Annotated in this window: 208 protein-coding genes, 3 pseudogenes and 2 riboswitches (2 of these 213 cut by a window edge); of the genes and pseudogenes, 151 read left to right on the top strand and 60 right to left on the bottom strand. The window is 37.1% G+C overall.

Annotation, left to right across the window (positions count from 1 at the left end):
- From J5J03_RS19390 to J5J03_RS19410, 5 genes are all read left to right on the top strand, one after another.
- A protein-coding gene (locus J5J03_RS19390) for a LacI family DNA-binding transcriptional regulator (protein ID WP_208592017.1) crosses the window boundary here: on the top strand, positions 1-386 show its final stretch. The gene continues 619 nt to the left of window position 1, outside the view; the window shows 386 of its 1,005 coding nt (coding positions 620-1,005); its start codon lies off the left edge, out of view; the stop codon is at positions 384-386.
- Between the two features lie 90 nt (positions 387-476).
- Complete coding sequence (locus J5J03_RS19395; protein WP_208592018.1) at positions 477-1,712, top strand: ABC transporter substrate-binding protein; 1,236 nt, start codon at positions 477-479, stop codon at positions 1,710-1,712.
- 58 nt (positions 1,713-1,770) lie between these two features.
- The gene (locus tag J5J03_RS19400) at positions 1,771-2,631 is read left to right on the top strand and encodes a carbohydrate ABC transporter permease (RefSeq protein WP_208592019.1); all 861 of its coding nucleotides are present in this window, start codon (positions 1,771-1,773) and stop codon (positions 2,629-2,631) included.
- 1 nt (position 2,632) lies between these two features.
- Entirely contained in the window at positions 2,633-3,451 is an 819-nt protein-coding gene (locus J5J03_RS19405) for a carbohydrate ABC transporter permease (RefSeq protein ID WP_208592020.1), read from the top strand.
- An 85-nt stretch (positions 3,452-3,536) separates the two neighbouring features.
- Positions 3,537-5,219: a glycoside hydrolase family 13 protein gene (locus J5J03_RS19410; RefSeq protein ID WP_208592021.1), complete on the top strand. Its 1,683-nt coding sequence runs from the start codon at positions 3,537-3,539 to the stop codon at positions 5,217-5,219.
- 152 nt (positions 5,220-5,371) lie between these two features.
- Here J5J03_RS19410 and J5J03_RS19415 read toward each other — a convergent pair whose 3' ends face one another.
- Positions 5,372-6,811 carry a carbon starvation CstA family protein gene (locus J5J03_RS19415; RefSeq protein WP_208592022.1) on the bottom strand — a complete coding sequence of 480 codons (1,440 nt, stop codon included), beginning with the start codon at positions 6,809-6,811 and terminating at the stop codon, positions 5,372-5,374.
- 282 nt (positions 6,812-7,093) lie between these two features.
- Between J5J03_RS19415 and J5J03_RS19420 the strand changes: the two genes are divergently transcribed.
- The 5 genes from J5J03_RS19420 (at position 7,094) to J5J03_RS19440 (ending at position 13,107) form a co-directional block, all read left to right on the top strand.
- Positions 7,094-7,684 (top strand): DsbA family protein, encoded by a 591-nt coding sequence (locus J5J03_RS19420; protein ID WP_208592023.1) that lies wholly within the window; start codon positions 7,094-7,096, stop codon positions 7,682-7,684.
- A gap of 72 nt (positions 7,685-7,756) precedes the next feature.
- Positions 7,757-7,969 (top strand): plantaricin C family lantibiotic, encoded by a 213-nt coding sequence (locus J5J03_RS19425; protein WP_163581377.1) that lies wholly within the window; start codon positions 7,757-7,759, stop codon positions 7,967-7,969.
- Between the two features lie 72 nt (positions 7,970-8,041).
- Positions 8,042-11,275 carry a type 2 lanthipeptide synthetase LanM family protein gene (locus tag J5J03_RS19430; RefSeq protein WP_208592024.1) on the top strand — a complete coding sequence of 1,078 codons (3,234 nt, stop codon included), beginning with the start codon at positions 8,042-8,044 and terminating at the stop codon, positions 11,273-11,275.
- Between the two features lie 167 nt (positions 11,276-11,442).
- A complete protein-coding gene (locus tag J5J03_RS19435; RefSeq protein WP_163581375.1) occupies positions 11,443-12,357 on the top strand; it encodes an ATP-binding cassette domain-containing protein in 915 nt (304 codons plus the stop codon).
- A complete protein-coding gene (locus J5J03_RS19440; protein ID WP_208592025.1) occupies positions 12,358-13,107 on the top strand; it encodes an ABC transporter permease in 750 nt (249 codons plus the stop codon).
- A 19-nt stretch (positions 13,108-13,126) separates the two neighbouring features.
- Here J5J03_RS19440 and J5J03_RS19445 read toward each other — a convergent pair whose 3' ends face one another.
- Together J5J03_RS19445 and J5J03_RS19450 are read right to left on the bottom strand one after the other, a co-directional pair.
- On the bottom strand, positions 13,127-13,645 hold the full coding sequence (locus J5J03_RS19445) for a winged helix-turn-helix domain-containing protein (protein ID WP_208592026.1): 519 nt from the start codon (positions 13,643-13,645) through the stop codon (positions 13,127-13,129).
- A gap of 17 nt (positions 13,646-13,662) precedes the next feature.
- Entirely contained in the window at positions 13,663-15,837 is a 2,175-nt protein-coding gene (locus tag J5J03_RS19450) for a peptidase domain-containing ABC transporter (protein ID WP_208592027.1), read from the bottom strand.
- Positions 15,838-16,018: 181 nt separating this feature from the next.
- Between J5J03_RS19450 and J5J03_RS19455 the strand changes: the two genes are divergently transcribed.
- From J5J03_RS19455 to J5J03_RS19470, 4 genes are all read left to right on the top strand, one after another.
- Positions 16,019-16,711 (top strand): response regulator transcription factor, encoded by a 693-nt coding sequence (locus tag J5J03_RS19455; RefSeq protein WP_208592028.1) that lies wholly within the window; start codon positions 16,019-16,021, stop codon positions 16,709-16,711.
- Positions 16,699-17,640 carry a sensor histidine kinase gene (locus tag J5J03_RS19460; RefSeq protein WP_208592029.1) on the top strand — a complete coding sequence of 314 codons (942 nt, stop codon included), beginning with the start codon at positions 16,699-16,701 and terminating at the stop codon, positions 17,638-17,640. Before J5J03_RS19455 ends, J5J03_RS19460 begins: the two co-directional genes overlap by 13 nt.
- A 96-nt stretch (positions 17,641-17,736) precedes the next feature.
- The gene (locus tag J5J03_RS19465; protein ID WP_208592030.1) at positions 17,737-18,462 is read left to right on the top strand and encodes an ABC transporter permease; all 726 of its coding nucleotides are present in this window, start codon (positions 17,737-17,739) and stop codon (positions 18,460-18,462) included.
- A gap of 89 nt (positions 18,463-18,551) precedes the next feature.
- Entirely contained in the window at positions 18,552-18,959 is a 408-nt protein-coding gene (locus tag J5J03_RS19470) for a disulfide oxidoreductase (protein ID WP_208592031.1), read from the top strand.
- 190 nt (positions 18,960-19,149) lie between these two features.
- Here J5J03_RS19470 and J5J03_RS19475 read toward each other — a convergent pair whose 3' ends face one another.
- Positions 19,150-19,980: a methyl-accepting chemotaxis protein gene (locus J5J03_RS19475; RefSeq protein ID WP_208592032.1), complete on the bottom strand. Its 831-nt coding sequence runs from the start codon at positions 19,978-19,980 to the stop codon at positions 19,150-19,152.
- A gap of 116 nt (positions 19,981-20,096) precedes the next feature.
- Positions 20,097-20,846 carry an SDR family NAD(P)-dependent oxidoreductase gene (locus J5J03_RS19480; protein WP_208592033.1) on the bottom strand — a complete coding sequence of 250 codons (750 nt, stop codon included), beginning with the start codon at positions 20,844-20,846 and terminating at the stop codon, positions 20,097-20,099.
- A 331-nt stretch (positions 20,847-21,177) separates the two neighbouring features.
- Here J5J03_RS19480 and J5J03_RS19485 point away from each other — a divergent pair, with 331 nt between their 5' ends.
- Both J5J03_RS19485 and J5J03_RS19490 read left to right on the top strand, forming a co-directional pair.
- Positions 21,178-22,368 (top strand): MFS transporter, encoded by a 1,191-nt coding sequence (locus tag J5J03_RS19485; protein ID WP_208592034.1) that lies wholly within the window; start codon positions 21,178-21,180, stop codon positions 22,366-22,368.
- Between the two features lie 90 nt (positions 22,369-22,458).
- Positions 22,459-23,406 (top strand): NADP-dependent oxidoreductase, encoded by a 948-nt coding sequence (locus tag J5J03_RS19490; protein WP_208592035.1) that lies wholly within the window; start codon positions 22,459-22,461, stop codon positions 23,404-23,406.
- A 363-nt stretch (positions 23,407-23,769) separates the two neighbouring features.
- On the opposite strand, the gene J5J03_RS19495 is transcribed toward J5J03_RS19490, so the two are convergent.
- Positions 23,770-24,456 (bottom strand): DUF421 domain-containing protein, encoded by a 687-nt coding sequence (locus J5J03_RS19495; RefSeq protein ID WP_208592036.1) that lies wholly within the window; start codon positions 24,454-24,456, stop codon positions 23,770-23,772.
- A 312-nt stretch (positions 24,457-24,768) separates the two neighbouring features.
- On the opposite strand from J5J03_RS19495, the gene J5J03_RS19500 reads away from it, so the two are divergent.
- Complete coding sequence (locus J5J03_RS19500; protein WP_231710844.1) at positions 24,769-25,392, top strand: cell wall hydrolase; 624 nt, start codon at positions 24,769-24,771, stop codon at positions 25,390-25,392.
- Positions 25,393-25,491: 99 nt separating this feature from the next.
- Positions 25,492-26,283, top strand: coding sequence for a mechanosensitive ion channel family protein (locus J5J03_RS19505; protein ID WP_208592037.1), 792 nt, complete (start codon positions 25,492-25,494; stop codon positions 26,281-26,283).
- A gap of 45 nt (positions 26,284-26,328) precedes the next feature.
- Here the strand turns inward: J5J03_RS19505 and J5J03_RS19510 are convergent, their stop codons facing one another.
- Positions 26,329-26,685 (bottom strand): DoxX family protein, encoded by a 357-nt coding sequence (locus J5J03_RS19510; RefSeq protein ID WP_208592038.1) that lies wholly within the window; start codon positions 26,683-26,685, stop codon positions 26,329-26,331.
- Positions 26,686-26,934: 249 nt separating this feature from the next.
- Complete coding sequence (locus J5J03_RS19515) at positions 26,935-27,585, bottom strand: SDR family oxidoreductase (protein WP_208592039.1); 651 nt, start codon at positions 27,583-27,585, stop codon at positions 26,935-26,937.
- Between the two features lie 415 nt (positions 27,586-28,000).
- Here J5J03_RS19515 and J5J03_RS19520 point away from each other — a divergent pair, with 415 nt between their 5' ends.
- Positions 28,001-29,554 carry a malate:quinone oxidoreductase gene (locus tag J5J03_RS19520; RefSeq protein ID WP_269435858.1) on the top strand — a complete coding sequence of 518 codons (1,554 nt, stop codon included), beginning with the start codon at positions 28,001-28,003 and terminating at the stop codon, positions 29,552-29,554.
- 275 nt (positions 29,555-29,829) lie between these two features.
- Here J5J03_RS19520 and J5J03_RS19525 read toward each other — a convergent pair whose 3' ends face one another.
- The gene (locus J5J03_RS19525) at positions 29,830-33,972 is read right to left on the bottom strand and encodes an endo-1,4-beta-xylanase (protein WP_208592041.1); all 4,143 of its coding nucleotides are present in this window, start codon (positions 33,970-33,972) and stop codon (positions 29,830-29,832) included.
- Positions 33,973-34,345: 373 nt separating this feature from the next.
- Here J5J03_RS19525 and J5J03_RS19530 point away from each other — a divergent pair, with 373 nt between their 5' ends.
- A complete protein-coding gene (locus tag J5J03_RS19530; RefSeq protein WP_208592042.1) occupies positions 34,346-35,071 on the top strand; it encodes a response regulator transcription factor in 726 nt (241 codons plus the stop codon).
- Here J5J03_RS19530 and J5J03_RS19535 read toward each other — a convergent pair.
- Positions 35,068-35,211: a hypothetical protein gene (locus tag J5J03_RS19535; protein WP_208592043.1), complete on the bottom strand. Its 144-nt coding sequence runs from the start codon at positions 35,209-35,211 to the stop codon at positions 35,068-35,070. The genes J5J03_RS19530 and J5J03_RS19535 overlap by 4 nt on opposite strands.
- A 109-nt stretch (positions 35,212-35,320) precedes the next feature.
- Between J5J03_RS19535 and J5J03_RS19540 the strand changes: the two genes are divergently transcribed.
- The 9 genes from J5J03_RS19540 (at position 35,321) to J5J03_RS19580 (ending at position 48,737) form a co-directional block, all read left to right on the top strand.
- Entirely contained in the window at positions 35,321-40,528 is a 5,208-nt protein-coding gene (locus J5J03_RS19540) for an ATP-binding sensor histidine kinase (RefSeq protein ID WP_208592044.1), read from the top strand.
- A gap of 87 nt (positions 40,529-40,615) precedes the next feature.
- Positions 40,616-40,909 (top strand): hypothetical protein, encoded by a 294-nt coding sequence (locus J5J03_RS19545; protein WP_208592045.1) that lies wholly within the window; start codon positions 40,616-40,618, stop codon positions 40,907-40,909.
- Between the two features lie 387 nt (positions 40,910-41,296).
- The gene (locus J5J03_RS19550; RefSeq protein ID WP_208592046.1) at positions 41,297-42,460 is read left to right on the top strand and encodes a ParM/StbA family protein; all 1,164 of its coding nucleotides are present in this window, start codon (positions 41,297-41,299) and stop codon (positions 42,458-42,460) included.
- 9 nt (positions 42,461-42,469) lie between these two features.
- A complete protein-coding gene (locus J5J03_RS19555; protein WP_208592047.1) occupies positions 42,470-43,051 on the top strand; it encodes a hypothetical protein in 582 nt (193 codons plus the stop codon).
- A 431-nt stretch (positions 43,052-43,482) separates the two neighbouring features.
- Complete coding sequence (locus J5J03_RS19560) at positions 43,483-44,841, top strand: YjiH family protein (protein ID WP_208592048.1); 1,359 nt, start codon at positions 43,483-43,485, stop codon at positions 44,839-44,841.
- An 80-nt stretch (positions 44,842-44,921) separates the two neighbouring features.
- Entirely contained in the window at positions 44,922-46,106 is a 1,185-nt protein-coding gene (locus J5J03_RS19565; RefSeq protein WP_208592049.1) for an aminotransferase-like domain-containing protein, read from the top strand.
- Positions 46,107-46,158: 52 nt separating this feature from the next.
- The gene (locus J5J03_RS19570; RefSeq protein WP_208592050.1) at positions 46,159-46,671 is read left to right on the top strand and encodes an acyl-CoA thioesterase; all 513 of its coding nucleotides are present in this window, start codon (positions 46,159-46,161) and stop codon (positions 46,669-46,671) included.
- Positions 46,672-46,883: 212 nt separating this feature from the next.
- Positions 46,884-47,459 carry a Crp/Fnr family transcriptional regulator gene (locus tag J5J03_RS19575; protein WP_208592051.1) on the top strand — a complete coding sequence of 192 codons (576 nt, stop codon included), beginning with the start codon at positions 46,884-46,886 and terminating at the stop codon, positions 47,457-47,459.
- A 309-nt stretch (positions 47,460-47,768) separates the two neighbouring features.
- On the top strand, positions 47,769-48,737 hold the full coding sequence (locus J5J03_RS19580) for an NAD(P)-dependent alcohol dehydrogenase (RefSeq protein WP_208592052.1): 969 nt from the start codon (positions 47,769-47,771) through the stop codon (positions 48,735-48,737).
- Positions 48,738-48,859: 122 nt separating this feature from the next.
- Here the strand turns inward: J5J03_RS19580 and J5J03_RS19585 are convergent, their stop codons facing one another.
- Positions 48,860-50,494 (bottom strand): thioredoxin domain-containing protein, encoded by a 1,635-nt coding sequence (locus tag J5J03_RS19585; protein ID WP_208592053.1) that lies wholly within the window; start codon positions 50,492-50,494, stop codon positions 48,860-48,862.
- Between the two features lie 154 nt (positions 50,495-50,648).
- Between J5J03_RS19585 and J5J03_RS19590 the strand changes: the two genes are divergently transcribed.
- A complete protein-coding gene (locus tag J5J03_RS19590; RefSeq protein ID WP_208592054.1) occupies positions 50,649-51,254 on the top strand; it encodes a TetR/AcrR family transcriptional regulator in 606 nt (201 codons plus the stop codon).
- 51 nt (positions 51,255-51,305) lie between these two features.
- Here J5J03_RS19590 and J5J03_RS19595 read toward each other — a convergent pair whose 3' ends face one another.
- Positions 51,306-51,899 (bottom strand): TetR/AcrR family transcriptional regulator, encoded by a 594-nt coding sequence (locus J5J03_RS19595; protein WP_208592055.1) that lies wholly within the window; start codon positions 51,897-51,899, stop codon positions 51,306-51,308.
- A 217-nt stretch (positions 51,900-52,116) separates the two neighbouring features.
- Here J5J03_RS19595 and J5J03_RS19600 point away from each other — a divergent pair, with 217 nt between their 5' ends.
- From J5J03_RS19600 to J5J03_RS19655, 12 genes are all read left to right on the top strand, one after another.
- The gene (locus J5J03_RS19600; protein WP_208592056.1) at positions 52,117-53,739 is read left to right on the top strand and encodes an FAD-dependent monooxygenase; all 1,623 of its coding nucleotides are present in this window, start codon (positions 52,117-52,119) and stop codon (positions 53,737-53,739) included.
- Between the two features lie 311 nt (positions 53,740-54,050).
- Positions 54,051-54,218 carry a hypothetical protein gene (locus J5J03_RS19605; protein ID WP_208592057.1) on the top strand — a complete coding sequence of 56 codons (168 nt, stop codon included), beginning with the start codon at positions 54,051-54,053 and terminating at the stop codon, positions 54,216-54,218.
- 52 nt (positions 54,219-54,270) lie between these two features.
- Positions 54,271-55,665: an NAD-dependent malic enzyme gene (locus tag J5J03_RS19610; RefSeq protein ID WP_208592058.1), complete on the top strand. Its 1,395-nt coding sequence runs from the start codon at positions 54,271-54,273 to the stop codon at positions 55,663-55,665.
- A gap of 413 nt (positions 55,666-56,078) precedes the next feature.
- Positions 56,079-56,798: a GntR family transcriptional regulator gene (locus J5J03_RS19615; protein WP_208592059.1), complete on the top strand. Its 720-nt coding sequence runs from the start codon at positions 56,079-56,081 to the stop codon at positions 56,796-56,798.
- Positions 56,799-56,872: 74 nt separating this feature from the next.
- Entirely contained in the window at positions 56,873-57,295 is a 423-nt protein-coding gene (gene phnG, locus J5J03_RS19620; RefSeq protein ID WP_208592060.1) for a phosphonate C-P lyase system protein PhnG, read from the top strand.
- A 27-nt stretch (positions 57,296-57,322) separates the two neighbouring features.
- Positions 57,323-57,922, top strand: a complete 600-nt coding sequence (phnH, locus tag J5J03_RS19625) for a phosphonate C-P lyase system protein PhnH (RefSeq protein WP_231710845.1) — start codon at positions 57,323-57,325, stop codon at positions 57,920-57,922.
- Entirely contained in the window at positions 57,922-59,037 is a 1,116-nt protein-coding gene (locus tag J5J03_RS19630) for a carbon-phosphorus lyase complex subunit PhnI (protein WP_208592062.1), read from the top strand. Before phnH ends, J5J03_RS19630 begins: the two co-directional genes overlap by 1 nt.
- A complete protein-coding gene (locus tag J5J03_RS19635) occupies positions 59,027-59,893 on the top strand; it encodes an alpha-D-ribose 1-methylphosphonate 5-phosphate C-P-lyase PhnJ (protein ID WP_208592063.1) in 867 nt (288 codons plus the stop codon). Before J5J03_RS19630 ends, J5J03_RS19635 begins: the two co-directional genes overlap by 11 nt.
- Positions 59,886-60,725: an ATP-binding cassette domain-containing protein gene (locus tag J5J03_RS19640; RefSeq protein WP_208592064.1), complete on the top strand. Its 840-nt coding sequence runs from the start codon at positions 59,886-59,888 to the stop codon at positions 60,723-60,725. Before J5J03_RS19635 ends, J5J03_RS19640 begins: the two co-directional genes overlap by 8 nt.
- Positions 60,726-60,738: 13 nt before the next feature.
- Positions 60,739-61,929, top strand: a complete 1,191-nt coding sequence (gene phnM / locus J5J03_RS19645) for a phosphonate metabolism protein PhnM (RefSeq protein ID WP_208592065.1) — start codon at positions 60,739-60,741, stop codon at positions 61,927-61,929.
- A gap of 2 nt (positions 61,930-61,931) precedes the next feature.
- Positions 61,932-62,654 (top strand): phosphonate C-P lyase system protein PhnL, encoded by a 723-nt coding sequence (phnL, locus tag J5J03_RS19650; protein ID WP_208592066.1) that lies wholly within the window; start codon positions 61,932-61,934, stop codon positions 62,652-62,654.
- Positions 62,644-63,489: a PHP domain-containing protein gene (locus tag J5J03_RS19655; RefSeq protein WP_208592067.1), complete on the top strand. Its 846-nt coding sequence runs from the start codon at positions 62,644-62,646 to the stop codon at positions 63,487-63,489. Before phnL ends, J5J03_RS19655 begins: the two co-directional genes overlap by 11 nt.
- Before the next feature lie 232 nt (positions 63,490-63,721).
- Here J5J03_RS19655 and J5J03_RS19660 read toward each other — a convergent pair whose 3' ends face one another.
- Positions 63,722-64,888, bottom strand: a complete 1,167-nt coding sequence (locus tag J5J03_RS19660) for a DUF4317 domain-containing protein (protein ID WP_208592068.1) — start codon at positions 64,886-64,888, stop codon at positions 63,722-63,724.
- Between the two features lie 172 nt (positions 64,889-65,060).
- Here J5J03_RS19660 and J5J03_RS19665 point away from each other — a divergent pair, with 172 nt between their 5' ends.
- From J5J03_RS19665 to J5J03_RS19695, 7 genes and pseudogenes are all read left to right on the top strand, one after another.
- Positions 65,061-68,192, top strand: coding sequence for a glycosyl hydrolase 53 family protein (locus J5J03_RS19665; RefSeq protein ID WP_231710846.1), 3,132 nt, complete (start codon positions 65,061-65,063; stop codon positions 68,190-68,192).
- A 271-nt stretch (positions 68,193-68,463) separates the two neighbouring features.
- Complete coding sequence (locus J5J03_RS19670; protein ID WP_208592070.1) at positions 68,464-68,811, top strand: hypothetical protein; 348 nt, start codon at positions 68,464-68,466, stop codon at positions 68,809-68,811.
- A gap of 90 nt (positions 68,812-68,901) precedes the next feature.
- A complete protein-coding gene (locus J5J03_RS19675) occupies positions 68,902-69,414 on the top strand; it encodes an HAD-IIIA family hydrolase (RefSeq protein ID WP_208592071.1) in 513 nt (170 codons plus the stop codon).
- Positions 69,415-69,466: 52 nt separating this feature from the next.
- On the top strand, positions 69,467-70,387 hold the full coding sequence (locus J5J03_RS19680; protein ID WP_208592072.1) for a prenyltransferase/squalene oxidase repeat-containing protein: 921 nt from the start codon (positions 69,467-69,469) through the stop codon (positions 70,385-70,387).
- 160 nt (positions 70,388-70,547) lie between these two features.
- Positions 70,548-71,045 carry a GNAT family N-acetyltransferase gene (locus tag J5J03_RS19685; protein ID WP_208592073.1) on the top strand — a complete coding sequence of 166 codons (498 nt, stop codon included), beginning with the start codon at positions 70,548-70,550 and terminating at the stop codon, positions 71,043-71,045.
- Positions 71,046-71,083: 38 nt separating this feature from the next.
- Positions 71,084-71,548: a GNAT family N-acetyltransferase gene (locus tag J5J03_RS19690; RefSeq protein WP_208592074.1), complete on the top strand. Its 465-nt coding sequence runs from the start codon at positions 71,084-71,086 to the stop codon at positions 71,546-71,548.
- A gap of 292 nt (positions 71,549-71,840) precedes the next feature.
- Positions 71,841-72,197 (top strand): annotated as a pseudogene (locus J5J03_RS19695) (MerR family transcriptional regulator).
- 111 nt (positions 72,198-72,308) lie between these two features.
- Here J5J03_RS19695 and J5J03_RS19700 read toward each other — a convergent pair.
- The gene (locus J5J03_RS19700; protein ID WP_208592076.1) at positions 72,309-72,488 is read right to left on the bottom strand and encodes a DnaJ-like cysteine-rich domain-containing protein; all 180 of its coding nucleotides are present in this window, start codon (positions 72,486-72,488) and stop codon (positions 72,309-72,311) included.
- Positions 72,489-72,829: 341 nt separating this feature from the next.
- The gene (locus J5J03_RS19705; protein ID WP_208592077.1) at positions 72,830-73,009 is read right to left on the bottom strand and encodes a small, acid-soluble spore protein, H family; all 180 of its coding nucleotides are present in this window, start codon (positions 73,007-73,009) and stop codon (positions 72,830-72,832) included.
- A 290-nt stretch (positions 73,010-73,299) separates the two neighbouring features.
- Between J5J03_RS19705 and J5J03_RS19710 the strand changes: the two genes are divergently transcribed.
- On the top strand, positions 73,300-74,421 hold the full coding sequence (locus J5J03_RS19710; protein ID WP_208592078.1) for a GGDEF domain-containing protein: 1,122 nt from the start codon (positions 73,300-73,302) through the stop codon (positions 74,419-74,421).
- Between the two features lie 118 nt (positions 74,422-74,539).
- On the opposite strand, the gene J5J03_RS19715 is transcribed toward J5J03_RS19710, so the two are convergent.
- Positions 74,540-75,253: a DUF421 domain-containing protein gene (locus J5J03_RS19715; RefSeq protein ID WP_208592079.1), complete on the bottom strand. Its 714-nt coding sequence runs from the start codon at positions 75,251-75,253 to the stop codon at positions 74,540-74,542.
- A 139-nt stretch (positions 75,254-75,392) separates the two neighbouring features.
- Positions 75,393-76,121 (bottom strand): MerR family transcriptional regulator, encoded by a 729-nt coding sequence (locus J5J03_RS19720; RefSeq protein ID WP_208592080.1) that lies wholly within the window; start codon positions 76,119-76,121, stop codon positions 75,393-75,395.
- Between the two features lie 121 nt (positions 76,122-76,242).
- On the opposite strand from J5J03_RS19720, the gene J5J03_RS19725 reads away from it, so the two are divergent.
- Positions 76,243-76,959 carry an EcsC family protein gene (locus tag J5J03_RS19725; protein ID WP_208592081.1) on the top strand — a complete coding sequence of 239 codons (717 nt, stop codon included), beginning with the start codon at positions 76,243-76,245 and terminating at the stop codon, positions 76,957-76,959.
- A gap of 115 nt (positions 76,960-77,074) precedes the next feature.
- On the top strand, positions 77,075-77,797 hold the full coding sequence (locus tag J5J03_RS19730; RefSeq protein ID WP_208592082.1) for a hypothetical protein: 723 nt from the start codon (positions 77,075-77,077) through the stop codon (positions 77,795-77,797).
- 6 nt (positions 77,798-77,803) lie between these two features.
- Here the strand turns inward: J5J03_RS19730 and J5J03_RS19735 are convergent, their stop codons facing one another.
- The 3 genes from J5J03_RS19735 to J5J03_RS19745 all read right to left on the bottom strand — a co-directional run bounded on the left by J5J03_RS19735 (position 77,804) and on the right by J5J03_RS19745 (position 80,530).
- On the bottom strand, positions 77,804-78,217 hold the full coding sequence (locus tag J5J03_RS19735) for a DUF4395 domain-containing protein (protein WP_208592083.1): 414 nt from the start codon (positions 78,215-78,217) through the stop codon (positions 77,804-77,806).
- 281 nt (positions 78,218-78,498) lie between these two features.
- The gene (locus J5J03_RS19740) at positions 78,499-79,665 is read right to left on the bottom strand and encodes an MFS transporter (RefSeq protein WP_208592084.1); all 1,167 of its coding nucleotides are present in this window, start codon (positions 79,663-79,665) and stop codon (positions 78,499-78,501) included.
- A gap of 157 nt (positions 79,666-79,822) precedes the next feature.
- Complete coding sequence (locus tag J5J03_RS19745) at positions 79,823-80,530, bottom strand: HAD family hydrolase (RefSeq protein WP_208592085.1); 708 nt, start codon at positions 80,528-80,530, stop codon at positions 79,823-79,825.
- 178 nt (positions 80,531-80,708) lie between these two features.
- Positions 80,709-80,790, top strand: a riboswitch (ZMP/ZTP riboswitch).
- Between the two features lie 54 nt (positions 80,791-80,844).
- Here J5J03_RS19745 and serC point away from each other — a divergent pair.
- The 4 genes from serC to J5J03_RS19765 all read left to right on the top strand — a co-directional run bounded on the left by serC (position 80,845) and on the right by J5J03_RS19765 (position 84,325).
- Positions 80,845-81,924 (top strand): 3-phosphoserine/phosphohydroxythreonine transaminase, encoded by a 1,080-nt coding sequence (gene serC, locus J5J03_RS19750; RefSeq protein WP_208592086.1) that lies wholly within the window; start codon positions 80,845-80,847, stop codon positions 81,922-81,924.
- Positions 81,925-82,023: 99 nt separating this feature from the next.
- Entirely contained in the window at positions 82,024-82,866 is an 843-nt protein-coding gene (locus J5J03_RS19755) for a helix-turn-helix domain-containing protein (RefSeq protein WP_208592087.1), read from the top strand.
- A 42-nt stretch (positions 82,867-82,908) separates the two neighbouring features.
- Positions 82,909-83,472, top strand: a complete 564-nt coding sequence (locus J5J03_RS19760; RefSeq protein WP_208592088.1) for a hypothetical protein — start codon at positions 82,909-82,911, stop codon at positions 83,470-83,472.
- Positions 83,465-84,325 carry an SDR family oxidoreductase gene (locus J5J03_RS19765; protein WP_208592089.1) on the top strand — a complete coding sequence of 287 codons (861 nt, stop codon included), beginning with the start codon at positions 83,465-83,467 and terminating at the stop codon, positions 84,323-84,325. Before J5J03_RS19760 ends, J5J03_RS19765 begins: the two co-directional genes overlap by 8 nt.
- Before the next feature lie 198 nt (positions 84,326-84,523).
- Here J5J03_RS19765 and J5J03_RS19770 read toward each other — a convergent pair whose 3' ends face one another.
- Complete coding sequence (locus J5J03_RS19770) at positions 84,524-85,732, bottom strand: DUF418 domain-containing protein (protein WP_208592090.1); 1,209 nt, start codon at positions 85,730-85,732, stop codon at positions 84,524-84,526.
- Between the two features lie 200 nt (positions 85,733-85,932).
- Positions 85,933-86,106 (bottom strand): ABC transporter permease subunit, encoded by a 174-nt coding sequence (locus J5J03_RS22390; RefSeq protein WP_208592091.1) that lies wholly within the window; start codon positions 86,104-86,106, stop codon positions 85,933-85,935.
- A 213-nt stretch (positions 86,107-86,319) separates the two neighbouring features.
- Between J5J03_RS22390 and queF the strand changes: the two genes are divergently transcribed.
- The gene (gene queF / locus J5J03_RS19780; protein ID WP_208592092.1) at positions 86,320-86,727 is read left to right on the top strand and encodes a preQ(1) synthase; all 408 of its coding nucleotides are present in this window, start codon (positions 86,320-86,322) and stop codon (positions 86,725-86,727) included.
- A gap of 43 nt (positions 86,728-86,770) precedes the next feature.
- Here queF and J5J03_RS19785 read toward each other — a convergent pair whose 3' ends face one another.
- The 3 genes from J5J03_RS19785 to J5J03_RS19795 form a co-directional block, all read right to left on the bottom strand.
- Positions 86,771-87,244: a DinB family protein gene (locus J5J03_RS19785; protein WP_208592093.1), complete on the bottom strand. Its 474-nt coding sequence runs from the start codon at positions 87,242-87,244 to the stop codon at positions 86,771-86,773.
- A gap of 77 nt (positions 87,245-87,321) precedes the next feature.
- The gene (locus J5J03_RS19790; RefSeq protein ID WP_208592094.1) at positions 87,322-88,317 is read right to left on the bottom strand and encodes a FecCD family ABC transporter permease; all 996 of its coding nucleotides are present in this window, start codon (positions 88,315-88,317) and stop codon (positions 87,322-87,324) included.
- Positions 88,317-89,342: a FecCD family ABC transporter permease gene (locus J5J03_RS19795; protein WP_208592095.1), complete on the bottom strand. Its 1,026-nt coding sequence runs from the start codon at positions 89,340-89,342 to the stop codon at positions 88,317-88,319. The genes J5J03_RS19790 and J5J03_RS19795 overlap by 1 nt, the downstream gene beginning before the upstream one ends.
- 179 nt (positions 89,343-89,521) lie before the next feature.
- Between J5J03_RS19795 and J5J03_RS19800 the strand changes: the two genes are divergently transcribed.
- The 9 genes from J5J03_RS19800 to J5J03_RS19840 all read left to right on the top strand — a co-directional run bounded on the left by J5J03_RS19800 (position 89,522) and on the right by J5J03_RS19840 (position 99,278).
- Entirely contained in the window at positions 89,522-90,514 is a 993-nt protein-coding gene (locus tag J5J03_RS19800; protein ID WP_208592096.1) for an ABC transporter substrate-binding protein, read from the top strand.
- A 224-nt stretch (positions 90,515-90,738) separates the two neighbouring features.
- On the top strand, positions 90,739-91,176 hold the full coding sequence (locus J5J03_RS19805) for a transcriptional regulator (RefSeq protein ID WP_208592097.1): 438 nt from the start codon (positions 90,739-90,741) through the stop codon (positions 91,174-91,176).
- Positions 91,177-91,442: 266 nt separating this feature from the next.
- On the top strand, positions 91,443-92,756 hold the full coding sequence (locus tag J5J03_RS19810; RefSeq protein ID WP_208592098.1) for an NtaA/DmoA family FMN-dependent monooxygenase: 1,314 nt from the start codon (positions 91,443-91,445) through the stop codon (positions 92,754-92,756).
- A gap of 465 nt (positions 92,757-93,221) precedes the next feature.
- Complete coding sequence (locus tag J5J03_RS19815; RefSeq protein ID WP_208592099.1) at positions 93,222-94,796, top strand: AraC family transcriptional regulator; 1,575 nt, start codon at positions 93,222-93,224, stop codon at positions 94,794-94,796.
- A gap of 77 nt (positions 94,797-94,873) precedes the next feature.
- Positions 94,874-95,884 (top strand): ABC transporter substrate-binding protein, encoded by a 1,011-nt coding sequence (locus tag J5J03_RS19820; RefSeq protein ID WP_208592100.1) that lies wholly within the window; start codon positions 94,874-94,876, stop codon positions 95,882-95,884.
- A gap of 18 nt (positions 95,885-95,902) precedes the next feature.
- On the top strand, positions 95,903-96,922 hold the full coding sequence (locus J5J03_RS19825) for a FecCD family ABC transporter permease (RefSeq protein ID WP_208592101.1): 1,020 nt from the start codon (positions 95,903-95,905) through the stop codon (positions 96,920-96,922).
- Complete coding sequence (locus tag J5J03_RS19830; protein ID WP_208592102.1) at positions 96,906-97,934, top strand: FecCD family ABC transporter permease; 1,029 nt, start codon at positions 96,906-96,908, stop codon at positions 97,932-97,934. Before J5J03_RS19825 ends, J5J03_RS19830 begins: the two co-directional genes overlap by 17 nt.
- A 15-nt stretch (positions 97,935-97,949) precedes the next feature.
- Entirely contained in the window at positions 97,950-98,744 is a 795-nt protein-coding gene (locus J5J03_RS19835) for an alpha/beta hydrolase (protein ID WP_208592103.1), read from the top strand.
- A 114-nt stretch (positions 98,745-98,858) separates the two neighbouring features.
- On the top strand, positions 98,859-99,278 hold the full coding sequence (locus J5J03_RS19840) for a hypothetical protein (RefSeq protein WP_208592104.1): 420 nt from the start codon (positions 98,859-98,861) through the stop codon (positions 99,276-99,278).
- Between the two features lie 1,617 nt (positions 99,279-100,895).
- On the opposite strand, the gene J5J03_RS19845 is transcribed toward J5J03_RS19840, so the two are convergent.
- Both J5J03_RS19845 and J5J03_RS19850 read right to left on the bottom strand, forming a co-directional pair.
- On the bottom strand, positions 100,896-101,975 hold the full coding sequence (locus tag J5J03_RS19845; RefSeq protein WP_208592105.1) for a saccharopine dehydrogenase NADP-binding domain-containing protein: 1,080 nt from the start codon (positions 101,973-101,975) through the stop codon (positions 100,896-100,898).
- Positions 101,972-102,670, bottom strand: a complete 699-nt coding sequence (locus J5J03_RS19850; protein WP_208592106.1) for a class I SAM-dependent methyltransferase — start codon at positions 102,668-102,670, stop codon at positions 101,972-101,974. The genes J5J03_RS19845 and J5J03_RS19850 overlap by 4 nt, the downstream gene beginning before the upstream one ends.
- Before the next feature lie 108 nt (positions 102,671-102,778).
- Between J5J03_RS19850 and J5J03_RS19855 the strand changes: the two genes are divergently transcribed.
- Positions 102,779-103,735 carry a helix-turn-helix transcriptional regulator gene (locus J5J03_RS19855; protein ID WP_208592107.1) on the top strand — a complete coding sequence of 319 codons (957 nt, stop codon included), beginning with the start codon at positions 102,779-102,781 and terminating at the stop codon, positions 103,733-103,735.
- Positions 103,736-103,845: 110 nt separating this feature from the next.
- Here the strand turns inward: J5J03_RS19855 and J5J03_RS19860 are convergent, their stop codons facing one another.
- Complete coding sequence (locus J5J03_RS19860) at positions 103,846-104,301, bottom strand: hypothetical protein (RefSeq protein ID WP_208592108.1); 456 nt, start codon at positions 104,299-104,301, stop codon at positions 103,846-103,848.
- A 67-nt stretch (positions 104,302-104,368) separates the two neighbouring features.
- Positions 104,369-105,721 carry a hypothetical protein gene (locus tag J5J03_RS19865; RefSeq protein ID WP_208592109.1) on the bottom strand — a complete coding sequence of 451 codons (1,353 nt, stop codon included), beginning with the start codon at positions 105,719-105,721 and terminating at the stop codon, positions 104,369-104,371.
- A gap of 161 nt (positions 105,722-105,882) precedes the next feature.
- Between J5J03_RS19865 and J5J03_RS19870 the strand changes: the two genes are divergently transcribed.
- Genes J5J03_RS19870 through J5J03_RS19880 form a run of 3 tightly spaced genes read left to right on the top strand, consistent with a single transcriptional unit; the run spans position 105,883 to position 109,456 of the window.
- A complete protein-coding gene (locus J5J03_RS19870; protein ID WP_208592110.1) occupies positions 105,883-106,638 on the top strand; it encodes a DeoR/GlpR family DNA-binding transcription regulator in 756 nt (251 codons plus the stop codon).
- Positions 106,635-107,552, top strand: a complete 918-nt coding sequence (gene pfkB, locus J5J03_RS19875; RefSeq protein WP_208592111.1) for a 1-phosphofructokinase — start codon at positions 106,635-106,637, stop codon at positions 107,550-107,552. Before J5J03_RS19870 ends, pfkB begins: the two co-directional genes overlap by 4 nt.
- Before the next feature lie 26 nt (positions 107,553-107,578).
- A complete protein-coding gene (locus tag J5J03_RS19880) occupies positions 107,579-109,456 on the top strand; it encodes a PTS fructose transporter subunit IIABC (RefSeq protein WP_208592112.1) in 1,878 nt (625 codons plus the stop codon).
- 309 nt (positions 109,457-109,765) lie between these two features.
- Here J5J03_RS19880 and J5J03_RS19885 read toward each other — a convergent pair whose 3' ends face one another.
- The 5 genes from J5J03_RS19885 to J5J03_RS19905 all read right to left on the bottom strand — a co-directional run bounded on the left by J5J03_RS19885 (position 109,766) and on the right by J5J03_RS19905 (position 115,821).
- Entirely contained in the window at positions 109,766-110,791 is a 1,026-nt protein-coding gene (locus tag J5J03_RS19885) for an ABC transporter substrate-binding protein (RefSeq protein ID WP_208592113.1), read from the bottom strand.
- A gap of 203 nt (positions 110,792-110,994) precedes the next feature.
- Positions 110,995-111,987 carry an ABC transporter permease gene (locus J5J03_RS19890; protein ID WP_208592114.1) on the bottom strand — a complete coding sequence of 331 codons (993 nt, stop codon included), beginning with the start codon at positions 111,985-111,987 and terminating at the stop codon, positions 110,995-110,997.
- Positions 111,988-112,011: 24 nt separating this feature from the next.
- On the bottom strand, positions 112,012-113,502 hold the full coding sequence (locus J5J03_RS19895; protein WP_208592115.1) for a sugar ABC transporter ATP-binding protein: 1,491 nt from the start codon (positions 113,500-113,502) through the stop codon (positions 112,012-112,014).
- A 147-nt stretch (positions 113,503-113,649) separates the two neighbouring features.
- Positions 113,650-114,303 carry a transaldolase family protein gene (locus J5J03_RS19900; RefSeq protein WP_208592116.1) on the bottom strand — a complete coding sequence of 218 codons (654 nt, stop codon included), beginning with the start codon at positions 114,301-114,303 and terminating at the stop codon, positions 113,650-113,652.
- A 15-nt stretch (positions 114,304-114,318) separates the two neighbouring features.
- Positions 114,319-115,821, bottom strand: coding sequence for a xylulokinase (locus tag J5J03_RS19905; RefSeq protein WP_208592117.1), 1,503 nt, complete (start codon positions 115,819-115,821; stop codon positions 114,319-114,321).
- A 260-nt stretch (positions 115,822-116,081) separates the two neighbouring features.
- On the opposite strand from J5J03_RS19905, the gene J5J03_RS19910 reads away from it, so the two are divergent.
- The 8 genes and pseudogenes from J5J03_RS19910 to J5J03_RS19945 all read left to right on the top strand — a co-directional run bounded on the left by J5J03_RS19910 (position 116,082) and on the right by J5J03_RS19945 (position 123,697).
- A complete protein-coding gene (locus J5J03_RS19910) occupies positions 116,082-117,104 on the top strand; it encodes a LacI family DNA-binding transcriptional regulator (protein WP_208592118.1) in 1,023 nt (340 codons plus the stop codon).
- A gap of 24 nt (positions 117,105-117,128) precedes the next feature.
- A complete protein-coding gene (locus tag J5J03_RS19915) occupies positions 117,129-117,560 on the top strand; it encodes an RbsD/FucU family protein (protein ID WP_208592119.1) in 432 nt (143 codons plus the stop codon).
- 23 nt (positions 117,561-117,583) lie between these two features.
- A complete protein-coding gene (locus J5J03_RS19920; RefSeq protein ID WP_208592120.1) occupies positions 117,584-118,231 on the top strand; it encodes a class II aldolase/adducin family protein in 648 nt (215 codons plus the stop codon).
- 13 nt (positions 118,232-118,244) lie between these two features.
- Positions 118,245-119,726 carry a rhamnulokinase gene (locus tag J5J03_RS19925; RefSeq protein ID WP_208592121.1) on the top strand — a complete coding sequence of 494 codons (1,482 nt, stop codon included), beginning with the start codon at positions 118,245-118,247 and terminating at the stop codon, positions 119,724-119,726.
- Between the two features lie 15 nt (positions 119,727-119,741).
- Positions 119,742-121,526 carry an L-fucose isomerase gene (locus J5J03_RS19930; protein WP_208592122.1) on the top strand — a complete coding sequence of 595 codons (1,785 nt, stop codon included), beginning with the start codon at positions 119,742-119,744 and terminating at the stop codon, positions 121,524-121,526.
- A gap of 405 nt (positions 121,527-121,931) precedes the next feature.
- On the top strand, positions 121,932-122,276 hold the full coding sequence (locus J5J03_RS19935) for a cupin domain-containing protein (protein WP_208592123.1): 345 nt from the start codon (positions 121,932-121,934) through the stop codon (positions 122,274-122,276).
- A 67-nt stretch (positions 122,277-122,343) separates the two neighbouring features.
- Positions 122,344-122,842 (top strand): annotated as a pseudogene (locus J5J03_RS19940) (kinase).
- A gap of 297 nt (positions 122,843-123,139) precedes the next feature.
- Positions 123,140-123,697: a CBO0543 family protein gene (locus tag J5J03_RS19945; RefSeq protein WP_208592124.1), complete on the top strand. Its 558-nt coding sequence runs from the start codon at positions 123,140-123,142 to the stop codon at positions 123,695-123,697.
- Between the two features lie 30 nt (positions 123,698-123,727).
- On the opposite strand, the gene J5J03_RS19950 is transcribed toward J5J03_RS19945, so the two are convergent.
- The 5 genes from J5J03_RS19950 to J5J03_RS19970 form a co-directional block, all read right to left on the bottom strand.
- Positions 123,728-124,399 (bottom strand): ABC transporter ATP-binding protein, encoded by a 672-nt coding sequence (locus J5J03_RS19950; RefSeq protein ID WP_208592125.1) that lies wholly within the window; start codon positions 124,397-124,399, stop codon positions 123,728-123,730.
- Entirely contained in the window at positions 124,392-125,513 is a 1,122-nt protein-coding gene (locus J5J03_RS19955; protein WP_208592126.1) for an ABC transporter permease, read from the bottom strand. Before J5J03_RS19955 ends, J5J03_RS19950 begins: the two co-directional genes overlap by 8 nt.
- Positions 125,510-126,736, bottom strand: coding sequence for an ABC transporter permease (locus tag J5J03_RS19960; RefSeq protein ID WP_208592127.1), 1,227 nt, complete (start codon positions 126,734-126,736; stop codon positions 125,510-125,512). Before J5J03_RS19960 ends, J5J03_RS19955 begins: the two co-directional genes overlap by 4 nt.
- 30 nt (positions 126,737-126,766) lie before the next feature.
- Entirely contained in the window at positions 126,767-128,335 is a 1,569-nt protein-coding gene (locus J5J03_RS19965) for a DUF6583 family protein (protein WP_208592128.1), read from the bottom strand.
- A gap of 458 nt (positions 128,336-128,793) precedes the next feature.
- Positions 128,794-129,525: an NAD-dependent epimerase/dehydratase family protein gene (locus J5J03_RS19970; protein WP_208592129.1), complete on the bottom strand. Its 732-nt coding sequence runs from the start codon at positions 129,523-129,525 to the stop codon at positions 128,794-128,796.
- Between the two features lie 288 nt (positions 129,526-129,813).
- Between J5J03_RS19970 and J5J03_RS19975 the strand changes: the two genes are divergently transcribed.
- The 10 genes from J5J03_RS19975 (at position 129,814) to J5J03_RS22305 (ending at position 137,721) form a co-directional block, all read left to right on the top strand.
- The gene (locus J5J03_RS19975; RefSeq protein WP_208592130.1) at positions 129,814-130,650 is read left to right on the top strand and encodes a sugar phosphate isomerase/epimerase family protein; all 837 of its coding nucleotides are present in this window, start codon (positions 129,814-129,816) and stop codon (positions 130,648-130,650) included.
- 9 nt (positions 130,651-130,659) lie between these two features.
- Positions 130,660-131,436 carry a sugar phosphate isomerase/epimerase family protein gene (locus tag J5J03_RS19980; protein WP_208592131.1) on the top strand — a complete coding sequence of 259 codons (777 nt, stop codon included), beginning with the start codon at positions 130,660-130,662 and terminating at the stop codon, positions 131,434-131,436.
- Positions 131,429-132,334, top strand: coding sequence for an AraC family transcriptional regulator (locus J5J03_RS19985; RefSeq protein WP_208592132.1), 906 nt, complete (start codon positions 131,429-131,431; stop codon positions 132,332-132,334). Before J5J03_RS19980 ends, J5J03_RS19985 begins: the two co-directional genes overlap by 8 nt.
- A 78-nt stretch (positions 132,335-132,412) precedes the next feature.
- Positions 132,413-133,360: a carbohydrate ABC transporter permease gene (locus tag J5J03_RS19990; RefSeq protein ID WP_208592133.1), complete on the top strand. Its 948-nt coding sequence runs from the start codon at positions 132,413-132,415 to the stop codon at positions 133,358-133,360.
- Between the two features lie 24 nt (positions 133,361-133,384).
- Positions 133,385-134,227, top strand: coding sequence for a carbohydrate ABC transporter permease (locus J5J03_RS19995; protein WP_208592134.1), 843 nt, complete (start codon positions 133,385-133,387; stop codon positions 134,225-134,227).
- A 169-nt stretch (positions 134,228-134,396) separates the two neighbouring features.
- Positions 134,397-135,776: an extracellular solute-binding protein gene (locus J5J03_RS20000; protein ID WP_208592135.1), complete on the top strand. Its 1,380-nt coding sequence runs from the start codon at positions 134,397-134,399 to the stop codon at positions 135,774-135,776.
- Positions 135,777-135,948: 172 nt separating this feature from the next.
- Positions 135,949-136,584, top strand: coding sequence for a YesL family protein (locus J5J03_RS20005; protein ID WP_208592136.1), 636 nt, complete (start codon positions 135,949-135,951; stop codon positions 136,582-136,584).
- Positions 136,581-136,838: a DUF2264 domain-containing protein gene (locus J5J03_RS22295; RefSeq protein WP_331460533.1), complete on the top strand. Its 258-nt coding sequence runs from the start codon at positions 136,581-136,583 to the stop codon at positions 136,836-136,838. Before J5J03_RS20005 ends, J5J03_RS22295 begins: the two co-directional genes overlap by 4 nt.
- Positions 136,835-137,437 carry a DUF2264 domain-containing protein gene (locus tag J5J03_RS22300; RefSeq protein WP_331460534.1) on the top strand — a complete coding sequence of 201 codons (603 nt, stop codon included), beginning with the start codon at positions 136,835-136,837 and terminating at the stop codon, positions 137,435-137,437. Before J5J03_RS22295 ends, J5J03_RS22300 begins: the two co-directional genes overlap by 4 nt.
- A gap of 131 nt (positions 137,438-137,568) precedes the next feature.
- Positions 137,569-137,721 (top strand): DUF2264 domain-containing protein, encoded by a 153-nt coding sequence (locus J5J03_RS22305; protein ID WP_331460538.1) that lies wholly within the window; start codon positions 137,569-137,571, stop codon positions 137,719-137,721.
- A 391-nt stretch (positions 137,722-138,112) separates the two neighbouring features.
- Here the strand turns inward: J5J03_RS22305 and cysC are convergent, their stop codons facing one another.
- The 12 genes from cysC to J5J03_RS20070 form a co-directional block, all read right to left on the bottom strand.
- On the bottom strand, positions 138,113-138,712 hold the full coding sequence (gene cysC / locus J5J03_RS20015) for an adenylyl-sulfate kinase (protein WP_208592137.1): 600 nt from the start codon (positions 138,710-138,712) through the stop codon (positions 138,113-138,115).
- Positions 138,709-139,896 (bottom strand): sulfate adenylyltransferase, encoded by a 1,188-nt coding sequence (gene sat / locus J5J03_RS20020; protein WP_208592138.1) that lies wholly within the window; start codon positions 139,894-139,896, stop codon positions 138,709-138,711. Before sat ends, cysC begins: the two co-directional genes overlap by 4 nt.
- Positions 139,896-141,608 carry an assimilatory sulfite reductase (NADPH) hemoprotein subunit gene (cysI, locus tag J5J03_RS20025; RefSeq protein WP_208592139.1) on the bottom strand — a complete coding sequence of 571 codons (1,713 nt, stop codon included), beginning with the start codon at positions 141,606-141,608 and terminating at the stop codon, positions 139,896-139,898. The genes sat and cysI overlap by 1 nt, the downstream gene beginning before the upstream one ends.
- 12 nt (positions 141,609-141,620) lie before the next feature.
- On the bottom strand, positions 141,621-143,420 hold the full coding sequence (locus tag J5J03_RS20030) for an assimilatory sulfite reductase (NADPH) flavoprotein subunit (RefSeq protein ID WP_208592242.1): 1,800 nt from the start codon (positions 143,418-143,420) through the stop codon (positions 141,621-141,623).
- Positions 143,421-143,479: 59 nt separating this feature from the next.
- Positions 143,480-144,208, bottom strand: coding sequence for a phosphoadenylyl-sulfate reductase (locus J5J03_RS20035; RefSeq protein WP_208592140.1), 729 nt, complete (start codon positions 144,206-144,208; stop codon positions 143,480-143,482).
- Positions 144,209-144,278: 70 nt separating this feature from the next.
- A riboswitch (SAM riboswitch) is annotated at positions 144,279-144,392 on the bottom strand.
- Between the two features lie 120 nt (positions 144,393-144,512).
- Positions 144,513-145,457: an aldo/keto reductase family protein gene (locus tag J5J03_RS20040; RefSeq protein WP_208592141.1), complete on the bottom strand. Its 945-nt coding sequence runs from the start codon at positions 145,455-145,457 to the stop codon at positions 144,513-144,515.
- Positions 145,458-145,741: 284 nt separating this feature from the next.
- Positions 145,742-146,095: a DUF2200 domain-containing protein gene (locus J5J03_RS20045; RefSeq protein ID WP_208592142.1), complete on the bottom strand. Its 354-nt coding sequence runs from the start codon at positions 146,093-146,095 to the stop codon at positions 145,742-145,744.
- Positions 146,096-146,275: 180 nt separating this feature from the next.
- Positions 146,276-146,890, bottom strand: a complete 615-nt coding sequence (locus J5J03_RS20050) for a PH domain-containing protein (RefSeq protein ID WP_208592143.1) — start codon at positions 146,888-146,890, stop codon at positions 146,276-146,278.
- Positions 146,891-146,985: 95 nt separating this feature from the next.
- Positions 146,986-148,347, bottom strand: a complete 1,362-nt coding sequence (locus J5J03_RS20055; RefSeq protein WP_208592144.1) for a sodium/glutamate symporter — start codon at positions 148,345-148,347, stop codon at positions 146,986-146,988.
- Positions 148,344-149,540, bottom strand: coding sequence for a lysophospholipid acyltransferase family protein (locus J5J03_RS20060; RefSeq protein WP_208592145.1), 1,197 nt, complete (start codon positions 149,538-149,540; stop codon positions 148,344-148,346). Before J5J03_RS20060 ends, J5J03_RS20055 begins: the two co-directional genes overlap by 4 nt.
- A 680-nt stretch (positions 149,541-150,220) precedes the next feature.
- Entirely contained in the window at positions 150,221-151,582 is a 1,362-nt protein-coding gene (gdhA, locus tag J5J03_RS20065; RefSeq protein WP_208592146.1) for an NADP-specific glutamate dehydrogenase, read from the bottom strand.
- Positions 151,583-151,862: 280 nt separating this feature from the next.
- On the bottom strand, positions 151,863-153,140 hold the full coding sequence (locus J5J03_RS20070) for an MFS transporter (RefSeq protein ID WP_208592147.1): 1,278 nt from the start codon (positions 153,138-153,140) through the stop codon (positions 151,863-151,865).
- Between the two features lie 214 nt (positions 153,141-153,354).
- Between J5J03_RS20070 and J5J03_RS20075 the strand changes: the two genes are divergently transcribed.
- The 4 genes from J5J03_RS20075 (at position 153,355) to treR (ending at position 158,113) form a co-directional block, all read left to right on the top strand.
- Positions 153,355-153,696, top strand: a complete 342-nt coding sequence (locus J5J03_RS20075) for a hypothetical protein (protein ID WP_208592148.1) — start codon at positions 153,355-153,357, stop codon at positions 153,694-153,696.
- A 167-nt stretch (positions 153,697-153,863) separates the two neighbouring features.
- On the top strand, positions 153,864-155,306 hold the full coding sequence (gene treP, locus J5J03_RS20080; protein WP_208592149.1) for a PTS system trehalose-specific EIIBC component: 1,443 nt from the start codon (positions 153,864-153,866) through the stop codon (positions 155,304-155,306).
- A 396-nt stretch (positions 155,307-155,702) separates the two neighbouring features.
- Positions 155,703-157,382 (top strand): alpha,alpha-phosphotrehalase, encoded by a 1,680-nt coding sequence (gene treC / locus J5J03_RS20085; protein ID WP_208592150.1) that lies wholly within the window; start codon positions 155,703-155,705, stop codon positions 157,380-157,382.
- Between the two features lie 17 nt (positions 157,383-157,399).
- A complete protein-coding gene (gene treR, locus J5J03_RS20090; protein ID WP_208592151.1) occupies positions 157,400-158,113 on the top strand; it encodes a trehalose operon repressor in 714 nt (237 codons plus the stop codon).
- A gap of 147 nt (positions 158,114-158,260) precedes the next feature.
- On the opposite strand, the gene J5J03_RS20095 is transcribed toward treR, so the two are convergent.
- The 3 genes from J5J03_RS20095 to J5J03_RS20105 form a co-directional block, all read right to left on the bottom strand.
- Positions 158,261-158,509 carry a hypothetical protein gene (locus J5J03_RS20095; protein ID WP_208592152.1) on the bottom strand — a complete coding sequence of 83 codons (249 nt, stop codon included), beginning with the start codon at positions 158,507-158,509 and terminating at the stop codon, positions 158,261-158,263.
- A 107-nt stretch (positions 158,510-158,616) separates the two neighbouring features.
- On the bottom strand, positions 158,617-159,447 hold the full coding sequence (locus J5J03_RS20100; RefSeq protein WP_208592153.1) for a DUF2268 domain-containing protein: 831 nt from the start codon (positions 159,445-159,447) through the stop codon (positions 158,617-158,619).
- On the bottom strand, positions 159,428-160,138 hold the full coding sequence (locus J5J03_RS20105) for a class I SAM-dependent methyltransferase (RefSeq protein WP_208592154.1): 711 nt from the start codon (positions 160,136-160,138) through the stop codon (positions 159,428-159,430). The genes J5J03_RS20100 and J5J03_RS20105 overlap by 20 nt, the downstream gene beginning before the upstream one ends.
- 273 nt (positions 160,139-160,411) lie before the next feature.
- Between J5J03_RS20105 and J5J03_RS20110 the strand changes: the two genes are divergently transcribed.
- The 3 genes from J5J03_RS20110 (at position 160,412) to J5J03_RS20120 (ending at position 163,371) form a co-directional block, all read left to right on the top strand.
- Complete coding sequence (locus tag J5J03_RS20110; RefSeq protein WP_208592155.1) at positions 160,412-160,909, top strand: Lrp/AsnC family transcriptional regulator; 498 nt, start codon at positions 160,412-160,414, stop codon at positions 160,907-160,909.
- The gene (locus J5J03_RS20115; protein WP_208592156.1) at positions 160,906-162,090 is read left to right on the top strand and encodes an aminotransferase; all 1,185 of its coding nucleotides are present in this window, start codon (positions 160,906-160,908) and stop codon (positions 162,088-162,090) included. The genes J5J03_RS20110 and J5J03_RS20115 overlap by 4 nt, the downstream gene beginning before the upstream one ends.
- A gap of 120 nt (positions 162,091-162,210) precedes the next feature.
- A complete protein-coding gene (locus J5J03_RS20120) occupies positions 162,211-163,371 on the top strand; it encodes a family 43 glycosylhydrolase (RefSeq protein ID WP_208592157.1) in 1,161 nt (386 codons plus the stop codon).
- A gap of 583 nt (positions 163,372-163,954) precedes the next feature.
- Here the strand turns inward: J5J03_RS20120 and J5J03_RS20125 are convergent.
- Positions 163,955-164,242, bottom strand: a complete 288-nt coding sequence (locus tag J5J03_RS20125; protein WP_208592158.1) for a HesB/YadR/YfhF family protein — start codon at positions 164,240-164,242, stop codon at positions 163,955-163,957.
- 181 nt (positions 164,243-164,423) lie between these two features.
- Here J5J03_RS20125 and J5J03_RS20130 point away from each other — a divergent pair, with 181 nt between their 5' ends.
- Entirely contained in the window at positions 164,424-164,750 is a 327-nt protein-coding gene (locus J5J03_RS20130; protein WP_153833767.1) for a MerR family transcriptional regulator, read from the top strand.
- Positions 164,751-164,823: 73 nt separating this feature from the next.
- On the opposite strand, the gene fbpA is transcribed toward J5J03_RS20130, so the two are convergent.
- On the bottom strand, positions 164,824-165,048 hold the full coding sequence (gene fbpA, locus J5J03_RS20135) for a Fur-regulated basic protein FbpA (protein ID WP_208592159.1): 225 nt from the start codon (positions 165,046-165,048) through the stop codon (positions 164,824-164,826).
- A gap of 298 nt (positions 165,049-165,346) precedes the next feature.
- Here fbpA and J5J03_RS20140 point away from each other — a divergent pair, with 298 nt between their 5' ends.
- From J5J03_RS20140 to J5J03_RS20200, 13 genes are all read left to right on the top strand, one after another.
- Positions 165,347-166,153, top strand: coding sequence for a glycosyltransferase family 2 protein (locus J5J03_RS20140; protein ID WP_208592160.1), 807 nt, complete (start codon positions 165,347-165,349; stop codon positions 166,151-166,153).
- 43 nt (positions 166,154-166,196) lie between these two features.
- Positions 166,197-167,531: an MATE family efflux transporter gene (locus tag J5J03_RS20145; protein ID WP_208592161.1), complete on the top strand. Its 1,335-nt coding sequence runs from the start codon at positions 166,197-166,199 to the stop codon at positions 167,529-167,531.
- A 69-nt stretch (positions 167,532-167,600) separates the two neighbouring features.
- Complete coding sequence (locus J5J03_RS20150) at positions 167,601-168,584, top strand: Gfo/Idh/MocA family protein (protein ID WP_208592162.1); 984 nt, start codon at positions 167,601-167,603, stop codon at positions 168,582-168,584.
- A 60-nt stretch (positions 168,585-168,644) separates the two neighbouring features.
- Positions 168,645-169,388: a CAP domain-containing protein gene (locus tag J5J03_RS20155; protein ID WP_231710849.1), complete on the top strand. Its 744-nt coding sequence runs from the start codon at positions 168,645-168,647 to the stop codon at positions 169,386-169,388.
- An 868-nt stretch (positions 169,389-170,256) separates the two neighbouring features.
- Complete coding sequence (locus J5J03_RS20160) at positions 170,257-171,162, top strand: AEC family transporter (protein ID WP_208592163.1); 906 nt, start codon at positions 170,257-170,259, stop codon at positions 171,160-171,162.
- Positions 171,163-171,308: 146 nt separating this feature from the next.
- Entirely contained in the window at positions 171,309-172,121 is an 813-nt protein-coding gene (locus J5J03_RS20165; RefSeq protein ID WP_208592164.1) for a basic amino acid ABC transporter substrate-binding protein, read from the top strand.
- A 133-nt stretch (positions 172,122-172,254) separates the two neighbouring features.
- Complete coding sequence (locus tag J5J03_RS20170; RefSeq protein WP_208592165.1) at positions 172,255-172,911, top strand: amino acid ABC transporter permease; 657 nt, start codon at positions 172,255-172,257, stop codon at positions 172,909-172,911.
- A complete protein-coding gene (locus J5J03_RS20175) occupies positions 172,908-173,630 on the top strand; it encodes an amino acid ABC transporter ATP-binding protein (RefSeq protein ID WP_208592166.1) in 723 nt (240 codons plus the stop codon). Before J5J03_RS20170 ends, J5J03_RS20175 begins: the two co-directional genes overlap by 4 nt.
- A gap of 292 nt (positions 173,631-173,922) precedes the next feature.
- The gene (locus tag J5J03_RS20180) at positions 173,923-174,837 is read left to right on the top strand and encodes a fumarylacetoacetate hydrolase family protein (RefSeq protein ID WP_208592167.1); all 915 of its coding nucleotides are present in this window, start codon (positions 173,923-173,925) and stop codon (positions 174,835-174,837) included.
- Positions 174,838-175,153: 316 nt separating this feature from the next.
- Positions 175,154-176,752, top strand: coding sequence for a xylulokinase (locus J5J03_RS20185; protein ID WP_208592168.1), 1,599 nt, complete (start codon positions 175,154-175,156; stop codon positions 176,750-176,752).
- A gap of 194 nt (positions 176,753-176,946) precedes the next feature.
- Positions 176,947-177,261, top strand: a complete 315-nt coding sequence (locus J5J03_RS20190) for a hypothetical protein (protein ID WP_208592169.1) — start codon at positions 176,947-176,949, stop codon at positions 177,259-177,261.
- Positions 177,262-177,677: 416 nt separating this feature from the next.
- Positions 177,678-178,862, top strand: a complete 1,185-nt coding sequence (locus tag J5J03_RS20195) for a sensor histidine kinase (protein WP_208592170.1) — start codon at positions 177,678-177,680, stop codon at positions 178,860-178,862.
- 5 nt (positions 178,863-178,867) lie between these two features.
- Complete coding sequence (locus J5J03_RS20200) at positions 178,868-179,533, top strand: response regulator transcription factor (RefSeq protein WP_208592171.1); 666 nt, start codon at positions 178,868-178,870, stop codon at positions 179,531-179,533.
- Here J5J03_RS20200 and J5J03_RS20205 read toward each other — a convergent pair.
- Positions 179,528-179,668, bottom strand: coding sequence for a hypothetical protein (locus J5J03_RS20205; protein ID WP_208592172.1), 141 nt, complete (start codon positions 179,666-179,668; stop codon positions 179,528-179,530). The genes J5J03_RS20200 and J5J03_RS20205 overlap by 6 nt on opposite strands.
- Before the next feature lie 507 nt (positions 179,669-180,175).
- Between J5J03_RS20205 and argC the strand changes: the two genes are divergently transcribed.
- From argC to larC, 19 genes and pseudogenes are all read left to right on the top strand, one after another.
- Positions 180,176-181,213, top strand: coding sequence for an N-acetyl-gamma-glutamyl-phosphate reductase (gene argC / locus J5J03_RS20210; protein WP_208592173.1), 1,038 nt, complete (start codon positions 180,176-180,178; stop codon positions 181,211-181,213).
- Positions 181,214-181,229: 16 nt separating this feature from the next.
- Positions 181,230-182,453 carry a bifunctional ornithine acetyltransferase/N-acetylglutamate synthase gene (gene argJ / locus J5J03_RS20215; protein ID WP_208592174.1) on the top strand — a complete coding sequence of 408 codons (1,224 nt, stop codon included), beginning with the start codon at positions 181,230-181,232 and terminating at the stop codon, positions 182,451-182,453.
- A gap of 12 nt (positions 182,454-182,465) precedes the next feature.
- Positions 182,466-183,269, top strand: coding sequence for an acetylglutamate kinase (gene argB / locus J5J03_RS20220; protein WP_208592175.1), 804 nt, complete (start codon positions 182,466-182,468; stop codon positions 183,267-183,269).
- On the top strand, positions 183,262-184,434 hold the full coding sequence (locus J5J03_RS20225; RefSeq protein ID WP_208592176.1) for an aspartate aminotransferase family protein: 1,173 nt from the start codon (positions 183,262-183,264) through the stop codon (positions 184,432-184,434). The genes argB and J5J03_RS20225 overlap by 8 nt, the downstream gene beginning before the upstream one ends.
- 66 nt (positions 184,435-184,500) lie before the next feature.
- On the top strand, positions 184,501-185,400 hold the full coding sequence (purU, locus tag J5J03_RS20230) for a formyltetrahydrofolate deformylase (protein ID WP_208592177.1): 900 nt from the start codon (positions 184,501-184,503) through the stop codon (positions 185,398-185,400).
- Positions 185,401-185,602: 202 nt separating this feature from the next.
- Positions 185,603-186,343: a hypothetical protein gene (locus J5J03_RS20235; protein ID WP_208592178.1), complete on the top strand. Its 741-nt coding sequence runs from the start codon at positions 185,603-185,605 to the stop codon at positions 186,341-186,343.
- An 82-nt stretch (positions 186,344-186,425) separates the two neighbouring features.
- Positions 186,426-188,465 carry a glycosyl hydrolase 115 family protein gene (locus J5J03_RS20240; RefSeq protein ID WP_208592179.1) on the top strand — a complete coding sequence of 680 codons (2,040 nt, stop codon included), beginning with the start codon at positions 186,426-186,428 and terminating at the stop codon, positions 188,463-188,465.
- A gap of 192 nt (positions 188,466-188,657) precedes the next feature.
- Positions 188,658-189,353: an L-ribulose-5-phosphate 4-epimerase gene (gene araD / locus J5J03_RS20245; protein ID WP_208592180.1), complete on the top strand. Its 696-nt coding sequence runs from the start codon at positions 188,658-188,660 to the stop codon at positions 189,351-189,353.
- Positions 189,354-189,407: 54 nt separating this feature from the next.
- Positions 189,408-190,892: an L-arabinose isomerase gene (araA, locus tag J5J03_RS20250; protein WP_208592181.1), complete on the top strand. Its 1,485-nt coding sequence runs from the start codon at positions 189,408-189,410 to the stop codon at positions 190,890-190,892.
- 479 nt (positions 190,893-191,371) lie between these two features.
- The gene (locus tag J5J03_RS20255) at positions 191,372-192,496 is read left to right on the top strand and encodes a GntR family transcriptional regulator (protein ID WP_208592182.1); all 1,125 of its coding nucleotides are present in this window, start codon (positions 191,372-191,374) and stop codon (positions 192,494-192,496) included.
- 285 nt (positions 192,497-192,781) lie between these two features.
- Entirely contained in the window at positions 192,782-193,897 is a 1,116-nt protein-coding gene (locus J5J03_RS20260; RefSeq protein ID WP_208592183.1) for a GntR family transcriptional regulator, read from the top strand.
- A 695-nt stretch (positions 193,898-194,592) separates the two neighbouring features.
- Positions 194,593-195,858 (top strand): extracellular solute-binding protein, encoded by a 1,266-nt coding sequence (locus J5J03_RS20265; RefSeq protein ID WP_208592244.1) that lies wholly within the window; start codon positions 194,593-194,595, stop codon positions 195,856-195,858.
- Between the two features lie 63 nt (positions 195,859-195,921).
- Positions 195,922-196,803, top strand: coding sequence for a carbohydrate ABC transporter permease (locus J5J03_RS20270; RefSeq protein ID WP_208592184.1), 882 nt, complete (start codon positions 195,922-195,924; stop codon positions 196,801-196,803).
- 36 nt (positions 196,804-196,839) lie between these two features.
- Complete coding sequence (locus tag J5J03_RS20275) at positions 196,840-197,685, top strand: carbohydrate ABC transporter permease (RefSeq protein WP_208592185.1); 846 nt, start codon at positions 196,840-196,842, stop codon at positions 197,683-197,685.
- Between the two features lie 33 nt (positions 197,686-197,718).
- Positions 197,719-198,147, top strand: coding sequence for a hypothetical protein (locus J5J03_RS20280; RefSeq protein WP_208592186.1), 429 nt, complete (start codon positions 197,719-197,721; stop codon positions 198,145-198,147).
- 293 nt (positions 198,148-198,440) lie between these two features.
- On the top strand, positions 198,441-199,958 hold the full coding sequence (gene arfA / locus J5J03_RS20285) for an arabinosylfuranosidase ArfA (RefSeq protein WP_208592187.1): 1,518 nt from the start codon (positions 198,441-198,443) through the stop codon (positions 199,956-199,958).
- 125 nt (positions 199,959-200,083) lie between these two features.
- Positions 200,084-200,317: pseudogene (locus tag J5J03_RS20290) on the top strand (alpha-galactosidase); the annotation flags it as partial.
- 40 nt (positions 200,318-200,357) lie between these two features.
- On the top strand, positions 200,358-201,836 hold the full coding sequence (locus J5J03_RS20295) for an alpha-N-arabinofuranosidase (RefSeq protein WP_208592188.1): 1,479 nt from the start codon (positions 200,358-200,360) through the stop codon (positions 201,834-201,836).
- A gap of 545 nt (positions 201,837-202,381) precedes the next feature.
- A complete protein-coding gene (gene larC, locus J5J03_RS20300) occupies positions 202,382-203,149 on the top strand; it encodes a nickel pincer cofactor biosynthesis protein LarC (RefSeq protein ID WP_208592189.1) in 768 nt (255 codons plus the stop codon).
- Between the two features lie 433 nt (positions 203,150-203,582).
- Here larC and J5J03_RS20305 read toward each other — a convergent pair whose 3' ends face one another.
- Positions 203,583-205,886: an AraC family transcriptional regulator gene (locus tag J5J03_RS20305; protein ID WP_208592190.1), complete on the bottom strand. Its 2,304-nt coding sequence runs from the start codon at positions 205,884-205,886 to the stop codon at positions 203,583-203,585.
- 45 nt (positions 205,887-205,931) lie between these two features.
- A complete protein-coding gene (locus J5J03_RS20310; RefSeq protein WP_208592191.1) occupies positions 205,932-206,588 on the bottom strand; it encodes a YesL family protein in 657 nt (218 codons plus the stop codon).
- A 366-nt stretch (positions 206,589-206,954) separates the two neighbouring features.
- Here J5J03_RS20310 and J5J03_RS20315 point away from each other — a divergent pair, with 366 nt between their 5' ends.
- The 18 genes from J5J03_RS20315 (at position 206,955) to J5J03_RS20400 (ending at position 226,103) form a co-directional block, all read left to right on the top strand.
- Entirely contained in the window at positions 206,955-208,502 is a 1,548-nt protein-coding gene (locus J5J03_RS20315) for an extracellular solute-binding protein (protein WP_208592192.1), read from the top strand.
- A gap of 292 nt (positions 208,503-208,794) precedes the next feature.
- Positions 208,795-210,291, top strand: coding sequence for an extracellular solute-binding protein (locus tag J5J03_RS20320; RefSeq protein ID WP_407927859.1), 1,497 nt, complete (start codon positions 208,795-208,797; stop codon positions 210,289-210,291).
- 441 nt (positions 210,292-210,732) lie between these two features.
- Complete coding sequence (locus tag J5J03_RS20325; RefSeq protein WP_231710863.1) at positions 210,733-211,644, top strand: ABC transporter permease; 912 nt, start codon at positions 210,733-210,735, stop codon at positions 211,642-211,644.
- Between the two features lie 29 nt (positions 211,645-211,673).
- Positions 211,674-212,552, top strand: coding sequence for a carbohydrate ABC transporter permease (locus J5J03_RS20330; protein WP_208592194.1), 879 nt, complete (start codon positions 211,674-211,676; stop codon positions 212,550-212,552).
- A gap of 24 nt (positions 212,553-212,576) precedes the next feature.
- Positions 212,577-213,704: a hypothetical protein gene (locus J5J03_RS20335; RefSeq protein WP_208592195.1), complete on the top strand. Its 1,128-nt coding sequence runs from the start codon at positions 212,577-212,579 to the stop codon at positions 213,702-213,704.
- A 3-nt stretch (positions 213,705-213,707) separates the two neighbouring features.
- A complete protein-coding gene (locus J5J03_RS20340) occupies positions 213,708-214,919 on the top strand; it encodes an MFS transporter (protein ID WP_208592196.1) in 1,212 nt (403 codons plus the stop codon).
- Positions 214,919-215,236 (top strand): cupin domain-containing protein, encoded by a 318-nt coding sequence (locus tag J5J03_RS20345; protein ID WP_208592197.1) that lies wholly within the window; start codon positions 214,919-214,921, stop codon positions 215,234-215,236. Before J5J03_RS20340 ends, J5J03_RS20345 begins: the two co-directional genes overlap by 1 nt.
- A gap of 5 nt (positions 215,237-215,241) precedes the next feature.
- Positions 215,242-216,738 carry a glycoside hydrolase family 28 protein gene (locus tag J5J03_RS20350; protein WP_208592198.1) on the top strand — a complete coding sequence of 499 codons (1,497 nt, stop codon included), beginning with the start codon at positions 215,242-215,244 and terminating at the stop codon, positions 216,736-216,738.
- Positions 216,725-218,293, top strand: a complete 1,569-nt coding sequence (locus tag J5J03_RS20355) for a glycoside hydrolase family 43 protein (RefSeq protein ID WP_208592199.1) — start codon at positions 216,725-216,727, stop codon at positions 218,291-218,293. Before J5J03_RS20350 ends, J5J03_RS20355 begins: the two co-directional genes overlap by 14 nt.
- A 196-nt stretch (positions 218,294-218,489) precedes the next feature.
- Complete coding sequence (locus tag J5J03_RS20360; protein ID WP_208592200.1) at positions 218,490-219,188, top strand: rhamnogalacturonan acetylesterase; 699 nt, start codon at positions 218,490-218,492, stop codon at positions 219,186-219,188.
- Positions 219,189-219,253: 65 nt separating this feature from the next.
- Positions 219,254-220,084, top strand: coding sequence for a 5-dehydro-4-deoxy-D-glucuronate isomerase (gene kduI, locus J5J03_RS20365; RefSeq protein WP_208592201.1), 831 nt, complete (start codon positions 219,254-219,256; stop codon positions 220,082-220,084).
- Between the two features lie 11 nt (positions 220,085-220,095).
- Positions 220,096-220,878 carry a 2-dehydro-3-deoxy-D-gluconate 5-dehydrogenase KduD gene (kduD, locus tag J5J03_RS20370; protein ID WP_208592202.1) on the top strand — a complete coding sequence of 261 codons (783 nt, stop codon included), beginning with the start codon at positions 220,096-220,098 and terminating at the stop codon, positions 220,876-220,878.
- A gap of 271 nt (positions 220,879-221,149) precedes the next feature.
- Positions 221,150-221,995, top strand: coding sequence for an amino acid ABC transporter substrate-binding protein (locus J5J03_RS20375; protein ID WP_208592203.1), 846 nt, complete (start codon positions 221,150-221,152; stop codon positions 221,993-221,995).
- Positions 221,979-222,683, top strand: coding sequence for an amino acid ABC transporter permease (locus J5J03_RS20380; RefSeq protein WP_208592246.1), 705 nt, complete (start codon positions 221,979-221,981; stop codon positions 222,681-222,683). Before J5J03_RS20375 ends, J5J03_RS20380 begins: the two co-directional genes overlap by 17 nt.
- Positions 222,684-222,696: 13 nt before the next feature.
- Entirely contained in the window at positions 222,697-223,446 is a 750-nt protein-coding gene (locus J5J03_RS20385; RefSeq protein ID WP_208592204.1) for an amino acid ABC transporter ATP-binding protein, read from the top strand.
- 454 nt (positions 223,447-223,900) lie between these two features.
- Positions 223,901-224,365: a nickel pincer cofactor biosynthesis protein LarC2 gene (gene larC2, locus J5J03_RS20390; protein WP_208592205.1), complete on the top strand. Its 465-nt coding sequence runs from the start codon at positions 223,901-223,903 to the stop codon at positions 224,363-224,365.
- A gap of 168 nt (positions 224,366-224,533) precedes the next feature.
- Positions 224,534-225,178: an FMN-dependent NADH-azoreductase gene (locus J5J03_RS20395; RefSeq protein WP_208592206.1), complete on the top strand. Its 645-nt coding sequence runs from the start codon at positions 224,534-224,536 to the stop codon at positions 225,176-225,178.
- A gap of 166 nt (positions 225,179-225,344) precedes the next feature.
- Positions 225,345-226,103, top strand: coding sequence for a PepSY domain-containing protein (locus J5J03_RS20400; RefSeq protein ID WP_208592207.1), 759 nt, complete (start codon positions 225,345-225,347; stop codon positions 226,101-226,103).
- A 105-nt stretch (positions 226,104-226,208) separates the two neighbouring features.
- Here the strand turns inward: J5J03_RS20400 and J5J03_RS20405 are convergent, their stop codons facing one another.
- Positions 226,209-226,847, bottom strand: a complete 639-nt coding sequence (locus tag J5J03_RS20405) for a GntR family transcriptional regulator (RefSeq protein WP_208592208.1) — start codon at positions 226,845-226,847, stop codon at positions 226,209-226,211.
- Positions 226,848-227,052: 205 nt separating this feature from the next.
- Between J5J03_RS20405 and J5J03_RS20410 the strand changes: the two genes are divergently transcribed.
- The 5 genes in view from J5J03_RS20410 to J5J03_RS20430 are tightly spaced (at most 20 nt apart) and all read left to right on the top strand, a layout consistent with a single transcriptional unit that may run on beyond the window.
- On the top strand, positions 227,053-227,979 hold the full coding sequence (locus J5J03_RS20410; RefSeq protein ID WP_208592209.1) for a phosphate/phosphite/phosphonate ABC transporter substrate-binding protein: 927 nt from the start codon (positions 227,053-227,055) through the stop codon (positions 227,977-227,979).
- 20 nt (positions 227,980-227,999) lie between these two features.
- Complete coding sequence (gene phnC / locus J5J03_RS20415; protein ID WP_208592210.1) at positions 228,000-228,767, top strand: phosphonate ABC transporter ATP-binding protein; 768 nt, start codon at positions 228,000-228,002, stop codon at positions 228,765-228,767.
- Positions 228,760-229,551 carry a phosphonate ABC transporter, permease protein PhnE gene (phnE, locus tag J5J03_RS20420; RefSeq protein WP_208592211.1) on the top strand — a complete coding sequence of 264 codons (792 nt, stop codon included), beginning with the start codon at positions 228,760-228,762 and terminating at the stop codon, positions 229,549-229,551. Before phnC ends, phnE (J5J03_RS20420) begins: the two co-directional genes overlap by 8 nt.
- Positions 229,548-230,375, top strand: a complete 828-nt coding sequence (phnE, locus tag J5J03_RS20425; protein WP_208592212.1) for a phosphonate ABC transporter, permease protein PhnE — start codon at positions 229,548-229,550, stop codon at positions 230,373-230,375. The genes phnE (J5J03_RS20420) and phnE (J5J03_RS20425) overlap by 4 nt, the downstream gene beginning before the upstream one ends.
- A gap of 12 nt (positions 230,376-230,387) precedes the next feature.
- Positions 230,388-230,686 carry the beginning of a tyrosine-protein phosphatase gene (locus tag J5J03_RS20430; RefSeq protein WP_208592213.1) on the top strand. It continues 484 nt past the right edge of the window, so only the first 299 of its 783 coding nucleotides appear in the window; the start codon lies at positions 230,388-230,390; its stop codon lies beyond the right edge, outside the window.

Raw genomic sequence — 230,686 nt, forward strand, 5'->3', positions numbered from 1 at the left:
ATGAACTACCCGTCAAAGATGAGTGGATTGTAGCAGAAGGTTTTAGTTTTGAGGATGGCGTAAATGGTTTTCATAAACTGATTAACCAGTTTCCAGAAATAACTGCTGTTTTTGCAGCCAGTGATGAAGTAGCATTAGGTATCTTGTCAGCTGCTTATAAAATGAACATTCATGTACCTGATCAGTTGTCGGTGATTGGCTATGATAATCTCAGAATAGCAGAAATGAGTACACCACCGTTAACGACTGTTGCACAGCCTTTAGTAGAAATGGGAAAGAAAGCAGCAGAACTCGTATTTGAAATGATGGAAACAAATAGATCTGTTGAAAGTCGCATATTTCCTCATGAAATAGTAGAAAGACAAAGTGTAAAGGAACTATCGTGATAACGTGTTCCTTTTACGCTTTACGTAAACGTTTACTCATACTTTTAACGTAAACGTTTACGTTAAACCAAAATATATGGAGGGTTAAGAATGAGAAAAATAACAAAAGGATTAGTTACACTTGGCTTAGGGACTTCTTTATTATTAGCTGGATGTGGTTCTAATGGCGGTAGCGGAGGTGGTGAAGTAACATTAGAGCTTTTTTCCAATAAATCGGAAAGTATTGATACTTATAACGGGTTAATTGAAGAATTTGAAGAACAGAATCCAAATATCAATATCGAGTTAGAAGCACCACCGGAAGCAGAAACGGTCATAAAAACGAGATTAACGAAAAATGACTTGCCAGATATTATGTCTTTAGGCGGAAATGCCACTTATGGTGAATTAGCTCGTGCTGGTGTATTCCATGACTTTATAGATTCAGAGGTTCTTGGAGAAGTGCAATCTTCTTATGTAGATATGCTTGGACAGTTAGTAGGATCTGAGGAAGAGGGGGCATATGGAATTCCTTATGCAACAAACGCCAATACCGTTATCTATAATAAAGAAAAAGCAGAAGAATTAGGGATAGATATTCCAAATACTTGGGACGAGTTTGTGGCAGCATTAGAGACAGCAAAAGATGCTGGTGAAACGCCAATTTACTTTACACTACAAGAAGCGTGGACAGCGATGCCAATATGGAATGGTGTTGCAGGTAACCTAGTCGCTGACGATTTTGCAGAGCGAAAAAGTGCAGGGCAAGCAACAATGGTGGAAGAATATGATGTTGTTGCTGATAGAATGTTAGAGCTACTAGATTATGGACATGAGGATAATTTTGGAATTGGCTATAGTGATGGTAATACGGCATTCGCTAATGGTGAAGGGGTATTTTATATTCAAGGGAACTGGGCAATTCCTGAGATTGTAAAGGCAAATCCTGATATTGAATTAGGAACATTTGCATTACCTTCCACTAATGAAGCAGAAGAAAACGACTTAGTGTCTGGGGTCGATGTAGTGTTAACTGTTAATGAAGATACAGATCACAAAGAAGAAGCATTGAAGTTTATTGAGTTTATGGCTAGTCAAGAAACAGCACAGCGCTATATTGAAGAACAAAAAGCATTCTCAGCTATCCAAGGAGTATTCCAAGAAGATCCAGTGTTTGATGGAATTAAAGTGAATTTTGAAGAAGATCGTTTAACTAGCTTTCCTGATCACTACTATCCAGCTGGTATGGGAGCGGAAAATCTAGTACAAGATTTCCTTATTAAAGAGGATAAGGAGGCAGCACTAGAAACATTAGATGCTGAGTGGGATAAAGTAATCAATCGCTAAAGGTTTAGGGGTTTTTCCTGAAGAGCCCCTACTTTATTTTTAAAGGAGAGATCATTTCATGGTGAAAAAAAACTATACCTATCTAATAATGGTTATTCCTGCATTTGTCATCTTTTTCACCTTTCACACATATCCAGCACTACAAGGGATATTTTATAGTTTTACTGACTATAAAGGATATGGTAATTGGGATTTCGTAGGATTTAAAAACTATTTCAATGTCTTTCAGGATGATCGTGCTTTAAGTGCATATGGTTTTACTTTTCAGTTTGCTATAACCGCAACAATTCTTGTAAATATTGTTAGTTTACTGATTGCCTTGGGACTTAATGCAAATATTAAGTTTCGAAAAACATTACGTGCAACCTATTTCTTACCCTTTATTCTAAGTGTTTTAATTGTAGGTTATATTTTCAAGTTTATCTTTACACATTTATTACCTGACATGGGTAAAGCGCTAGGGATTGAAATTCTATCATCGAATATTTTAGGAAATCCAGATTTGGCCTGGATAGGCGTTGTTATTCTTGCGGTATGGCAGTCTGCGGCATTTAACACACTGCTTTACTTAGCAGGATTATCTACGATTGAAAATGAGTTATACGAAGCAGCAGATATTGATGGAGCTGGATCATGGAAGAAGTTTTGGAAAATAACGTTCCCGCTTATTGCGCCGTTTTTCACTATTAATATGGTTGTGGCCATGAAAAACTTTTTAATGGCATTTGATCAAATTGTTGCATTAACAGGTGGTGGACCAGGTCAAGCGACTGAATCTATCTCATTACTAATCTATCGCGGTGGTTTCGAGGGTGGAGAATTCGCCTACCAATCAGCCAATGCAGTTGTTTACTTTATTGTAATCGTTGTAATTTCTCTTATCCAATTACGTGTGCTTGAACGAAGAGAGGTGAAGTAATATGACAGGGAAAAAAAATTGGAAAGTAACAGCGTTATTAATTCTTGGCTCACTATTTATTTTCTTTCCATTATATTTAACGATAACAATCGCGTTTAAAACACCTCAAGAAATGTCAGGTAACTTATTAGCATTGCCAGAATCTTGGTCGATTTCAAACTTTATTACTGCTATTGAGATGACCAATTTCTTTAGAGCATTAGGTAACAGTGTTTTCGTAACCGTGATAACAGTAGTGTTGGTGTTGCTAACACATTCGCTTGTGGCATATGCAATTGCTAGAAATATGCATAAGAAGTTTTATAAGTTTCTATATTTCTATTTTATTAGTGCCATGTTCATCCCATTCCCCATTATTATGTTACCAATTGTACAACAAACAAGTATGTGGGGTATGGATAACTTAATCGGACTTGCCTTTTTAAATGTGGTCATGCAATTAGCCTTTAATGTATTCGTTTATGTTGGTTTTCTAAAATCAATTCCCATGCAATTAGAGGAAGCAGCCATTATTGATGGTGCAACTACCTGGCAGGTATTCTGGAAAATTATTTTCCCGATTATGAAGCCAATGCATGCAACGGTTGCAATCTTAACCGCATTGTTTGCTTGGAATGACTTCATGTTACCACTCGTTATTTTAAGTGATTCAAGCCAATATACATTACCGTTAGTGCAATATGCATTCCAAGGACAGTTTAGTACGGATTATAACTTAGCCTTTTCATCTTATTTAATGGCGATGTTGCCAATGATTATTATCTATATCTTTGCACAAAAATGGATTATTGGCGGTGTGATGAGAGGATCACTGAAATAATAGATAGTTAATAAAGAAAAATAAATGATTATGTTACGGTAGCAGGAACAAAATAGACGAATGCTGTCAAATAGGGGGAATCTATATGAAAAAAGCATGGTGGAAAGAAAGTGTGGTCTATCAAATTTATCCGCGAAGTTTCAATGATAGTAATGGAGACGGAGTTGGCGATATTCAAGGCATTATCGAAAAGTTAGATTACCTAAAAAATCTTGGTGTGGATGTTATCTGGTTATCTCCAGTTTACAAATCACCAAATGATGACAATGGCTATGATATTTCAGATTATCAAGCAATTATGGATGAATTCGGAACAATGCAAGACTGGGAAAACTTATTAGATGAAATGCACAAACGTGAAATGAAATTAATCATGGACCTTGTGGTTAATCATTCCTCAGATGAACATCAATGGTTTCAAGAATCAAAGAAATCGAAGGAGAACCCATATCGTGATTACTATATTTGGCGCCCTGGTAAAGATGGGAAAGAACCGAATAACTGGGAATCTGCTTTCGGTGGGTCTGCCTGGGATTATGATGAGGTGACGGATGAATATTACTTACACCTTTTTAGTAAGAAACAGCCTGATTTAAACTGGGAAAATCCAAAGCTTCGTCAGGAAATATATGACATGATGAAGTGGTGGTTAGATAAAGGAATTGATGGTTTCCGTATGGATGTAATCAACTTCATCTCGAAAGTACCTGAGCTTCCTGATGTAGCAAATCCAGAAGAAAAAAAATACGTTGGTGGTGGCGAATACTACATGAACGGACCACGTATTCATGAATTCTTACATGAGATGAATCAAGAGGTTCTTTCGAATTATGATGTAATGACAGTAGGGGAAATGCCTGGTGTAGATGTAGAGGAAGCGAAAAAATACACCGACCCTGAGCGTAAAGAATTACAAATGGTATTTCAGTTTGAACATATGGATTTAGACTCTGGCCCTAATGGCAAATGGGATCTCAAACCATTAAAATTAACCGATTTAAAGGATAATATTAAAAAGTGGCAAACTGGATTACAAGGAGTGGGTTGGAATAGTTTATACCTAAATAATCATGATCAACCACGAGTAGTCTCACGTTTTGGAAATGATAAAGAATACCGTGTGGAGTCAGCGAAAATGCTAGGAACCTTCCTGCATATGCTACAAGGTACTCCGTATATTTACCAAGGTGAAGAAATTGGTATGACGAATGTTCGATTTGACTCGATCGATGATTATAAAGATATCGAAATCTTAAACATGTATAAGGAAAAAGTAATCGAAGGTAATGAAGATCATGATAAAGTAATGGAATCTATCTATGTCAAAGGAAGGGATAATGCAAGAACACCTTTTCAATGGAATGATTCTAAGCATGGAGGGTTTACAGATGGTGAGCCATGGATTAAGCTAAATAGTAATTATACAACTGTGAATGCAGAGCAAGCTGTTAACGATGAGGACTCTATCTATCACTATTATCGTCAGCTGATTCAGCTTAGAAAGACTCATCCGATTATTGTTTATGGAGATTATCAATTGATTTTAGAAGATCATGATAAGATTTATGCATATCTTCGTAACTATGAAGGTGAAAAAATTTTAGTTGTAACTAACTTTAGTCATCAACACGTGAAATTTGAGTTTCCAGAGGATGTTTCCTTTGAAGCTGAAGAAAAATTAATTGGTAATTATGATGCGTCAGAAGCAGATACTTTTACTTCCTTTACACTAAAACCATATGAAGCAAGAGTCTATAAAGGTCAATAACCGATTTATAATAGCAGAATGTGGAACCAGTATCGGTATTGGGGTTAAGCTGTGTAGGAAGAGAGTCGTATGTACTCTCTCTTCCTACACAGCTTTTTTTATAACCCCCGAATTCCTTTGCGTAGAGAATTAGGGAATATATTTCTAATGAGTTAAGCAACGTTTTGTAAATCTGCTTCAATTCTCTTAGCCTTATTAAGATTTGCTTTCCAGAAGAACCAAACAGCAAAGATCACGGTTAGGATGATACCTCCGATATGTGACATTTGTATGGACAGATTAAAGCCAATCGGTGCATTTAGTATATAGACAAACACCATGTCCGTAATGAACAGTGCAGGAACAAGCGAAATCCAATAGTTTTTACCTTTCAACAGCAAGTACATGGTAGCAATCCATAGGGCAAGTGCAGCAGTTGACTGGTTTGCCCAAGAGAAATACCGCCATAAGATGTTAAAGTCAATTTGCGTTAAAATGATTGACACGGCAAATAAAGGTACTGCAATGACTAACCGATTCATTACTTTCTTTTGATTTAACTTCATATAATCTGCAATAACGGATCTTGCGGCACGGAAAGCAGTATCACCTGACGTAATTGGAAGTACAATAACGCCTAACACGGCAATGGTTCCGCCGATTGCGCCAAGCAAAGTTGTTGATGCTTCATTGACGACAGCAGAGGCTGTACCGGCATTAATCAGGTCATTTAATTCTTGCCCGTGGAACAGACTCATGGACGCCGCTGCCCAAATCATAGCAATAACTCCTTCAGCAACCATCATCCCATAGAAAATATAGCGACCCTGTGACTCTTTTTGCACTGTACGGGAAATAAGCGGGGACTGTGTCGCATGAAATCCTGACAATGCACCACACGTAATCGTTAAAAATAACATCGGGAATATAGCTAGGCTTTCTGGATGCATGTTTTCAAATGACAATTCCGGAATAGCTGAACCATTTCCTGACGTGAGCATCGCAAAACCAACGCCAACTGTCCCCATTAACAAGATAGCACCAAGGATAGGATAAATGTTACCTATAATCTTATCAATAGGTAGCATCGTTGATAACACGAAATAAAAAAAGATAACTCCTAAAATAATCCATAGGGCTACATGACCATCTAACAAAATATGAAGCAGTGATCCGGATGTGGTAGCGAATACCGTTCCGACTAGAAGAAGGAGCAACAATGCAAAGGCATTGACCAAATGCCGGGGAATTTTCCCTAAAAACTTTCCGGCAAGTTCAGGTATATGCGCCCCTTTGTTGCGAATCGATATCATGCCAGTCAAATAATCATGGACGGCCCCAGCAAAAATCGAACCAAGTACAATCCAAATAAATGCTACTGGACCGAATAGGGCTCCCATAATTGGACCGTATATCGGACCTGTTCCAGCAATATTAAGTAATTGAATCATCGCATTCTTTTGTTTTTTCATCGGAACAAAATCAACACCATCCTGGTTGGCAATAGCAGGTGTTTTCCGTGCATGATCTACTCCGAAAGTTTTTTCAACAAATTTACCGTACGTAAAATAGGCAACGATCAATAACACGATTGAAACGAAAAAGGTCACCATGTGTTTATCCCCCCTGCATAAATTCATTTATGAAAACGCTGACAAAAAGGATTATATATTACTCGATGAAAAAGTACAATAAAAACTCAAAAAATGAGAGGTTTATCCCAAATAAATATTGGGAGATTTGAATCAAGTATAAGATAAAGCTTATTAGAACAAATAAGTAATAGCAACTTTCCTCACCTTATGTCAAAAGAACCTTAAACCTGTATTAAGGTTAATAATATTAAGATTCAATATAATATTAACAAACAATTGATTCATTATAAGGAGGATTCTATGAAAAAAATCGTATTATCAAGTGGTGTCATCGTTTTGGCTGTGGTGATATTTTTATTGTTTACTAATTTTGAAACGGCCCCTATAGAAAATCTACCAATAGAAGACCAACCTATGGTAGGGAATGCGGATGCGAAAGCTACCATAGTTGAATTTGGCGACTTTATGTGTCCAGATTGTAAAGAATTTGCGCAGGAAGAGTTCCCTGCGATAAAAGAAGAACTAATTGATACAGGAAAAGCAAAAATGTATTTCATTGATAACCCATTTGTCAAACAACCAGAATCGACCTATGCCAGTGTCATAGGGGAATCGCTTCTTGTTAAGGACGAGGAGTTATTTTGGCAGTTTTATCACGAATTATATGCGGAATCTGAACTTACTGAACAAAAAATACTAGATATAGCGAAGAACCTTTCTCCTACAACAGATTTTACTGATCTGGACGCATTGGAAAAAGAAGTACAGGAGGACAGAGACTTTGCGGAAGAAAATAATATAAATTCTGTTCCTACTGTTTTCGTAGATGGAAAAAGTGTAAATGCAAATTTTGAAGATATTAAAGAAGCGATTGAAAAAAGTGAAAATTAAAGGTTGTTTTAAGGACGCATCTAATCGAAATAGTTTATAAATAAACTATAAAGAATAAGGGAGGTGAAGTTCATGGAAAAGCAAATTGCTGCGTTAAAAAATCCGGAGCTAAGAGAGGAAATGGCTATGAATCACCCATCAGGAAATATTGCAACTGAAATTGATGCAGAGGTATTATCTAACATTGTAGGTGGTGACTGTGGCCCAGGCTGGATTCCTTCTTTTACAGGTGACTGTACTTGTGATAACGGAATCACAGTATGTTCTTGGTCTGGATGCTGCTAATCACAACAAAGGGTGGAGAGGTTCTTACGTGTCTCTTCATCCTTTTTGTTATTTAAAAAGGAGGATTTAATCATGGAAGGAAAATACAAACTAGGAAGCTATCTATCAGAAAGAGTTTTAACAGATAGCTTCTCTGCTTTTATAGATGAGAAAAAGGCAAGATCACTATATGAAAAATGGTGCAAGGAAATCGGCGTCAATAAAAAAGAGCTACTGGACGAATATTTAAGCTCCTACCAATTAAGTGATCAAGAGCTTTTACATTATATCGATAAACGGAGAGATATTAATTCGGTGACGGAGTGCGCTTGGATGCACAAATGGGAGGAAATCATAGAGATAACACGTGGAAAGGTACAATCGGAGATAGATTCCTTAATGAAACCAATGGATTTCCCTTTCTCCAGAGGAGTATCCCCACTAATCGTATGGGCAAAGGACCAACTTGCTAACCTATGGAATAACTTATCTAAAACCTATGAACTAGATAAACAGTCTATTCGATCATTAAATGAGGATCTACTTTATAATTTGTGTAGAAGGTTAACCTTAGTTGCAGCCCCTTCTTATACACTGGAGATGCATATTGATAAGATGCTGAACAAATTAGAAGGAGAAGATTCTAAGGAAAGATATAATAGTTTTATTCGGAATAGAGTGTTAGAAATAGATGCACTGAATAAAACTTTAACAGATTATCCAGTACTCATTAGACTTTTTGTTACATATACAGAGAATTGGGTTCATTTTATCACAGAAGCAATCGAAAGATTTTACCAGGATAAAGAACAAATGGAGATCCAAATGCAGCTGTCTGTAGACAGTATCAAAAAGATAGAAGGTGGAATTTCTGATCTCCATCGAAAAGGGAAGAGTGTGTTGGTTTTTCATTTTAACAATGGAAAGAAAGTCTTATACAAGCCGAAGTCATTGGCCATTAGTAAGCACTTCCAAGATCTATTATCCTGGATCAACCAGAAAGAATTTACCTGTCCATTTCCTATACAAAAGATAATCGATCATGATGAATATGGATGGGAGGAATTTATTGACAAGAAGGACTGTGAGCAAGAATCGCAAGTGAAGAATTTCTATTTTAGACAAGGAGGATATTTAGGAGTTCTTTATTTGTTAGAGGCAACGGATTTTCATTATGAAAATATTATTGCCTCTGGTGAATATCCTGTTTTAATTGATTTAGAATCTCTATTTCATCATAGGGAAGATGCTCCCGGCCCTCGTTCTTCTGCTATGGTGCACGCTAAGGAAAAGTTAGAAAGTAGTGTGTTAAGAACACAATTACTACCCTTTTTAGTGGGTGGATATAATCAGGATCAAGGAATGTCAGAAATAAGTGGATTAGGTGGTAAGGGTGGGCAACAAACGCCCTTTACGAGGATGGATTGGGATAATATTGGTACAGATGAAATGAAGGTTGTTCGGAGAAAAGGCACAACGAAAGATGCTAATAATTTGCCGGTATTAAATGGAGAATCGATCGAATTATTGCATTACAAGGAAGATTTAATTAATGGTTTTGAAACGATTTATAAGCTATTCATGGAGCATAAGGAAGAGTTACGTCATTTTGTCACTATTTTTAAAGATGACAAAACCCGGCAAGTGCTACGACCAACTTATGTTTATGCTTTATTGTTAGAAGGCGGCCACCACCCGGATTTTTTACAAAACGGCATCGATCGAGAGCGATTAATGGGTCGACTATGGTCAGGCTTAGATAAGGCAATTCACCTTAAGAAAGTCGTTTCAGCAGAGATAGATGATTTGCTGATAGGAGACATCCCTTATTTTTATTCGAAACCTCATTCGAAAGACCTTTGGACAAGTAATGATCAGAAAATTAAAGATTATTTCCCAAGAGATAGTTTTTCGCAAGTGTTAAAAAGGTGTGAGGACTTAAGCTACGATGATCTGCTGGACCAAACGGAAATCATAAAAGCCTCCTTAGGTGTTGGAAACAAAAACCATGAATTTAAACAGGTGAAACAAAAGAATAACACTGTATCTCCCCATCATGATGCACCCATTTATTATGATACGAATCGCAGCGACTTTTTGGTTGCGGCCATCGATATTGGGAATCACTTAGCTTCTAAAGCGATTTGGGGCAGTGATAGAAAGGACGTTACTTGGCTAGGATTACAGTGGATGGGCAACTATTCCCAGTGGCAATATTCCTTATTGGATGCAGGTCTTTACAACGGTTTATCTGGCATTGCCTATTTCACCTCCTATCTAGCAAAGGTAACGAATATAGAAAAATTCAAGGATTTATCTCTTGCTGCACTAAATGCTGCATTATATTTCACACAAAATGATCAATATTTGAAGAATATTTCCGCCTATCAGGGTAATAACTCTGTTGTTTATACGATGATTCATCTATCACAGATCTGGAATGATACCGATCTATTGGAACAAGCGATCGTTGAAGCACATCACCTAAAAGATTATATAAATCACGATAAAGAGTATGATGTGTTAGGAGGAGTGGCCGGTGCTATTCCTGTATACTTACAGCTGTATAATGTAACGGGAGATAAAGCTTTTCTAGATAATGCGCTTCATTGTGGAGAGCACCTCATCCGCAATGCCCAAAAAACAGAGCATGGATATGGCTGGGTTAATAGCACTGCTCACCGACCTGTTGTTGGATTTTCACATGGTAGTGCTGGAATTGCTTGGTCTCTTTCTTTATTATACGATCATACGGGAGATTCTTCTTTTAAGCAGATGGCGCAACAGGCACTAGAATATGAAAGATCACTGTTTCTTCCTGAGCATAATAACTGGTTAGATTACCGTGTTCCTGGGGATCAACAGCTAGTAGGTCCACACTGGTGTAATGGAGCTCCTGGAATCGGTATTTCCAGAATTGTAATGAGTGATAGCTTCGAGGATAAACAATTCAAGGAAGAAATCAGGATTACGACCCAATTAACGAAGGAAACGATCAATGATAGTCATTGTTTGTGTCATGGTGATTTAGGAAATCTCTTATCTCTTCAATTCGCTGCAGCAAAGTCAAACAATTATTCTCTACAAAAAATGGTTGAACAAAAGGCTCAGCACATCTTAAGGACTATCGATTCTGTGTCGGATTGGGAATGTGGCTCGATACCAGGGGTGCAAATGCCCGGCCTGATGCTCGGACTTTCTGGGATAGGACATGGACTTCTCCAGCTAGCAAGACCTCAAGAGGTTCCTTCTCCATTATATTTAGAGCCTCCAAAAAACAGTCAAGAGAGGAACTCTGTTGAATACCAAAAGGCCGTTAATAAATAAGAATGAGGCTACCATCAGTGGTGGTATTCCTTCCCCCGCTGATGGTTAGTGATGGGTTAGGCAGTTTTGTGCAATGTAATTTTAAGGTTTTTTTTAGATGATCTTAAAAGTTGATTAAGAATTATCGGTTATAGTAGAAGTAATGATATATAGGGTAGGTGAGGAAAGTGGATTATGTATTAAGAACAATGGGTTTGACGAAGCAATATAACGATATTATAGCCGTTGACAATGTAGATATGAATATTCAAAAAGGGCAAATATATGGCTTTCTTGGGCAAAATGGTGCAGGGAAGACGACTACGATGAGAATGATTGTAGGTTTAATTAAACCTTCACGAGGAGAAATGGAGCTATTTGGTGAGCGAATTAATGCAAGCAAACAAAATCGTCCATTTGAGAAAATAGGGGCGATGATCGAAACACCTGGTTTTTATCCAAATCTTACTGGTGAAGAAAACTTAGAGATTCATAGACGATTAATGGGTTATCCGGATAAAAATGCGGTGGACGATGCATTAAGGCAGGTTAATTTATTCGAATCTAAAAAGCGAAGGGTTAAAACCTATTCACTAGGGATGAAGCAAAGGTTAGGAATTGCTCGTGCTCTTTTACACGAGCCTGAGCTACTACTTTTAGATGAGCCAACAAATGGACTTGATCCTAGTGGGATAAAAGAAGTAAGAAAGATGATTAAACATTTAGCAAAGGAAAGAAATATTACAGTATTAATATCTAGTCATATTTTAAGTGAGGTGGAGCAATTAGCCGAAAAGATCGGCATCATTCATAAAGGTAAATTGCTTAAAGAGATTAGCTCGGAAACAATAGGAGAAATGAACAGACATTATATAGAGTTTCAAGTCAATGATGACCAAATGGCTACCTTCTTATTAGAAGAAAAACTTGACATCCATGATTTTCAAATTGTTGAACCAGGAATTATCCGAGTATATGAAAATTTAAATGATAGTACGAAGATAAACAAGCTATTTATTCAAAACAATATTGATGTAAATAAGATAGATATTTCCAAAGATACATTGGAAGATTATTTCATAGAGCTTACGGAGGGGGCCTAGATGTTTTTTAATGTGATCTATACCGAATTATTAAAGCTGAAACGTTCGATTATTCTTTGGATTTTGCCGATTGCCACGATTGTCCCGATCATCTTAAGCTTCTTACCTTTGTATATGACAAAGCTACAAGAAGGGGAAGACGCGAATTATTTATTCACTTTATTGCAAGGGAATTTAGCTTTTTTAAATCTTATTGTTGGTGTCCCTTTGTTTGCTTTAATAGCGAGCTACATTTTTTCTATGGAGTATCAGCAGCGAACTGTGAATTATTTATTTACTTATCCCTATTCACGGTTACACTTTTTGTTAGGGAAAATGACGGTCATTCTTATCCTGATGACTTTCGTTATTTTTTCTTCCTTTCTTATTAGCTTGGGCTTAGGGGTAGGCTTTCTAAAGGCTTCTGTAGATGAAGAGATGCTGCTTCACTATTTGACTATATATTTGTTAGTTATCCTGATGCAATTCGCATTAATTCCATTATCGATTCTTCTTACTGTATGGAAAAAAAACATCTTACTACCCATGTTTGTGTCTGTTATTTTGGCCGTTGTTGCGGGTTTGATTATGGAGTATGATATTGCGACACTATTCCCATGGTCTATCCCTTCTCGTATTGCATTTAGCTTAACCGATTATTATAGCTTTGCTTCCTTCAGCTATAACCTGTCCATTGTTTCTTTGATCTTTGTCTTTTATATTCCGTTAATGCTAAGTATTGGTTATTATCGAAAGATTGACGTTCATTAAGAAAGAGAAGGAAGACACCTTACTCTTCCTTCTCTAAATAATGAAGATGATCCATGCGCTTTAGCTCATAGCCATATCTTCTATGTGTGATAAGAATCGAGGGATATTTTGGATATGGCTCGATTTTTTTCCTCAACCGATTGATATAGACATATAGATTATCTGTACCAACGGGTGTATCAATTCCCCAAACCTGGTCAAGTAGTCGATCTGTTGTCACAACTGAATTTAAGTTTTCTAATAACAGACAGATAATTTCATATTCAATTGTAGATAAAGGAAGCTCGAGGTTTTCCTTTTTTCTGTAGACAGATCTTTTTCTTACATCTAGGATGATATTCTCATGGAATTTATAATAAAAAGGGAGGCTTTTCGTCATATGTTTTAAGGATTTGGAGCTAAGTACGCTTACATTATTTGATTTTACTGGTAGCTCAACAGTGTCGTTAACATAAACAAAATTAAAATTATATTCCGTAAGCAAATTTCTCAATTTTTGTAATGTTCTTTCATCCTCATTAATTAATGTGATGAACATTATTTATTTCCTCCTTTTTAATTACCGATTAGTTCTTCCTTTATATTCTGCTTCTGTCCACGATAAAGAGCTGAGTAGTGACCATTTTTGTTTAATAGTTCCTCATGTGTGCCTTTCTCTACTATTTCTCCTTTATCCATGACATAAATACAGTCTACTTCTTTGATGGTGCTTAATCGGTGGGCAATGATAATTTGAGTAATATTTAGTGATTGTAAATTCTCAGAGATAATAGCTTCCGATTGATAATCTAATGAACTGGTTGCTTCATCCATAATCAGAATGGATGGTTGCTGTGCAATAGCTCTTGCAATTAATAATCTTTGGCGCTGTCCACCAGAAAAATTCTCACCTCCTTCGGTCAAAATTGTATGGTAACCCATAGGGAAGCTAATAATTTCATCATGGATATACGCCAGTTCTGCAGCTAGTTTAACTTGTTCATTAGAAATATTCTTATTTTCCATTCGTATATTTTCTAAAACAGATTTATTGAATAACGTGGTTTCCTGTAATATCGTTCCGATTTGTTTTCTTAAGCTAGGTAAATTCAATCTTTGTAGAGATATACCGTCATATAGAACTTGTCCCTCTGAAGGAGTGTATAGACCTAAGAATAATTTGGCTAACGTACTTTTTCCTGAACCAGAAGAGCCTACTATTCCAATTTTCTCTCCCGGTGATATCTTAAGATGAATGTCTTTAAGGATTGGATCACTAAAATCATCGTATTGAAAACTTACATGATGTAACTCAATTTGCCCTTGGAGCCTCGGAGGATCTGTCTTTAATATGTTTGTTATACCTTTTGTTTGTTGATCTTCCTCTGTTTTGGTTAACATGACGTCATTTATTTTTTGGATGTAAGAATTTATCAGTAACCAATCATTATAGGTTTGACCTAAGGATGATATAGGTGCTAAAAAAGCGGCGGACAGTGCATTAAAAGCTAATAAGGTTCCCAAGCTGATTTGTCCATTTATCACATAGTAAGCCCCTACTGCGATCAGTAAAGCCGGAGCTAAAACTAGGATGCCGTTTGCAAAAGAGTCGAGGCTGGAGGTCCAAAAAGTCCTTTTTTGTGTTATTTGTATTTGATGGCTAAACTTCTTCCACCAGCCTTCGTAAACCTGCCCTTCAACAGATAATGTTTTTACATCTGTCATCCCATGTAAAAATTCAGCGAGGAAGCTTTGCGTTTTCGCTTGGGCATTGACATCTCTATCTGTGAGTCGTTTCGTTACAGTTCTACTGATGAGTACGGATAGGAATATCATGATGCCTAAGGAGATAACGAGCATGCCCATTACGACTGATTGTATTAACATAAAGGTGGCATAGGTGAATAACAGGATGATATCGATCATAAGTGTGATGGATCGGTTGGAGAGAATCTGTCGGATAATAATATGAGAATTAGAATTAAATACTAAATCTCCAACACTTCTTTCCTCGAAAAATGAATAAGGAAGTTTCAGCAGATGACTAACAAATCTTTTCATTAAACTTTCATCAAATAATGTTTGCATTTTGGCTATCAGAAAGGATCTTAAAATCGAAAATATTTCATAAAACAAGAATAAACTAAGGATGATATACAGGATGGTAGGAAGGATTTCTGTATCTTCTGGTACGATTACATTGTCTGTTATCCATCCAATCGTGATCGGGGTGATGATCCCGAATATTTGTAATAACAAAGAGGACAAACAGATGAACATAATCAGATTCTTATTCTGAATAATGATTTCAACAAAAGAGCGGAAATTGCCTTGTGCTTTCATCTTCTTAAAATTCTTGGTTGGCGTGAATTCGATTAAATAACCAGAGTAACGATTTTGAAATTCCTCTAAAGGGATTTTGGCTTTTCCATTGTTAGGGTCGACTATGTAGGCTTTACGCTTGGTTACCTTATTTAAAACGACATAATGATTATTATCGAAATGAATTAAACACGGTAATTTCATTTTGTGTAGTTGGACAGTAGGGCACTGATAGGATTTCGTGTTTAAATCATAATAGGAAGCAATGTTCACTAAATCCTTGAATGATAATCCATCTCTAGAAACTTTAAAATGATTTCGCATATCGGACAAAGAGATATGATGTTGATGATAATGAAGTATCATAGTAATACAGGCAAGTCCACATTCACTTTCCTGCATTTGTTGAATGTATGGAACTCTTTTCAATGGTATACCTCCTATTTTTCATTTTTATCCATTTATGGGATAATAATCTTTAATTCATTCTACCTTAACAATATTACATAACTATAAGAAAAGTCTTAATTAAACCTTAAATTTGGAAATTATGTCATATTTTAATGAATTTCACATGATTTAATGTAATAATAAAAAGGAGGTGGTTCAGATGGATATTAAAATTCTTCATGCAGAAGATGATAGGGAGATTAATAATCTTGTTTCCAAATATATAAGAAAAGAAGGATATTTGATTGATCAAGTGTACAATGGCGAAGAAGCAGAGCGTTTTTTTAAGCTAAACAGCTATTCCTTAGTCATACTAGACTTAATGCTGCCTCAAATAGACGGATTTGAGTTGTTAAGGCGGTTTAGAATGGAAAAAAATATACCGATCATCGTTCTGTCTGCAAAAAATGAAGATGTGGATAAGATCCTTACACTAGGATTAGGGGCAGATGATTACATCATGAAACCATTTAGTATGGGTGAGCTGATAGCAAGGGTCAAAGCACAGCTAAGAAGGTACCTCTATCTCAATGATAGTCATGATCAGCAGCCTACAAAAATAACACAAGGAATATTCGAATTAGATCTCATTACGTACACCCTTAAAAAAGAAAATAAAACGATCAATCTGACGAAAACAGAATTCGAATTGTTAAAATTATTGATGCGTAATCCCGGAAAGGTTTTTCCAAAATCTCAAATCTACCATAGTATATGGCAGGAGAATTATGTAACCGATGAGAATACGATTATGGTTCATATAAGTAAATTAAGGACAAAAATTGAGGATGACCCTGCAAAACCAAAATACTTACAAACGATTTGGGGGATCGGATATAAGTGGAATTCTTAGTAATCTTTATTCTGTTCATCATCACGATGTCTCTACTTTTGTACTATCTCTATAAAATAAACGTGTCGGTTAAGAGATGGAACAAAAATATAGATTTAGCAATCGAAGGTAATTACAATGTGCGATTTTTTGTAATGCCCTATACACCAAGAAGAATGGTTAAACTCGCTATTAAGCTAAATAAATTGTTGCAAGCGATTCAGAAAATGGCGGAAAGGCAGTCTTATTTAGAATCAACGCGCAAGCAAATGATTGCTAATATGTCACATGATTTAAGGACTCCGTTAACGTCTATTCTGGGCTATTTAGAAGCGATCAAAAATGATCCTAATCTGACAGGTGCAGAAAAAGAAGAGTTTATCGAAATTATCAGGATGAAAGCAGAAAAACTGAATCATCAAATCTATGATTTTTTTGAATTAGCAAAGATTGAATCAGAAGATATCTCGTTAAAAATGGAAAAAGTTAATTTAAAGGAAAAAGCGGAAGAAACGATCCTAATGTTTTATCAGGATTTTGTCGATGCAGGAATTGAAGTAGAGGTAGATCTTCCAGGAGAGCCTGTATATATAAAAGGAGATCAATTAAGTATAGACAGGATCTTATATAATTTAATTTCCAATGCGTTAAAATACGGTAAAGATGGGAAAAAGGTCGGCTTACATGTAGTGAAGGAAAATGATCAGGTAATACTTGAAATATGGGATTCAGGCCAAGGAATCCAAGCAAAGGATTTTTCCAAGTTGTTTGAAAGGCTTTATACAAGTGAGAGATCTAGAAGTCAGAAATCGTTCAAAGGTAGTGGTCTAGGCTTAACGATCACAAAAAAGCTAGTACAAATGCACGGAGGTACGATTGAGGTAAGTAGTATCCCTATGGAAAGGACTACTTTTTCTGTACATTTCCCTCTTATTGATAAAGATATATAGTGTAAAACTTTAAGAAATAATTAAGTAGTTTTTTACATCTTTTTAAGAGTCATTGTTTAAAATGAACATATAAAGTGAAGGGGAGATGTAAAGATTATGCTTAGTATTATTCAAACAGAACTATTAAAATTGAAAAGATCTTGGATTGCTTTATTGTTTATCATGGGCAGTTTGGCTAATGCCATTTTTAGTATTGCTTCTCCTAATAATAATGATTTATTGTGGTCAGATGTCTTAGTCAAATCCTCCACCTATATCAACCTCATGATAGGAGCTCCATTATTTGCATTGTTTGCTGGATTTATTATCGCACAAGAATATCAGCAAAACACGATTAACCAGCTTTTTACCTATCCACGATCAAGGCAGCAAATATTAATCGCAAAATTTATTGTCATTTTTCTTCTGATTTTTGCTACTATATTTTTATCATTCTTGTTTACTTTATTATTCGGAATGTTTAGAGTGGACCAGACACTAAGCTTTTCCTTACTTGGAGAGTTTTTAGTTTTAAATCTGGTAATCGTATTTCTTCATTTTTCCATAACACCAATTATTGTGATGCTTAGCATTCTTTTCAAAAATTATATTGTCTCGATTGGGATTGGAATTATTGCAGGCTTTTCGTGTGGGTTGTTAGCTACTACACCTTTAGGTATTTATTATCCATGGTCAGGGCCAGTATTAGTGACGTATGATTTCTTGGAATTAATGAATGTGGATGTATCACCTGTTTATCTAACCTTAGCCGTTTGCTTAGTAGTCCCATTGTCGGTTTGTTTTAGTTTATATAAAAGAGCAGATATTCATAGTGGAGCATAAATTCTAGTAATCTTAAATGGTTTTTAAGGTCAAATCTTACATAGAAATCTATAATGGGATTAAAACCATGGGTAAGGATGTAATCGCCAATGAAACAGTATTTTATCTATATTGCCTGGATGGTCTCGGTTATCGCAACAATAGGCAGCTTGTTTTTTAGTGAAATCCTGCATTTTACACCTTGTAAATTATGCTGGTTTTCTAGAATCTTGATGTATCCACTCTCTATCATTCTTGGCATAGCCGCTTATTACAATGACTATCGTGTAAAAATCTATGTGCTACCATTCAGCTTATTAGGTATTGGGTTAAGTATTTTCCATTACCTTGACCAAAAAACCACTTTCTTTCGTTCTCTTTCTCATTGCAGTGAGAGTGTACCGTGTAATGGGATGTACATAAACTGGTTTGGTTTTATTACGATTCCATTTCTAGCATTGTGCGCATTTTTACTCATCTCGCTTTTTCTTTTGATGGCAAAGGAAAAGGTGAGATGATAGCAAAAGTGCGCTACCGCAAAAGCTAACGCACTTGAGCCACTCTTATAATTCTTCCTCATTCGTAGCGATTACTTGCTCAAATGAATTTTCAAAAGATAGACAATTCCCTTAGCGGAGGCATAATCATAATACGGAGACTCCTGTAGGACAGCGGGAGCTGAAGATCCACTTGGTGTCCTATATTAGGTTATTGCGAGTGAATCAAACTATCTTTCATATAATCTTTTAATTTATCAGAGGTTGCTTTTAATTCGTTTACTTGATTAATAAATTCATGGACAAGCTCTGCTTCTTTTTGAGATGTATTAGAAATTTCTTGGTAATCGTTTTGCAATTCGGTTAAGGAATTGGTGATATTCTGTAGTGTTTCTTCAATTTGCCCAGTAGCAGACTTAGAATTATTCGAAAGTTTGCGAATTTCTTCCGCTACTACACCAAATCCTGCCCCTGCACTACCAACCCGAGCTGCCTCAATGGATGCATTTAGTCCAAGTAAGTTTGTTTGCTCACTAATATTGTTGATAGTGCCAGCAATATCTTTAATGTTGCTAGAATATTCTACTGTGTTGTTCGTTTGCTCTTGCATAGTTGCTGTTTTATCCGTTAAACTTTCTGCGTTTTGAGCAATGTCATTTACTCTTTCTGTTAAGGAATCGGCAATCTTTTCGACGGATTCAATAATACTATGTAAAACCTCTTTCTTTTTGGTACTCACGGCGGCATTAATTGCACCTATCATGTCACCATCATCATTTTTGACCGGAATCGAAATACTATCAAAAGGTATTCCGAATTCCTCTGCTGGGACAGGTACAACGGTGGTACCTTCCTTATTGACCATCGCATAATTCAAGTAACCTTCTGGTAAGGGATCACCTGGCTTATGTCCGAAATCCAATTCTGAGCTAGGTGAGTAGAACAAATATTTCTCGTGATCAAAAACGGTGATCATAATTTCTTCACGCATGATTGATTTAATATAAGGTATCGATGTTATAAAAGCTTCTATATGGTTCATGTAGTTACTCCTTTCTAGTATAATCATCACGGTGTAGTCCCCACTTCAAGTTTCAAGTAAAACAAGAAAGTTGAAGCAGGGATTACAGACGTAACCTTCATGCTCATATTCTGTCTCTATTTAGTATTGGTAAATCCGCCATCAATGCGAATTACTTCACCATTAATATACTGTGCTTTGGACGTTAGTAAGAACGTAACTAGTTCCGCTACTTCCTCAGGTGTACCAAGACGCTTTTGAGGAATACCGCCCGTTGCATTTTCTTTCATTTTAGGGTTTGCTTCATAAAATTCCTTGACCATGGGTGTTTCTGTTGGACCTGGAGCAATTGCGTTTACACGTAATCCATCTTTGGCATATTCGGCAACCATACTTTTGGTTAGACCGACAATACCGTGCTTCGTTGCAGAATAGGTAACAACCGAATCTTGACCAGTCACACCTGCACTTGAAGAAGTATTAACAATCGACCCTCCACCATTTTTAAGCATGATCTCAGCTACATATCGTACACCATATAGAGCTCCTAATAGATTGATTCCGACAATCTGTTCAATTTCTGAAACCTCTGTATTTAGGAAGTATTCACCACTTCCAGAGATGCCAGCATTGTTGAAGAAATAATCAATTGTACCGAAATGTTCAACCGTTTGATCTACATATCGCTTTACATCTTCTGCTTTAGCAACATCTGCTTTAACAAAGATCGCATCTACTCCGATTTCTTTTAATTTTTCGACGGTTTCGTTGCCACCTTGTTCATCTACATCAGCTATTGTAATATTTACACCTTCTTGTGCTAATCGATATGCGGTAGATTGTCCTAATCCACTACCGCCACCGGTGATAATCGCAACTTTACTCATGGATATCCACTCCTTTTTTTAGTTCTTAATAACTAGACTCGCTATAAATGATAATATCTGACTTGTTAGATTGACAATAAATTTAGCTTGGTATGCAAAAGTTTGCATCTATAGAACTAGGCTATGAGCTAATAATTGACATCTGCTACTAAAAAATGGTTTTCGTTCCTGTATAGAATTGCCACAATATTGTGAATTATACAGTTAGAGTGCATAGTGTTTTCCCTTTATTCATAATAGGAGTATCATAATATTTAGAGAGACGAAATAAATAGAAGAAGGGATTATTATTTTAAATCAAGAGCAACTAGCAAAGCGTAATCTGTCCATTATGTGGTTTGCGAACTTTTTTATTGCAGCAAGTATGACGATGGTGATCCCATTTCTTTCTTTATATATTGGAACATTAGGCAATTATACCGATGGCTATGTGCAAAAATGGTCTGGTTGGGTATTTGCTATTACATTTTTAATTGCATTTATTGTCTCACCAATATGGGGGAGATTTGGTGATAAACATGGTCGTAAAACATTTTTAATCATTGCAGGTTTTGGTTTAGGAATTAGTGTGTTACTAATGGGCTTTGTAACAAATGTCTCACAGCTTTTTATCTTACGTATGTTTATGGGATTTTTCACTGGCTTTATTTCGATGTCACAAGCCTTTATTTCAACTCAAACACCAAAGCATATTGCTGGTAAAGTACTTGGTACATTACAAACAGGAAATGTAACAGGCAGTTTATTAGGCCCGTTGTTTGGCGGGGTATTAGCGGATACGATTGGCTATGCTGCAACTTTCCAATTGACATCAGTAACATTATTTATCGCTGCTTTGTTGGTAGTACTTGGCGTGAAGGAGAACAAATTTGAAATACCGAAGACAGAAAGTTCAAGCTACTCGTCTATAGAAGTAATTAAACATATTACCAGTAATCCAATACTTGTTGTGGTGATGGTAGTATCAATGTTTGTCCAAGTTGCAAACTTTAGTATTCAACCGATTTTATCTTTATATGTAGATGAAATACATGGAGCTAATAGTATTGCTTTCTTTTCAGGACTTGCATTTTCAGCGGCAGGGCTTGGAAATCTCTTCATGTCACGAAATTGGGGTAAATTAGGAGATCGTATTGGTTATGAAAAGGTCTTAATTGTACTGTTGATGTTGTCAGCCGTATTTTTCATTCCGGGGGCTTTGGTTGATAATATTTGGCAATTAGTTATTGTTAGATTCCTATTAGGTATGGCAATTGGTGGTGTAATTCCGATAAGAACTGCTTATATTCGCCAAGTAACACCATTAAATATTCAAGGTGAAGTGTTAGGTTATAATACTAGCATTCGCTTTTTAGGTAATATTATCGGTCCAGTGGTTGGTGGTTGGATTGCTGGCTTGTATACTATTTCTATTGTCTTTTATTTTAGCAGCTTCCTGTTATTAGCTAGCGGATTAACACTGTTATATACGGTTAAGCATGAAACGAAAGAAAGCATGAAACACCATCCAGCACATTCATAGAATCAGAATATTTCTCATGGTCATACTAAAAGTGGTATTATATCCATCTCAGACTGAATGACTCTGAATAATAAAAAGGGGTGAATCATTATGGAAACAAGAGCCGTGATTATTAATAAATATGGCAGTAAAGATGTATTAGAAGAAGGTAGAGTTACATTGCCGGAACTTGGGGAACATCAGGTATTAGTACGTGAAAAAGCAACTTCTATTAACCCGATCGACTGGAAGCTTCGTGAAGGGTATTTACAACAAATGTTTGATTGGAAATTTCCGATTATTCTCGGTTGGGATGTTGCGGGAGTGATCGAAGCAGTTGGATCAGCAGTAACGGATTGGCAAGAAGGTGATGAAGTGTTTGCCCGTCCAGAAACAACACGTTTTGGAACATATGCGGAATATACTATGGTGGATGATCATTTATTAGCCAAAAAACCAGACAATATATCCTTTGAAGAGGCTGCGGCAGTACCGTTAGCGGGGATGACGGCCTATCAAGGATTGTTTGATCATGGACACCTAAAAGCAGGCGAGAAAGTGTTAATCCATGCTGGTGCAGGTGGAGTCGGAACGTATGCAATCCAATTAGCCAAAGAAGCAGGTGCGTATGTATATACAACAGCAAGTGAAAAGAATCATGAACTGCTTCGATCACTAGGTGCTGATGAAGTGATTGATTATCGTACCACTGATTTCAGAGATGTAGTACAAGATATTGATCTTGTATTAGATACGATGGGTGGCGATGTACAACTTAATAGTTTTGATGTCCTGAAAGAAAATAGTGGGCGACTTATGACTGTGGTAGGCGCACCAGATCAGGAAAAAGCAAAAGAGAAAAATGTTGAGGTTAAGGGGATATGGCTTCAACCAGAAGGCAAACAACTTAGTAAGTTAGCTGATTTACTGCAAGAGAAGAAAATGAAAAGTATAGTAGGCAGGACCTTCCCTTTAACACAACAAGGTGTTCATGATGCCCATGCATTAAGTGAAACCCATCATGCTGTTGGGAAGATCGTGATTACGATGGATGAATAGTACGAATGAAAAAAGAGGCTGGGACAAAAGAGTAATTAGATAGGAAAAATCCGAACATTAATGCCTGAATGCACATATCGCTTCGGCAAAACACTTCGCTTTCCGTGGGCACGGCTTTAGCTAACTGTGTGAAGAAGAACACTTCACACAGTGGATCTTCAGCTCGTGCTATTCCCACAGGAGTCTACGTATTTTGCCTACGCTTAGTTTCAGATTGTTCGGATTCTCGTTCTTCCTATTTAGTTATGTCCCGGCCTCTTTTCTTGCGTATGTTCAAAAAAACCCCACTAGAGTACAGCTAATATCATTCCTAATTAGTTGCAATTGTAATATATTTATGCGCTTATGAATGTTAAAACGTTGTTATCTTAATTGTTTGTACGAAACAACAAATAAACCATCATTCTCTAGCCATTCAGCAAATAGTGCGTCTTCTGTTTTGCTTATATTATGGGCTAATAATTGGCTTTGTAACCATTGCTCGTCTTTGTTTAGTTCCTTTAAATGTTCTTTAATAATTTCGCCATCCTTAATTAGTGTTACAGGGAGATAAACAGGCTGTGGAGGCATATTAAAGTCTTGTAAAGTAGTTTTTTGATATGGTGTCTTTTTTAATACACTTATGGAGCCATTAGGTTCGATCAGAGCAAAGGCAACTTCGCGAATCGAAAAAATTTCACTTTGTCGAAGTAAACTTTGTAATTGGTTAAGGTTCATACGACTTTTCTTTAACTCGTCAAAGTCAATTTGACCATCTCGAATAACGACAGAAGGTTTCCCTTCAAATTGTTCTCTATAAAACATAGATTTCTGACCAATATATTCTACTAGAAACAATAAAATCCCCCATATTAGTAAAGTAAAGAAAATATAAATAATAGGGACATTCTCTTCATAAATGGCATTTCCTAACAATTCACTTAAAACAACAGCAGATATAAAATGAAAAGGAGTAAATTGGTCAATTAATTTCGGGCCAGTAATTCTGATTAATAAAAGAAGTAAAAAGAAACCTGTCACTAATTTGAGAATGATTTGAATAAAGTCCATTGGATAGCCCCCTGATTATTCATATAGCCTAAAAAATTAGTACACTATTATTCTTTCCAAAATTTAAGTAATAGATTCATATAATAAGTTTTAATTTCTAACAAAAGATAAACGGATTATTTATATATATCAAAGAGCACAGGTACTCGATAGAATTAATAAGTTAATTTGTGTTTTAATTGCTTATAAGTGGGTATAGTTATATTACTTTCCCTGACTATGTTAGACAAAGAGTATAGGAGAGAAGGCATATTTGTACAGAACATCTTTCTATCTCAAATTCAAATAACCTGTTTAGGAGGTACGAGGTAAATGAAGAAAACGATGGTTAGTAGTGTTTTATTTTTGATCGCAGTATTTTTATTTGTCGGTGAAGATACGAAGGTTCAAGCTACGACTAATTTAGATTATGGTAGTTCAGGACAAGAAGTATATGATATTCAAGGCAAATTATTTAGAATGGGATATTTACATACGGAGCCAACTGGTTATTATGGAAATTTAACGGAAAGAGCAGTAAAAGATTTTCAATATGAAACAAATCTCTGGGTTGATGGTGTTGTTGGGACAAAGACCCGAAATCAAATTGACAATGTCGAGATGATGGCAAAGGTAGTAAATGGTGAAGCAAGAGGGGAATCATACCAGGGAAAGGTAGCGGTAGCAGCAGTTATTTTAAATCGAAGGAACTCTACTGAATTTCCCAACACCATTCAACGTGTAATTTTTCAGGAAAATGCCTTTACAGCAGTTCTGGATGGTCAATATTATCTGCAACCGGATATGGATGCTTATCAAGCGGTGATTGAAGCGTTGAATGGTTACGACCCAACAGAAGGTACAACCTATTATTATAATCCTGAAAAAGCGACAGATGAATGGATTTTCACTCGTCAAACTATCACACAAATTGGGAATCATGTTTTCGCGGAATAAAACCTATTTTTTTATAAATAGTCATAAAGACTTTTATGTCATACGAATCATATTGTGGTATGATATTTTGGTAGTAAAAATGATAGAAAGGAAGATATGATGGATTGGATGACTTTAGTAGTAGATTATGGAACAAGACTAGTATTTGCCATTATAACATTAATTGTTGGGTTTCCTATTATTAAATTGATTACCAAAATAATAGGTAGCCGAATGGAAAAATCAAAATTAGATGAAAGTTTAAAGCCTTTCTTGTTATCCGTAATTAGTGCAATTCTAAAAGTTTTACTTGTTATAACTGTTATTGGAATATTAGAAGTCCCAATGGCTTCGTTTGTTGCAGTTATTGGTGCAGCAGGTTTAGCTGTAGGTCTAGCTTTCCAAGGTTCGTTAGCCAATTTCGCTGGAGGCGTTTTGTTACTTACGTTACGTCCTTTTCGTGTTGGAGACTATATTGAAGGGGGCGGATATGGCGGAACCGTTAAGGCGATTCAAATCTTGTATACAGAATTGATTACACCTGATAATAAAGTAATTTTTATTCCGAATGGAAGTTTATCTAATGCAGGAATTGTAAATTATTCTGTAAATAGCACCCGTCGAGTTGATTTTACTTTCGGCGTTGGGTATGAAGCAGATACGCAACATGTATTACAATCGTTAGAAAGTGTTGTGAACAGTCACTCAGCTGTTCTTCAAGACCCAGAACCGTTTATCCGTTTATCTTCACATGGTGATAGTGCAGTAGAATATACGGTAAGAGTTTGGGTGAACGCAGAGGATTACTGGGATGTCCATTTTGATATATTAGAACAAGTAAAGACGAAATTTGATCAAGAGAATATTTCAATTCCATATCCACAAATGGATGTCCATGTGACCAATCAGTAAATAAGTGAAGGCTGCCGGAATTTCTGGCAGCCTTTTAAGAATGCACTAGTGTTTCCAAAGAATATAGAGTAGGAAAAGCATGACAATATCTAATCTTGCTTCAAATGCAAACTCGAATAGACCGGACTCAAGGACAGGTACTTTAGTTAGAAAAATGGCGGCGACCATAATTCCAATTAATAGAATCGTTGCCTGTTTCACATAGTAATTAAAAATGATCAATCCAGCACACGCTAATTCGGAAATACCAATGATTAATACTGCTGCTTCAGGATAGGGAATACCATAATTAGCAAAAGCACCAGTAAAATCTGCGACAACTAATTTCATTAGAGCAGAAGCGATAAACACATAGCCAACTAGATATCGAATAAGTTGATGTGATGAAATATTCTTTAACATCAATAGCCCTCCTTATCAGTTGTTTATCTATATATATGCAAGATAGGAGACAAGCTATGCGAAATTTATTCATCTTAAAGTAATTATAAGTAAACAACAATCGACTCGTTTCTTGGTATTTTAAATTCAGTTACGGATTTTGCATAATATACTTGTGGGTTATACAGAGATGATGGTAGGAGGATTTAACTTGAAGAAAACAGGCCGATTTCACCAATGAGGTGAAATCGGCCTTGGAAATAGACATATTTAGATGGATTTAACCGCATCTTCAACAGGTGTATTCCCTGTCACAACTTGAAATCTCTTTCCAATCGTTGAGTCATTGTTCAAACTAGCTACAATCACCCGTGCAATGTCTTCTCGCGGAACTTGGCCTCTTTCCACTTTTTCAGCCAGTTCCACTTGGTTTTTGCCTGGATCATTGGTTAATCCACCAGGGTGAATAATCGTATAGTCTAAATCAGTGGATGTCAGCCATTCATCTGCATAATGCTTCGCAACCACATATGGTGCAAAACCCTCCGGAGCGGATTGGATTGCTTCACGACTGGTATCAAATGAACTGATCATTACGTAACGCTTCACATTAGCTTGCTTTGCTGCTTCAATAGTTTTAACAGCACCATCTAGATCGATCATAAGGGTTTTGTCTTTACCTGTATGTGGTCCAGAGCCTGCTGTGAATACCATCGCGTCTACTCCTTCTGCAGCTTTAGCAATTCCATCAATATCATCTTCAAGATCCACCAAAGCAACCTCAGCTCCTAAATCTTCAAAGTAAGCAGCTTGTTCTTCTTTGCGAATCATTGCCTTTGCTTCAAGATTATCTTCATCTTGGATGAATCTTACCAAGTGTTTTCCAATCTGGCCATTAGCACCTACAACTAATACTTTCATTTACTTCACCCTTTCCAATTTTCTATATGTTACATTTTAAAGCTTTAAGATAGAAAAGTTAAATATTTGATTTGCAGTCCTTTTTATCTCGGTGCTAACCGTCTGTCAGCCTTCCACTTCAAACTTTCAGTAAACACAAGGGTACGTGTAGGGATAGCAGACGCTAACACTCTGATCATAGTCTCACTTTATAAGTATTTGTTGTTACTTTAGAATTAAACAGATTTATTTCCAGGATGTTTGTGACATTATTCTTACTTTTTTTCCAACCTTAAATAGTTTATAATTATTAGATGATAGTAGAGATTTCAAAAAATATAATAGACTATAAATGGTTATCATTGGAAAGGACTGGGTTGTTCCTGAATAATGCCTTACTTTTTGTTACACCAAAGCAGGAGAGCCTACTCTTTTTTTGCAGTTTAGGGATCAGGAAAGGAAGGTTTTAATGAGCAACGTACAGAAAAAATCAGATGTTATTTTAATTGGTGCTGGAGTTATGAGTGCGACTTTGGGATCAATGTTAAAAGAATTAGCACCAGAATGGGATATAAAAGTATTTGAGAAGCTTGATAATGCTGGAGAAGAAAGCTCCAACGAATGGAATAATGCCGGTACTGGACATGCTGCGCTATGCGAGCTTAACTATACAACGGAAAAAGCCGATGGATCTATCGACACTACCAAAGCTGTAAGAGTTAATGAACAGTTTCAAGTTTCCAGACAGTTTTGGTCTTATCTAGTTAAAAGCAATCTGATTGAAAATCCACAAGATTTTATCATGCCAATACCCCATATGAGTTTAGTTCAAGGGGAAGAGAATGTAGCTTTTTTGCAAAAACGTTTTGAAGCGTTATCAAATATTCCACTTTTTCAAGATATGGAATTTTCTGATGATCCTGAGAAACTGAAGGAATGGATTCCACTTATTATGGAAGACCGTACACAAGATCAGCCAATTGCAGCAACCAAAATTGACTCAGGAACGGACGTAAACTTCGGTGCTTTAACACGTAAATTGTTCGACCACTTAGAGGAAACAGGCGTGGAAGTGAATTATAAGCATAGTGTGGAAGATATTAAAAGAACCAGTGATGGTTCCTGGGAAGTAAAGGTGCATGATCTTGCTAACGATAAATTAGAGTTCCATACTGCAAAGTTTATTTTTATTGGTGGGGGTGGTGGAAGTCTGCCTTTACTACAAAAAACTGGTATTCCAGAATCCAAAAATATTGGAGGCTTCCCGGTAAGCGGACTATTTATGGTATGTAACAATCCGGATGTCGTAGAGAAGCATCATGGAAAGGTATACGGTAAAGCTAAGGTAGGTGCCCCGCCAATGTCTGTCCCGCACCTTGATACCAGATTCATCGATAACAAAAAATCATTACTGTTTGGACCTTATGCTGGTTTCTCACCAAAATTTCTAAAAACCGGTTCTAATTTTGATTTGCTTGGTTCAGTCAAACCGAGTAATGTCTTAACCATGTTATCAGCAGGGGCAAAAGAGCTGGCATTAACGAAATATCTGATCCAACAAGTGCTGTCATCGAAAGAACAACGCATGGAAGAATTGCGTGAATTTATTCCGAATGCTAAAAGTGAGGACTGGGACATAGTCGTAGCTGGTCAACGTGTACAGGTTATTAAAGATACAGAAGCAGGCGGTAAAGGAACACTTCAATTTGGAACAGAAGTTGTCTGTGCTCAAGATGGCTCGATAGCCGCATTGCTCGGTGCATCTCCAGGTGCATCTACCGCAGTACAAGTTATGCTGGAGCTATTGCAAAGATGTTTCCCACAACATATAAAAGAATGGGAACCGAAAATAAAAGAAATGGTTCCATCCTATGGTGTGTCGTTAGCAGAAAATCCTGAAATGTTCCGGGAAATTCATACGGAAACAGAAGAGGCACTTGGGCTAACCGTCAATGGCCCGATTAACGGTGCAGAATCAAAAAGTAGTTAATTGAAAAATTTGAATGCCGGATTTCTTATGGAAATCACCGGCATTTTTCTTATACATTAATAAATTTGGAAAAGTTGCCAGAAAACTAGCTGAAGTTGCCAGTAAATCATAAAAAGTTGCCAGAAAACTAGCTGAAGTTGCCAGTAAATCATAAAAAGTTGCCAGAAAACCAGCCGAAGTTGCCAGTAAATCATAAAAGTTGCCAGAAAACTTAGCGGACTATGCGAGTAAATGAAATGGGGGACTGATGCTATTTCATCAGTCCCCCATTTCATTTACGCTTTTCTTCTCTTATTATAGAAGAGGAAGATTCCACCAACAAATAGGATAATGAATCCTGCTAGGAAATAATTAAATGTGCTAGTAGCGGTATCAGGCAATTCATTTTCTTCATTAGCGTCTCCCTCAGTTTTCTCCTTGTTTCCACTGGTTTCCTCTTCGTTTTCTATCTCAAATATGGCAAAAGTACTGAAGTGATCCGTTTCTGCTGTCACTACTCCATCTTTGTATTCTCCACCGATGAGTTCCCATTTCTCCGTATCTGTGTTCCAGTAGAACAATTTTACATGGTTAGGGTCTTTTATTTTGTCTTGATTAACTTTAAATGAAAGAGTAACCTCCGAATCAAACTGACTGATTTCTTCGTCACCTTGGAAAATGGTAAAGTCATAGACTGTGCTTAACGCATCTTCTATATCTTTCATTTTTTTGATGTCAAAATCGACAGCTTGATCTCCATTAGTAAATATGGGGGCTGGCAATTGGATGGTTACATCTTTCATGTTAATGGTGATGCTAGCATTTTGTTGCTTTAACTGTTTCACTTGATCACTAGTAAATGAAACAGTGATAGAAGAGTCATGATTTCTTAGATTGATGACTAACTCGTCTTCTTGTTTCACCTGATTAATATCTTCGTCATGAATCGTTGCTTGTTTGTCTTCGACTACTGGTTTGATTACGACTTGTTTTGGTTTTTCAGGTTTTGGATTATCAGAACCTGGCTTTTCTGGATCTTCTGGGTCAGGTGTAGGGCCTCTTGCATCTTCCAATGTTAAAATACCGAATACGGATGTATCTTGATATCCGGCTCCAGTTGTGTCGTTCCATGTTGCAACACTTTCACGGGCGCCGTCTTTTGCGTCATTAATTTGTACATCAAAACCAATCTTCGTCGTATCAGCAGGACTAATCGTTTTAAAAGGTATCTTTACTTCTACGGTGTAACCATCATTTGAAACCTCAGTTGCCGATTCAAATCCACTAGCAATGCTTTCCGGGTTGAAGGAGGTTTCATTGTTAAAGTTCACTCTATATTGTCCGTCTCCATCTTCATAGAACGATGTCTTAGCGTTGTTTTCATCCACAAATACTTCAATGGAATCTTGTTCCCATGCATTTTCGTTTGTATCGTCAAGATCCGAGTCACTTACTTGAACCAAAACATACAGGTTTTCGTCATCCCACAAAGCCTTTGCTGTTCCGTTTGCTCCTTGCCAAGCCATTTGATAACGATTAACTGGCAACTCTGTTGCATCGTTCCAAACATTATCTATTGACCCATCGATTTCAGGAGTTCCAAATGAAGCTATAGAATGATTCGCTTCTGGTTCCTCTACCTCGTGTTCAGCAATAAATGTATCAGGGTCGATCACAGCATAGTATGCTGGTTTTGCTTGCAAGTTTCTATTAAACAATAATGGACTTTGTTCTGCTCTCCAGCTTGTCGCATCGTTCAGCCCCCAGAATGTAATCCGTGAGATATGTTCCGCATGTTCTTTATAGATTTGGAATAATTGTGCATATAGATAACCTTGTGCAATTGCTTGTTGTTCTGTTAGCTCATTGTCACTTCCAGCCGTGATGTCAAGCTCTGTCACACCAACTTCGACGCCGAGAGAAATAAACTTTTCTAATGAGCGTCTTACATTTTCTGGATTGGTGTTTAAATTGTAGTGTCCTTGCATGCCAATACCATCAATAAGCAATTCGCCGTTATTTTCTGCTGCATATTCCTCATTAATTTCTTTCACCATCTGGTAAATGGCTTCTGCTTTGTTTTGATTGTCATCATTGTAATCATTGTAATAAAGCTTAATATCCCAGCCATTTTCATCAATGACTTCTTTTGCTGCACGGAAGGATTGTTCTACATAATCCTCACCGATAGCATGATACCAACCTGATTGACGTAGAGATGCTTTCCAATCTGACGGATTTGGCGGGTTATCAATCATTGCTTCATTGACCACATCCCAAGAAATAACGTCATCCCCGAAGTGTTCGACTGTTGTTTGGACATGATTTCTTAAATTTGCAAGTGCTTCTTCCCGACTTAACGGATTACCGTTTTCGTCAGAATGCAACCATTCATCTGATTGTTGGTGCCAAACAAGCACGTGACCATGTACGTCAAAATCTTCTTCTAATGCTCTTTCGACAAGCGCATCTTCTGCTTCGAAATCAAATTCTCGATCATCGTTATAAGCATAACCTGGTTTCATGGCATTTTCTGCTGTAACGAGGTTATGATGCATTTGAAGTAGCTCAAGTCTAGTGCCTTCGAATTCTCCGGAAGAAACTGCATTTCCAATTAAGAAATCATCTTCGTATACATCTTTGATCGGAGTTAAGTCTTTTTCCACTGCGACATCGTCAGAACCCGTCGGCTCAAATGTTATATCATCAATATAGAATGAAGCTGTACTGTTATTGGAGCTTTCTACATAGATGGATAAATATTCACCACCAACACTGTCATAGCGATAAGTCCCTTCTAATTGCACCCAACCGTCTGCTGTTGTGATCGTCTCTTCGTGTAGGTTGTTGTAATTAGTACCATCTCCGTCACCTACTTGAGTAGACAATTGTAACTGAGAACTATCCGGTGAGATCAACTTAACCCAAGCAGAGATTCGGTATTCTTTACCTTGGTCTACAAACTCTTCTACACGTAAGGATGGACCATGCCAGTTTTCAGATCGGTTTTCTACTTTTAACGCGAAAGTTCCATCTTCTGTATGGTTTGCTTCATCGGTTACGGTTAGAACTTCCTCTTCACCTCTAGCCTCAAAACCGCCAGTAGTCTCATCTTCAAATGTAATAGGTGTGAACTCTTTAGCAGCTGGTCTGTCTTCATCTGGCTTATCATTATCATCGGATGATTGTTCTGTAATAACAATTTCACCAACATAAAACGGAACAGTCGCCCCTTCAGCACTAGATTGAACTCTTAAGCTTGTATCTGATTCGGTATTAACCGTGAATTCTCCATTCAATGTGAAGCTTTCCCCAGCAACGAAATCGATATTGGATAGCCAAGTATAACTATCGACAGTAGAAAGAACTGCTTGTGCCCCGTTAGAAATAGATTCGTCACGATCAACATAACCAGTGACAGTAGCTGTATAGGTCTTGCCATCTTCTAAACCAAGTTCGTCAAAAGAAAAATCTACTGCATCGTAATCATTACTACGGTTGCTTACGTATAAAGCAGTACCATCATCATTTCCTTCAAACGCTTTATCTGTCACGGTAGTAAGACTAGCTTCACCAGATTGTCTTGCTAGACCTTGCCCATCTGCAAAGGATTCCTGGTAAACGATTTCTTCTGGGTGTTCGTCTTGTTCTTCGACAGGGGTTGGCGCCGGACCACCAACCCAATTCGCAATTTCCTCTAAAGTCGTATCCATCATGACATAATGACGTCCCATTGCATAATCTCCATCATTAGGATAGCCTACTTTAAATGCATACTTCATGCCTTGTTCTTCATTTGCTTTTTTTGCCTCGTCGTTATAGCTACCATATGGGTAAGCCATAAGCGTAGGATCTTGACCGGTAATACTTTTTAGATAAGTGTTAGCTTCAGCAATTTGATGTTCAGCATCTTCTTTTGTGATCATACTATTACTGCCATCATCATTTCCCCATACAGCTTCATTGTGATCGAAGCTATGGTTTTGAATACTAACATTAGGTTTATCCGCTAAACTAAGTAATTGTTCTTCGGACATGCTGTAGTCATCATCAATCCAATCAGAGATAACAAATAGAACAGCATTCATATTAAAATCGTCTAGGATAGGAAGTGTATTGTTGATAAAATCTGGAGTTGCATCATCAAAGGTTAACAAAATTGGATTTTCAGGAGCATCCTCTTCTCCTTCCATGATGCTAATATATTGCTCTGCGGTAAGGGTATTATAACCATTGTCATGGAGATATTTCATCGTCTTTTCAAACTTATCAGTGCTAGTGTCCGTCCATTCTTCGGTGGGATTTTCAACGACACGGTGATAGAGAAGAACCGGAATATCTTCAGTCGCCGCTTCTGCAACTGGTGTAATCCAACCAGATGGGATGACCAAAATCGTTACGAGAAATAATGAAATAAGTCTTTTAAAATGCCTGTTCATATTTTGAATTCCTCCATATCAAAATTTATAACAAATAATAAAACGCTTACAAAATGATGGTAAACCTCCTTCCCAACTAACATTGTAGCTTGTTTATGGGAAATCTTTAACCATAAAAGTTAAAGGTAATTCTTTAAAAATTAAACATATTTTTATTATAGTGATTTTCAAAGTTAGATAGTATATTTTCCCTATAGAATTAATGGAAAAAATGGTAATAAATATATTATAAGTGTTGTTCTCAGCAAAACCTTTGGTATACTAATAGAAAAGTACCATTTTAAGGTAGCTTATATTACCCAAAAGTACTAATGATATATGCGGGTATGGCGAGCAGAAAAAAATCGAAAGTTTAAGTGAGGGGGATGAATGGTTGGCTAGTGAAAAGATTTTAATCGTAGACGATGATGCAGATATGCGTAACATACTGGAATTATATTTGAAAGAAAATGGTTATCGAGTGTTGTCTGCTGAAGATGGGATAGAAGCGCTGGCAATGGTCGAACGGGAAACGCCGGATTTAATTATTTTAGACGTAATGATGCCTAAATTAGACGGATATGAGCTTTGCCAGGAAATAAGGAAAATAATAGATATACCTATTATTTTCCTTAGCTCCAAACAAGGTGATATGGATAAGATTTTGGGATTAGGTGTTGGTGGTGATGATTTTATTGAGAAAACGACCAGTTCACCAGTATTAATCGCTAAAATAAAGGCCCATTTACGTCGGTATCGGAAGCTGTCGTATCCTGACAAGCAAAATGAAAAGCTGGAGAAAGAGTCAAATATAATTGAATACCCAGGCTTAGAAATTAATCTTGACAGTGCTGTTGTGAAGTTAAATAACAAATCATTGCGCTTATCGGCAAAGGAGTTTCAAATTTTATGTTTGTTAGCGCAGAATCCTGAAAGAGTATTCAGTGTAGAGAAATTGTTTGAGTTGATCTGGGATGAAACTAGTTTAGGAGATTATCGGACAGTGATGGTACATATTAGTAATCTAAGAAAAAAGTTAGAAACGAATACTAATCAACCTAAATATATCGAAACAGTCCGCGGGATTGGTTATAAATTTAATCGAATCGGAGAACCTTAATCGATCTTCTTCTTTTCTCGTAAAAATTGTTTTACTTCTTGTACAGTAAATCCATTTTGTTTGGCGAAAGCTAGTAGTATCAACCATTCCTTATCTACTTCCTGTTTATTCTGATGATTTTGTTTCTTTGTATCTTGCATATGTATCCCCCTTTCGTACTCGTCATCCAAAGTATAAGGATCGATTTTAAAAAAGAGCTAAAATTTGGTTAAAAATAACTTAAAATTTCAAAAAATAGGATGATAGATGATGAAAAAATTATCAAGTTATCAACTACATGATACGATTATTGCTTCAAATTCATGGATATTATATAAAGCCGTTTCCAACCTCAGTGGGGAAGAAGTTTTGATCAAGACTATCTATAATAAAGTACACCCTCAATCAAAAGCTGAATTAATTCATGAGTATTATATGCTATCTGATACAGAACTTTATGGAGTTCTTAAACCAGTGGTCATAGAGAAAAGTAAAGAACAACCTTATTTGGTGATGGAGTTTTTTGAAGGACAACGTTTAACAGACTGGTTAAGAGGTAATCAAGTCTTTGATATCAGCAAATTTCTGAAAATCGCGAGTAAGTTAACTACCATCCTTGCATCTGTTCATCAAAACAATATTATTCATAAATCGATTCAACCAGATCATATTTTATACGACCCAGATAGTGATCAATTAAAATTAACAGGCTTTCATCAGTCGACGATGCTTTCCAGAGAAATGCCGCAAGCCGACTTAACACCTTATCAGATTGAAGAAGTTAGTTATGTATCTCCTGAGCAAACGGGTAGAATGAATCGACCAATTGATTATCGTTCCGATTTATATTCGTTAGGTGTTTTGTTCTATCAAATAGCAACTGGACGTCTTCCATTTCAAGCGAAGGACCCGGTTGAAGTGATTCATGCACATCTGGCGCAAACGGCGATTCATCCTCATGAAGTTAATCCAACAATACCTGAAAATATATCTAATATCATTATGAAATTACTTGCTAAAATGCCGGAACAGAGGTATCAAAGTACTTACGGATTAAAAAAAGATCTAGAAAAATATTCACATGCTTTTTATTCAAATAATCACTTAGATTTATTTGCATTAGGAGAGCATGATGCAAGCCCTATGCTTGAGAAGCCAAATAAACTTTATGGCAGAGATGGTGAACTGAAGGAGCTAATTAGCAAGTTCGAGCATGTACAACATGGCAAGCCTGCACTAGTACTTCTACCAGGTCCGTCTGGAATAGGGAAGACGGCATTGGTTCATAAACTACATCGCCCATTATTAAACAAACAAGGATATTTTATTACTGGTAAGTTTGTTCAATATCAGAAGCATATCCCTTACGCACCAATTATTGAAGCTTTTCGATCTTTAATAAGGCAAATCTTATCGGAGGATGCGGAAAGCATTCAAAAGTGGAGAGAAAAACTGAATCATTCACTAGCCAATAATTCTTGGGTGATCGCGAATTTTATCCCCGAAATAGAATGGTTGATTGGGAAGCAGCAAGAAGGATCTGACCTACCACCGCAAGGCGTGCATAACCGTTTCATGTTAGCGGTTAGAAAGTTCGTTGAGGTGTTTGCTACGGAGAACCATCCACTTGTATTGTTTATTGATGATTTACAATGGGCAGATAGTGCGTCTATTGATTTAATGAAGCATCTCCTAACAAATCCAGATAAAAGAAATTTACTAATTATCGGCGCTTATCGTGATAATGAAGTGTCGATTGGACATCCGTTTGAGGTATTCGTCAATCAAATTAATCAAACAGAAGTACAGGTATCTACTATTCCTGTCCATCCCTTAGCAAAAGCCCATATCGAAAAGTGGGTAGAGGAAATCCTTGCTCTTGAAGCAAGTGATGCCGAACCATTGGTTGAGTTCATTTATCGTATTACAAAAGGAAATCCTTTTTTTATTATTCAGTTATTACAATTGTTGAATCAAGAGAAAATGATCCATTTTGATTTAAACACAGCGACTTGGCAAATTAACCTTAGCACATTGAAACAGATTCCGATGAAAGATTCCATGATTGATTTTATTATGAAGCAGATCAATACGTTACGAGCGGAAACGAAAAAGCTACTACAATTGGCTGCTTGTATAGGAAGTCAGTTTAATCTTAAATTATTGGCAACAATTGCTGGGAAGAACTATGTAACAACAGCTAATCAATTATGGAATGGATTAGAAGAAGGGGTTATCCTGCCGATGGATGCCCGTTATAAATGGGTCTATCCAAATGAAAATGAACAGCTACTAGACGAAAACCCACCAAATTACCGGTTTTTACACGATAAGATTCAACAAGCACTTTATACATCGATGTCTACAGAAGAGCGCGAGCAAAGTCATTTATTGATCGCAGAAGAATTAATTAGTCATTTGACAACTGAAGAAATGGAGGAACACATCTTTTCGATTGTGAACCATTTAAATCTCTGTCAATCTCGGCTAACTAAAGGTCAACACAGCGATTTAATCAAATGGAATCGAATGGCTGGCGAACAAGCAAAGCGTGCAGCAGCATTTAAATCAGCATTAACATTTTATCAGAATGCTTTTCAATTATTACCTCCGGATAAGTGGGAGAGTGATTATGAGGAGACGTATTCTGTTATGGTGGGATACGGCGAATCATTGTACCTTAATCAGTTTTTTGATGAAGCAGAAGACGTTTTTGAAGAAACATTACTAAAAGCAAAAACATCACAAGAGAAGTTGTATATTTACAATTTAAAAATAACATTGTACACCCATATACATGAGGTGAAACAAGCGACCTATTCAGGGCTTGATGGTTTGCGGTTATATGGTATTGAATTAAAGGATAACCCGAATAAAGCGCTGGTAGCAAAGGAATATTTGTTAACAAAGCTTGCTTTAGCGAACAAACGGGAAGAAGATTTACTCAAGCTCCCTCCCGTAACAGATGAAGATCAAAAGCTAATTATGCGAACCCTTATTAACTCCAATGCGCCGGCTTATCATTTTGATCAAAATTTAGCAACGATTTTGATGCTGCGAGCGCTCCGTTTAATCTTGAAATATGGTGATATGGATCTAGCAGCACTTGTTTACAACAATTATGCACTGACACTAAGTGCAGGGTTTGGTGATTACCAAGGAAGCTATCAGTTTGGAAAGCTTGCGATTCAACATGTAGAAAGATCTGGAGATCATGCCTTACAAGCACGTGTGTACTTTGTGTTTGGCTCTTTTGTTAACCATTGGATAAAGCCTATCCGCTATAGTTTAGAATTTTTAGAGAAATCACAGCAGCTTTGTATCGAATCAGGTAATTTGCATTTAGCTGGTGCTACTGGTGCATTCATTGGCTTGACGCAGTATCTTAAGGGAGATAACTTAGAACAGGTTAAGGAAGGAATCGAAAGACAGTTAACATTTGCAAAGAAACATGAATATGCGATTTCTAATGATTATTTAAGTGAATTATCGGATTGGATTGCTGCGCTGTCCTCACCTGATAAAGACCCTATATGGAAGTTTTCCGACTTTACAGATGATAAGTCAGCAGCAATCATTCATAAAACGACTCGTTTACAGATGACTTATCTATTCAACCGACGCTCTATCGCAATGTCACTAATGGGTGAACTGGAGCCACTCGTGGATAACACGATGGTATTAATCGTTGCTCCCGAATACTTTTTGTACCATTCATTATGGCTTGTAAAGTTAATCGAAAATGTCGAGATAACAAGAAGAAGTGGTTTGAGCAAGTTAAGATCTAACTTGAAGAAACTTAAAAAATGGGCAAAGCACTCTCCAACTAATTATTTGCACAAGTATTTATTAATTCGTGCGGAATATCAAAAACTTATTGGAGGTGATAGCCAAGCAATAGATAACTATCATCAAGCAATAGAAAATGCTGAAGAAAATGGGTTCCTTCAAGATGTAGCGATCGCCAATCACTGTGCGGCAAACTTTTATCTAGCAAAACAGTTCCCGAAAACCGCCAAGTCCTATGTGACAGAAGCGTATAACGGTTATATGAATTGGGGAGCAGTGCATATCGCAGAACAAATCAAGCAGACATATCCAGATTTGTTACTACAAATCAACACAAGTCACACCAATAACTACAATACGAAGGATAGTTTAGATACAAAAGCAGTTTTTGAAGCGGCTCGGGTCATTTCAAGTGAAGTAGTATTAAATCAGTTAATTAGTCGATTAATGGATATAGTTTTAACTTATGCTGGAGCAGAGCATGTATCTTTTCTGTTACTTGAAGAAAATAAACTCGAAATAATGGCTTATAATCATACGAACGGAGATGTTGAAATATATAAGCAGCCACAACCATTAGAAAGTCATGCTCGTGTATCATCAGCGATCGTTCATTATGTAGTGAATAGCAGGGAAGCGGTTGTGTTAGATCATGCAGTAGAACAGGGGCCGTTTATTGAAAATCGCTATATCCAAGAAACACAAGCAAAATCGGTTTTGTGTCTTCCGATTGTTAATCAAGATAGACTTGTAGCTGTTTTGTATATGGAAAACAATCAATCTACACATGTTTTTACTCATGAGCGATTAAGTTTATTAACATTTATTACATCACAAGCGGCAGTGTCGATTGTTAATGCTTATCTTTATGCCGATTTAGAAGAAAAGGTCCGTAAACGAACAGCATTATTAAATGAAACCAATCAACAATTAACGGAGGTCAACCAGCAGTTGAACAATTCTAAAGAGAAAATGAAGCATTTGCTCTCAAATGTATCACATGACCTGCAGTCACCAGTTGCGGTCGTTCAAGGTTATGTCAGTGCATTATTAGATGGATTAGTCGATGATCCTGTAAAACAAACGGAATATTTACAAATCATAAAAAATAGAATGGACGGTTTGAATAAGCTTATTAAGGATTTATTTGACTTATCAAAACTGGAATCAGGAAACATGAATTTTACAATGGAAGCCATTCCTGTCGATCAATTATACGATCATTTCTGTAATATGTTCACATTAGAAATTCGACAGGCTGGTCTTGAGTTTGACCAGCGAATGGAGGTAGATGTTATCGATGAATATCCATTAGTAGAAGTAGATGTGTCGCGACTGGAGCAAGTCATGACGAATTTAGTTTCCAATGCCATTAAACATACCGATATAGGTGCAATTGAAATAGCTTTAACTATTTCTGATGCAAAGGAGGTTATTTTCGCTGTGAAAGATGAAGGGGCCGGAATCTCCAAATCGGATATTCCCTATGTATTTGACCGGTATTATACCAAGAGTAGGGGGCAAGGAAATGGACTGGGTCTTGCTATTAGCGAAGAAATTATTCTTTGTCATAATGGTCGCTTATGGGTCGAAAGTAAGGAGCAGAAAGGGACAACTTTTTATTTTGCTTTACCGATTTTTTCTGATCAGATATATCAACCACTAGAGAAGGAAGAGACAAGATCATAAGGTAATCTATTATTTCTCCAACTTATGAGTATTTCTCAGCTTTTTGCAAAAAGTAAAAGAAGTACTGTGAATAGGGAGGAATTAAACATGCCGATACAAAACGGACATGAAATGGAACAGCTTTCTAAAATTTCTTATGACTTAGAAGAAGCAACTCGTGATGCGAGAAATTCAGCTGATATCGAAGTAATTAAAGATCTGCAACAACAGCTACAAGAAGTACAAGGACAAATTCAAGAAGCTCGCGGCAAAGCGATCAATGGAAGTGGTACCTCGACGGAACCGCTATTTCATGCTCAACTACGTGTAGAAGAATGTCAGCACGAATTAAAAAGAGCACTTACAAACCTTGAAGCTTTTGAAGATAATGTATCACCTTAACGTTACTAAATGGTACCTCTTTCGTTTTTGAAAACACATGTTAAATAGCATTGAAAAAGACCACTTTAATGAAAAATGTGGTCTTTTTCGTTCCTCATCATATTAGGTCCTTTCCATTTTTCTTTACATAAACATTTCAGTTTACAAGTGTACAAATTGTAAACGTTAAGTATGCAAACACATTTGCATGTTTACAAAGTTGTTTACAAGTTGGTGTAACAACGTGTGTGCGTCAATGTAAACAACGTAAACAATTTTGTATACACATTACAACTTGTTTCATTGAAATTACAGTTATATATCTTTTTGCTCCAACTCATTGATGACAGTAATCATCTGCAATATCCTTTTTAGAAGAATAGATTTTAAAAAAAGGATGATTATAAAATGAGTCAATCAAGAATTGCAGCAGTTGATGTAGGAAATGATTCAGTGAAAGCGATATTTGGTGAGTTGGATCAGGAGCTCAACGTACCGAATATTATTGCCAGAGATATAGAAGACCGTCCTGTCATCGGCATAGAAGAATTAGATCAAAAAGATCCTTTGGAAGGCATACATATTCGCGTGCACTCCCCTGCACTCCAGGAAAACAATGCGATTTATCGTGTAGGGCACTTAGCGTCCAAAACAAGTAATTCGACAGAGCTTGACCCAGGAAGCAGTAAATCACAGGAAGATCAAACGTTAATTATGCTTTTTGCCTCAATCGCTTTAGATGCAGCGAAAGGAAATAAACAGGGTTCTAATCAAGTGATTGATGCGAATTACATATTAGGAACAGGATTACCACTTCGAGAAGTGAAGGAAGGAAAAGATGCAGGGTATCGTTCGAAGCTGCTCGGATCGGTTCACCAGGTAGAATTTTTAGTGACACCGAAATATCAAGGGATTAAAGTAAATATCAAATTTGATGAGGTTAAGGTGTATCCAGAAGGTTTTGCTGCTTATATAAACCTGGTAATGGATCATGATCTAAAAATCATTAATAAGGATTTAATCGATAAACGAATTCTTATTCAAGATATCGGCGGTTTGTCTACTGATGTCGCAGTAATCAAGAATCGAACGGTTGACGATGATAAAGCACAAGGCTTTAATCTAGGAGTGTCCGAATCGCTTGAAAACATTCGTGAGGAAATTTTCAGTAACCATGGAGTCGAACTGGACAGCCGTCGCGATGTCGTTGAAATTATCACGCGAAATAACGATCGCAACCATATTATGGTCAAAGGAAGCAGGACAAGTGTACATGATATTACCGACCGAATTTTGTTAGAGCTAGCGAAAAAGCAATATCGCTTATTAAGAAACGTCTGGCAAAAAAATTCGCAAACAGAAATCTGCTATTTCGTTGGTGGAGGTTCCAATGTTTTGAAAGAGTATATCAAAACACTTAACAATAATTTAGATGGCTATAACATTGAATTTTTCGAGGATGAAAAGGAAAGTATTTGGATGATGGCCAATGCGTATTATAAGCTCATTTCTGAATTCACAAAAAAAGCTGAGAAGCCAAAGGAAGAGAAAAAGCCAGCGAAAAAGTCTTAAGGTGATGACATGAAAAAATCAACAAACCAAATCAAAAGAGGCCAAACGATTTCGTTTCGAATCCCTTCAGATACACCAGATTATCTTCTGAAGGAAATACAAAGGCTGAAGGAAACAGAACGACGAAATTTTTCGAGTAAAATGGCTGAATTGGTGTTAAAAGGGATTAATGAAACAAGCTCGAAGGAAAGGGAAACCATTACGATTCCGCTTCCGGGCAGTTTAAACAAGGCACAACGAAATTGGTTGAAGCATGAACATTCAGAAGCATTGTTAGGCAGTATTGTTTACCATCTATTAAATGATCCGGTAAGAGCTACTGCTTTACTGGCTTCACTGAATAGCAGTTCTACAGATATTGATGAAGCATTATATTTACAAGAGGAATTACCGGAAGAACCTAATGAAGATGGATTACAGGATGTTAGTGAGACAGAAAAGGAACATGATCCATTAGATGATGATTTAGATTCGTTTGACTGGGAAGAAGCTGTAAAAGAGAATCGAGAATTGGAAGAAGAGGAAAAAGAGTCAGAAGAAGCAGATCTTGATGATTTGCTTGGAGATTTCTTAAATAAAATGAATAAATAATTTGGCGAAATCGTCTAGCTCTTATAACACAGATTGTTATAAGAGCTTTTTTTGTTAAGAAAAGAAAGTCTAAAGTTTGCGGGTAACCACCTTACCTTCAAGCAATTCTGCTACAGTTTTTTTAACTTTCTAAAATCAGTCTCTCTTGATATTTCTAGCCATGGGCAAGCTAGTAACTGAATAGTATTCGTTTGAGACAAATCACTCTATTAGGGTGATTGTTTCAGCTATTTTTTGATAGGATAGATTTTCGTTTTCTTCAATCCATAAGTGGAAGTTAATTACTAATAAGTGAAATATTATATAAAAACAGCTTCCAATATGATAAAGTAAATAGGAAGGATAGGTTATTGCATAAATATACAAAAAAATGATATATTATAACTTGCTAAAAATAACGGAAACAACAAAGAAAAAATGGAGAGAACATCATGAAATCAGAACAACAACAATTTACAACAAGTCAATATACAAAATTTTGGCTACCATCTCTGATTGGGGTGTTATTATTCCTCGTCCCGATTTCAGTAGGTGGTAAGGTAACAATTGGGTTAGGCGTGTTAGCAGATGGGTTACAAGCACTGTTAGCAGATTATATCCCGCTCATCATGACAATCATTTTATGTTTGTCTTCTATTGGTAGTTTAATAGTAAAAGGTATAAATTTGCGGATTTTAAAGAATAATTCTTTTTTGGATAGTTTATTTAATATCCCGCCACTATGGATAGCTTTACGACTTATCGGTGCCATATTCGCCATCATGACATTAGCAGAAATCGGCCCAGAATTTATTTGGTCGATGGCAACGGGTGGAACAGTATTATTTGATCTGATTCCGGTGTTAATGGTCTGGTTCCTATTTGCATGTCTCTTTATGCCGCTGTTGTTACAGTTTGGTTTAATGGATTTTATCGGTACCATCGTAAGAAAAATTATGCACCCTTTATTCAAGCTGCCAGGTCGTTCTTCGATTGATGCTTTAGCATCATGGATGGGGAGTGGAACAGTAGGGGTATTATTAACTACACAGCAATATGAATCAGGTTATTATACGAAACGAGAAGCAGCAGTAGTAGCAACTAACTTCTCGATTGCATCGATTGCATTCAGCTTGGTCATTGCTAGATTTTTAAGCATTGATCATATGTTTGTTCCATTTTATATAACTGTCATTGTGGCAGGTGTTGTAGCAGCAATTATCGTACCGCGCATTCCGCCATTATCCCTCAAAAAGGATACCTACTATGAAGCTGCTGGTAAACAAATAAATGAAGTTGTGCCAGAAGGTGTATCCAGTTTTAAATGGGGTGTACAAAAAGCAGTAGAAAAAGCGGATCAAGTGAAAAGTTATCGTGGTGTTATCAAAAGCGGTGTATTGAATGTGGTTGATATCTGGTTTGCTTTAATTCCATTGGTGATGGCGTTAGGTACTATCGCACTGATTATTGCCGAGAAGACACCTATTTTTAACTATTTATCTTATCCATTTATTCCGTTCTTGCAATTATTGCAACTACCAGAGGCAGAGGCTGCTGCTCCGGCAATGATTGTTGGTTTTGCGGACATGTTCTTGCCTGCAGTAGTTGGTAGTGGAATTGAGTCTGAATTAACCCGTTTTGTGATTGGGGTTATGTCACTTGCTCAATTAATTTACATGTCAGAGATAGGTATTTTGCTATTAAAATCAAAAATTCCGATTTCGTTTTTCCAATTATTTATTATCTTCTTACAAAGAACGATTATTACGTTGCCAGTCGCGGCATTAATGGCACACCTTTTATTCTTTTAAATAATCGGTCATAATATAAATAAGAAGCATTGGTGCTTACCAATGCTTCTTATTGTCTCAAGGAAAGGTGAATGATCATCATGAGTATCGAAAATTTCTTTTCGGAAAACATAAAGAATGCATTAAAAAACGCCCCACCAGGTGAATGGATGCCGAATATACCAGACAATTGTATTCGTCTTAGTTCAGGGTTTCCAGCACCTGACCTTGTACCCGTTAATGAGGTGAAAGACGCGGTTGTTCAATTACTGAAACAAGAAAAGGATTTACCACTGCATTATCTTGGTACGCCGAAGATGGATACACTAAAGGAGCAAATTCAAGCTAGGTTGTCAGATCGTGGTATGCGAGTTGCAGATGAAGCACTTCTAGTTACAGCTGGTGCATGTCAGGCAATTGATTTAATTGCTCGAGTTTTTGTAGATGAGCAAACAGTTGTGGCAGTAGAAGCACCGACATATATGGAAGCACTAGAAGTATTCCAAAATTATACAAGTCAATTTATTAGTATCCCAATCGATGAACAGGGACTTCAGACAAAAGAATTAGAAAGAGTATTGGCAGAAAGGAAAGAGCAAGGTCTCCCGCTACCGAAAATAGTATATACGATCCCGACTTTTCAAAATCCAACCGGAACAACGATGACAGCAGAACGTCGGAAGCATATTTTGGAGCTAGCTTCTCAGTATGACTTCCTTATTTTAGAGGACGATGCCTATGGTGAATTACATTTCGATAAACCGCCTGTAACGTTAAAAGCAATGGATCATGAAAATCGTGTCCTACATGTTGGTTCTTTATCCAAAGTGGTAGCGCCAGGTTTACGAATTGGCTGGGTAGCTGCAACAGAGGAAATAATCACTTCCCTTTATTGGTTTAAAAAAGATTTAGATCATCCTTTTGCACAAGCGATTATGGCTACATATCTGGGAAATAATAATTTTGATAATAGACTTAATACGTTACGAATATCCTATCAAGAGAGGTGCGATGCGTTACTTGCTGCATTAAAAAAATATATGCCAAAGTTCGTCACCTGGTATGTTCCGGAGGGAGGTTACTTCGTATGGATCAAGGTGGCTGGTGTTGATACTTCGAGACTATTACAACAAGCACAAGATCAAGGGGTGTCCTTTTTGCCAGGGAAATATTTTTTCTTAAATGAACGAGATGGCAAAGAATGGCTTCGTCTTTCCTTTAGTTATAGTGATAAGAAGGAAATAACGAAAGGGATCGAGATGTTGGGGGAAGTTATTAATAAATAGCCCGTTATGGAGAAACAATGATCAATAAAAAATAGCGAAAAAAGGTGATAGTATGGAAGATACTTATATTAATGAAACCCTTGCTGTGAAAGTTGGCCATGTATTCCCACCCGATACGAATAACCATGGAACACTTTTTGGTGGGAAATTAATGAGTTATATTGATGATATTGCATCGATTTCTGCAATGAGGCATTCGAGGAGTCCTGTCGTAACTGCTTCAACTGACTCTGTCGACTTTTTGGCACCTATTCGCACAGGTGAGTCTGTTTGTTTAGAGTCGATTGTTACTTGGACAGGAACGAGCTCTATGGAGGTGTTTGTCAAAGTTTTGGCTGAAAATCTGATTACAGGGGAGCGTAAAATTGCTGCGAATGCTTTTTTAACTTTTGTTGCCGTGAATGAAGAAGGTAAACCAGTTCCTGTTCCAAATGTTATTCCTGTAACAGAGGAAGAGAAATATTTGCACGAAACAGCAAAAGAACGAGTGGAAGCTAGAAAAAAACGAAGAAATGCTAGCAAAGAGTTAGCACATGTTATTCAAAAGGGCAAACCCTGGAAATAGAAAAATTCGACGGAAGCTTTCTAAACCATAAGTGAGGGACACTTCGCCTTCAAACCATTCAACTAATATACATCTTCGGCTTGACTGAGACCATTGGCTAACAACGGCACTGTTAGCCAATGGTCATTTATATATCTATTTTGGTGTTTGGGCATTTGCTGACATGTAATATAATTTGAATAGGAACTATATAGGGGAGGAAGTGACGCAAAATGAAAGATGTCCTGTACAAGTATATGAGTAAGTTTACAGACCTTACACTAGAAGAACAAAAGGTTATTGTAGAAGATATATGTGTTAAAGATTACAAAAAAGGTACTGTTCTTCTTAAACAAGGTGAAATTCCTAGCAAGTGTTATTTTGTGTTAAAAGGATGCATTAGGCAATTCTCGATCGATGAGATGGGGAAAGAGATCACCTCCAATTTTTATACGGAAGAACAATCGATTATCATGTTTCATCAATCACATCATGAAAGCTTATCACCATATACTTATTCGTGTTTAGAAAATACTGTATTGGTAGTATGTGATGCGGAAACGGAGAATACCATGTATGATCAATATTTAAAATTGGAAACGATGATACGCAAAATGACAGAGGAGAACTTAATACAGGTCCAAGATGACTTTGCGGCATTTATCGCTTCTACACCTGAAGAACGTTATAAAGCATTATTACGAAAGCAACCGGATTTATTCGATCGTGTACCACAACATCAGTTGGCAAGTTATCTCGGTATTACTCCAGAGTCATTCAGCAGAATTAAAAAGCGACTTTCTGAATGAAATAACTAATAAGGGATGACACAACTTTCATTAATTGGTTTTAAGAAAATATAAAGTTCCCATGCACCTTTACAAGGCTTTCAAGAGAAAGGTAGCGAGAGTCATGATAAAAAAGCAATATCCCTGTCTTAAAGTGGTATTTCGTTGATTGCTCGATTTACATTCCTAGTATTCTTTCTTTACTCTATTTGTACAACATAAAAACATAAGTTAGCAAGGATTTCGCTCATTATTAACTTAAGTCAATGATTCATTACATAAGTATTGGTATAAATAAGAGAGGTGATTAGTTCAAAGAGGAGGATGACAATGAAAGCAATCGTACAAAATCAATACGGTTCACCGGATGAATTAGAACTAAAAGAGGTAACAAAGCCTAAGCCTATGAGTAATGAAGTATTAGTGAAAGTACGTGCAGCATCTTTGAATTTTGGAGACTTCGTACTTTTGAAAGGGAAGCCCTACCTTTCCCGACTAGCTTTTGGGCTTTTTAAACCAAATCACAATATTCCGGGAGGGGATGTAGCAGGTCAAGTGGAAGCTGTTGGTGAAGATGTCCAAAAATTCCACCCAGGGGATGAGGTGTTCGGAGATCTTTCTCATTTCAGCTGGGGCGCTTTTGCAGAGTATGTTGCGGTGAATGAAAAAGCGTTAGCACTTAAACCAGCTAATTTATCCTTTGAAGAAGCAGCAGCAGTCCCTATGGCTGCCACCACGGCTTTGCAAGGTTTGCGAGATAAAGGAAATATCGAATACAGGAAAAAGGTTTTAATTAATGGTGCTTCTGGTGGAGTAGGAACTTTCGCAGTTCAAATTGCTAAAGCATACGGTGCAGAAGTAACAGGTGTATGTAGTACTAGAAATCTAAACATTCTCAAGTCCCTAGGAGCTGATCATATGATTGATTATACGGTGAAAAATTTCACAAAAGAATCGAATAAATATGATTTGATCGTAGCCGTAAATGGATATCATCCAATATTAGCTTATAAACGATCTTTAAAACCAAATGGAATTTATGTTATGATTGGTGGTTCTGGATCCCAAATGGCACAAGCTATCGTATTAGGTCCATGGATTTCAATGACAAGTAAAAAGAAAATGGTAAATCTATTACAAAAGCCTGATCAACAAGATTTAATATTTATCAAAAAGTTTATTGAAGAGGGGAAGTTAAAGCCTATTATCGATAGGAATTTTACATTGGATGAATTACCAGAAGCATTCAAGTACTTTGAAAAGGGGAATGCACAAGGAAAAGTAGTGGTTACTATTTGATTTTTATTAAAAAACATATGATATCCGTTTATTTGTCAGGTGTAAGATGAAGGAGGAAAACGTTGCAATGATTAACCAACGTTTTCCTTCTTCATAGGAGTTGAGTGCATTTTCGTAAAAAATTACGGAAGTGGAAAACGCGTTGATACCAGATCTCTATTTAACTCAATTTTGTCTATAAAATCAGAAATTTTCTGATCCTGTGGCCATTGTATGATAGCGGTGAATCGTTGAACTAGTGAGGCAATACCACAAACAACAAAAAGTTCAATACATGTACTAGCGTTAAAGTGATCTATAACCGGCTTGATAAATCGACGAGGTGTAATAAGAGGCATCTGGGCTGATAAATAAGCTAATTGTAAAGCAGCACGCTCTTCATCAGTAAATAATGTCTCCTCTCCTCCACGATTGCTAGCAATAGCAAAAGCATGTTTAATTCGCTTTATTGTCTTTAACTTATCATTTGATACAAAATGTGCCATAAATGCTTCTGATTCCGCTAATTTAATGTGTTGTTTTTCAATATGTGAGACATAAGCCATTAAATGCTTGATTTCTTCGGTTAATGGACTGCCTTCTTGTTGTGTCATTATTTCAGAGTAGAAATTGGTGTGTAAAGGGCGTAAATGGTTTGGAAAAGCTGGAATCCAAGGAGGTATAACACCAAATCTTTGCTGGTTATAAGCGGAGTAGTCTCCAACATCTGCTTCATATTTTTTCATTATTTCGGCGATGCTAGGTCCTCCAACTGGCAAATCATGTGCCAAATTATTAGGGTTGAGTTCGCTCGTTACAGCATGCCTTCCTTCATCAATATTTAGACGCTGTTTTGCAGAGACAGCCCATGCCCCTTCTATTTCCATGCCGACAAGGTCATTAAAAACATTTAGAAATCCAAATGCTGCACTTACTAGGGCTACAGACATAATTTGTTCATTCAAGTTAGAGGTGTCATGTTCGGAGTCAGCGGCAATGCGACGTAAACGGTCAAGATAGTGTGGAGGTACTTTGTTAAGGGATGACATGCTTGCTAAGTCAGCTAATGATACCCAGTATTCGTCAAATGGGTTGTTGGAATTATATTGACCAATGCGAGCAAGTCGCAATTGTTCTATGGCACTCATAGATGATTCTCCCATTGTGGCAACACTATGCACTTGGCAATAATTACACCCATGGGCATTTGATGTTGCATAACCAACAGCACACAGCATATCGGTACCGAGTATATCCTTTGCGGTTTGGATAGTAGGCATATTATGACAGTATACAAAACGTTTATATACCTCCTGCCAATGATGCAAATAAACAAAAGTGTTAGGCCAGAAGCCAAAGAAATCTTTATAAAAATGTAAAATTGGCCATTGTTCAGGATCCCCACTTTTCGTTCCGTCACTCTCAGGGATATGGTTCATAAATTTAACGTCTTCTGCGCCACGAGCCAATTCTTCAGAAGTGTATGCATCTACATTCAATTTGGGTTTATGACGGACGGAATGCATAATATCACGTAAATGACGTGTTTCCCACAGTTTTTTCAATTCGTCCGTACTACCAATAGGATAATCTCCAACAAATATTTGGGGTATAGTTGCTTTTCCACTGAAGAAAGTCACAGCGCTCTCGTAATGGGAATCTTCTACATCCAACCTAGTAAAGTAAAGAGAGCCTGCATCACGTAAGATTGATTTTGCTAGCTCAGATTCTAGATGATCCTTTCTGATAAACAAAGTAATGTAAGACTGATTTTTCAAGTTCTTCTCATCCTTTCTAATATCATTTTTGTTAAAACGGAATTTTTATTCCGTTTTAATTGTATATCGGTAGCTGTTCACATGTCAACCAAAAAAGGAATCAATCTTCCGTTTTTGATATAATAAATAGGAATAGAGTAAAGGTGGGATTATCATGAATTCTAATGATAAAGAAACTAACCAAATACATTTATCAGTCCCTTCTGCTAGAAAGGACGCAAATCAGAATGTGACAAGGATTATGGCGGCTGCTAAATCTGTTTTTAAGGAAAAGGGTGCAGAAGCAAAAGTTGAAGAGATTGCAGCTAAGGCGGAGATTGGTGTCGGCACAGTGTATAGAAGGTTTATCAATAAAGAAAGATTAATATGGGCTGTAGGAATGGATGTTATTAAAGAGATTAGGGAGAAGCAGTTATTAGATGTTAATCTTCCAGTACCGGCAGATCAGAAAATCTGTTTGATTCTAGAGGAATTTTTATTATTACATCGTAAATACGGTAAGCTTCATGAGATGCTTCTTCAATTATCAGAAGAGACTGAGTTTGGAGAGGAAATAAAACAAACGCTAACAGATGTGATACAGGTGGCAATAAAAGAAGGTCAAGAGCAAGGGATTTTTCGAAAACAGGATCCTGTGGTTTTAGAGGCATATATTCTTCACCTTGTTAATCCAAAGTTGATTTCTACACTTCGATATCATATACCAGTAGAGGAGATTCCGAAGACTATTTCAAAGTTTGTTTTAAAAGGGTTATCATAGCAACCCTTTTAAAACTTTCTATATCTTGAATAAACCATTATCTTGAACTTTTTACTTTCCTATTGTTGAATTAATCGGACCACGTCTTTCTAAAACTGTTAATTGTTTAGCCATATAATGAGGAGAATACTTCATTCCGCTTTGCACCCAATACTTTATTAGACCGATACTTGCAGAGGACACATAATGAACAATAATATCTTGTGGTATCTCCATGCTGCTTTTGTCTGGAACGAGCATGTCTAATGTATCCGAAATAAAATGTTCAATTGATTTGGTCATTCGATCCTGGAATAAAGAAGCCCCATTTTCTCCAAGCATAATGTTGAAAAACTTTCGGTGATCATAAACAAATTGGAAAAGATTTAGATAAACAACACTTGTTTCCTGTTTATGTGTAATTAAATCTTCTCTTTTTTTAGGTTCGACGGTTTCGATGAAATGTTGTAACATCTCTTTTATTGTCTGTTCTAGTAAATCATATTTATCATGATAATGTTGATAGAACGTTACTCGATTTACTTCTGCTTTTTCTGCAAGATTTCCAATCGTGATTGCATCAAATCCTTTCTCATCAATCAACTCCAGTAAAGCATTTTTAAGAAAACTTTTGGTTTTTTTCACTCGTGGGTCTATTTTTTTCATTACATGATCCCGCCCTTTTGTTATTTAAATAATATAAAAGTTTACAAAGCTAAAATATCTGTTGTTTTAACTACATTATGTGAAGAATCATCTATTGCTGGAACCATTATTATGGCGCTATAATTTAATTATACAACATGTTGTAGTATAAATGCTTGTGATCTAAGGAAAATAGTCAATGGCCATTTTGTATTAATTCATGTTAGGAGAATATGCTATGAAAAAAGTAAAAACAGATGTTGTGATTGTTGGTGCCGGACCAACCGGTTTAATGGCAGCTAATCAGTTAAATCGATATCAAGTTGATTATGTATGTCTGGAAAAACAAAAAGATCGCTCTTCCTTTTCTAAAGCTATGGGAATCCATGCTAGGTCAATGGAGATGTTTGATTTATCAGGATTTGTAGAAAAGTTTGTTGCACGGGGATACCCTGGAGAGGGTGCAAAAATGTATATTGGAAGCAAAAAAGAATCGATTTTAGGGTTAAATCAAATAGAAAGTAGGTTCCCATTCATGCTTGTGATTCCTCAAATGGAAACAGAAGAAATCTTAGAACGAAACCTTGAAATGAATGGTGGTAATATAAATAGAGGGGAAGAGATTACAACATTAACTGTACATGATGGTGGAGTTAATGTAATGGTGAATAGTCATGACGAAACAATCGAGTATGAGGCGGAATATGTATTAGCTTGTGATGGAGCTCATAGCAAAGTGAGAGAGTTAATGGAAGTGGACTTCGTAGGTAAAGGTGAAGGGAAGACTTTTTTTCTTGGTGATATTACAACATCTTCTTTAGATCCTTCCATGATTACAGGTTATGTTAATGTAAGAGGTGCAACGGTCTTTTTTCCATACGCAGACGGAAAATTTAGAGTAGTTGGACTTGATCTATCTATACAAGGAATGCCTTATAAAGATGAACTTACCTTACATGAACTGCAACAGCGAGTAAATTATGTGACTTCAGCTTCTATTAAAATAGAGAACGCTAACTGGCTCACTTATTTTGGAACCGCACATAAACAAGTTGAAAATTACAAAAAAGATCGAGTATTTTTTGTGGGAGATGCAGCCCATATTCATAATCCACTCGGTGGTCAAGGGATGAATCTAGGACTACAAGATGCTACAAATATATGTTGGAAGCTGATGGCCGTTTTAGAAGGGTGTGCTGATCAGTCACTGCTTCAAACCTATGATCAGGAAAGACGCCCCATTGCTAAACATATCATACAACAAACTAGCCGTTTGTTGCAGTTTATATCATTAGAAGGAACTAAAGGAAAGCTTCGAAATAATGTTAGTAAATGGTTACTTTCCAACTCACATTTCCAACAAAACATTGCAGAAACTTTATCGCATATTAAATATGACTATCACACGACATCGTCTAGTCAGAATTTAGCAGATGATAAGTTGACCAAAAAATGCATACAACCGGGAGCAAGGACTCCTGATGTGAAATTCTTACTTGGAGGGAGCCCCGACAGGAGATTGTATCATTTGCTGCGGCAATATCCCTTCGTTTGCTTTGTATATATGGAAAGGCAAACGGAAGATATAATTGATAATGTAGATTTATTCATTGAAGAACTATGTACTAAATACGGTGATTTGATTACTACATTTTTGGTAGTAAAGGGTGGGGTGCCTCCTATAGAACGAGATAAGTTTGACATCATTCATGATGTGTTCCGAGAAGTTGAAAATAAATTAACGATGAATCATGGTCATACGATGTTAATCAGACCTGATGCACATGTTGCTCTTCATATATCAGAATTTGACCCATTAGATACAGTAAAAAGAATAAACAGTTTTTTTCACTTTTCATGATGGGTTTTTAACGTGATGTTAATTGACCTTAAGGATTCAACGGTATATAGTGAAATATTTAAGAAAACTAACTATATATTCAAGTAAAAGCATTAACGGGGGATAATAAATCCTCCGTTAATTTTTATTAAATGCTTCTATTTTGTTTCTTGGTATAGAAAAACGTTCTTAATTCTGTTCATCCAATACTGATGGTTATCTTAATAACTTATAATGCTTATATGTAACATCTAATAAGGTTTTCTTTTTTGTCGAAAAGTATTGGTTTAATATAAGCTCAACAGCAAATATAATAGACTTGAGGTGATGGAATGGAAATAACTATCAATATATGGGTATTTGTTATTGTGATGTTTATTTTATACATCGTAATCGAAACAGCAGTCAGACGAGGAATAAATTCCTCAGTAATAGGTAAGTATGTAGAACAAAAGCATTCACAGGTTACGAAACCTGTTAAGAAAGATTTAGATGATTAATGGTAAGTTCTTTTTGTAATCCATACTTATAATCCTGAAGGAGGTTGTCCTTATGCGTTCTAACATGCATATTATTATCCGTCTGGAAATTGAAAAGGCGAAGGCAAATATCGGTCAAATCGCAACACTTATTCATGCAAATGATGCAGACTTGGTAGCAATTGATGTCAAAAAAGAGACACCTGAAAAAACGATTAGGGATATTACGATAAAAGTGAATGATGAACCAGGGCAATTAAAAGTGATTAAAGCTTTAAATGATAGTGATGGAGTGTATGTGAAGCACATTTCTGATCGAACGTTCCTTGTTCATTTAGGTGGGAAGATCGATATTAAACCCAAATTGGATTTGAAAAACAGAGAACAACTTTCCCATGTTTATACCCCTGAAGTAGCAAGGGTGTGTAATGCGATTAATGCTAACCCTTTATTAGCCTATAACTTAACGATCAAGAGTAATTCAGTTGCGGTAGTTTCAGATGGGACCGCTGTACTTGGATTAGGCGAAATCAGTCCAGAAGCAGCTATGCCTGTGATGGAAGGAAAGGCAATGTTATTTAAACGATTTGCTGATATTAATGCCTATCCCATCTGCCTTGATACGACAGATAAGGATGAAATTATTCGAACCATTAAAGCGATCAGTCCAGGATTTGGTGGAATTAATTTAGAAGACATCGGTTCTCCACAATGCTTTGAAATTGAAGAGACACTGAAACAAGAGTTAGATATCCCTGTTTTTCATGATGATCAGCATGGAACTGCTATTGTTGTATTAGCAGGTATTTTGAATGCCTTAAAGCTTACCAAGAAAAGCTTGAAAGATTGTAAAATTGTCGTCTGTGGTGTCGGAGCAGCTGGTATTGCCATAACCAAAATGCTTATAGCGGCTGGTGCTGAAAATATTATTGGGGTAGATAAGGAAGGCAGTATCACCCGTGATCATCAATATGATAATAAGATGTGGGAATGGTATGCGAATCATACTAATCCTGAGAAAGTAGATGCGTCCCTTTCTGAAGCGATGACAAATGCGGACATATTTATCGGTGTTTCTAGAGGGGATATTTTAAAAGAAGAGGATTTGAAGAATATGGCGAAAGATCCGATCGTTTTTGCCTTAGCCAATCCAATACCGGAGATTTCACCAGACATAGCCCGTGACCATGTCAGAGTCATGGCTACTGGAAGATCTGATTATCCGAATCAAGTTAACAACCTCCTTTGTTTTCCGGGTATATTTAGAGGTGCCTTGGACGCTAGAGCTTCTTCAATAAATGAACAGATGAAAGTAGCTGCAGCAGAGGCGATTGCAGCTACCATTGGATCAGATGAGTTAAGTGGGGATTACATTATCCCAGGTGTGTTTAATGAAAAAGTCGTAGAACGTGTAAGAGAAGCAGTTGTTCAAGCAGCCGTTGATAGCGGTGTATCAAGAAAAATATAATTTAAGACGGAGAAACTACTTATCAGCTATGAAGCGGTGAGTAGTTTTTTTGTAATAAAGCTAAAAAGTATATAACAATTGATATCACAATTTTTTCAGAGATTTCCATGACATATTTTAGCGCTTTAATAGGATAATAATTCAAATTTCTAGCTCTCATTTATGTTGTAGAGCACCACCTAGCGAAGGCCGCCCACTTCCAGTCCTGTGGGATTCGTTTGTCCTGAAGATCCACTTTGTCGAGCGATTTTTGCTCTTTTTTCTTTTTAAGAAATCATGCTGTTGATAAGATAGGTGATAATAACTAACCAATGAAAATTATTTTTTTTGCAAAACTTAACATTTCTTTTATGGTACTCAGTTATCATGAAATGTAAGATAAAAATCACTTCTATAAGGGGAGGAATATACAATTGTCAGTAGATATCGAATCAAAAATATTGGATGATCTGATGAAAAAAATAATCGATGAAAAATTTCATGAGAACGAGAAGCTTCCTTCTGAGAATGAACTTGCTGAACAATATCGAGTTCCAAGGGCTACCGTTCGCAAGTCGTTAGCTAGACTGGAAGAGCGAGGGTTTATTTATTCCCTGCAAGGAGTTGGCAGATATGTTAAACATGAGTCATTCCGAGTCGAATTAAATTTAAATGGGAGGGCTAGTTTTACAGATAAAATGAAAAAGTCCGGTCACCAGCTGATTACAGAAAATCTTGGTTGTCAACGAATTGAATTTGATCAGAAAATTTATGATCGCCTATCAGCAGATTCCGAAGATATTGTTTATAAGATTAGCAGATTACGATTAATTCAGGATGAACCCATTGCTATTCATCATTCTTATATCAGACAAAAGATGTTTCCAAATATTGAACAGGATGGTCCTGCTATTCAATCGATGTTTGCCTATTACAGAGAACGAGGATATATGGAATTGATCAATGGATATAGCTTGCTTAGTGTTACTTTTCCCACACTTAAAGAACAACAATTACTGGCATGCCAAAGTATGGAACCATTGATTATGGTGGAGAGCAATTGTTTAGATGCCTCCTCTGACAAGGTATTAGAGCATACAAAGGTTTTATATCGCAGTAATAAATTTAAATACAATATTAGCTGGGATAATTGACCGATTTACAAAATCTTAACAAGACAGCAACTTGGCAACAAGATATGCTGAAGGTGTAAGGAGGTATAAGACAAATGAAGCGAAAACAGCGAACAGAAATATTAATCCAAGATGGCGGTGTACTAGCCAAAGAATTAGCAGAGATTGTTATGCAAGACTATGAATATCATGAAATCGAAGAACCTCACTACGGTTTAACCATGATCAAATTGAGAGAAACAGCAAAAAAGTCTCTGTTTTATCTTGGAGAGGTATTAGTAACAGAAGCAAAGGTTGAGGTTCATCAATCGATCGGGATAGGAATTGTGATTGGAATGGAAGAAGAACTTGCTAAGCATTTAGCCATCATTGATGCAGCCTATCGGGCAGAATTACCAGAAACTGTTGAATGGCAAGAGAAGTTGGAAGAAGTGGCCAAACAAATTTACCAGCAAAAAGTGAAACAACAAGCAGAAATTTTAAAGACGAAAGTAAATTTCGAAACGATGGAAGTTTAATATATATGGCCTGAGGTGATAGGAATGATGATCGATCAAATTCATGATTTGCAGCAAGTTTACCGCAACATTCTTCACAGTATGTCTAGACCAGGAAACATCTCCAAGTTGAATAGCATTACCAAAAAGCTGAAAGAAGAATTCCCATGTAATCATGCTTTCTTTTTATCAGCATTAACGTTTTTAGATGCAGAAGTAACCTTTCATGTTATAGCAAATGAAGTAAAAAAGGAAAGGTTAACAGAAATTATCTCATCTTACACAATGTCAAAAACAGATACGGTTGACCAAGCAGATTTTATTTTGATGCTACAGGATGCACCCGAATACCAAATAGAGCAAGCTTTCATAGAATGTAAGGTTGGCAATCTTCGTGATCCGCAACTATCCGCAACATGGATACTGGAAAGTGATCTTTTGTCTAATAGCGCTGGTCTTTCTTTGAGCGGTCCAGGCATCAATGGTGTTCAGCAACTGCAGACAGGGCTCAGTCCATCATTTTGGCAAAAAAGAAATGAGAAAGTAAAAGAGTATCCGTTGGGTATCGATGTCATATTAGCAGATTTCTCAAGCCAAGTAGCCTGTATTCCGCGAACAACATCTGTAATGATAACGGAGGTGGTCTAATGGGATATGTTGCAGTAAAAGGTGGAACCGAGGCAATTGAAGCGTCTTTAGCCAGATTGAAATATGATCGGATAAAAGGAGAAGAAATAGTAGAAATCAAGACCGTTCTTGCTACGATGCGTCCATTAGTGGATCAGGTAATGTCTGAAGCAAGCTTATATGCACCATTTTTAGCAGCTCTTGCTATTAAGCAAGCAGGAGGAAGCATGGAAGAAGCGGTTTTCTTACTGCGCGCTCATCGTTCTACCTTACCACGTCATTACTACAGTGAAACAGTTGATACTGAGGATATGTTCGTTGAGAGAAGAATTTCCGCCAGCTTCAAGGATATCCCTGGGGGTCAACTGTTAGGATCTACCAATGACTATACACATCGGTTGCTGGATTTTAATTTAGTAACTGAAAAGAAAGAAGACCATCAAGCTTGGTTGCGCCAATTTCAAGAACAAATGAATGAGCATGATGCAGATAAGGAGCTTCAATTCTTTCCGAAAGTAGTTGATTATCTTCGCGAAGAAGGCTTATTTGAAACATATGACTTGGATGATACGCCTCCTAAAGATATTACGAAGGAAAGTATTCAGTTTCCAACTGGACGTAGTGAGAGATTGCAAGCTTTAACGAGAGGTCAGACTGGTGCTGTTACTTCATTAGGATATGCATCTCTTCGTGGCTATGGGCAGGTGCACCCGACGATTGGAGAAGTAAGAATGGGTGATGTACCAATTCATGTCAAACATCCCTATGAAGAAGAGAGTGATCCCGACGATTTATTTTATATTGGAGACGTGAAAATAACAGAAGTGGAATCATTGGTGCCGGTAAATGTGAAGAAACAAAACCAAAAAGAAGAGCTTGAATTTGAAATAGGCTATGGCATCAGCTTTGGACAGAATGAAACAAAGGCAATTGCAATGAGTATACTGGATCAATGTTTAGAAAATTCCCATGGTGAATTCCCGACTCATGATGAAGAGTTTGTGTTACTACATATCGATTCGGTTGAGTCGACTGGCTTTATTTCTCACTTGAAGTTGCCACATTACGTTACGTTCCAATCGAAATTGGATAGTGTGAGGCAAGTGAAGAAGGGAGGAACAACAAATGATGACTAAACCGCATTTTGCTTTTTTTGATGAAGGGTCGAAGAAGGAAATAAGAAGGACTGCCTTAAAAGCGGTGGCGATTCCTGGTTACCAGGTTCCTTTTGCATCAAGAGAAATGCCGATAGCAAGAGGCTGGGGAACAGGTGGTTTGCAACTGACACTTTCTTTAATCGGGAGAAGTGATGTATTAAAGGTGATAGACCAAGGTGCAGACGAATCTGTCAATGCTGTTAGTATCAAAAAATTGGTTCAGCACACGACAGGTGTTTCCATAACGGAAGACACAGCAGCAGCTAATATCATTCAATCCAGGCACCGAATCCCTGAAAAGGAATTAAGAGAAGATCAAATTCTCATTTTACAAGTCCCGAACCCAGAGCCGCTTCGAAAAGTAGAGGCGAGAGAGTATCTGACGAAAAGAATGCATGCGGAGGATGATTATAGTGGTGCATGGTTGCTTTTGTTTGAACAAATTATGAAATATGGCCGAATGTCTACTGGTGCTGAACACCCAGTATACGTTAATGGTAGATACGTGATGACGCCAAGTCCGATTCCGAGGTTTGATAACCCCAAAATGCATCAATCCAAGGCGCTTATTTTACTAGGTGCGGGTAGAGAGAAGAAAATATTTGCTGTGCCTCCTTATACAGATGTCAAGTCAATGGCATTTGACGACTATCCTTTTGCTGTTGAATCATTCGAAGGAAAGTCATGTAAGCTTTGTGGATCAACTGATGTATTTCTTGATGAAATCATTGATCCTGATACAGGTGAGAGAAGCTATCAATGTAATGATACCAGCTTCTGTATCGAGCAGTTGAATAAGAAAGAGAAGGAAGAGGTGGAGAACAGTTATGTCTGAAACGCCGATAGTACAAGTGAGACATTTGCAAAAGCAATTTGGAGCAGGCTGCCCTCATTGCCTTGATAAAGAGAGTGTTTATCTAGAGAAGAATTATTGCACGTCTTGTGGTACCGTACATGCTGTTCGAGACGTCTCCTTTGACTTGTATCCAGGGGAAGTACTCGGAATTGTTGGTGAGAGCGGTAGTGGCAAATCAACTATGCTTCAGGGCCTTTATTTTGATGGTGATATGACTGCTGGAGAAGTGTATATTAATCAACCAGGATTAGCAGGTCACAACGTATTAACTCTTTCATCTCAACAAAAACGATATATTCGTAATAATGTTTATGGCATGGTATATCAAAATCCTGTACACGGGTTAAAAATGAATTTCTCATCAATTGGAAATATTGCTGAAAAAATGATTGCAGCGGGAAATCGTCATGTTGGTAGCATGGAAAAGCGAGGAGAAGAATTACTGAAAAATGTCCATATTCCGTTAAGAAGAAGGAAAGAAGAACCACAAAATTTTTCGGGTGGGATGCAACAGCGCGTGCAAATTGCAAAGGCACTTTCAAATAATCCACCAATTTTGTTTTTAGATGAAGTTACTACAGGCTTGGATTTATCTGTTCAAGCGAGTGTTTTAGATTTGATTAAACAAATTCAACGAGAACTGCAAATCAGTATGGTTGTCGTTTCCCATGATCTTGCTGTAATTCGGATGTTAGCCGATCGTTCTATTGTCATGTTGAATGGGGAAATTATTGAGAATGGGTTAACGGATCAAATTTTGGAAGATCCACAACACGAGTATACGCAGCAGCTTGTTTACTCATTATTATAGGAGGCTGATAACATTGTACATTATTCATAATGGGAAGGTAATTACAGAGGATTCTATATTAGAAAATCATGCCGTGGTAGTGATAGATGATGTTATTGATGCAATCATTCCTGAAGCAGAAGTGAGTAATTATAAAAATGCATATTTAATCAACGCGAATGGTGGTTATATTTCACCAGGATTTATTGATATTCACTCTGATTATATCGAGACAGTAGTAGCTCCGAGACCTTCTAGTATGATGGATTTTCAGCTTAGTTTGCGAGAAGCAGAGAAGATCTTGATCGGCCATGGTATCACCACTATGTTTCACTCTCTTTCTTTTTATCAAGAAGGGAAAATTACCCGCAAACACATCCGTCATCCTGAAAATATGCAGCGAATGGTCGACACGATTCACCAAGCACATCACCAACAGCACATGATTCGTCATCGATTACATGCTCGGTTTGAATTGGATAATATTCAAGGGATTGATCAGCTAGTAGACAACATCCGTGATGGTAAAGTTCATTTATTATCCTTTATGGACCATACACCTGGTCAAGGTCAATATCGCAATTTAGAGATATACCGGAATAATATTAAAGTACACCGAAATCTATCAGACGAAGAAGTAAGTGTTTTGATTGCTGAAAGAAAAAGCACCGAATTATTAACGATGGAAAAGATAACAGAAGTAGCGGCGTTAGCACAGTCTAAAGGGATTGCGGTTGCTTCTCATGATGATGATAATGTCCAAAAGCTGGAGTTAGTTAAATCGTACGGCACAACGATAAGTGAATTTCCGATTACACTTGATGTAGCACGAGAAGCCAAGCAACATGGCCTTGATACGATTGTTGGCGCGCCAAACGTTTTGATGGGCGGTTCTCATTCGGGTAATTTATCTGCCGTAGAAGCGATTGAACATGGTTATGCTGATATTTTGTGTAGTGATTATTATCCCGCAGCATTACTTCATGCTATTTTTCAATTGCATGACAAAGGCGAGAATTTACACAAGATGTTTAAGATGGTGACGTTGAATCCCGCTCGATCTGTCCATATGGATCACGAGATCGGCTCGATTAAGCCGGGTAAAAAAGCAGATTTGCTCGTAATAGATCGTTTGGCTGATGGCTATCCAACGCTTACTTATACAATGGTAAATGGTGAGTTAATGACAACGATGAACTATCGGATGAATGAGAAGGAGGTATAACAATGTCTATTTTAGAAGTAAATGGGCTAGGTAAAGCTTTTACCATTCATCACTTAAATAAAACTATTCCTGCGGTTGACGAGATTCAATTTTCTATTAATGCTGGTGAGTTTCTGGGGATTATGGGGAAGAGCGGGAGCGGTAAATCTACTATTTTAAAAAGTATTTATCGTACTTATCTGCCGGATGCAGGTCAGATAATGTATGACTCGAACCAATTTGGCAACATCGATTTAATACAAGCATCAGAGCGTGAAATAATTTTCTTACGCAAAAATGAAATTGGTTATGTATCACAGTTTTTAAATGTTATGCCAAGAACAACCTGCCGGGAGCTTGTCCAAAATGCATTATTGGAAATGGGTGAAACAAGAGAGACTGCGCGAATAGAAGCGGAAAAAGCGCTAACTCATTTTGAAATGGATTCGTCATTGTGGAATAGTTATCCAAATACATTTTCAGGCGGTGAGAAGTTACGACTGAATATTGCGATGGCTACTGTGAAAAAGCCAAGGTTGCTACTACTTGATGAACCAACGGCAAGCTTAGATCAGCAATCAAAATGGAAAGTACGGGAAATAATTGAAAAGCTTAAGGAACAAGGTACAACATTAGTCGGGATCTTTCATGATATTGAATTTATGGAAGGCTTATGTGACAAAGTCTTTGATATGAAAACCAATGAAATGTCAGTATCGTTAGAAGGTGTAACACATGAAGGCTGATTTACATGTGCATAGTCACTATTCCGACGGTTCAGATTCTGTGGAAGAATTGATGAAGCAAGCGGTAAAAGCAAATGTCACACATATGAGTATCGTAGATCATGATACAGTTACGGGATGGCCAGAAGTGAAGAAAATGGGAGATTTATATGGTGTTGATGTGTTTCCAGGGGTTGAAATCTCTGCTTATGATATGAAGCGCGACAGAAAAGTCCATGTGTTAGGTTATCATTACCGTACTGATGCCCCACATATTACAGCGTTATGTACCCCATTACTACAACGTAGACAAGAAAATTCACTTTGGCAAATAGAGCAAATTCGTTCACTAGGTTATCAACTTGATCCAGATAGAATTTTAGAGACAGCGAAACCATCACAAACGATCTATAAACAACATATTATGCACTATGTCACCAATGAACCATACACTTCAGATAATTATCGACAAGAATACCGGTCACTTTTTAAAGGAAAAGCTGTAGCCAACAGAGACATAGCATACGTCGATGTTTTTGATGCGGTAAAGGCAATTCTCTTAGATGGTGGTATCGCAGTCGTTGCACATCCAGGTCAATTAAATTCTTATGAACTTATCCCCGAGCTAGTCGAAGTAGGATTAGGGGGGATTGAATTAGCACATCCTGATCATACAGAAGCAGACCATCAGCGAGTAAAAGAACTAGCTGATCAATATAAACTTATTATGACAGGTGGAACAGATTTTCACGGAAAGTTTGGAATGAAAATAGGGTTAGGAGACTTAACAAGTCCGGAAATACCCTTTGTTCATGATGAGCGTGTTCGGGGTAAGGTTATAATAGACAAATCTTAGTCACCAGCAAAAAGATTTGTCATAAAAATGAATATAATGAACAAATCTAAGCAGCCAGACTAAAGATTTGTCATAAAAACGAAGATAATAGACAAAACTCATCAGCCTCACTAAAGATTTGTCAAAAAAACCAAGATAATGAACAAATCTCGGCGCTCACACCAAAGATTTGTCAATAAACAACAAATCAAACCGTACGCGACAGAGATTTGTTGTTTATAACATTTGGGTCTTATTTAAAAGCCTCCGGAATCATAGTAAATCCATCAATCACGGTATCTTCTTCTACTTCAATCATCAGGTAACGTCTACCGTCTAATGTTACCTGTCTAACGTGACGCAACTCCTCGGGGCTGACGGCAATATTAGCTACTTTAGTATTAATTTTAATCGATTTAGATGAATATTTTGGTACAATATTACGAGCTTTTAACTCATAGCTCGAATCATCGATGACGTTTTTAAAAGCAGCTTCCATTTTTTCTGTGTCTACATCTTCCACACCACTGGACTTTAATACTTGCTCTACATCTTTATAATCTAATGTTGGTGTTTCTTCTTCCTCATTATCTTCTGTCATACGATGAATTTCTTCATATACGTTTGCGAGGGTGGATGTATTAATTTGATGACCGACAGCATCGCGAACAACCTCTTCAAAAACAATTTTATCTTCTTTTGCTGTCATCGTTTCTTCCGCATTTAAGACGTCTTCTACAAATAGCTCATCCGGTTCATTTGCCTTACCTGCCACATAAAGTACATGGTTCACGTCTGCCGCATTATCGGTAAAACAAGGGAATAAAAACCCTCCGATCGGTGCGTTTAAATTAATCACGGGATCTACCACGACATTGTATTTAAACTCCTTTTCTACATAATCAAAATGTAATTCTTTCTTTGGATCTTGCGTTTTATTGATACTACAAAGAATAAAGGAATGAGAATATACGGAGTCACGATCGCTTTCTTCTGTTTCTTCGTTACTACGTTTCATCGGCTTCAAATATTCACCGCGAATAAAGGTGACGACTATGTCCATCTCATATTGTCTATCCTGCAGCATTTTTTCGACTATTTGTAACATTTGATTCTTCCAGTCTTCACTTTCTGCGGTTAGCAATCCTTTATGTAGGATAAGTTGTGTTGGATTATCAACATCGGATTGGAATTTCAATTCAAAGAGCTTTTCATCTAATTGGCCAGTTAATACTTTTTTAAAGTTGGTCATAAATAACTCTTTTTCGTCTTCATCGAGCATATCAAAAAACTGACTTTGTGAATGATAGATATCACTCGATTCTTTCATAATATAAACATTAAAAATCTCATAAATTTTCATTAAGTCATTATCTATTTTGAACTGTTTACGAATATTAGCGATGTCTTTTTTGTTCATTTCTTTATCTCCCTTACATCCATTCTTCTCATACATCACTATATCACTTTTTCCTTTCTCTTGATACTCTAATAAATTTCATTTTCTGAAAGTTTATAAGAATAATTTTAAATATAAATCCTTATGAAATCGCTTTATAATTTAAGGTGTGAAGTTTGTAAAGAAGGAGGAAATGCATTTGTTTAAAAAAGCAGGAATGTTATGTTTAGCTTTGCTGCTGATCGTCAGTACACTTCCGATCGGTGGAAATACAAGTACGCAAGCAGCATCACAGGGAAATCTATTAACAAACGGCGGCTTTGAAAGCGATTTGTTTGACAATGAATCTTGGGCGATTGAGGAGATAGACTGGGATTTAGTCTCGGTAGATTCCGCTCATACAGAAGCATATGAAGGAAATCATTCGTTTAATTATTGGATAGATGAGGCGGGAAGTGGGGAGCAGTCTTTCACGATAACGCAAACCATTTCGAATCTTCCTGCAGGCAATTATGCACTGTCTGTCCAATCCATGGGTGGAACTGATGGAGAGACGGGAGTAGTAGAATTATTTGTTGGTGATCATACCTCCGAAGCTGTTTCCACTACTGGTTGGGACAATTGGGAGGAACACACTTTATATGTTGAGGTCGAAGAGGATGATACAGAATTACAGGTAGGGGCTACTATAACCGGACAACCATCTGCCTGGGGATATTTAGATAGCTTTCGTTTAGTATCCTTAGAAGAAAGTGATGAGAAAGCTCCTGAACCAGTAGAAGCAGATATATTTGTGGAGAGAGTCGATGGCTTGAATGAAGACTTTATCAAAGGTGTTGATGTCTCTAGTATCCTCGCTTTAGAAGATAGTGGGGTCAGATTCTATAATGAAGCAGGAGAGGAGCAGGATATATTTACAACGCTTTCCGAAGCGGGTGTCAATTATGTGCGTGTTCGTGTATGGAATGACCCTTATGACACTGAAGGTAACGGCTATGGTGGAGGGAACAATGATGTAGACAAGGCGATTGAAATAGGCAAAAGGGCGACAGAAAATGGTATGAAGCTGTTAGTAGACTTTCATTATTCTGATTTTTGGGCAGATCCAGCTAAACAGCAAGCACCAAAAGCGTGGGAAGACTTAAATATAGAAGCGAAGAAAACCGAACTATATAACTATACAAAAGATAGTCTGCAAGAAATGATAGATGCTGGTGTAGATATCGGGATGGTGCAAATTGGCAATGAAACAAATAATGCCATGGCTGGAGAACATGATTGGGGTAATATTACTCAACTTTTTAACGAAGGAAGTAAGGCGGTACGTGACATTAACCCAGAGATTCTAGTAGCATTACATTTTACCAATCCAGAATCAGCTGGTAGATATGATAATCTTGCTTCAATTCTAGAAGATCATGAGGTAGATTATGACGTCTTTGCAAGCTCTTATTATCCTTTCTGGCATGGTACATTGGAAAATCTAACGGCTGAACTGACGAATGTTGCGGAGAATTATGATAAACAGGTTATGGTTGCGGAAACGTCCTACACGTATACAAGGGAAGATGGGGATGGTCATAGTAACACAGCTCCGCAAGATGCAGGACAGACAATTAATTACCCAGTATCTGTACAAGGGCAAGCTACAGCCGTACGAGATGTATTTGAAGCGGTAGCAAATGTCGGAGATGCAGGGATTGGAGTGTTTTATTGGGAGCCGGCATGGATTCCAGTAGGTGACCCGGATAATATTGACTGGGAACACAATGTGGAACTATGGGAAAAATATGGTTCTGGCTGGGCAACCAGTTATGCGGCGGAATATGATCCAGAAGATGCTGGTGAATGGTATGGTGGGAGTGCAGTAGACAATCAAGCATTATTTGATTTTTATGGACATCCATTACCATCGCTAAACGTATTTAACTATGTAGATACAGGTTCTGTAGCGCCATTACAAATCGATCAGGTAAATGATGTATCGGTAACGGTAGCTTTAGGAGAAGAAGTGCAACTGCCTGATACGGTTACAGCTATTTACAATGATGGAAGCGAGGAGTCTGTAGCTGTTACCTGGAATCAGGAGCAAATAGATCAAGCTGTCACAAGCGGTGAAGGCACCTATACTATCGATGGCAAGATCGATGGCGAATATACTGTGCAAGCACACCTTATTATTGAACCTAAAAACTTTGTATCTAATCCGAGTTTTGAGGAAAGTGACACTAGTATGTGGGAAATTCATTTTCCTGAAGGCGTAGAACCTCATGCATCTGTAAAAGAGAATCGCTCAAACTCAAGAACAGGTGATTATTCACTTGATTTCTGGTCAGATACTCCAGTAGATTTTGAAGTATCACAAACAATTACTGATCTGGAGCCTGGATATTATCACTTATCAATGTTTATCCAAGGTGGGGATGCTGGGGAATCTGATATGAAGCTATATGCGGTTACCTCAGGTCAACAATATCAGACAGAAACGCATGTAGATGGTTGGGTAAACTGGGTTCAGTCAGAAATTGATGAAATTCTTATTACTGATGGTTCTATCACAATTGGAGCTAGTATTAAAGCTAGTGCTGAAGCGTGGGGGACGTTGGATGATTTTAACTTGAATCGAGTTGGAGATTATCAGGAACCAGATCCTGAAGAAGAAGCTGATCAAAAACCAAAACCAAAGCCTGATTCAGATGACGCAGTAGAATCTGATAAGAAGGATTTAGAAAAAGTATCAGAAGATGTTTATGCAGTAAATAGTGATCAACGAGCGATTAAGATAGCACAGGAATTAATTGAGCAACTAAATGATGATGCGGAAATCGAATTAACTTTTAATGGTGTAAAAGTAAGACTTCCAGTAGTGATTTTAAAAGGAAGAGGAGATATTAAATTTGAATTTGCAGAAGTATCAAAAAAAATAAAAGGTCAGCATTCTGATAGTTTAAGTGAACTGGTCGACTTCAGCCTAATTGGAGATGGCAAGGAAATTAATTTTGATCATCCGGTACCACTAACCTTCACTGTAGACCCATCTAAGGTAACAAATTGGGAGGATCTCAAGGTATTCTATATTGATCAAGCTGGTGTGAAGCAAGAAGAAGTAGAAGTCACCAGTTATAATGCCGAAACAGGAGAAGTAACAGCTAGCGTAGATCATTTCAGTATTTATGGTGTATTTGAAGTTGTGGACACTGACCCGGAAGGAGAGAAATTACCAGATACAGCAACAAACCAATTTAACTGGCTGGTATTAGGTATTAGCTTCATCTTAATAGGACTTAGCACCATTCTTGTAAACCGAAAAAGAAGATCATATTAACAAAAAACACCCTTTAGTTTAATGGCTGAAGGGTATTTTAATGCCATATTTTTTTGCATTTGGAAAGTTGCCAGTAAAATCAAAAAGTTGATAATAAAAGAGTCGAAGTTTCCAGTAAAATCAAAAAAAGTTGATAATAAATATACGACATATTTCATCGTCCTTTCTCCGGTCTTCAATTTTATTTTTTAATAGTTCACCCCTGCTTTTGGTTTTTTATGGTAAAATACAAATAAATTATTCTAGTCCGAAATGGAAGGGAAGAGGCAAAGTGAATTATTTGCTAAGTTTTGTTTTATCGGTTGCTCTAACCGCTTTATCCTATTTTTTAGGCAGTCAGTTACTTAATAGCGATATAGCTATTTGGCAAGCCTTTATCATCGGTTTTTCAGTAGTTTCGCTAGGTGCACTTACCGAAGCTTTAGGCGCACCTATATGGTTAATTGTGCTCATGCCATTTCCAGTAGGTATGCTGTTACTATATCTATTCTTAAATCAACCATTTCTTACTTGGCTTCTTACATATGTAACTATATTAGCTTTATATTCTGTTATCCACGTCATTATGAGTTGTTTCTTTCAATTCCATTCTTTAATTCCGGCCTGGAGATTATCATAAATAAAAACGAATCCTATTTTACTCTATAAACAGGTACTAGAGTTCTTTGTCCATCGATTAAAATTTTATTTGATCAGGGAGGAGACGGAGGTGAAAGTAGCTTTTTTTGACAGAGATGGCACTATCATTGAGGATTATCCGGACAATGAATGGACTAAAATTAAGAACCCAGTTTTTATCGAGGGAGCGATAGATACTCTAAAAGAAGTTTTGAGAAAGGGTTACCAAATAATTATTATTACCAATCAATACATTATCCATGAAGGGTATATTACAATTGACCAGTATCACAATATAACCAATCAAATGATAAACGAATTAAAACATCAAAATATAGAAATATTTGATATTTTCTATTGCCCACATGGTAAAAGAGAGGGTTGCCATTGTATTAAACCAAATACTGGAATGATAGAGCAGGCAATTCAAAAATACCCGGAAATTAATTTAGATGATTCTTTTATGATTGGGGATTCAGCCGATGATGTCAATTTAGCTATTAATATCGGGATAAAAGGATTTGGAATAGGTATTCGTTCTAATGATAACAAAGAAAATATATATCAATTGAAAAATATAAAAGATTTAATATCTTATATCTAGTTAAAGTTCTTAATGTTGACTTACCTAATCTGTAAAATAGGAGGTTTTATAGATGAAAATATCAAAAGAATCATTCGACAAGTCGAGTGCCTGGATCAAACGAAATGCCAGACCGTTAGAGGCTGCCCGATGGAGCTACCTTTTTGAAGGAGCAACCAAAGATAAGGTTATTCATTATTTATCTGCTTTTCAAAATAAAGACGGTGGATTTGGTCATGGCATTGAACCTGATTTTTGGACACCGGATTCATCTCCAATGGCTACATGGACAGCAGGTCAAATATTAATGGAAATAGAAGCAAGCGCAAATGAAAAAAATGTACAATCTATGCTTACGTATTTAGTAGATACCTATAATGAAAATACGGGAATGTGGACTTCCGTGCTGCCTGAAAATAATCAACATCCACACGCACCATGGTGGCATTGGAAAGAGGGAGTTCAGGATAACTGGATGTTTAACCCGAGTGCTGAATTAGCAGGATTCCTCATTCATTGGTCACCAGACAATAGTGAAGCATCACAGTTAGGGTGGACGGTGATGGAAAAGGCAATAGACCATTTGATGAACAGTGATGAAATGGATAGCCATGAGATCAATAATTACCAGCGATTATTCCAAGTTCTCAAAATGCATGCTGATGAGCCTTTATTAAACGATATCTCGGACAAAATAAATACACTAATTGAGCAGACTGTCGACAAAAATGTGTCAGACTGGGCGTCAGGATATAAACCTCTTCCACTTGATTTTATAGATAGTCCTGATCATCCACTTTATGAAAATATGAGCGATTTAGTAGAGCAGAACCTAAGTTTTTATGTAGACCAATTATCTGAGCAAGGTACTTGGGATATTTCCTGGGAATGGGGGAGTTATCCAGAAGAATTTGCTGTTGCTAGAAGGTATTGGACAGGGGTTTTGTTAGTTGTTAGGTATAAAATATTGAAGGCATTTGGGATAATGAAATAATAATAGAACGACTTTGGAATATGATATTTTAAAGAATAGATAAGATTAATAAGTTTCATAATTTCTAAAAAATGTTGCATGCTGTACTATATTTATATTGATTGGGTGTAACAGTATATTAGCATCGCGACAGTTCATTGAAAGAAGGGGGTATAAACTCTTGAATATCATCATTGAAAAAGCTAGCGAAGAACATGCAGAAGCTATTGCTAATATCTGTTCCACAGGTTGGAAACAAACGGTAGCGGGAAAGCTAAGCGAGAAATACCAAAAGAAAAATATCGCATTTTGGTATAATCATGAACGTGTTAAACAGGACATTACACAAGGAACTTATACTCATATTGCATTAGATAATTCAAAAGTTGTTGGTGTTATCGGCGGTGGTATAACCAAACCAGACACAGGAGAAGTGTTTGTGCTTTATATAGATGAAAGCCATCGGTATAAAGGCATCGGAAAACAACTACTTTCTGCACTGACCAGGCAGCAAACAGAAAAAGGTGTATCGGAACAATGGGTATCAGTACAAGAGGATAATTACAGAGCTATTCCGTTTTATAAAGCGAGAGGATTTGTCTACAGAGAGAAAAGAACTACAACTACTGAAACCGGAGAAAAACAAGTATCAATTAGGTATTCAAGAAAAGTGAATTAAAAATCAGATTTTAAGGTGAATTAATTGGGAGGGATAATATGAAAATTATCGAGTTGCAAGAACAAAATAATCTCTTCAAAAAAGCACTTCAAGTATTTTGGAAACAATGGGGAAACGAGCATAACTACAAGTTCTATGAAGATGCGATGATACATTCTTGTACTACTAAATCAGACATTCCAAGGTTCTATGTGGCTGTGGAAGAAGGGAATATCATAGGAACTTATGCATTAATTAGAAATGATTTGAATAGTCGTCAAGATTTATGCCCCTGGCTTGCTTGCTTATATGTTGATGAACAACATAGAGGTAAAGAAATTGGATATAAGCTATTACAACATGCCCAAAAGGAAACTGCTAAAAAGGGATATGAAAATCTTTATTTATCAACAGATCTTGAAGGCTATTATGAAAAATATGGTTGGAGTAATCGTGGCGTAGTATATGGAGTAAGCGGTGACTATATCAAGCTCTATGAAAAAGGGACAGGTGTAAATAAATAGATGTGCCCACATTCTATAGCTAGGAATCAAAAAGTATAAGTTGGGTAAAGGAAGATTGGTTGTGATAACATTCCAAGACCCTCCTGCAGGGGATTTCTGCTTTATTTTAAGAGGGTGTGATTCGTCATTATTTCCAGGGAAATATTATGATGTTCGACAAGTTCCAACATGGAAAGTAAGGTGAACTTAAGGTAGAAAAGCCCATCTTGGATTTTAGCACTGCTTCCTATTCCAGAAAATATCCAATTGATGTATAATTTTTTGTAAATGATAGGAAAGGATGTTGCTCCGGATGAAGATCAGTGAATTAGCCCGATTGACTAACGTGAGCAGTAGATCCATTCGACACGATGAAAAGAAGGGGCTACTTCAAGCATATCGACTAGATAACAATTATCGAGAGTTTGACGAATCTGCAGTTTCACGAATCAAAGCAATCAAGCTATATTTGCAACTCGGTTTAACGACGGATCAGATAGAGACGTTGTTTAGGGAAGAAGTAGCTGTGCCAGATGAATACGAGTATTGTGATGAAATGCTCTCGATGTATAAAGAGAAATTGAATACTGTAGAACAATAGGTCGAAGCCTTGCAAGAATTGAAGAGACGGCTCGAGAGACAAATTGCCATAACTATCGCCAATAAATAAAAGCGTATCTTGCGCTCATGAATCAAAAATAATAGAGTGAATCCATTACCAATATTGATGATGGGTACCACTCTATTAGGTATTGTTTCAGCTATTCTTTTTTATTAATGCCTATGCTTTTGATCTTAGTCTTTCAAATAAGCCTATTTTTCCACTTCCTTGACATGTTGAGCAAGCCATTTCTCCTTCACCAGCACAATTTTCGCATTTGTGAATACCATAATCAATTCCTTCGCCTGAACATTCCGGACAACGAATTAAACCTTCACCATTGCAACTTTTACACCTCATACAGAATTCCTCCTTAAATTTTTTTTGGAGCAATAACTATTTAGGCTAGTTGATAGTTAATACTGGTTGTGAAATGCTTCCTTATTAAGCTCCACTTGCATAAAATAATACCATATTCAATAATGCCAATGTGCAAGATGTGAGGATTATATGTTAGAATCATATCAATTCCTCAGTAGCTCATCTTACAAATCATCTTATGAATATCTTAATTATTACATACCACTGAAAATCGGTTTTAATCATGATAAAGGATTATTTAATATTTTGTAATGAAATTGTAATATGATAAAAAATGAAAAGCTGAAACACTATTATTTGTGTTTCAGCACACATATAAATCATTCTTCAACTAATTTAGTAACATCTACTTCAAAGAGTCCTTCTGAACTTTTGGTATATCTCACTAAAGCTTGTTGAGTTTCGTCATTAACATCCTCAATATAAACATATTTACCGTTATGGACGACATCTTTCATCACCGGATCATCTTTTATTTCTTTTGCTCTCATTATATTCATGAAGTATAACCTCCTTTAAAGTTTAATAGCTTCTATATGGCAATAACCTTTAGTTAGCTTAACTAAACATAAGTGGTGAAATTGAAAATAGATTGTAATGTCGATATTGATAAATGGAAAAAGATGTGTTTTAATTAGGTCTTGAGTCAGAGGTTGCTTTCGCTTGAAAACTAGTAGATATTGTTAGACGTTCTTTTAAAGAATCTTAATAATTTGAAAATTATGGGTGAATAGTCCTAGTAATCTGTGTATAATAGAATTAACTGGGTTATGAAAAAGGTGGGTAAAGAATGGTAGGCACTAGACCGACACGCTTAAATAAAAAGTTGTGGACAAAGAAAATCCTCTATATCTATTGGATAATGGTGATAATGGCCTTTTTCGGGCAATTAATTGGCTTATGCGTAACCATTTATTATCACCCTGATTATGTTGGTGATTTTATGATACATAGAATGATCCTTCCTACCTCTATTCAAGTTGGTATTTTATGGACTACACATTATTTAATGAATCAAAAACAAATATACAGTTCAAAATTATTAACGATTTCTGGAACAGTTGTAGCACTCGTAACCATTGTTAGCCACCCTGATGTGAATGGATTACAAATTCTATTCTTATTAGCGATGGCAGTTGTTTTAATCTACTTTGACAAAAAGAAACTTCGCTTTAGTTTAATGGTTAATTTAATCGCTTTAACCTCTCTAATTGCAGTACCATCCATAAGAGAAGCAATTTCTTTCTATGAGTATTTCTCCTATTATTTCGTACTATTGGCTGGCTACATGGCTTATCTCATCATTATCGAAAGAGGAAATGAAGTATTCCAATTTCTGCAGCAAGCAGCAGAAAAAGAAAAGGAATTAATTGTAAAAAGTGCTATAATGGAGCGATTATCAAAGGTTGATGCATTAACAGGTCTTTATAATCATAAAACTTTCCATGAATATTTGGATTTTTTGTATGAACAAAGTATTTCACAAGGAATGCCACTACAATTAGCTTTACTTGATATTGATAATTTTAAAATGATTAATGATTTTTATGGTCATAGTAATGGTGATTTAGTGTTGAAGCGAGTGGCATATGCAATATCAGATCAGGTGACTGAAGATGATATTGTGGCGCGCTACGGTGGGGAGGAGTTTGCCATTCTTCTTACAAATAAAAGCTTAGAACGAGCATATGAAACGATTGAAAGTCTTCGCTTATACATTGCTAATCAATACCATGAAGAATTGAATGGAAATATAACTATAAGTATTGGATTAAAAGCTTTAACAACAGATATTTCAAAAGAGCTCTTTTTTCAACAAGCAGATGAATTACTTTATAAAGCAAAGCGAAATGGCAAAAATCGAGTTATGTATGAACAAGAGGAACATCCGTTAGTTGTACAGAAGAATTAAGGAATGCCTATGCAAGCCACTTTGCTGGAACCATCAACAAAAAGCCCACCAAACGTTGAAATGATCCCTTCTAAGTAGACAGATGAAAAAATAAAAATCTCCTACTTGAGGGGGGATTTTAATGTTGAATGGGAGGCATCTCGTTAAATTGATCTTCATAAGTCGAAATTTGAATTTCATTTAGGAGGTTGATGGAAGCAAAAAACACATCTTTTGGATTTGTTATGCCTTTGTTTCTAAGTTCTGCCTGCAGCCACTCTTCATTAAGGTTTCTTGCTTCTAGTACTTTATTGTGAACGATTCCTTCAACTATAACTGGGTAGGAAACCTTAGAGATTGGTTGATTAATTTGCAAATCTTCAGCAGTTACAGGATTTTTTTCAGGTTTTTTTAATACACTCAATGAACCATTTGCCTCGATAACCGCTATTTCAACCTCATTGACATCAAAAACCCCTTTATCTCTTAGCATTTGTAATATGTTATCGATGGAAAAACCGGTATCCTTTAAATTTCGTTGATGAAATGTACCATCATATACCACAATGGTTGGTTCAAATGTTATTAATCTTCCAACCTGTCGGTTTGCAAGTTTGACATAGGATACGATTTTTTGTAAAAGGCCAATCAAAATTACAGCAATGATAGTAGGAAAATGATCAATGTTTGGATCTGCAATATCTGCACCAACAACAGAGGCTAACGTAATGATTACAAGAAAATCAAATACGGGAAGCTCACCAATGGCCCTTTTTCCCATAAAGAGAGTGACGATGAGTAGCAAAGGGAGAATGGTAAGCACTCTGCCAACGATAATCAGTAGATCAGACATATACAAACACCTCAAATAAGTAAGATTTAAGGTTATCTTTTCCAATATTTATCAATAAATACATGTTGTGGAATGTAAAAAAGAGTAAACACCAAATAAGTGTTTACTCTTTTAGATCGGATTTGATTGGATGTTTAGCTTATTTTTGCTTATCTGCGAATTCTTTCATTGCTTCACTCATAAATTGAGCTAGCCCTTTACCAAATTGATCGATATTTTTGGTGAAACGTTCATCTTGAACATACATCAAGCCCAAACCTTCAAAAGCTTCAGGAGTATAGCTAGTGAAATGGTCATTTAAGAAATCATACCATTTCTTAATAGTTTGTTGTGCTTCTTTTGAATGGGGGTCCTGATGGCGGATGTCCGCTAATTCTTTGTAGATCTGATTCATTTCATTTTGCAGTTCCTTCGTCATACTTTTTACTTGTTGATTTGCTTCATCTACCTTTTTATCTCCCCAGCGCTTTCTTGCTTCTTCTTCATAGGGATTATGGTTGAAATCAAAGCCTTGAAACTTTTCCTCTTGACTCATGTGGTAAACTCCTTTCTCATTTTGAATTGTTTTTTCAATGGTTTCGAGCATAGTGGTGATATTTTTTTGTTTATCCAATAACATATTTCGTTGGATCTCTAGTGCTTCTAATCGGTTATAATGAGAACTAGACATGATCTCTTTGATTTTCTTTAAAGGAAAATCTAATGCTCGAAAAAATAAAATTTGTTGAAGGGTTGTCAGATCTTCATCGGAATAGATCCGATAGCCATTTTCCGCGGATTTAGCAGGTGATAATAGTCCGATTTCATCATAATGATGTAAGGTGCGCACACTTACACCAGTTAAAGCAGCTACTTCTTTTACGTGCATACTGATCACCCTTTCAAGTAAAGCTTAAGCTATAACGTAACGTGAAGGTCAAGAGTTTTTTTGAAACTTTTTGAGCATCTGTACGTATGAATGAATAAGAATAAAAATGGAGAGATGTGACATGAATCAATATGAACAACAAGCATACCAAGAGATGCTTGATTGGGAGCTAAACATCTTAAAGAAAAAAAGTACCTTTCAACAATTATCGAAAAAAGCCCAAAATAAAATCAACAGTTATATACCGGAGAAAGCGCATCAAATTATGACAGAAGCAATTAAACACATGGTGCAAACAACATTAGTTGGTTCTGATTTTACCACAAGGAAGAACCCGGATGTTGGGCCATTGTTAGAGGATAAGGAAAAATTAATTCAGCAGAAACTAGAGAGCTACCGCAAAACCGCTATGATTGAAGGTGCCGGGACTGGAGCTGGTGGTATTTTTTTAGGTTTGGCTGATTTCCCGTTGTTATTATCGATTAAGATGAAATTTTTATTTGAAGTAGCAACTATTTATGGCCTTGATACATCGAATTATGAGGAAAGGTTGTTTATTTTACATGTCTTTCAACTTGCTTTTTCCAATGATGATAAAAGGAGAGAGGTGTATCATCTCATTAAGCATTGGGAGGAAGAGAAAGATCGATTAACAGATATGGACTGGCGTATCTTTCAGCAAGAATACCGTGATTACATCGATCTCATTAAACTGTTGCAAATGGTCCCAGGCTTAGGAGCTGTTGTTGGAGCTTACGCCAATTATAATCTTCTCGATCAATTAGGGCAAACCGCTAAAAATAGTTATCGGTTGAGATTACTGGATGAAGTGATTTAGAAGGTAGATAATTGTCCTCTCTTTTGGAAATTTTATATTTTTTTGCAGGAGTTTGTAGTATAACATCGAATAATATATATTGTGTAAAAAAATGATAAAAGAGAGGATTGATGTGATGACTCAGAACAATAAGCAAAACCAGTCTCAATTTTCTAAAAAGAGGGCAAGATCTGTTAAATTCCGGCATGATAAAACAATGTCCGAAGACCTTCGGGGAGAATTACTGACAAACGTTTATTTAAAATTTGTTCAGTATACGTATCAACAATACTTAGGAGACCTCCTACCCGCCTTTGAAGAATTTGCCGATGACTGTTTTGCTCCTCCAAATAAACAGGAACCGATTGTAGAAAACCTGTTCTGGTGGCGCCTCGCTTACGAAGTGAAATTAAACCCTTCCTTTAATTGTTTCCAAGATTTTGTGAATGAAAATAATAGTTACTTCGAAAGATTTCCAGTGTTAAAATCATGGTTTGAACATTGGCAACACGTTATTCCATCCTATTATTATATAGGTAACAAATTTGGCGCAAATGCCTTCGTTGCTGTCAATATTGAGACAGAAAAAACAGTAGAAATTTTCCTTCCAGTACCTACGATTCCAGCTCCAAAGCAAGGCTCCATCGTTGTTGCTACTTTGTTACCTTATTGCGATTCTTTATATTTTCCTATCGGTTTATTTTACGAATTTGATGGTAGAGCAAGAGTGGATATTGCTAGGCATCTAAGACTTTATCAGGAGCAATTGTCTGATGAAGACGATAAGTATGAAGTATTTGTCCGGATGTTTTCGTCTTTGCTTAAGGTAGAAGCAATTGCTGTGCATCATAAGCTTTGAGATATCTTATCCCTCTGATTTTCTCCTATGTCTCCACATCAAATAGCGGAAGCGGATGGTGCAGCCAATACAGTATCCTAAAAGCGCGAGTGCGGAAGCTATTACAACCATAATGCTGAATGTATACGCTAGCCAGTTGATTTGTAAGATGAAGAATAATATTAGCGACAAACCAATACAAACTGTAGCAATCCACTGATTAAAGATTTGTTGTCCTTTATCTTCGGGTGGATAGGAACTGGCTGGTTTCTTTAAAAAGTTTTTCCCTATTCGTATTATCGGATTGTTTTTGGTAATTAGGGTGATAACACCTATTAAGAAAGGTAGTAATAAGATGACTGGGTGAATAAATAATCCTAATAGAACAGTGATCAGTATAAATGCTTGATTCATTTGGACAAGAGGTTTCGGGATAGACATTTGAATCCCTCCTTCTGTATTATCCTCATTATACACTTAATCGGGATAAAGTTGAATAAACAAAAACATGCTATCTTTTCAGATAACATGCTTTACATGATAAAGGAATTGATAAAATTTGACGTGTTGATGAAGATGAGTGTGATGAGCCGAATCCATGAAGTGCCTAGCAACTAGGCGACTTCACGAATCGTCCTTTATCCCTTTAGATAAAAGTTATCATCGGCATCGGCTCGTAAGCTCATCGTGATTCGTTTATCTCGTTGAATTAGCTTTTCTTGTTATGCATGTCCTTCTAGAGCATTTGTACGACTGGTATATAGATAATAAATGCCTAGAGCAAGAACGGATAAAATGATTCCAGATACGTATGGCATAAAAATTGCAATGCCATACAACATTCCACCAAGTGGTGGTCCAACTATTCGCCCTAAAGAATCGAAGGACGATAATAGGCCAGTAACTTGCCCATAGCCAGATGTCGCTTTTTTTGTTAATAAGGAAGATACACTTGGGCGAATCAATCCATTTCCTAAGCCGAAAACTGTTAGGAATATTGCTGCGGTGAGGAAATCCTCTACAAACAAAATAAGAGTAAAACCGACAGCAGAACCTATGATGCCGATTTGAATAACCTTTCCTTCGCCCAACCTTTTCGTCATTTGACCAACTAATCCGCCCTGGACAATAGCGCCTGCCAAACCCATAATCATAAAGATATAGCCAAGTTCCACAGTGCCAAGACCGGCGCGATCATATGCGAAGTAGGCAAATGTCGCTTCGAGCCCTGCTAGCGATACGGATACAAACCACTGCAAAATAAAAAGATTCGCATTTGGTGATTTGAATGCTTCTAATAAGGATGGACGCTTTTTCTCCTGGGAAGCGCCTTTTTCCGTTAATGATTCTTTTAACACTATCGCAACTAATAGAAAGGTAATCAAAGAAGATATCCCTGATAAGAAAAACGGAGTTGCTAAGTTACTAGAGGAAAACACTCCTCCGATTGCAGGTCCGAAGATGAAACCAAGTCCTACAGCTGCACCAATAATTCCCATTCCTTTTCCACGGTCTTCTTCACTTGTTATATCTGCCACATATGCTGTCACTGTCGGCATGTTGGCAGCGGATAATAAGCCACCAATAATACGGGCAGCAAATAACATCCATAGTTGAGTTGCTAAGGCAAGTAGGAAAAAGGATAGTCCTAAACCGGCAATTCCAATCATTAATACAGGCTTTCGCCCAATTCTATCCGAAATTCTCCCCCACATCGGGGCAAATAAAAACTGCATGACAGAATAAGTTGCCATTAATAAACCTAATTCCAATGGTGATGCGCCAAGTTCTTCTGCATAGAAAGGCAAGACAGGAATAATAATCCCAAACCCAACCATCACAAAAAACATGACGGCAAACAATATACCTAATACTTTTTTTGAATTCAACAATCTCACTCCAAAAATGAAAGCCACCAATCATGATGTTTCACGATATTTTATCACGGGGTTATACGTCTGTCATACCCCACCTCAAGTAACACAAGGAAAAGTTTAGGGGTAACAGAAAGCTAACAACCTGATCATAGTCTCACTTTACATGTTTTTAATTTTTCCACTCGCTGGCAATCGCTAAAATGTCATCTGGTCTTTCCACGATGTAATCAGGCTTTATATCCTGTTGTGGTATTTTTCGTTTTCGATGGTTCATCCAAACGGTTTTCCATCCTACTCGTTTTGCACCAAAGATGTCATTTTCAAATGAATCGCCAATATACAGTGTTTTTTGTTTATTTAAATGTAGTTTTCTTTCAATATGTTCAAAGACTTCAATACTCGGTTTCGAGTGCCCGACATCTCCTGAGACAAAAATATGTTCAGCCGGAATCCAGTTGGTGAGTTGCAGTTGCTTGACTTTCATCATCTGGTGATTAAGCTCACCATTGGTTAAAACTGCTAACTGTTTATCTTGCTCGCACAATTGGTCCAACAGTTGTCTCATGGGCTCCAATAATTGTATGTTTCTCTGTTCCGCCAAATAAACTTCTTGAAACCGAACCGCTTGCTCATAACTAAGCTTTATTCCAAAATCTGCACATGCTTTCGTAATGCGGTAGGTTTGTAATTCAAGTACAGTGATTTCACCGCTCATATATTGTTCAAAGACCTCATCACTATACTCTCTACTGGCTTTATATAAAGGTCCGATTTCGGACTCTGTGAAAGATGTGCTTAATTGTTGATAAACAGCATTACGAAAAGACTGTAACTGGTCGTATAATGTGTCATCAACATCAAAGATAATTGTCTGCATGTTATCATTCCTAGCGTTTTTTCTCCTTAAGCCATTTTATCACACTTTTCAAATGGAATCTGTTACGATTTTCTTACTTATTTTTTTGTTAAGAGAATCTAGCGCAGTATTATTTTAAAATTTAAGAAAAATTTAATTGAAAAATTGTGTGAATATTGTTATAATTTTCACAAAGTTAAAGGCTGCGTGTAACTGGCGAGGGTGCGGATCAACCGCAAGGGAGCACGTAGTATCGATAGCCGCTCGCCTGGGCAAAGGTAAGGATTTATTCCTTACCTCTTTCTATTTAATTTTAATTAGGAGTGTGGTTAAAGATGAAACGAGTACACAATTTCTCAGCAGGGCCTTCCATGTTACCATTAGAAGTTTTAGAAAAAGCACAAGCAGAATTACCAAATTACAAAGACTCCGGCATGTCTGTGATGGAATTAAGTCACCGATCCGGTCTTTTCACTGATATTATTACTGAAGCAGAGAACCTTTTGCGTGAATTAATGTATATCCCTGACAATTACAAAGTACTGTTTGTCCAAGGCGGTGCTTCTCAGCAATTTGCTGCTGTTCCATTGAATTTAAAGAAAAATGGTAAGGCGGATTATGTAAATACTGGTTCTTGGTCTAAAAAAGCAATGAAAGAAGCGAAGAAATTTATTGAAGTAAACGAGATCGCCTCTTCTGAAGCAGAGAACTTCACTTATATTCCTAAAGTTAGTACAAGTATCATTGATCCAGAAGCGGATTATGTGCATATTACAACAAATAATACCATTGAAGGTACAGCATTCCGCGAGATTCCTGACACTGGTAATGTACCATTAGTTGCTGATATGTCTTCTAATATTTTATCTGAAGAAATAGATGTCTCTAAATTTGGCGTAATCTATGCTGGTGCACAAAAAAATATCGGTCCTGCTGGTTTGACTGTCGTAATCGTTCGTGATGATTTAATCGGAAACGCTTCTGAACAGTGCCCAACCATGCTGGATTACCAGACACATAGTGAAAGTGATTCTCTTTATAATACACCACCAACTTACGGGGTATATATAGCAAAGCTTGTTTTTGAATGGTTAAAAGAATTAGGTGGATTACAAGAAATGCAGGCTCGTAATGAGAAAAAAGCAGGATTACTTTATGATTATATTGCCCAATCTGATTTTTACCGTTCACCAGTAAAAGAAGATAGTCGTTCACTCATGAACATTCCTTTTGTCATTCCAGATCATGACTTAGATGCTGCATTTATTAAAGCAGCACAAGCTGAGGGGCTAGAAACGTTAAAAGGCCACCGTTCTGTAGGTGGTATGCGTGCAAGTATTTATAATGCGATGCCTGTTGAAGGTGTAGAAGATTTAATTGCATTTATGAAGAAATTTGAAAAAGAACATCAGTAAGAGAAAAGGAAGTAGCGTTTTGCGCCTGCTTCCTTTTTGAAATGAAAATAGTATACCTTCTCCATAGTGTTCCCAAGAAGATAGAAGGAGATCATAAGCATGAATGAAAGAAGATATAGGCAATGTCCGCCTGATAAACGGTTATCAGCATTAATTTATGGCTACTGGTCACTGGAGTGCTCGTCCGAACAAGAGTGGGTATATGAAAAGATATTTCCTTTACAGTATCCAGAATTTATTGTTGCCTACAAGGGTCAGTACTTTGAGGTGGGCCATGATAAACTGAATGTGATGCCAAAATCTACACTTATACCCCTACAAGATCAGCCAAGGTATTTTTACCATACTGGAGATTTAGGTTTATTTTCGATTGTGTTTAAACCGTCCGCTTTATCATTCATTCTAGAAACAAATTCTGATGATTTCATTAATAAAATCATACCGAGTAGAGATTGTGGAGAGAAGATTCATCGATTGTCGAATCAGTTATTGCAAGCTCGTTGTAATAATGAGCGTGTTCAATTAGCTGACCGGTTCTTCATGCATGAGAAAATGTCCAATGAACAAAGACATATAGTGATTGAAAGGATTATTCAACATTTGATATCTCGGAATGGGAATATACCTATAAGTCAGATTGCCAGTAAGTATAATTTATCCTTATCTCAACTAGAAAGGCAGTTTAAAACCACTATTGGTTTTACGCCTAAACAATATAGTCGGCTTATTCGTTTCACACAAATACTTAATCATTATCAGTCTATTCCAGAATGGGGACAATTGATAACAGACATTGGGTTTTATGATCAATCACATTTGATTCGAGAATTTAAAAGGTTTTCAGGCGTATCACCTAGAGCATACTATGATTCAAGCAAAGGGATTGTCGAGCAATCTATATTAAATGATGCTGATTTTATACAATACAATCATCACCGATGAATGTATAGTTAAATTTATAATAATTATACAGGAGATGGTTGTTTGAGCTTGTTAAAAAATGAATATAAGTTTTTCTTTGGAATGGAACCAAGGCAAGTGGACTTATGGATGATAAATATCTTCTCCCTGCTTATGGGTATTGTTTTAGCATTTTTCGTTCCTATTATCAGTGAACACACCAGCTTATTACAAAAAGTTATTATCATACTGCTTGCCTGGGATGATCTGGGCGGAATTATGGCCAATCTAACTCGTTCGACCAATAACTATCATTTGTCAAACGCTCGAGTAAGACTGGTATTTTACTCGTTGCACATTTTACAGCCGTTTATTATTTTTCTATCGTTTGATGTGAGTCTCTCTGTTTTCCTATATACTTGGTTATATCCAGTATTGTCATCTATATTAATTGTAGAATTTATAAAAGAGGATTATAAAAAGGTATGGGCAGGCATCTTATGGGTGACCGGAATCATCACGTATATGTATGTGATTCAAGTACCCATTTATCTCATGTGGTTCGGCATTACGTTTTTTACCAAATTGATTTTATCCTACTCCATCAATTATTATCCTGTCCAAAGGAGTGGCGAAAGGAATGAATAAAAAGCAATCTGTTCTTTTAGTGGGTGCAACAGGGTATCTAGGAAGTTATATATTAAGGCAGTTATTGAATCAGAATTATTCGGTTAGAGTCGTTGTTCGAAATCCGCAGAAGCTCCCGCAAGTAGATAAGGAGCATTATGAAGTGATTGAGGGAGAAGTAACAAAACCTTCAACTCTAAAAAACTGTTGTGAAAATGTTGATGTGGTGATTTCAACAGTAGGCATTACCCGGCAAAAAGATGGGCTTACTTACATGGATGTGGATTATCAGGCGAATTTAAATGTATTAGAAGAAGCTATAAAACGTAAGGTGAAGAAATTTATTTATGTATCTGTATTACACGGAGACAAGATGAAGAATGTGAAAATTTGTGTTGCTAAAGAAAAGTTTGTGGAAAGGTTGAGACACTCTAGCTTAGATTATACGATAATAAGACCAAATGGTTTTTTCTCAGATTTGACAGAATTTTACCAGATGGCGAAGAGAGGTAGAGTATATTTATTTGGAAATGGTCAAGTTAAGATAAACCCTATACATGGTGAGGACTTAGCAAAAGTATGTGTAGGCGCCATTAGAAAGTCTGAAATCGAAATAAAAGTAGGAGGTCCAGAAGTCTTAACCCACCGCTCTATTGCTTTTCTTGCATTTATGGCATTGAACAAAAAACCAAAAATTACTTACATTCCTGATTGGGTTCGAATAGCTAGTATAAAATTTGTCAAAACATTTATTAGTAGTAAAACCTATGGACCTATCGAATTTTTTCTAACAGTAATGGCGCGAGATGATATGATTGCACCAAAATATGGTCGGCACACACTGAAAACGTATTTTGAAAATGTGGATCTCTAGGTAATTGTATTGGAAGATAAGGATTCAAAACAGACATAGAGCCTAGTTAAGAAATTGAAGGTGTATACATGCTTCCTTTTCATAAATACAAAGACGTCTAGATTCAAGCATCAAACAACTAGGCAGTTTCTCTACATGTATTACAGTAAGTCATATCATCAGTTTGTCAACATGATGCCTATCCCCACTCGCTAAGCTTTAAATCTGTTGCTTTACGCTCTTTTGTTCCTGATACGTGTATTTTCTCCAGATTGCTTCTAGAGGTCCCATTTGATAATACTGTAACCAAATCTGACTAATGATCACTTGCGCGATAAAAATAAGGGTTGCAATACCAAAACGAACTAGTGTATTTACTTGATTAAATAATCCGAAGCCTGTGCTATAAAACAGGTTAGTGCAGATTAAAGTTTGCATTAAGTAATTTGTTAGTGCCATCCGCCCAACGGGTTGAAGAAATGAAAGGCGATGTTTCCAACTATGTTTTTGTAGTATTAGTAAAAGACTTATCATATAAAAGATGGCTAATGCAGGGCCACTAACGGCATGGCCTATAAATTGAATATAGTAGAATGGAGAAAAATAAGAATTAACCTTAAATTCTGAAAAACTCGCTATTAATGCAAATGGTGCACCTATTATCAGACTGTACTTCTGCATTTGCTTCAAGACCTTCACGTTTTTAATTGGCTCGGAAATGTAACCACTTTTCCATGCGTAAATGCCAAACAAAAACATCGAAAAGATAACCGGGATCATCAAGATATAACCTTGGTAGATAAACATAATATCAATAAGACGGTGCTTAAAAATATCAATAAAAGAACCATTTCCATAAGTATGTATGGTGTTCATATATAGATGCTCAATAGTTTGTAAGGTGTGAGATTCCATCATATTGAATTTTGTAATGATTGCGAAGATCAATAATAATATTGGAATGAGTGGGAGTAGGCACACCCACCAAAGCATTATCTTTCGGTTAAAAGTTACAAAAATAGGTAACAAGAAACCTAGTAAAGCATATATCGTTAGAATATCACCATACCAAAAGAAAAGGAGATGAATCAAACCCAATACAAGTAAAAAACGCAATCTTCTTTTAAACAACGTTTTAGCTTTAACTTTCTTGTGTTCAAGTCTTGCCAAGAACATGGCAAAGCTAATACCAAATAACAAAGAAAATAAACTGACAAATTTAAATTCAAAAAATAAACTAATTCCCCATCTTAAGACATTTTCTATTAAATGAACATGGCCATCAATACCTAACATATCTGCGTAAAGAGCTGGTGTGGAGAAGTAGCTCATGTTGACGACTAATATCCCAAATAATGCGAAACCTCGAATGACATCTAGTTCCATTAATCTTTCTTTTTTGCTAGTTGGAGACAGTTGTTTCTTCATGTTTACCTCCTCCTCCATTTAGGAATCGTCATTTTATATACAGAAAAGGTTCTATTAAAAGACTTAAGCAAGTGACTACAAAGGTCCAAGCCAAGATGGTATCGGTCGGTGTACATGGATTCGTGCACTCTTCCTTTCGGCACCAATACCGGTTTGCCCACTTATCACTTCTGCCATAACAATGGTTTTCCAAACTTCACCTACAAAACGGCCATCCAATAAGCTTTCATCGCAGGAAGGTAAGTGAGACGTATAGTATCCCACTTTGTCATTTTATATGCTTTTGCTACTTCTAGAAATTCTTTCGGAACTTCACGAATGGACCCAAAGGCTTGAAAGAAAGAGAGAGGAAAAAGCGCCAAAAAGACGACCATGGTTTGTCATCAGTAAGATCCTTCCTTTCTTTTGTTGATGATCGTTATTAATTATAAGCTGGATTAAAGTAAACATGTATCCCAATATTATGGGATACTGTAGTTCACAATTGATAGGATTGGCAATTCTTTAAAGTTCTGCTATAATGCTTCTTTAGACTAATATAAGCAGTTCGAGACCATCCTGCTTTATCAAAACTAGGAGGAATCTAAATGTCAGAGAATTATTACTTACCAAGGTCAGGTCCAATGCCTCGACCAAGTAGTGTAGAAGAAGGAAAAGAAGTTTTAAAACAAGAATCATTTGATGCACCAAATGTGCAAAATATAACGTTTCGTGCCTTAGAATTTACTGCTGTTTGTCCGAAAACTGGCCAGCCAGATTTCGGGAAAGTAGAAATTGTCTATACACCACGTCACAAGTGTATTGAGTCAAAATCGATGAAATTTTATTTGTGGTCTTTCCGTGATCACGGTGCTTTTTGTGAATCATTAGCTGCGCAGATTGCGGATGATATAGTTTGGGCGATCGAACCTGCCTCAGTAAAAGTTACGGTTTATCAAACAGCTCGTGGCGGAATAGAGTTAACGACAGAAGCACATAGAGAATACCATGAATAAATATAAAACAAGCACTTAAGTTAGATCTTAAGTGCTTGTTTTACTAGTTACTTTCTTCTTTGGTAGGCCCCATTACACTCGGTACCTTTAATCCTGCTTGACGAAGCAGTACCGTCATTTGCCCGCGATGGTGTGTTTGGTGATCAATTAACGTACGCAGCATAGCGCCACGAGTCGTTTTATTGCCGAAGCTTTCGATTTCTTCAGCTAATTGCTCATCTGTTAAAAGTTCAGCTTCTTTTTGTACATCGTCTACTATTGTTTTATACGCTTGGACAATCGTTTCAGCTTTTGTTGGAACTTCACTTGGGTTCCCAGAAGCTTTCACGTTTAAACCGACAATTCCCGCGAAAAAGGCAGGTGCTGTTGCTAAATGCCACCCAAGCCAGCCAAGTGTATTGTGTCCCTCTACAATGGCTTGGCCCAGCTTCTCATCTGTTAATGATTCAAGTACTTGGATGGTACCTTGTGCCCCGTTATTCCAATCGGTAATAAAATCATCTACTTTACGATACACCGTTCATCAACTCCTATTTAATAGTACGTACTACTATAAAAATAACAAATTCTCTCTCATTTTTCATTATATGACGATTAAGATTTCATTAAAAGATAGACGAAATAACTTCCACCTATTAGGGAAACGATTAACCCAACAGGAATTTCAGAAGGTGCAAGGATATTCCGACCTAATGTATCCGCTACGAGTAATAACAGTGCCCCTAATAATGCAGAAGTAATCAGCATATGTTTATGTCGCGCTCCGACTAATTTTCGTGCCAGATGTGGAATGACTAAACCGAGAAATGCAATAGCTCCTCCTACAGCAACACTTGCACCGGCAAGCGCTACAGCAATAAAAAGTAAAACTAACCTTTCTCTCTCCACATGTGTTCCAAGACCTTGTGCGGTTTCATCACCAAGGTGTAACGTATCTAATGTTCCTGCTTTATAAAAGGTAACTGGCAGAAGAATTAGAATCCATGGTAATAAAGCGAAAGTATACGTCCAATCCGTTCCAGCGATATTACCCGATAGCCAAATCTGTGCTTGAGTAAAATTATTCGGGTCCATTTTCAATTGAAAAACAATAATTAAAGCCGAAAAAGCAGCATTAATACCAATACCAACTAATATCAATCGAATCGGAGAGACACCATTTTTCCAGGAAATCAAATAAATTAATATCGCAGCCAGCACCGCTCCTGCAAGTGCAGCTAATGGAAGTATAAATACCTGGGAGGTTGTACTTCCTTGTGTTAAATAGATAAATAATACAACAGCAAACCCTGCGCCGCTGTTAATGCCTAATATACCCGGATCAGCTAATTCATTATGGGTTACTCCTTGTAAAATAGCCCCGGATATTGCCATGCCAGCCCCAATTAGAAGTGCTATCACCATTCGTGTTAAACGAAAATCAAATAAGACAAGCTCATTCTGATCACTGCCTTGTCCTATTAATGTTTTCCATACATCTAAAGGACCGATTGTCATTGTTCCGGTATTAAGTGAAATTAACAGGGTTACAACAATCGCAAGAAGAAGTCCGCTCACTAGTAACCCCGTTTTTCTTTTTTGTGATAACATTACAGTCCTCTCCCTTCACGTCTAGCAAGATAGAGGAAAAAGGGAACCCCTACTAATGCAGTCATTGTTCCCACAGGTGTTTCGAATGGAGGATTGACCATACGTGAAGCTGTGTCAGCAAGAACAAGTAACAAAGCTCCTAAGACAGCAGCAGCTGGAATAATCCAACGATAGTTCACTCCGACAAGAAAACGGGTAATGTGTGGAATGACAAGCCCAATAAATCCAATCGTTCCTGCGACAGCGACAGCGGCTCCAGTAAGGAAAAGCACAACCATCATTGCCGTGATTTTTAGAATAGCCGTTCTTTGTCCAAGCCCTTTAGCAACATCTTCACCTAAATTTAATATAGTAATCGATTTGGATAGTAAAAGGGCGATAATCAGCCCGATAATAACAATTGGTGCCAGTAATTTAACATGAATCCATTGAACGCTGGCCACCCCGCCTGCATACCAGAAGCTCATATCTTTAGCAATATCAAAGTGAATCGCAATTCCTGATGAAAGTGCACTTAACATCGATGTTACGGCAGTACCAGCTAATGCTAATTTTACAGGTGTGAGGCCACTTTTTGAAATTGACCCTACACCAAAGACAATACCAGCACCTAATCCAGCACCGGCGAATGCCCAGATCATCATAGCTAAAGAGGTAACTTGTGGCATGATTGCCATGGCTACAGCTATCATAAAGCTGGCACCAGCGGTAACTCCCATAATAGAAGGCGATGCCAAGGCGTTTCTAGTCATTCCTTGCATAATCGCACCTGAGACTGCAAGTGCTGCACCAATTAGGGCAGCAGCTAATCCACGCGGGAGACGTAAATTGCGGATAATTTGATGTGCCGTTTCATTTGGATCAAATTGTGTTAATGCTTCCCAAGTTGTTGGTAGATCAACTTCTGCCGCACCATATATAATGGAAAGCACTAATGAGAATAGCAATATTATAAAACCACCGACTATGACGGAAGATGCCACCAGTGGTCGGGAAGTTCGTTTGTTTTTTTCTGAAAAAGACATGCTTGATATACTCCTTAATAAAACTGAGAACTATTATCATTCTAGTATAAGGGAAAAGACAAGAGATTGGTAGTATCGTTATTTTTATTTGCCAAAAAATAATGCTTGTAAGTGAAAATGAAAATTGTTATCATTTAAAAGAATAGATCGTGTTACATAGCATAAGGAGGAAATGGTCAGTGAAAGCATATAGAAAAAGTTGGTTAATATGTCTAGCTGCTGCATTTTTGATTCTGTTAGCAGCTTGTGGTAATAGTGAAGATACAGAATCTTCTGGAGATGAAGGGGAAGCAACAGAAAATCAAAATACTGATGATACGGCATCAGCTGAGGAAGATACAAGAACTGTAACAGATGCAATGGGGCATGAGGTAGAGGTTCCAGCAAATCCTGAACGAGTGATCGGATCTTATCTAGAAGATTATTTAGTCGCTTTAGGTATTGAGCCAGTTGCACAATGGTCTGTTCGCGATGGTGAAGACATTCAAGATTATTTGCAGGATGATTTAGAGGGCATCCCTACCATTCCGAGTGAATTACCATATGAAGCAGTTACTTCATTTGAACCAGACTTGTTATTAATGGATTCTGCCGGCATGGTGGAAGATAATAAATATGATCAATATAATAAAATAGCGCCAACTTTTGTTGTGGGAACAGAAGAGATCAACAACTGGCGAGAAAAATTTGAAATTATAGCTGAAGTCTTTGGCATGGAAGAGAAAGCAGCTGACGTGTTAGCAGAGTATGATACGAAAGCAGAGGATGCCAAAGAGCAAATTCAAGAAGCTATTGGTGATGAATCGGTTGCTGCTTTATGGCTATTTGCTGATACTTTTTATATTGTAAGTGAGAATTTGTCCAGTGGCGATTTATTATATAATGAGTTAGGATTAACAGCACCAAGTGTTGTATCGGAAATTTCAGAAACATCAGCACAAAACTGGTCAGAAATCTCCATGGAGAAACTAGCAGAGTTAGAAGCGGATCATATCATCTTTGTCAATAGTGATGGTGAATCAAGTGCATTAGAAGATTCCATCTGGCAAAACATTCCGGCTGTACAAAATGATAATATTTATGAATTTGGTCAGGATTCAAGCTGGCTTTATGCGGGACCGATTGCGAACAGTCAAATGATTGATGATGCGTTGGAGAGTTTTGTTGAATAAGAATCTGAAGAGACGTTGGGTATTTACTCAACGTCTTTTTTTGTCTTTTTGCCGATAAGTATGTACCCCATTAATTGTTTAAATAGCTAAATTAAGAGAATTAGCCTAAGTGACCTTTTACCATATATACTAATTTTTGTCATTAACCTGTTGAAATAGTAGGACAAATAATATATTATATACATAACAGAACAAACATTCCCTTGTATATAAGGAGGAATTTTATGTATACAGAACTTAGTAAAACAGAACGTAAAAAAGCTATTAAAGTTATTGAGAAACACCTTAAAAAGTATAATAGTTATAAAATAGCTATTATAAATATGAAAGAACAGCTAGATCGTATTCAATCCCGTAATGCAACAAAAACAAATACTCTAACGCTATCTCAAAAAGTAGAAGAACAAGAGAGATTGGTGAGTTACTTGGAAGAATTAGAGTTATTAGTAGAGTCTATGGATAGATCATTAGAGGATTTGTCAGACTTGGAAGTAGAATTTATCCAATATCGTTATTTTAAAAAATGGTCCATTGAAAAAAGCGCACTAAATTTAGGTTATAGTAGTAAAGCCATTTTTTCGATAAGAAATCAAATTATGGATAAACTCATTATTAGTCTCAGTCCCATTATCCAATTGGAAGTTAGTCTAGAACGTGAATAGGCTTTCGAACATTTATAAAGGATTAATTGGTGATCTAATGGCAACTTATTCTTATGTATTTGTTGTTATCCTTGAAATAGCAAATACATAAGGGGGTGCATTGTAATGGGGTTTTCTAACTGGGTGCTTTGATTGAAGCAGATACAATAGGTAAATCGTACAAACAAGATTAGAAATAAATCCATGTTGAGAAACTAATTTTAAAGCTATAATGGAGATTAAATATGGAAGAGGCTTTTTCCTCTACTTTTCTAGGAGATGGAGTTATGGATAAGTTAAAACAACTACATATTGGATTATCACTATCTGCCACATGGCTAAAGGGTGATGGCTGGAGAGATAAAGATAGTCGAGTGGAAGAACTATTTATGGGTGATTTTTATGTTGATTTGGCAAAAAAGGCAGAAAAGGCTAAGTTAGACTTTGTCTTTAAGCCAGATGCGCTTTTTTTGGATACAAAGGTGCTTGATAGTTCTCCAGGTTGGAGTAGCCTTGATCCGACTGTTCTACTCACATCTATTGCTCGCGAAACAGAACGAATCGGGTTAATAACCACGATATCCTCAACTTTCTATCCTCCATATATAGTTGCGAGACAATTGCAATCTCTTAATTGGATAAGCAATGGTCGGGCAGGATGGAATATAGTTACATCATTAGGAGGAGTGGAGAATTTTATGGCAGGTGAGATGCCTTCTTCTCAGGAAAGATATGCACAAGCTGAGGAGTTTCATAAGGTTGTCAACAGTCTATGGGACAGCTTCCCTGGTCTTTCCCTGCTGACAAATCGTAAGACTGGTCATTATGCAGATCATCAAAAAATCTCTACTATCGATCATGTTGGCGAATTCTTTCATGTCGAGGGACCTTTAAATATACCATCCTATCAAAGTCATCCACTTCCTTTACTGCAGGCAGGTGCATCGCCATCTGGAAGAGCATTTGCTTCTGCTATTGCAGATGCTGTCTTCGCAGCTGCACCAGATATTACTGCTGCAAAAGAATTACGGAATGATTTACGAGCAAAGGCACAACAAGAAGGAAGAAGCGAAGATGCCATTCGAATTTTGCCGGGACTGTATTTTTTCCTGGCTGATACACGCGAAGAAGCGTTTAAACTGCATGCTAGAGCACATGCGAACTTATCGAAAGAGAAAAGATATGAAACAGTGCAGACTATCCTAGGATTAAATCTAAGAGATATGCCCCTTGATCACAAGATAACAGCCGACTTACTACCGAATGATGATGTATCTGTTCGAAGTCAAACACATACGAACTTATTAAAAAATCTGATTACTGAAAAGCAGCCAACAATAGAGGAACTATTATCAAGACCGGAAGTGGTAGGATCTGGTCATTGGGTGATTGTTGGAACGGTGGAGGATGCGCTAGTATCCATAGAAGAATGGGTGGAAGCAGATGCGATGGATGGATTTATAGCACTCCCAGGTGGTTCGCTTCATTCTTTAGAATTATTCTGTGACAAGCTAGTGCCAATGCTCGTTGACAAAGGATTGTTTAGAAAAGACTATAGTGGAAATACATTGCGTGAACATTTATTAATCGATAATCAATAACAACCGGCCTTGTGCCGGTTTTTTTGTTCTAAGTGAAAGCATAGAAGTTTAAGACTTGTACCGTTTTTTAACATGAACGGGCGCTTGTGCTTTTCTTAGTTGCAAGAAAAAACAATGCCATGATGATTCAAGGTCTAACCAAGTCGGAAGATGTTTCTACTTAAAATTCTGTATGATACAACCTTCATTAATAAGATGTTCAAAAAGTCCGGGAAAAATCGCTTGCACTTCTGCGTTAATTTGCACCTGCTTTCCTCATGTATTGATAAGCATACATTCTGGTGTTCGCTACTGGCCACCTTGAATTTCATTTGCGGTTTTTGTTCTCCTTTTTGAACACGCTCTTATAGAAACTAATGGGTTTTCTCGGATTTGTATCCGCTCTTTTTCAACCATTAATCGGTACTATATGTTATAGTTTTAATTAAGAATGATTATCAATTGAAAGGAAGAAGGTTATCAACCATGCATGAAATCAAACAATTTGAGCGTTCCGTATATTCATTTACACTAAAGTGGTTGGAATGGATAAGAAAAGATAACCATTACCGACTTCGGTTTACATGGTGTAATCACTATTTACTACTATATATGGCAAAAGGTGAAGGATTTATTTATATAAATGAGGATAAAATAGCAGTGAATCAGGAAGAAGTCTATCTATGTAAGCCTGGAGATACATATGCGCTCCATTTAACATCGGAAATTGAATTATATGTTTTTCATTTCGACATGTTAGGTGAGCCCTGGCAACGGATGCATCCAATTGTTAGATTGCAAGCGATAGAACCGGTATGGAGTTATTGTAATCAGTTGTCCTCCTTGAGTCAACCTAACAATGAATTAGAGAATTTCCGTATGCAAATTGTTTTCCAGGACCTGTTCTATTTTATATTAAGTTCTGAGAAGGGTGCACCAGAGAACAGATTACTAGAGGCAAAAAGATATATGGACCTTTATTATGATAAAACGATCCAAATCGAACACTTGGCACGAATCGCCCAAGTGAGTGAGCATTATTTTGTCGATTTATTCACGAAACAATATGGGGTAAGTCCGATAAAATATTTACATCAGCAAAGACTCGCAGAAGCAAAACGGTTACTCATACAATCAGATGCTCGATCAAGAGATATTGCCAAAAAAATAGGGATAGGTGATGAATATTATTTCAGCAGATGGTTTAAAAAGAAAACTGGTATGTCGCCAAGTGTATTTCGGAGCAATCACAAGACTTATATTGCCGTCAGTCAACGTGATTACATGGGGCAATTATTGGCGTTAGACATTATACCATATGCAGCTCCATTACATCCTAAATGGACTCCTTACTATTACGAACATTTTCGGACAGATATTCCTGTTCAATTAAGTGCTTATAAAATCGATAAGCACCTCCGCTCTAATATGGAAAAACTTCAGCAATATCGACCGGAAATCATTATTACCAATCAATATGACAGCAGTCATCTAGATAAAAAGCACAACACTAACATGCAAGTTTTCTGTATTCAGGAAGACACAACCTGGCGAATGCAACTTGAAGAACTAGCGACATTTTTAAATAAAAAGGATAGGGCGGAGAAGTGGTTAAATCGTTTTGATCGGAAAAAGCTTCAATTAAAAGAAGAATTACAGAGTAGATATTCGGATGCTTCCTTTTTGTTTTTACGTAAATTCAAGCACTCTTTTTACCTGACTTCCAGTCGATCGGTGTCAGAGCTTTTCTTTGAAGAGTTGGGAATGCGATCAGCTTATGGAAAACAACCAGTACATGATCAGGAATTAAAGCTTGAGGAAATAGTAAAAATCAATCCGGACCATATCATGTTAATGGTTTGTCAGGAGCAGGAGACCCTATATGATTGGAAACAAATACAGCAATCGTTGGACTGGATGAAAATAAAAGCTGTGCACGAAGGTCAAGTGCATTGTATAGCGACAGATCCGTGGTTTGAATACTCTGCTGTGGCACATGAGCGTATACTCCAAAAAGTAAGAAAAATATTAATTGAATTTTGTCCAAATAACCATCAGTAAAATGTCCATTTTCAACTCCTCTATTACAATATATAATTGAGAATGATTATCAATGTAGGAAGAGGAGAGGTTAATAGATGTTGAAGCAAAGATGGATTTATATTATTTTACTAGTTTCATTAGTTACGATGCTTGTTGCATGTCAGCAAGGCGAAACAGAAGATGCTAGTGCAGAAGACCAGACGGAAACAACAGGAACAGATCAAAGTCAAGAGGAAGAAGATACAGAAGCGGAATCTGAATCAGAGACACGTACCATTTCCTATTTAGGAGAAGAGTATGAAGTACCACAAGATCCTACTATTGTGATTGCAGGAGCATTCGAGGCAATGGAGGATGCGTTGTTGTTAGGTGTAGAACCAATTGGTGCTATTTCTGTCGGTGGTGAATTCCCGGAACTATTTAGTGATATTGTCGGAAATGCGGAATCTATTGGTGAGAAGAGGCAACCTAATATCGAGAAAATATTAGAATTGAACCCAGATGTTATTTTAAGTACGACTAAATTTCCGGAAGATACAGCTGCGAAATTGGAAGAGATTACAACAGTGATCCCGGTATCTCATATCTCTACAAATTGGAAAGATAACCTTCAGATGTTAGGAGAAGTTACTGGAAAATCGGAAAAAGCAGAACAAATTCTGGCAGATTATGAAGCGCAGTTAACAGAATTGAAAGGTCAAATGCCTGAAGATGTACAACAAGAGACAGTGGTTGTTGTACGAATCAGATCTGGTAATATTATGATTTATTCACAAGACACTTCTTTCAATTCTGTTTTATACGATGATTTAGGTTTAAGTCTTCCAAGTGTAATTGAAAAGGCCGAAGTACAAGAAGCAATTTCATTAGAGAAATTCAGTGAACTGAATCCAGATCACATTTTTGTACAATATGCAGAATCAGAAAATGCAGACAATCCAACTGCGTTATCAGATTTAGAAGAAAATCCTATCTGGCAAAGCTTACAAGCTGTCCAGAATGAGCAAGTCTACGTTAATGCGGTAGATCCGTTAGCACAAGGTGGTACAGCTTGGAGTAAGCAGCAATTCTTAAAAGCATTTCAGGAAAATGTTTTAGCGGAATAAAGAAAAGGAGCAGGAGCTATGCAACAGTTACGATTAAAAATGCCAATCATTTTCATAACAATAGCTCCCGTTACCATTTTACTAAGTTTGGTCTGTTCGGTCATTTTTGGTTCAAAAGCGATTGCGCTAGATGTCATATGGGACGCTGTCTTTCATTTTGATCCATCGAAGGTCGATCATCAAATCATTCGCTACTCGCGGATTCCAAGAGCGATCGGCGCGTTATTAATTGGTTGCTTCTTAGCAGTTTCAGGTTCTATCATGCAGGGGATGACAAGAAATTATCTTGCATCTCCTTCTATTATGGGGATTTCTGATGGATCTATCTTAATGGTTACATGCTGTATGATCTTTTTTCCAGGATTACCGAATTTGACGATGGTATTGTTTTCATTAGCAGGATCAGCGTTTGCTGCTGTGGTCGTTTATTTATTGGCTTCCTCTATATCAGATGGGATGAAGCCGGTAAAAATGGCGATTATTGGAACGATTATAGGTACATTTCTGAGTAGTATTGCCACAGCACTTGCCACCTATTTCCAAACGTCTCAAGATATTAGTTTTTGGTATAATGCAAGGCTCCATCAAATTAATCCAGATTTATTAAAAACCATTCTTCCTTTTGTCATTGTAGGCATGGTGATTGCGTTTGGGATTTCGAGGCAAATGACGGTAATGTCTCTAGGGCGCGACGTGGCGGTGGGGTTAGGTCAAAAAGATTTTCTGGTGAAATCTCTTGCGATATTGTCTGTCGTGTTGTTAACTGGCTGTGCGGTAGCATTAGCAGGGAATATTGGTTTTGTTGGACTAATCATTCCACATATCAGTCGCTTTTTGATAGGTGTGGAATATAGCTGGACGATTCCATTCGCTGGATTACTTGGTGGCGTTTTTCTTGTTTTTGCTGATATTGGCAGCCGATTTATGAACTATCCGTTCGAAACACCGATTAGTGTTGTAACAGCAGCAATTGGTGTTCCTTTTTTCCTCTATCTGATCAAGAAGAGAGGAGGGGCATCCCATGCAGGCACGAAATAGACGCAAAAAATTTCTGCAGATTCTTTCAGTACTATTGGTGGTGCTGCTTGTAAGTGGCTACTTGAGCTTAACCTATGGAGAATTCTCGATGACAGTATCAGAGGTGCTGAAAACTTTATTGTTTTTAGATCAAAGTCACGAGCATAGTATTGTTATTTTTAGCTTTCGTTTACCACGGATTATCATTGGCATGTTTGTTGGTTTAGGACTGGGGATAGCAGGTGCAATTATTCAGGCGCTGACTCGAAATGAATTAGCAGATCCAGGTATATTGGGGATTAATGCTGGTGCAGGATTAGCAATCGTGATTTATATGTTTCTGGCAAGCAAGTTCGCAGAGGGCTCTGATCTGGTATCAACTTTTACCATGCCACTATTTGGATTAATCGGCGGGATGGCTGCATCACTGTTTATCTATGCTTTTTCATGGAATAATGGCCGATTGGATTCCAATCGATTATTACTGGTTGGGATAGCAACAGGATCTGGCTTAGGTGCAATCACCTTGTATATTTCTCTTAAAATGAACCCACAGGATTTTGAAGCCGCGACGATGTGGATGACAGGTTCAATTTGGAATGCCAATTGGCAGAAAATCATCTCGATTATTCCGTGGTTTGTCATCATTTTACCTTTTATTTTGATCAGAGCATCGCACTTGGATCTGTTTTATTTAGGAGAGGACACAGCGAAGAATGTAGGTTTATCCACCGAATGGGAAAAAAGCATTTGGCTGTTAACGAGTATCGGTTTAATCAGTGCGTGTGTGTCGGTATCTGGCAGTATCGGATTTATTGGATTGCTAGCTCCGCATATCGCAAGACGGTTAATTGGTCTTCATCACAAAATGGTCATTGTAATTTCAGGTTTAATTGGTATGGTGTTAGTGACGTTATCGGATTTTATTGCCAAATCCATTTTTGCTCCTGTTGAATTACCAGTCGGTGTTGTCATTTCCATTATTGGAATTCCTTATTTTATTTATTTATTACGTAGAAAATCAACGAAATAGCAGAGGTGAGCTATCATGAATGTAACGATTCCGAATACTGAACGGTTGAAAATAGAGGCGGGCTATAGTAACCGATCATTTCAAATCGATGTATATCAACCAAATTTGCCTGTTCCCGAGCAAGGATTTCCTGTTATCTATTTGTTGGACGGGAATGCTATCTTCTCTACGGTAGTAGATGCTGTCCGTCTGCAAGCTAGAAGACCGGAGCGTACGGGGATTCATTCTGCTATCATTGTAGCAATTGGCTATCCTATTGAAGAACCTTTTTCAAAGGAGCGTTTCTATGATTATACGCTCGCAGAACCGGAATTTGATGTCAGTGTTAGGTGGGGCGAACGCGAACTGCCGCCACATGGTGGAGCAGATAAATTTATGGCGTTTATCGAGAATGTCTTGAAGCCTTTGATTGAAAGTAAGTACAACATCAATAAGCAGAAACAGACGATATTCGGTCATTCACTAGGTGGCTTATTTGTCTTACATACCTTGTTTACAAATAGTCAGGCCTTTCAAACATATATTGCGGGAAGTCCGTCTGTTCATTGGAATCAATCGGTTATTATGAAGGAAAAAAAGTACTTTATACATGAGAAACCGAAGCTCGATAAACCAGTATCCTTACTAGTCGCGGTAGGAAAATTGGAAGGCAACCATGCTTCGTATATGTTGGAAAACGCCAAGCAGTTGACAGAAGAACTAATGTCTGTTCCCAATTTAGAGGCAACATTTCAAATATACGATAATGAAAATCATATTTCTGTTTTGCCCCGTTTAATTAACCAGTCACTAAAAATAGCCTTGAAATAGGTAGTAGAAAACCGACACAATGATGTGCCGTTTTTTGCTCTAGTTTAGGAAACTATAAAATTAGCGCATGTGGATAACTTTTGTGTATAATCAAATAAAAAAACGTGGAGATGGGTGCTGTTAGCAAAAGCATTCATTAAATCTTCTATTGGAAATCCAGTAGCAGTCTGGATCGAAAACCACTTATTAAATAAAGGTATCATTGAGGAAGTCCGATTTTCTGTAGGAGAAGTAGAGACGAATTGGAATATGAAATCATTTACAATTAAACCTTGTAAGTTTGAAATGCTCCTTGATGTAGGTGATGGATTAAAGATTAGAGGAGTGCTAACGATGGAGAAAGATATTGATTTAAGCGATACTTTTTTAGCCAATCTTTCACCAGCAGAAATCTTTCTATTCGCAGGCTTTGCATTACTTGTTTTTATTTGTCTATCAATGGGTAGTGGAGGACTCGGACCGATAATTGGTGCAACAGGTATTCTCTTTGTAGTAATTATAGGAGGATCATATGTTGAAGACGCAACAGTGTAAAGACTGCGTTTATAAAAAGCGACTTTAGTTACTGTGCTAAAGTCGCTTTTTTACTCGAGTTTGTTGGAAGGGGTTAATCATCTAAAGACTTCGGTAGGTTACGGATCAAATTTTTATTTGAATGATGTTGCATGATTGAAAATAAAATGAACATAAGTGGTCTTATAAATTTTATTTCAATATAAGAAGAATTTATAAGGTAGTATACAAAGTCGAATACCCAAGACACAAACATTCCCAAAAAGATAACGCCGAATAATTGGAATATTATAATAAAAACTTTTTTAATTTTAGATTGCAACACAACTGTTTCTTTTAATGATAGACCGAGGTTTATCATATATAAATAAAGCATCACGAAAATCAAAAAGGGTTGATGATTCCAAAAATGAAATGTGAAGTTTGAATGGGTGAATTGAAAGTAAATTTGATTTAATAAGGTCACTAAAAGCATGTGCAATAACAGTTGAATAAACCGTAGCGTTACTTTGGCTTTATAAAAATTGAAAGCGTCCGCATACTTTGACCAAAAAGCCTGTGCGTAAGGTTTTGGTAAGCGTACGGGATGTATACATAATAACGCAGGATAAAGATATAAAAGAAAATATACCATTAGCGAATCCGTTCTTAAGATAAAGAAATATAGCGAGAGTACAATAGCCCCCACAAAACCTATGATGTATGCCTTTTTTTCATTTTTCCATTCCTTCTTTAATATATCAGCATAAGACATAAAAAAACTCCTTTCTAACGTATAATATAATTGTTTACACGTTTTCTGATTCGTCGATGAAGGTTTTGATAAAGTAATAGTTTAAAATAACCAATATAATATTCAAAAAAGTCCCTAATAAGATGAAGGAAGCAGTTGTATCAAATATGATATCAGTTATCTTTGATACTATCATTGTCAGCATAATCGGGGCTATTAAACGGAGCAACCCTAGCGAGAGTTTCTGGATTCTCTTTAGCGAAAGTTTAGCTTGCCGAATGGATGTACTTGCACCAACAGTAAAGCCGTATAAAAGAAAGGTAGCAAGATAAATTTGAAGTCCCCAAAAATTGCTCGTAAAATCAGATTCAAAAACAAAAACATGTGCTTGATTCAGTATATTTATAAATAACATATGTACCAAAGTGTGTACCATTCGAAAGAGAAATAGGATTCTAAAGTATAATAGTGTATGATTGGCATATTTTGACCAATAAACTTTTGCTGCATACTTAGAAGCAGCAAAATGCATGAATGTATCGCACAAGGGTATCATCCATAAAAAATAATATATCAAATAAGATTCCGGTTCAGACGGTCGAATCAGAAAAAAAGAAGAAGCAATTATTGCACCAGCAAAACTACTCCCATACAATTTTAATTCTGTTTTTAACTGATTTTTTATCATTAGTTTGTAGATAATAAGCACCCCCTACAACATTTAACTTTTGTTAATGAGTTACTAATATTTTCAGAGTTGATGATATCCTTCTTCATTATATTATCATATTACATAAAAAACCTTTTTTACCTTAATATTAATTTCAAATCTTCAATGAATACCGTACCTTAACTAGATTAAAATGATGTTTTTTATGTTAGTACTTGTATCTAAATTCATACAATTATCGAAACCGAATAGAATCACAAATATAATAGATATTCTTATTCTGCTTAACTTCCAAATACAGTCTGCCTTCTTGATAATTTAATCGAAAGAGTTGATCTATATGATAAATATCAGGATTGAAATGATTCGTTAAGATTGCATTTGCAACACTAGCGGCAACTTGCGCTGTGATAACGGATTCTTCTTCACCGTAGATGGTGACGCTTTTGTTACTAGTTTCATCGTAACCACTAACGTGAACAGAAAACTGTTTGGAACCAATATTCCATTTTTTCAAAAGAAACAAAAAAAGTTGTTGAATGAACGGTAATGGAAGAAGTCTACTTAGTTTCCATCTACAGAACCACGCAAACATAGTAGTAATAAAGTTAGAGTCAAAGCAGATCCTTGTCGATACACTTGGTATTTTTAATGTGTGATAAAGTGTTAATTGATCAGGGAAAGGAAACCGATAAGTATGTTTCTTTCCGACTAAAGTACCAAAATTGGTCCACTTTTTATCAGAGAATGGTATTTTCCAAACTTTTTTCCCTTCTTCATATATCATAAAGGATGAGTGTGTTTGGTCAAGCATCCACTTTAACGCTGCTTCGCCATGGTCATCACCAAGACCGAGCAGAACATCTATATCTAATTGATGAACTGCCGGCATCAGTGCTTTTACATGATTAGCTAATAAATTGGAGAGACCAGGAATTAACCCAACACTTAGAACTGCTGGAGCAAGAATATTCTCTGTCTCAAGTTTCTCAGCTTCAGTTAAAAAGTGACGATCAGCTGTTATATCGATATAGGCGGTTCCATTTTGTAAACAGGCTTGTATAAACCGTGTGTTTGGTTGATCGATACACATCATGACTAATTTTGCATCTGATAGCCAGCTCGGTATTTCAGTTTGATGCATATCGAAAACAAGCGGTTGGACTAGATCATTTGTCTCTTTAGCAAAGCGAATCGCTTTATCTTTATTTCTGCCAGCCGCATATACTTTTCCGGGGAACTGTTTAGCTAATAGCTTACAAATTATCTTGCCTACTTTTCCATATCCCCCAATAACAATAATGGCGTCTTTCATGACTCTGTCCCTCCTTTAAAACAGATAAAACCTTTGAAAAACAACGATTGAAAATAAGAGGATATCTGTGTGAATGAAGCTTGGTGTAGCATATTTGTTAATCCCTTCTCATCGATTGAAAATATACGTTTTCCGATACTTTCTTGAAACTGTATTGCTTCTGAATTGGTTCCACCGTGTTTGATTAAATGTTGTTTCCACGTTTGAAAATAGCTTTGATCGTGATTGACCATCGTACTTAAAAAACATGGTGCACCAGGATGAAGAGAGCGAGCTAGATGTTGTGCAAATCGTATTTGCGATTGCTTTCCTTGAATAAATTGAAAGGTAAGCATACAAATAATGGCATCAAAAGGTTCGTGGAAATCTTGTTCTTCAAGATAACCCTCGATAAAGGAAATCGAATGTTCTCTTCCCCTAGCACTGAAAGTTTCCTTAGCAATGTCTAGCATTTGAGTAGATGGATCTAGTGCAGTAAGTTGGACATGGTCTGGCAACAAGTCTGTTAAGGTAATCAATTCTTTACCTCCACCGGCACCTACAATGAGGACTTTTGTAATATCCTGAGTTAATATTTCCTTTAATAGTAAGGCAGTTAATTCGTGTAACAATTGATATCCGGGGACTTTTCGATCAATGGTTGCAGAATAACCTTTAACAGTGTCATTATGCCAAGATAAATTTGAAATAGTCATTGCAATACGCTCCTTTTATGTTACATTTATATTAATAATCATTCTCAATTATAAATGTATTAAATGGAAAAACTATCCCATAATCAAGGGATAAGGGAGGTGTGGGTGTTGGGAGGGAATGTGTTAAGAAAAAGAATACGTGATTTTTTATATGCTACTTGCTCATTTGATGCGGCATGTATTAGAACCGTTGACCCAAATAACCTACTGACAACGGGGGCATATACAGACGAAACGGTTGAGGCTATCCATCAACAATTATTTGAAAATGAATATTTAGAAGAAGATATCCATTCTCATCAAGAATTAGTAAGTGGATTCCTTCCTGTTCAATTACTGCATGATAAACCAAGCAGACGACTTGATGAGATATTGTTGCCTGCTGGATTTAGGGATGAAATGAGAATTGCTTTTGTAATCAATCAAACGTGCTATGGGTTTGCCAGTTTGTTTAGAGAAAATTTGTTTTTTACGAATGCTGAAGTCCAAAAAGTAACAAAACATGTTAAAAGTATCGCACAGCTGATGAGGAGTCATATGGAAAAAACACCACAATTGTCTGTGGATGAATCGATAAAGCCGATGCTTATTCTTTCAGAAAAGCTTGATATTCTTTTTCAAAATAGTGAAGGGGAACAATGGTTACAAGAACTATGTATGGAAGAAGCTATTGCAACAGATAGGTTACCACGTTCTATTCGAGCTGTTGCTTATCAAATGCTCAGTGAACAAACAACTCATCATAGAACCATTATGAAAACACAAGCAGGTCAGATATATGCAATGGAGGGATCATTACTTACCGGCAGCGATGAAGCAAATGTGTTGATGGTGATGAGAATCCCTATACCAGAAGAAGCTAGGTTTTCGCATTTAGTAACATGTTATCGATTAACTTCCAAAGAGTCTCAAGTTCTGAAACATGTCTGGAAAGGCCATTCAACAAAAGAAATCGCACAATATTTATCGATTTCACCTTATACCGTTCAGGATCACCTGAAATCGATTTTCTCCAAAACAAATACGAATAGTCGGAGTAAACTAATGCATTTATTACGGTCCTAACGATAAAGTGAGATATGGTCAGGGGGGTACAGATGTTTAGCACCGTAATAAAAGAAGAATAGGAATTCCAGTGGTAGGGGGCCATTAGTATTAAGAGTGCCACATTTTATTTAATGGAGGTGTTTTTTTAAATTAGTAATCCGTTCTTGATAATCTGCCCGATATTCTTCAGGGATTTTGTCTAATCCCCCTTCAAGCCAATTTAGTTTATCTTCTCGTATTTCACTTGGTACATTTTCCATCATTGCTAAATGCTCATGAAATGTCTCTGGTGTTAAATTTTCATATGATTGGCTATCGTTAGGGAAAGGCATTTCATTGTATGCTAACGTTTCTGCTAACATATCTTTATCATAATCACCTGTAAATTCTAATGGTTTAGGCTTCTCCTTTTTTCTTTGTTCAATGTCAGACCGCTCTTCTGCTATTATATCCTCATGATCAGTTTGTATAGTTTGTTTTACTTCGGTATCAGTAATTACAGTCAAAGTTGTAATAGAAACAAAACAAATAGCAAAAATGGAGATAGATATAAATAGCCATTTTAAAACCTTTTGTCTTCTCATATAGAACCACTCCTATATATTGTATTAAAGGCAAATTCTTTTTAACCTTGATCCTTCCTTGGGTCCGCTAAATCAACAAATAAGAGATCACAATCCCAACCGCACCAAACACAAAAGAATAACTCAAATTATAATAGGTAATATAATAAGGACTTTGCTTCAAACTCATTGATGTAATCGTGACGACAAGTCCATATGTCCCAATTGGTACAGTGGAAACCCCACCAATAATTAAACTCACAGCAAGACTTAATGGACTTAAAATATCCATTAACATCGGGCTGATCCCGCTCAAAATTCCCATAGTTGCAACAGGGTGGACACCAAACATACTCAATACGACGAATAGTAATTGAATCATGATTAAAATGAAGATCGGATAATCGGAAGCAAATAAAATTGGATCCTGTAACATCAAAAGAGCTGGAGATTCATTTAATGTATTGGTGAAAAGAGCTAAGGTTACAAATAGTACAATGAAGTTGTCCATATTATTTAGGCTGTTTTTCCAGCGGTTCCAGCCGATTGTCCAAAAACTTTTCCATCTGCCGATCGCAAGTGCCCATAAACAGGCGAAAGGAAATACTAATAACGTTACAGTCAAGATAAATTCTAAGTCAAATACATTACCAATAATGATTACTAATAGAAGAAAAGAACACAATGCAATCACCAATTGAATGACTTTTGACCGATTTTGATTGTTTTGTTGGTGAAGGGCAGTATAATTGTCTTCCGGATAAGGATATTGCTTAAAATATAATCGCCCCCACAAGCTATCGAGACCATACATGAGAACGGTGATAAATATCATCCATGGTAATAATTCCGCGTAATTGACTCCGGTAATAAAAATCCCCATGGCCAGTAACACTTCTAAAGGGCTCCAAGGCAATGCCAGGGAGTAACCTCTCAATGTGGCCATCATAATAATTTTATTAGCAATTTTCTTCCGAATCGGTTTTAAATTATCGACTAGAACATCCTGGGCAATCGTTGCAGAAGATACATTTAAAAAAGCTGTTAATGACATCATCGCTGTTGTACTTCGTTGATACAACTGTCCCAAATCACGCACATTTCCTCTTAACAAATGCTGCATTAGTTTATCAAAACGTCCCGCTGCAACGGCACTGTTCATCCAAGGCAGTACGGCTAGCAATGTTAATAAAGATAAGTTCCCCGCAAGCATAGGAACAATTTCCCAGACTGTTAAATTAGTAGAGAAAAATAACAATATCCCCACAACAGAAAAGCCGGAACCTAAGATCTGAAACAATCGAGAAGCCCTTCGAAAACTGATAGCAAGCATGGCAATGGACAGAGTTCCTAACGCGTATGATAGATAAGGGTTTGGATAAAATACGGAAATGATGTGTAAGAGAAAAATAAAAGCAAAAAAGACGTAAAGATTCTTCATGTGTTGAACCTTCTTTCTGATGTACTGTACTTATCATAACATATGGTGCAATAAAGGGTGTGACTGTTATTGGTTGTTTTTGATCAAAAGTGATTGACAATGATCATTTGTGGTTGTAAAATAGATGTAAGCGATTAACCTATTAATAGGAGAAGTGACTTATGCTGACGATTGAACGACAAGAAATCATTTTATCGTTATTAAGAGAGAAAGATGTCGTAACAGTGAAAGAAATGTGTGAAGTTACGAATGCTTCGGAATCAACCATTCGTAGAGATTTAACAGAGCTAGAAAACCTTCAATATATTAAACGCGTTCATGGTGGCGCATCACTATTAAAGAAGAAACGAGAAGAACCAACACTTCTTGAAAAGTCGACGATCAATCAACAGGAAAAAAGCGTGATTGCACGAAAAGCTGCTTCTTTTATTGAAGAGGGCGATTCAATCTATCTCGATGCAGGTTCATCAACGATGGAGTTAATTCCTTTTCTTAAGGAGAAATCAGTCATGGTGGTGACGAATGGTATCCCACATGTTCAGTTACTCATAGAATATGGGATCGAAACGTATGTTATTTCCGGTAAGGCTAAGAAAGGGACTGCTGCCCTCGTTGGTACGAAAGCCGTCGACGCAATCAAAGAATATCGCTTTGATAAATGCTTTTTAGGTATTAACGGTATCCATCCTGAACAAGGCTTAACAACACCTGATCCGGAAGAGGCAAGTGTCAAACAAACAGCATTGTCACAATCCCAATCAAAATATGTATTAGCAGACCCGACTAAGTTTGGAGAAGTATCTTTCGCAAATGTAGCAGATCTAGCGAGTGTTCATATCATTACGACCAACGGTTTATCAGACGAACAACAAGAAACGATTAGTAAGCAAACAACTTTGGAGGTGGTGCCGTTATGATTTATACCGTGACATTCAATCCAGCCATTGATTATGTAGTCAGTCTTGAAGCCTTCCATCCCGGAGAAGTGAACCGAAGTCAGTCAGACTATAAGGAAGCTGGTGGTAAAGGGATCAACGTTTCTCGTGTATTGGATCGCTTTGGTGTTCAATCGACAGCATTAGGTTTTGTTGGTGGTTTTACTGGAAAATTTATTACTGATTATTTAACAGAGATGAAGATTAACCATGATTTCGTTCCCTTAAAGCAAGATACAAGAATAAATGTCAAACTTAAAGCTGCTGGAGAAGAATCGGAAGTAAACGGTGTCTCTCCGGTTATAGATGAAGAAGCATACAAGCAATTTCTCGCAAAGTTTGAAGCCTTAAAAAGTGGTGACATCGTGGTATTGGCGGGCAGTTTGCCAGGTTCGCTATCAGCAAGCGTATACAAGGAAATTGTCGCAATGCTGAAGCAAAAAGGTGTGATGGCGATCTTAGATACAAGTGGAGCACCTTTAAAGGAAGCAATTAACGCAAGTCCTGCGTTTATTAAGCCGAACCATTATGAATTAGCAGAGTTGTTTGATACAGAGGTAAAGAATGATCAAGATGTTGTTCGATTAGCTAGCAGGCTTCATCAAGAGCAACAGATTGATCATGTATTAGTATCGATGGCAAAAGAAGGAGCTATTTATGTTGGTGAAGAAGGTGCAATGAAACTAAGCGCACCAAAAGGAACAGCTATACACTCAGTTGGTGCAGGTGACTCTGCGGTTGCGGGATTTATTTACAGTTGGCAGACAACGGAAAATGCCGGAGAATCCGCAAAATATGCCGTTGCGGCAGGGAGTGCTACCGCATTTTCTAAGACACTGTGTACGAAAGAAGAAGTAGAATTATTGCTCTCACAGGTTCAGGTAACACATCTATAAATATAAAAAAGAAGGGAAGAGGGGCTATGAAAATAACGGAAATTTTGAAGCGTGACATTATTATTTTAGAAGCGCGTGCTCAGTCAAAAGAAGAAATCATAGATGAAATGGCAAATAAATTAGCAGAAGGCAATTATGTTCATGATAAGAAACAATTTACCAAAGCGATTTGGGATCGTGAGAATCAAAGTAGTACAGGAGTAGGGGAGAATGTAGCTATTCCACATGCGAAAACAAGTGCTGTTTCAACACCCGCTATTTGTTTCGCTAGATCTAAAGAAGGTGTAGACTATGATTCGTTAGATGGTCAGCCTGCACATTTATTTTTTATGATTGCTGCCAGTGAGGGTGCGAACAATGATCATTTGCAAACATTGTCAAGATTATCTACATTGTTGATGGACGAAGACTTTCGAAACCAATTAATGGAAGCGAATTCTGAAGCAGAAATTTTAAATATTATTGATGCGAAAGAGCAGGATAAATTGGGACAAGTCGAGGAAGAAGAAAAAGTAAACAACCAAGCTTCAGGACCGGAAATTTTAGCTGTAACAGGTTGTCCGACAGGTATCGCCCATACTTATATGGCGGCAGATGCTTTAAAGGATAAAGCGAAAGAACTAGGTGTCTCCATTAAAGTGGAAACAAACGGTTCAGATGGCGTGAAAAACCGTCTAACAGATGAAGAAATCAAAAATGCTAAAGCAGTTATTGTTGCGGCAGATACAAAGGTAGAACTGGATCGTTTTGCAGGTAAGCAAGTGTTGCGCCGTGGGGTAACAGATGGTATTCGTAAGCCTGAAGAGTTAATCAATACAGCATTAAGTGGTAACGCACCAATTTATGAAACTGATGGTAGTGGTGAAGGATCGAGTTCTAGTGGAGGGCGCTCTGGTTTTTATAAACACTTAATGAACGGTGTGTCCAATATGCTACCATTTGTTGTTGGTGGTGGTGTTCTTATTGCCATTTCATTTTTCTTTGGTATTCATTCAGCCGAGCCAGATCACGAGCAATATAATGCATTTGCAGCTGCACTGAAAGCTATTGGAGGAGATTACGGATTCGGTCTAATGGTTGCTGTCTTAGCAGGTTTCATTGGAATGAGTATTGCTGACCGGCCAGGTTTTGCGCCTGCAATGATTGGTGGCTTTATGGCTTCTACTGGTGGAGCAGGTTTTCTTGGTGGTTTAATAGCAGGTTTCTTAGGTGGTTATGTCGCAGTTGGCGTAAAGAAACTTTTAGCAGGGTTACCTAAAGCATTTGATGGTATCAAAACGATCTTGTTCTATCCAGTTTTAAATATTTTTGTTACTGGTCTTGTTATGTACGTGATCATTGAACCAATCGCTACGATTATGTCAGGTTTAGAAACGTGGTTAGGTGGTTTAACTGGAACTAATGCGTTATTATTAGGTCTAATTTTAGGCGGTATGATGGCTGTCGATATGGGAGGTCCCATCAACAAAACAGCTTTTACATTTGGTATCGCCATGATTGAAGCAGGAAATTTAGGTCCGCATGCAGCGGTAATGGCAGGTGGTATGGTGCCCCCATTAGCGTTAGCACTTGCTACAACATTCTTCCGTAATAAATTTACGAGAGAAGAGCGTGATGCTGGTAAGACAAACTACGCCCTAGGTTCTTTCTTTATCACAGAAGGGGCAATACCATTTGCAGCAGCTGATCCAGGTCGAGTTATTCCTTCTATTGTTGTTGGTTCTGCGGTAGCTGGTGGATTATCATTACTATTTGGTGTTGGCTTGCCAGCCCCACATGGTGGGATATTCGTTATTCCAACGGTTGAAGGAAGCTGGTTGATGTATCTTGTCTCCATTCTTATTGGTGCAACTATTTCGGCATTAATGATTGGTTTTTGGAAGAAACCATTGGATAAAAAATAACTAGAAGCTAAACAGCTATTTCACTAGTGAGTGGAATAGCTGTTTTTAATATGTGTTTTGTTTGGCTGGTGAGTTCTTGAAAAAAGCGTTTCCGTGGAAGAGAGACAAATATCCCCGGAAGAGCCCACCTCCTTCCGGGGAAAAAGCACTCTCTTCCGAGGATAAACGATGATATCCATGGAAGAGAGACAAATATCCCCGGAAGAGCCCATCTCCTTCCGGGGAAAAGTCACTCTCATCCATGGATAACGATGATATCCGATGTTATTTTTGCCCTCCACTTTTTGTTGTGACCTTTTGTCAAATTAGTTATTCATAAATCGCAGCTTGAATCTCTTCATCTTCGATATTATCCGCGTCATACCAGTAGAACCCAGTGTCAATGTTTTCCGGTACTTCTTCACCGTTTAAAGCGTCTACAGCAGCTTTGACAGTTTCATATCCGATGCCTTCTGGATTTTGCGTGATCGCACCAGCCATTACGCCATCTTTGATTGCATCGATTTGTTGTTTACCAGAGTCAAAACCAACTACTGTAACTTCCCCTTCTTTACCTAACTCTCTGACAGCATTGACAACACCGATTGCTGACCCTTCATTGGATCCGTATATTCCTGCAATATCGGGGTGTGCTTGCATCATTGTTTTTGCGAGGTTAGTAGATTCTAAATGGTCACCACCGCCGTATTGGGTATCTACAATTTCAATATCAGGATATTTTTCTTCTATTGTTTCTACAAAACCATCGCGTCGTTGCACACCAGTAACAGATACTTGATCATGTACAACTAATGCCACTTTCCCTTCTTCTCCAATCAATTCTGCCATTTTATCTGCAGCTAAAGCAGCTGCTTCATAGTTATTCGTTGATGCAGTTGTAAGTGGGATATCACTATCAACGCCAGAATCAAATGCGATAACAGGAATATCAGATTCGTCAGCGTTTTCGAGTAGTGGTGATGCTGCTTGCGAATCTAATGCGGCAAATCCGATTGCATCAGGATTCTTATCAAGGGCTGCCTGCAACATTTCTATTTGCTTATCTACTTGTGATTCGTTTTCCGGTCCTTCAAAAGTTATTTCTACATCAAATTCTTCAGCTGCTTGTTCGGCGCCTCTTTGGACAGCTTGCCAGAATTGATGCTGGAAACCTTTAGAAACAATTGCTACATAAGGTTTATCTCCAGATCCTTCGTCACTTGCAGGTGTTCCTTCTGTACCAGATTCTTTTGCATCATCACTTTCAGATGTTTCTTCAGATTCATTACCACAAGCCGACAAAACAAATAAAATAGATACAAAGACAACTAAAAATGCTAACAATCTTTTCTTCATTGATAACTCCCCTTTACAAAGATTATTTTTTTACTGTATTAAATGTCCGCAAACCCCATTTTAAGCGGCAAGTGAATCAAAAAAGCTAAGTGGGGATTACGGGTGCTAACACCGTACTAATCCTCAGTGGGGTAAAACCAACACTGAAGGAAGTCTTGCTTTATAAAATAACTCAAGTGAGTTACATACAAGACAAAAGAAACTTAACTATCCTTTTTGCGTAACATATCAAAATAAACAGCTAGTAATATAACAAAACCTATAACAACTGTTTGCCACTCTTGGGGGATGGACATAATTCGTAAACCATTGGTAAGGACGCTCATAATTAATGCGCCAATCATTGTCCCGATAAGTGATCCTTTACCGCCGCTTAAAGAAGTGCCACCAATCACAACTGCTGCAATCGCTTCTAATTCATACCCCATACCTAATGCAGGCTGGGCTGAATTTAATCGAGAGGCCATAATCACCCCTGCCACACCAGTAAAACAGCCAGCAATTGTATAAATGATCATCTTCCATTTTTTTATGTTAATCCCTGATAGCCTAGTCGCTTCTTCATTACTCCCAATTGAAAAAGTGTATCGCCCAACAATTGTTTTAGATAGCAAAATCCATCCAATTAAAACCATAATAAAGAAAATTAACACTGCATTGGGGATAGCTCCAAGAAATACCGATCCTAGTGCAATGTTATTAAATCCTTCTACATCACTAAAATAAATAGGTGAAGCACCTGAAATGACCAGAGATAAACCTTCAGCGATCATCATCATTGCTAGGGTGGCAATGAATGGTGGGATTCTTAAGATAGATACTGAAAAACCAGAAATAAAACCAATTAATGCACCTGTAACAATTCCGCCGATAATACCTACATGGACCGGTAAACCAAGAAATACAATAAATACCCCTGTCATAACCGAAGTTAGCGTCATCCCTGTACCAATAGATAAGTCGATGCCGCCCGTAATGATGACAAATGTAGTTCCTAAGGCAAGAATACCAATAACGGTAGTGGATAATAATATTCCTTCAATATTAGACCATTGTAAAAAGTTCTCCGAAGCAATCGAGAAAAAAATAACTAAAATAATGAGGCTGGCAAATGCTAATATTTGTTGCAGTGCCCCAGAACTTACAAGTTTTTTTCTTTGATCACTTGCTGATGGATTACTTGTTAAAGTTGACATCTTCTTCTCACTCCTTTAAACACTTTAGTTATGCTGTGTAGCGAGCTCCATAATGTTTTCTTGATTAGCATCCTGATTTAATAATTCTCCAGTGACTCGTCCCTCGTTCATAACAATAATACGGTCGCTAAGTCTTAATACCTCCGTTAATTCCGAAGAGATCATAATAATCGATTTTCCCTGATTAGCTAACATTTCAAGTAAATCGTAAATCTCTTGTTTTGCGCCGACATCAATACCTCTGGTAGGTTCGTCGAAGATTAAAATATCGCAATCCTTGAGTAACCATTTAGCAATGACGATCTTTTGTTGATTACCACCAGATAATAGTTTTACTCGTTGATGAACACTAGGTGTCTTTACTTTTAATCTGTGGGAATATTCCTCAGCATCTGTTTTAATGTTCGTCGCTTTAACAAAAGTAGCTGTCGAGTAGTGTGGCAAAGAAGAAATAACAATGTTTTCTTTGACTGTCATTTCGAGCATAAGGCCAAAACGTTTACGATCCTCAGATAAATAGCCAATCCCGTGCTGAACGGCATCAACTGGCTGCTTGATTGTGACAGCTTTTCCGTTTATTTTAATGTCACCTGAAAAGGGATCCGCTCCGAAAATTGCTCTTGCTACCTCAGTTCTTCCAGCCCCAACTAATCCAGCGAACCCCAATATTTCGCCTTTTTTGAGGTGAAATGAAACATCTTTTATATAGTGATTAGTTAAATGGTTTACTTCAAGGACCTTATCAGTAAATTTATCTGGATCAGATACTTTCTGTTCGATCGTTACTTCCCTGCCAACCATTAATGAAACAACTTGACGGATTTCAGTTGTTTCAGTGGGTAGTGTAGCAACGTATTCCCCGTCTCTCATGACAGTGATTCGATCAGAAATACGTTTTAATTCTTCCATTCGGTGTGAAATATAGATAATGGCAACACCTTCCTTTTTCAGCCAATTAATAATATCAAATAATGTATTGATTTCTTTATCTGTTAAAGCTGCAGTGGGTTCGTCCATAATAAGTATCTTGGCATTAAAGGATAATGCCTTGGCGATTTCCACCATCTGTTGTTTGGCTACAGTTAATTCAGAAATTTTGGTGCGTGGATTTAAGTTAATATTTAACTTTTGAAACAATTCGTCTGCTTGTTGATTCAATTCTTTATTCTTTAGAAAGAAGTTCAGTTTATCTCTCGGCTCACGACCAATAAATATATTTTCGGCAACCGTTAAATCTGGCATAAGGTTCAATTCCTGATGAATAATGTTGATCCCGAGTTCCTGGGCTTCTTTTGTATTAGTAGGTGCTATTTCTTTTCCGTCATAAATAATACTGCCTTCATCTTTCTGATAGATACCGGTCAGGATCTTCATCAGTGTTGATTTGCCAGCACCATTTTCCCCGATCAATGCTAAAACTTCACCACGATGTAGGTCCAACTGCACATTAGATAATGCCTTCACACCAGGAAATGACTTGTTAATGTTTTGCATCTCAAGTATTTTATTGGACATCTGCTTGCTCCTTTCCCTTAGGTTTACGTTATCACGGGGTTAATCGTCTGTAGGCCATTCAAGTAACACAAAGATAAGTTTAGGGATAACAGACGCTAACACCCAGATAAGTTTCGCTGATGATCAGTGGTACATAGTCTCACTTTATTACTTCAGATTTTCCGTGTATTTTTGCCAATCACTTTGAAACAATGCTAATCCTTCCGTGGTTAAAGGAGATTGAAACATTCTTTTGAAGATCGGAAAGGGAATCGTAACAGCATCGTATCCATATCTAGCTAGATCAGCGACAACCTGAGTAGTTCGTATACTAGCTCCAATAATTTTGGTGGAAGCATCAAGCGAGTGAATAATTTCTTTGGAATGTTTGATAAATGTTTGCCCATCAAGGCTTTGATCATCCATTCTGCCGATGTATGGGCTAATATAAGAAACATCTGCTTTAGCTGCAAGTACGACTTGTGATAGTGAGTAGATCAGCGTCATATTTACTTCCATATTCTCTTGTCTTAGTCGGTAAGCAGCTTCTAATCCATCTTCATTCATAGGTAACTTAATGACGGGATGATCGACCCAATTCTTTAATTCAATAGCTTCTTGATACATTGCATCTGCTGTTGTTTCGGTAACTTGCATCCAGACTTTTCCTTGGATATGCTGGTTTATTTCATGGATTACATTTTTAAATGAGTCATGTTCCTTTGCGATGATGCTGGGGTTTGTTGTAATACCATTTAAAAATGGAAACTTAGAAGCAAATTGTAAATGCTCTGGATTTGCAGTATCTAGGTATATTTCCATTGGGGCTCTCCTCCTTTAAAAGAGTTCTTTGGTTGCGTGAAATGCTTGGATAAATTGATTTTTGGCAATATCATATGCTTGCTTTGTTTCAGGATTGGGGTGAACAACAAAATCTTGATTACTCCATTTTTTTGCTTCATTAAATCCGCCAATTAAACCTATTCCAATCCCTCCTACCATTGCAGCTCCTTTAGATGTTATTGCACTTACATCATGAGGAATCGTAAGTGGGATATTGTACAAGTCAGATAGCATTTGCCGCCACATTTGGCTGTTAGCACCTCCGCCGAAAAGCCACATGTTATCCATTTTTAAACCGCTTTCAATAAAAGCGTCATAAATAAGGCTTAAGTTAAATGATATCCCCTCCATAGCCGCTCGTGCGATATCTCCACGTTGATGTTCTGCTGTTAATCCGAGTATCGATGCTTTTATATCAGCATTCCACCATGGGGATCTTTCCCCCAGTAGATAAGGGAGAAAAACAAGATTCTTTGCTCCAATTGTGGATTCAGAAATCTCTTGATTCATTATCTCATATGCCTTATTTTCCGCGGCCAATTCTTTGTACCATTGAGATATTACCCAATCTATCAGGCTACCAGCAGCTTGCATCGTACCCATCGGCAAATATTTAGCATGATCTAGGTGGATAAAATTAAAGGTTCTTTTTTGTTTGTCCAGTATAGGTGTGTCGCTAACACCAGCAATCCATGATGAAGACCCTAGATAATTAAAGGTATCTCCAATTTGGGTAATTCCTGCCCCTAGAGCTGCGCAAGCTCCATCACCTCCGCCGATCACTACAGGAGTACCACTTAATAAACCTATTTGATCAGCCATTTCTTCTTTTATATAACCTGCAATGGTAGTGGATGATACTACTTCAGGTAATTTTTCTATATCTAAGCCCCAAAAATGGATCAACTCTTTCATCCATTCTTTCTTGTAAATATCATATAAATTGGTACCGCTAACATCGGAGAAATCAGTTAAGAAGTTTCCTGTTAATTTTGCAACTATATAATCTTTAGCCTGTAACAATTTATACGCTTTGTGGTAAGAAGTAGGTTCATTTTTCTTTAACCAAGCCATTTTAGCTCCGCTATAGGACGAGGTCATTTTATTGCCGGTTAATTGGTATAAATGGTCTTCACCAAATTCTGCACATGCATGATATGCCTGTTGACTAGCGCGCATGTCTGCCCAAATCAGAGCTTTGCGAATAGGATTGGCTTCTTTATTGACTGGAACGACACCCATCATTTGTCCACTAAAAGTAATAACCTCAATTTCGCTTGGTGTTATTTTGTTTGTATTAAGTAAGTGTTTTGTTGCGAGACATATTGCTTCCCACCAATATTCAGGGTTTTGCTCAACCTCATTTTTCTCCATGAAATAAGTCTGATAATAGGTAGTGTAACTATCAAAAAGATTACCAAAGCTATTAAAAAGAGTTGCTTTAACACCACTGGTACCAATGTCATGAGCTAGAATGAATGTTGATGAATCAGTCATTATTTCATCCTCCAATTTATGATAGCGCTTTCGGTTACCGGTAACATAAAATTATCACAGCGGTTATATTGTGTCAATCATTATTTTAAAAGTTTAAAAGGTACCTAAATAAATATATTGTAGTAAAACGTAATAAAATAAAAGGTTTTGTCATTATAATAAAAACAGATTAAAAATTAAATTTTAAAACTACTTGCATAAAATCAATGATACCGGTATCATTATATAAAAATAAAGCTTTAAAAAGAGGTAAAACAATTATGGTAACAATCTATGATATCGCCAAAAAAGCAAATGTTTCTCCGATGACAGTTTCCAGAGTCATTAATAATTCTGGCAATATTCGAATGGCTACAAAGGAAAAAGTGGAAAAAGCAATAAAAGAATTAGGGTATGTGCCTAACTCTGCAGCAAGAAGCTTAACCTCCAATCAAACGAAAACATTAGGTTTGATCTTAACGGATATCTCTAACCCTTTTTTCTCCAAAATTGCAAGAGGTGCAGAGGATGCTGCTGTAGAAACGGGTTACCGAGTATTAATGAGTAATACGGATGAAGATTTTGAAAAAGAAATCAATTATATTGATATGATGCTCTCGGCAAGAGTTGATGGTGTCTTAATTGCTCCGACAAGTGATAAAACATTAGATCAGATAAAGCGACTGAGCGACCACAATATTCCAGCTGTTTTAATTGACAGAACGATTGAAGGATTTGTGGGAGACTATGTCTTAGGTGATAGTTATGAGGGGAGTCGGAAGCTAGTAGAACATTTAATTGATTATGGACACCGTAACATTGCACTTATCAATGGTCCTTCCAATGTTTCAACAGCAAGAGAACGACAGAGAGGTTATTTGGAAACACTGAAGCTTAATGATTTACCTGTACATGAAAACTATATTTCTGAAATTGATTTTAAAAGTGTTCAAGCTGGAAATACGAAAAGTACTGTAGCACAACTTATGCAATTGAATGATAAGAAGCGACCTACGGCGATTTTTGCTGCGAATAACTTTATTGCAATTAGTGTGATGAAAGCATTGAAAGAATTAGGGTTACAGGTGCCAGAAGATATTTCGGTGGTGTGTTTTGATGAGGTAGAGCCAGTTGTTTATTTTGATCCATTTTTCACTGTCGCTGCTCAGCCAGCGTCTGAATTAGGACGAATTGGTATTCAATTTCTAATTGAAAGGGTAGAACAGAAGAATGTAGAGCAAGAAAGGAAGATTATATTACCTCCCGATATTCATATCAGAAAGTCGACAAGGAGGATGGAATAAAATTAATAGGCAGGAGTGGTATGCATGTTAAAAGGAATACCTAATATCTTATCCCCGGATTTGTTGAAAACGCTTCATGAAATGGGTCATGGTGATGAGATCGTGATAAGTGATGGTAACTTTCCCGCTGCAAATTATGCTAATCGGCTAATCCGTTGTGATGGACATAATGTGCCAGACTTATTAGAGGCTACTTTGGAATTATTCCCAATTGATACTTTCGTGGATAAGCCGGTTACGTTGATGCAAGTAGTGGATAAACAGAAGGAGCCAACACCAGAAATTTGGCAAACATATAAAGCTATTTTAAGTAAACATCAAGTGGGAAAAAGGCAAATTGGTCATGAAGAACGTTTTGCCTTTTATGAAAGGTCTAAGCGAGCGTACGCCATTATAGCAACAACTGAGCAAGCATTGTATGCCAACATCATTTTGAAAAAAGGTGTTATTTCTTAATTTATGTATAGGAGGGTTGTTCCATGATAACGGTTAAACAGCTATTGGGAGAGTATGCGAAAAAATTAGTTCATTCAGGGTTAGTAGTAGGTGCTGGTGGTAATTTAAGTATGCGAGATGGAGAATACATGTATATTTCGCCAAGTGGTTTTGATTTGCAGGAAATTGAAGAAGAGCAATGGGTGAAAGTGCATATTGAAACAGGTGAGGTACTAGCCGATTTGAAACCGTCTTCAGAGTTATTGATGCACCTGGAATGCTTTAGAAGAAGATCAGATATTGATTCCGTATTACATGCTCATCCAAGTTATTCTGTCGCTGTTTCGTCTGCTGATAAAGATATACCGAGCATGTTTCCTGATTTTCCAGCAATGATTAGAAATGTGAAGTATTTAGATTACATGATTCCGACAACACACGTATTAGCTGATGCTGTGGGTGAGGTAATTGAAGAAACAGATGTGGTGGTTATGCGGAATCATGGGGTGTTAACCGTGGGGAAATCAATGAAAGAAGCCTACTTCTTCATGCAGCTAACAGAGGAAGCAGCAAAAGTTTATACGATTTCAAGCATGGTCGGTAATCCGAAATTGTTAACAGAGGAAGAATGTCAAGAATTGCGTAATTTATCAAGTGAAAAATATCGCGCTAAATTATTAGAAGATTCATAAGAGGGGGAGTTGTATGAAGAAAGTCTGGGCATTTGATATAGGTGCCTCTAATGGACGGTTAATGTTAAATAGCTTTGATGGAGAGAAAATGTATTTAGAAGAAATATATCGATTTCCAAACCACCCTGTCCACGTAACCAATCATTATTATTGGGATATTTTAAGCATTTTTTCTGAGATGAAGAAGGGTATACAAGTGAGTGTTCAACAAGGTCATGACAAAGTCGAAAGTATGGGAATTGACACTTGGGGAGTTGATTTCGGCTTACTATCAAAAACAGGAGAACTAATAGCAAATCCCTATAGTTATCGAAATCCTCAGAACGCAAGAGGGATGGAGGATGCATTAAAACATATTACATCAGAAGAGTTATTTAGACAGACTGGTGTGGAGACAGCGCCAATTAATACAGTTTTTCAATTATATACGATAAAACAAGAGAATCCTGAGTTATTAGAAAGCGCGGACACGTTACTATTAACACCGAATCTATTAGCGTATTTATTTTGTGGGGAAAAAAATAATGAATTTACCATCAGTTCTACCACCCAAATGCTGAGAGCAGGAAAAGCAGAGTGGGAAACGGATATTTTAAAGAAGTTAGACATATCCAGTGATTTATTGGCCCCTGTTAAACAGTCGTTAACAATTGCTGGTGATACATTGCCATCCATTAATAAAGAATTACAAATCGATCCTGTAAAAGTAATCCATGTAGCAGGTCATGATACGGCATGTGCATTAGCAGCACTTCCGTTAGAAGACGATCAGTCCGTGTTTATGAGCTGTGGTACATGGGTGTTAATCGGTGTTCCAGTTAATCAGCCAGTGACAGAAGATAAGGCAATGCAGTGGGGGTTTACCAATGAAGGGACGATAGAAGGGAAGTATCGATTGCAAAAAAATAATATGGGCATGTGGTTATTGCAACAGTGCCGTGTCATATGGGAACGAGAAGGGATCGATACAGACTTTGAAAAAGAAAACTATCTTTTTGAAGAAGCAGAACCATTTCGTTCCGTTATTAACCCAGATGATCCAAGGTTCTTTAATCCAGAAAATATGATTATGGAAATTCAACTCTATTGCCAAGAGACATCCCAACCTATCCCGACAACGCAAGGTGAAATGATTAGATGCATTTTAGAGAGTTTAGCAATGAAATACAATTGGGTGATTAATAGATTAGAAAAATTAACTTCAAAAAAATTAAAGCGCATTCATATGGGAGGCGGTGCCATTCGCAACAAAAACTTATGTCAGTTAACGGCAAATGCGACAAATCGAGAAGTTGTTGCAGGTCCTGTTGAGGCTAGTTCCATTGGCAATGCGATTGGCCAATGGATTGCTTTAGGAGAGATAGAAAACATGAAGCAAGCAAGAGAAATGGTCCAAGATTCATTTTCTGTCCAACATTATCAACCGAAAGAGTCAGCAAGCTGGCAATCAGCTTATGAACGCTTTGTACAGTTGGTTGACGAGACACCATCTTAACAAGGAGGAATATACATGACAAGACAAAGATTATTCGGAGATATGCCCAAGATAGGAATTCGTCCGACAATTGATGGTCGAAGAAAAGGTGTACGCGAGTCATTAGAAGAAAAAACAATGAACATGGCAAAGGCTGTGGCACAATTGTTATCTAAAAGCATGAACTATAATAATGGTGCGCCGGTAGAGACGGTTATTGCAGATACGTGTATTGGCGGTGTGGCAGAAGCAGCCCAAGCAAAAGCAAAATTTGATAAAGAAAATGTTGGCGTGACGATTACCGTTACACCTTGTTGGTGCTATGGATCTGAAACAATGGATATGGACCCGAGAAGGCCGAATGCAGTTTGGGGATTTAATGGCACAGAGCGTCCAGGCGCAGTTTATTTAGCGGCTGTTTTGGCGGCACATAATCAGAAAGGGATTCCTGCCTTCGGTATTTATGGAAGAGACGTTCAAGATATTGATGACAATACCATTCCAGAGGATGTTCAGGAAAAGATTCTTCGCTTTGCTAAGGCAGGTATTGCGGTAGCTATGCTCAAAGATAAATCCTACTTATCTATTGGATCTGTTTCTATGGGTATTGCAGGCAGTATGGTAGATGAGGACTTTTTCCAGGATTACTTGGGTATGCGTAATGAATATGTCGATATGAGCGAGCTTATCCGTCGTATCAATGAAGAAATTTATGATAAAACAGAATTTGAAAAAGCATATGCTTGGGTGAAGCAAAATTGTAAAATAGGCTCTGATACAAATGCGGAAGAAAATCAGCGGACAGCAGAACAAAAAGAAGAAGATTTAAAGAAGAATATTAAAATGACTATCATTACAAGAGACTTGATGGAAGGTAATTCGAAATTAGCAGAATTAGGATATGAAGAAGAAGCAATGGGGCGAAATGCGATTGCATCTGGTTTCCAAGGTCAACGTCAATGGACAGACCACTTTCCAAATGGTGATTTTATGGAGGCGATGCTCAATTCCTCCTTTGACTGGAATGGTATTCGCGCTCCGTATATAGTAGCGACAGAAAACGACACCTTAAATGCAGTTACCATGCTATTTGGACACTTATTAACTAATACTGCTCAAGTTTTTGCCGATGTAAGAACGTATTGGAGTCCTGATGCGGTGCAACGAGTGGCGAATCATCAACTGGAAGGAAGAGCAAGCAAAGGAATTATTCACTTGTTAAACTCAGGGTCTGCAGCCTTAGATGGTACGGGTGAGCAGGAAATCGATGGTAAACCTGCCATGAAATCATTCTGGGAGATTACAGACGAAGAAGTTAACAAATGCTTGCAAGCAACACAATGGCGACCAGCTAATACAGAGTATTTCAGAGGTGGAGGATTTTCGAGTAATTTTAAATCAAAAGGGGATATGCCAGTCACCATTGCACGTGTAAATCTTGTGAAGGGATTAGGTCCTGTATTACAAATTGCTGAGGGTTATACCGTTGATTTACCGGATAACGTTCATGAAATATTAAACAATCGTACAGACCCAACATGGCCAACAACTTGGTTTGTTCCGAATCTGACAGGAGAAGGCGCATTTCGCGATGTGTACACGGTGATGAATAACTGGGGTGCTAACCATTGTTCGATGAGTTACGGTCATATTGGAGCGGATTTAATTACACTTGCTGCCATGCTACGTATTCCAGTCAATATGCATAATGTTGAGGAAGAAAAAATATTTAGACCAAGTGCATGGAATATGTTTGGCACAAATGACATGGAAGGAGCGGATTATCGGGCGTGTCAAACATATGGGCCGTTATATAAGTAGGTAACTATAAAAAGGTGTAGGCTTGGAACAAAATTAAACGTTTCCTTAAAGATTATCGAATGAAGTTATGAAGTTACCCCCCCTTGGACATGTCCAAAGGGGGTAACTTCATATTCATGATAAAAGAGGGAGTAAAGATTTTGAAATAATATTTAAACTTAAGTGGCAATTTAGCGAAAGAGGTAAGTTATCACTGCTTTATTTGTAGTAGACTAAATACTATATAAGAAATAATTACTATAATTGTTAAAAACAGAACAATAATTTATTATCTTCTGGTATAATTTTAGGATGGAGATTTTATATTGTGATGTAGTTCACTTAAACTAACGGAGCAGAAGAGTTCAATAAGGGAATGGAACATAGGTATATTATTTTTTAAAAAGATAGTTAGGAGTTCAATCAATGAAAATAAGCAAAAGTAATGCAGAACATTATATTTGGGGCGATAATTGCGATGGCTGGTATTTAGTTAAAAATAACGATCTAAGTATTATTCATGAGCGTATGCCCCCAAATGCATATGAAGTAAGACATTATCATAATCACTCTCAGCAGTTTTTCTTTGTCTTATCAGGAACAGCTACGCTTGAGGTTGATGGAACTATAATAGAATTAAATTCACAAGAGGGCTTCGAAGTTCCGCCACTTGTTCCACATCAAATGTTTAATAAAACTAATCAAAACTTAGAATTTATTGTAACTTCTCAGCCAAATAGCAAGGGTGATAGAGTTTTAACAGCAGAATAATCTTCCACTAACGGGTAGCTTTAGTTGAACAATAAAAGCAAATGGTAGATTCGTGTAGGGGGATAATATGGAATCAAAGCTCATAATTATACGAGGAAACTCTAGATGTGGAAAAACAACGACTGCCAAAAATCTTCAAAATCATTTGGGGCGTGGAACGCTTTTGGTTTCTCAGGATACAGTTCGTCGTGAAATGCTGAAGGTTCACGATAGAGATGGGAACCTTTCCGTTGATTTGATTCGACAGATCTCTGAATATGGGAAAGATAAATGTGAATTTGTTATTGTAGAAAGAATCTTGTATAAACATCGTTATGGTGAAATGTTACATAACTTAATCGAGTTCTTTAACCAAAAGACATATACTTATTATTTTGATTTATCCTTTTAAAGAAACAGTCAAGCGTCACAATTCTAGTCCCAAAAAGAAGGAATTTGGAGAAGAATCTTTGTGTTCCTGGTGGAAGCCAAATGATTATCTGGGCGTGGACGGAGAAATGATACTGACTAATGATTTGTCACAAGACGATGTATTGAAACTGATTTTAAATCAACTGCACAAGTAATTATCCCCAATTAGTTTTAAAAATGGATAGGTAAATGGCAAAAAAGTAGATTGCTAGGGCGTTTCTTCCAATGAAGAAACGCCTTTTAATATGAAGTGAAAAGATGTTTTATGGAAAACGCACATCCGGAAAACCAAGAGGCTATAAGTATAAATTTATCAGAATTTCAAAAGCTATCATGACAAAAGAGGTTTATTAATGGCTCAAATGAAAGTATGTTAATAGCTTTTTCAGTAAATGGTATATAGTATGGATTCGGAGGAAAAATAAATTGCCATTGCTGATAGGAGGAAAACCATGAATTATCCATCTTTTGAAGAAATCTTAGATTTACAGTACAAATTAGCTGAATATAGAAAACAATATTGGATTGAACATGATTTATTTACGTGGCAATGGTGGCTATTACTTTTGATATTTATAGTTCCGTGGATAATCTGGTACAAGGTGATTCCAAAGGAAAAGAAAACCGAGTGTTTATCATATGGTCTTTTACTAGCTGTATTGGCCAGTCAGTTAGATGAATTAGGAATTAATTCAGGAGCATGGGCTTATTCATACCAGCTAACACAATTAAACAGAGGGTTGAATCCGTATAATTTTTCGTTTATTCCAGTAGCTTATATGATTGCTTATTACTATTTCCCAAAGTGGAAGCATTTTATCCTGGCTAACGTAGGTATTGCCATATTAGCTGCATTTGTAACAGAGCCTATTTTAACCCAAATGGGCATTTATAAAACATTTTATTGGAAATCGATTTACTCATTTCCTATTTATATTCTTCTCCCAATCATTTTTCGATTTCTCATGTATTATATGCTCGAAAAAAACAAAAGTAAAAACGCAACATAAATATACCATTCTTATAAAAAGAGGCAGGTTTTAAAAGGAAAGAACTTCTTTCTCTGCCTCTTGTAATAGGTTTTTATAAAAGGAATCTTCGCCAATCGTAATTACTCGATCACACAGTTCTTGTATTTCATCCATATCGTGTGATGTATAAATAATCGTTTTGTTATGATCAGTTGCCTGTTTTCGTAAATAAGTACCAATTTCTTTACGAGACTTTAAATCTATCCCTACTGTCGGTTCATCCAGCAACAATAAGGATGGATCATGAATTAAACTTATTGCTAAATTGAGCTTCCGTTTCATGCCACCTGACAAATTCTTCACAGGATCTTTCCAACGATCTAGATTCATATCCTGACAGATTTCCTTTAATTGAGCGTTAGATTTCTTTGTCCATGATAATTTTTCAAAGAAAATCATATTTTCTTCCACTGTAAGCTGTTCCCAAACAGCAATATCCTGTGGAACAAAGCCAATTTGTTTGCGTATCTTTGCTTTATCTTTTTGGTAATTCCATTGGCCTAAAAGGATTTCTCCCGAAGTCGGCTTCATCGTTGTTGCTAATATTTGCAGCAACGTAGATTTACCAGCTCCGTTTTCACCAACTAACCCTACTATTTCACCATGATTGATGTTGAAAGATAAATCGCCAAGTATGGTTTTTTTGTGAAAGCTTTTATTTAATCCTTCTACCTTAAGCATATTTTCTCTCCTCTCGTACATACCAAATCGCTATACCAACGACACAAAAGCCGAGCCAACCAATGGTCCATTCGCCAGTTAAGAAGCGGTATAATGGGTTGAAGAGATTGATCCAGCCTCCGATATTCCCGATACCTCCAAATGGTAATACTGCGCCACTGATCACAATCAGTACAAGTGTCCATATAATGGCGGCAACATAACTGAAATAGGCATTCCTTATCATGTTTACAAATAAAAAGGCAAACAAACAGACCATAATCCGAAATGATACGAGTGATAAGATATTGATCGTTTCCTGATAAAGTAAGTAAAAAATACCCACGGTTACCAAATCAATAATGAGTAGCACCATCATATAAACTAATACATTTACAAGCATGTATGTTGGGTATTTTATTTTCATAAACGGAAAGCGAACAGCGACACTTGCTTTTCTTTCTTTGATAACCCAATCGAAAATGAAGATCGTGATTAGCAGGCTTGCAAATGCCCAAACCATCCAAGGATTCCACTGGATACCTGAGCTATCTGTCAGGTCTGAATCACCATGATAACGAAAATGGTTATGTAATAAATCTTCGTCCTTTTGAATTTCTCTAGACTTTGCAATAATCTCCTCGATCGACCAATTTTGTTCACTGCTTAATTGTGTTTCTAAGTTAATAACGGTGTTGGCCGCTTTAATCCGTCCTGTTTCTTGTTGAATGATCGATACTATCATCTCTTTTACAGGATTATAGGCAAAAGAACGGTCTGAATAATAACTTTCTAATAGGTTTCTTCTGTTTCCTCTCTGTAGACTGTCCTCATAACCTTGTCGAATAATAAATACACTATCTAGTTCATGTTGCTCTAATTTCCGTATTGCTTCTCTTTCAGATAGTTGGAAAGCAGAAACAAGGGAGGAGTCGTTGATTTCTTCCAATAGCGTTAAGGCTGACTCTGACTCTTCCTCTAACACCATTCCGACTGGAACACTGAAATCATCTTGTACACCTTCGGCGGTGGAAAGAAATCCAATGGCGATCAGTATTGGAAGTAAGATCCAGCAACTAAGGCTCATCCATTGTTTTTTTAGTAATAGAAAGCGTGTGTGAATAATTTCTTTCACTTATGAACACGCTCCTTTCCGAATGAAAATATAGCCAGTAGTAATCCGCCAATAATCGCTGTCAAGATCAATGGTTGTAATTCCGCATAGAAACGACCATTTAAGATAATTTGTTCCATCCAATAAAAAGATTGATGAGAAAAACTAATGGAAAAATAATCTTCCAAGTAGATAGGAAAATATATTTTGGGAATAATGGCGCCGCTGAATAAGATGATTATTCCCGTGAATAATGTCTGCACCAAGACTGTTAATCTGGTAGACGAAATCAACCAATCTATGAGAATGATACATTGTAAAAAGATGATACCATGTAATAGTAGTAACAAACTAATTCTAATATAGTTCTCCCCTGTAATGTTTACTTCGTCAAAGAAATATGGAAGAAATGCGAAGGAGAGAACGGCCCAAACTGCCGTTACTAAAAGTGTTACAACACTACTTGCTATGGCTTGCTGGAGATCGGTAACACCATAGAGTTTCATCCGCTGTCTCATTCTTAAGCTGTTATCTTGGTGTAACATCTTATAAATAATAAATAACCAGATTGTTACTAGAGTGAACCAGCCTGCTAAACTAAAATAAAGAATTGGCGAAGCAGTTGCATTATTTGTTACTTGATCCTCTCTTACTACTTGGTCGCCCCCTAGTACATAAAAGAAATAATCGGTGAATTGTTCAAATAATAAGGTGTTTCTTTCTTCATTATCCATATTTAATTGCTTTGCATAATGATTAATCGTCAGAATGTTTGCCTGGGAACCTCGAATATGTCTGGTGACAGTCTCGACTAATTCATTAATAAGCTGGCTCTCAACTGGTTTTTGGGGATTACCAATAATCGAAAGTTGAGACCGTTCTCCATCCATTAGTTTTTGAAAGAAATGATCTGGAAATATAATATAGGAACTAAGTTGGTTGTTTTCAATAGCCTCGATAGCTTGTTCTTCCTCAACTTTCTCCATAGCAATATAATTACCGAGTTGCGAAGATTCCTCTAGTAATTCGACAATCATTTCTGTTTCTTCTGATTGGTCAAGATCGACAAGTCCGACTTCTATAGTATCTGTGCTTGTCACATCTAGCATGGAAATCAAAGTGAGTGCCAACAGTCCGATGAGTATAATCGGAGACAGCAAAAGAAGAGGAAGTGATAACCACTTCCTCCCAAGTTGGATCAGATTATTTTTTGTAAACAAGGCTATATGTTTAAGAGATTGCATGTATGCCACCTACTTTATTTACAAAATCAATTAGAAACCACCAGGTCCCATCATATTACCCATCCATAATTGAAACTGATTCGCTACATCCGTTTCAAAGTATTCGATAATTTCATCTCCGCTCATATCGCTTAAATTCTGTACTTGTTCAGGGCTAGGAATCTCTACCTGATCAATCGTTGAACCTTCTTCTGTAACGTAAATGGATAATGCATCTTGATTAAGAGTATATCCATCTTCTGCATAGAAGGTATGGTCTACGGTCATTTGGTCTTCTTCGTATTGAGCTTCACCTAGCCAATGAACAGTAAACATTTGCAAACCTTGCTCTTCAAAAGAAAGGCTGTGTTCAAAGTTTTTGCCACCTTCCCCTTGATCACTTTGATTTGATTCAATAGTAAAAGCTACGTCTGAAGCGGTAAGTGTAATCGTATCATTGGTTTCTCCGTCATTTTCAGCTAAATCCGCATGAATATTAACGGTTTCTTCAGAGGAACCATCACTTACTGTAAATACATAGTCAATGACTTGATCTCCGTCCGTTATCTCATTCGTTCCAGCTATGTTGAACGCTGCTGTTTCTCCCTCATATTCGACTGTTAAGGATAGCTCTCTTTTGACAATAATATCATCTTCAACCCAAATCGTAGAATTAAAACCATTCGAAAGTGTTAAGTCGTCTACATTTGTAGATGCTTCTTCCAAAGCTGTTACAAACTCTTCTTCAAAAGTAGCCATTTCATCTTCTGCTAATTCCATATCAGCAAAGCTCATATAAGAAGCTTGATCAACGATAATTTCTCTTAGTCTTTCATCTTCTGCCATTTTATCAAACACGTTTTTTAGAAGAGATTTGCTTTCTTCTTCAGATAAGCTAAAAGAAATTTTGTCGGCATTTACACTGTTGTCGCCTACCGTTACTTCTTCTTCTACTGCTTTAAATGCTTCTTCTGGAAGTTCATCATATAGATATTCTACATATTCTTCGTTAATGTAGTCGATCTCTTCTGTTGGAATTGGGTTTTCATTGAAAAGCGTATTGAAATCAAAGTTTTCTTCACCGGAAAAAGTAGCAGGATCGATTTCCTGTAAGATTCTTCCGAGATCATCACCATTTAATTGAAGGATATTATCCAAAAATGGCAAACCAACATATAAGTCATTGTTATCAATATATGCTTCAACTCCGCTTATTTCGACACCAGCCATTCCAGCAGAAATATTTGTCGATGACACTTTGTTTTCTTTATCCAAGGCTGCTTCAACCGTAATATTAGCATTGTTGATCATTTGGTCAAAGCCCATCCCAGCCATGCTTGGATCGTTCATCTGTCCTGTTATTTCATAAACAGATTCAATAGCATGTTCATCGCTATGTTCTTTCCATGCAAGTTCCTCTTGAAATCTTGATTCGAACGTTTCTTGTAATTGTTCCATTGTGTCCTTCTCTGCTAAGAAATAGTCTTCTTTAGCAGAAGTATTTAGAAAAGCCTGAACTGTTACAATTCCTGCTATCAGTATAATTGCAACACCCGCAACTATTGGTATCCATTTGCTTTTCTTCTGTTTAACTTCTTCTTGTTGTACTGCTTCCTGCATTAAATGTTCCTCCTCAATGAATGAATCTACAATTTTATATCCATAACTCAATGTATTGTTTTAAAAAATATTCATAGAGACCTAGAATGAAAGTGCTAGAGTCATAGTTAAAAATTGCATACAAATTATAAAATACCATGCCATTACATATTTATCCATACTTTCGACATTAATAGACATTAAAGAGTAATATAGTTTCAACTCTGAATACAACCGGAAAAGCATTGTTGGTTGTAAATGCCTAAATCCGCTGTTTGTTATAGGTATTTAGGATTAAATATCAAAGAACGACATTTAAATATAAAGGGGATAACCCTTATACTCATAAGCGGGTTATTTGGAACTATCGCTAACTGTCTGTTTTCCCCACTTCAAGCTTCAAGTACACAAAGAAGCTAAATGGAGAAAACAAACGCTAACACCTTGATCATAGTCTCACTTTATTCTTCTTCTATTATTTATGTCTTCTTTTTTGGCGAATATCCAAGCTCTTCTATAGCGTTGGATATATCCCAAGGTTTGTCAGGATTATTGGATACTCCGTAATAAGTACCAAATTTCACTTTTGCTTCAATGGCAGCCGAAAAAAGTTTGACAAGATCCTCTCTTGATAACAAGGTTCGTGTTAAACGATCATTTTGTTTTAAAGCATTTTTTTCATTATCGGATGGGACAGAGCCAATCCTAATATTAATAATAGATAAATCGGAATGCAGAGAAAAAACAAAACCAGCTTGTTCCGAAGCAATTTTCAATACACCATATAATCCCTTAGGGTATGGGTAATCATTCGTTGTGATCTCACGCTGTAGTTTAGAGTAGCCATTTTCCTCATAATAATCCGTAACATGATTACTACTAGCAAAAATGACCTTGGGTATCCGGAATTCTTTTGCAATTAACAGAATATAATAGGTTGCTTTAAAAAAAACGTCTGTCATTTGGTCAAACACTTCAACGGGTTCAATGGCATGAGCGGTATCTATTCGGAGCAAGTTAACGATAACATCTGTATCCTTGGGGATTGTAGAATGGAGCTCGTCAAAATGAGTAGCATCCACGTAGTGATTTGTTGCTGTATTATTCTGAATATGTTTGTCCAAAACTAGAATATCATAGCTATGCTGTAGCCCTTCAACAAGGATATCACCAACTGTACCTGATCCTCCAATAATGGTAATTTTCTTCAATCTAATCATGTCCTTTCCAATCTTACTTATCAGTAGTCTAGCTCTTTTTTTAGTGAAGATACATCTTCTTGATTAAAATTGTCGTTCATTTTCTTTTTTTAATACCACATGCTGTTGAAATGACTTGTGTTGCAAGGAAATATTCTCACTTGATCACGATATTAAAAAGCAATTTCAGACAAAAAGCAATCAATCATATTATAGAAGGATGAAAAGGTAAGTGTTATGATTAGTATACGAATTTAGTAAAGAAGCATGTTAATATTCATAAACTAAGGGTGATTAATCATGAAGTTATCTGTTTTTACAGTAATGGCACCGGATCTTGAACCAGAAGAGTTAATGGATGAGTTAAAACTACAAGGCTTTGATGGTGTTGAGTGGCGTTATAAAGAAATTCCGTCAGAATTAACGAAAGAACCTATTAGTTTTTGGGGGAATAACAAATGTACGCTCACTCCAGACATTTCAGAAGAAGCAATCAAACAGTTAAAAACAAAAGGTGAAGCAGCAAATATTGAAACCGTGAGTGTTACTCCTTATCTAACAGCAGGTGATTTAGAAGGGACAGAGCAAGTTCTTAAAGTTGCGAGAGCGTTTGGTGCAAGTTTTATTCGACTAGGAGTACCCAAATATAATCGTTCAGAGAATTTCCATACTTTGTTCAATAAATGTAAACGCTATCTAAAGGAGTGTGAAGTATTGTGTAGAAGCTATGGTGTGAAAGGGCTTGTGGAAACACATCATCACACAATTGCAGCAAGTGCAAGTGCTGCTTATCGACTAGTTGAAGATCTTGATCCAGAAGCAATTGGTGTGTTATATGATCCTGGCAATATGGTCCATGAAGGATATGAAAATCATCGTATGGGCATGGAATTACTAGGACCATATTTAGCGCATGTTCATGTGAAGAATGCCAAATGGGTGCAAGATTCATCAAGCAAAAAGTGGAAGGTTGTTTGGGAGCTTGTTGACAGAGGCATTGTAGATTGGGAGCAAGTGATAGACGATTTGAGAGCTGTTCATTATGAAGGGTATATTGGTTTAGAAGATTTTAGTGGAAAGAAGAATACAAAAGAAATATTAAAATACAATATGGGCTGGCTTAAAAGCAGGCTATAGGGGGAGATTATGAAAATAGGATGTTGCATGAGCATCGATCAGGTTGATAATGTGGGTCAAGCAGGTTTTGATTTTCTGGAATGTACGGTAGTCTCTCTTGTCCCAGACAAGGATGAAGATTATGAAGCAATTCGTAAAAAGTATCAAGCTAGTCACTTACCGATAGAAGTGTGCAATGTCTTTTTACCAGGTCACCTACAGATTACAGGAAACGATATAGATGAAGCTGCAATTGGGACATATCTAGCAAAAGCCATACCTCGGGTGAGAGAAATCGGTGCAGATACAATTGTTTTTGGCAGTGGTGAGGCCAGATCATATCCTGAACATTTCTTCAAAATAGAAGCAGAAAAACAGTTAATTCAGTTTTTGCTTATGGCAGCAGAATATGCAGAAAAACATGATATAACGATTGTGATTGAGCCATTAAATACAAAAGAAAGTAACATCATTAATAGTGTTCCAGAAGCATTGGAGTTAGCTAAAAAAGTAAATCATCGAACAATTCGGGTGTTAGCTGATTTTTATCATATGGAAGAAGAACATGAGCCATTACACCATCTTGTGGATGCTGGTCCATTTTTAGGTCATATTCATGTAGCTGACTCTTATCGGTTGGCACCTGGAACAGGAACCTATCCTTATGAAACATTTGTGAATTATTTGAAAGATGCGAATTATTGTCGGCGGGTATCGATTGAATGTGAATGGAGAAATTTTGAAGAAGAAGCAGTGGACAGTTATTCATTATTAAAAAATTATTTTAGGAGTGACAAGGATGAATAAATCAATTGAAAATTTATATTTCTACTACAGGAATATAGATGTAGATTTTCGTAAAAGTGATTTTTTTGTTCATTCACATGATTATTTTGAAATTTATATGTTTCATAAGGGAGACTGTAAATATTTGATTAATGATCATGTCATTCAGTTACATGAGAACGATATTATCGTGATGAATGGATCCGCATTACATGGCCCGACACCTTCAGAGGGCAAGCCATATGAAAGGACGGTCATTGAATTTTCTCCTGAATGGATGAGGTCAATTATTCATCAATTAAATGTTCCTGAAATATTAACTCCTTTCGATCAACTAGGTAATATATTATTGCGTGATATTGAGCCACAGAAATTTGAGGAAATTCAGTCATTGCTGCAAAAACTCTATTTAAAGCAATTAAATTTGAAAAATTCAGCGAAACAGTCAATAGAGAAGCGGATGCTAAAAGGTGAAACTACGACTTTATTGATTGAGTTGTTATTTATTATCTATGATTTAAGTAAATCTAAATTAACAAGCACACCAATAGGTAATACGAGCAAGATGAAGCATGTTACTAAAATTATTACTTGGATTGACTATCATTATCATCAAAATTTAACGTTAGATGAAATAGCGGAGCAATTGCATATAAGCAAATATTATATGGCGCGAATCTTTAAAGACGTTACTGGTGTGACAGTAATGCAGTACATGATGCAACGTAGGTTATTACGATCTAAGTACTTACTGGAAATGCATCCGGAAAAGTCGATTCTTGATATTGCATTAGAATCAGGGTTCGAAAGTGCTTCTCATTTTAGTAGAAAATTCCGTAAACATTATCAAATTACACCAACTGATTACCGAAATCGAGATGATAATGATCATCATACATTCATTAATCATTTCTTATAAGTGTAATTGTAATATGTTGAAACAGTCAGTTTTATTAAAATGTAAACGTTATCATATCAGTGAGAAGGAGGGGGATAAATGGTTAAAGGCAAGGTTAGCCTTAATGAGAATGGCATAGAGGATACGTTGAACATTAATGACGATCTAGAAACAATCAAAAGTAAAAGAAGAAAAGCAGCATTGACTTGGTATATGTTTTTGTTACCTAGTTTTATAGGTATTTTGTTATTTATGGTCTATCCGATTGTGGAGTCATTTCGTTTGAGTTTCTTTAGATCAAACGGAACGATTGAAACGTTTACCGGTTTAAGTAACTTTCAAATGGTCTTAACATCTAAGACTTTTTGGAATACGGTATGGAACACATTTTTTATTGGGTTCTTTCAAATTTTTTTAACAATTCCACTAGGGTTTATTTTTGCTTCCTTAATCAATTCTATTAAACATGGTCAAAATTTCTTCAAAGTAGTTTATTTTTTACCGAATGTAACATCTATCGTTGCAGCAGCTATGATTTTCCAATTTGTACTACATCCTGAAATGGGCGTTGTCAATTATGCACTAGATGCGATTGGCTTACCTACATCTACATGGTTTTCTGATCCATCTACTTCCAAATGGGGCGTCATTTTACTAGCAGTCTGGCATTGGATTGGTTTTGTCATCATTATTTGTCTAGCTAATTTACAAGCTATTTCCCCGGAAATGTATGAAGCAGCTAAAATTGATGGGGCTAGCGGACTTCAACAATGGTTATTTATTACAATACCCAACATGTCTGGCACGTTTGCCTTTTTACTAATTACTGGTTGGATCGGGAGCTTGCAACGATTTAACGAAGTGTATGTATTGGGTGGACCAAATGGTAGTCCAGCAAGGTCGATCCAAACAATGGGGGCTTTTATCTATGAAAGAGGTTTTACAGGATTTGAATTCGGAATAGCCTCGGCGGCAACGTACATTATGTTTATCATTATTTTAATATTTACTTTCATTAACCTGAAAGTTTCGAAGATGCAATTATAGTGTTTTAGAAGAAGGAGGGGGAGCATGGATCAGAGAATGAGTGAAAGAATATCGAACGTCGTAAAGTTTATTGTCTTGCTGGTGTTTGGGATATTGCTGATGATGCCATTTATTTGGATGGTAAGTGTTGGCTTTGATCGAACAGCTAATATTACGATGCCATTCCCGCCACGACTAATACCGGAAACCATATCAAATTTTAATTATGGGATTGTTTTTGAGAATGGTAGGCTGATTCAATCTTATATTAACTCTGGTATTGTGACGACTTGTTCAGTATTTTTGCAAGTGTCGGCCTCATTATTAGCCGGATATGCCTTTTCAAAAGGTACTTTTAAATATAAACGACTTCTTTTCGTTTTAGTATTGTGTACGCTAATGATCCCAATGGAACCGCGACTCATTCCGCTGTACACGTTGTTTAATAGTGTTGGCTTGTTGAATTCGTTTTGGCCACTCATTTTGCCTACAGTTATTAATGGTATGTTGATCTTTCTTTGTAAACAATTTTTTGATCAATTGCCTGGTACGCTGCGTGAAGCAGCACAAATTGATGGAGCTGGAGAGTTTAGAATATTTTTCACCGTGTATTTACCACTAGCTGGTCCTATTGCAGCAACAATGGTTATTCTTTCTTTTATTTGGAGCTGGAATGATTTCATGTGGCCGTTAGTTGTATTAAATAATCAAGATCTCCATACGGTTCCGTTATATCTCGCAAGCTTCTCTCTAGAAAACGGGACAAGCCTAGGTGGATTAACGATGGCACTTGCTACCGTTAGTATCTTGCCAATTGTTGTATTGTATCTCTTCTTACAAAGGTACATTATTCAAAGTATTGCGTTAAGTGGTGTCAAGGGTGAATGATCTGTTTGGGGAAAGTAAATTTTATCACGGTGCTAATCGTCCGAAAAACCACACTGCAAGGGAGGAATCAATTAAGTGTGGACCACGGCATTAACACTTTGATAAGTTTACTAATTCTCAGTGGGATTCCCCACCGAGGAGAGTTTCATTTTATAAGGGGGTAAAAATGATGGAGAAAGTTAAACGTTTTTGGTTCATGTTATTGCTTATACTAACGGTAGCTATTGTAGGTTGCAGTCCTGATGATACAGCAGGTGACGGGGATGATAGTGAATCAAGCGATGATGTTGTGGAAGGTGATTGGGAAGGTCAAACGATAAATGTGCAATTAATTGGTGACTTTGATATGGAGGACTCCACAGATCCTGTTACAGGAGAAAAGACACAAGGGCTTCAAGTGATTAAAGATGAGTTTGAAAGTCAGCATCCAGGTGCTACCGTTGAATTTACGATAATGCCATGGGAAGGTTATACGGAAAAAACACAGGCAATGCTTACTTCTGGTGAAGCGGATGTCTATCAAATGCCCGGTATTGCTGATTTTGCTGCACAAGGAGTATTAGAACCATTAGAGCCATATATTGAAGAGGACCCAGATTTCAATTTGGATAGATTTATTGATAATCAAGTGGATGGCTGGAAAGCACTTGGACCTGATAGTGATGAATTGGGGATATACGGCTTACCTTTCCTAGGAGATGCTCGTTTTATTGCATATGATAAGCAATTATTTGATGAATGGGGAGTAGAATACCTTTCTAAATATCCTACGATGGAAGAAGTAGCGGAAAAGGCAAAGCAGATGACAGGAACGAACCCTGAAACAGGCGAACAAAACTATGGCATATGGTTTCGTGGTGATTGGTCTTCTGCTTTTACATTAATTAATCTTGCAGAAGGTCAAAATGGCAGCTGGGGGTCTGGTTTTGCTTGGGATGAAATCGAATTTAATTTTGATAGTCCTGAAATGGAATCCGGCTTAGAATGGCTATTAGAGATGCAAGAGTATGCACCTGAAGGATTGGTAAGTGATCAAGGCAGTGAAAAATGGTTAACGCAAGAAAACGATATTGCTATCATGCTAAATCAAGGCCCGGGTGATACGGTTATGCCAGCATATGCCCAAGGACTTGGAGAAAGAATTGGAATTGCCCAAGAATTTAAAAATGATGAAGGTGTAGGTGGTATGTTCGCGGGAAGTCCGATTACAATGGCAAAAGATAGTGATAACAAAGAATTAGCTTGGGAATGGATGAAGTTTGCAACAAGTGAAACGGTACAACAATATGTATTTGAAGAAGCAAATGGAATGCCAGCAATCCAAGCAGCAGAAACGTGGGATAGTTATGCAGAGGTAGAAAACTTAATGGCACCGACCATGGAAGCGATGAGTACACCATGGACGCCTAGGTACCCATGGGCATCGTCACAACCACGTTTTATATTAACCTCTGAAGTTGAAGCTGCTCTAACTGGTGAAAGATCAGCTGAAGAAGCAGTGGAAAAAGCACAAAGAGAGAGCGAAGAATGGTTGGAAAACAGAAATTAAAAGTGTTTTTGATGAAAAAGGGTATGCTCTTTTCGCTAACTTTTGCAAGAGGAGTACACTCCTGCAAAAGTTGCTACCGTTAAAGGAGTCGAAACGGTCGGCCTTCGCTATATTTTTTTCTACAACGAATAAAAGAAAAAGCAAATCAGCTGAAAGAGGGGGTGAACGAAAAATGCATCATGAGGGGCTGTTATACAAGACGATGGTATGGATTTCGCGTCTTGCTTATCTAAATATGTTGTGGCTAATCTTTAGTATGATAGGGTTATTGTTTTTGGGAGTTTTTCCTTCAGTAGTTGCTGCACTAGCTATTGAAAGAAAATGGATTCGTGGTAATCAAGATTTTCCTTTATTCAAACAATTTTGGTCAGAGTTTAAAAATAATTTCATACAAGCAAATGTAATTGGCTACTTTTTCACCTTTCTGGTCATGTTAATATATATTAATATAACACTAGTTCAATCGTTGGACCATTGGCTTCGATTATTACTCTTGTTTTTGTTATTTGGTTTGGTGTTTTTAGTATCCATCATTTTTGTGTATATCTTCCCAACATTTGTGCATTACAAGGCTACATTCTTTGACTATATAACATATGCATTTGTCGTTGCGCTTGTATCCCCTTTAAATACGTTATTAATTTTGATTAATATAGGAGCATTTTTCTTTATTGGTTATTACTTTCCTGGTGTTGTATTTGTGTTTGCAGGAAGCGGATTAACTTTTATTACGATGTGGTTTTCCTATCAATCTTTGAAAAAAATCGAAAATAAAACTTCTTATGATATGAAAGGTGAGTATGAATGACGGATGATCGATCTTATTGGCTCCAAACCATGTTAGAAATTGCGGACCCACTCCTTTTAGCATTGGAAAAAGAACAACTCAAGAAACAAATGCCGGTTGAACGACAAAAAGATACTAACCGTGAGATATATTCGCATTTAGAAGCTTTTGCTCGATTAGTAAATGGAATGGCTCCATGGTTAGAATCGTATGCTGAAAATGAATCAGAGGAGAAACTTAGAAAAGAATATGTCCAACGAGTAAAACTTGCATGAATCATGCAACAAACCCTGAATCTAAAGATTATATGAATTTTTCAGTTGGTGATCAACCCATTGTAGATACAGCCTTCTTAGCTCAAGCAATATTAAGAGCCCCTCAAACTTTATGGTATGAGTTGGACGACAATGTTAAACAGAATGTGATCAACGCATTAAAAGCTACAAGAAGCGGCAAACCTTATTTTTCCAACTGGTTACTATTCTCAGCTATTATTGAGACAGCTTTATATAAGCTGGGTGAGAAAGATTGGGATTCAATGCGTATTGATTATGCCCTTAACCAATTTGAACAATGGAATGTCGGTGATGGCTTGTACAGTGATGGTAGGTCATTTCATGCTGATTATTACAATAGTTATGTCATCCACCCGATGTTATTGGACATCGTAGAAACAATTGGGCATACATACAGTGATTGGTCGGATAAATCTGAAAAGATTCGTACAAGAGCTGTTCAATATGCACGAATTCAAGAGCGAATGATTTCCCCTGAAGGTGCATTTCCATCGATCGGCCGCTCTTTGGCATATCGCTTTGGTGCTTTTCATCATTTAGCGAATCAAAACTGCGACGTGAACTGCCGTCTGAGTTAGCAGCTGGTCAAGTGAGAGCAGCATTAACAGCTGTCATAAAAAGAACGTTATCATCTAATGAAGTGTTTGATAATAGTGGCTAGTTAAAAATTGGATTTACAGGCCATCAGCCAGAAGCAGGAGAGGGGTATATCTCTACAGGAAGCTTGTATTTGTGTGCATTTATATTTTTACCATTGGGATTAAAGGAAAGTGATTCGTTTTGGCGAGAAGATGAGCAGGATTGGACTAGTGAAAAAGCTTGGGCTTCAGAAGGGTTTCCTATATATCGGTCATTGGACTAATTACTTAAAAAGAATGGAGGGAACCCCATTCTTTTTAAATAAGGGAAAGTGTATAACTAATGGAATCACAACTTTTATAAACAAGTAAGTAGGAATAGGTTAGTGGTTTTAACTGCACTGGGGTAATAACCCAAGTTGCCAAGTCTGATATATGTTGTAGAGCAGATATTAGCGAAGGCCGCCCACTTCAACTTCTGTGGGAATCGTTTGACCTGAAGAATCACTTTTTCGAGTGGTTTTTGCTCGGAAAAGTTAGCTGAAGGACAAACCCCATCGGAAAGGGAAGTGGGCTAGCCGGAGTGGTGGTCAAGCTGTTCAAGTATTTCATAAGGAATCGCAGATCTACTTAGCATGTGAGTGATAAGGACTAAGCAGTTTTGCTCAGTCTTTCTTAAATATAACTGCTGATTTCTAAATACTCAATTATCTCAGTTACTGCTTCGTCAACAGATTTATTTTCGGTATCGATTACTAACTCCGGTTGCTCCGGCTCTTCGTAAGGTGCATCGATACCAGTAAACCCTTTGATCTCACCTGAACGAGCTTTTTGATAAAGCCCTTTTGGATCACGAGCTTCACATTTTTCAAGACTACATTTTACATATACTTCGATAAATTCGCCATCAGCTAAAAGCTTTCTGACATTATCACGGTCTTCGCGGTATGGTGAAATAAAAGCGGTAAGTGTGATTATACCAGCATCATTTAATAACTTGGCTACTTCACCAATCCGTCTAATATTTTCTTTGCGATCCTCCGGGCTAAAGCCTAAGTTATTATTTAAACCGTGACGAATATTATCACCATCTAAGCGATAGGATCGAACTCCTTTTTCAAAAAGTGCTTTTTCCAATTCAACTGTTATGGTCGATTTGCCTGAACCTGAAAGTCCGGTGAACCATAATACCGGACTTTGGTGATTGTTTTGCTTGATTCGATCCTGTTTCGATACTGCTGAGTCATGCCATACGATGTTTTTTGCTTGTGTCATTCGTTTGAACCCCTTTGCAATCCTTTGATTAACACTTCAGCAACTTCTGGTCTTGAAAATTGCCGTGGTAGAGACTCCCCGTTGCGAAGTTTTTCTCTTACCTTTGTTCCGCTCAAATGCACATGCTCAGATTTATCATGTGGACAGGTTTTCTGTGTAGCCATGTTCTCACATTTTTTGCAAAAGAAGGCATGCTCGAATTTGAAAATTTGGATACCCAGCTCAGCTTCATATTTCGAAATTAATTCTTGGGCTTCATACGTACCATAATAATCACCAACACCTGCATGGTCACGTCCAACAATGAAATGTGTACAGCCGTAATTTTTACGGACGATAGCATGTAATATCGCCTCTCGTGGTCCCGCATAACGCATGGCAGCCGGATAAATAACAAGTCGGGTGCGGTCTTGTGGATAATAATGTTTCAAGATTATTTGATAGCTTTCCATACGAATATCTGCTGGAATATCATCAGATTTTGTTTCGCCAACCAATGGATTCAGTAATAGGCCATCAACAGATTCTAATGCACTTTTTTGAATGTACTCATGGGCACGGTGGACAGGGTTTCTTGTTTGGAAGCCGACTACCGTTTTCCAACCTAAGTCTTGAAAAAGCTGTCTTGTTTCAGCTGGGTCCAGATAAAAGTCTTTAAATTGATCATGCTTCGGACGATTTAGTAACGTGATAGGTCCAGCTAAATAGACATTACCTTTTTCATAAAGCTTTTTGACACCAGGGTGCGCATCTTCTGTTGTCCCATAAACAGATTCTGCTTCTTTTACTTTGTCATAAGTGTATTTTTCTTCTAGATCCAGTGTTCCGTAAAGAATATCATCCTCACCGTAAAGTGCGATCTTTTCACCAATGTCTAAGTTGTCAGCTTCTGCTTCAGTTACTGCTAATGTGATTGGGATACTCCAAACAGTACCATCAGCTAAGTGTAGGTTTTCGACTACTTCTTGATAGTCTTTTTCGCCGAGGAAACCGGTTAGTGGACTAAATCCGCCAATCGCTATCAATTCCAGGTCTGAAATACTCCATGCGTTGATTGTTATTTTTTTTAATGCTTCTGCTTCTTTTAATAATTGTTCTCGCTCTGCACCTTTTGCTTCACGGTTGATTAAGGTACCACCATGTGCCTTGATTGTTTCTTGTGTTTGTTCTTTAATTGCAACCACTATAAAACTCCTTTCATATCGCGGTGGAAATTCTGCCCGTCAAAAACTTCATCCACATAGCCCTTACGGACAACAAAGTCACCAAAATGTTCTTTATTTGTACGATTTTGCGCAAAGTCTTGAAAGATTTCTTTTAATGTTGCCAGGATTTCTTCTTCGCCAATATTTTCACGGTACAGCTGATTTAAACGGTCGCCAATAAAACTTCCGCCTAAATAGAGGTTGTATTTCCCGGGAGCTTTACCGATAAAGGCAATCTCAGCTAGGGCAGGGCGTGAACAACCATTTGGACATCCTGACATCCGAATCACAATCTCTTCATCCTGTAAGCCTTCTTCAGCTAAAAGGCCTTCGATTTTGTCGATAAGAGAAGGTAAGTAACGCTCAGATTCCGCCATTGCTAGTCCACATGTAGGCATTGCTACACAAGCAATTGAATTTCGACGTAAGCCTGAATATTGTTTCCCATCTCTAATGCCATACATGTCGAGGATTTCGTTGATTTTTTTCTTTTTCGGTGCTGTAGCATTTGCTATGACTAGATTCTGGTTTGGAGTTAAGCGGAAATCACCAGTGTGAATGTTGGCAATTTCGCGTAAAGCCGTCATCAGTTTATAATCATCAGAATCTTTTACTCTCCCATTTTCAACAAAAAGGGTTAGGTGCCATCTGTTACTTCCTTTGATCCAGCCATATCTATCGCCATTGTGGTCGAAATGATATTCTTTTGCTTCTTCTAATTCCCACCCGAGTCTTTCAGCAAGTTCTTGTTTGAACCAATCAAGCCCATAGCGATCGATCGTATATTTAAATCTAGCATTTTTACGGTCTGACCGATTACCATAGTCTCGTTGAATTGTGACGATTTTCTCCGCAACATCCACGACATCTTTTTTTGCGCAGTATCCAGCAATCTTTCCGAGTTGTGGGTAGGTATTGGTATTCCCATGTGTGGATCCCATTCCACCACCGACTACGACGTTAAAACCTTGCACTTGATCGTTTTCAATGATGGCAATTAATCCGATATCTTGTGAAAAGACATCGACATCATTAGAAGGTGGTGCAGCAATACCGATTTTAAATTTCCTTGGCAAATAGGTCTTACCGTAAATCGGTTCTTCTTCCTCTTTGGAATCGATAATTTTTTCTTTATCTAACCATATTTCATGATAAGCACCAGTTTTCGGTGAGAGATGATCGCTGATTTTTTGTGCCCAATCTTGAATTTCCTGATGGACTTCAGATTGATAAGGGTTCGGATTACACATGACGTTACGATTAACATCCCCACATGCAGCAATTGTTGTCATTAATGCTTCATTGATCGTTTTTATGGTGTCTTTTAAATTCCATTTTAATATCCCGTGTAATTGAAAAGCTTGGCGGGTCGTCAGTTTTATCGTATGATCGCCATATTTTTGTGCTAATTCATCAGTTGCAAGCCATTGCTTAGGAGTTGCGACACCACCAGGTATAGCAACGCGAAGCATGAATTGATAAGCAGGCTCTAGCTTTTGTTTGCGTCGTTCATCTCTAATGTCACGGTCGTCCTGTTGGTAGCTTCCATGGAACTTCAACAGTTTTGTATCATCTTCCGATATAGATGCGGTAATCGGATCTTGTAGTCCTTCTTCAATCGTTCCTCTTAAAAAACGGCTTTCTTCTTTCAGCTTTTCCATTGAGTCTAGTTTATTAGGATCGTTTACCATTTTTGTTCCCCCTTAATACACATCACGTTGGTATCTCTTTTCCTGTTTTAATTTATTGATATACTCTTTTGCAGCTTCCTCGCTAAGCTTTCCTTGTTCGCTAATAATCGAGATTAAGGCTTCGTGTACATCCTTTGCCATTCGTTTTTCATCCCCGCATACAAACAGATGTGCACCTGCTTCGATCCATTCGAATAATTCTTTTGCTTTTTCTTGCATGCGATGCTGTACATATACTTTTTGTTCACTATCTCTAGAGAAGGCAACATCCATTTTGGACAGGTAACCTTGTTTTAACCAATTTTGCCAATCTACTTGATACAAAAAGTCCGTACGGAAATGCTGATCACCAAAGAAGAGCCATGTTTTTCCTTTCAGTTCAAGTTCTTCACGTTCCTCGATATAGCCTCTAAATGGTGCTACACCAGTACCAGGTCCAATCATAATCACCGGCGTTTCCTCATCCATTGGGAATTTGAAATTAGGATTTTTATGCACATAAACATTGAGTTGATCACCTGGTTTAATCCTGTCAGCGATTTCCCCTGTGCATACACCACATCGGTCACGTCCATGTGTATGATACCTGACAGTTGCCAAAGTTAAATGCACCTCATCAGGATTTGCTTGATAACTACTAGCGATCGAGTATTGTCTTGCAGGAATCTTTCTTAAAAAGTGCATAATCGATGTTGGATCCAGTTGTTTTGGTGGATAGTCAATAATCAAGTCTAATAAATCACGACCATCAATATAGGCTTTTACCTTCTCGGGATCTTTGACTAATTCTTGAAGATGTTCATGATTAAAATAAGTGCTAGCTTTTTCCAATAACCCTTTCGTAATTCTCGTAATCTCAAAAATAGAGGTTAGAGCTTCCTGAACGGAGCGAATTTCCCCTTGTTTATTAATGGGTATCGTTTGTTCTGCATTCCATTTAAGCTCTTCAATAATCGCTTGAACCAGAGCAGGATCATTCTTCGGATAAATTGCTAAACAATCTCCAGGTTCATAACTGAGGTTAGAGCCTTCCAATGAAATTTCAATGTGTCTTGTTTCTTTATTTGATCCTTTACCACTAAGAACAATGTTATCTAATACTTCAGCAGAATAAGGGTTGTTCTTCGAATAAATTGGTTGTTCTGCAGGAGTTGGTTGAGTGTCGACGGTTTGTGTGTTGTTTCCGGCATCTTTTTTCAGAATACCGATTACTTCTGAAATCCATTCGTCAGCAGGTTCTTCGTAATCGACATCACAGTCAACACGTGGATGAATTCTAGTTGCCCCCAATTCTTCTAATCGTTTATCAAAATCTTTACCAGTCTGACAGAAATGTTCATAGGATTCATCACCAAGTGACAAAACAGAGAAGTTAACATCCTCTAGCTTAGGAGCTTTACGACTGTGTAAAAACTCGTGGAATTGAATAGCGTTGTCAGGTGGGTCTCCTTCCCCATGAGTTGCCGTAATAATGAATAAATCTTCTGCTTCTTTTAGTTTCTTCGGTTTAAAGTCATCCATGGCAGAAACTGTTACGTCTCTTTGCATATCCTTTAGCTGTTTGGATAGCTGTTCTGCTAGTTCTTGACTGTTACCGGTTTCCGATCCGTATAAAATGGTGACGGTTCGGGTTTTAACCTGTGTAGGAGCAGGCTGTTCAACCGGTGTAACACTTTGTGATGAATGAGATTGAGAAGCAGCCAAATATCCAGAGAGCCAATTTTTCTGTGCGTCTGTCAGTGTTGGTAGAATTTGATTCAATATTTCCGTCTGCTTTTCATCAAACGGACTGTTTACTACTTGTAATGTCAACATTTTCACCTCTTTTAATTAATCCGATAGATTTACTTATGTTTGGCTATAAAAAATAATCACTTTGTTGATTGTGGAGTAGCATGTAGTCCACATTCAGTTTTTTGAAAGTTGGCCCATCGTCCTGAACGTTCGTCATCAACATCCGTAACTTGTGTAGTACACGGTATACAACCAATGCTAGGATAATTTTGATCATGTAGCTTGTTATAAGGTAATTGATGGTGCTCAATATATTCCCACACATCATCCCAGGACCAATAAATTAATGGACAAATTTTAATGGACTGGAAACGGTCATCCTTGTTAATAAAGTTGGTATTGGCTCTTGTTGGAGATTGTGACCTTCTTAATCCTGAAATCCAAGCGGTTGCTCCACTCAGTGCGTCTTCTAATGGTTTAACTTTTCTAATGTAACAACATTGATCAGGATTTCTGCTCCACAACGCTGATCCATACTGTTCTCGTTGTTCATCAACAGTGAGAGAGGGCTTCTGCATTACGATATCTAATGACGGATAACGTTCTTTGACCTCATCAATCAGGTCATATGTTTCTTGGAAATGCAAGCCAGTGTCTAAAAATACTAATCTAGCATCTGGTTGGACAGTTGCAATCATGTCAATTAAAACCATACTTTCTGCTCCAAAACTACAGGCATAGACTAAAGAATTGCCATACGTTTGATAAGCCCATTCAAGGATCTTTAGAGCTCCTTTGGTAGGATCTTGTTGGTCGGGAGTCTCATTGTTCAACGGGCTGTCATAAAAATTTTCATAAGTCAGCATATGTTGCTTCCTCCTCATTAAAAAACCTTCTTATCGTTTGATAAGAAGGTAAGCAATGTGTAATCATTCCTTCTTATCTTTCGGGTTCAGTTTATGCTGTCCCGCAGGATTTGGCACAGTGTTATCTTTCTAACCTGTTGCCGAGGTTTCATAGGGCCTGCCCCTCCACCTCTCTGGATAAGAATTCCATTTATTGTCCGTTTAATTACATAGTATACATTATTAACGAAAAAGTCAATGAATCTATTGTAAAAAATGTAAAAAATAATACCAAGTAACTAGGGATTACTTGGTATAGGTACAATTACAGATGTAATATATCCTCTACCTTAGCAATTGTCTCTTGGGAGAGTTTAACACCGGAAGCTTTGGCGTTTTCTTCAATTTGTTCTGGTTTACTTGCACCGATAAGCGCACTAGATACGTTGTCTTGACGCAAGATCCAGGCAATCGCTAATTGAGCTAATGACAAATTTTCGTTCGCTGCGATCCCTTTTAATGCTTCCACCCGTTCCAAATTCTTCTCTGTTAATACTCGAGATAAATCTAAATTTTTTTGAGCAGCGCGACTATCTTCGGGAATTGCTTCTCCTTTTTTATATTTCCCTGTTAATACACCTTGGGCGAGAGGAGAGAAGACAACCTGGCCAATGCCGTGCTTTTCACTTACAGGAATGACTTCATCTTCAATATAACGCTGAAGCATACTATAGTTTGGTTGGTTAACAACAATGCGGTCTAACAATTTTTGGTCTGCAAGATGAACAGCCTCCGTCATTTGTTCAGCAGTCCATTCACTGACACCAATGTATAACACTTTTCCTTGGCGTACAAGATCATCCAATGCGCGTAACGTTTCTTCTAGTGGTGTATCGGCGTGATAACGGTGACAGTAATAAATATCGACATAATCAAGTCCTAACCGCTGCAAGCTGGCATCACATTGCTCCATAATATGCTTTCGAGAAAGACCTTGATCATTGGGTCCATCTCCCATTTTGCCAAATACTTTTGTAGCAAGGACATAGGAGCTACGTGGATATTTTCTTAAAGCTTTTCCTACAATTTTCTCTGCTTCTCCACGCATGTAAACATTGGCTGTATCAAAAAAGTTAATCCCGAGGTCGTAGGCTTTATCAATGGAAGCCTCAGCATTCTTTTCCTCGACATAGCCTCCATATGTAAGCCAGCTGCCTAAACTGATTTCGCTTACTTTCAGACCGGTTTTACCTAACGGACGATATTGCATGAAATATGACCTCCTGTTATTAAGCGTTTACAATATTATAATGGAATGAGAGAAGAGAAGCGAATAATCTGTTTAAGATGACATTAGTGGCGTGTGCCGACGAAGCTCCATATACTTCTTCCGTCTGACCGGATAATATTAGGTTTGTTCCCTTTATCGAACCTGTAAAATTGAAACTGAGATAGAAGTATTTAGTTTTAGTTTGTAACAAAAAGCCTCTCTTTCTTGGATAAACGATTATATCCAAGAAAGACCGGTACTGGATCCATTTATTCAGTATATTATTAAGGTTTCCGCAAAATTTTCTCCATTGCTTTTCCTTTTGCTAATTCATCGATCAGCTTATCCAGATAGCGAATTTCCTGCATCGTTGGTTCTTCGATGTCTTCCACTCGGACACCGCAGACCACACCTTGGATCAAAGCCCGTGAAGGGTTCAATTGGGGAGCCTCCGCAAAGAAGGTCTCAAAGTCTGTTTGTTTTTCCAGGTGTGCTTCTAACTCTTCCTGTCTATATCCTGTCAACCAACGGATAATTTCATTGACTTCTGTTTTCGTACGTCCTTTTTTCTCTGCCTTCGTAACATAATGGGGATAGACACTTGCGAAACTCATTGTATAGATCTTATGTTTGGCCATGATACACACCCTTTGTTTTATGTTTTTCTTTAGTTTATCACGGAAAATAGTCGGACAAAACCTAACGCAGTGGATTATTACCGCTAAGTCAGTTACTCATTGTTCCGCTGTACTAAATTGCTTGAAAATAGTAAATAAACCGCATAAATTCAATCAAATTTCAAGCGTGCGATCCTTATTCTAATTCTGAATATATTTATCAAAAATATCTCCAAAGTCTTTTCTAGTGTTTTCATTATAGGTGGAATTAAACCAGTCAAAGGAGAATTTAGTTGCTTTTTCAAATTCACTGGAAACATTGCCGTCATGGAATCGATTATCGGTAAACAAAGACTGGGAAGTTTGCAAGCTATCTTTGGCAAATTCTTTTATTCTGTCATTTTCCTCTTGAATTTGTGAAATGGTTACTAACGATTTATATAAGTCTGCAATAGCTTCTCCTTCTTTTTTATCAATATCAACAGAAATCGGCTGGCCTCCAAGCGAAAATTTGATTTCAAGGTCTAAGTCAATCGTACCAGCTGTTTCAACGGAAACATTTTTAATGGGGTAAAGATAATAGTCATACCGAAAAATATTGCGCTTACTACTAGTCGCTTTTTCCCCATCAAGATGAATTAAGGCACGATTGGTGAAGCAGTATTCATCTGACTTGGACTTTATCAAAAAGTGAATCCGCTCACCCTCTTCGTGTAATACATAATCATCAGACTCGGTCTTGTCAAAGTCTTCTGGGGCGATGATCTTTCCTATGTCACTTAAACCTAATGCATCACTAGCAATTTTTTTAAACATGAAATTCTACCTCCTAATATGCTTATTTTCCTTATTATACCTCATCAACAACTACACTAGCACTTTATTTGTCACCTTAGTACTGTTATGAATGTCTAGTTGCTTTTTCTCACACGCCATAACAATCCAGTTAATAATGCAGCGAAATAAAATACTAATGCAATCATCGTGTAAAGGTACATAATCGGTTGATCTTGAACATAACCGACAACCGGTATATTTAAAATCAACAATAAAGGAAAGCCAAATAACAATGCAGTTCCACTACCCATTACAAGATTATCGGTCGTATTGGATTGGAATTTCGGGTCTACTGCTTTGACCAATGCCATGCCAGTTGAGATTGTTCCTGTCTGCATCCCGTAAAAACCTAAGATGTTTGGTAATGCATCAGCTGGAAATACTTTTGGAATAATCCATACAAAGAAAAGAATCGTCACCAGACCGCCGGCGGTTGTGATTAGTAATACCGGAATGAAGTAATCTTGTAAAGTATATATCGAAATGGCGGTAATAGCAGCAGCAATCATATAATCGAATGAGAATCCGGTGATCCGCTGTAACAAGTAATTATTCGGTATATGTTCGAGTTTAATGCTCTTACCCTTGAGTTTATTTAAAATTATTCGAAATAGTACGGCATACAAGCTGCCAATAATAAAATGAAAACCAATCAACAGTTGCCCTAATGTTTCACCAAAAGCGCCAATTGGTTGAAGTAAGTCGTTAAGACCATAAATAGTAAGATACGTTATAAAATAAATAGTACCTATTAAAGCGATCTGGAACGTCAATTTATCTATAGTATCTCCTGATGGAATTTCATCTGGCTCGATATCCTCTATTAATTTAGTATTTTCCTTTACTGGCTTGTCCTTGGATTGAAAGGAAAATCTTTTTGCTAATAGATTCATCATGATAATTCCAATTACAGTAGCCCAAATGAAACCAATTCCAGCAATTGACAGGCCGAGATTACCGCCACCCGTAACCCCTAATTCTTCCCATTGGGTACCGATTGAATATGCCTGGCCAGGACCTTGTCCAAAACCAAGTGGCAGCAGGAGACCGATACCTGGAAAAAAGTCTGGGAAAAATATTCGGACTAGAAATAAAAAGATGCCGAAACCAACAATGCCTTGAATCACATAGCCGGCAACAATTAACATCCCAGCATTCATAATGGCAGGGCTGTTTTCTGTGTTCCGTTCTTTAAGTGAGATAGCAATAAATCCTATCGCCATGAAGTGATAGACAAGGTTACCCAACATATCTTGATCAAAAGGAATAATGCCTAAAAATTCCGTACCTAGCAGTAATCCGAGAAAGCCAGCAATCATCGAAGTAGGAATAATTAGCTTGCTTAGAAATGGAATTCGTGTTTTTAGTACAGTGGCTAGAGCTAAAATAATCGATAAGAAAATAAAATCCATTACAAAATTCCAAGTATCTGTCATGATGATTGTTCCTTTATAGCTAGTCTTGCTTTTAAGTGTTGAATCAATTGTATCCACATATAGGCAGATGCTCTTGAATTGGTGAAAGTGATCCGAAAAAGTGTGTCGCTGACAAAGAAATCTAGTTTATGATGAAAAAGAATGTTTAGCCCTTCCATATCTTCAAAAGAGAAGGACTTTAAATTACCATCAGTCGAGTATATATGGATGTGTTCCTTGTCTAATCGGATCGTTCCCTTCATTAATTTTCTGAGAGGCTGTTGTTCAATAGATTGATAGAATTCGACCTGCTCCTGGATTGCAGTCAGGGTATCTGTAGTCAGAGACAATTGATCAAGGTGTTGTTGTTGCCACTGTTTCCATTTAAAAGGTGTATCAAAATAAAGGGTATCGCCAGAATGAAAATATCCATGTTCCGTCAATTGAACTTGGTAGTCACAGTTATGACACTGAAATTTATCATGATAAGACCACATATTGCCAATTGTGTGGCATGACGGGCAGGTATAAAGTAACCTCTCTAAATAATGAGCAATATGTTTACTGTGATAGCTATAGCCTTTTTCCCTTTGCCAGTCCATTTCATCGTGAAATAACGATTCGGTAAGCTGGTCATGGATAGTGGAGACAGGTAAGTTTACTACATCCACGCCATCCCAGATTTTGTTGAAACTGAGTTCGATTATACCTTTTCTGTCGCCGTGCCCCCACCTTGGGTGTGTTAAATAACCTCCTTTTATTTGTACTGCAACAACAGGAATTTTTAGTAGCTTTACTAATTTGGCAGTGGAATAAATGATTGGCTCTGTTACACCATCCCAGTTGCGTCCTCCTTCAGGAAACAAACCAATGACACGGTTGTGTTTCTTAGCCTTTAAGACATTACGGATAGTACTTGTATCATTTTTGAATTTTGTTTTGCGAATAGCACCGGTATAATTTAATATTTTTTTTAGTAAAGGGTTGCGAAATAATGGTTCACCAGCAACAAAAGCGATAGGTTCATCGACAAATAGATTGATATATAAAGGATCCCAATTGTTCACATGATTGCTGACAATTAAATAAGGAGGCTTTAAATCTTTTGTGTCATTCTGTGTCACTTGGAACTTAGTAATTCTATGTAAATGGAGTCGAATAGCTGATAGTAATAGACGTTTCACCCATTTGTTAGGTTTTTTCTCTATGCTCATTTTACTACCTCTCTCTGTTCTTTCATTAGTAACACACCATTATTATACTATTATTCGGAGTGTGAAGTGAATATACGAGTGAAGGAATATCGAGATGAAGGGGAACGTCTTTTAAAATTTGGAAAGAAAGTATAAAATTAGCGCAATGACCGTGTTAAACGAAGTAGTTATGTTGCCATGTTTGATGTGTATTTGCAACGTTCCGACTAATTACTTCGCTTTCACCCAAAGGGCATAAGTCAACATCTGCTAAAAGCAAGCTTTCGCAGTGTATCCTATACCGCGGGCACGGCCTCAACTAACTTTGCAAAGTGGATTTTCAGCTCGGGCTATTCCTGCAGGAGTCTCCGTAATTAGTCTCCGCTATGAGGAGGTGCAACAACTCTTGTCATAAGTAATAGATTGAATTTTTACAATGGGTTGAAAAGATGCTATTTTGTGAGTAGAAACAACCGTGTTATTTCATGCTAGCGTGGTAGAGCATGATAATAGTGGCAGCCAGAGTGGTGGTTAAGTTGTTCAAGTATTTTACAATGGATGCTAGAGAAATGATAAATCTTTAGCTTTTAGTCATAAGAACTAAGAGGTTTTTAGCTCAGTTTTTCTTAAAAAGTATACACTTGTTCCGTTTGGACAAGTGTATACTTCAAAACAGTTATTATATTATCAATTAGAATAATTTAGATAACACCTTGTGCGACCATAGCATCGGCAACTTTAATGAAACCGGCAATATTGGCTCCGACAACAAGGTTACCAGGCTGACCATATTCTTCTGCAGCTTCTATACTGTTTTTATAAATGTTAGCCATGATTTCCTGCAGTTTTTCATCAACTTCTTCAAATTTCCAAGAAAGACGTGCACTGTTTTGTGCCATTTCTAATGCAGACACGGCAACTCCACCAGCATTTGCTGCTTTTGCAGGACCAAATAGTACATTATTTTCTAAAAATACATCGATTGCTTTTAGTGTGGAAGGCATGTTCGCACCTTCACCAACAGCTTTTACACCGTTAGATAGCAGTGTTTTCGCAGATTCTTCATTTAATTCGTTTTGTGTTGCACATGGAAGAGCGATGTCACAAGGAATGTTCCAGATGCCTTCAAAGCCAGCAGTATACTCTGCTTCAGGATGTTCATTGACATATTCTTTAATACGTTTTCTTTCTACTTCTTTTAGACGTTTTACTGTTGCCAAATTAATTCCGTTCTTGTCATATATATAACCACTGGAATCACTACACGCAACTACTTTAGCACCAAGTTCAGTTGCTTTTTCAATAGCATAAGTAGAAACATTACCAGAACCAGAAACAACGACTGTTTTACCTTCGAAGCTGTCGCCTTTGTCTTTTAACATTTCTTGTACGAAGTAAACTGTTCCATAACCAGTCGCTTCCGTACGTGCCAAGCTTCCACCGAAATTAAGACCTTTACCAGTTAGTACCCCAGCTTCATAGCCACCGCGCATTTTTTTGTATTGACCGAATAAGTACCCAACTTCACGTGCGCCTACACCGATATCCCCAGCAGGAACATCAACATCTGGACCGATGTGTTTAGACAGTTCGCTCATGAAGCTTTGGCAGAAACGCATAATTTCGCCGTCAGATTTACCTTTTGGATCAAAATCAGACCCACCTTTACCACCGCCGATTGGCTGTCCGGTTAAAGAGTTTTTAAAAATCTGTTCAAACCCTAAAAATTTAATAATACTAGCGTTTACAGATGGGTGGAAGCGAAGACCGCCTTTGTATGGTCCGATTGCACTATTAAATTGTACACGGAAACCACGGTTAACTTGTACTTTCCCCTCGTCATCAACCCATGGTACACGGAAAGATATAATTCTTTCAGGTTCAACGATTCTTTCCAAAATATTATGCTCCATGTATACGGGTTGTTTTTCGAATACTGGAACTAAAGAATCAAATATTTCCTTTACTGCTTGATGGAACTCATTTTCGTTTGGATTACGTTTTTTGACCGTTTCGAACACGTCATCCACGTAATTTTGAGCAACTTGGTTTGCGTTTGTCATATCTTATTTGTTCTCTCCTTACTTTTTTATTTTGACCACGGCGAACCGTCCGCGGGCCTTGCATTTGTGGGGATCACGGACGGTAGCACCCTGATAAGTTTTGCTACCCACCAGTGGAAGCCACTGATGGAAGTCTTACTTTATATAGTAAGCATAAGCGTGACACCAATTTTTGTTCTATCTGTTTTATTTTGTCTAATTATTTTGAAAATAACTCGTTAATTAAGAGTGTATTATATCAATTTGGTCTAAACAATGCTCAGGTGAGATACAATTGATATCATTTTGAGATAGGTTGTGTTGGTGTCGATAATTTTTTGTCGGAGGGAACAAAGTAAAGAATAATCATACCGATTACAAATAAAACAATAAGACTCAAAATACCTGCGTTCGAATGACCAGTAATTTGTGCAGTGACACCTAAAAGTAGAGGGCCGGTAATCGAAGCAAATTTACCAAAAATATTATAAAAACCAAAAAATTCATTGGCATTATTTTTAGGAATCAGTTTAGCGAAGTAGGAGCGACTTAATGCTTGAATTCCCCCTTGTGAAGAAGCGACAAGCATGGCAAGAATCCAAAAGTCAATTGCTGTTTCTAGAAAATAACCATAAATACAAACGATAATATAAACAACAATACCAACATTTAACATGGATTTGGCAGAGAATCGATTTGCTAATCTACCATATATAATAGAAAGAGGAGCGGCAACTACTTGTGTGACAAGTAAAACTACTAGTAGAACAGTTGAGCTAAGACCGACATCTGTCCCGTAGGCTGTAGACATGGAAATAATGGTACCTACCCCGTCGATGTAGAAAAAATAAGCAATTAAAAAAATAGTTAAGTATTTATATTCTTTTACGTGTTTGATTGTTTGAAATAATCTTTTGAAGCTTTGGCGAATTGGTTGAGAATCGCGCTCTACGAAATGTATCTGTTTCACATTTCTCATCATAGGAATAGCAAAAGTAGCCCACCATAAACAAGTAATAAGAAACGCTATTTTACTTGCTGTAGTGCTACTGATAGGTAGTATACCCTGTTGAGCTAATAATATAATGGCAATACTTATGACAAAAGGAATAGCACTACCGATATAACCAAGTCCAAATCCACGGGCAGATACTTGATTCATTCGGTTATCATCGGTGACATCCACAAGGAAACCATCATAAAACACATTAGCTCCGGTAGAACCGAGTGACGCTAAAGTAAAGACAATCAGTAAAAGTAACCATTGGCCTTCTGGCACGAAAATAAGTGCGGAAGTCGAAAAAATACCCACCCCCATAAAGCTTAAAAAGAATTTCTTTTTCAATCCTTTGTAATCCGCTATTGTTCCCAGAATTGGTCCAATCATAGCCAATATAAATGTAAACACAGAAATGGTGTAACCTAGATATGCTGTAGAATCTGCTCCGGAAATACCTGCATCGGTTGCTTGTGCTTTGTAATAAATAGGAAAAATAGCCGTGGTAATGATAACGGAAAATGCGGAGCTTCCCCAATCGTAAAACATCCAACTATTCTCTTGCTTTGTGAATTTTTTCATAACCTCACCCATCCTTTTCCTTTGTAACGGACGCTAATTTGCTGATTACTAACCATCAGTGGGGTTTTAGTCCGCTGATGGAGGTCTCACTTTATTTTACTAGATTCTACAAAGAAAGACACATAAATACTGGTCAAAATTTACAGAAGTTTAATATTGATGAAAACGGGAACATTAAGAACAACCATATATTAAAAACGAAAGGATGATGATCATGTATAAAACAATTCAAGCTTTTTTTAAGACGGAAGATGACGCGGAAACCGTAAGAGCCGAGCTCAATAAATTGAAAACAAATGATATTATAGTCGACCGATTACAAGATCAAGGTCAAACTATATTGCTAGCTCCGATAACTTTCTCGGGTAACTATTCTACAGGGATGGGAGCTGGTGGAAGCATCGTACCTGGATTTATAGCGGAAGAGGGAGACGGAGATGATACTCCTAGAGAACATACGATTGAATGTGAAGTATCGGAAGATGATTACCCCGAAGCATTAAAAATAATTATGGAAAATGATGGACACGTGGATAAAAATACATTTGAAGGATAAGATAAGCAAAGAGGCTAACTATTGACTTTATATAGTTAGTCTCTCTTTCTATTTAGTTTCGGATGCAATTTAACAAATCTTTTCGTTGACAATCTTGTATATACAAGTTAAGATGAAAACGTAATCACTTGTATATACAAGAATATTTTCATCAAGGAGGAAGAACAGTGAGCAAGTTTACAGATCCTGCAAAAGAATTGTTGGATAAAATCGGTGGTAGTGAAAATATCTCCGTTGTTACACATTGTGCGACGAGAATGCGTTTTGTATTAATTGACCCAAGCAAAGCAGATGTGGATGCAATAGAGGATGTTGATATAGTGAAAGGAACATTTACACAGGCAGGTCAATTTCAAGTTATTGTAGGGAATGAAGTAGCTTCTTTTTATAATGAGTTTACCAAAATAGCGGGAGTAGGGGATACTTCCAAAGAAGATGCAAAAGAAGCTGCCAAGCAAAATATGAATATTATCCAACGTTTAGTAGCGCATTTAGCTGATATCTTTACACCTATTATCCCTGCATTAGTTGTTGGTGGTCTTATTTTAGGTTTTCGTAATGTTATCGGGGATATTGAAATGGTTAACAACGGTACACAGACGTTGGCAGAAACTTCTCAGTTTTGGACTGGTTTATATGACTTCTTATGGTTAATTGGGGAAGCGATATTCCACTTCTTACCGGTCGCCATCACTTGGTCTATTTCGAGAAAAATGGGTACAACCCAAGTACTAGGTATTGTTTTAGGTATTACGCTAGTTTCTCCGCAACTGTTAAATGCCTATGGAGTCGCTGGTGCCGAAGAGATTCCGGTATGGGACTTCGGTTTTGCGCAGATTGATATGATTGGTTATCAAGCACAAGTTATTCCGGCCATTTTAGCTGGATTCGTATTAGCGTATTTAGAGATCTGGTTGCGTAAAGTAATTCCGCAAGTAGTTTCAATGATTTTTGTACCATTCTTTGCATTAATACCGGCTGTTTTAGTAGCCCATGTTGTATTAGGACCAATCGGATGGGAAATTGGTTCATGGATCTCCAATATTGTATATAACGGTTTAACTTCAGCATTTGGTTGGTTGTTTGCTGCTGTATTTGGTTTTGCGTATGCACCATTAGTTATCACAGGTTTACATCATATGACGAATGCGATTGATTTACAGTTGATGAGTGAATTTGACGGAACGAACCTTTGGCCAATGATTGCATTATCAAATATCGCACAAGGTTCAGCGGTTGTTGCCATGATCTACTTGAACCGTAAAGACAAAAAAGAACAACAAGTATCGGTTCCAGCAGCAATCTCCTGTTATTTAGGTGTAACCGAACCAGCTTTATTTGGTATTAATTTACGTTATTTATTCCCGTTTATTGCAGGTATGACGGGTTCTGCAATTGCAGCAGTCGTATCAGTCGGGTCTGGTGTTATGGCGAATTCCATCGGTGTAGGTGGTATACCAGGAATTTTATCGATTCAAGTACCACATATGCTCATGTTTACCGTAGCGATGCTGATCGCGATTGTTGTGCCATTTATCCTAACTGTTATTCTAGCAAGAACTAAAATGGGTAAAGACGCATATGATCGCCTAGGAAAAACAAGATCATAATAAAAGAGTGAACATAAAACATAAACTGCGAAATAGCGTGGACTTCCAAGTAAATCTGGGCTGTGCGCGGACATTTGTTCCGCTATTTGTGACAAAAGTTCCGTTTTTAGGGTGGTCACGGACATCTATTCCGCTATTTATCATAAATAGTACTAATTGAAGTCAAAATGAACCAAATAAAGGATTCAATGTCCGCAAACATCGAAAAGCAGGTGATTTTCAATCAAATAACGCACTAAATGTCCGCTCAATAAATGTCAGTACCCAGTTGAATTTTCACAACTTCGCAGTTTATATCTACTTCGCATCAGGATTGGTCGCGATCTGTATTCATATTCGGAAATCAGGAGCTGATACAATAAAAATTTCATCACAGATCAACAGGAGGGTAAATGTATGGACGAGAAATGGTGGCAAAAATCTGTTGTCTATCAGATATATCCGAAAAGCTTCAATGATACTACGGGCAACGGTGTTGGAGATATCCCAGGTATTATTGAAAAATTAGATTACTTGAAAAAGTTAGGGGTCGATGTACTCTGGTTGACACCTATTTATGCATCACCACAAAAGGATAATGGATACGACATATCTGACTACTATTCCATTCACCCTGAATATGGCACAATGGAGGACTTCGAAAAATTATTAGATGAAGCACACCATCGTGACATCAAAATTATTATGGATATTGTTGTAAACCATACCTCAACGGAACACCAATGGTTCAAAGAAGCTAGTCGATCCAAGGATAATCGGTATCGAGATTATTACATTTGGAAAGAAGGAGAAGCTGGTAACCCACCAACCAATTGGCAATCAAAGTTCGGCGGTTCTGCCTGGCAATATGACGAAAAAACTAGCGAATATTATTTACATCTATTTGACGTTACGCAAGCAGACTTAAATTGGGAAAATGAAGCGGTACGGGACGATGTTTATCAAATGATGAATTTTTGGCTAGATAAGGGAGTGGATGGATTTCGCTTAGATGTTATAAACCTTATTTCCAAAGATCAACGCTTCCCTGATGATGATGGCAGTGTAACACCAGGAGACGGAAGAAAGTTTTATACGGATGGACCGAGAGTGCATGAGTTTTTACACGAAATGAATCAACAAGTATTTAAGAACCGTGAAACGATGACTGTTGGTGAAATGTCATCAACAACAATGGATGATTGTATTCAATATTCTAATCCCAAAAGTGAAGAGTTAGATATGACTTTTAATTTCCACCATTTAAAAGTCGATTATCCTAATGGTGAGAAATGGACTAAAGGACCGTTTGATTTCCTAGAGTTAAAACAAATCCTGTCCAAATGGCAGATAGGAATGCAGCAAGGTGGAGGTTGGAACGCATTGTTCTGGTGTAATCATGATCAGCCAAGGATAGTGTCGCGATTTGGGGATGATAAACACTATCACAAAGAATCGGCAAAAATGTTAGCAACAACCATTCATTTAATGCAAGGGACACCATATATTTATCAAGGGGAAGAGTTTGGTATGACAAATCCCGGATTTGAAAGCATCGATCAATACCGTGATGTGGAATCCATAAATATGTATAACATCAAAAAAGAAGAAGGTATGCCAGAAGAAGAGATTATGGCAATTTTAAAAGAAAAATCACGTGACAATTCTCGTACACCTGTACAATGGAATGCCAAGGAGTATGCAGGATTTACAGATGCGGAACCATGGATAGGTCTCCCAGGTAATTTTACGACTATTAATGCTGAACAGGCTATTGCGGATAAAGAGTCTGTTTTTTATCATTACCAACGATTAATTCAAATGAGAAAAGAATATCAGGTCATAACGGATGGAAGTTATCAACTGATTTTACCAGATGATCTTGCCATTTTTGCTTATTTACGAGAAAATGATCAAGAAAGCATGTTAGTAATAAACAACTTTTATGCTGAGGAAGTGACGTTAGATTTACCAAGAGAAGTGAAAGAACGATTTGAAAGAGGAGAGGTTATTCTTTCTAATTATCAGCAGCTGCCAACTCAATTGGAGAACGCCACGTTGCGTCCTTATGAATCATTTGTTTTCTATATTAAGTAATAGATGGGGATAATGAAATGCGCAATAAATATTTAGTGATCTATCAGGAAATGGTACAGCAAATTGAACAAGGGAGGTTTAAGGCCAATCAATTCTTGCCTTCTGAGAACGAACTGACAGATCAATATGAAACATCTAGAGAAACGATTAGAAAAGCATTGAATCTGCTAGCTCAAAATGGTTATATACAAAAAATTAGGGGAAAAGGTTCGATGGTAATTGATCGTAGTAAATTTGATTTCCCTGTTTCCGGGCTTGTTAGCTTTAAAGAGTTAGCAGATAAAATGGGAGAAAGACCAGTGACTACGGTACACGAATGTCAGCTTATCAAACCTGATCGCTATCTAAAAGAGCAATTAAAGCTGAAGGGGAAGAATCAGGTGTGGGGAGTGATTCGTTCTCGGGAATTCTCTGGACAGCGTATCATATTGGATAAAGATTATCTGGTGGATGATTATGTTCCCTATATGTCAGAAGAAATTGCAAAGGAATCGATATATGCCTACCTTGAGGATGAATTAGGTTTAGTGATCAGTTTTGCCAAGAAAGAAATTGTCGTGGAGGAGCCAACAAAAGAGGATCGGGATTTATTAGATTTGGAAGGATTCCATAATATTGTGGTTATCAAGAACTATGTTTATTTAGATGATGCCAGTCTGTTTCAATATACCGAATCAAGGCACCGCCCGGATAAATTTCGCTTTGTAGACTTTGCTAGGAGAAATCATTAATTAGCCGACGAAGGATAGAAACCTAAGGCGATCAAGTTAAATGATTGCCTTAGATTTCTTATACCAGTTGTATTATAGGAGAAGAGATAATAAATAGATCTGATAAATCCACTTTTTTGTTACGCAATTATGGTAATGGAGCAGTAATTACCAAAAGAAAAATGGCAGAAATGCTATTGTTGCGATTGCACCAAGCGCAATGCCAAGACCGAGACCTCTACCATATCCAAAGAAGCCATAGCCATAGCCACCAGCTCCTCGTCGGGCATCAAGTGGATCTATAAATACTTTTGAGGGATTAACCCTTCTAATGATCCCTCTATGGACTATCCCGTCGTGTGTTACAATTTTTACAGGGCGACCTACGTTCTGTCTACAAAAATCATAATGTGACATCAAAACCCTCCTTCCTCCATATCCAAGCAGTTCATTGGATAACTACTAACAGACTATGCGAGGAATCGATAAAATTGTGGTCATCTGTTCGTCGGCATTTGCACTAATTAATTTCTAGGTAATGAATCGACGGTTGCCAAAATGTCCTGATTTGAGGTCTGTAATAATGTGGTTATTGAGCAAGGTTGTTTAGTCATATAACGTTGAATGATGTTGTAACCGATAATATAGCCGACATTTTTAGGAACACCGTTAAATCCATACATAATCATATCGTGCTTAGGGTGATCTCTAGTCATCTGCTGCTGAGGTGCAATCCATGTTTTCCATAAATCTGCTAACAACTCATCGGATATCTTTTCTATTCTTTTGTTTCCGTACGTGTGTCCAATCTTTTTCCGGACAATCCACTCAGCAATGCCTTCTAATATAATAGCGTCCAACAGAGTATATTCCATTTCTTTCTTTGGGAAATGATTTAGTCTGCAAATATGACTGTATTCATGAAGGAATAAAGCAACTATCTCTCGATTTTTAGCATTCTTTTGTAAGAATAAGAACAGTTTGTCAGGGTAACTTAAGCCTGTATTACTGTTATACCATTCTTTAAGTTCTCTGATTTCTTCGTTAGAGGGAAAGACAAATATAGCAGGATCAGGTCCATTCCATGCCTTTTTGCACTTTTGGTAGATCTTGTTTACCTTAGATAAATAATTTTGTTGTATCCATTGCTCTGAATCTTCTTTATTTAAATTTGGTGAAAACAGACCATGGCGTAATAGGTGTTCTTGAATAAACTCTGAGTGGATATCTTCAAAAAAATGGGTGAGTGGTTCGCAAATAATGGATTGATGTAATAGATACTGTTCTTTTCGATCCTTTCTATCTTTTTTATTCGTAAATTCTTTAATCCACTTATCAGTTGCATATATGGTCATCGTTCTCTCCTCGCTTTTTAGCTATGAATAAGTAAGTATGAAGATCATTAGCATATATAGTATTTAATTGAAAATGTTCATTTAATGTTTGTAACATTTCCATTGATAGATGTTGAGGAAGGGTGATAGGTTTTTTACTTTCTTTCTCGACTTTTTCTAGGTAGACAGTTTCGTATCCATGGTCTAATAACTGCTTTAACCAGTCTTCTTTGGATAATAATTGCGGCAATTGATAAAATGTTTTAATTCTTTCTTTATCTTGAGGTAAGAGGCTGGATGTTGTCATTTCTAGTAGTATGATTTGTCCATTTGGTTTAAGCAGGTTCGTAAGTTTCGGCAAACTGTTATCGATAGGGGTAAAAGCTAACACAGATTCAGAAATAATTAGGTCAAAGAATTGATGTATGAATGAAAGATCTTCTATATTTTGTTGCATGATCTCCATATGATGGAGATCCTTAGTTTTATTTTTTGCCTTTGTAGTCATATTTGCACAGTTGTCGATACCATATAAAAATGCAGTAGTATGATCTCGCAATTGCTTGAGAGTCTCTCCTGTCCCACAGCCAACTTCTAATACGTTCTTTAAGTTTTTCGGTATTTGCTTTAACCACTTATCCGTTGCCGCTTTTCCCCCGGGATGTGTATAGTCAATCCCGAGTTGTGATATGAGTTCCTGATAGCTTACCATTTTAAACATTCCTTCCTCGAATTCGAAGTTTTCCTTTTGTGAGTTTTATCACGGTGCTAATCGTCCATAAAATCTCCACTGCAAGGTTAAATAAGCGGGGAATAGTGAACGCGAACGCCCTGATACGTTTCGCTAACCCCAGTTGGCAACACAATCCCATTGAGGAAAGTCTTACTTTATATTTGGGATTAATTGTAGTATGATTGAATATTAGTAAGAATAATTAACAAGTTGTAGATAGTGTATACACAACATCTAAAGAAGGTGAATGGATTGGAACAAAAAGAGATTGAATTATTGAAATTATTAGAAAAAAACGGTCGAATGGATAATGAAACCATTAGTAAAATGTTAGATGTAGCCCCTGCTGAAGTGGAGGAAATGATAAAAAAATTAGAAAAGGAGCATGCTATTCTTGGTTATTCTACACTTGTAGACTGGTCTACTGTCTACGAGTATGAAGGAGTAGCGGCTTTAATAGATGTAAAGGTAACGCCGGTAAGGGGTGTTGGCTTTGATAAAATCGCTTCTAGAATTTATCGTTTCCCAGAAGTGAAGGCTGTCTATTTAATGTCGGGTTCCTATGATTTAAGTGTTTCTGTCGAAGGGAAAACAATGATGGAAGTGAGTCGATTTGTTTCGGATAAGTTGTCTACTTTAGATACTGTTTTGTCTACTACGACTCATTTCATCCTCAAAAAATATAAACATGATGGTATTATTTTTGATGAAGGTGACGATGATGACAAACGAATCATGGTGACACCATGAGTACATCATACTTAGCAAACCATGTGAAAGAGTTGCAGCCGTCTGGAATCCGAAAGTTTTTTGATCTTGCTTCTCAAATGGACAATGTTATCTCACTAGGAGTTGGTGAGCCAGATTTTGTAACTCCTTGGAATGTCATCGAAGCGAGTTATCATTCCTTGGAACAAGGATATACTGCGTATACAGCTAACGCAGGTTTATTCGAATTAAGAGAAGAAATTAGTAAATATTTGCAAGATACATTTTCTATTTCTTATAGTCCTGAAGATCAACTCCTAGTAACGGTAGGTGCAAGTCAAGCAATTGATTTAGCACTACGAGCGATTGTAGATGCTGGTGATGAAGTAATGGTTGTAGAGCCTTGCTTTGTTTCCTATAGTCCTGCTATTTCGCTAGCAGGTGGTGTCCCGGTAGCAGTAAGTGCTACAGCGGATAATGAGTTTAAAGTGACACCAGAGCAAATTGAAGCAGCGATCACACCACGTACAAAGGCCATTGTATTGTGCAGCCCAAACAATCCGACCGGTGCGGTATTAAGTAAAGAAGAATTGTACGGAATAGCACAAGTTGTACGAAAGCATGATTTAATTGTACTATCTGATGAAATTTACGCAGAACTAGCTTATGATGAAGCGGCAGCTAGTATTGCATCTGTTGATGGAATGAAGGAACGTACCATTGTCATTTCAGGTTTCTCGAAATCTTTTGCTATGACAGGTTGGCGACTTGGTTATGCGGCAGGGCCTGTAGCTATTATGCAAGCTATGACAAAAATTCATCAATACACGATGATGTGTGCACCTACTATGGCGCAACATGGTGCGTTAGAGGCATTACGTCACGGAAATGAAAGTGTCAGAGAAATGAAAACAAGCTATCGACAACGGCGGAATTTTGTTGTAAAGGCATTGAATGAGATGGGCTTATCCTGTCATTTACCTGGTGGTGCTTTTTATGTATTCCCGTCGATCAAAGAAACTGGCTATAGCTCAGAGGAATTTGCGCAAAAATTGTTAGAAGAAGAAAGAGTAGCCGTTGTACCAGGGCATGTTTTCGGTGAAAGTGGAGAGGGATATATCCGTTGTTCCTATGCTACATCAATTAAACAATTAGATGAAGCTATGAAAAGGATGGAACGATTTATTAAACAAAATAGTAAAACACAAAAACCAACAGTGTGATATACTGTTGGTTTTTATTTGTTAACATAAGTTTTACTATTGTAAAATTAACTAAATAGTTGTAAGTACAAGTTGACTCGTTTATAATAGTAATGAATGAAAATCGAAAGGATGTCATAGATGGATATAAAGCGTATACACGATGTGGAAATCGATGTTTCCAGAGGTGAAGACATTCGATTACCTGAACGAGTACTTGTAGATTTAGAAGATAATATTACTGCAGAGTTTAATGTAAATTGGGATTCAGTGGATGAAAATGAACTTTTAGATAAAGGAACGATTGAGGTAGAGGGTAAGGTAGAACATAAAGATTATCCTAAGCCTTTTATTGAACAGAGAGCTGATCCATATTTATATAAGCATACAGATGGTTACTATTATTTTACCGGCTCTTACCCATTGTATGACCGAGTAGTCTTAAGAAGAGCTAAGACAATTGACGAACTACCACAAGCAGAAGAAAAAGTGATCTGGTGGAAGCATGAATCAGGGATCATGTCTGAACATATTTGGGCACCGGAGATTCATTTCATTGATGGAAAGTGGTATGTTCATGTCGCAGCTGGGGATAAAGATGATGTTTGGGCTATTCGTCCGTATGTTTTAGAATGTGATGCAGAAAACCCATTAGAAGGTGAGTGGATAGAGAAAGGTCAAATCAATACGGAGTTTCAAAGTTTCTCTTTAGACGCAACAACTTTTGAACATCAAGGTAAACGTTATCTCGTGTGGTCACAGAAGGTAGATAATGATACTATCGCCAACCTTTATATTGCTGAAATGGAGAATCCTTGGACAATTAAGAAACAGGTTCTTTTATCGACTCCAGAATACGATTGGGAAGTCATTGGATTTGATGTAAACGAGGGACCTGCAATGATAAAAAATGATAAGAAAATTTTCATCGCTTTCTCGGCAAGTGAAACAGATGAAAATTATGCAATGGGATTATTACATGCTGATATAGACAGTGATTTATTAGATCCAAATGCTTGGACGAAAGAAAAGGAACCAGTGTTGGTTTCCAGTGATAACACTGGTGAATATGGGCCAGGACATAATAGCTTTTGCGTTGATGAAGATGGTTATGAGCTACTAGTTTACCATGCTCGTCCATATAAAGGATTTAATACAGAGAATCCTTTATATGATCATAACCGACATGCGCGTATTCAGCGTCTGTTTTGGACAAAAGATGGTTTTCCTTACTTCGGAGAACCAGGCTATCAATTAGATTTTTCTAACCATAAAGCAAAAGCAAAAATTACATTGAGATAGAAGGAAAACCGAGTGCAATGAAAAAAGAGCACTCGGTTGTTTTACTTGTAAGGAAAGTATATAATCCTCGGTATCAACGCCTTTGTTATCAAAGTAGCCATTTTGAAATAAACCGTATAGGAAACCATCGCTGCGGGTGTCCACTTCCCTTTCCACGGGATTTTCGACTAAGCTAACTTTTCCAAGCAAAAACCCGCTTGAAAAAGTGGATCTTAGTCGAAAATCATCCCGTAGGAGTGGAAGCGGACGGCCTTCGCTATGGAGCTGTTCTACAACGTTAGTGACAGCTAATTTTTCGAGCTTTCTAAACATGTGTAATAAAACAAGTATGTTAGCAAATACATTCATTGTAAAGCATTACTTAGCGTAGGCGCCCACTTCGACTCCTGGGGGATCAGCGTGATCTGAAGATCCACTTTGCAAAGCGATCTTCTTTGCAAAGTTAGCTGAAGACACGCCCCCTGGAAAGCGAAGTGGGCAAGCCGAAGCGGTTGTTAAGCCTATTATTCATGTCAAAATAACTACTTTGAACAGAACCGGGTGGGTTTTCCCGGTTTTTCTTAATACCTGTTTCGAATGTACTTCACTCGATGACATATTCAATTTCGTCGTATTTTCTCGAGTATTTGATATGGAAGTTCTTATTATCGAAGTACCAGATGTCGGATTCTTCGACAAAAAAGTGAATGCCTTCCTCCGTCACTTCAGCTCCAAGATTGTTTGGCTCTGCTTTCTCCAATGCTAAGGAAAAACCTTTATGTACACCACCGAATCCGCCATATCTTGCTAAGAAGCGGATAGCATCTCCTTCTTCTAAATCTAATTCTTTTATAAACCATTTTGCTGCTGGTTTTGTAATGGACATTTCCATAGTGTTCATCCTCCTTATCATCTATATACTAACGAAAATATCGTTTAGACGCTAGCAGTAGCAATTGTCAGATAATTTACTGTCAGATTATCTGACAAAACTTTGTGCAACGCTGGGTTGTCATTGTATACTTTTATTAAGGTCAGCTTATAACGGTATACGTGATTAGGTGGTGTATGACATGGCAGAAAGTCCTTCCTATAAAGAACGAAAAGTTATCACTATTGGTGTCGTAAGTGAATTAACCGGGTTATCAGAACGACAAATTCGTTATTATGAAGAAAGAAAACTAGTATTTCCTGAACGTTCTCCAAAAGGAAACCGTAAATACTCTTTTGCTGATGTGGAGTTATTAATTGATATTGCGAACAAGCGAGAAGAGGGCGTTCAAACATACGAAATTAGACAAGATATGATTCGAGAAGAGAAGAAGAAAGAAAAGAGAATGCGCAAGCAATTATTACGTGGGGAGATTAACGCACGATTTGGTATCCAAAAAGAACGATAAAGAAACAAGGGTGGGCTTATCATACAGGCACCTCCCTTGTTTAACAGTTGGAAAATATAAAAAGAAGAGAAGCTTAATGGAAATCGGGCTTCTCTTCTTTTCTTTCGGGATTATAGCGAGTGAACTTTAACGAGTTTTGTTTCTCAAATTCCAAGCAAAATTTTTCGTAATCATTGACAATTTCACTAATAGGTTTGTTGTAGAGCTCTTGATCATTCTTATCCACAATTCCATTGGCCATCAACTGTTGAATCAAGTACACTTTTTGTTTTTCAACTGCTTCTCGTAAAAAAGCCATTTGACTAGCCTCCTATTTATTTATGTCACTAGGTCTTGCATTTTAAGAAAAGTATTACCAATTTTGTTATATGTTATACAGAAATAGTTCATGTCATTTTATTAGAATTGTAAAAAGTTTGAAATATATATAAATAAGATGGATGATTTCGCTAAGGTAATAAATTGATATATAATTAAGTAAATAGTAGAAGGAATAGTAGGATATGCCTTTACTATATGCCATAATTTTAACTTTGTCATGGCTAATGTCAACAAAGTTTACATACTTTTAATGAAATTTATTGAGGAGTTTACAAATGCCTAAACCATACGTGTCAATTATCATCACAACTTTTAATCGCAGAGTAGCGCTAGCAGAGCTATTAACAGCACTTGTAGAGCAAACATATCAAAATTTTGAAGTAATTATTATTAATGATGCTGGAGAAAAGGTCAACGATGTGGCAGCATTGTATTCTGAATTAGATATAACCATCATCGATTTACCAGAAAATCGTTATCATGTGTATGCAAGAAATAAAGGAATAAAGAAGGCAGAGGGCGAGCTAATTATGTTAATGGATGATGATGATCTGCCGTTACCAATACATTTAGAAATAATGATAGCGCAAATGGGAGCTGCTGATCTCGCTTATTCAGATGTAGAGATTGTTAATTATCAGGAAACCAATAAAAAAAGAACACCTATTAATCATCATTTATTTGCTTATCATTTTGACGTTGATGCAATGAGGAAATTTTCTACTTATGTACCATCCGGCAGTGTTTATCGCAAATCGATACATGACGAGATTGGTCTTTTCGATGAAAGTGTGCGTAATTACTGGGATTGGGATTTCTTTCTGCGGGTAGCGGAAAAGCACCGTATTAAAAGAGTTCCAGTAGCAAGTATTTTATACGAATTTTCACAGTCAGGAAATAATCAATCAAAAAAACTAGGAAACATGCGTTATTATTTGGATCAGCTTAGTGCTAAACATCAATTAGGAAATTTACCTACCAAAAATTTTTATTTACTATTGGAAGAACCTGACGTGAAGAAAAGAGAGGCACCAAGTGATCGGATTTGGGACGGTGTGACGATGCCAAAATCTAGACTGTAAATATAATGTGCTAAGTTTTTTTGAAGATGTAGGGGGATTTTTCTTGAGTAGACACCGTGACTTCACTAGAGGAAATATATGGATCGATTTGTTTTATTTCTCCACTCCAATTATGCTGGCCCAACTCTTGCAAGTATCTTATCAATTTATTGACAGCTTGTGGGTGGGTAATCTGATTGGAGCCAATGCATTAGGTGCTGTAAATATAGCAGGCACTGTTATTTTTACGGTACTATCTTTTATTATAGGAATTAATAATACGACGTTAACGGTACTATCTCAACAAAAAGGAAAGGGAAATGAAGAAGGGGTTCAAACTTATGTCAATGCTTTCGTTGTAACATTGTCAGCTTTAGCGATTGTGATGGGAATTTTGGGTTTTCTATTTGCCCGGCCAATATTACTCTTGTTGGGAACACCAGAAACAATGATGCCGGAAGCAATGACATATTTGCGCATTAATGCGATAGGGATCCTTTTCTTAGTAGGGTATAACTTCATTAGTACTGCTTTACGTGCTGTAGGAGATAGTAAAACACCACTCCTATTCGTAGCGATAGCCGTTGTGTTAAATATCGTACTTGACCCCCTATTTATTTCAGTGATTGATCTTGGTGTACAAGGTGCGGCATTTGCGACGATTTTATCTCAAGGTTTTTCTTTTATTTATGGAGTTATTTTTGTTATCAGAAAGAGAATTATACCATTGAAATGGCTGACATTACCATTATGGTCAGAAGTAAAGTTGATTCTTAATCTCGGAATTCCGTCTGGTTTACAAATGGCGGTTATTTCTGCTGGTGCTGCAGCTATTATGAGTGTTGTTACTTCGCACGGTGAAGCGGCTGTTGCTGGTTATAGTGCCGCTCAGCGTTTAGATAGTCTGTTTTTATTACCGGCACATGCGCTTGGTGCTACTGTTAATAGTATGTCTGGCCAAAATATTGGTGTAGGTAAATGGGATCGTGTCAAACAAATCGCAACGTATGGAGTTGTCTATAATACCGTGATTATGTTTTTGTTTGCCGGTATCATTGTATTATTTGCCGAATTTGGTATCAGCTTGTTTATCCAGGAACAAGCTGCTATTCAGTTTGGTGCCAAATATTTAATGATTATTGCCTTCTTTTATCCATTTTTGGGTATTAATTTTGTCTTGAACGGGATTGTCAGGGCTTCTGGAGCGATGTATCAGGTTTTAATTCTGAATCTGCTTTCCTTCTGGGCACTTCGTTATCCATTAGCACATCTTTTTTCTGAAATAATAGGGGAAGATGGCATTGGATATGGAATTGGTGTAAGCTTTATGTTAAGTAGTGTCATTGCCTTTTTATATTATCGTTTTGGAAGATGGCGTGAAAAACGTATCTTTTCCTAAGGCTCCTCCCATTAGAGGAGGTTGCACATAAAATGTAATTGCTTAATTTAAGAGAGGGAGTGAATGTGAATGATTCGCGTTGGTTTTATCGGTACAGGAGGATTTACGAGGCATCATGTGGAGATTTTACAGGAAATCGAAAATGTGAAAGTTGTAGGGTTTGTAGGATCCAGCCAGGAAAAAGCTGAGCTTTTTGCCGAAAGATATTATGAAACAACAGGTTATCAGGATTTGAAAACGATGATTGCTCATGAACAATTAGATGCAGCGTATATTTGTGTCCCACCTATGGCACACGAAAATTACGAGGAAATCCTGATTGAACACAATATCCCTTTTTTAGTAGAAAAGCCGTTAGGAGTAGATGAAGATAAAGTACGCCAAGTAAGGCAAAAAGTAATCGAAACTAATCATCTTACAGCAGTCGGTTACCATTTTCGTTATGCGGATACGGTGAAGAGGTTTCAAAAAATGCTAGAAGAAGCGGATGTTGGTACGATATTGGGAAAATGGATGGGCTCTATGCCTGGTGTTTACTGGTGGAAAAATCAACAAGAGTCAGGTGGGCAATTTAATGAACAGACGACACATATCGTTGACTTAATTCGTTTTTTATTTGGTGAAGTGAAGTCTGTTTATGCACAAGAAACCAATAAAGTTACAGAAAAACAAGATTCGTCTGTAACAGTAGCAGATGTAGGGTTATTTACATTAACATTAGAAAATGATTTATTAGTGCAAATAGCTAATACATCTGTTTTACCAGGTGGGACGGGTGATGTTGGCATTACTGCTTATACAGACCAAGGGATTATCGAATGGCAAATGAGTCATATAGAAAAGAAAATGCCTGAAAAACTAGAGAAATATATCGCAAGGCAAAATCCTTATAAACGAGAAAATGAAGCCTTTCTGCATGCTGTAAAAACGGGTGATCGTTCTAAAATTCTGTCCAATTATGAGGATGGCTGGGAATCCTTTAAAGTCGCATTAGCAGCCCGAAAATCAGTTCATGAAAAACGGCTGGTAAATCTCGATGAATTGGACGAATAAATAAATTTGTTTCGTACATAGTAAACCTACAGGGCAAAAAAATTCCTTGAGGTGATATATATGTACAAACGTATGGTTTATTTATTCATGCTTTTAATGATTGGTTTCATGGTTGGCTGTAACGAGACTTCCTTAGAGCCGGAAGATCAAAATATTCAACCAGAGAATGTAGGTTTTGGTGGTCAAAATGACGGTGGAAATCAAGGGGAAATACCGGTTAACCCCGGAAGAGAACAAAATATCTTCGAGAATGCTAATCCGAACAATTGGTACCGTCAGGAAGATCGTAATTACGGCGCAGATAGTAAACAAAGACAAACAACACAAGAAAAACAGCAAACAACGGAAGAAAACCAACAAACAGAACTACAAGATGATGACTATATAGATCGAAATGAAGAGCCGGAATCTTTTGACAGAGAGTCTTTAGATGGGCTTATTCAAAAAGTGGTCGAGCTAACCAATGAAGCACGTAATGAAAATGGTGCCGATTCCTTAAAATTTGATCATGAATTGGCAAATGTAGCACAGACCAAATCAGAAGATATGGCTGAAAGAGATTATTTTTCCCATACTTCCCCAGAGTATGGCTCTCCTTTTGATATGTTACAAGAGTTTGGCGTTGATTATACAAAGGCTTCAGAGAATATTGCTGCAGGCCAAGAATCAGCAGAAGAGGTTGTACAAGCCTGGCTTGATAGTGAAGGGCATCGCCAAAATTTGTTGGATCCAGAGGTAACACATATTGGAGTGGGTTTTGCTTCAGATGGGAACTATTGGACTCAGCTTTTTATTAAAAAATAAACGGAACCAGAAGTATTTGGTTTGTGAGAAGAGACTGGAACATAACTAAATAGGTAGAACGAGAATCCGAACAATCTGAACTAAGCGTAGGCAAAATACGCAGACACCTGTAGGAACAGCAAGAGCCTCAGCTAACTGTGTGAAGTGTTTTTCTTCACACAGTTAGCTAAAGGTCGCCCGCGGAAAGCGAATTATTTTGCCGAATCGGTATGTATACTCAGACCTTCATGTTCGGATTTTTCTTTTCTAATTACTCTTTTGTCCCAGTCTTTTTTTTATCAGGGAAGAAGTATATAACCATTGGTATTACAACTTTTATAAATAAGCAAGAAGGAAAAGTTTGATTAAAAAAGCAAGGATAGTTATACAGATGGAGTTACCATTTTGAAAGCTAGCTAGTGCAGTCAACCATTAAGGCTGACTTTTTCACTTTCTGATATTTTTGGGATAAATATACCTTTAATTTAAGTACCAGAAATTACAAGTATGATGTCGAAATGGTACTAAACAGTCAATTAAGTGCCAAAAATAGAAATCATACTATTAAATTGGCACTAAATCATAAAACACCCACCGATTTCCTATTTGATCCTCGTGCGTATTTGTATCTGTAAGAATTTTCAGTTTTTGCTCCGTATTCTCTTCCTTGGATAAAAGATTATATTTCGGTTGCCAGTCTCTTGTTGACATTCCAACCTTTCATTTAGTTCTATTTCGCTTTATAATAAAAAGTTATTCATGTAGTTACTAAAGGGAGTTATATTTTTTTTATATCCTTTTTATTGATATGTTGACTTCCTGATAAGTTTCGTAGTATCGTGTTACGGGTTATATGAAAAAATCTAATAATGGAACATGGTGGGGAATTATGGAATTCATTGGAGTTTTAGTCCCGATCTTTAGCATTTTTGCAATTGGATATATCGGGATAAAGTTTTTACGTATAGATATTAAGCCTATTTCAACGATGACTTTATATTTAATGTCACCTTTTCTGGCTTTTCGAACCTTTTACCAAAATGACTTGAATATGGATTATCTATATTTAGGAACATTTTTAATCGTTTTATGTTTGATCAGTTTACTATTCTGCTATGTTGTTGGGTATTTTCGAAAATGGGATCAGCCAGTTCAAAGTGGTTTTATTCTGGCATCAGTGTTTATGAACAATGGTAATTATGGTGCGCCACTAGTATTATTAGTGTTCGGAGAAGAAGGATTCCATTATGCTATTATTTTAATGGTTTTACAGACGTTGATTATGTGTACGATTGGTATTTATTTTGCGGCAAAAGGTGGCACTTCTGGACGCAGAGTAAAGATTTCGCCGTTGAAAGATGTAGTCAAAGTACCAATCGTGTATGGCGCGATATTAGGAATTATCCTTAACTTAATCGGCTTTCATATCAATGAACAAATGATGACAGCGATCGATATGGTATCCGATGCGACAATACCGACTATTATGATCGTACTAGGAATGCAGTTGGCTAAAATCAAGCTTAGTGATCTAGAATTGGGACGGGTTAGCTTAGCGGTTGTGTTTCGATTGGTACTAGCACCCATTATTGCTTTCTTTCTTACCTTGCCATTACCGTTGGACGAAATGGTAAAGGATATTCTTATCATAACTGCAGCAATGCCAACCGCGGCAAATACAACTATGTATGCATTGCAATTTGGATCAAGGCCAGGGTTTGTTTCGAGTGTCACATTAATTACAACATTATTAAGTATTATTACGTTGCCGCTACTGTTAATTTTTTTAGTTTAAAATTAGCAGGAATGTCACGTTATAATTATGTTAATATTCAGAATTGTTTTAACTTTAGAATTTCTGACAAAAGTATTGAATTTAAAACCTGAATACTATATGATAATCGTTATAAAATGTATAAATAATAAACGGAGTGAATATTTATGAATAAATGGATGATAAAGGGATTCGCTGTTTTATTGTTAGCGATTCTTGTAGCCTGTGGCACAGATGACAATTCAGAGCAAGCAGAAGGAACGAATGGTTCGGATGATAAACAAACCTTGTCTGTTGTCACAGAAGCCGGATTTATGCCTTTTTCTTATTTAGATAAAGGAGAAGTAGTTGGCTTTGATATTGATTTACTATCTGCTGTCATGGAAGAAGCAGGTTATGACTATGAATTAGAGAACGTAGGCTGGGATGCCATGTTACTTTCTGTAGAAGAAGGTGACGCTGACCTTGCTATTGCTGGAATTACGGTGAATGAAGAACGTGAACAAACATATGATTTCTCTTCACCTTATTTTGAATCTACACATAAGGTAGTGTTCCGTGAAGGAGAAGGAATTACAAGTGGGGAAGAAATAAAAGAATTAAAAGTAGGCGTCCAATCAGGGACAACTGGTGCAGAAGCCGTTGAAAAGATTTTAGGAAAAAATCATGAAAACATCTCCAAATATGATTCCAATACATTAGCGTTAATGTCACTGCAATCAGGTGATGTGGATGCAGTTGTGACAGATAATGTAGTAGCGGATGAATATGTTGCGAATAATCCAGATGCAAACGTTGAAATGATCACAGATCCTGATACGTTTGAATCAGAATTCTACGGTATCATGTTCCCGAAAGGTAGCGAAATTCAGGAAGATATTAATGAAGCTCTTCAAACTGTAATTGACAATGGGACATATGCAGAAATCTATGAGGAATGGTTTGGAGTAGAACCAAACACCGAATCGCTAACCCAATAATTCACTAATCATAAAGCGTAGCGACCCCGTTACGCTTTTCCTTTGTGTAGAGGAAGAAGAACGGATTCCGTTTTACAAGGAATAAAAAAGGGAAACAAAAAGCAAAGTAATAAGTAAGAAAGGAGTTTACAACATGGACTTTAGATCTGATATTATCGTCGAGTACTTCCCATTTTTTATGGAAGGTATGGGCTTAACCATCCTTATGTCAGTAGTCGGTGTTTTAATGGGGTGTATACTCGGTTTTTTTATTGCATTAGGGAAAATGTCACCAATTCTGATCGTTAGATTGCCATTTATTTGGTATATTAACTTTTTACGAGGTACCCCTCTACTTGTGCAATTATTTTTATTTCATTATGCTGCTTTACCAGCAATACTAGGGTCAACTACCCCTGTCATCTCCGTCATGGTGACATTGTCACTGAATTCTTCTGCATATGTTGCAGAGATATTCCGGGCAGGATTACAATCAATTGATAAAGGTCAGGCTGAAGCGGCCCATTCTTTAGGTATGAATAAGTTCCAAGTGATGCGTCATGTTCTCCTGCCTCAAGCGTTTAAACGTTCCATTCCGCCATTAGGAAATGAGTTTATCGTTTTGTTAAAAGATTCATCACTAGGTGCAATGATCGCAGCACAAGATATATTATACTGGGGAAGAGCAGCATCCGGACAATATTTAAGAGTATGGGAACCGTACTTAATGGTTGCGTTAATTTACTTAGTGTTGACACTTAGCTTAACATACTTATTAAATTATCTAGAAAGAAGGTTAGATGTAAAATGATTTCTGTCAGACATTTAAAAAAATCTTTTGGCGATTTAGAAGTGCTGAAGGATATTAATGTAGATATCAAGCAAAAGGAAGTTGTCGTTGTAATCGGGCCTTCTGGTTCAGGTAAGTCAACATTTTTACGCTGTCTTAACTTAATTGAATCGGTAACAGATGGAACAGTAACGATTGATGGTGAGGAGTTAACGGACAAAAAAGTAGACATCAATAAACTAAGAGCAGAGGTTGGCATGGTATTTCAACAGTTCAACCTTTTTCCTCATAAAACCGTTTTGGAAAACATCACGTTGCCAATTGTCACAGTAAAAAAATGGAGTAAACAAGATGCAGAAAAAAAGGCAAAAGATTTACTTCAAAAAGTCGGCCTCTTAGATAAAGCGAAGGTATATCCAGAATCACTTTCAGGTGGTCAGAAACAACGTGTTGCCATTGCAAGAGCTTTAGGGATGGAGCCGAAAGTGATGTTATTTGATGAGCCTACTTCAGCATTAGACCCGGAAATGGTTGGAGAAGTGCTAGGCGTTATGAAGCAGCTTGCTGAAGAAGGAATGACAATGGTCGTTGTTACCCATGAAATGGGCTTTGCCAAAGAAGTTGGAGACCGCGTTATTTTCATGGATGAGGGCTATGTTGTAGAAGAAAACGAACCGAAACAACTATTTGACAATCCGCAACATGATCGAACAAAAGCATTCTTGAGTAAAGTGTTATAACCATAACTTCAATACAAAAACCCGTTTCTTAAGTTAAAGAAACGGGTTTTTGTATTGGTGCAATCGGGTCGTTACGGACATTTGTTTTGAGGTGGAAAGCATATAACCATAGGTATCACAACTTTTATAAGCAAATAAGATAGGAAAAGGTTGATTCAAAACCTGCCACGGAAAAATACTTTCCTTCACCCAAGCGCAACTTCTACTCAAGCAAAGATTGCTTTAGCTTTCTTGTGAGCAAATAACGCTTATTCTATGATAGAATGATCTTAAACTAGAGGAGGGATACAGAATGAAACTTGTTCATTATCAGTTAAAACATCCTTATGCACAAAGCCGAATTGGCGTAATCGAAGATAATAAGGTTATCGATTTACACGCTGCACAACAAGAGCTACTCGACCAACATATCATTGTGGCAGATAGTATTATCCCGGCAAACCCGAAAACATTTTATCAACAGGCAAAAATACATATTAAACATGCTGAGAAACTTTTGGAACAAATAAAGCACCATTCTACAACACACGTTTTTGAACGAGATGAAGTTGTCCTACATACACCGAGCCCTAACCCGTCCAAAATTATATGTATTGGAACAAATTATGCAGATCATGTAAAAGAAATGGGCGGTCAATTGCCGGAATATCCAGTCTTATTCTCTAAATTTAACAATGCGTTAATTGGCCCTGAAGATGAGATTCATAAAGCAGAAGCTACAGATAAACTAGATTATGAAGTAGAACTGGCGGTTGTTATTGGTGAAAAGGCATCAAAAGTAGCTAGAGAAAAAGCATTAGATTATGTAGCAGGCTACACAATTGGTAACGATATTTCAGCACGTGACTTGCAGAAGCGTACACCACAATGGTTGCAAGGTAAATCATTAGATCATACTACACCAGTAGGACCTTGGCTGGTAACGACTTCCGAGTTAAACGACCCTAGCCATTTAGCGATCAAATCCTATGTTAATGGCGAATTACGCCAATCTTCTAATACAGAACATTTAATATTTGATATCCCATATTTAATCAGTTTTATTTCCGATTTAATAACATTAGATCCAGGAGATATCATTTTAACAGGAACACCTGATGGAGTAGGGGTTGCGATGAATCCACCTAAACTGCTTCAATCAGGGGATATTGTTACGCTGAAAATTGACCAAATTGGTACGTTAGAAAACAAAGTCATGAAGAAGTAGTGAGGAAAAATGTCCACAGATCTACACTCTGTGGACAATTTTTCAGTACGTCAGTCCACATGTTAACAAAGCTATATCTGATTTTAACGACTATACACGTACGGACAAATTTAAATTGACGATTACATAGGCTAGATGGTATGATGTTTAAAGAGATCAATAACATTAATTATTTGTACAGATAAGTTGAAGTCGTTTTTAGATAAAGGGTAACTAGCTGTAAAGAAGGAAAATCCCCTTCCTAATACGAATTTCAATGAAAGCGCTAATATCTAATTCTACATACTTAATTTTAAAATATTGGGGGAAAATTGATATGAATGATGTGCATAATGTAATTGAAAATGGTAAGACAGTACTTGGTATTGAACTTGGCTCAACCCGGATTAAAGCAGTTCTTGTGGGAAAAGATAATGAAGTGCTTGCATCTGGTAGTCATGACTGGGAAAACAGTTATGTAGATAATATTTGGACGTATAGTTTGGATGAAGTTTGGAAAGGGCTTCAAGACAGTTATCAAAAGATGGCGGCTGACGTGAAACAACAGTACGGCGGCATCACGCTAAAAAAAATAGGTGCTATCGGTTTTAGTGCGATGATGCATGGCTACATGGTTTTCGATAAAGAGGAACAGCTGCTTGTTCCTTTCAGAACATGGCGAAACAATATTACGGAACAGTCTGCAACAGAATTGACCAAACACTTTAATTATAATATTCCGCAGAGGTGGAGTATTGCCCATTTATATCAAGCTATCTTAAATCAGGAAGATCATATTCAGGATATCCACTTTCAAACAACGTTGGCCGGGTTTGTTCATTGGAAACTAACAGGGAAGAAGGTACTTGGAGTGGGTGAGGCATCCGGTGTTTTTCCGATCGATCTAGAAACCAAAAGCTATAATCAAAAAATGGTTGATCAGTTTAATCAATTAATTGCACCACAAAACCTCTCATGGAAGCTGGAAGATATTTTGCCAGAGGTTTTAGTGGCTGGTGAAAACGCAGGAACTCTTACAGAAGAGGGTGCGAAATTATTAGATGTTAGTGGTGAATTGGAGGCAGGTATTCCACTTTGTCCGCCAGAAGGTGATGCAGGGACAGGAATGGTTGCAACAAACAGTGTGGCACAGCGTACGGGTAACGTTTCTGCCGGTACTTCAGCATTTGCAATGGTGGTATTGGAGAAGGATTTATCGAAGGTACATCCGGAGATTGACTTGGTGACAACACCATCAGGTGACCTTGTAGCAATGGCACACTCTAATAATTGTACATCTGACTTAAATGCATGGGTTGGTTTATTTGAAGAATTTACGCAAGCTATTGGTTTCGAAGTGGATAAAAATAAGTTGTTTGAAACGTTATTCAGAAAGGCACTAGAAGGAGATGCTGATGGAGGAGGATTATTGTCCTACGGCTATCTTTCTGGTGAGCATATGACCCATTTCGAAGAAGGGCGTCCATTGTTTACCCGTTCTTCTGAAAGTAATTTCACCCTTGCTAATTTCATGCGGACGCATTTGTACACATCATTTGGCGCAATGAAAATCGGAATGGACATTCTAACCAAAGAAGAAGGGGTAAAGCTGGATGAAGTTTTAGGACATGGTGGAATTTTTAAGACAGAAGGCGTGGCACAAAGCATGTTAGCAGCCGCTTTTAATGTACCTGTTTCTGTTATGGAAACAGCAGGAGAAGGTGGAGCATGGGGCATCGCATTGCTCGGATCTTATATGTTGAATAAAGAAGCGAATGAAACATTGGAAGATTATTTGAGTGAGAAAGTATTTGCTGGTCAAGATGTTAAGACAATATCACCAAATGCTAATGATGTAAAAGGTTTCGAACAATTTATGGAACGTTATAAGAATGGACTTGCAATTGAAAGAGCGGCAGTAGATAATCTTAGATAAGAGAGATAGAGATAGGGGATGGTCATCTCCTATCTTTTTTTTACTGCAAAGGAACGTTTGCTGAGCTATTTATCAAGGTGCTAACCGTCTGTAACCCCCACTTCAAGTTGCAAGTAACACAAGGGTAAGTTTAGGGATTACAGACGCAAACACACTGATCATAGTCTTACTTTATTAATGAAGGAGTTTGATGATTGATGCTATGCAACTGCCAAAAAATATCACATTTAAAAATAGAAGCAGATTTTGGAGCAGATCCGATTTGGTGTTATCAATGCGGGTGTAATTTAGATATCGAATTCATACCTCTATCAGACAGTCTTAAGCAGGAGCTGATGGATTGGGTGCTAGATCTAGGAAAATGGTATGACTGGGAGCGTGGGCAGCTGATAAATTCGAAAAGGCACTTAGCATATAAGCACCAACAATTAGGGGAAATATTAACCGAAAAAGTTAAACGAGAACTTGCTCCTTCTTTGACTGTAACCTTTGTTTCTTTTCGACTGTAAATTAGCTTTTTTCTGAAAGGATATGTGCGATAAACCAAACTCGAAAGAAGTCGATAAGTATAGCAAACGTGATAAGAAAGATTTACAGATTGATAAAGTAGAGGTATCTGTATTTAAAAGAGTCGGAGCTTTTTATTGGATCCTTGTCTTTCTGTATATTATATGTTCTGAAATGTGAATAAAAGTAAGGGCTTGAAAGCAATGTATGATATTATGAAATTTGGTTAGCTGAACGGATTTGGTGGAAGAAAATTTCTTTACCAATTAAAAAACATAAATAATTATGTCAAAGAATGTTCAATATTTCACTTGGATCTTATAGGTAATAATGGCGAAGGTTGTCAATTCCTGTAACTCTGATAAAATAAAACTGAATATATTGTAGTGCTAAGAGATTATTAAGGAGAGAAGAGGATATGGTTATAAATGACTTTATGGATAAGAAAATGCCTCGAGCTATCCTGTGTACGCTTTTGATAATGCTCCCTTTATTTTCCGTTGATAATCAATTGAACCTTTGGGAACTATACATCCTTGTAACGATTTATATCGCTATACAATATCTTAGAGATTTTGTCATGCAGGTTAATTTATATAGTAGAAAAGGTTTGTTTTTTCTAATAGGTCAATTGATTTTACTTAGTGTAATCATGACTATTGACCAATCCTTTATTTCACAAGTATATTTGTTAATTTTAATTGGTGAGATGGTATATCACCAATCATTATACTATAGTATACCGTTTGCAATTACTTCGTACGTTGCTTTCGTGACAGGAAAATGGATTGCCTTTGACTTTCCACCTTTCTCAACAATGTCATTCATCATCCCACGTATAACAGAATTTTTAGTGATTATGGCTTTTAGTTACCTAGTTAAAGTATCTATTAGTCAAAAGCAGCAGCTAGAAAATGCATATGAAAAAATGAAGACAACATCATTGAAACTAGAAGAAAAAATCATAATACAGGAACGGAAGCGCTTTGCCCGTGAGATGCACGATTCGATTGGCCATTCCTTTTCAACCTCATTAATTGGATTAAATGCTGTTCAAAAGTTAATCGAAAAAGAACCTAAAGAAGCAATGAAATTATTGAAACACATACATGAAAACCTAGAAACCGGTTTGTATAAAGTAAGAAAATCTGTACGCGAATTACAGGATAGCCATTTTTTTGTAGATTTTCAAAATGCAGTAGAGGCATTACTAGAAGAAACTATTCAGCAAACAGATGTCGAAATAGATGTCAAAATCAATGTGGAAGAGAAGTGGATGAATCCCCTTCAAGAAATTGTCGTTTATCGTGCATTGCAAGAAGGGTTAACAAATGGGTTGAGGCATGGAAAAGCAACAATGTTCATGTTTCGGTTATTTGCTGAGGATAATTCATTAGTATTTTATTTGAGTGATAATGGTAAGGGCTTCAAAAATAACGATAATACACTAGGGTTTGGCTTGATTGCGATGAAGGAAAGAGTGGAGGAGTTAAATGGAGAAATAAGTTTACATTCAAATGATTCGCATTTAGGCGGAGTAGATATTGTAATAAAGTTACCAAGAATGGATAGTAACATTAATAAAGTGCAAAGTATAGGGTGAAGGTGATGAATAAGATAAGAGTAATGATAGCGGACGATCAAAAGATTGTTTGTGATGGACTTACGGTGATGTTAAATCAACATCATGAATTGGAAGTTGTAGCAAAAGCATATACTGGTGAAGAAGCAATTGAGAAGGCGATGGAATATCAGCCGGATGTTATATTAATGGATATTAAAATGCCGGATATCAGTGGTATTACAGCAACGAAAATATTAAAAGAAAAAAATCCTAAAGTGAAGATATTGATGCTCACGACATTTTCGAATCATGATTACATCTTAAGGGCATTAAAAAATGGGGCAAGTGGTTATCTATTGAAGGATACAGATGTAGATCATTTAATTGAAGTGATCTATCAGTCAATAAAAGGACAAATATTAATACCTGAGTCAATACAACCGAAGTTAATAGAACAATTAAAAAATGGTAACGATGAAGTAAAATCTTCTTTTGAATCTGTTGTGGATGCGTTAAAGGAACGGAATATTCATATAACAAGAACAGAACAGCACGTTATTAAAGGATTGTTGGAAGGGTATTCAAATCAACAGATTGCTGATTCGTTGCACCTATCGATAGGGACTGTGAAAAACTATGTAAGTAAAGTTTATCGTAAATTGGGTGCCTCTGGGAGAACAGAGGCGATTTTGTTGTTAAAGAATTTATGAATATTTGACCATTTTCGACTCAAGTAAATGATCTATTAATCGCTTTACTTCTTTTTTTGTAGAACCTGTTTCTTTTGCTAAGTAGATTAATCGTACCCATTCTGGATCTAATTGTTGTTGATTGTTTGATATCACTTGTTCATCCACCTTTTCCATTCAGTATTGCTAGGATAAATTAATCATATCGAAGAGATTATCTTTTGAGAAGGTAACGTGAGTAACTACTTTCATCTAAGAAGTAATAAAAGTAATAAGTCATAAGAACTTATTTTAGAATCATATCCATACTTTTAATAATGTTCATCAGGTGGAAAAGTTGTAATACAAGAGTAATTGTCTATTTATTACTGTTACTATCCACCTATTTTTTATAGGAATCAAAAATGGGCATGTATTGGATATTTATACGAGAAAATGCATATTGACAGCAGAAGTAACTATACATTGATCAAAGAAATTGAGTGGCTAAAAAAACAAACTGGTGAAGTCTCATTATGTATTAATTGTTTGTGGAGGAACAAAATATATCTATTATATATACATGAAAGTACATTAAAAAATTTTCATAAACATTATTGCATGAAAATACAAAATGCAGTATAATTATAAACTAATCATACACGGAACTTAGGGGGGAATATTGTGGATGTAGCAATTATAGGTGGAACGGGTTATGGAGCGGTGGAGTTATTACGATTTTTGCATAACCATCCACATGTTCAAGTAAAAAAAGTTATATCACATTCAAATAGTGGAACAGAATTAGCTGAAGTATACCCGCACGTTGTTGATATAATAGATATCCAAATGGCAGAACTTGATGTAGATTCATTAGCACAAGAGGTAGAACTAGTCTTTTTTGCAACACCGTCTAATGTTAGCAAAAACATCATTCCAACATTAGTCGATAAAGGAGTTCGATGTATTGATTTGTCAGGTGATTTCCGTTTGCAAGATGGGGAGAAATACCAGACGTATTACGGAGAGGAAATCGCATCGCAGACATATATCGAAAAAGCAGTTTACGGCCTACCCGAGGTAAATAAAGAAGCGATAAAGCATGCTAGTATTCTCGCAAATCCAGGTTGTTATCCAACTGCAACGACTTTAGGGTTAATACCATCAATCGAACAAGAGTTGGTTGATCGATCATCCATCATTGTTGATGCTAAAACAGGAGTATCTGGAGCTGGGCGAAGTTTATCCTTGAATGTTCATTTTTCAGAAATGAACGAAAATTTTAAGGCATATAAAATCGGCGTTCATAAGCATATTCCGGAAATTGAACAAATATTATCAGAACGAGCGAATGGTGATATTCAAGTCATTTTTACTCCGCATATTGTACCGATGACAAGAGGAATCATGAGCACGATATATGTGGATATGAAAGACAATTATTCTACGAAACAATTGATTGATGTTTATCAAGCGTATTTTCAAGATCATCCTTTTGTACGTGTGCGTAGAGAAGGAGTATTCCCTTCAACCAAAGAGGTTTATGGCAGTAATTATTGTGATATCGGATTATATGCAGATGAAAGGACAGGAAAACTTATTATTGTTTCTGTCATTGACAATTTAGTTAAAGGAGCATCTGGTCAAGCAATTCAAAATATGAATATTATGTATGGCTGGGAAGAGACAACAGGCTTGGATCAGTTACCTATTTATCCTTAAGGAGTGAAAAACAGACATGGAAGTTCAGCTAGAACAATTCAAATTAATGAAAGATGGAAATATTGCATCTGCAAAAGGGTTTCAAGCAGGTGGTTTACATTGTGGACTACGTAAAAAGAAAATGGATTTAGGCTGGGTATATTCAGAAGTGCCGGCACAAGTAGCAGGGGTGTATACGACGAATGTCTTTCAAGCGGCACCACTTAAAGTAACACAAGAAAGTATCGAAAAGGAACATCAATTACAAGCAATTATTGTCAATTCAGCTATTGCCAATGCTTGTACAGGTGAACAAGGGTTGCAAGACGCTTATGATATGCGCAAATTATTCGCAGAAACAGTCGGTGTGGAAGAGCACCTGGCGGCAGTAGCATCAACAGGCCTTATTGGTGAATTGTTACCAATGGATAAACTGCAAAAGGGCATTAGTCAAATCCTTGACAATAAACATATTGGTGCTGGGAAATTTGAATCAGCGATTTTAACGACAGATACAAAAGAAAAAGGAATTGCAATCGAATTGGAGATCGATGGTCAAACGGTTACGATCGGCGGAGCTGCCAAGGGATCGGGGATGATTCACCCGAATATGGCAACGATGCTTGGCTTTGTCACAACTGATGCCAATATTTCCTCGTCCCATTTATCTGATATGTTAAAAGCGATTACGAATCAGTCGTTCAATATGATTACGGTTGATGGAGATACAAGTACGAATGATATGGTTTTAGTCTTAGCAAATGGAAAAGCAGAAAATGAAGAGTTAACACCAGAACACAGAGAATGGCAAAAGTTTTACGACGCTTTAAAATTCGTTTGTGAATACTTAGCAAAAGAAATTGCCCGTGACGGGGAAGGTGCTACCAGATTAGTAGAAGTGCAAGTAGAAGGCGCGTTTACAGATGAATCGGCAACGGCCATTGCTAAATCGGTTATCTCTTCTAATCTAGTAAAAACAGCGATTCATGGTGCTGATGCGAATTGGGGACGTATTATTACGGCGATTGGCTATAGTGGTGAATCTTTAGATCCTGATAAAGTTAGCATATATTTAGGAGATATTTTAGTAGTAGAAAATGGTGTCCCACATCCATTTGATGAGGGTGCGGCAAAAGAATACTTATTAGAAGATGAAATTAAAATACTTGCCAAATTGGGCGATGCGAATGGAAAGGCAACTGCATGGGGTTGTGACCTCTCCTATGAATATGTCAGAATCAACGCTTCTTATCGAACGTGAGGAGGAACGAATGTGAACTATGTAGTAATTAAATGTGGTGGTAGTGTATTTGAACAGCTGCCTCGTTCTTTTTACCAAGATGTTGTGACGATTCAGCAACAAGGAGAGTGGCAGCCAATCATTGTTCATGGTGGAGGACCGTTAATTTCGCAATTGTTAGAGCAAACAGGTGTGAAAACAACGTTTATTAATGGATTGCGTGTAACCACTAATGAAGTATTAGATGTAGTCGAAATGGCTCTTAGCGGTTCTATGAATAAAGCCATTGTCCGTAAAATAGCAGAAGCAGAAGGCAAGGCAATTGGTGTAAGTGGAATTGACGGAAACTTATTAGAAGCAAAGCAGATGAAGGGTGATACCACTCTTGGTTATGTTGGAGAAGTGATACAAGTGAATACAAATTTGGTGAAAAGCTTTGTCGAGCAAGGACTCATCCCTGTAGTTTCACCTATTGGTAAGGATAAAACAGGACAACGCTATAATATAAATGCCGATATGGCAGCATCAGCAGTTGCGCAAGCATTAGAAGCAAAATTATGTTTTATTAGTGATATTCCAGGGATATATCATGAAGTAAATGGCGAGAAGCAAGTATTCCATCAGTTAAATGAAGCGAAAATCAAAGAATTGATCCAACAAAAAGTAATTTTCGGTGGTATGATTCCCAAAGTTAAATCTGCATTATCCGCTTTGCATAAGAATGTAAGGGAAGTATCGATAGTGGATGGTACAGCAAACCATGGCTTAGTAGAGTTTATGCAAGGGAAACCAGTTGGAACGAGAATTGCTTTAGAACAGGAGGTGCCGCATGTATAAACAAACTGTAAGTCCTGTCATGTCTACTTACGGACGTTTTCCGATTACCTTAGTCGAAGGGAAAGGAAGTTATGTTTGGGATGATCAAGGGACAAAATATTTAGATTTTTCTTCTGGTATTGCAACGTGTAACTTAGGCCATGTGCCGGATGTGGTGGAGCGTGCTGTACAGGAACAACTGTCGAAGCTATGGCATTGTTCCAACCTTTATCATATACCTTCTCAGGAAAAATTAGCACATGCCTTAACGGAAAATAGTTGTGGTGATCAAGTATTTTTCTGTAATAGTGGTGCTGAGGCTAATGAGGCAGCAATCAAAATTGCCAAAAAATACGGGCATGATGTACTAGAACAGGATCATCCACTCATTATCACTTTTAACAATTCGTTTCATGGTCGGACGATGGCTACACTATCGGCAACAGGGCAAAAGAAAATTCAAGACGGATTTACCCCTTTAACACCAGGTTTTGCGTATTTGCCTTTTAATGACGATCGTTCACTTGATGAGTTAGTGAAGCAGAAACCAGCTGCGGTATTATTAGAACTCGTTCAAGGTGAAGGAGGGGTCATCCCTGCTGATCCTGCCTGGTTAAGCAAACTGTCTGCGATCTGCAAAGAACATCATATTTTATTGATGATTGATGAAATTCAGACAGGTGTGGGGAGGACAGGTAAACTGTTTGCCTACCAACATTATGGGATTGAACCAGATGTAATCAGTGTGGCGAAAGGTCTGGGTTCGGGTTTTCCGATTGGTGCTATAATCGCTAAAGAACATGTTGCTAACGTTTTTTCTCCTGGTACACATGGAAGTACATTTGGGGGGAATCCGATTGTAACAACAGCAGGGCTGGCAACAATGAATCACATTACCCAAACAGATATATTAGATCATGCTAATCAAATAGCGGACTTTTTGTGGAATGGATTGCTAAGATTAGTAGAAGATAAGAAGGAAGTGAAGTCTGTTAGAGGTAAAGGCTTGTTGATCGGTCTTGAAGTCGAAGGAAAAGCGATTGAATATGTCAATAAAGCAAGAGAGGAACATCAATTATTAATGGTAGTTGCCGGGCCACAGATCGTCCGTATACTGCCACCTTTAACGGCGAATCAGGAAGAAGTAGAACAGTTTTTGACTATTATAAATAAAATATTTTCATAAGACTCTTGACCATCATCTGTAACGTGGTAAAGTAGTAAAGAACGATTATAGTAAAGAGGGATCAAGATGAAAAGTTATATAGATGAAAAGATAGCAGCATTTAAGAAAACGAATAAAAACAGAGCGCGATTATTAATCAACTGTGCCGATCAGCCCGGTATTGTGGCGGCAGTGTCTCAGTTTTTATATGAGCATAATGCTAACATCATCGAATCCAATCAATATTCTACTGATCCACATGGTGGTGAGTTTTTTATTCGGATTGAATTTGAAATGGATGATCTAAAAGCTCAAGCTGAAAAATTAGAGGCAGATTTTCAACAGGTTAAAGAAGCATTTAATATGGAAGCAACATTTAAATATGTCGATCAAATAAAGAAAATGGCGATTTTCGTTTCCAAGGAGCCTCATTGCTTGTTAGAGTTGCTTTGGGAGTGGCAAAGCGGAGATTTAATGGCAGATATCAGCCTGGTGATCAGTAATCATGAAACATCCCGTGAATTTGTCGAACGGCTTGGTATCCCATATTTTTATATTCCAGCCAATAAAGATATTCGTAAACAGGTAGAGGAACAGCAAATTCAATTATTACAAGAATATGAAATAGATGTGATTGTGTTAGCACGTTATATGCAAATTCTGACACCTAAGTTTGTGGAGACATTCAAAAATAAAATTATCAATATTCACCATTCCTTTTTGCCGGCATTTATTGGTGCAAAGCCATATGAACGCGCCTATCACCGCGGGGTAAAATTGATCGGTGCTACATCCCATTATGTTACCAATGATCTTGATGAAGGGCCGATTATCGAGCAGGATATCAGCCGAGTTGACCATCGTGACAATGTCGAAGCAATGAAAAAAATAGGACAATCCGTGGAGCGTAGTGTGCTAGCAAGAGCAATTAAGTGGCACCTCGAAGACCGCATTATCGTATATGGAAATAAAACAATAGTATTTTAGCTGAACAAAGCATTCTTATCGGAGACCGGTAGGAGTGCTTTTTACTTTGTGCTAGTTGATAGTAAAGATCCCGAAGTTGTTAGAAAATCTCAAAAGTTGATAGTAAAAACCCCGAAGTTGATAGTAATCCCTAATAAAAATGGGCACTTACCGCTGTGCCTTTGACCTGGTTTTGTCATATCCTATGGTGAGGTGGTTTGTAATGGGGTTTTTTGATGTGTGGATTCGGAATGGTTTATTGTATGTGAAGCCACGTATAGAGAGTGTCAGTTTTAAGGTGTATGAAAATGATGTATGGCTGGCTAGCGGTCGGGATGGTGTGTTTGTTCAATTACGTGATCGGAAGCCCAATACGATGATAACGATAGAATACTTGTTTCATAACCAATTAGCAGGAGAACAATATCCTTTAAAAACTTATTATGCAATGAGGGAGCGTAACTATCAAGCTGGAGATATTTTAGTGGCCAGTGATAATGTGAAATCAGCATTGACAGGTTACATGGGACATTCCGCACTGGCCATTAATGAGAAGGAATTAATCGAATCACCGGGCCTTGAGCCTGCGATTGTACGCAAATCAATCCAACAGTTTCTTGATAAGCATCCAGTACACGCTCAATTTCGTCCGATAAAAACTGTATTAGGGGATAAAGCAGCACAATATGCAATTGATTATTATCAGGAATACCAAAGTAATTTGGAGAAAGGTATTCACAAGCCTACCTTTTCCTTTGATCTGTCTCAGGAATTAGATGAGCCGTGGGAAAAAATCTATTGTTCAAAATTAGTTTGGATCTGTTATCACTTTGGAGCAGATTATACTTTTGAAAATGACCATTTATGGTTCTCGCCGGAGGATTTATACCATCAGTTGTTGGAGAATCAAGATTTTGAGTTGGTGTATCAGCATCAAGATGTCAAGTTTTTGATTGATACCTAATCATCCGTACAATTAGTTGACTTATATCTGTCATCGAACTAACATGAAAAATATGTTAGTTCGATGATATAGGAGGAGAATAATGGTGTATTTCAATTGTAATGCAAACACGGTAATTACTGGTACAGATGAAGCAAGTCGAGCTGTTCAACATGCAGTAGATATGTTGAAAAGAGATATTGCCAATGTTTTTAGTGATAGCACAGGGGAATCTCATCTAATTCAAATTTCTTATGACAAGTCGTTAACAGAACCAGAGTCATACCGCATTTCATTTTCTACACATGAGACACCTGTTATGCATATTTCTGGTAGAGATGACTTAGGAATTATTTATGGACTATTATACATAAGTAGGGAATTTTTAGGTGTTGACCCCTTTTGGTTCTGGGCAGACATTTTACCGGACAAAAGAGTAAGCGTTAGCATACCAATGGAAACCGTGCATTCTCCAAAGCTTAAAGTAAGATTTCGTGGCTGGTTTGTGAATGATGAAGTTTGTCTGCTTGGTTGGAAGGAAGCATATCCACCAACGAAAGAAGTTTGGTTACCGGTTTTTGAGACATTATTACGGTGTGGCGGGAATATGATCATTCCTGGAACAGATTTACCGAAACATGGTATTCATTTTGAATTAGCGTCTGAAATGGGACTGTGGATTACCCATCATCATGCTGAACCACTTGGTGCGCAAATGTTTAAGAGAGCATATCCGTACGAAGCAGCCAGCTATGCTAAGAATAAAGCATTATATGAACAACTATGGGAAGATGCGATTCAAAATCAAAAAGATCAAAAAGTAATTTGGGGATTATCATTCCGTGGACAAGGAGATCAGCCGTTTTGGAGTCATGATCAGTCATATAATACACCAGAAAAACGAGGCAAGCTCATATCAGATGTATTAAAAAAACAAAAAACGATGATTGAACAATATGTGGAATATCCTGTCTGTTGTGTAGCATTATATGGAGAAATATCTGAGCTGTATAAAGAAGGGCATATCGATCTGCCGAATGGGGTTATTCGAATGTGGGCGGATAACGGATACGGGAAAATGGTTTCAAGGAGAAATGGTAATGAAGATTTCCGTGTCCCTTCCATGCCTGAATCAGATGTACAAGCACAGCAAGGTATTTATTATCATATCACTTTTCATGATTTGCAAGCATCTAACCATTTGACGATGTTTCCATCTTGTCCCTCTTTAATTGAAACAGAATTAAAGAAAGTATTGGAAGCAGGTGGTGACGATTTTCTATTATTAAATGCAGGTAATATCCGCATGCACTTATATACATTGGATATTGTAAGTGAAATCTGGAATAAAGGTGAAATAGAACTGGATCAGCATTTGACTCGCTTTATATCTCGCTTATATTCCTCACATATGGAGGAACTAAAGTCAGTATATGAAGCCTATTTTGTAGCGACAATTCCATATGGAAAACACAAAGATAATAAGGCAGGAGAACAATTTTATCATCATCCACCAAGGAAGATAATTGGTCACTGGTTACAAGGAAAAACAAATACCCCCATTGAATCTTTATTTTGGGCAACAGGTAAGCAAAGTATCGATGACCAAATCAACTATTTTAAAGAAAAATGTCAGCAGTCCTATCAAAAATGGCTTTCCTTAAAGAGAGATTGTGATCAATTGACAAATAAGTTAAATCAGAATGATCGAATCCGTTTTTATGATTTATTTGTGTTACAAGTTGAATTGCACCTATCTGGGACTAAAGGCTTTATTCACTTATGTGAAGCATTTGAGTATTACAAAAAAGCAGATTTTCCAAAAGCGTTTGTGCTTGCTTCTCAATCCTTATGGGATTATCAAGTTGGTTATCAAGCAATGAGAAAATCAGAACACGGTAAGTGGCACAACTTTTACCGAGCAGATTGGCTTACTAATGTAGAATGGACGATGCAAAGCATTATAACTTTACGGAAATATTTGCGGATGCAAGGAGACAGCCCAGACTTTTTCATTTGGTACAAGCAATACATTATGCCAGAAGAAGAAAAGCATATTTACTTAGAAAACACGCATCGAAATCCACTACCAGATGATGAATTGGCCAAACAGCTTCAAGATCGGTTTAAAATGAGGTCATAATCGTCTTTGTATGATTCAAGTGATATAGTTCATTCACAATGGTCTTTGTAATAAAAAGTAAGTATTTTGTATTAAAATAGATAAAATTAATATTTTTATATTGAATGTACGTACGAATTGTATTATGATAGAATTAATTACTTTTACACATACGTACAAGGAAGAAATATAAAGAAAAGGGTGGATGTAAGCATGCTTGAAGAATTAAAACAGCAAGTATTGGAAGCAAACCTGGATCTACCCAAGTATGGTTTAGTAACATTTACTTGGGGTAATGTAAGCGGATACGATAAAGAGTCTGGTTTGATGGTTATTAAGCCTAGTGGTGTACCATATGAAGAGCTAAAGGCTGATGATTTAGTGGTATTAGATTTGGAGGGGAATATTGTCGAAGGTGATTTGAAGCCATCTTCAGATACACCGACACATCGCTTGTTGTATCAAAAATTCCCGGGAATAGGCGGTGTTGTGCATACACACTCTCCATGGGCGACAAGCTGGGCTCAGGCAGGTAAGGGCATCCCGGCGCTCGGTACAACGCAAGCAGATTACTTTTATGGTACTATCCCGTGTACACGTCGTATGACAAAAGAAGAAGTAACAGGAGACTATGAATGGGAAACAGGTAATGTGATCGTGGAAACATTCAAGGACATCGACCCGCTGCAAGTCCCAAGTGTGTTGGTACACAGTCATGCACCATTCAACTGGGGAAAAGACCCACATGAAGCACTGCACAATGCAGTAGTGTTAGAAGAAGTTGCTAAGATGGCGTTGCACACGTATCAAATTAACCCGGATGCACAAGATATGGACCAATTTTTGTTAGATAAACATTATTTAAGAAAACATGGTGCCAATGCGTACTATGGTCAGGATAAAAAGTAATAACTATTCAAGGATAAACGATGATTAATGAAAACACATAGAGGAGGAAATATCATGTTAGAAGTACGTCCTTATACATTTTGGTTTGTAACAGGTAGTCAACATTTATATGGGGAAGAGACCCTGCAAGAAGTAGCGAATAATTCAAAAGAGGTAGTAGCTGGATTAAATAAAGAAGGTAACTTACCATTCGAAGTAGCATTTAAAGAGGTATTAACTACTGCTTCAGATATCCATACTTTAATGCAAAAAGCAAATGCAGACGAAAATTGCGCTGGTGTGATTACATGGATGCACACATTCTCTCCAGCAAAAATGTGGATTTCAGGTCTAAAAGCATTACAAAAACCATTATTGCACTTGCATACACAGTTTAATCGCGATATTCCGTGGGAAAGCATTGACATGGATTTCATGAACTTAAATCAAGCAGCACATGGTGATAGAGAATACGGTTTTATCGGTACTCGAATGGATGTCTCTCGAAAAGTAGTCGTAGGTCATTGGCAAAACAAAGAGGTGACAACTAAAGTTTCAGACTGGATGAAGACAGCAGTTGCCGTTGCTGAAGGAAGCAATATTCGCGTTGCTCGTTTTGGAGACAATATGCGTAATGTTGCTGTAACAGACGGGGATAAAGTCGAAGCACAAATCAAGTTTGGTTGGACAGTCGACTATTATGGTATTGGTGACCTGGTTGAAGAAATGGACCAAGTAACAGATGAAGAACTAGATGCATTATACAAAGAATATGAAGAGCTTTATGAATTACCTTCAGAGGCAAGTGAACCAGGTCCAACCCGGGACTCTATTTTATATCAAGGAAAAATTGAGTTAGGATTAAAATCCTTCTTGAAAAAAGGGAATTATACAGCATTCACGACAAACTTTGAAGACTTACATGGTATGAAACAATTACCTGGTCTTGCAGCACAACGTTTAATGGCAGAAGGTTACGGTTTTGCTGGTGAAGGTGACTGGAGAACTGCAGCATTACTTCGTTTCATGAAAATTATTTCTGGTAATGAAGGTACATCCTTTATGGAAGATTATACGTATCACTTAGAACCAGGTAATGAAATGATTTTAGGCTCTCATATGTTGGAGATCTGCCCAACTGTATCTGCAACAAAACCTAAAATCGTAGTTAACCCATTAGGTATTGGTGGTAAAGAGGATCCAGCTCGTCTTGTATTTGATGGACGTGGTGGTGATGCTGTTAACGCATCTCTTGTTGAAATGGGAGGTCGTTACCGCCTGGTCATTAATGAAGTAAAAGCAGAACAACCTGAGATTGATACACCAAATTTACCTGTTGCGAAAGTGTTGTGGAAGCCTGAACCATCCCTAAGTGAAGCAACGGAAGCATGGATTTATGCAGGTGGAGCACACCATACAGTATTCTCGTTTGATGTGACAACCGAACAATTATACGATTTTGCTAATATGGCAAAAATCGAATGTGTAGTCATTGACGAAGACACGAAACTACGCCAATTCCGCAATGAACTAAAATGGAATGAAGCAGTTTATCGCTAAAATCATCATGAGATAGCATGAAAATATACACGCGTTTCCATCACCATTAAGTGAAACGCGTGTATACTTTTAGTTTTTGTATTATCACAGTTTACATAAACTACGAAGTAACTTGGACTTCCAAGTAAATCTGGACTGAGTGCGGACATTAATTCCGCTATTTGTGACAAAAGTGCCGTTTTGCGGGTGGTCGCGGACATCTATTCCGCTATTCATCGAAAATAGTGCTAATGGAGGTCGAAATGAACCAAATAAGGGATTCAATGTCCGCTAACATGGAAAAATAGGTGATTTTCATTCAAATAACGCACTAAATGTCCGCTCAATAAATTGTATCAACTGCCTGCCTATTTGCTTTTTATGTGAATATAGGTCTACTCGATTGAGCTGAGGATCATATTCTTATTCCGAAAGAGCTTGACAGAGTTAGTTAAACCTTTATCCTTATAGTAGATAAGGTAAAAAATGAGGTGCGAGGAATGCAGACAAAATATAGTATAGTAAAAGAAGCAATTAAGTCCCGAATATTAGATGGTACATATCAACCACATCAAAAAATCAGTTCTGAAAGTGAACTGATGAAGGAATTTGGTGTAAGCAGACATACAGTGCGATTAGCAATTGGTGATCTGGTTAACCAAGGGTGGCTCTACCGGGAACAGGGCGCAGGTACTTTTTGTGCTGATCGTTCAAAGAATAATTCACAATCGATGGTGGACCAGAACAACATTGCACTGATCACAACGTATCTATCCGATTATATTTTCCCCTCCATTATCAGGGGAGCTGAATCTTATTTAAGTAAGCAAGGCTATCAGGTAAGTCTGTTTAGTACGAATAATGATCATGATAATGAGCGAAAGTTTTTGGAAAAAATCCTCATGCAACATTTCGATGGCGTTATTATTGAACCAACACGAAGTGCGATAAGTAATCCTAATATTAATTATTACTTGAATCTAGAACGTGAAAACATTCCTTATTTAATGATCAATGCATATTATGACGAATTAGAGCCTTTTCACATTGTTGTGGATGATGAAAAGGGTGGATTTATACAAACAGAGCACTTAATAGAGCTTGGTCACCAGAATATTGTTGGCTTTTTTAAGAATGATGATATCCAAGGGACGAAACGGATGAAAGGTTATTTAAAAGCGCATCGTAAGCATAATATCGAAATATTTCCTCATAATATTGTGACCTACAATACAGAGGAAAAGTCATCAAAACCTGTTGAGGTGTTAAAACATATATTAAGTGAACCTGAAGAAAAACGACCAACAGCAATTGTATGCTATAACGATGAATTAGCAATTAAACTATTGGATGTCTTAAGAGAATCACAATTAAAAGTACCAGAAGATATTTCGATTGTAGGATTTGATGACTCCTTTATGGCTGAAATAACGGAAGTAAAATTAACTACTGTAAGCCATCCTAAAAGTGAAATGGGAGAATTAGCAGCAAAAGTTATCCTAGATATGGTGAAGCGAAATAAAGGTTCAAAGAAACAACAAAACATGGAAAACGATCTGATTCGTTTTGACCCTGAGCTGATAACCCGTAACTCGACCGCGCCACTACAAAAGAAAAGTAAATAACCTTGTTGTATGGGATTATTGCCGAAATGTATACACGCATCTTGAAAAGCCAATGCGTGTGTACTTAATTTAAAAAATTAAAGTGTAACCGTTTTCTGACCGAGGATAGTTGATGCTAGAATACGAGAAGGGTTTAAACGGTGCTAACCGTCTGTAAGCCTCCCACTTCAAGCTTTAAGTAACAGAAGGATAAGCTTAGGGATAACAGACGCTAACACCCTGATAAGTTTCACTTTATTTAGTGAGTTGTAGTTTGTGTACAGAAAATTAGGGGGATCCGAAAATATGGAGGCTAAATATAAACAGATTAAACAATCGATAAAATCAAAAATCCTGGAAGGGCTGATTCAGCCACATGAAAAAATCAGCTCTGAAAGTGAACTTATGCGGCAGTTTGATGTAAGCAGACATACAGTCAGAGTAGCGATAGGAGAGTTGGTAAATGACGGGTGGCTGTACCGTGAGCAGGGCGCAGGTACTTTCTGTGCTGATCGCTCACAGAGAGAAAAAAGTTCTTCAACCATTCTACCAAACAAAAATATTGCTATTGTAACTACATATATTTCTGATTATATCTTTCCTTCGATCATTCGCGGAGCGGAAGCCTATTTGAGTGAACAAGGGTATCACGTTAGTATTTTTAATACAAATAACAAGTATGAACAAGAACAAAAGATATTAAGTCAATTGTTAACAGGTAATTATGATGGAGTAATTATTGAGCCAACACATAGTGCTTCAGCAACTCCTAATCTAAAATATTATTTGAATTTGGAAAGAGCTAAAATTCCATATGTAATGATTAATGCCATTTATGAAGAGTTGGAACCAGTTTACTTTATGGTGGATGATGTAATAGGTGGTTATTTACAAACTAGACATTTAATTGATTTAGGTCATCAACAAATAGCTTGTATGTATAAGACTGATGATGCACAAGGTCAAAAACGGTTAAAAGGTTTCATTAAGGCCCATAGAGAATTAAATATACCTTTGAATACAACAAATATTGTGACTTATAGCTCGGAAGATCAATTGGTAAAACCAAAAAAGGAATTACAACGATTGCTTAAGCTAAAAGAAGAAAAACCAACTGCAATTGTTTGTTACAACGACCAATTAGTATTGCAATTAATGGATGAAGTAAGACAAGCAGGTATTAAAATTCCCGATCATTTATCCTTAATCGGATTTGATGATTCCTTGCTAGTTGAAATTTCAGAGGTTAAACTGACGTCCGTTAAGCACCCTAAGAGTCAATTAGGTCTAGATGCAGCAAAAGCCATTATCCAAATGATTAAGAAGAATGAAGTGAATCAATCCTTTGATCGATTATCCAAATTATATGAGCCTGAGTTGGTTGTAAGGCAATCTACTACAAATCCAAAGACAACGGCTTAAGGCTGGGAAAAAGCGTCATAGATTGATAGATAGAGTGTTAGGATGATTAACGCGACTAACATACCAAAAGATTCCTTATACAATAAATCAATTCTAAATGATGAATCAAAATGGACGACTAGGCAATAACCCTACACTGGTTATTGCCTTTTTTAGACAAAAAATATAAATTCAGTGCAATGACCGTATTAAGTGAAGTAGTATTTATGTTTTATGTGTCATTTAGTGACAAGGAAGGACTGGGCGCAGGTTTGTCTGAATAATGTCAACTGGTGATGCTCAGTCGCTTCTTTCGCCCGGTCTAATATCCCGCCTTTTTCCATATCTCCAGTTCTCCCTTATAAACTGTGTATTCTAAATAAATAACTTATTTTTTCTTATTCATCTATTTTATTAACAATTATGTTGAATAGACCCTAAAAATATTTGTTTACATTAATAAAAAAGTGTTGAAAAAACAATAGCCATTCGATATACTAATGTCAAGTCATCTCATACGTACAATTTTTTGCAGAGCTACATATGTTCGTGTGTATGGTAATAACATCATTGGTATGAACGGATCTAACCTATCAATTGCTTCTAAGTAGTGAAAAGGAGGCGAATAATGTAAGCGTTTAAATAAACTGTGCCGAGAGATAGATATTTTAGTTAATCATTCAATAAATGGAGGGGTTAATGTGAGAAAAGCATTAATGGCGATGTTAACTTTGGTGGCGGTATTGTTAGTGGCATGTGGAGGAAATGATGAAAATACTATTCAATTTTGGACACCATTAACAGGTGATGATGGTGCATATATGGACCAACTTGTTGAGGATTATAATGCAACAGAACCTGAAATAGAAGTGAAGCACATAATTACATCAGATATGTACACGAAGATGTACACAGTATTAAATTCAGGTAATGGTATTCCGGATTTATCTATAATTCATGCGGATCGTGTACCAAGCTTTGTAAACCAAGATTTGTTAAAGCCTATGACAGAAATAATGGAAGCGCAACCAGAATTGAATGCAGATAATTATATTGAAGAAGCTTGGTCCGCTGGGGAAGTGGATGGTACACAATTTACTATTCCATTAGATATTCACGGTAGTGCAATGTATTATAATCAAGATTTGTTAGAAAAGTATGGTGTTGAACATTGGCTTGATGACAACGTAGTAACATTTGACGAAATGCTTTCATTACAAGGTCAATTAGAGGAAGGTGACTATGTATTAAATGATGCACTATTGAGCTGGGTTTTATTAGCTCAAATACAAAACTTGGGTGGAGATATTCAAGAAAACGGCGAGCCGGCAGTTAATACGGATGCAATGCGTGAGTCCATTGAAGCGGTAAAAGAATTAGCAGACGCAGGCCTAATGACACCTTATGGAGAAGATGGATATTTAATGTTCCAATCAGGTAATGTTCTATTCTCTACTGACGGTACTTGGAGTTCAACAGGACATGCACAAGTAGAAGACCTCAACTTTGGAGTAACAAATATTTATGCTTTTGAACCGGACACTTTCCATAACCGTTCTTCAGCTCACTTATTTGCAATGCTAACCAATGAAGAAAGATCAGAAGAAAAAGAACAAGGGATTGCAGACTTTTTAGAGTTTGTTCGTGCCAATTCAATTGAATGGGCAGAGGCTGGACAGATTGTTGCCAGTCAAGACGTTATTGAAAGTCCTGACTATGAAAATTATATGCAGTCTTTCTTTACCTCTAGTCAGGAACAAGAGGAATCGCTTCACATTTATACGTACGAACACTATCCATATGTACAGGAAGCAATGGATAACTATGTAGCAGACCTTGTACACGGTGAAATGGATATTGATACAGGACTGGAGGAAATGCAAAAATTTGTAGAGGATAAAGTAGCTGAAGGTTCGTTGGATATGGAGAATACAGAACTATTAGACGAAGATGAACTTGAAGAAGAATTATCAGAAGAATAATGCAAAAGAAAGTAATGTGTCAGCTTTTTTGGCACATTACTTTTAAAAAAGGAGGTCATATGATTGAAAGAACATGGTAAATTTGCTCCGCTGTTCTTTGTTGGACCACACATAATCTTATTTATCGTATTTATTTTGATACCATCCATCTATGGTATATATGCTTCGTTTACGAATTGGAATTTGATTGGAAGTCCTGAATGGGTAGGATTAGATAACTATAAAACTATATTAGCTGACACTGACTCTACTTTCTACAGTCAATTTTTCAACGGGATGCTGAACACCTTAATTTTTGTCGGATTAAGCGTTCCACTGATGATTATTATACCTTTAATGATTGCTGTAGCTTTAGAACATAAAGAAGTGAAATTTACAAGTCTGTTCCAAACATTGATTTATATTCCTGGGTTAGTTTCTATCTCAGCAGCAGCCTTGATATGGTCATTAATCTTTAATAAGCAACTAGGTGTAGTTAATAATATGTTTGGTTCGGAGCATGTATGGGCAGCAACTCAACCATACGCTTGGATTACAATAATTGTCATTACGGTTTGGGCTGGGATTGGTGGAAATATGATTATTTATCGAGCTGGTATTAATGGTGTTTCTAAGGATCTATATGAGTCTGCTGAAATTGATGGTGCGGGCCCGATACGTAAGTTTTGGAATGTCACACTACCTTCCATTAAATTTCCTTTAATCTACACGATGGTCATGACTACAGCTGGTGCTTTCAATGTCTTTGCCCAACCATTAATGATGACCGATGGTGGGCCGCGTCAGAGTACAACGGTGTTAATGATGTATATACGTGATTTAGCATTTAGTCATGGTGAATCAATTGCGGGTGTCGCATCAGCAATGGCAGTTATGCTGGGGCTGGTACTACTTGTTATCTCAGCAATTCAATATTATATCATGAATAAAAATGCAACGACATAATGAAGATTAATGGAATTTAAAGGTAGGGGTGATAACATGTTTGAGAAGATAAAAGTATCAAAATATTTAGCGTATCTTTTCTTAATAATTGTCAGTGCTATTTGGACGATACCAGTGTTATTTGGTGTTGTAACTTCCTTCAGATCACAGACAGAAGTGGTTAACGAAGGATTTAGATTATTACCTGTAAATTGGATTGTTGAGAATTACGTGAATATATTAGAAAACACTTCCACAGCTCCAATTATGCAATGGCTTTGGAATTCTATATTTATTGCGACGATGCATACTTTGCTTGTTGTTGTTGTTATTTCCATTACAGGATACGGTTATTCGCGTATGAAATTTAAGGGAAGAGATCTGTTATTTTTCACATTATTGGGGATTTCTTTCTTTCCTAATGTTGTAAATTTAATTCCTTCGTATAAAATTATTGATATACTTGGGTGGGTAAATACTCCATGGGCCATGATTGTTCCTGGACTAGCTGGTATGGGGAATATCTTTCTTGTCCGTCAATTTATGAAGGGTATCCCCATGGAGTTGGATGAATCAGCCAGAGTGGATGGAGCAAGTGATTTTAAAATTTTTTCCAGGATTATATTGCCATTAATTCGACCAGTGTTAATTGTTTGTGGTTTATTTTCTTTCACGGGTTCATGGAACGACTTTTTATGGCCTGTCATTGTGTATACAGACGTTAATAAAATGCCGGTTACAGCTGGTTTATTGTTACTACAGGATGTATATGGCAACTATCGTATGATTGGGCAATTAATGGGCTCGGCCATCTTAGCGATCATACCAACCTTGTTATTATTTTTCTTTGCGCAAAAATATTTTGTTTCAGCAATAAACTTAAATTCCGGAATCAAAGGGTAAACGAAAAAACCAAGATAGAAATGAGGCGAGAAAATGAAAAGAGGATTAGAAAGAAAGTTGTTGATAACAGGTGCTGTTTGGAATCTAATCACAGCATTACTGACCATATTCAGCTATAATTCCTGGTTTAATCGTCAAGGTGAAAAACAACTGAAACACGCTGATATGGAAACGATGATAGCTGGTTCTCAGATGGTTAATAATATCTCTAGCATTATTTTTATCTTTGGTTTGTTTACATTAATAGGTGCCTTAATAAACTTTCTGGTTGCTGTAAAGTTAAGAGATAACAAGATTCAGAAGCAAGTGATGATATGGGTTGGAATTTGGGCTGTTATACAGCTCTTATCGATGGATATACTTGGATTTCTAGTATATATGATTGCCTTTATTATTTATGTAGCAAAAAATAAAGCTATTAGACTATCTAATCCCAAAGTCAAAGATGCAGTAAGCAATTAAAGAGAATAAAACCGTATTTATTTTATTCTAGCTCATCATACATAAATAGATGAAAGAGATGATAAAAGAACCAAAAATAACTCTTAAAGATTGTGACGTGATATTGCTTAGTTACTCATTTATAATATTGATTAATTCTGCTTGTTATAAACTTGACAAACTATTAAATATACCATAATCTAAATGTACGTACATGTTTAATGAGAATTCTAAATTATGCACGTCCGATATTTTGTGTAAGCGTATTAATTCATGAGAATATAGAATCTTCTAAGAAAGGATGAAAGAGAGAGATGGTAAACGAAACAGTAAAGGCAAAAATGGTAGTAGACAAAGAGTTTCAAATCTCGGAGATTGATCCAAGAGTTTATGGATCATTTATCGAACACTTAGGCAGAGCTGTATATGGTGGAATCTATGAGCCAGACCATCCAACAGCAGACGAAAATGGCTTCCGACAAGATGTTATCGATTTAGTTAAAGAATTACAAGTACCTATTGTCAGATACCCAGGTGGAAATATGGTATCTGCCTATAATTGGGAAGATGGAGTTGGTCCAAAAGAAGACCGCCCAAAACGTTTGGAGCTTGCATGGAGAGTGACAGAAACGAACCAAGTTGGTACGAACGAGTTTATGGATTGGGCCAAAGCAGCTAATACAGATGTAATGATGGCAGTTAACTTAGGTACACGGGGAATTGATGCTGCTCGAAATCTATTAGAGTACTGTAACCACCCTGGTGGAACATATTGGAGTGACTTACGTAAATCTCATGGATATGAAAACCCTCACAAAATTAAAACATGGTGTCTTGGTAATGAAATGGACGGACCATGGCAAGTTGGGCAAAAAACAGCCTATGAATACGGTCGTTTAGCTTCCGAAACAGCTAAAGCAATGAGACTAGTAGACCCGGAAATCGAATTGGTAAGCTGTGGTAGCTCTAATTCCAATATGCCAACATTCCCTAGCTGGGAAGCAGAAACTCTTGAGCATACTTATGAGGTAGCTGATTACATTTCATTACACCAATACTATGGAAACCGTAGTGATGATACTGCTAATTATTTAGCGAAATCGATGGATATGGAAGACTTTATTCAAACTGTAATCGCTACATGTGATTATATTAAAGCTAAAAAACGAAGCAAAAAGAAAATGTACTTAAGCTTTGATGAATGGAATGTTTGGTTCCACTCCAATGAGCAGGATAAAGAAATTGAGCCATGGACAGTTGCACCACCTCAACTAGAAGATGTTTATACTTTCGAAGATGCTTTATTAGTTGGAAGTATGTTAAATACAATGCTCCGCCACTCTGATCGAGTAAAAATTGCTTGTATGGCTCAGCTTGTAAACGTTATTGCACCAATTATGACGGAAAATGGTGGAACTGCATGGAAGCAGACCATTTTCTATCCATATTTCTATACGTCAGTATATGGACGTGGTGTAGCGCTTAATCCAGTAGTAAGCTCACCTAAATATGATAGTAAAGACTTTACAGATGTTCCATATCTTGATTCATCTGTTGTATACAATGAAGAAAAAGAAGAGTTAGTAGTATTTGCTACAAACCGTCACTTAGAAAAACCATTAGAAGTAGATATCGATGTCCGTTCATTTGAAGGTTATGATGTAATAGAACATGTGGTACTTGAAAATGAAAATGCGAAAGCCGTAAACCTTGCTGGTCAAGAGAATGTCAAACCACATGCTAACGGCGAGTCTAACGTGGATGATGGAAAACTGACAGCTGTTTTCCCTAAATTTTCATGGAATATGATTCGTCTACAAAAGAAAGCTTAACAGAGCTTTGAATATGGAGAAAGCTTTTAAAGTGAGACTTCTGCCAGTAGGGAGTTAACTGCTGATAGTTAGATGGATAAGCTTCTCCATTTTCCAATTCATATAAGGAAGGTAGTTGTTACGATGTGAAACACCATCAGTATGCAATAACACCGCCAATGGGTTGGAATAGCTGGGATTGTTATGGCGCAACAAGAAGAGAAGAGGAAGTAAAGGGCAATGCTGATTATATGGCGGAACATCTAAAACAATTTGGCTGGGAATATATTGTAGTTGATATTCAATGGTCAAAGCCTGGAGCAGTATCCTCTGCATATCGACCATTTGTTCCTTTGGAAATGGACGAGTATTCCCGTTTAAATAAAGGAACACGATTAAATTTATAATGAGGTGATAAGTATGACGAAAAAAGTAGTTGTCAACGCAGATGTTGGAAAAGGCACGATTAACAAAAATATTTATGGTCATTTTGCAGAACATTTAGGTCGATGTATTTATGAAGGCTTCTGGGTTGGTGAAGATTCTGAAATACCAAACACAAACGGGATTCGCAATGATGTAGTTGAAGCATTACGTAATCTAAACATTCCGGTACTTCGCTGGCCAGGTGGTTGTTTTGCTGATGAATACCATTGGAAAGATGGTATTGGTCCGAGAGAAAATCGTAAGCGTATGGTTAATACACACTGGGGTGGCGTAATTGAAAATAACCATTTCGGTACACATGAATTTTATATGCTATGTGATATGCTTGACACAGAACCATACATTAATGGAAATGTCGGAAGTGGTACTGTTCAAGAGATGTCAGAATGGGTAGAATATATGACATTCGATGGTGAGTCTCCAATGGCTAACTGGCGTAAAGAAAATGGTAAAGAAGAGCCTTGGAAGTTAAAATACTTTGGTGTAGGTAATGAAAACTGGGGTTGTGGTGGTAACATGCGACCACAATATTATGCTGATTTATACCGACGTTTCCAGACATATGTAAGAGATTACGGCGATAATAAAATTTTCCGTATTGCTGGTGGAGCTAATGTTGACGATTATAATTGGACAGAAGTATTGATGCGTGAAGCTGCTCCATTTATGGATGGTTTAAGTCTTCACTATTACGTACATCCAGGTGGTTTTTGGAACAAAGGTCCAGCAACAGGATTTTCAGAAGATGTTTGGGATATTACGATGCAAAAGACGGTGCACATCGAAGAATTAATTGAAAAGCATGGTACGATCATGGATAAATATGATCCAGAGAAACGAATTGCGATGATTATTGATGAATGGGGTGCTTGGTATGATGTAGAACCAGGTACAAACCCAGGTTTCTTATATCAACAAAACACGATTCGAGATGCATTAGTTGCAGGTGTTTCCCTTAATATCTTTAATGAGCATAACGACCGTGTTCAAATGGCAAATATTGCGCAAACGATCAACGTTATCCAATCTATGATTTTAACAGATAAGGAAAAAATGATTTTAACTCCTACTTATCATGTGTTTGAAATGTATAAAGTACATCAGGATGCTGAGCGTTTAGATCTTAACATGGAAAGTGATTCTATTAAAATAGGAGATAAAGAAATTCCACAGGTTTCCGCATCTGCTTCTAAAGCGGCGGATGGTGCTGTTACCATTACTTTATGTAACTTAGATAAAGCAAAAACTGCAGATTTAGCGATTGATTTACGAGGTAAAGATCTTGCCAATGTTTCTGGTCGTATCATTACTGCGGATGAAATGGATGCACATAATACGTTTGAGAAGCCAGATAATGTAAAACCAGTCGCGTTTGATGACTTTCAAACAAGTGGCAGTGAATTAACACTAGTATTACCTTCGAAATCAGTTTTAAGTATTACAATTAAATAATAAAGCTATTAAAGTCGGTAAGGTTAGCCTTATCGGCTTTTTCTGTAAAAATAAGAATCAAATATAAAAACAGATGTATAAGTACCAAAATCAACAATCATAATAACAAAAGTAGCGCTTAAGGAGAAAATAAGTACGGAATCAAGAGCTATCTAAAAAATGTATTTATATTTTAACAGATCCTTTGATATTAACTAAACATAATCACATACTCTGTCACTTGTTCTGAGGGAGGAAAGTATATAATCAGTGCAATGACTGCGTTAAGCGAAGTAGTTATTTTGAAATGTTTGAGGTGGATTGGTAACGCTCCGACTAATTACTTCGCTTTCCGCGGGCACGGCCTCCACTAACTTTGCAAAGTTAGCTAAAGGACAAACCCCACGGAAAGAGAAGTGGGCAGCCGGAGTGGTGGTCAAGCTGTTCAACTATTTCATCATTACTACCAAAGTAATCGATATCCAATTAGTATTTATATCTGTTGTGTTATTTAATGTTTGTAGGATAAAATGCAGATAAGTATGTGAAAATGGAGGAGAAAAAGAATGACAAAAACATTGTATTTTGACTGCTTTTCCGGGATAAGTGGAGATATGACCATTGCCGCATTATTGGATACAGGTATATCTTTAGAGTGGTTGGAGAATCAGCTTAAAGCATTACATTTAGAAAAGGAGTATCAATTAAAGTTAGGTAAAACAGTGAAAAACGGTATACATAGTAATCAGTTTGATGTGATTTATGAAGAAGAGCATTATCACCATGCTCATAGTCATCATCACGACCATTTCCATCATCATCGACATTATAAAGATATTGTCGATCTTATTGAGAATAGTGAACTGAACGAATCAGTCAAAAATATGTCTTTAGATATGTTTCGTGTGATCGGAGAAGCGGAAGCAAAAATACATGGAATGAGTCTGGAAAATGTCCATTTTCATGAAGTTGGTGCAATAGATTCGATTATTGATATCGTTGGTACTGCGATATTAATAGATGAATTAGAGATAGATCGAATTGTGTCTTCTCCAATTCCAGTTGGATCTGGCCATATCCATATTGATCACGGAGTTTATCCGGTGCCTGCCCCAGCAACACTGGAAGTATTGAAGGGTGTCCCACTAAAAGAAAGCACTATAACAGGAGAATTAACAACCCCTACAGGAGCTGCCATCATCAAGACATTAGCAATGGAGTTCTCGACGATGCCAAACATCATAGTAGATAAAATTGGCTATGGTGCTGGTACGAAAGCATTTGATCATCACCCTAATGTATTAAGAGTTGTCATTGGTGAAAATGAGCAGTGACAAAGTTCATATATTGATAGAATTTACAAAGCTGTATACTTCTCTTAAGAAAAACCGGCAAACACCGCCGGTCCATTATTACTTTGGTAGTAATGATGAAATAGTTGAACTGCTTGACCATCACTCCGGCTGCCCACTTCCCTTTCCCTAGGGTTTGTCCTTCAGCTAACTTTTTTGAGCAAAACCCGCTCAAAAAAGTGGATCTTCAGGTCAAACAATTCCCACAGGAGTGGAAACGGGCGGCCTCCGCTAAGATCTGCTCTACAACATATGTCAGAGCTAAAAACTTGGATTATTATCCCATGAAAACACTAAAATATAGCATTGACATCTCTAAACAAGTTGTGACACCAATGTTTATATACATTCCTTACAAGTAAGAAAAAGACTGCCCATAAGTTTGTTCTTTGTCGATAACTTATGGGACAGTCCTTCATGCTTCTTTACTTTTATATTGTGCACGATATTTACCAGGGGTGATTTCTTCCATTTTTCTAAATGACCGAATAAAGTTCTGAGAATTGTTATATTGTAGCTTTTCAGCAATTTCCTTTACAGACATATTAGTAGTCGTGAGCCATTCTTTCGCTTTGTTGAGACGGTAACGAAGTAAATATTCACTAAAAGAGTATCCAGTTTCCTTTTGGAAGATACTGCTTAAATAATTTGGATTATAGTGTAACTCGGCAGCAATCACATCGAGCGAAATGTCTTTATCATAATCCTCATGAATAATCCGGATCATTTTATCAGAGATTTTCTTATTCTTTGAATCGTCTTTGGCATCAATACTATCGATTAATGGAATAATAATTTGATGGTTAACCCAATCATGGATCGCTTCAATCGAGTTCAAGTTCTGATAATAGGTAATCATATCTGTTGATTGAAAATCATGTACATTTGCCCCAAGCAATTCTTTTAATTCATATAATTCATATAAGAACCTTGATAAGATAATTTCCAGCTGTTGATGATGAATATCGTTTCTGTCCAAGTAATCAAAAAACTTGGAAAGCTCAGATAACGCTTGTTCCTTATCACTTAATTTAATAGCATCAAAAATCTTATTCTTAATTGCTGTCGGGTAAGGTGCAACACTAGAGTAACGTCTGTTCAAGTTTTCATAGAAAATGATAGAAGAATCGCCCATTTTTAGACGATATTTTAGTGCTTCCTTACTTTCTTTAAAGGCAATATTAGAGTCTTCTAATTCATAGTAACGGTTACTGATACCAATGCTGACTGATAAGTGAAATAACTCCATCACTTTGTTTTGGATTAGTTTTACCTTTTGATTTATGATATGTGTATAATCTGATTCATTGTTGCACTTCGTAATAACTAAAGTGGATTGGGTATCATTAATTACTACTGGAGTAAATCGCTCTTCGCTTGGAATAAGATCCTCAATTAAATTATTGATTGCAAAAAGAATGAGATCTTGATCATTTTCATTAAATTTCTCTTGGTCTATCTCATCTAATTTTAATGAAAAAATTGTTAATCCGGTCCAATCCTCGTTATAGTTAAACGACCTCACTTTAAGTGGTAGTTCGCTGCTCGTTACTTTCCCTTGTAATAATCGGATCATGAAAAGTTGTTTCAACTGCGTGACCTGACTCTGAACACGTTTTTCCAATAAATGATTTTGATTTAATAATTTTTCGATATGTGTCTCGATTAAATCGAACTCATTAGTTGCTTTTTCCGATACGGACTTACCGTCATCTGAGGAAGCGATAACGCTTTTTAATTTTTTTACAGGTTTATATAAGATCTTGCTACCAATAAAAGCAATACATAAAGAAAGAATTAATAATATCGAAACAATTAAGACGGTTAACCAACCGATAGAGCTTGATTTCATATGCAAGTCACTTAATTTCACTAATGAAAGATAAGTCCAGTCATTATATTCGGAAGTTTGGTAAGAGATTTTAAAGTCGGTGTCATTAATTTGATATTCGAATTGACCTTCTAATTCATCCCGGTCAATCTTATCAAATAAATTGTTTGGTATATACCCATCCTCACCTGTGTATTCCGTATTACTGTGGGCAATCGTCCGATTATTCTCGTCCAAGATAATAAAGGATTCACTATCATTACTCTGTGCCATGATTTCAGTCAGTTCGCAAGTCGGAACGATAACGGATATAAGACCATCCGGTTGAGATGACAAGAGCGGCAATTTTTTCACTAAATTAATATAATGAGAACAGCTTTTTTTCGTTGCATTCGGTAAATTTATCTGGCTTGCTTCTTCCATGAGCCAAACAGATTTCTCAGGTATCCTTAAATAATTGGTATTTATTTGTTCATAAGCTTGATTATCAAGGTGTACTAAACCATCGTTATTGATTAGCCATCTGTTATCGAAACTTACTAATATAACATCTTCAATACCAGTCTCAATGGTTTGTAAATGGTTTAAATCTTTTCTTAACTTATGAAAATCATTAAAGGACCTTCCATTCATATCTTCTTTTAAAAATTCCTGCGTTTGGGCTGAGCGTACAAAATAAGTCGTAGATAAATCAATGTATCTTAATACTTGTTCTACGTTTGTTTGTATCTGATAAATATTTTGCTTTTTTTCATCATTGGAATAATCCACAATAGCATTAGACGATTGCCAATACGATAACCCACCAGTAATGATAACAGGTACGGTGCTTAAAATAACTAAAAATGCAATCAGTTTAAAATAGTGTTGAGTAGATAATTTTTTCATAGACATACTTCCTTAATCGTTATATTTTAAACAAATGTTATAGCGCTAGGAAGTGGATATAGGTGTTTGTTCCAGTTGTTCTTGTTGTTTTTTAAGCAATTGACTAAAACCGATGTGAATAATAAACATCGTTACGTAAGCGCTAACACTAAAACTGAAGAAGAGTGTAATACCAGGTAATTTAAACGAAGCAAAATAAATTCCGGATAATACTGTAATAGTACATATGGAGTAGTGTAAATTTACTGCACCAATCGATACTGCGTAACGAATATATTGCCAAAAACGAAGCTGATAGTGAACATAAACTGGTGCAATATACAGTAATAGCATCACGTAAAGGAATCCTGCAATAACAAAAATTCCGAGCAATACCGGATATAGACTCGAATCATTCATTAATCCTGTATACTTTAAAAAGACGGATAAAAAATAACCGATAACGTAAATGACTAAGCTGAATAGGTTAGCGCGAAAAAAATTAGATTTATATTGTTTGAAGAAGGTTTCAAAAACAGGAATATCAAATTCTTTTAAAACCCACTTACGTACGACAGCAAACATCGCGATTGTTGCTGGCATGATACCAAAGAAAATTAAACCTAATAAAGTAAAAGCAATCCATAGCATATTTAACCATGCAAACCGGGTAACCCATACACTTATGCGGTAAATGCTAGCCCACATTCCTGAAAGTTCCATCATAAAAACCACCTAATCTGTAAATTAAATGCTACTATATATAGAATACCTTGTAATTGATGTGCCGTAAATAGGTATTGTGAAGCGCTTTCACCACATAATCATCTTGTAAGGAGGCATGAACCCACGTCCATAAAGGACTTTAATGCGATACAATGAGTAAAATAATCATTTTTTAATATTATTTTCCCCAGCACGAAAAAATGATCATTTTCTAGAGAAAGACGATATTTTTTTCTTTTTGCAGTAAGCGTTTTCAATAGCTGTGAAGAAGTGATTATATACAAATACTTATTTATTTTTTACTATTAGATTGTGCACGGCAGACATTGCTGTACAAAAATTAGATTCTGGAGGGTGGTTAATTTGAGTAATTGGAAAAGATTGATGGGCATCATGTTATTACTATTATTTGTTTTATTAGCAGCATGTAGTAGTGATAGTACAGATGGTGGAGACAATAGCGGTGGTGATGACGCTAATACAGAAGAAACAAATGAAGAAGAAGGATCAGATTCAAATTCGGATGAACCGTATGCGTTCACGATGATGGCAAACTTACACACACCAGAAGTACCTAATGAAAAAGTATTGGAGAAAATTGAAGAAGCAACCAATACTGACATTGAAATTCAATGGGTACCTGACAATAACTATGAAGATCGATTAAACACAGCATTTGCAACTAATTCTTTACCTGAGGCAGTATTCCTTAAAAATCAGACAACATTTATCCAATTCCGTGATGCGATGGAGGATGAACAGTTTTGGGAAGTAGGGCAATATTTAGATCAATTTGAGAATCTGTCTAAGCTGAAGGATAATGTTCTTGATAATACAAGAGTAAATGGGAATTTATACACACTATATCAAGGTCGCCCATTATCGAGACAAGGTTTAATCTATCGTAAGGATTGGGCAGATAATCTAGGTTTAGAAGCACCTACAACTACTGACGAATTTATGGAAATGGCAAGAGCATTTACAGAAGATGATCCAGATGGAAATGGTGAAGATGATACATTTGGTGTTACGGACCGTAGTGACTTAGTTTACGGCGCATTCAAAACAGTATCTTCCTGGTTCGGAACTCCGAATGAATGGGGCGAACAAGATGGTCAGTTATTACCTGAGTTTATGTTTGATGAATATAAACAAACGATGGATTTCTTTAAGGAAATGCATGAAAACGGATACATTAATCAAGACTTTCCTGTGACTAGTAAACCGGATCAACAAGAATTCTTCAAGAATGGTACTGCAGGTATGTATGTAGGTTCTATGGGAGATGTCGGTAGTCTTCATAATGATGCAGTAGCAATTAATCCAGATGTTGAATTTGACGTACACAATCAGATTGCAGGTCCAGATGGCGAATTTGGTGTATGGGCAATCCCCGGTTATGGTAGTTTAGTGATGTTCCCGAAAAGTTCTGTAGAAACAGAAGAAGATCTGCTTAAAATTCTAGGATTCTTTGACCAAATGATGACACCAGAAGTAATAAACTATGCATACTGGGGAATTGAGGGAGAGCATTATGAAGTGATGGAAGATAAAGCATTGCCAACGGATGATCAAGCATTATTTGATCGAGAAGTAAAACCATATCAAGCTATAGAAATTGGTGAACCTGAAACAAACGGTCGTTATGAAGGTTATTTCGATTATGAAGTAAAAGCTAAGTCAGAAGAATTATTTAAAGACAATGAAAACTATTTAATTGAAAATCCTACTGTACCACTTTATTCAGAAACATATGTAAATGATGGTGCAAGACTTCAAGAAATTATTACAGATGCAACATATAACTATATTATTGGTCAAATTGATGAGGCAGGATTTGATGATGCGGTAGAAAGATGGAAATCAGAAGGCGGAGAAACGATTATCGAAGAATTTAACGCATCTGAATGATCATAATAAATGGGCACTTAAAATTAATATTTTAAGTGCCTCACCTGTATTTGAAGGTTATAAAAGCCGGAGATGATCATTATGTTATGTTAGTTGCTTCAACTAAGCAAGTATAATAAGAAACCCTTTCCACCAATGTAAAAAAGTAACTCGTAAGATAATGATTATTTACGTTATAGAATCATTGAAGTAAGATTTTTTTAAGGCAACAATGCTTGGCCAGATAGAAAAAGATAAGGACTTTGTTGGTTATCGAGGCATTGTTGTATAACAATAGTAAAGGGTGGTTTACTTGCTTAATTGGAGAAAATGGAAGTTAATTACAATCTTACTTTTATCACTTTTAATGTTTGTTGGTTGTAGCAGTAATAGTGAATCAAGTGAAGGGACTGGTGGTTCAGGAGATGGTGATTCATTTACCATTATGGCGAACTTGCATACACCGGAAGTACCTAATGACAAAATTTTAGAAAAGTTACAAGAAGAAACAGGTAAAGATTTTGAGATCCAATGGGTACCAGATAGTAATTATGAAGATCGATTAAATACTGCATTTGCAACCAATTCATTACCTGAAGCGGTTTTCTTAAAAAATCAATCATCATTTATTCAATTTCGTGATGCAATTGAAGATGAACAGTTTTGGGAAGTTGGACAGTATTTGGAGGAATTTGAAAATCTTTCGAAGTTAAAAGACACAGTTTTAGATAATACCCTGGTAAATGGAAAGCTATATACGTTATACCAAGGTCGTCCTTTATCAAGTCAAGGTCTGATTTATCGTAAGGATTGGGCAGATAAACTCGGATTAGAGGCACCGACTACAACAGATGAATTGATGGAAATGGCAAGAGCGTTTACCGAAGATGATCCAGATGGGAACGGAGAAGACGATACTTTTGGTTTAACAGATCGTAGTGATTTGATTTACGGTGCGTTTAAAACGGTTTCTTCCTGGTTTGGAACGCCGAATAATTGGGGAGAACAAGATGGCAAATTGCAGCCAGAGTTTATGTTTGATGAATATAAACAAACGATGGATTTCTTTAAGGAAATGTATGACAACGGTTATATTAATCAAGATTTCCCTGTAACCAGTAAAACAGACCAGCAAGAGTTCTTTAAAAATGGTACAGCTGGTATGTATGTCGGTTCCATGGGCGACGTTGTTAGTATTAACAATGACGCTGTAGCAATTAATCCAGATGTGGAATTTGATGTGCAGAACAAAATCAAAGGCCCCGGAGGAGAATTTAATATTTGGTCGATTCCTGGTTATGGAAGTTTAGTGATGTTCCCGAAAAGCTCTGTTGAAACAGAAGAAGAATTATTGAATATTTTAGAATTCTTCGATCAAATGATGACACCAGAGGTAGCGAATCTATCATATTGGGGTATTGAAGGAGAACATTATGAAGTTTCAGAAGATCGCGCGCTACCAACAGATGACACTGCATTAAAAGATCGAGAAGTGAAACCATATATGTCTATTGGGATCGGGGAACCTGAAACGAATGGTCGTTATGAGTCTAAGTTTGACTATGATGTGAAAGAAAAAGCAGAAGAATTAACAAAAGAAAATGAAGAATATTTAATTGAGGATCCAACAGTTCCACTATATTCAGAGACATACGTTAATGATGGTGCGAGACTTCAGGAAATTATAACAGACGCAACCTATAACTATATTATTGGCCAAATTGATGAAGCAGGATTTGATGATGCAATAGAAGATTGGAAATCACAAGGTGGAGATGCGATTATCGAAGAATTTAACGCATCAGAGTAAATGTAGTATAGGGGCTCTTAAAGTGAAATAGTTTAAGAGCCTGACTATATCTACTGATAAGAAAGTTTAAACGAGCTGCCTACGTAAGCGCCAAAAACTAGGCGATTTCCCGAGAGCGCCCTACGATAAAGAGGACTTGCCGATTGGTGAAACCAGAGGCTTTGTCGCACTTTCATCGACTTAACTTTTCTAATCAGGTTGTATGAATAGGAGATGATCATTATGTTATGTTAGTTGCTTATGTAAAACAGATATATGGGAGAGAAATTTGCTCCACCATTACGAATAGTAACTCTTAAGATAATGATTATTTACGTTATATAACCTATAACGTAGGATTTTGTTAAGACAATTATTGATAATCGAATTTTAAAAGAAAGGATTCTGCTTATGGAAACGACGACACTAACTGCAAAAGAAGAAGCGAAACAAGTTAAAAAAATGAAACGTTCCGAAACATGGCGAAGAATCAAAAGGAATAAGATGATCTATCTAATGATTCTGCCAGGATTAATTTATTTCCTTATTTATAAATATTTGCCGATGTATGGACTAATCATTTCCTTTCAGGACTATAAGCCATATCTTGGGATTTTAGGTAGTGAATGGGTTGGATTGGAACATTTCAACCGATTATTTACGAGTTCTGAATTCTGGATGATTTTTAAGAATACGCTCGTTTTATTTGGATTACAAATATTTATTTATTTTCCGATTCCAATTATTATTTCGCTTATGCTGAATGAAGTAAGGCATAGCTTTTTTAAACGGGGAGTCCAAACGCTTATCTATATCCCACACTTTATGTCATGGGTAGTTATCGTATCGATTAGTTATGTCATGTTAACTTTAGATGGCGGTATTGTAAACGCTATCTTAGAGTCGTTAGGATTACAGAAGATTAATTTCCTTTTAAATGAAGATTGGTTCCGTCCCATGTATATTTTACAAGTAATTTGGCGGGAAGCCGGTTGGGGAACTATTATCTTCTTAGCAGCTATCACAGCGGTTGATCCGCAATTATATGAGGCTGCCAGAATGGATGGAGCCAACCGTTTTCGTCAAATGTGGCATATCACGTTGCCGGCGATCCGTAATGTAATTATTGTTTTATTAATTTTGAAGATTGGGGATGTTTTAGAGTTAGGTTTTGAACACGTTTATCTATTACTGAACTCATCAAACCGTAATGTAGCTGAAATTTTTGATACGTATGTATATGTTGCCGGTCTGCAACAAGGGCAATTTAGTTACAGTACCGCAGTCGGTTTCTTTAAAGGGGCGGTCGGGCTTGTAATGGTTGTCTTTGCTAACTGGTTAGCGAAAAGATTCGATGAAGAAGGTATTTATTAAGACAGACAACAATAGGTGAGGTGAAAAAAATGGCACAACAACGAATTTCTGCAGGTAGCAGAGTCTTTGATTTCTTTAACTATTTCTTATTAGCGCTTTTAGCATTGATTACCGTACTCCCATTTATCCATGTGGTTGGTAGTTCCTTTGCAACAAGTGCAGAAATTGCAAGAACGAAATTTTTGCTTTTTCCAACTGAGTTTTCATTACAAGCGTATAAATATATTTTCTCCACCGATACCATTTTTAGAGCTTTAGGAGTTTCTATCATTGTAACGGTAGGGGGAACACTGTGGAGTATGTTCTTCTCCATTTTAACAGCATATGGTCTGTCACGTAGAGATCTTGTAGGACGTCGGGTTATTAACTTTTTAATCGTATTTACCCTTCTGTTCAATGGCGGGATGATCCCGACGTTCTTAGTTGTACAACAAACTGGATTATTAGATTCGTTATGGGCGCTTATTATTCCGGTAACGATTAATGCTTTCAATATGATCATTTTACGAAGCTTCTTCCTTAATTTACCACAAGGACTGGAGGAATCAGCGAAAATTGACGGGGCCAATGACTTTAGTATTTTGTTTCGCATCGTCATCCCAATCTCTTTACCTGCAATTGCGACGATTTCTCTATTCTATGCGGTAACCTACTGGAATACTTACATGCATGCGATTCTTTATTTAGCTGATGCAGATAAATGGCCAGTACAAGTACTGCTAAGGCAAATTGTAGTATTAGCTAGTGGTATGAACTATGATGCTGAAGCATACACAGATGTTCCACCGCCAGAGGTAACGGTGAAAATGGCAACGATCGTTGTTGCAACTGTTCCAGTCCTATTAGTATACCCATTCTTACAGAAGTACTTTGCTAAGGGCGCGCTTTTAGGATCTGTAAAAGGTTAATTCTATTCAAGAGGAGTAGTTCTTATGACGAATTGGCGTGAGACATTAAGTGACAGGCTGGATAGTTTATTTGATGGGGTATTCTCCTGGTTATTAGAACAATTTGATCCACTTACAGGCGGATTTTATTATGCAAGAAGTTCTGTGCTCGATGACCGGTTTACCCCGGACATCGAGTCTACATCACAAGCAATCAATATTTTACGCAGACATCAGCTCTTAGATAGTCTTCCGCAAACAATGAAAGAAAAAATGATCGCCTTTTTCCAAATGAGGCAAGATCCTGCCTCTGGTTATTTTTATGATCACGATCCCAATATGAAAAAAGATGAAGTGATGGTGCACCGAGCACTCCATTATTCACTGAATAGCCTTAAACGACTCGGGTCATCACCGTTATATCCATCGCCTGTAGAAAATCAGGTGGCTCCTGATTACACAAAATCCCTATCCTCATATCGAAAGAAATGGGAAAGCATTGACTTACGTAACAGCTGGAGAGGCTGTGACTTGCTTGTTTCTTCTACCGTATATTTTGCCCAAATAGATGAAGTAACGCAACGGGAATATGTTGATGCTTTCTCTGAGTTTTTAGTAGAAAAGCAAGATTTGGAAACAGGTTTATGGGGAGAGGGGGCTTTATATGTTCAACTATCAGGTGCGTTTAAACTACATACCTTTTACCGGAGATATCAAATCTCGATGCCGAATCAAGACCGTATTTACCAGACCATCTTAAAATGCCTAAGAACAGAAGAAGCGGTAGATATGTGCTACATCCGCAATCCGATTGACCTGTTAAGTTATATAGAACCGGATCTTTCAGAGGCAGAACGGAGAGAAGTATCAGAAATAACCATTAGCAATATGAAGAGATTAAAACAACAAGACGGTGCCTTTTCACGAGAATTAACTACTTCCCCAAAGGCACCAAATGTAGCTCAGGTTAAACAAGGAGAATATTATCCGAATATGCCTGAGGCAGTGGAACTAGGACTTGGATTAAAAGAAGGCGATATGAACGCAACTACACAAGCAACACTTATTCGAAAACAACTACACCGCCTTTGGCAGATAGAATCGAAATCTATTCCAGCTAATTTCTGGAAAGGTATGGCAGAAGGCAAATTATGCGACCAGAAAGAAGTGTAAAGCTTGATTCGACCGATGAAACTTAACAAGGAAAAGCGTTTATCATCACACGCTGTCAATATTTTGATTAATCATGCGATATTTCAATTTGGTGGATCTTTATCAATTATCTTTGTGAATTTATATTTATGGAGGTTGACCAATAGCCTTTGGGTAAATGGTCTTTATAATTTAATTGCTATTGTATCACAAGCGGCGACAACCTTCTTCATTGGAAAAATGTCAAAGAAAAAAGGCAGGACAACTATATATCGTTACGGGATATTGATGACTGCCATTTTTTATTTATTGATTGTTATTGTACAAGAAGAGATTGTTGATTACTTTTATTTATTTGCGCTTTTGCGTGGGGTAGCACAAGGGCTTTATTGGGTAGCGTATTTTACGATAGTTCATGAAGTCTCATCAGATCAAAATCGTCACCGTTATTTAGGTTGGAATCAGATCGTGATGGGGTCTGCTAATCTGATAGCACCAGCTTTAGCAGGTTTTATTATTGGCTTATTTACAGGATTGTCGGGGTATCTAATGGTATTCTCAATAGCTTTTCTCATGTTTCTAGCTGCAACGATTGGCAGTTTTCGAATTAAGAAAGAATCGATTCGTCATCGTAATTATTATATGAAATATTTAGGTCAGATTTTGGAGCGGAGAAAAGCATTCCGAAATGCCTTAGCAGGATGGTTTATTATTGGCTTTCCACAGGGAATTTTGATGTATATTCCGCCAATTTTAATCTATAGCATCTTTGAAGATGAAGGTGTTGTTGGTTACTTGAATGCAGGTTTTCTCGCCGTATCGATACTAGCAAGTTATGTCATTTCACGCTTTGCCGATATTGAACAAACGAAAAAATACCTATGGGTTGCTGCTATTGGTTTTTTTGTATCTGGTTCCTTTTTAGCTTGGGAAATTGCAATGTGGAGTGTCATCTTGTTTATGGTAACGCAAAACATGTTTAAGCCACTACAAGCGAATGCATATGCCGCCTATTATTTTCAATGGATTGATCGGATTCCATTAGGTTCGGAATTCCGTGTTGAATCGGTAGTTCTGAGAGAAACCATTATTAATGTTGGTCGTGGTCTAGGAATTATTGTGTTTATGCTATTTTCTAATGAAATTGATACAAACACGGTTGCCTATGTCATTATGGTAGCGATGGCAATTCAGTTCATTTTACCAACCGTAACGAAATTAAAGGAGGAGTCGTAATGGCTGTTAACAAGTGGGAACAAGCAGAGCCGGGAGTTACAAGAAAAATACATGAACCAGGTGATCAATTAATGATGATGGAGGTTTCTTTTGAAGAAGGTGCAGAAGGTTCAGCACACAGTCATCCACATGAACAATTAACTTATTGTTTAGCAGGTAAGCTAGCTTTTCATGTCGATGGCAAAGAAATTATCGTAGAACAAGGGGATTCATTAAGGATTCCGTCCAATGCTGTACACGGTGTTAAAGCATTAGCTAAATGTAAACTATTAGATGTATTTACTCCATTAAGAGAAGATTTACTAGATGAGAGGTGAAGGCAATGAGTTTATTCGATGTAAGAGATTATCAAGTACAAGAAGATATCGATAGTACGAAGGCAATTCAACAAGCAATTGATGACTGTGAAAGCGCTGGTGGAGGTACTGTATATCTTCCATCAGGAATATATGATACAGGACCTATTGCGTTAAAAAGTAACATGACATTGTACCTTGATGCTGGTGCAGTGCTAAATTTTACTGATGATTTTGAACGTTATCCTGTCGTAAAAACCCGTTGGTCTGGCTATGTATGTCATGGCTTTATGCCATTAATTTTTGCTTCAAATGTAACAAATGTAGCGATAAAAGGGGATGGTGTAATCAACGGTAACGGAAGTGCATGGTGGAAGGTAAATAAGCAACTGAGACAAGGAGAAGAATATCAATCTTCTAAAACAGAAGAAATTGCCGAAGCGAATAAAGAGTTTACCGAACCGGCTGATACTAATTTAGTAGAATGGCCTTCGCAATTTCTAAGGCCACCGCTTATTCAATTTTTTGAAGCAGACCATGTCACGATCTCGGGAGTTACTGTGAAGAACTCGCCATTCTGGAATACACACCTTGTTTTTTGCAATAATGTATCGATCCGTAATGTGACATTCCAGAATCCTTCCGATACGCCAAATGGGGATGGCTTGGATATTGACTCCTGCGAGAATGTCAGAGTAACAGATTGTCATTTTGATGTCGGAGATGACTGTGTTGTCTTGAAGTCAGGAATTAATCAAGATGGTCGCCATTATGCTGTACCTACCAAAAATGTAACAGTAGCTAATTGTACGATGCATCACGGACATGGTGGTGTCGTATTTGGCAGTGAAAATTCTGGTGGGATTGAAAATATTACCGTATCTAATTGTATATTTGATGGTACCGATCGTGGAATTCGAGTAAAAACAAACCGTGAACGAGGAAGCTACATCCGTAATATTTTAGTGCAAAACATTATGATGGATAATGTTCTTTGTCCGATAGCAATCAATTCGTTTTATCGTCATGGTGTAAGTAAAAATAATCCAGAGTTACTCGATGCTACTCCTGTAGCCGTGACAGAAAAAACACCTGTAGTGGAACAGATTAACATCAGTCATGTTACTGCAAGAAACTGTCGTGCCGCAGCAGGGTTTATCTATGGATTACCAGAAATGCCGGTTAGAAAAGTAAGCATAGAGCATGTCACAGTAGAGATGGCCCAAGACGAAACAGTTCCTGGCGGTGAGCCTGATATGGTCCGTGAGGTGATCGAAATGGCTGGTGAAGGTATATTTGCAAAATATGTTGAGGATTTACGTTTCCATCATGTCGAAGTGATGCCTAGAAAAGGACCGGCACTTCAATTACATCATGCGAAGCGAATCAAAGTGGAGGAGTTAACGTCAACTAATCAGCGTGAACAAGAAGCTGTTCTTATCTATAAAGATACAGAAGAACTGTACATTAATGGAGAGAAAAGTAAACTACAAAAGCAGGTGAACTATAGTGAAAACATTTAAAAATCCAATTATTCCAGGGTTCTATCCGGATCCTTCGGTTTGTCGTGTCGGTGAAGACTACTATTTAGTTACGTCAAGTTTTGAATATTTTCCTGGTGTCCCGATTTTTCACAGTAAAGACCTTGTCAATTGGAAGCAAATTGGTCATGTACTCGATCGCCCGGAGCAACTTAATTTAGATCAAACACCCAATTCAAGAGGTATCTATGCCCCAACCATTCGTTATCATGAAGGTGTGTTTTACATGATTACAACCTTTGTGGTGAGTAAGACAGGGGCAAGGCGCAATTTCTATGTAACCGCTACAGATCCAGCAGGGCCTTGGTCAGACCCAAACTGGTTAGAAGATGCACCAGGGATCGATCCATCCTTACTATTTGACGATGATGGCAAAGTCTATTACACAGGAAATCGGAAGCCACCATTAGGTCAACAATATAAGAAGCATAATGAGATTTGGCTACAAGAATTAGATTTAAAGAAGAAACAATTAGTTGGTCCGAAGTATAGCTTGTGGGATGGTGCATTAAAGAATGCCCATGCACAAGAAGCACCACATTTGTATAAAATTGATGACTGGTATTACTTAATCATAGCAGAAGGTGGAACAGGTCATACACATGCGGTTACTATTGCTAGAAGTAAAGAGGTAACAGGACCATACGAAATGACGGAAACAAATCCAATTTTAACCCACCGTCATTTAGGCAACAACCATCCGATCGTAAATGTTGGCCATGCTGATATCGTAGAAACACAAAATGGTGATTGGTGGCTGGTTGCGCTAGCATCACGTCCGTATGGCGGCTATTACCGTAATCTAGGTCGTGAGACATTCCTTGCGCCATTTATATGGGAAGACGGCTGGCCGATTGTTAATCCTGGAAAAGGGATCATCGAACCAGAAATGGAATTTCCCAATTTGTCAGAGCATAAATGGCCTGCATTGCCACATGCCGATTCGTTTGAATCTGAGCAATTAGATGATAGATGGAATTTCATCCGGACACCACGAGGAGATTTCTGGTCTTTAAGCGACCGCCCTGGCTTCTTACGGCTCAAAGCAAAACCGGAAACAATCATGGAAGAAGAAAATCCTGCTTTTGTCGGCAGAAGGCAGCAGCATATTAACTTCTTCGCTCAGACAGTGATGGAGTTTGAAGCGAAAAAGGAACATGAAACGGCAGGAATGGTTCTGTTACAAAATCATAATTATCAATTCCGTGTAGAAGTGTTGTTAGAAGGAAGTCAAACCTTCGTACGCTTAGTAAGAAGAGAAGCAGGTGAAGATAAAGTCATTGCAAAAGAACAGATTGATAAGAATAAGGTGTATCTAAAAGTAGAAGCTTATGGTCAAGACTACTCATTCTTCTTTACAACCCAGCCGTTTGATTGGCGAATTTTAGCTGAAAATGCGGATGGCAGAATTTTAAGTACGGACGTTGCTGACGGGTTTGTCGGTGCGTATATTGGTATGTATTGCTCTGGAAATGGAAAGCGAACCGATAATTATGCAGACTTTGATTGGTTTGAATATCACGGATTAGAGGAGTGAAATGGTTGGCAGCCAAACAATTATCTGTCTCGAATTGGAAGGGAAAAGCATGTGATACATTAATGAATCAATGTGAACCAGTGCAACTACCTCCAGTAGAACGTTGACATTACCATCGCGGAGTTTCCCTTTACGATATGCATGGTGTATCTATACTTGCCAGTGTACAACTTGAAACAGGAAAAGAGGTAAGCTAATGCCAAAACATTTATTTTTAGCAGGTGATTCAACCATGGCCGCTGCTGAAAAATCTAAATATCCACAAATGGGCTGGGGCCAAACTCTCGGATATTATTTCAGTGATGAGTTAATCGTTCATAATCATGCGGCATCTGGTCGTAGCACCAAATCCTTTATATCGGAAGGTCGATGGGATGCGATCGAAAAGAAATTTCAAGCCGGAGATTATGTTCTTATTCAGTTCGGTCATAATGATCAAAAGCCTGACGAAGAACGAGCGACGAAACCATTTACAAGTTACCAGGATAATTTGCGATTTTTCATTCAGCGTTCACAAGCTTTCGGTGTTACCCCTATTCTTTTAACATCGATAGCACGTAGGCATTTTGATGATTATGGTGAATTAAAAGAAACACATGGTGATTATCCGCAAGCTGTAAGAGAACTTGCAGAAAAAGAAGATGTTGTTTGTGTCGATATGCTCGCTCTTACAAGAGAGGCGTTGCAGGAATTGGGAAATGAACAATCAAAAAAATGGTTTATGAGACTAGAACCTGGTAAATATTCGACTTATCCGGATGGTCTAAAAGATGATACTCATTTACATGAAAGAGGTGCCCACCAGCATTGTCTTTTATTTGCGAAAGCGTTAATTAGTTTGAATCATCCTTTAGCTTCTTATATGAAATCTGAATTAAGTCTCTCTACTGAGTAATTGAAACCATTCAGTAAATGTGTGAATTAAGAAATTAGCTGATAACATTACGAGGGGGAATACAAATGGAAGTACGTTATGCCAACCACCCGGAGGAAATTAGAAGATATAATACCGACGAGTTACGTGAAAAGTTTTTGGTAGAGAAATTATTCGAACCAGGAAAAGTTCATTTAACCTATACACATGTGGACCGAATGATCTTTGGTGGTGCAACACCTGCATCTGAGGAATTGACGATTAAACTTGATAAACAATTAGGTGTTAGCTATTTCTTAGAGCGTCGCGAACTAGGAATTATTAATATCGGCAATGATGGTTATGTCGTGTTAGATGGAGAGCGTTACGATATGAAACGTCATGATGGATTATATGTAAGCCGAGGTACGAAGGAAGCATGGTTCGGTTCCAATGATCCAGCGAACCCAGCGAAATTTTATACGTTATCATCACCAGCACACCATACTTATCCAACAGTAAAAATCGATATGAAAGACATTAAGCCATTGGAGCTTGGCCAATCAGAGACTTTAAATGAAAGAAAAATCCATCAATATATTCACCCCAATGTATGTGAAAGCTGCCAGCTACAGATGGGCTTAACTATGTTACAACATGGTAGCGTATGGAATACAATGCCAGCACATACTCATGATCGCCGTAGTGAAGTGTATCTATATTTTGATATGGAAGAAGATACTCGTGCCTTTCATTTTATGGGTGAGCCAAGTGAAACAAGACATTTAGTATTGAAGAATGAACAAGCTGTTATTTCTCCAAGTTGGTCGATACACTCTGGGACGGCTACAAGCAACTATACCTTTATTTGGGGTATGTGTGGCGAGAACATTACGTATAGTGATATGGACCATATCAGCATGGATCAATTACGCTAGGAGGAAGCCACATGGGTGAAGGTTTACAAGATTTTTCACTAGATTGTTTTTCGTTGAAAGGTAAAACAGCAATTATTACTGGTGGAAATACCGGCCTTGGCCAGGCATATACTATTGCACTGGCTAAGGCTGGTGCCAACGTGTTTGTCGTAACACACGGTACCAATTGGGATGACACAAAAGTATTTCTACATAACATGAAGGGAAAGGCTGAATTTTTCCAAGCTGATCTTTCGGATCGTGAACAATTACAAAAGGTTGTTCCAGCTTGTGTTGATGCTTTTAGTACAGTGGATATACTCGTCAATAATGCTGGTACGATTAGACGGAATTCGCTCCTTGAATTTAAAGATGAGGACTGGGATGATGTTATCACATTAAATCTTGATGCAGTTTACTTCTTAAGTCAGGCAGCAGCAAAGGTGATGGTGGAAAAAGGCTCTGGAAAGATTATTAACATTGCATCCATGCTTTCATTTCAGGGTGGTAAATCTATTCCACCTTATACCGCTAGTAAGCATGCTGTGGCTGGGTTAACAAAATCTTTTGCGAATGAATTGGCGGAACATGGGATACAAGTAAATGCCATTGCACCAGGATATTTTGCAACGAAGAATACTGCGCCAATTCGTTCTGATGAAAAGCGTAACGCAGAAATCTTATCGAGAATCCCGGCCGGCTATTGGGCTGATCCAAGCGATTTAATGGGCACAGTAGTTTATCTAGCAAGCAAAGCATCTGACTACATGAACGGTCACATTCTAGCAGTAGACGGTGGCTGGTTAGCAAGATAAGCTAGCAACAAAGACAGTGGTCATTGGCATAAGTATTATCATGCAATGAAACGGTGTTTAAGAAATTTTTATTAGTTCAAGTTTTGATCTTAGATATGGATGATAGTATTTCAATATGCACACTAAAAATATCAGTAAGGTGAAGTATATTTAATATGAAAGAGAAGAGACTATTATATTGATTCGTCTCTTCTTTTTTTGTTTTAAATAAGACGTCATATAATCAGCAAAATCATTTGAAAAACAACACATTACTACTGGGGGTTATAACATGAAAAAAATAGATTTTTTTATTCTGATTATAGGTTTACTTGTTTTACTAGTAGCTTGTGGAACTGCTGATCAAGAAGAACAAAATACAGGTGATGAGCAAGACACAACAAATGAGGAGAATCAGGAAGATACAGAAACGAACTTATATGAACAAATTCAAGAAGATGGTGTGATTACTGTAGGTACTGAAGGAACATACGCACCATTTACTTTCCATGATGAAGAGGATAATTTAACAGGTTATGATGTGGAAGTAATGCGTGAAGTTGCTTCTCGTCTAGGGTTAGAAGTAGAATTTAATGAAACACAATGGGATTCCATGTTTGCTGGTTTAAATGCAGAACGGTTCGATGTGATTGCTAATCAGGTGGGGATTAATGAAGAGCGTTTAAAAAAATATGACTTCTCAGAACCATATACTTATACAGGTGCAGTAGTAGTTGTTCCAGCAGATAAGGAAGAAATTACATCATTTGAAGATTTAGAGGGAAAACAATCCGCGCAATCCTTAACAAGTAACTTTAATGATATTGCAGAAGAAAATGGAGCGGAGGTTATTGGTGTAGAAGGACTGGCACAAGCGATTGAAAATATTAAGTTGGGACGTGTTGATTTAACAGTGAATGACAGGTTAGCAGTATTGGAATATATCAACCAAACAGGGGACGAATCAGTCGAAATTGCAGCAGAAGAAGATAATGTATCGGAGACAGCTTTTGCATTCCGCAAAGGAAATGAAGAACTCGTAGAAGCTTTTAACGAGGTATTGGCAGAAATGAGAGAAGACGGTACATTAGCGGAAATTTCCGAAGAATGGTTTGGTGAAGATGTTTCTAGCCAGTAATCTGCTGTTCACTGTCACCAATGGGTCAGGTAATTGGGATTTAATTGTTCGAGCACTCTGGCCGATGGTGGAAGGGGCAATCAAATATACGATTCCCCTTGCACTCGTTTCTTTTTTGATTGGGGTCATTATTGCTCTACTTACAGCCGTTATGCGTTTGTCATCAATGACGATTGTACGTGCACCAGCTGTTTTTTATGTTTCAGCTATTAGAGGTACACCATTATTAGTGCAGTTATTTATTGTGTTTTACGGGCTTCCATCAATTGGATTAACGATTGCTCCATTACCAAGTGCTGTTATAGCTTTTTCATTAAACGTCGGGGCATATGCATCAGAAGTGATTCGTGCGTCGATTTCTTCGATTCCAAAAGGACAATGGGAGGCAGGCTATACTGTTGGTATGACATATGGGACAACATTGCGACGAATTATTTTACCGCAAGCAACAAGAGTTTCCATCCCGCCTTTATCCAATACGTTTATTAGTTTAGTCAAGGATACATCACTAGCCTCGTTGATTTTAGTAACTGAATTATTTCGAAAAGCACAGGAAATTGCCGCAAATACCTTTGATTTTCTGCTTTTATATACAGAAGCTGCGGTCTTATATTGGATTATTTGCTTTTTATTATCCATTATACAAGAAATCATTGAGCGGAGGCTAGAACGTTACATAGCGAAGTAGAGGGGGGGATATCATGCTTTTATCAATCCAAGGACTTCAAAAAAGCTTTGGTGAATTAACAGTTCTAAAAGATATTGACTTAGATGTAGGAAAAGGAAAAGTCGTAACAATTATGGGGCCGTCCGGTTCTGGTAAGACGACTTTATTGCGTTGTTTAAATGGGCTGGAAATCCCTAATCAAGGATACTATCAATTTCACGACGGCTTCACATTAGATTTTAACCAGAAGCTAAGTAAAAAAGAGATGCTCCAATTAAGAAGGAAATCAGGAATGGTTTTTCAATCATATAATCTATTTCCACATAAGACGGCATTGGAAAACGTGATTGAAGGTCCTGTTGTTGTACAGAGAAAAGATAAGCAATCGGCAATTAGTCATGCAAAACAATTACTATCAAAAGTTGGCTTAGAGGATAAGATGGATTTATATCCACATCAACTCTCAGGTGGTCAAGAGCAGCGTGTTGGTATTGCACGTGCCCTTGCGATCGAGCCGGAATTAATGCTGTTTGATGAACCGACATCTGCACTAGATCCGGAGTTGATTGGCGAGGTGCTGGGGGTTATTAAAGATTTGGCAAATGAAGGCTGGACAATGGTCGTCGTAACCCATGAGGTCTCATTCGCTAAGCATGTTTCCGACCATGTCATTTTTATGGATGGTGGTTATATTGTAGAACAAGGTAATCCAAAAGATGTACTGGAGCAACCACAAAAGCCGAGAACAAAGCAATTCTTAAAACGTATTTTACCGGAAGTATAAAGACGTTTAGCACCGTGATAAAATAGGATCATCATCATTCTCATTTTTTAAATGAGTCTTTCTTTCGTTCTTTCAACATAGAGTGCTGTGAAATATTGCGCTTGCATGATTCCACGTATACACGGTATATTTGTTTTGTGGACATCGAGTGCGCTATTGAAAGGAATTATACCTATTTTTCGATGTTGGCGGACATTTAATCCTTTATTCGCTTACTTTCGGTAAAAATTAGCGTTATTTTCGATCAATAACGGAATAGATGTCCTAAGGGCTCTAAATTCGCCACTATTGGTCATAATTAGCGGAACAAATGTCCGACCTCGCCTGTCATGCCTGAGTGGAATGCTTAGACTCCTGTAAAAAGAACTGACCACAGTAAAACTACACTAAGATTATTTCACTGTGGTAGTTATTGTAAAAAGTAGTATTTTTTTTAAATCTTGAGGTGAAGTTAATGAGCAAACACCCGCCAGATTACGAACATACGGATCAAAATATGATGAAAATAGAAGTGAATTTGGATGATACTCCGGGTGAGTGGCTTGGCTATGTGATGGACAAGTTGTTCGATGAGGGGGCCAATGATGTATATTACACACCGATTTATATGAAAAAGAATCGTCCAGCTGTTCAATTACAACTTTTATGCAGTGAAGCTTTGCTACCAGCTATCAAGGATATTCTTTTGTCAGAAACAACCACCTTGGGAATTCGTTATTATCCGTTGACCGTTTATCGGATGGAACGGAGCATAAGGTCAATTGAGACAGAGTGGGGGCCAATCACCGTAAAAGAAGGGTTGAAGGAAGGAAAAGTTGTTAAAGTCTCTCCTGAATATGAGGATTGTAAAAAGATCGCGGAGCTGCATAACATTCCACTTAAGGATGTATACCAATCAGTTTGGAAACTATTAAACTAAATACTAGTCGCCATAGTATCCTTTTTGATACTATGGCACTTTAAAGTGCGTACTATTGATTACACCTATTATAGAGTATAATTATCGTGGGAAGTTAAAGGACAACATTAATATGCTCACAAATGAGCATATTAACCTATGAAATTAGCAATAAAGGAGAGTTTTAACATGAATATATTAATAGTAAAAGCAAATAACCGTCCTTCAACAGAAGCAATTTCTAGTAAAATGTATGAAGCCTTTATGGCTGAATTGGAAGGTAAAGACTTAAATGTATCTACTTATGATGTGTACGAAGAAGATACACCGTTCTTTGGACAGGATCTGTTCAATGCATTCAGTAAAGTAGAAAATGATCAGGAATTAACAGATATTGAATCGCGACTGTTAGCTGCAAAGCAAAAAGCAATGGACGCTTTTTCTGCTGCAGATGTAGTTGTATTCACTTTTCCGCTATGGAATTTGACCATTCCAGCAAAATTACAAACATTTATTGATTATGTATATGCTGCAGGGTTCTCATTTAAGTATGGTGCTGAAGGTAACCTAATTCCACTAATGACGGATAAGAAGGCAATCTTCTTAAATGCTCGCGGAGGAGTTTACTCCACACCTGATGCAGCTCCTATGGAAATGGCTGTGAACTATATGCGCAATGTATTCGGTGGAATATTTGGTATGGAAATAATTGATGAAGTAATTATCGAAGGACATAACGCGATGCCAGATAAAAGGGAAGAAATCATTGCTAAAGGAATCGAAGAAGTAAAAGCAACTGCACAGCGTCTAGCAGATCTTACTATAAAAGTGTAACGATATGGTATAAGTCAGCCCGCTTTCGGAAATGTTTCGAAGCGGGCTTTTGGTTGTATAAAAATGTATCCAACTTCGTTTCTCACTGTTTTCTCATTTTTCTCTTAGGGTATCCTCATCTTCCTTGGCTATGATAGTGGTAACAACAAACAAGGAGGAATAAAAAATGGAAAACAAAACTTTTTTTACTATTGTATCAGGATTGATTACAACCGGAGTGGTACTAGCAGCCTTACAGTTCTCATCAACCTCAGCTAGTGCTGAACTTTCAAAAGAAGAGGCAAAGGAAAAGGTCGCTGCTAAGTTCTCAGGAGAAATTGTCGAGTTTGAATTGGATGATAATGAGAAAATATACGAAGTGGAATTAGAAGAAACAGATCACGAATATGAATTGAAAGTAGACGCTGAAACTGGAGAAATTATTAGTTTGGAAGAGTCCGAAAGTAAAAATGATAAGGATCAAGAAGTTACAACGGTATCACTTTCTGATAACCAGCGAGATAGTAAAAGTGATGCCAAAAATCAAGAAAGTTCTTTTATTTCAATGGAAGATGCAAAAACAATCGCTACGGAAAAATACTCTGGTACAGTTGTAGAAGCGGAGCTTGATGAAGACGATGGAAGTTATTATTATGAAATGGAAATATTGACTGACAAAGGGGAAGTGGACTTAAAAATAAATGCAAGATCAGGGGAAATAGTTTATATTTCAGTCGATGAAGACGACAAACTCTCATCAGAAGTTACGATTTCAGCAGATGAAGCGCGTTCAATGGCGAAAGAAAAATTCGAAGGAACCATTCAAGAGTTTGAATTAAATGAAGATGATGGCCAATATATGTATGAACTTGAAATGAGAACAGATAAAGGGGAATTAGAATTAGAGATAGATGCAAGTAATGGAAAGCTCATTAAAGTAGAATAAGATAATTAATATTTAAAACTAATGACAGTAACAAACCAGAGATTATTCCGATGACTAATCTCTGGTTTTACATTCGATCTTTCGGGTAACGATTAGGTATAATATTTAAATTCTTCTCTCATTAAATGATCTTAGTCTAACATTTTCATAGTGTTCCATTAATATTTTCTTTACCTTATCAAATTCTCCGGCCTTGATTACCTGTAATAAATTTTCGTTTAATGGGATTGCAGAATAATGTGATTGTTGCGGATTTAAATTATAATTAATGGCAGCAATAAGCAAAGAAGAATCATCATGATGATTGAATATTTGTAGCATGCTACTGTTGTTTGCAGCTTCTAAAATGACCTTTGTGAAAGAATGGGAATGTTGAACATAAGAGATATAATCATTATTTGCTTTCGCCTCTTTCTGGCAATTTAAATGATGCTGTAACTTTTCCAAATCAATTACTAAATGTTCTGTTGAACGTGTTTCAAAAATGTATGTAATCAGTGCATATGTTAATTCGAGTCCATCTAGCATTTCTTTTCTAGACAATTCCTTAACAAGTATTCCTTTATTTTTATATGATACAAAAATCCCTTGGTCTTCTAACTTTGCGATAGCTGACCTAATTGGCGTTCTACTCATCCCTAGTTCCTTTGCTAGTTCATTTTCAGATAACATATCCCCAGGTAAGTACTTTCCTTCGATAATTTTTTCCGTAATTTTCTGATAAGCAAGTTCGGCGAGTGACATATGGAATTTGTTCTCCCTTATTTAATCTATTTTGTTCATACTTTTAAAATATTTTACCATATTTTACGAGATAGTTTAATGTATTATACCAAACGTATAAATTTACAATTTATTAACGTTCTATTTATGTTTCCTTCATAAATATATCATATAATACAAGTTGTATACAAGATGTACACAATAAAATGAAAGGGAGAATAATAAAATGATGAAACACTTGAAATTGTTATTGTTATTAATGTTAACGGTAGTTGTAGTGAGTGCTTGTGGAAATTCCGATGAGGCAGCAGCAAATGAAAACGCGGCAAATGATGGAGCATGGCCGGAAGTGTTGAAAGTTGCGAAATTACAAACAGAAGGTGATGAGAGCCTTGAGAGAACGAGTACGGAATTTTGGGAGGACCTCGGAGAAGAGCTAGAGATTGAAATAGAGTTTTTCGAAGGTTCAGATTATACGAGTATGATAGAAGCAATGCGAGCGGAGCAACTTGATCTTACAAATTTTGGACCGTTTGGCTATATTATTGCAACTGAAAGAAGTGGTGCAAAGCCAATAGCGATTATGGGACAAAGTGAAGAGGAAGCATTTTACACAAGTCAAATTGTTACACATGCAGATTCAGGTATTGAAACATTAGCAGATCTGGAAGATAAGTCATTTTTATTTGTTGATCCTGCTTCAACATCAGGTAACTTATTCCCTCGATCATTATTACTTAATGAATTAGGTCTTACGAACGATGATTTAGAAAATTATTTCAGTAGCGTATCATATTCAGGCGGACATGATAAATCAGTTTTAGCAATTGCTAATGGTGATGGAGATGCAGCTGCAGTAGCGCCAATGGTCTTGGATATGTTAGCTGAATCAGGTCTAGTTGACAAAGCTGATTTCAAAGTTATCGGAGAAACAGCGGCGATTCCAAGTGCGCCTTTAACATATCGTGAAGGATTACCGGAAGATTTAATAGAGCAAATAACAGAATTTTCCTTGAATTATCATGAAGTGAATCCAGAGTACTTTGAATTACAAGGTTATTCCGCGTATTACCCAGTAGAAGATTCTGACTATGATGTTGTTAGAGATGTGGCAGAAAATCTAGATATGTCTCCAGAAGAATTATTAGAATAATCGAAAGGGGTACAAGACAAATGACATTATTGCAAGTCAAAGGCTTAGAGAAAAAGTATCCAGACGGTACAGTTGCACTCAAAGGTATTGATTTTGAAGTAAATGAAGGTGAATTTATTGTCATTATTGGGCCAAGTGGGGCAGGGAAAAGTACACTTCTTCGCTCGGTTAATCGGTTGGTTGATGCAACAAATGGAGCAGTCATTTTTAAAGATCGAGACGTCGTTAAGGCTGGTACGCGAGTACTTAGAAAAATTAGACGAGAAATTGGCATGATCTTTCAAGGATTTAATCTAATTGAACGCGCATCTGTTTTAAATAATGTCTTACATGGACGGTTAGGATATATGAGTGATTTTAAAGGAATGTTCTATTTATTTAATCAATCACAGAAAAAAACAGCATATGAATTACTGCACCGTGTTGGATTAGGAGAACAAATATATAAACGTGCTGATGAGTTGAGTGGTGGCCAACAACAACGGGTTGGCATTGCTAGGGCACTTGCACAAAAGCCAGCATTAATGCTAGCAGATGAACCGATTGCAAGCCTTGATCCGGTTTCTTCCAATGTTATTATGGATTATTTATATAATATCTGTCGTGAAGAAGGTATTGCTTGCTTATGTAACTTACACCAAGTTGATGTTGCGAAAAAATATGCGACTAGAATTATTGGTATTCACGCAGGAGAGAAAGTCTTTGACGGGAAGCCAGAAGAGTTAACAGAAGATATCATTAATCAGATTTATCACAACAAGAAGAAGGAGCTTGTTGCAAATGAGTGAGAAGCAATTACTGCAAGTTCGCAAGCAAAAGAGACTCCAGGTATTCTTGTTTTTTGCAGCGATGCTTGCATTATCTGTTTGGTCTGCCATTAGTACAGGTTTCTCTTTTTCAGGATTATTTACGGGAACAGTTGATTCTACTAAATTTATTATCTTTGATTTGTTCCCACCGGATTTTTCTTACATAGCAAGTTTGGTTGAACCTGCTTTAGAGACGATTTATATGAGTTTTGTTGCTATGGTGATAGGTGCAATTGTTGCAGCATTCTTAGCTATTTTTGCTTCCGCTACAACAGCACCACATCCAATTGTACAGGTTGCGGTTCGAGCCTTTTCATCGCTATTTCGTAATATACCTGTTTTAATCTGGACTATTTTATTAGCTGCTGCTTATGGATTAGGTACACTTGTAGGAACGATTGCTTTAATTATGGTGTCAACCGGCGCATTAACACGTGCTTTTGCCGAAATTCTGGAAGAAATTGATATGGGACAAGTAGAAGCAGTTCGCGCAACAGGTGCCAGCTATGGTCAAGTATTAGCACAAGGTGTGCTCCCTCAATTTTTACCTGGATTTTTTGGCTGGTCCTTATACATGTTAGAAATCAATATACGAGCATCCACCATTATCGGTATGGTCGGAGGCGGTGGTTTAGGGTTTGTCATACAGACGCAAATCAAATTATTTCAGTATGAACAGGTAAGCATGGCGGTACTATTAACATTAGTTTTAGTCCTTATTATGGAATGGATTACCAATCAAATAAGGGAGCGTATAATATGAGGATAGAGTCTACCTATAAGCAAAATATCCAAGATCGTTTAGAGATGCCTATCAAGCCGAAAAAAAATATATTTTTACAGATTGCCTTATTAGTTGCAGTTCTTTTTTTCTTTTTTTCGCTCTATCAATTGAACTTTGATTATGCCCGTCTGATCTCTGGGACTGGAGCTTTCTTAGAAACACTAACGTTAATGGTGCCTCCAGATATCTCACAATGGCAACATGTGCTGGCTGCAGCATTAGAATCATTCCAAGTAGCAGTGCTAGGTACTATATTTGGTATTATTATCGGTTTTGTCTTAGCATTTCCTGCAGCGGACAATATAACACCACACCCAACCGTTGCCTGGCTGATCAAAGGGTTTGCCTCATTATTACGTGCGATTCCAACATTAATTTGGGCGTTAATCTTTATTGTGGCTGTTGGTTTGGGTCCGTTCACAGGTATTTTGGCGATTACCGTTGGAGCAGCTGGTATGTTAGTCAAAGTATTTACACAGTCAATTGAAGAAATTGACTATGGAGTGATTGAGGCATTGAAAGCGACAGGTGCTGGCTGGTTTTCTATTGTTAGTCAAGCTGTGATTCCAACGGTTTTAACCGCATTTCTTTCATGGTGTATTTTACGCTTTGAAGCAGATATGGGGGAGTCGACGATTTTAGGAGCAGTTGGTGCCGGGGGCATTGGTTGGGAATTAACACATGCAATGCGTGCGTATAAATTTGACCAAGCTTTTTTTGTAGCTGTTGTGATTTTCCTGATGGTATTTAGTGTAGAACTAGTAAGTAATCGATTGAAAATGAGAATGAAGAATATAGGTTAGGAGTGTTGAATTTTGTCAGGATTAGAAGTAGATAATAGAATTGAAATTGATGGTTCGATCAATTTTAGAGATTTGGGTGGTTATCAAACAGAAAGTGGCCATCAAGTGACTTATGGAAAAATATACCGATCAGGAGATTTATCTAAATTAACTGCCAAAGGGGTAAAGCAACTTCAACAACTAAACATCAAACAAATTTGTGATTTTCGTAGTGAAAATGAAAGGATTGAATATCCAGATCCTATTATCCCTAGTGTTCGAAACGTGCACATGCCAGTGATGCCAGAGCAGGAGGTATTACTAGATCCAAG

The sequence above is a fragment of the Gracilibacillus suaedae genome, from assembly GCF_017599345.1.
GTDB classification, from domain to species: Bacteria; Bacillota; Bacilli; order Bacillales; family Amphibacillaceae; genus Gracilibacillus; species Gracilibacillus suaedae.

What these genes read in the sequence shown, in the direction of transcription:
- J5J03_RS19395 (WP_208592018.1), top strand. Translation starts at nt 477, where the DNA reads ATGAGAAAAATAACAAAAGGATTAGTTACACTTGGCTTAGGGACTTCT.
- J5J03_RS19400 (WP_208592019.1), top strand. Translation starts at nt 1,771, where the DNA reads ATGGTGAAAAAAAACTATACCTATCTAATAATGGTTATTCCTGCATTT.
- J5J03_RS19405 (WP_208592020.1), top strand. Translation starts at nt 2,633, where the DNA reads ATGACAGGGAAAAAAAATTGGAAAGTAACAGCGTTATTAATTCTTGGC.
- J5J03_RS19410 (WP_208592021.1), top strand. Translation starts at nt 3,537, where the DNA reads ATGAAAAAAGCATGGTGGAAAGAAAGTGTGGTCTATCAAATTTATCCG.
- J5J03_RS19415 (WP_208592022.1), bottom strand. Translation starts at nt 6,811, where the DNA reads ATGGTGACCTTTTTCGTTTCAATCGTGTTATTGATCGTTGCCTATTTT.
- J5J03_RS19420 (WP_208592023.1), top strand. Translation starts at nt 7,094, where the DNA reads ATGAAAAAAATCGTATTATCAAGTGGTGTCATCGTTTTGGCTGTGGTG.
- J5J03_RS19425 (WP_163581377.1), top strand. Translation starts at nt 7,757, where the DNA reads ATGGAAAAGCAAATTGCTGCGTTAAAAAATCCGGAGCTAAGAGAGGAA.
- J5J03_RS19430 (WP_208592024.1), top strand. Translation starts at nt 8,042, where the DNA reads ATGGAAGGAAAATACAAACTAGGAAGCTATCTATCAGAAAGAGTTTTA.
- J5J03_RS19440 (WP_208592025.1), top strand. Translation starts at nt 12,358, where the DNA reads ATGTTTTTTAATGTGATCTATACCGAATTATTAAAGCTGAAACGTTCG.
- J5J03_RS19445 (WP_208592026.1), bottom strand. Translation starts at nt 13,645, where the DNA reads ATGTTCATCACATTAATTAATGAGGATGAAAGAACATTACAAAAATTG.
- J5J03_RS19455 (WP_208592028.1), top strand. Translation starts at nt 16,019, where the DNA reads ATGGATATTAAAATTCTTCATGCAGAAGATGATAGGGAGATTAATAAT.
- J5J03_RS19465 (WP_208592030.1), top strand. Translation starts at nt 17,737, where the DNA reads ATGCTTAGTATTATTCAAACAGAACTATTAAAATTGAAAAGATCTTGG.
- J5J03_RS19470 (WP_208592031.1), top strand. Translation starts at nt 18,552, where the DNA reads ATGAAACAGTATTTTATCTATATTGCCTGGATGGTCTCGGTTATCGCA.
- J5J03_RS19475 (WP_208592032.1), bottom strand. Translation starts at nt 19,980, where the DNA reads ATGAACCATATAGAAGCTTTTATAACATCGATACCTTATATTAAATCA.
- J5J03_RS19480 (WP_208592033.1), bottom strand. Translation starts at nt 20,846, where the DNA reads ATGAGTAAAGTTGCGATTATCACCGGTGGCGGTAGTGGATTAGGACAA.
- J5J03_RS19485 (WP_208592034.1), top strand. Translation starts at nt 21,178, where the DNA reads ATGTGGTTTGCGAACTTTTTTATTGCAGCAAGTATGACGATGGTGATC.
- J5J03_RS19490 (WP_208592035.1), top strand. Translation starts at nt 22,459, where the DNA reads ATGGAAACAAGAGCCGTGATTATTAATAAATATGGCAGTAAAGATGTA.
- J5J03_RS19495 (WP_208592036.1), bottom strand. Translation starts at nt 24,456, where the DNA reads ATGGACTTTATTCAAATCATTCTCAAATTAGTGACAGGTTTCTTTTTA.
- J5J03_RS19500 (WP_231710844.1), top strand. Translation starts at nt 24,769, where the DNA reads ATGAAGAAAACGATGGTTAGTAGTGTTTTATTTTTGATCGCAGTATTT.
- J5J03_RS19505 (WP_208592037.1), top strand. Translation starts at nt 25,492, where the DNA reads ATGGATTGGATGACTTTAGTAGTAGATTATGGAACAAGACTAGTATTT.
- J5J03_RS19510 (WP_208592038.1), bottom strand. Translation starts at nt 26,685, where the DNA reads ATGTTAAAGAATATTTCATCACATCAACTTATTCGATATCTAGTTGGC.
- J5J03_RS19515 (WP_208592039.1), bottom strand. Translation starts at nt 27,585, where the DNA reads ATGAAAGTATTAGTTGTAGGTGCTAATGGCCAGATTGGAAAACACTTG.
- J5J03_RS19525 (WP_208592041.1), bottom strand. Translation starts at nt 33,972, where the DNA reads ATGAACAGGCATTTTAAAAGACTTATTTCATTATTTCTCGTAACGATT.
- J5J03_RS19535 (WP_208592043.1), bottom strand. Translation starts at nt 35,211, where the DNA reads ATGCAAGATACAAAGAAACAAAATCATCAGAATAAACAGGAAGTAGAT.
- J5J03_RS19540 (WP_208592044.1), top strand. Translation starts at nt 35,321, where the DNA reads ATGAAAAAATTATCAAGTTATCAACTACATGATACGATTATTGCTTCA.
- J5J03_RS19545 (WP_208592045.1), top strand. Translation starts at nt 40,616, where the DNA reads ATGCCGATACAAAACGGACATGAAATGGAACAGCTTTCTAAAATTTCT.
- J5J03_RS19550 (WP_208592046.1), top strand. Translation starts at nt 41,297, where the DNA reads ATGAGTCAATCAAGAATTGCAGCAGTTGATGTAGGAAATGATTCAGTG.
- J5J03_RS19555 (WP_208592047.1), top strand. Translation starts at nt 42,470, where the DNA reads ATGAAAAAATCAACAAACCAAATCAAAAGAGGCCAAACGATTTCGTTT.
- J5J03_RS19560 (WP_208592048.1), top strand. Translation starts at nt 43,483, where the DNA reads ATGAAATCAGAACAACAACAATTTACAACAAGTCAATATACAAAATTT.
- J5J03_RS19565 (WP_208592049.1), top strand. Translation starts at nt 44,922, where the DNA reads ATGAGTATCGAAAATTTCTTTTCGGAAAACATAAAGAATGCATTAAAA.
- J5J03_RS19570 (WP_208592050.1), top strand. Translation starts at nt 46,159, where the DNA reads ATGGAAGATACTTATATTAATGAAACCCTTGCTGTGAAAGTTGGCCAT.
- J5J03_RS19575 (WP_208592051.1), top strand. Translation starts at nt 46,884, where the DNA reads ATGAAAGATGTCCTGTACAAGTATATGAGTAAGTTTACAGACCTTACA.
- J5J03_RS19580 (WP_208592052.1), top strand. Translation starts at nt 47,769, where the DNA reads ATGAAAGCAATCGTACAAAATCAATACGGTTCACCGGATGAATTAGAA.
- J5J03_RS19590 (WP_208592054.1), top strand. Translation starts at nt 50,649, where the DNA reads ATGAATTCTAATGATAAAGAAACTAACCAAATACATTTATCAGTCCCT.
- J5J03_RS19595 (WP_208592055.1), bottom strand. Translation starts at nt 51,899, where the DNA reads ATGAAAAAAATAGACCCACGAGTGAAAAAAACCAAAAGTTTTCTTAAA.
- J5J03_RS19600 (WP_208592056.1), top strand. Translation starts at nt 52,117, where the DNA reads ATGAAAAAAGTAAAAACAGATGTTGTGATTGTTGGTGCCGGACCAACC.
- J5J03_RS19605 (WP_208592057.1), top strand. Translation starts at nt 54,051, where the DNA reads ATGGAAATAACTATCAATATATGGGTATTTGTTATTGTGATGTTTATT.
- J5J03_RS19610 (WP_208592058.1), top strand. Translation starts at nt 54,271, where the DNA reads ATGCGTTCTAACATGCATATTATTATCCGTCTGGAAATTGAAAAGGCG.
- phnG (WP_208592060.1), top strand. Translation starts at nt 56,873, where the DNA reads ATGAAGCGAAAACAGCGAACAGAAATATTAATCCAAGATGGCGGTGTA.
- phnH (WP_231710845.1), top strand. Translation starts at nt 57,323, where the DNA reads ATGATCGATCAAATTCATGATTTGCAGCAAGTTTACCGCAACATTCTT.
- J5J03_RS19630 (WP_208592062.1), top strand. Translation starts at nt 57,922, where the DNA reads ATGGGATATGTTGCAGTAAAAGGTGGAACCGAGGCAATTGAAGCGTCT.
- J5J03_RS19635 (WP_208592063.1), top strand. Translation starts at nt 59,027, where the DNA reads ATGATGACTAAACCGCATTTTGCTTTTTTTGATGAAGGGTCGAAGAAG.
- J5J03_RS19640 (WP_208592064.1), top strand. Translation starts at nt 59,886, where the DNA reads ATGTCTGAAACGCCGATAGTACAAGTGAGACATTTGCAAAAGCAATTT.
- phnL (WP_208592066.1), top strand. Translation starts at nt 61,932, where the DNA reads ATGTCTATTTTAGAAGTAAATGGGCTAGGTAAAGCTTTTACCATTCAT.
- J5J03_RS19655 (WP_208592067.1), top strand. Translation starts at nt 62,644, where the DNA reads ATGAAGGCTGATTTACATGTGCATAGTCACTATTCCGACGGTTCAGAT.
- J5J03_RS19660 (WP_208592068.1), bottom strand. Translation starts at nt 64,888, where the DNA reads ATGAACAAAAAAGACATCGCTAATATTCGTAAACAGTTCAAAATAGAT.
- J5J03_RS19665 (WP_231710846.1), top strand. Translation starts at nt 65,061, where the DNA reads ATGCATTTGTTTAAAAAAGCAGGAATGTTATGTTTAGCTTTGCTGCTG.
- J5J03_RS19680 (WP_208592072.1), top strand. Translation starts at nt 69,467, where the DNA reads ATGAAAATATCAAAAGAATCATTCGACAAGTCGAGTGCCTGGATCAAA.
- J5J03_RS19690 (WP_208592074.1), top strand. Translation starts at nt 71,084, where the DNA reads ATGAAAATTATCGAGTTGCAAGAACAAAATAATCTCTTCAAAAAAGCA.
- J5J03_RS19700 (WP_208592076.1), bottom strand. Translation starts at nt 72,488, where the DNA reads ATGAGGTGTAAAAGTTGCAATGGTGAAGGTTTAATTCGTTGTCCGGAA.
- J5J03_RS19705 (WP_208592077.1), bottom strand. Translation starts at nt 73,009, where the DNA reads ATGAATATAATGAGAGCAAAAGAAATAAAAGATGATCCGGTGATGAAA.
- J5J03_RS19710 (WP_208592078.1), top strand. Translation starts at nt 73,300, where the DNA reads ATGGTAGGCACTAGACCGACACGCTTAAATAAAAAGTTGTGGACAAAG.
- J5J03_RS19715 (WP_208592079.1), bottom strand. Translation starts at nt 75,253, where the DNA reads ATGTCTGATCTACTGATTATCGTTGGCAGAGTGCTTACCATTCTCCCT.
- J5J03_RS19720 (WP_208592080.1), bottom strand. Translation starts at nt 76,121, where the DNA reads ATGCACGTAAAAGAAGTAGCTGCTTTAACTGGTGTAAGTGTGCGCACC.
- J5J03_RS19725 (WP_208592081.1), top strand. Translation starts at nt 76,243, where the DNA reads ATGAATCAATATGAACAACAAGCATACCAAGAGATGCTTGATTGGGAG.
- J5J03_RS19730 (WP_208592082.1), top strand. Translation starts at nt 77,075, where the DNA reads ATGACTCAGAACAATAAGCAAAACCAGTCTCAATTTTCTAAAAAGAGG.
- J5J03_RS19735 (WP_208592083.1), bottom strand. Translation starts at nt 78,217, where the DNA reads ATGTCTATCCCGAAACCTCTTGTCCAAATGAATCAAGCATTTATACTG.
- J5J03_RS19745 (WP_208592085.1), bottom strand. Translation starts at nt 80,530, where the DNA reads ATGCAGACAATTATCTTTGATGTTGATGACACATTATACGACCAGTTA.
- serC (WP_208592086.1), top strand. Translation starts at nt 80,845, where the DNA reads ATGAAACGAGTACACAATTTCTCAGCAGGGCCTTCCATGTTACCATTA.
- J5J03_RS19755 (WP_208592087.1), top strand. Translation starts at nt 82,024, where the DNA reads ATGAATGAAAGAAGATATAGGCAATGTCCGCCTGATAAACGGTTATCA.
- J5J03_RS19765 (WP_208592089.1), top strand. Translation starts at nt 83,465, where the DNA reads ATGAATAAAAAGCAATCTGTTCTTTTAGTGGGTGCAACAGGGTATCTA.
- J5J03_RS19770 (WP_208592090.1), bottom strand. Translation starts at nt 85,732, where the DNA reads ATGAAGAAACAACTGTCTCCAACTAGCAAAAAAGAAAGATTAATGGAA.
- J5J03_RS22390 (WP_208592091.1), bottom strand. Translation starts at nt 86,106, where the DNA reads ATGGTCGTCTTTTTGGCGCTTTTTCCTCTCTCTTTCTTTCAAGCCTTT.
- queF (WP_208592092.1), top strand. Translation starts at nt 86,320, where the DNA reads ATGTCAGAGAATTATTACTTACCAAGGTCAGGTCCAATGCCTCGACCA.
- J5J03_RS19790 (WP_208592094.1), bottom strand. Translation starts at nt 88,317, where the DNA reads ATGTTATCACAAAAAAGAAAAACGGGGTTACTAGTGAGCGGACTTCTT.
- J5J03_RS19795 (WP_208592095.1), bottom strand. Translation starts at nt 89,342, where the DNA reads ATGTCTTTTTCAGAAAAAAACAAACGAACTTCCCGACCACTGGTGGCA.
- J5J03_RS19805 (WP_208592097.1), top strand. Translation starts at nt 90,739, where the DNA reads ATGTATACAGAACTTAGTAAAACAGAACGTAAAAAAGCTATTAAAGTT.
- J5J03_RS19810 (WP_208592098.1), top strand. Translation starts at nt 91,443, where the DNA reads ATGGATAAGTTAAAACAACTACATATTGGATTATCACTATCTGCCACA.
- J5J03_RS19815 (WP_208592099.1), top strand. Translation starts at nt 93,222, where the DNA reads ATGCATGAAATCAAACAATTTGAGCGTTCCGTATATTCATTTACACTA.
- J5J03_RS19820 (WP_208592100.1), top strand. Translation starts at nt 94,874, where the DNA reads ATGTTGAAGCAAAGATGGATTTATATTATTTTACTAGTTTCATTAGTT.
- J5J03_RS19825 (WP_208592101.1), top strand. Translation starts at nt 95,903, where the DNA reads ATGCAACAGTTACGATTAAAAATGCCAATCATTTTCATAACAATAGCT.
- J5J03_RS19830 (WP_208592102.1), top strand. Translation starts at nt 96,906, where the DNA reads ATGCAGGCACGAAATAGACGCAAAAAATTTCTGCAGATTCTTTCAGTA.
- J5J03_RS19835 (WP_208592103.1), top strand. Translation starts at nt 97,950, where the DNA reads ATGAATGTAACGATTCCGAATACTGAACGGTTGAAAATAGAGGCGGGC.
- J5J03_RS19845 (WP_208592105.1), bottom strand. Translation starts at nt 101,975, where the DNA reads ATGAAAGACGCCATTATTGTTATTGGGGGATATGGAAAAGTAGGCAAG.
- J5J03_RS19850 (WP_208592106.1), bottom strand. Translation starts at nt 102,670, where the DNA reads ATGACTATTTCAAATTTATCTTGGCATAATGACACTGTTAAAGGTTAT.
- J5J03_RS19860 (WP_208592108.1), bottom strand. Translation starts at nt 104,301, where the DNA reads ATGAGAAGACAAAAGGTTTTAAAATGGCTATTTATATCTATCTCCATT.
- J5J03_RS19865 (WP_208592109.1), bottom strand. Translation starts at nt 105,721, where the DNA reads ATGAAGAATCTTTACGTCTTTTTTGCTTTTATTTTTCTCTTACACATC.
- J5J03_RS19870 (WP_208592110.1), top strand. Translation starts at nt 105,883, where the DNA reads ATGCTGACGATTGAACGACAAGAAATCATTTTATCGTTATTAAGAGAG.
- pfkB (WP_208592111.1), top strand. Translation starts at nt 106,635, where the DNA reads ATGATTTATACCGTGACATTCAATCCAGCCATTGATTATGTAGTCAGT.
- J5J03_RS19880 (WP_208592112.1), top strand. Translation starts at nt 107,579, where the DNA reads ATGAAAATAACGGAAATTTTGAAGCGTGACATTATTATTTTAGAAGCG.
- J5J03_RS19885 (WP_208592113.1), bottom strand. Translation starts at nt 110,791, where the DNA reads ATGAAGAAAAGATTGTTAGCATTTTTAGTTGTCTTTGTATCTATTTTA.
- J5J03_RS19890 (WP_208592114.1), bottom strand. Translation starts at nt 111,987, where the DNA reads ATGTCAACTTTAACAAGTAATCCATCAGCAAGTGATCAAAGAAAAAAA.
- J5J03_RS19895 (WP_208592115.1), bottom strand. Translation starts at nt 113,502, where the DNA reads ATGTCCAATAAAATACTTGAGATGCAAAACATTAACAAGTCATTTCCT.
- J5J03_RS19900 (WP_208592116.1), bottom strand. Translation starts at nt 114,303, where the DNA reads ATGGAAATATACCTAGATACTGCAAATCCAGAGCATTTACAATTTGCT.
- J5J03_RS19905 (WP_208592117.1), bottom strand. Translation starts at nt 115,821, where the DNA reads ATGACTGATTCATCAACATTCATTCTAGCTCATGACATTGGTACCAGT.
- J5J03_RS19910 (WP_208592118.1), top strand. Translation starts at nt 116,082, where the DNA reads ATGGTAACAATCTATGATATCGCCAAAAAAGCAAATGTTTCTCCGATG.
- J5J03_RS19915 (WP_208592119.1), top strand. Translation starts at nt 117,129, where the DNA reads ATGTTAAAAGGAATACCTAATATCTTATCCCCGGATTTGTTGAAAACG.
- J5J03_RS19920 (WP_208592120.1), top strand. Translation starts at nt 117,584, where the DNA reads ATGATAACGGTTAAACAGCTATTGGGAGAGTATGCGAAAAAATTAGTT.
- J5J03_RS19925 (WP_208592121.1), top strand. Translation starts at nt 118,245, where the DNA reads ATGAAGAAAGTCTGGGCATTTGATATAGGTGCCTCTAATGGACGGTTA.
- J5J03_RS19930 (WP_208592122.1), top strand. Translation starts at nt 119,742, where the DNA reads ATGACAAGACAAAGATTATTCGGAGATATGCCCAAGATAGGAATTCGT.
- J5J03_RS19935 (WP_208592123.1), top strand. Translation starts at nt 121,932, where the DNA reads ATGAAAATAAGCAAAAGTAATGCAGAACATTATATTTGGGGCGATAAT.
- J5J03_RS19945 (WP_208592124.1), top strand. Translation starts at nt 123,140, where the DNA reads ATGAATTATCCATCTTTTGAAGAAATCTTAGATTTACAGTACAAATTA.
- J5J03_RS19950 (WP_208592125.1), bottom strand. Translation starts at nt 124,399, where the DNA reads ATGCTTAAGGTAGAAGGATTAAATAAAAGCTTTCACAAAAAAACCATA.
- J5J03_RS19960 (WP_208592127.1), bottom strand. Translation starts at nt 126,736, where the DNA reads ATGCAATCTCTTAAACATATAGCCTTGTTTACAAAAAATAATCTGATC.
- J5J03_RS19965 (WP_208592128.1), bottom strand. Translation starts at nt 128,335, where the DNA reads ATGCAGGAAGCAGTACAACAAGAAGAAGTTAAACAGAAGAAAAGCAAA.
- J5J03_RS19975 (WP_208592130.1), top strand. Translation starts at nt 129,814, where the DNA reads ATGAAGTTATCTGTTTTTACAGTAATGGCACCGGATCTTGAACCAGAA.
- J5J03_RS19980 (WP_208592131.1), top strand. Translation starts at nt 130,660, where the DNA reads ATGAAAATAGGATGTTGCATGAGCATCGATCAGGTTGATAATGTGGGT.
- J5J03_RS19985 (WP_208592132.1), top strand. Translation starts at nt 131,429, where the DNA reads ATGAATAAATCAATTGAAAATTTATATTTCTACTACAGGAATATAGAT.
- J5J03_RS19990 (WP_208592133.1), top strand. Translation starts at nt 132,413, where the DNA reads ATGGTTAAAGGCAAGGTTAGCCTTAATGAGAATGGCATAGAGGATACG.
- J5J03_RS19995 (WP_208592134.1), top strand. Translation starts at nt 133,385, where the DNA reads ATGGATCAGAGAATGAGTGAAAGAATATCGAACGTCGTAAAGTTTATT.
- J5J03_RS20000 (WP_208592135.1), top strand. Translation starts at nt 134,397, where the DNA reads ATGGAGAAAGTTAAACGTTTTTGGTTCATGTTATTGCTTATACTAACG.
- J5J03_RS20005 (WP_208592136.1), top strand. Translation starts at nt 135,949, where the DNA reads ATGCATCATGAGGGGCTGTTATACAAGACGATGGTATGGATTTCGCGT.
- J5J03_RS22295 (WP_331460533.1), top strand. Translation starts at nt 136,581, where the DNA reads ATGACGGATGATCGATCTTATTGGCTCCAAACCATGTTAGAAATTGCG.
- J5J03_RS22300 (WP_331460534.1), top strand. Translation starts at nt 136,835, where the DNA reads ATGAATCATGCAACAAACCCTGAATCTAAAGATTATATGAATTTTTCA.
- cysC (WP_208592137.1), bottom strand. Translation starts at nt 138,712, where the DNA reads ATGACACAAGCAAAAAACATCGTATGGCATGACTCAGCAGTATCGAAA.
- cysI (WP_208592139.1), bottom strand. Translation starts at nt 141,608, where the DNA reads ATGGTAAACGATCCTAATAAACTAGACTCAATGGAAAAGCTGAAAGAA.
- J5J03_RS20035 (WP_208592140.1), bottom strand. Translation starts at nt 144,208, where the DNA reads ATGCTGACTTATGAAAATTTTTATGACAGCCCGTTGAACAATGAGACT.
- J5J03_RS20040 (WP_208592141.1), bottom strand. Translation starts at nt 145,457, where the DNA reads ATGCAATATCGTCCGTTAGGTAAAACCGGTCTGAAAGTAAGCGAAATC.
- J5J03_RS20045 (WP_208592142.1), bottom strand. Translation starts at nt 146,095, where the DNA reads ATGGCCAAACATAAGATCTATACAATGAGTTTCGCAAGTGTCTATCCC.
- J5J03_RS20050 (WP_208592143.1), bottom strand. Translation starts at nt 146,890, where the DNA reads ATGTTTAAAAAAATTGCTAGTGATGCATTAGGTTTAAGTGACATAGGA.
- J5J03_RS20055 (WP_208592144.1), bottom strand. Translation starts at nt 148,347, where the DNA reads ATGACAGATACTTGGAATTTTGTAATGGATTTTATTTTCTTATCGATT.
- J5J03_RS20060 (WP_208592145.1), bottom strand. Translation starts at nt 149,540, where the DNA reads ATGAGCATAGAGAAAAAACCTAACAAATGGGTGAAACGTCTATTACTA.
- gdhA (WP_208592146.1), bottom strand. Translation starts at nt 151,582, where the DNA reads ATGACAAACGCAAACCAAGTTGCTCAAAATTACGTGGATGACGTGTTC.
- J5J03_RS20070 (WP_208592147.1), bottom strand. Translation starts at nt 153,140, where the DNA reads ATGAAAAAATTCACAAAGCAAGAGAATAGTTGGATGTTTTACGATTGG.
- J5J03_RS20075 (WP_208592148.1), top strand. Translation starts at nt 153,355, where the DNA reads ATGTATAAAACAATTCAAGCTTTTTTTAAGACGGAAGATGACGCGGAA.
- treC (WP_208592150.1), top strand. Translation starts at nt 155,703, where the DNA reads ATGGACGAGAAATGGTGGCAAAAATCTGTTGTCTATCAGATATATCCG.
- treR (WP_208592151.1), top strand. Translation starts at nt 157,400, where the DNA reads ATGCGCAATAAATATTTAGTGATCTATCAGGAAATGGTACAGCAAATT.
- J5J03_RS20095 (WP_208592152.1), bottom strand. Translation starts at nt 158,509, where the DNA reads ATGTCACATTATGATTTTTGTAGACAGAACGTAGGTCGCCCTGTAAAA.
- J5J03_RS20100 (WP_208592153.1), bottom strand. Translation starts at nt 159,447, where the DNA reads ATGACCATATATGCAACTGATAAGTGGATTAAAGAATTTACGAATAAA.
- J5J03_RS20105 (WP_208592154.1), bottom strand. Translation starts at nt 160,138, where the DNA reads ATGGTAAGCTATCAGGAACTCATATCACAACTCGGGATTGACTATACA.
- J5J03_RS20115 (WP_208592156.1), top strand. Translation starts at nt 160,906, where the DNA reads ATGAGTACATCATACTTAGCAAACCATGTGAAAGAGTTGCAGCCGTCT.
- J5J03_RS20120 (WP_208592157.1), top strand. Translation starts at nt 162,211, where the DNA reads ATGGATATAAAGCGTATACACGATGTGGAAATCGATGTTTCCAGAGGT.
- J5J03_RS20125 (WP_208592158.1), bottom strand. Translation starts at nt 164,242, where the DNA reads ATGGAAATGTCCATTACAAAACCAGCAGCAAAATGGTTTATAAAAGAA.
- J5J03_RS20130 (WP_153833767.1), top strand. Translation starts at nt 164,424, where the DNA reads ATGGCAGAAAGTCCTTCCTATAAAGAACGAAAAGTTATCACTATTGGT.
- fbpA (WP_208592159.1), bottom strand. Translation starts at nt 165,048, where the DNA reads ATGGCTTTTTTACGAGAAGCAGTTGAAAAACAAAAAGTGTACTTGATT.
- J5J03_RS20140 (WP_208592160.1), top strand. Translation starts at nt 165,347, where the DNA reads ATGCCTAAACCATACGTGTCAATTATCATCACAACTTTTAATCGCAGA.
- J5J03_RS20150 (WP_208592162.1), top strand. Translation starts at nt 167,601, where the DNA reads ATGATTCGCGTTGGTTTTATCGGTACAGGAGGATTTACGAGGCATCAT.
- J5J03_RS20155 (WP_231710849.1), top strand. Translation starts at nt 168,645, where the DNA reads ATGTACAAACGTATGGTTTATTTATTCATGCTTTTAATGATTGGTTTC.
- J5J03_RS20160 (WP_208592163.1), top strand. Translation starts at nt 170,257, where the DNA reads ATGGAATTCATTGGAGTTTTAGTCCCGATCTTTAGCATTTTTGCAATT.
- J5J03_RS20165 (WP_208592164.1), top strand. Translation starts at nt 171,309, where the DNA reads ATGAATAAATGGATGATAAAGGGATTCGCTGTTTTATTGTTAGCGATT.
- J5J03_RS20170 (WP_208592165.1), top strand. Translation starts at nt 172,255, where the DNA reads ATGGACTTTAGATCTGATATTATCGTCGAGTACTTCCCATTTTTTATG.
- J5J03_RS20175 (WP_208592166.1), top strand. Translation starts at nt 172,908, where the DNA reads ATGATTTCTGTCAGACATTTAAAAAAATCTTTTGGCGATTTAGAAGTG.
- J5J03_RS20180 (WP_208592167.1), top strand. Translation starts at nt 173,923, where the DNA reads ATGAAACTTGTTCATTATCAGTTAAAACATCCTTATGCACAAAGCCGA.
- J5J03_RS20185 (WP_208592168.1), top strand. Translation starts at nt 175,154, where the DNA reads ATGAATGATGTGCATAATGTAATTGAAAATGGTAAGACAGTACTTGGT.
- J5J03_RS20195 (WP_208592170.1), top strand. Translation starts at nt 177,678, where the DNA reads ATGGTTATAAATGACTTTATGGATAAGAAAATGCCTCGAGCTATCCTG.
- J5J03_RS20200 (WP_208592171.1), top strand. Translation starts at nt 178,868, where the DNA reads ATGAATAAGATAAGAGTAATGATAGCGGACGATCAAAAGATTGTTTGT.
- argJ (WP_208592174.1), top strand. Translation starts at nt 181,230, where the DNA reads ATGGAAGTTCAGCTAGAACAATTCAAATTAATGAAAGATGGAAATATT.
- J5J03_RS20225 (WP_208592176.1), top strand. Translation starts at nt 183,262, where the DNA reads ATGTATAAACAAACTGTAAGTCCTGTCATGTCTACTTACGGACGTTTT.
- purU (WP_208592177.1), top strand. Translation starts at nt 184,501, where the DNA reads ATGAAAAGTTATATAGATGAAAAGATAGCAGCATTTAAGAAAACGAAT.
- J5J03_RS20235 (WP_208592178.1), top strand. Translation starts at nt 185,603, where the DNA reads ATGGGGTTTTTTGATGTGTGGATTCGGAATGGTTTATTGTATGTGAAG.
- J5J03_RS20240 (WP_208592179.1), top strand. Translation starts at nt 186,426, where the DNA reads ATGGTGTATTTCAATTGTAATGCAAACACGGTAATTACTGGTACAGAT.
- araD (WP_208592180.1), top strand. Translation starts at nt 188,658, where the DNA reads ATGCTTGAAGAATTAAAACAGCAAGTATTGGAAGCAAACCTGGATCTA.
- araA (WP_208592181.1), top strand. Translation starts at nt 189,408, where the DNA reads ATGTTAGAAGTACGTCCTTATACATTTTGGTTTGTAACAGGTAGTCAA.
- J5J03_RS20255 (WP_208592182.1), top strand. Translation starts at nt 191,372, where the DNA reads ATGCAGACAAAATATAGTATAGTAAAAGAAGCAATTAAGTCCCGAATA.
- J5J03_RS20260 (WP_208592183.1), top strand. Translation starts at nt 192,782, where the DNA reads ATGGAGGCTAAATATAAACAGATTAAACAATCGATAAAATCAAAAATC.
- J5J03_RS20265 (WP_208592244.1), top strand. Translation starts at nt 194,593, where the DNA reads ATGGCGATGTTAACTTTGGTGGCGGTATTGTTAGTGGCATGTGGAGGA.
- J5J03_RS20275 (WP_208592185.1), top strand. Translation starts at nt 196,840, where the DNA reads ATGTTTGAGAAGATAAAAGTATCAAAATATTTAGCGTATCTTTTCTTA.
- J5J03_RS20280 (WP_208592186.1), top strand. Translation starts at nt 197,719, where the DNA reads ATGAAAAGAGGATTAGAAAGAAAGTTGTTGATAACAGGTGCTGTTTGG.
- arfA (WP_208592187.1), top strand. Translation starts at nt 198,441, where the DNA reads ATGGTAAACGAAACAGTAAAGGCAAAAATGGTAGTAGACAAAGAGTTT.
- J5J03_RS20295 (WP_208592188.1), top strand. Translation starts at nt 200,358, where the DNA reads ATGACGAAAAAAGTAGTTGTCAACGCAGATGTTGGAAAAGGCACGATT.
- larC (WP_208592189.1), top strand. Translation starts at nt 202,382, where the DNA reads ATGACAAAAACATTGTATTTTGACTGCTTTTCCGGGATAAGTGGAGAT.
- J5J03_RS20305 (WP_208592190.1), bottom strand. Translation starts at nt 205,886, where the DNA reads ATGAAAAAATTATCTACTCAACACTATTTTAAACTGATTGCATTTTTA.
- J5J03_RS20310 (WP_208592191.1), bottom strand. Translation starts at nt 206,588, where the DNA reads ATGGAACTTTCAGGAATGTGGGCTAGCATTTACCGCATAAGTGTATGG.
- J5J03_RS20325 (WP_231710863.1), top strand. Translation starts at nt 210,733, where the DNA reads ATGAAACGTTCCGAAACATGGCGAAGAATCAAAAGGAATAAGATGATC.
- J5J03_RS20330 (WP_208592194.1), top strand. Translation starts at nt 211,674, where the DNA reads ATGGCACAACAACGAATTTCTGCAGGTAGCAGAGTCTTTGATTTCTTT.
- J5J03_RS20335 (WP_208592195.1), top strand. Translation starts at nt 212,577, where the DNA reads ATGACGAATTGGCGTGAGACATTAAGTGACAGGCTGGATAGTTTATTT.
- J5J03_RS20345 (WP_208592197.1), top strand. Translation starts at nt 214,919, where the DNA reads ATGGCTGTTAACAAGTGGGAACAAGCAGAGCCGGGAGTTACAAGAAAA.
- J5J03_RS20350 (WP_208592198.1), top strand. Translation starts at nt 215,242, where the DNA reads ATGAGTTTATTCGATGTAAGAGATTATCAAGTACAAGAAGATATCGAT.
- J5J03_RS20360 (WP_208592200.1), top strand. Translation starts at nt 218,490, where the DNA reads ATGCCAAAACATTTATTTTTAGCAGGTGATTCAACCATGGCCGCTGCT.
- kduI (WP_208592201.1), top strand. Translation starts at nt 219,254, where the DNA reads ATGGAAGTACGTTATGCCAACCACCCGGAGGAAATTAGAAGATATAAT.
- kduD (WP_208592202.1), top strand. Translation starts at nt 220,096, where the DNA reads ATGGGTGAAGGTTTACAAGATTTTTCACTAGATTGTTTTTCGTTGAAA.
- J5J03_RS20375 (WP_208592203.1), top strand. Translation starts at nt 221,150, where the DNA reads ATGAAAAAAATAGATTTTTTTATTCTGATTATAGGTTTACTTGTTTTA.
- J5J03_RS20380 (WP_208592246.1), top strand. Translation starts at nt 221,979, where the DNA reads ATGTTTCTAGCCAGTAATCTGCTGTTCACTGTCACCAATGGGTCAGGT.
- J5J03_RS20385 (WP_208592204.1), top strand. Translation starts at nt 222,697, where the DNA reads ATGCTTTTATCAATCCAAGGACTTCAAAAAAGCTTTGGTGAATTAACA.
- larC2 (WP_208592205.1), top strand. Translation starts at nt 223,901, where the DNA reads ATGAGCAAACACCCGCCAGATTACGAACATACGGATCAAAATATGATG.
- J5J03_RS20395 (WP_208592206.1), top strand. Translation starts at nt 224,534, where the DNA reads ATGAATATATTAATAGTAAAAGCAAATAACCGTCCTTCAACAGAAGCA.
- J5J03_RS20400 (WP_208592207.1), top strand. Translation starts at nt 225,345, where the DNA reads ATGGAAAACAAAACTTTTTTTACTATTGTATCAGGATTGATTACAACC.
- J5J03_RS20405 (WP_208592208.1), bottom strand. Translation starts at nt 226,847, where the DNA reads ATGTCACTCGCCGAACTTGCTTATCAGAAAATTACGGAAAAAATTATC.
- J5J03_RS20410 (WP_208592209.1), top strand. Translation starts at nt 227,053, where the DNA reads ATGATGAAACACTTGAAATTGTTATTGTTATTAATGTTAACGGTAGTT.
- phnC (WP_208592210.1), top strand. Translation starts at nt 228,000, where the DNA reads ATGACATTATTGCAAGTCAAAGGCTTAGAGAAAAAGTATCCAGACGGT.
- phnE (WP_208592211.1), top strand. Translation starts at nt 228,760, where the DNA reads ATGAGTGAGAAGCAATTACTGCAAGTTCGCAAGCAAAAGAGACTCCAG.
- phnE (WP_208592212.1), top strand. Translation starts at nt 229,548, where the DNA reads ATGAGGATAGAGTCTACCTATAAGCAAAATATCCAAGATCGTTTAGAG.